This window comes from Streptomyces sp. NBC_00104 (assembly GCF_045160825.1).
Classification (GTDB): Bacteria; Actinomycetota; Actinomycetes; order Streptomycetales; family Streptomycetaceae; genus Streptomyces.
The window spans coordinates 7,064,919-7,295,604 of record NZ_CP108215.1; the positions used below are offsets into that span (position 1 = coordinate 7,064,919).

The 230,686-nt window shown below is 70.5% G+C and carries 196 protein-coding genes and 4 pseudogenes (2 of these 200 only partly in view); 105 read left to right on the plus strand and 95 right to left on the minus strand.

The annotated features are described in order from the left end of the window. From OG272_RS31115 to OG272_RS31175, 13 genes are all read left to right on the plus strand, one after another. Positions 1 to 838: the 3' portion of an N-acetylneuraminate synthase family protein gene (locus OG272_RS31115; protein WP_326578286.1), read on the plus strand. The gene continues 101 nt to the left of window position 1, outside the view; only the last 838 of its 939 coding nucleotides appear in the window; its start codon lies beyond the left edge, outside the window; its stop codon occupies positions 836 to 838. A gap of 58 nt (positions 839 to 896) precedes the next feature. Beyond that, the gene (locus tag OG272_RS31120; protein ID WP_327728067.1) at positions 897 to 2,003 is read left to right on the plus strand and encodes a hypothetical protein; all 1,107 of its coding nucleotides are present in this window, start codon (positions 897 to 899) and stop codon (positions 2,001 to 2,003) included. Between the two features lie 148 nt (positions 2,004 to 2,151). Continuing rightward, positions 2,152 to 3,348: a low temperature requirement protein A gene (locus tag OG272_RS31125; protein ID WP_327728066.1), complete on the plus strand. Its 1,197-nt coding sequence runs from the start codon at positions 2,152 to 2,154 to the stop codon at positions 3,346 to 3,348. A gap of 517 nt (positions 3,349 to 3,865) precedes the next feature. After that, positions 3,866 to 5,119 (plus strand): amidohydrolase, encoded by a 1,254-nt coding sequence (locus tag OG272_RS31130; RefSeq protein WP_326585650.1) that lies wholly within the window; start codon positions 3,866 to 3,868, stop codon positions 5,117 to 5,119. Positions 5,120 to 5,437: 318 nt separating this feature from the next. Continuing rightward, positions 5,438 to 6,493 (plus strand): BMP family ABC transporter substrate-binding protein, encoded by a 1,056-nt coding sequence (locus OG272_RS31135; RefSeq protein ID WP_326578280.1) that lies wholly within the window; start codon positions 5,438 to 5,440, stop codon positions 6,491 to 6,493. 365 nt (positions 6,494 to 6,858) lie between these two features. After that, entirely contained in the window at positions 6,859 to 7,911 is a 1,053-nt protein-coding gene (locus OG272_RS31140; protein WP_326578278.1) for a BMP family ABC transporter substrate-binding protein, read from the plus strand. A 272-nt stretch (positions 7,912 to 8,183) separates the two neighbouring features. Then, on the plus strand, positions 8,184 to 9,752 hold the full coding sequence (locus tag OG272_RS31145) for an ABC transporter ATP-binding protein (protein ID WP_326585649.1): 1,569 nt from the start codon (positions 8,184 to 8,186) through the stop codon (positions 9,750 to 9,752). After that, entirely contained in the window at positions 9,752 to 10,888 is a 1,137-nt protein-coding gene (locus tag OG272_RS31150; protein WP_326578276.1) for an ABC transporter permease, read from the plus strand. Before OG272_RS31145 ends, OG272_RS31150 begins: the two co-directional genes overlap by 1 nt. Further along, the gene (locus OG272_RS31155) at positions 10,885 to 12,159 is read left to right on the plus strand and encodes an ABC transporter permease (RefSeq protein WP_327728065.1); all 1,275 of its coding nucleotides are present in this window, start codon (positions 10,885 to 10,887) and stop codon (positions 12,157 to 12,159) included. Before OG272_RS31150 ends, OG272_RS31155 begins: the two co-directional genes overlap by 4 nt. Beyond that, entirely contained in the window at positions 12,156 to 12,548 is a 393-nt protein-coding gene (locus OG272_RS31160) for a cytidine deaminase (RefSeq protein ID WP_326578272.1), read from the plus strand. Before OG272_RS31155 ends, OG272_RS31160 begins: the two co-directional genes overlap by 4 nt. A gap of 111 nt (positions 12,549 to 12,659) precedes the next feature. Beyond that, the gene (locus tag OG272_RS31165; RefSeq protein WP_326585648.1) at positions 12,660 to 13,943 is read left to right on the plus strand and encodes a thymidine phosphorylase; all 1,284 of its coding nucleotides are present in this window, start codon (positions 12,660 to 12,662) and stop codon (positions 13,941 to 13,943) included. Positions 13,944 to 14,039: 96 nt separating this feature from the next. Beyond that, a complete protein-coding gene (locus tag OG272_RS31170; RefSeq protein ID WP_327728064.1) occupies positions 14,040 to 14,636 on the plus strand; it encodes a Uma2 family endonuclease in 597 nt (198 codons plus the stop codon). A gap of 32 nt (positions 14,637 to 14,668) precedes the next feature. Beyond that, complete coding sequence (locus OG272_RS31175) at positions 14,669 to 15,055, plus strand: STAS domain-containing protein (protein ID WP_327728063.1); 387 nt, start codon at positions 14,669 to 14,671, stop codon at positions 15,053 to 15,055. Here OG272_RS31175 and OG272_RS31180 read toward each other — a convergent pair. Then, positions 14,948 to 15,958, minus strand: a complete 1,011-nt coding sequence (locus tag OG272_RS31180; protein ID WP_327728062.1) for a sigma-70 family RNA polymerase sigma factor — start codon at positions 15,956 to 15,958, stop codon at positions 14,948 to 14,950. The genes OG272_RS31175 and OG272_RS31180 overlap by 108 nt on opposite strands. A gap of 291 nt (positions 15,959 to 16,249) precedes the next feature. Beyond that, positions 16,250 to 17,536: an MFS transporter gene (locus OG272_RS31185; RefSeq protein ID WP_327728061.1), complete on the minus strand. Its 1,287-nt coding sequence runs from the start codon at positions 17,534 to 17,536 to the stop codon at positions 16,250 to 16,252. A 63-nt stretch (positions 17,537 to 17,599) separates the two neighbouring features. Here OG272_RS31185 and OG272_RS31190 point away from each other — a divergent pair, with 63 nt between their 5' ends. Further along, a complete protein-coding gene (locus OG272_RS31190; RefSeq protein ID WP_405895312.1) occupies positions 17,600 to 18,613 on the plus strand; it encodes a LysR substrate-binding domain-containing protein in 1,014 nt (337 codons plus the stop codon). Positions 18,614 to 18,690: 77 nt separating this feature from the next. Here OG272_RS31190 and OG272_RS31195 read toward each other — a convergent pair whose 3' ends face one another. Continuing rightward, on the minus strand, positions 18,691 to 19,461 hold the full coding sequence (locus OG272_RS31195; RefSeq protein WP_327728059.1) for an alpha/beta hydrolase: 771 nt from the start codon (positions 19,459 to 19,461) through the stop codon (positions 18,691 to 18,693). Between the two features lie 113 nt (positions 19,462 to 19,574). Between OG272_RS31195 and OG272_RS31200 the strand changes: the two genes are divergently transcribed. After that, the gene (locus tag OG272_RS31200; protein WP_405895313.1) at positions 19,575 to 20,738 is read left to right on the plus strand and encodes an adenosine deaminase; all 1,164 of its coding nucleotides are present in this window, start codon (positions 19,575 to 19,577) and stop codon (positions 20,736 to 20,738) included. A gap of 133 nt (positions 20,739 to 20,871) precedes the next feature. Further along, positions 20,872 to 21,249 (plus strand): ATP-binding protein, encoded by a 378-nt coding sequence (locus OG272_RS31205; RefSeq protein ID WP_327728057.1) that lies wholly within the window; start codon positions 20,872 to 20,874, stop codon positions 21,247 to 21,249. 97 nt (positions 21,250 to 21,346) lie between these two features. Here the strand turns inward: OG272_RS31205 and OG272_RS31210 are convergent, their stop codons facing one another. From OG272_RS31210 to afsQ1, 5 genes are all read right to left on the minus strand, one after another. Further along, positions 21,347 to 21,547, minus strand: coding sequence for a PspC domain-containing protein (locus tag OG272_RS31210; protein ID WP_326578254.1), 201 nt, complete (start codon positions 21,545 to 21,547; stop codon positions 21,347 to 21,349). A 124-nt stretch (positions 21,548 to 21,671) separates the two neighbouring features. Beyond that, a complete protein-coding gene (locus OG272_RS31215) occupies positions 21,672 to 22,226 on the minus strand; it encodes a VanZ family protein (RefSeq protein ID WP_405895314.1) in 555 nt (184 codons plus the stop codon). Between the two features lie 298 nt (positions 22,227 to 22,524). Beyond that, positions 22,525 to 23,157 (minus strand): hypothetical protein, encoded by a 633-nt coding sequence (locus OG272_RS31220; protein ID WP_405895315.1) that lies wholly within the window; start codon positions 23,155 to 23,157, stop codon positions 22,525 to 22,527. Between the two features lie 44 nt (positions 23,158 to 23,201). Beyond that, the gene (locus OG272_RS31225; protein WP_405895316.1) at positions 23,202 to 24,803 is read right to left on the minus strand and encodes an ATP-binding protein; all 1,602 of its coding nucleotides are present in this window, start codon (positions 24,801 to 24,803) and stop codon (positions 23,202 to 23,204) included. After that, on the minus strand, positions 24,800 to 25,477 hold the full coding sequence (gene afsQ1, locus OG272_RS31230; protein WP_013001223.1) for a two-component system response regulator AfsQ1: 678 nt from the start codon (positions 25,475 to 25,477) through the stop codon (positions 24,800 to 24,802). The genes OG272_RS31225 and afsQ1 overlap by 4 nt, the downstream gene beginning before the upstream one ends. Positions 25,478 to 25,799: 322 nt before the next feature. Here afsQ1 and OG272_RS31235 point away from each other — a divergent pair, with 322 nt between their 5' ends. Beyond that, entirely contained in the window at positions 25,800 to 26,567 is a 768-nt protein-coding gene (locus OG272_RS31235; RefSeq protein WP_326578242.1) for a SigE family RNA polymerase sigma factor, read from the plus strand. A 229-nt stretch (positions 26,568 to 26,796) separates the two neighbouring features. Here the strand turns inward: OG272_RS31235 and OG272_RS31240 are convergent, their stop codons facing one another. Further along, entirely contained in the window at positions 26,797 to 27,426 is a 630-nt protein-coding gene (locus OG272_RS31240) for a uridine kinase (protein ID WP_327728054.1), read from the minus strand. Between the two features lie 140 nt (positions 27,427 to 27,566). Between OG272_RS31240 and OG272_RS31245 the strand changes: the two genes are divergently transcribed. Beyond that, positions 27,567 to 27,974, plus strand: coding sequence for a hypothetical protein (locus tag OG272_RS31245; RefSeq protein WP_326578238.1), 408 nt, complete (start codon positions 27,567 to 27,569; stop codon positions 27,972 to 27,974). Positions 27,975 to 28,109: 135 nt separating this feature from the next. On the opposite strand, the gene OG272_RS31250 is transcribed toward OG272_RS31245, so the two are convergent. The 3 genes from OG272_RS31250 to deoC are packed head-to-tail and all read right to left on the minus strand — an operon-like array spanning position 28,110 to position 31,409. Continuing rightward, complete coding sequence (locus OG272_RS31250) at positions 28,110 to 29,021, minus strand: aldehyde dehydrogenase family protein (protein WP_327728053.1); 912 nt, start codon at positions 29,019 to 29,021, stop codon at positions 28,110 to 28,112. Then, positions 29,014 to 30,450: an aldehyde dehydrogenase family protein gene (locus tag OG272_RS31255; RefSeq protein WP_326578234.1), complete on the minus strand. Its 1,437-nt coding sequence runs from the start codon at positions 30,448 to 30,450 to the stop codon at positions 29,014 to 29,016. Before OG272_RS31255 ends, OG272_RS31250 begins: the two co-directional genes overlap by 8 nt. A gap of 5 nt (positions 30,451 to 30,455) precedes the next feature. Continuing rightward, a complete protein-coding gene (gene deoC / locus OG272_RS31260) occupies positions 30,456 to 31,409 on the minus strand; it encodes a deoxyribose-phosphate aldolase (RefSeq protein ID WP_326585646.1) in 954 nt (317 codons plus the stop codon). A gap of 396 nt (positions 31,410 to 31,805) precedes the next feature. On the opposite strand from deoC, the gene OG272_RS31265 reads away from it, so the two are divergent. Then, positions 31,806 to 32,408 carry a PH domain-containing protein gene (locus OG272_RS31265; protein WP_327732131.1) on the plus strand — a complete coding sequence of 201 codons (603 nt, stop codon included), beginning with the start codon at positions 31,806 to 31,808 and terminating at the stop codon, positions 32,406 to 32,408. A 297-nt stretch (positions 32,409 to 32,705) separates the two neighbouring features. After that, complete coding sequence (locus tag OG272_RS31270; RefSeq protein ID WP_327728052.1) at positions 32,706 to 34,481, plus strand: hypothetical protein; 1,776 nt, start codon at positions 32,706 to 32,708, stop codon at positions 34,479 to 34,481. A gap of 253 nt (positions 34,482 to 34,734) precedes the next feature. Here the strand turns inward: OG272_RS31270 and OG272_RS31275 are convergent, their stop codons facing one another. The 3 genes from OG272_RS31275 to OG272_RS31285 all read right to left on the minus strand — a co-directional run bounded on the left by OG272_RS31275 (position 34,735) and on the right by OG272_RS31285 (position 37,965). Then, positions 34,735 to 36,366: a phospho-sugar mutase gene (locus OG272_RS31275; RefSeq protein ID WP_405895317.1), complete on the minus strand. Its 1,632-nt coding sequence runs from the start codon at positions 36,364 to 36,366 to the stop codon at positions 34,735 to 34,737. Positions 36,367 to 36,573: 207 nt separating this feature from the next. Further along, positions 36,574 to 37,398, minus strand: a complete 825-nt coding sequence (locus OG272_RS31280) for a purine-nucleoside phosphorylase (RefSeq protein WP_327728050.1) — start codon at positions 37,396 to 37,398, stop codon at positions 36,574 to 36,576. Positions 37,399 to 37,527: 129 nt separating this feature from the next. Next, positions 37,528 to 37,965 carry a gamma-glutamylcyclotransferase gene (locus tag OG272_RS31285; protein WP_326578226.1) on the minus strand — a complete coding sequence of 146 codons (438 nt, stop codon included), beginning with the start codon at positions 37,963 to 37,965 and terminating at the stop codon, positions 37,528 to 37,530. 246 nt (positions 37,966 to 38,211) lie between these two features. Here OG272_RS31285 and OG272_RS31290 point away from each other — a divergent pair, with 246 nt between their 5' ends. Then, the gene (locus OG272_RS31290) at positions 38,212 to 39,660 is read left to right on the plus strand and encodes an NAD(P)H-quinone dehydrogenase (protein WP_405895318.1); all 1,449 of its coding nucleotides are present in this window, start codon (positions 38,212 to 38,214) and stop codon (positions 39,658 to 39,660) included. Positions 39,661 to 39,806: 146 nt separating this feature from the next. After that, positions 39,807 to 40,814 carry a DeoR/GlpR family DNA-binding transcription regulator gene (locus OG272_RS31295; protein ID WP_326578223.1) on the plus strand — a complete coding sequence of 336 codons (1,008 nt, stop codon included), beginning with the start codon at positions 39,807 to 39,809 and terminating at the stop codon, positions 40,812 to 40,814. 264 nt (positions 40,815 to 41,078) lie between these two features. Here the strand turns inward: OG272_RS31295 and OG272_RS31300 are convergent, their stop codons facing one another. Together OG272_RS31300 and OG272_RS31305 are read right to left on the minus strand one after the other, a co-directional pair. Beyond that, complete coding sequence (locus OG272_RS31300) at positions 41,079 to 41,645, minus strand: helix-turn-helix domain-containing protein (RefSeq protein WP_327728049.1); 567 nt, start codon at positions 41,643 to 41,645, stop codon at positions 41,079 to 41,081. A 171-nt stretch (positions 41,646 to 41,816) separates the two neighbouring features. Next, positions 41,817 to 43,589, minus strand: a complete 1,773-nt coding sequence (locus OG272_RS31305) for a biotin carboxylase N-terminal domain-containing protein (protein WP_328223929.1) — start codon at positions 43,587 to 43,589, stop codon at positions 41,817 to 41,819. A gap of 391 nt (positions 43,590 to 43,980) precedes the next feature. On the opposite strand from OG272_RS31305, the gene OG272_RS31310 reads away from it, so the two are divergent. Next, positions 43,981 to 44,505 (plus strand): hypothetical protein, encoded by a 525-nt coding sequence (locus tag OG272_RS31310; protein ID WP_405895319.1) that lies wholly within the window; start codon positions 43,981 to 43,983, stop codon positions 44,503 to 44,505. 9 nt (positions 44,506 to 44,514) lie between these two features. Here the strand turns inward: OG272_RS31310 and OG272_RS31315 are convergent, their stop codons facing one another. The 4 genes from OG272_RS31315 to OG272_RS31330 all read right to left on the minus strand — a co-directional run bounded on the left by OG272_RS31315 (position 44,515) and on the right by OG272_RS31330 (position 47,657). Then, a complete protein-coding gene (locus tag OG272_RS31315; protein ID WP_326578215.1) occupies positions 44,515 to 45,138 on the minus strand; it encodes a nucleoside triphosphate pyrophosphatase in 624 nt (207 codons plus the stop codon). A 482-nt stretch (positions 45,139 to 45,620) separates the two neighbouring features. Then, positions 45,621 to 45,749 (minus strand): morphogenic membrane protein MmpB, encoded by a 129-nt coding sequence (mmpB, locus tag OG272_RS31320; RefSeq protein ID WP_326578213.1) that lies wholly within the window; start codon positions 45,747 to 45,749, stop codon positions 45,621 to 45,623. A 72-nt stretch (positions 45,750 to 45,821) separates the two neighbouring features. Continuing rightward, positions 45,822 to 46,031, minus strand: coding sequence for an acyl-CoA carboxylase epsilon subunit (locus OG272_RS31325; protein ID WP_184904269.1), 210 nt, complete (start codon positions 46,029 to 46,031; stop codon positions 45,822 to 45,824). A 27-nt stretch (positions 46,032 to 46,058) separates the two neighbouring features. Next, a complete protein-coding gene (locus tag OG272_RS31330; protein WP_405895320.1) occupies positions 46,059 to 47,657 on the minus strand; it encodes an acyl-CoA carboxylase subunit beta in 1,599 nt (532 codons plus the stop codon). Between the two features lie 309 nt (positions 47,658 to 47,966). Here OG272_RS31330 and OG272_RS31335 point away from each other — a divergent pair, with 309 nt between their 5' ends. Both OG272_RS31335 and OG272_RS31340 read left to right on the plus strand, forming a co-directional pair. Then, positions 47,967 to 48,854, plus strand: coding sequence for a biotin--[acetyl-CoA-carboxylase] ligase (locus OG272_RS31335; protein ID WP_326578208.1), 888 nt, complete (start codon positions 47,967 to 47,969; stop codon positions 48,852 to 48,854). 279 nt (positions 48,855 to 49,133) lie between these two features. Then, positions 49,134 to 50,297, plus strand: coding sequence for an adenylate/guanylate cyclase domain-containing protein (locus tag OG272_RS31340; protein WP_326578206.1), 1,164 nt, complete (start codon positions 49,134 to 49,136; stop codon positions 50,295 to 50,297). 540 nt (positions 50,298 to 50,837) lie between these two features. Here OG272_RS31340 and OG272_RS31345 read toward each other — a convergent pair. Next, entirely contained in the window at positions 50,838 to 51,398 is a 561-nt protein-coding gene (locus OG272_RS31345; RefSeq protein WP_405895321.1) for a hypothetical protein, read from the minus strand. 739 nt (positions 51,399 to 52,137) lie between these two features. Between OG272_RS31345 and OG272_RS31350 the strand changes: the two genes are divergently transcribed. From OG272_RS31350 to hutH, 3 genes are all read left to right on the plus strand, one after another. Continuing rightward, a complete protein-coding gene (locus OG272_RS31350) occupies positions 52,138 to 52,977 on the plus strand; it encodes an enoyl-CoA hydratase-related protein (protein ID WP_326578202.1) in 840 nt (279 codons plus the stop codon). 166 nt (positions 52,978 to 53,143) lie between these two features. Further along, on the plus strand, positions 53,144 to 54,313 hold the full coding sequence (locus OG272_RS31355; protein WP_326578200.1) for a sensor domain-containing diguanylate cyclase: 1,170 nt from the start codon (positions 53,144 to 53,146) through the stop codon (positions 54,311 to 54,313). A gap of 427 nt (positions 54,314 to 54,740) precedes the next feature. After that, positions 54,741 to 56,279: a histidine ammonia-lyase gene (gene hutH, locus OG272_RS31360; protein ID WP_405896097.1), complete on the plus strand. Its 1,539-nt coding sequence runs from the start codon at positions 54,741 to 54,743 to the stop codon at positions 56,277 to 56,279. Positions 56,280 to 56,335: 56 nt separating this feature from the next. On the opposite strand, the gene OG272_RS31365 is transcribed toward hutH, so the two are convergent. Continuing rightward, positions 56,336 to 56,659 (minus strand): LPXTG cell wall anchor domain-containing protein, encoded by a 324-nt coding sequence (locus OG272_RS31365; RefSeq protein WP_326578198.1) that lies wholly within the window; start codon positions 56,657 to 56,659, stop codon positions 56,336 to 56,338. A gap of 110 nt (positions 56,660 to 56,769) precedes the next feature. Here OG272_RS31365 and OG272_RS31370 point away from each other — a divergent pair, with 110 nt between their 5' ends. From OG272_RS31370 to OG272_RS31390, 5 genes are all read left to right on the plus strand, one after another. Then, the gene (locus OG272_RS31370) at positions 56,770 to 57,102 is read left to right on the plus strand and encodes a hypothetical protein (protein ID WP_326578196.1); all 333 of its coding nucleotides are present in this window, start codon (positions 56,770 to 56,772) and stop codon (positions 57,100 to 57,102) included. A gap of 224 nt (positions 57,103 to 57,326) precedes the next feature. After that, positions 57,327 to 58,595, plus strand: coding sequence for an Ig-like domain-containing protein (locus tag OG272_RS31375; RefSeq protein ID WP_326578194.1), 1,269 nt, complete (start codon positions 57,327 to 57,329; stop codon positions 58,593 to 58,595). Positions 58,596 to 58,730: 135 nt separating this feature from the next. Then, entirely contained in the window at positions 58,731 to 60,215 is a 1,485-nt protein-coding gene (locus tag OG272_RS31380; RefSeq protein ID WP_328506227.1) for an ABC transporter permease, read from the plus strand. 58 nt (positions 60,216 to 60,273) lie between these two features. Beyond that, entirely contained in the window at positions 60,274 to 60,957 is a 684-nt protein-coding gene (locus OG272_RS31385) for an ABC transporter ATP-binding protein (protein WP_326578190.1), read from the plus strand. Between the two features lie 207 nt (positions 60,958 to 61,164). After that, positions 61,165 to 64,656, plus strand: coding sequence for a S8 family serine peptidase (locus OG272_RS31390; RefSeq protein ID WP_328506226.1), 3,492 nt, complete (start codon positions 61,165 to 61,167; stop codon positions 64,654 to 64,656). A gap of 172 nt (positions 64,657 to 64,828) precedes the next feature. Here the strand turns inward: OG272_RS31390 and OG272_RS31395 are convergent, their stop codons facing one another. Continuing rightward, positions 64,829 to 65,755 (minus strand): helix-turn-helix transcriptional regulator, encoded by a 927-nt coding sequence (locus OG272_RS31395; protein WP_328506225.1) that lies wholly within the window; start codon positions 65,753 to 65,755, stop codon positions 64,829 to 64,831. 171 nt (positions 65,756 to 65,926) lie between these two features. On the opposite strand from OG272_RS31395, the gene OG272_RS31400 reads away from it, so the two are divergent. Beyond that, entirely contained in the window at positions 65,927 to 66,970 is a 1,044-nt protein-coding gene (locus OG272_RS31400) for an NAD(P)-dependent alcohol dehydrogenase (RefSeq protein ID WP_326578185.1), read from the plus strand. Between the two features lie 370 nt (positions 66,971 to 67,340). Continuing rightward, complete coding sequence (locus OG272_RS31405; RefSeq protein ID WP_326578183.1) at positions 67,341 to 67,724, plus strand: VOC family protein; 384 nt, start codon at positions 67,341 to 67,343, stop codon at positions 67,722 to 67,724. A 7-nt stretch (positions 67,725 to 67,731) separates the two neighbouring features. Here the strand turns inward: OG272_RS31405 and OG272_RS31410 are convergent, their stop codons facing one another. Beyond that, complete coding sequence (locus OG272_RS31410; RefSeq protein ID WP_326578181.1) at positions 67,732 to 67,956, minus strand: hypothetical protein; 225 nt, start codon at positions 67,954 to 67,956, stop codon at positions 67,732 to 67,734. Positions 67,957 to 68,711: 755 nt separating this feature from the next. Between OG272_RS31410 and OG272_RS31415 the strand changes: the two genes are divergently transcribed. After that, a complete protein-coding gene (locus tag OG272_RS31415) occupies positions 68,712 to 69,548 on the plus strand; it encodes an MBL fold metallo-hydrolase (protein ID WP_326578177.1) in 837 nt (278 codons plus the stop codon). On the opposite strand, the gene OG272_RS31420 is transcribed toward OG272_RS31415, so the two are convergent. Next, positions 69,478 to 70,299 (minus strand): hypothetical protein, encoded by an 822-nt coding sequence (locus OG272_RS31420; protein WP_328506222.1) that lies wholly within the window; start codon positions 70,297 to 70,299, stop codon positions 69,478 to 69,480. The two genes, OG272_RS31415 and OG272_RS31420, sit on opposite strands and share 71 nt — an antisense overlap. 224 nt (positions 70,300 to 70,523) lie before the next feature. Between OG272_RS31420 and OG272_RS31425 the strand changes: the two genes are divergently transcribed. Together OG272_RS31425 and msrA are read left to right on the plus strand one after the other, a co-directional pair. Next, a complete protein-coding gene (locus OG272_RS31425) occupies positions 70,524 to 70,976 on the plus strand; it encodes a DUF5707 domain-containing protein (RefSeq protein ID WP_326578173.1) in 453 nt (150 codons plus the stop codon). Positions 70,977 to 71,321: 345 nt separating this feature from the next. Continuing rightward, on the plus strand, positions 71,322 to 71,834 hold the full coding sequence (gene msrA, locus OG272_RS31430) for a peptide-methionine (S)-S-oxide reductase MsrA (protein WP_326578172.1): 513 nt from the start codon (positions 71,322 to 71,324) through the stop codon (positions 71,832 to 71,834). 65 nt (positions 71,835 to 71,899) lie between these two features. Here the strand turns inward: msrA and OG272_RS31435 are convergent. The 4 genes and pseudogenes from OG272_RS31435 to OG272_RS31450 all read right to left on the minus strand — a co-directional run. Beyond that, a pseudogene (locus OG272_RS31435) lies at positions 71,900 to 72,019 on the minus strand (peptide-methionine (S)-S-oxide reductase); the annotation flags it as partial. 95 nt (positions 72,020 to 72,114) lie between these two features. Next, positions 72,115 to 73,212 (minus strand): hypothetical protein, encoded by a 1,098-nt coding sequence (locus tag OG272_RS31440; protein ID WP_326578170.1) that lies wholly within the window; start codon positions 73,210 to 73,212, stop codon positions 72,115 to 72,117. Beyond that, positions 73,209 to 74,849, minus strand: a complete 1,641-nt coding sequence (locus tag OG272_RS31445) for a M48 family metalloprotease (protein ID WP_405895322.1) — start codon at positions 74,847 to 74,849, stop codon at positions 73,209 to 73,211. The genes OG272_RS31440 and OG272_RS31445 overlap by 4 nt, the downstream gene beginning before the upstream one ends. 162 nt (positions 74,850 to 75,011) lie before the next feature. Next, on the minus strand, positions 75,012 to 76,130 hold the full coding sequence (locus OG272_RS31450) for a hypothetical protein (protein ID WP_326578166.1): 1,119 nt from the start codon (positions 76,128 to 76,130) through the stop codon (positions 75,012 to 75,014). A 281-nt stretch (positions 76,131 to 76,411) separates the two neighbouring features. Here OG272_RS31450 and OG272_RS31455 point away from each other — a divergent pair, with 281 nt between their 5' ends. Then, positions 76,412 to 77,566 carry a cystathionine gamma-synthase gene (locus tag OG272_RS31455; protein ID WP_326578164.1) on the plus strand — a complete coding sequence of 385 codons (1,155 nt, stop codon included), beginning with the start codon at positions 76,412 to 76,414 and terminating at the stop codon, positions 77,564 to 77,566. 34 nt (positions 77,567 to 77,600) lie between these two features. On the opposite strand, the gene OG272_RS31460 is transcribed toward OG272_RS31455, so the two are convergent. The 3 genes from OG272_RS31460 to OG272_RS31470 form a co-directional block, all read right to left on the minus strand. After that, positions 77,601 to 77,849, minus strand: coding sequence for a hypothetical protein (locus OG272_RS31460; protein ID WP_326578162.1), 249 nt, complete (start codon positions 77,847 to 77,849; stop codon positions 77,601 to 77,603). Next, positions 77,846 to 78,337, minus strand: a complete 492-nt coding sequence (locus tag OG272_RS31465) for a sigma factor-like helix-turn-helix DNA-binding protein (protein WP_327728032.1) — start codon at positions 78,335 to 78,337, stop codon at positions 77,846 to 77,848. The genes OG272_RS31460 and OG272_RS31465 overlap by 4 nt, the downstream gene beginning before the upstream one ends. A 150-nt stretch (positions 78,338 to 78,487) precedes the next feature. After that, complete coding sequence (locus tag OG272_RS31470; protein ID WP_326585643.1) at positions 78,488 to 78,982, minus strand: MarR family transcriptional regulator; 495 nt, start codon at positions 78,980 to 78,982, stop codon at positions 78,488 to 78,490. Positions 78,983 to 79,147: 165 nt separating this feature from the next. Here OG272_RS31470 and ilvA point away from each other — a divergent pair, with 165 nt between their 5' ends. The 3 genes from ilvA (at position 79,148) to OG272_RS31485 (ending at position 82,419) form a co-directional block, all read left to right on the plus strand. After that, positions 79,148 to 80,377: a threonine ammonia-lyase gene (gene ilvA, locus OG272_RS31475; RefSeq protein WP_326578158.1), complete on the plus strand. Its 1,230-nt coding sequence runs from the start codon at positions 79,148 to 79,150 to the stop codon at positions 80,375 to 80,377. A gap of 183 nt (positions 80,378 to 80,560) precedes the next feature. Beyond that, positions 80,561 to 81,577, plus strand: coding sequence for an ATP-binding cassette domain-containing protein (locus tag OG272_RS31480; RefSeq protein ID WP_405895323.1), 1,017 nt, complete (start codon positions 80,561 to 80,563; stop codon positions 81,575 to 81,577). Beyond that, on the plus strand, positions 81,574 to 82,419 hold the full coding sequence (locus tag OG272_RS31485) for an ABC transporter permease (protein WP_327728031.1): 846 nt from the start codon (positions 81,574 to 81,576) through the stop codon (positions 82,417 to 82,419). The genes OG272_RS31480 and OG272_RS31485 overlap by 4 nt, the downstream gene beginning before the upstream one ends. Positions 82,420 to 82,498: 79 nt before the next feature. On the opposite strand, the gene greA is transcribed toward OG272_RS31485, so the two are convergent. Next, complete coding sequence (gene greA / locus OG272_RS31490; RefSeq protein ID WP_033528003.1) at positions 82,499 to 82,999, minus strand: transcription elongation factor GreA; 501 nt, start codon at positions 82,997 to 82,999, stop codon at positions 82,499 to 82,501. A gap of 239 nt (positions 83,000 to 83,238) precedes the next feature. Beyond that, a complete protein-coding gene (locus OG272_RS31495; protein WP_327728030.1) occupies positions 83,239 to 83,637 on the minus strand; it encodes a DUF4307 domain-containing protein in 399 nt (132 codons plus the stop codon). 227 nt (positions 83,638 to 83,864) lie between these two features. Between OG272_RS31495 and mca the strand changes: the two genes are divergently transcribed. Continuing rightward, a complete protein-coding gene (mca, locus tag OG272_RS31500; protein ID WP_405895324.1) occupies positions 83,865 to 84,737 on the plus strand; it encodes a mycothiol conjugate amidase Mca in 873 nt (290 codons plus the stop codon). Between the two features lie 21 nt (positions 84,738 to 84,758). Next, entirely contained in the window at positions 84,759 to 85,004 is a 246-nt protein-coding gene (locus OG272_RS31505; protein ID WP_326578145.1) for a hypothetical protein, read from the plus strand. A 121-nt stretch (positions 85,005 to 85,125) separates the two neighbouring features. Here the strand turns inward: OG272_RS31505 and OG272_RS31510 are convergent, their stop codons facing one another. Beyond that, complete coding sequence (locus OG272_RS31510) at positions 85,126 to 88,428, minus strand: tetratricopeptide repeat protein (protein WP_327728029.1); 3,303 nt, start codon at positions 88,426 to 88,428, stop codon at positions 85,126 to 85,128. A gap of 315 nt (positions 88,429 to 88,743) precedes the next feature. On the opposite strand from OG272_RS31510, the gene OG272_RS31515 reads away from it, so the two are divergent. From OG272_RS31515 to OG272_RS31540, 6 genes are all read left to right on the plus strand, one after another. Then, a complete protein-coding gene (locus OG272_RS31515; protein WP_327728028.1) occupies positions 88,744 to 90,027 on the plus strand; it encodes a recombinase family protein in 1,284 nt (427 codons plus the stop codon). 85 nt (positions 90,028 to 90,112) lie between these two features. Then, complete coding sequence (locus tag OG272_RS31520) at positions 90,113 to 92,155, plus strand: thioredoxin domain-containing protein (protein WP_328223935.1); 2,043 nt, start codon at positions 90,113 to 90,115, stop codon at positions 92,153 to 92,155. A gap of 215 nt (positions 92,156 to 92,370) precedes the next feature. Further along, complete coding sequence (locus OG272_RS31525) at positions 92,371 to 93,633, plus strand: glycosyltransferase (RefSeq protein ID WP_326578136.1); 1,263 nt, start codon at positions 92,371 to 92,373, stop codon at positions 93,631 to 93,633. After that, positions 93,630 to 95,372, plus strand: coding sequence for a phospholipid carrier-dependent glycosyltransferase (locus OG272_RS31530; RefSeq protein WP_327728026.1), 1,743 nt, complete (start codon positions 93,630 to 93,632; stop codon positions 95,370 to 95,372). Before OG272_RS31525 ends, OG272_RS31530 begins: the two co-directional genes overlap by 4 nt. Next, the gene (locus tag OG272_RS31535) at positions 95,369 to 96,598 is read left to right on the plus strand and encodes a glycosyltransferase family 2 protein (protein WP_326578132.1); all 1,230 of its coding nucleotides are present in this window, start codon (positions 95,369 to 95,371) and stop codon (positions 96,596 to 96,598) included. The genes OG272_RS31530 and OG272_RS31535 overlap by 4 nt, the downstream gene beginning before the upstream one ends. Beyond that, positions 96,598 to 99,063 carry a galactose oxidase-like domain-containing protein gene (locus OG272_RS31540; protein WP_326578130.1) on the plus strand — a complete coding sequence of 822 codons (2,466 nt, stop codon included), beginning with the start codon at positions 96,598 to 96,600 and terminating at the stop codon, positions 99,061 to 99,063. The genes OG272_RS31535 and OG272_RS31540 overlap by 1 nt, the downstream gene beginning before the upstream one ends. Positions 99,064 to 99,130: 67 nt before the next feature. On the opposite strand, the gene OG272_RS31545 is transcribed toward OG272_RS31540, so the two are convergent. From OG272_RS31545 to OG272_RS31560, 4 genes are all read right to left on the minus strand, one after another. Further along, entirely contained in the window at positions 99,131 to 99,406 is a 276-nt protein-coding gene (locus OG272_RS31545; protein WP_405895325.1) for a hypothetical protein, read from the minus strand. Beyond that, positions 99,403 to 99,609, minus strand: a complete 207-nt coding sequence (locus OG272_RS31550; protein WP_405895326.1) for a hypothetical protein — start codon at positions 99,607 to 99,609, stop codon at positions 99,403 to 99,405. Before OG272_RS31550 ends, OG272_RS31545 begins: the two co-directional genes overlap by 4 nt. Then, positions 99,609 to 99,929: a hypothetical protein gene (locus OG272_RS31555; RefSeq protein WP_327728023.1), complete on the minus strand. Its 321-nt coding sequence runs from the start codon at positions 99,927 to 99,929 to the stop codon at positions 99,609 to 99,611. The genes OG272_RS31550 and OG272_RS31555 overlap by 1 nt, the downstream gene beginning before the upstream one ends. 170 nt (positions 99,930 to 100,099) lie before the next feature. Further along, positions 100,100 to 100,819, minus strand: coding sequence for a GntR family transcriptional regulator (locus OG272_RS31560; protein WP_327728022.1), 720 nt, complete (start codon positions 100,817 to 100,819; stop codon positions 100,100 to 100,102). Positions 100,820 to 100,874: 55 nt separating this feature from the next. Here OG272_RS31560 and OG272_RS31565 point away from each other — a divergent pair, with 55 nt between their 5' ends. Then, entirely contained in the window at positions 100,875 to 101,690 is an 816-nt protein-coding gene (locus tag OG272_RS31565; RefSeq protein WP_405895327.1) for a class I SAM-dependent methyltransferase, read from the plus strand. A gap of 790 nt (positions 101,691 to 102,480) precedes the next feature. Here OG272_RS31565 and OG272_RS31570 read toward each other — a convergent pair. Beyond that, positions 102,481 to 102,669 (minus strand): hypothetical protein, encoded by a 189-nt coding sequence (locus OG272_RS31570; RefSeq protein ID WP_326578120.1) that lies wholly within the window; start codon positions 102,667 to 102,669, stop codon positions 102,481 to 102,483. A 340-nt stretch (positions 102,670 to 103,009) separates the two neighbouring features. Here OG272_RS31570 and OG272_RS31575 point away from each other — a divergent pair, with 340 nt between their 5' ends. Both OG272_RS31575 and fxsT read left to right on the plus strand, forming a co-directional pair. Next, a complete protein-coding gene (locus OG272_RS31575; protein WP_326578116.1) occupies positions 103,010 to 103,435 on the plus strand; it encodes a hypothetical protein in 426 nt (141 codons plus the stop codon). Beyond that, on the plus strand, positions 103,432 to 105,873 hold the full coding sequence (gene fxsT, locus OG272_RS31580) for an FxSxx-COOH system tetratricopeptide repeat protein (protein WP_405895328.1): 2,442 nt from the start codon (positions 103,432 to 103,434) through the stop codon (positions 105,871 to 105,873). Before OG272_RS31575 ends, fxsT begins: the two co-directional genes overlap by 4 nt. Before the next feature lie 419 nt (positions 105,874 to 106,292). Here fxsT and OG272_RS31585 read toward each other — a convergent pair whose 3' ends face one another. From OG272_RS31585 to OG272_RS31605, 5 genes are all read right to left on the minus strand, one after another. Continuing rightward, on the minus strand, positions 106,293 to 107,342 hold the full coding sequence (locus OG272_RS31585; RefSeq protein WP_326578114.1) for a hypothetical protein: 1,050 nt from the start codon (positions 107,340 to 107,342) through the stop codon (positions 106,293 to 106,295). A 249-nt stretch (positions 107,343 to 107,591) separates the two neighbouring features. Further along, positions 107,592 to 108,323 carry a Mut7-C RNAse domain-containing protein gene (locus tag OG272_RS31590; protein WP_405895329.1) on the minus strand — a complete coding sequence of 244 codons (732 nt, stop codon included), beginning with the start codon at positions 108,321 to 108,323 and terminating at the stop codon, positions 107,592 to 107,594. A 144-nt stretch (positions 108,324 to 108,467) separates the two neighbouring features. Then, on the minus strand, positions 108,468 to 109,109 hold the full coding sequence (locus OG272_RS31595; RefSeq protein ID WP_327728018.1) for a TetR/AcrR family transcriptional regulator: 642 nt from the start codon (positions 109,107 to 109,109) through the stop codon (positions 108,468 to 108,470). Positions 109,110 to 109,113: 4 nt separating this feature from the next. Continuing rightward, positions 109,114 to 109,341, minus strand: a complete 228-nt coding sequence (locus OG272_RS31600) for a hypothetical protein (RefSeq protein ID WP_327728017.1) — start codon at positions 109,339 to 109,341, stop codon at positions 109,114 to 109,116. Positions 109,342 to 109,421: 80 nt separating this feature from the next. Beyond that, positions 109,422 to 110,180, minus strand: coding sequence for a hemolysin III family protein (locus OG272_RS31605; protein ID WP_326578106.1), 759 nt, complete (start codon positions 110,178 to 110,180; stop codon positions 109,422 to 109,424). 351 nt (positions 110,181 to 110,531) lie between these two features. Between OG272_RS31605 and OG272_RS31610 the strand changes: the two genes are divergently transcribed. The 7 genes from OG272_RS31610 to OG272_RS31640 all read left to right on the plus strand — a co-directional run bounded on the left by OG272_RS31610 (position 110,532) and on the right by OG272_RS31640 (position 118,885). Continuing rightward, positions 110,532 to 112,358, plus strand: a complete 1,827-nt coding sequence (locus OG272_RS31610; protein ID WP_327728016.1) for a phosphoenolpyruvate carboxykinase (GTP) — start codon at positions 110,532 to 110,534, stop codon at positions 112,356 to 112,358. Positions 112,359 to 112,751: 393 nt separating this feature from the next. After that, the gene (locus OG272_RS31615; RefSeq protein WP_326578102.1) at positions 112,752 to 113,741 is read left to right on the plus strand and encodes a serine/threonine-protein kinase; all 990 of its coding nucleotides are present in this window, start codon (positions 112,752 to 112,754) and stop codon (positions 113,739 to 113,741) included. A 280-nt stretch (positions 113,742 to 114,021) separates the two neighbouring features. After that, positions 114,022 to 114,306: a hypothetical protein gene (locus OG272_RS31620; protein ID WP_326578100.1), complete on the plus strand. Its 285-nt coding sequence runs from the start codon at positions 114,022 to 114,024 to the stop codon at positions 114,304 to 114,306. A 511-nt stretch (positions 114,307 to 114,817) separates the two neighbouring features. Continuing rightward, positions 114,818 to 115,999, plus strand: a complete 1,182-nt coding sequence (locus OG272_RS31625; protein ID WP_405895330.1) for a hypothetical protein — start codon at positions 114,818 to 114,820, stop codon at positions 115,997 to 115,999. A 104-nt stretch (positions 116,000 to 116,103) separates the two neighbouring features. Then, complete coding sequence (locus OG272_RS31630; protein WP_326578096.1) at positions 116,104 to 116,865, plus strand: VWA domain-containing protein; 762 nt, start codon at positions 116,104 to 116,106, stop codon at positions 116,863 to 116,865. Position 116,866: 1 nt separating this feature from the next. Continuing rightward, positions 116,867 to 117,655, plus strand: a complete 789-nt coding sequence (locus OG272_RS31635; RefSeq protein WP_405895331.1) for a PP2C family serine/threonine-protein phosphatase — start codon at positions 116,867 to 116,869, stop codon at positions 117,653 to 117,655. Between the two features lie 69 nt (positions 117,656 to 117,724). Continuing rightward, positions 117,725 to 118,885: a hypothetical protein gene (locus tag OG272_RS31640; protein WP_328506210.1), complete on the plus strand. Its 1,161-nt coding sequence runs from the start codon at positions 117,725 to 117,727 to the stop codon at positions 118,883 to 118,885. Between the two features lie 83 nt (positions 118,886 to 118,968). On the opposite strand, the gene OG272_RS31645 is transcribed toward OG272_RS31640, so the two are convergent. The 6 genes from OG272_RS31645 to OG272_RS31670 all read right to left on the minus strand — a co-directional run bounded on the left by OG272_RS31645 (position 118,969) and on the right by OG272_RS31670 (position 125,582). After that, positions 118,969 to 119,553: a hypothetical protein gene (locus OG272_RS31645; RefSeq protein ID WP_405896098.1), complete on the minus strand. Its 585-nt coding sequence runs from the start codon at positions 119,551 to 119,553 to the stop codon at positions 118,969 to 118,971. A 28-nt stretch (positions 119,554 to 119,581) separates the two neighbouring features. Continuing rightward, positions 119,582 to 121,180: a substrate-binding and vWA domain-containing protein gene (locus OG272_RS31650; protein WP_405895332.1), complete on the minus strand. Its 1,599-nt coding sequence runs from the start codon at positions 121,178 to 121,180 to the stop codon at positions 119,582 to 119,584. 8 nt (positions 121,181 to 121,188) lie between these two features. After that, positions 121,189 to 122,448: a toxic anion resistance protein gene (locus OG272_RS31655; protein ID WP_405895333.1), complete on the minus strand. Its 1,260-nt coding sequence runs from the start codon at positions 122,446 to 122,448 to the stop codon at positions 121,189 to 121,191. 21 nt (positions 122,449 to 122,469) lie between these two features. Then, the gene (locus OG272_RS31660) at positions 122,470 to 123,543 is read right to left on the minus strand and encodes a hypothetical protein (protein ID WP_405895334.1); all 1,074 of its coding nucleotides are present in this window, start codon (positions 123,541 to 123,543) and stop codon (positions 122,470 to 122,472) included. Between the two features lie 325 nt (positions 123,544 to 123,868). Continuing rightward, positions 123,869 to 124,270, minus strand: coding sequence for a hypothetical protein (locus tag OG272_RS31665; RefSeq protein ID WP_326578085.1), 402 nt, complete (start codon positions 124,268 to 124,270; stop codon positions 123,869 to 123,871). A 100-nt stretch (positions 124,271 to 124,370) separates the two neighbouring features. After that, the gene (locus OG272_RS31670; protein ID WP_220646775.1) at positions 124,371 to 125,582 is read right to left on the minus strand and encodes a pyridoxal phosphate-dependent aminotransferase; all 1,212 of its coding nucleotides are present in this window, start codon (positions 125,580 to 125,582) and stop codon (positions 124,371 to 124,373) included. A 225-nt stretch (positions 125,583 to 125,807) separates the two neighbouring features. Between OG272_RS31670 and OG272_RS31675 the strand changes: the two genes are divergently transcribed. After that, positions 125,808 to 126,662 (plus strand): hypothetical protein, encoded by an 855-nt coding sequence (locus OG272_RS31675; RefSeq protein WP_328223941.1) that lies wholly within the window; start codon positions 125,808 to 125,810, stop codon positions 126,660 to 126,662. A 626-nt stretch (positions 126,663 to 127,288) separates the two neighbouring features. Further along, on the plus strand, positions 127,289 to 128,197 hold the full coding sequence (locus tag OG272_RS31680) for a serine protease (RefSeq protein WP_326578081.1): 909 nt from the start codon (positions 127,289 to 127,291) through the stop codon (positions 128,195 to 128,197). 21 nt (positions 128,198 to 128,218) lie between these two features. On the opposite strand, the gene OG272_RS31685 is transcribed toward OG272_RS31680, so the two are convergent. Both OG272_RS31685 and OG272_RS31690 read right to left on the minus strand, forming a co-directional pair. After that, positions 128,219 to 129,838, minus strand: a complete 1,620-nt coding sequence (locus OG272_RS31685) for a D-aminoacylase (protein ID WP_327728008.1) — start codon at positions 129,836 to 129,838, stop codon at positions 128,219 to 128,221. A gap of 66 nt (positions 129,839 to 129,904) precedes the next feature. After that, a complete protein-coding gene (locus OG272_RS31690; protein ID WP_328223943.1) occupies positions 129,905 to 131,185 on the minus strand; it encodes an amino acid deaminase in 1,281 nt (426 codons plus the stop codon). Positions 131,186 to 131,364: 179 nt separating this feature from the next. On the opposite strand from OG272_RS31690, the gene OG272_RS31695 reads away from it, so the two are divergent. The 4 genes from OG272_RS31695 to OG272_RS31710 all read left to right on the plus strand — a co-directional run bounded on the left by OG272_RS31695 (position 131,365) and on the right by OG272_RS31710 (position 134,882). Further along, complete coding sequence (locus OG272_RS31695) at positions 131,365 to 132,861, plus strand: PfkB family carbohydrate kinase (protein WP_405896099.1); 1,497 nt, start codon at positions 131,365 to 131,367, stop codon at positions 132,859 to 132,861. Continuing rightward, entirely contained in the window at positions 132,858 to 133,619 is a 762-nt protein-coding gene (locus tag OG272_RS31700) for an IclR family transcriptional regulator (protein WP_326578078.1), read from the plus strand. The genes OG272_RS31695 and OG272_RS31700 overlap by 4 nt, the downstream gene beginning before the upstream one ends. Next, positions 133,616 to 134,026, plus strand: a complete 411-nt coding sequence (locus tag OG272_RS31705; protein ID WP_328223944.1) for a RidA family protein — start codon at positions 133,616 to 133,618, stop codon at positions 134,024 to 134,026. The genes OG272_RS31700 and OG272_RS31705 overlap by 4 nt, the downstream gene beginning before the upstream one ends. A gap of 214 nt (positions 134,027 to 134,240) precedes the next feature. Beyond that, on the plus strand, positions 134,241 to 134,882 hold the full coding sequence (locus tag OG272_RS31710; RefSeq protein ID WP_327728005.1) for a hypothetical protein: 642 nt from the start codon (positions 134,241 to 134,243) through the stop codon (positions 134,880 to 134,882). Positions 134,883 to 134,984: 102 nt separating this feature from the next. Here the strand turns inward: OG272_RS31710 and OG272_RS31715 are convergent, their stop codons facing one another. Continuing rightward, on the minus strand, positions 134,985 to 136,355 hold the full coding sequence (locus tag OG272_RS31715; protein WP_327728004.1) for a M14 family metallopeptidase: 1,371 nt from the start codon (positions 136,353 to 136,355) through the stop codon (positions 134,985 to 134,987). Positions 136,356 to 136,809: 454 nt separating this feature from the next. On the opposite strand from OG272_RS31715, the gene OG272_RS31720 reads away from it, so the two are divergent. After that, positions 136,810 to 137,220 (plus strand): ATP-binding protein, encoded by a 411-nt coding sequence (locus OG272_RS31720; protein ID WP_326585640.1) that lies wholly within the window; start codon positions 136,810 to 136,812, stop codon positions 137,218 to 137,220. Between the two features lie 199 nt (positions 137,221 to 137,419). After that, positions 137,420 to 138,742 carry an Nramp family divalent metal transporter gene (locus tag OG272_RS31725; RefSeq protein ID WP_326578074.1) on the plus strand — a complete coding sequence of 441 codons (1,323 nt, stop codon included), beginning with the start codon at positions 137,420 to 137,422 and terminating at the stop codon, positions 138,740 to 138,742. 80 nt (positions 138,743 to 138,822) lie between these two features. Here the strand turns inward: OG272_RS31725 and OG272_RS31730 are convergent, their stop codons facing one another. Both OG272_RS31730 and OG272_RS31735 read right to left on the minus strand, forming a co-directional pair. Continuing rightward, the gene (locus tag OG272_RS31730; protein WP_405895335.1) at positions 138,823 to 140,118 is read right to left on the minus strand and encodes a hypothetical protein; all 1,296 of its coding nucleotides are present in this window, start codon (positions 140,116 to 140,118) and stop codon (positions 138,823 to 138,825) included. Between the two features lie 104 nt (positions 140,119 to 140,222). Then, positions 140,223 to 140,732 carry a SigE family RNA polymerase sigma factor gene (locus OG272_RS31735; RefSeq protein ID WP_326578072.1) on the minus strand — a complete coding sequence of 170 codons (510 nt, stop codon included), beginning with the start codon at positions 140,730 to 140,732 and terminating at the stop codon, positions 140,223 to 140,225. A 169-nt stretch (positions 140,733 to 140,901) separates the two neighbouring features. On the opposite strand from OG272_RS31735, the gene OG272_RS31740 reads away from it, so the two are divergent. Then, a complete protein-coding gene (locus tag OG272_RS31740) occupies positions 140,902 to 141,567 on the plus strand; it encodes a hypothetical protein (protein ID WP_405895336.1) in 666 nt (221 codons plus the stop codon). Positions 141,568 to 141,602: 35 nt separating this feature from the next. On the opposite strand, the gene OG272_RS31745 is transcribed toward OG272_RS31740, so the two are convergent. After that, positions 141,603 to 141,794 (minus strand): hypothetical protein, encoded by a 192-nt coding sequence (locus OG272_RS31745; RefSeq protein ID WP_326578069.1) that lies wholly within the window; start codon positions 141,792 to 141,794, stop codon positions 141,603 to 141,605. A 10-nt stretch (positions 141,795 to 141,804) separates the two neighbouring features. Then, positions 141,805 to 142,656 (minus strand): helix-turn-helix transcriptional regulator, encoded by an 852-nt coding sequence (locus tag OG272_RS31750; RefSeq protein ID WP_328223948.1) that lies wholly within the window; start codon positions 142,654 to 142,656, stop codon positions 141,805 to 141,807. Between the two features lie 137 nt (positions 142,657 to 142,793). Between OG272_RS31750 and OG272_RS31755 the strand changes: the two genes are divergently transcribed. Beyond that, positions 142,794 to 143,252, plus strand: a complete 459-nt coding sequence (locus OG272_RS31755) for an ATP-binding protein (RefSeq protein WP_327727999.1) — start codon at positions 142,794 to 142,796, stop codon at positions 143,250 to 143,252. Between the two features lie 175 nt (positions 143,253 to 143,427). Here the strand turns inward: OG272_RS31755 and OG272_RS31760 are convergent, their stop codons facing one another. Both OG272_RS31760 and OG272_RS31765 read right to left on the minus strand, forming a co-directional pair. Further along, positions 143,428 to 143,901: a hypothetical protein gene (locus OG272_RS31760; RefSeq protein WP_327727998.1), complete on the minus strand. Its 474-nt coding sequence runs from the start codon at positions 143,899 to 143,901 to the stop codon at positions 143,428 to 143,430. Beyond that, positions 143,898 to 145,457 (minus strand): annotated as a pseudogene (locus OG272_RS31765) (RHS repeat-associated core domain-containing protein); the annotation flags it as partial. The gene OG272_RS31760 and the pseudogene OG272_RS31765, both read right to left, overlap by 4 nt. Positions 145,458 to 145,539: 82 nt before the next feature. Here OG272_RS31765 and OG272_RS31770 point away from each other — a divergent pair. Further along, entirely contained in the window at positions 145,540 to 145,827 is a 288-nt protein-coding gene (locus tag OG272_RS31770) for a transposase (RefSeq protein WP_326584620.1), read from the plus strand. Between the two features lie 14 nt (positions 145,828 to 145,841). Continuing rightward, a pseudogene (locus tag OG272_RS31775) lies at positions 145,842 to 146,741 on the plus strand (IS3 family transposase); the annotation flags it as partial. A gap of 33 nt (positions 146,742 to 146,774) precedes the next feature. On the opposite strand, the pseudogene OG272_RS31780 reads toward OG272_RS31775, so the two are convergent. From OG272_RS31780 to OG272_RS31790, 3 genes and pseudogenes are all read right to left on the minus strand, one after another. Then, a pseudogene (locus OG272_RS31780) lies at positions 146,775 to 150,020 on the minus strand (putative T7SS-secreted protein); the annotation flags it as partial. After that, positions 150,020 to 150,706 (minus strand): hypothetical protein, encoded by a 687-nt coding sequence (locus OG272_RS31785; protein ID WP_405895337.1) that lies wholly within the window; start codon positions 150,704 to 150,706, stop codon positions 150,020 to 150,022. The pseudogene OG272_RS31780 and the gene OG272_RS31785, both read right to left, overlap by 1 nt. Continuing rightward, on the minus strand, positions 150,703 to 151,290 hold the full coding sequence (locus OG272_RS31790) for a hypothetical protein (protein ID WP_327727995.1): 588 nt from the start codon (positions 151,288 to 151,290) through the stop codon (positions 150,703 to 150,705). Before OG272_RS31790 ends, OG272_RS31785 begins: the two co-directional genes overlap by 4 nt. A gap of 399 nt (positions 151,291 to 151,689) precedes the next feature. Here OG272_RS31790 and OG272_RS31795 point away from each other — a divergent pair, with 399 nt between their 5' ends. From OG272_RS31795 to OG272_RS31855, 13 genes are all read left to right on the plus strand, one after another. Next, entirely contained in the window at positions 151,690 to 152,559 is an 870-nt protein-coding gene (locus OG272_RS31795; protein WP_328223951.1) for a hypothetical protein, read from the plus strand. 103 nt (positions 152,560 to 152,662) lie between these two features. After that, on the plus strand, positions 152,663 to 153,379 hold the full coding sequence (gene cpaB / locus OG272_RS31800; protein ID WP_326578065.1) for a Flp pilus assembly protein CpaB: 717 nt from the start codon (positions 152,663 to 152,665) through the stop codon (positions 153,377 to 153,379). 223 nt (positions 153,380 to 153,602) lie between these two features. Next, positions 153,603 to 155,219: a CpaE family protein gene (locus OG272_RS31805; RefSeq protein WP_405895338.1), complete on the plus strand. Its 1,617-nt coding sequence runs from the start codon at positions 153,603 to 153,605 to the stop codon at positions 155,217 to 155,219. After that, positions 155,216 to 156,025: a TadE family protein gene (locus OG272_RS31810; RefSeq protein WP_405895339.1), complete on the plus strand. Its 810-nt coding sequence runs from the start codon at positions 155,216 to 155,218 to the stop codon at positions 156,023 to 156,025. The genes OG272_RS31805 and OG272_RS31810 overlap by 4 nt, the downstream gene beginning before the upstream one ends. A gap of 74 nt (positions 156,026 to 156,099) precedes the next feature. Beyond that, complete coding sequence (locus OG272_RS31815) at positions 156,100 to 157,440, plus strand: CpaF family protein (protein WP_326578062.1); 1,341 nt, start codon at positions 156,100 to 156,102, stop codon at positions 157,438 to 157,440. Between the two features lie 30 nt (positions 157,441 to 157,470). Then, positions 157,471 to 158,490, plus strand: a complete 1,020-nt coding sequence (locus OG272_RS31820) for a type II secretion system F family protein (RefSeq protein ID WP_405895340.1) — start codon at positions 157,471 to 157,473, stop codon at positions 158,488 to 158,490. Between the two features lie 20 nt (positions 158,491 to 158,510). Beyond that, positions 158,511 to 159,413 (plus strand): DUF5936 domain-containing protein, encoded by a 903-nt coding sequence (locus tag OG272_RS31825; protein WP_326578061.1) that lies wholly within the window; start codon positions 158,511 to 158,513, stop codon positions 159,411 to 159,413. A gap of 116 nt (positions 159,414 to 159,529) precedes the next feature. Then, positions 159,530 to 160,909 carry a sensor histidine kinase gene (locus OG272_RS31830; protein ID WP_405895341.1) on the plus strand — a complete coding sequence of 460 codons (1,380 nt, stop codon included), beginning with the start codon at positions 159,530 to 159,532 and terminating at the stop codon, positions 160,907 to 160,909. Then, on the plus strand, positions 160,902 to 161,684 hold the full coding sequence (locus OG272_RS31835; RefSeq protein WP_326578059.1) for a response regulator transcription factor: 783 nt from the start codon (positions 160,902 to 160,904) through the stop codon (positions 161,682 to 161,684). The genes OG272_RS31830 and OG272_RS31835 overlap by 8 nt, the downstream gene beginning before the upstream one ends. 105 nt (positions 161,685 to 161,789) lie before the next feature. Continuing rightward, positions 161,790 to 161,999, plus strand: a complete 210-nt coding sequence (locus tag OG272_RS31840) for a hypothetical protein (RefSeq protein WP_327732129.1) — start codon at positions 161,790 to 161,792, stop codon at positions 161,997 to 161,999. Positions 162,000 to 162,034: 35 nt separating this feature from the next. After that, positions 162,035 to 162,610, plus strand: coding sequence for a pilus assembly protein TadG-related protein (locus tag OG272_RS31845; protein WP_405896100.1), 576 nt, complete (start codon positions 162,035 to 162,037; stop codon positions 162,608 to 162,610). 15 nt (positions 162,611 to 162,625) lie between these two features. Further along, positions 162,626 to 163,219 carry a hypothetical protein gene (locus OG272_RS31850; RefSeq protein ID WP_327727990.1) on the plus strand — a complete coding sequence of 198 codons (594 nt, stop codon included), beginning with the start codon at positions 162,626 to 162,628 and terminating at the stop codon, positions 163,217 to 163,219. A gap of 7 nt (positions 163,220 to 163,226) precedes the next feature. Further along, positions 163,227 to 163,901: an OmpA family protein gene (locus OG272_RS31855; protein ID WP_405896101.1), complete on the plus strand. Its 675-nt coding sequence runs from the start codon at positions 163,227 to 163,229 to the stop codon at positions 163,899 to 163,901. Positions 163,902 to 163,917: 16 nt separating this feature from the next. On the opposite strand, the gene OG272_RS31860 is transcribed toward OG272_RS31855, so the two are convergent. Both OG272_RS31860 and OG272_RS31865 read right to left on the minus strand, forming a co-directional pair. Continuing rightward, positions 163,918 to 164,094, minus strand: coding sequence for a hypothetical protein (locus tag OG272_RS31860; protein WP_327727988.1), 177 nt, complete (start codon positions 164,092 to 164,094; stop codon positions 163,918 to 163,920). Between the two features lie 43 nt (positions 164,095 to 164,137). Next, entirely contained in the window at positions 164,138 to 164,491 is a 354-nt protein-coding gene (locus OG272_RS31865; protein WP_328223957.1) for a hypothetical protein, read from the minus strand. A 158-nt stretch (positions 164,492 to 164,649) separates the two neighbouring features. Between OG272_RS31865 and OG272_RS31870 the strand changes: the two genes are divergently transcribed. Further along, entirely contained in the window at positions 164,650 to 165,222 is a 573-nt protein-coding gene (locus OG272_RS31870) for a dihydrofolate reductase family protein (protein ID WP_326578055.1), read from the plus strand. Between the two features lie 53 nt (positions 165,223 to 165,275). On the opposite strand, the gene OG272_RS31875 is transcribed toward OG272_RS31870, so the two are convergent. The 4 genes from OG272_RS31875 to OG272_RS31890 form a co-directional block, all read right to left on the minus strand. Continuing rightward, positions 165,276 to 166,643 (minus strand): AI-2E family transporter, encoded by a 1,368-nt coding sequence (locus OG272_RS31875; protein WP_327727986.1) that lies wholly within the window; start codon positions 166,641 to 166,643, stop codon positions 165,276 to 165,278. Positions 166,644 to 166,808: 165 nt separating this feature from the next. Continuing rightward, positions 166,809 to 167,534: a transglycosylase SLT domain-containing protein gene (locus tag OG272_RS31880; protein WP_326578053.1), complete on the minus strand. Its 726-nt coding sequence runs from the start codon at positions 167,532 to 167,534 to the stop codon at positions 166,809 to 166,811. 376 nt (positions 167,535 to 167,910) lie between these two features. Then, positions 167,911 to 169,236, minus strand: a complete 1,326-nt coding sequence (locus OG272_RS31885; RefSeq protein ID WP_326578052.1) for a PhoH family protein — start codon at positions 169,234 to 169,236, stop codon at positions 167,911 to 167,913. A gap of 326 nt (positions 169,237 to 169,562) precedes the next feature. Next, complete coding sequence (locus OG272_RS31890; RefSeq protein WP_326578051.1) at positions 169,563 to 170,336, minus strand: isoprenyl transferase; 774 nt, start codon at positions 170,334 to 170,336, stop codon at positions 169,563 to 169,565. A 729-nt stretch (positions 170,337 to 171,065) separates the two neighbouring features. On the opposite strand from OG272_RS31890, the gene OG272_RS31895 reads away from it, so the two are divergent. After that, positions 171,066 to 172,232, plus strand: coding sequence for a winged helix DNA-binding domain-containing protein (locus OG272_RS31895; RefSeq protein ID WP_328223958.1), 1,167 nt, complete (start codon positions 171,066 to 171,068; stop codon positions 172,230 to 172,232). Between the two features lie 5 nt (positions 172,233 to 172,237). Here the strand turns inward: OG272_RS31895 and OG272_RS31900 are convergent, their stop codons facing one another. The 5 genes from OG272_RS31900 to OG272_RS31920 all read right to left on the minus strand — a co-directional run bounded on the left by OG272_RS31900 (position 172,238) and on the right by OG272_RS31920 (position 177,421). After that, a complete protein-coding gene (locus OG272_RS31900; protein WP_328223959.1) occupies positions 172,238 to 173,035 on the minus strand; it encodes a class I SAM-dependent methyltransferase in 798 nt (265 codons plus the stop codon). Between the two features lie 84 nt (positions 173,036 to 173,119). Next, on the minus strand, positions 173,120 to 173,653 hold the full coding sequence (locus tag OG272_RS31905; protein WP_326578048.1) for a carboxymuconolactone decarboxylase family protein: 534 nt from the start codon (positions 173,651 to 173,653) through the stop codon (positions 173,120 to 173,122). A gap of 203 nt (positions 173,654 to 173,856) precedes the next feature. Next, positions 173,857 to 176,214 (minus strand): ABC transporter permease, encoded by a 2,358-nt coding sequence (locus OG272_RS31910; RefSeq protein ID WP_326578047.1) that lies wholly within the window; start codon positions 176,212 to 176,214, stop codon positions 173,857 to 173,859. Continuing rightward, positions 176,211 to 176,897, minus strand: a complete 687-nt coding sequence (locus OG272_RS31915; protein ID WP_326585636.1) for an ABC transporter ATP-binding protein — start codon at positions 176,895 to 176,897, stop codon at positions 176,211 to 176,213. Before OG272_RS31915 ends, OG272_RS31910 begins: the two co-directional genes overlap by 4 nt. Next, on the minus strand, positions 176,897 to 177,421 hold the full coding sequence (locus tag OG272_RS31920; RefSeq protein WP_327727982.1) for a PadR family transcriptional regulator: 525 nt from the start codon (positions 177,419 to 177,421) through the stop codon (positions 176,897 to 176,899). The genes OG272_RS31915 and OG272_RS31920 overlap by 1 nt, the downstream gene beginning before the upstream one ends. A gap of 345 nt (positions 177,422 to 177,766) precedes the next feature. Between OG272_RS31920 and OG272_RS31925 the strand changes: the two genes are divergently transcribed. After that, positions 177,767 to 180,163, plus strand: a complete 2,397-nt coding sequence (locus OG272_RS31925) for a transglycosylase domain-containing protein (RefSeq protein WP_405895342.1) — start codon at positions 177,767 to 177,769, stop codon at positions 180,161 to 180,163. Between the two features lie 160 nt (positions 180,164 to 180,323). Here OG272_RS31925 and OG272_RS31930 read toward each other — a convergent pair whose 3' ends face one another. The 3 genes from OG272_RS31930 to OG272_RS31940 form a co-directional block, all read right to left on the minus strand. Further along, complete coding sequence (locus OG272_RS31930; protein ID WP_405895343.1) at positions 180,324 to 182,435, minus strand: SpoIIE family protein phosphatase; 2,112 nt, start codon at positions 182,433 to 182,435, stop codon at positions 180,324 to 180,326. A gap of 343 nt (positions 182,436 to 182,778) precedes the next feature. Next, on the minus strand, positions 182,779 to 183,471 hold the full coding sequence (locus tag OG272_RS31935) for a DUF402 domain-containing protein (RefSeq protein ID WP_327727979.1): 693 nt from the start codon (positions 183,469 to 183,471) through the stop codon (positions 182,779 to 182,781). Positions 183,472 to 183,585: 114 nt separating this feature from the next. Further along, on the minus strand, positions 183,586 to 184,971 hold the full coding sequence (locus OG272_RS31940) for a class II fumarate hydratase (RefSeq protein WP_327727978.1): 1,386 nt from the start codon (positions 184,969 to 184,971) through the stop codon (positions 183,586 to 183,588). A 149-nt stretch (positions 184,972 to 185,120) separates the two neighbouring features. Between OG272_RS31940 and OG272_RS31945 the strand changes: the two genes are divergently transcribed. Then, the gene (locus tag OG272_RS31945; RefSeq protein WP_328223961.1) at positions 185,121 to 185,855 is read left to right on the plus strand and encodes a hypothetical protein; all 735 of its coding nucleotides are present in this window, start codon (positions 185,121 to 185,123) and stop codon (positions 185,853 to 185,855) included. Between the two features lie 273 nt (positions 185,856 to 186,128). On the opposite strand, the gene OG272_RS31950 is transcribed toward OG272_RS31945, so the two are convergent. Beyond that, the gene (locus tag OG272_RS31950; RefSeq protein ID WP_326578040.1) at positions 186,129 to 187,793 is read right to left on the minus strand and encodes a fumarate hydratase; all 1,665 of its coding nucleotides are present in this window, start codon (positions 187,791 to 187,793) and stop codon (positions 186,129 to 186,131) included. Between the two features lie 203 nt (positions 187,794 to 187,996). Between OG272_RS31950 and OG272_RS31955 the strand changes: the two genes are divergently transcribed. After that, positions 187,997 to 188,719, plus strand: coding sequence for a DUF1707 domain-containing protein (locus OG272_RS31955; protein WP_405895344.1), 723 nt, complete (start codon positions 187,997 to 187,999; stop codon positions 188,717 to 188,719). Between the two features lie 174 nt (positions 188,720 to 188,893). Then, positions 188,894 to 189,271: a WhiB family transcriptional regulator gene (locus OG272_RS31960; RefSeq protein WP_319239298.1), complete on the plus strand. Its 378-nt coding sequence runs from the start codon at positions 188,894 to 188,896 to the stop codon at positions 189,269 to 189,271. A 74-nt stretch (positions 189,272 to 189,345) separates the two neighbouring features. Here OG272_RS31960 and glpX read toward each other — a convergent pair whose 3' ends face one another. Then, entirely contained in the window at positions 189,346 to 190,380 is a 1,035-nt protein-coding gene (gene glpX / locus OG272_RS31965) for a class II fructose-bisphosphatase (protein ID WP_327727975.1), read from the minus strand. A 125-nt stretch (positions 190,381 to 190,505) separates the two neighbouring features. Between glpX and OG272_RS31970 the strand changes: the two genes are divergently transcribed. After that, the gene (locus OG272_RS31970) at positions 190,506 to 191,024 is read left to right on the plus strand and encodes a DUF4245 domain-containing protein (RefSeq protein WP_405895345.1); all 519 of its coding nucleotides are present in this window, start codon (positions 190,506 to 190,508) and stop codon (positions 191,022 to 191,024) included. Between the two features lie 130 nt (positions 191,025 to 191,154). Here OG272_RS31970 and OG272_RS31975 read toward each other — a convergent pair whose 3' ends face one another. The 3 genes from OG272_RS31975 to xseA form a co-directional block, all read right to left on the minus strand. Continuing rightward, the gene (locus tag OG272_RS31975; protein WP_327727973.1) at positions 191,155 to 191,745 is read right to left on the minus strand and encodes a malonic semialdehyde reductase; all 591 of its coding nucleotides are present in this window, start codon (positions 191,743 to 191,745) and stop codon (positions 191,155 to 191,157) included. A gap of 117 nt (positions 191,746 to 191,862) precedes the next feature. Further along, the gene (locus tag OG272_RS31980; protein WP_328223962.1) at positions 191,863 to 192,162 is read right to left on the minus strand and encodes an exodeoxyribonuclease VII small subunit; all 300 of its coding nucleotides are present in this window, start codon (positions 192,160 to 192,162) and stop codon (positions 191,863 to 191,865) included. 10 nt (positions 192,163 to 192,172) lie between these two features. Then, positions 192,173 to 193,423: an exodeoxyribonuclease VII large subunit gene (gene xseA / locus OG272_RS31985; protein ID WP_405895346.1), complete on the minus strand. Its 1,251-nt coding sequence runs from the start codon at positions 193,421 to 193,423 to the stop codon at positions 192,173 to 192,175. 247 nt (positions 193,424 to 193,670) lie between these two features. On the opposite strand from xseA, the gene OG272_RS31990 reads away from it, so the two are divergent. Both OG272_RS31990 and ppgK read left to right on the plus strand, forming a co-directional pair. After that, a complete protein-coding gene (locus OG272_RS31990) occupies positions 193,671 to 194,681 on the plus strand; it encodes a 4-hydroxy-3-methylbut-2-enyl diphosphate reductase (protein ID WP_327727970.1) in 1,011 nt (336 codons plus the stop codon). 140 nt (positions 194,682 to 194,821) lie between these two features. Next, on the plus strand, positions 194,822 to 195,568 hold the full coding sequence (ppgK, locus tag OG272_RS31995; protein WP_327727969.1) for a polyphosphate--glucose phosphotransferase: 747 nt from the start codon (positions 194,822 to 194,824) through the stop codon (positions 195,566 to 195,568). Positions 195,569 to 195,751: 183 nt separating this feature from the next. Here the strand turns inward: ppgK and OG272_RS32000 are convergent, their stop codons facing one another. Continuing rightward, complete coding sequence (locus OG272_RS32000) at positions 195,752 to 196,276, minus strand: DUF6542 domain-containing protein (protein ID WP_327727968.1); 525 nt, start codon at positions 196,274 to 196,276, stop codon at positions 195,752 to 195,754. A 421-nt stretch (positions 196,277 to 196,697) separates the two neighbouring features. On the opposite strand from OG272_RS32000, the gene ychF reads away from it, so the two are divergent. After that, entirely contained in the window at positions 196,698 to 197,786 is a 1,089-nt protein-coding gene (ychF, locus tag OG272_RS32005; protein ID WP_405895347.1) for a redox-regulated ATPase YchF, read from the plus strand. Between the two features lie 378 nt (positions 197,787 to 198,164). After that, the gene (locus OG272_RS32010) at positions 198,165 to 199,784 is read left to right on the plus strand and encodes an endonuclease NucS domain-containing protein (RefSeq protein WP_328223964.1); all 1,620 of its coding nucleotides are present in this window, start codon (positions 198,165 to 198,167) and stop codon (positions 199,782 to 199,784) included. A gap of 268 nt (positions 199,785 to 200,052) precedes the next feature. Here the strand turns inward: OG272_RS32010 and OG272_RS32015 are convergent, their stop codons facing one another. The 5 genes from OG272_RS32015 to OG272_RS32035 all read right to left on the minus strand — a co-directional run bounded on the left by OG272_RS32015 (position 200,053) and on the right by OG272_RS32035 (position 210,887). Beyond that, positions 200,053 to 202,230: a DEAD/DEAH box helicase gene (locus tag OG272_RS32015; RefSeq protein WP_405895348.1), complete on the minus strand. Its 2,178-nt coding sequence runs from the start codon at positions 202,228 to 202,230 to the stop codon at positions 200,053 to 200,055. Beyond that, entirely contained in the window at positions 202,227 to 203,570 is a 1,344-nt protein-coding gene (gene brxD / locus OG272_RS32020) for a BREX system ATP-binding protein BrxD (RefSeq protein WP_328223966.1), read from the minus strand. The genes OG272_RS32015 and brxD overlap by 4 nt, the downstream gene beginning before the upstream one ends. Further along, positions 203,567 to 206,329, minus strand: coding sequence for a BREX-2 system phosphatase PglZ (pglZ, locus tag OG272_RS32025; protein ID WP_328223967.1), 2,763 nt, complete (start codon positions 206,327 to 206,329; stop codon positions 203,567 to 203,569). Before pglZ ends, brxD begins: the two co-directional genes overlap by 4 nt. Further along, a complete protein-coding gene (locus tag OG272_RS32030) occupies positions 206,326 to 210,246 on the minus strand; it encodes a hypothetical protein (RefSeq protein WP_405895349.1) in 3,921 nt (1,306 codons plus the stop codon). Before OG272_RS32030 ends, pglZ begins: the two co-directional genes overlap by 4 nt. Positions 210,247 to 210,404: 158 nt before the next feature. Beyond that, positions 210,405 to 210,887: an ATP-binding protein gene (locus OG272_RS32035; RefSeq protein WP_405895350.1), complete on the minus strand. Its 483-nt coding sequence runs from the start codon at positions 210,885 to 210,887 to the stop codon at positions 210,405 to 210,407. 226 nt (positions 210,888 to 211,113) lie between these two features. Here OG272_RS32035 and OG272_RS32040 point away from each other — a divergent pair, with 226 nt between their 5' ends. Both OG272_RS32040 and OG272_RS32045 read left to right on the plus strand, forming a co-directional pair. Beyond that, on the plus strand, positions 211,114 to 211,965 hold the full coding sequence (locus tag OG272_RS32040; protein WP_405896102.1) for a Scr1 family TA system antitoxin-like transcriptional regulator: 852 nt from the start codon (positions 211,114 to 211,116) through the stop codon (positions 211,963 to 211,965). 35 nt (positions 211,966 to 212,000) lie between these two features. Then, positions 212,001 to 212,165, plus strand: coding sequence for a DUF397 domain-containing protein (locus OG272_RS32045; RefSeq protein ID WP_405895351.1), 165 nt, complete (start codon positions 212,001 to 212,003; stop codon positions 212,163 to 212,165). A gap of 69 nt (positions 212,166 to 212,234) precedes the next feature. Here the strand turns inward: OG272_RS32045 and pglX are convergent, their stop codons facing one another. The 5 genes from pglX to pglW form a co-directional block, all read right to left on the minus strand. Next, a complete protein-coding gene (gene pglX, locus OG272_RS32050) occupies positions 212,235 to 216,068 on the minus strand; it encodes a BREX-2 system adenine-specific DNA-methyltransferase PglX (protein WP_405895352.1) in 3,834 nt (1,277 codons plus the stop codon). Between the two features lie 112 nt (positions 216,069 to 216,180). Next, the gene (locus tag OG272_RS32055) at positions 216,181 to 217,671 is read right to left on the minus strand and encodes a hypothetical protein (protein ID WP_405895353.1); all 1,491 of its coding nucleotides are present in this window, start codon (positions 217,669 to 217,671) and stop codon (positions 216,181 to 216,183) included. After that, positions 217,668 to 219,104 carry a KGGVGR-motif variant AAA ATPase gene (locus tag OG272_RS32060; protein ID WP_405895354.1) on the minus strand — a complete coding sequence of 479 codons (1,437 nt, stop codon included), beginning with the start codon at positions 219,102 to 219,104 and terminating at the stop codon, positions 217,668 to 217,670. The genes OG272_RS32055 and OG272_RS32060 overlap by 4 nt, the downstream gene beginning before the upstream one ends. After that, positions 219,101 to 219,595 carry a hypothetical protein gene (locus OG272_RS32065; protein WP_328223974.1) on the minus strand — a complete coding sequence of 165 codons (495 nt, stop codon included), beginning with the start codon at positions 219,593 to 219,595 and terminating at the stop codon, positions 219,101 to 219,103. The genes OG272_RS32060 and OG272_RS32065 overlap by 4 nt, the downstream gene beginning before the upstream one ends. A gap of 80 nt (positions 219,596 to 219,675) precedes the next feature. Then, a complete protein-coding gene (pglW, locus tag OG272_RS32070; RefSeq protein WP_328223975.1) occupies positions 219,676 to 224,103 on the minus strand; it encodes a BREX system serine/threonine kinase PglW in 4,428 nt (1,475 codons plus the stop codon). Between the two features lie 438 nt (positions 224,104 to 224,541). On the opposite strand from pglW, the gene OG272_RS32075 reads away from it, so the two are divergent. Next, positions 224,542 to 224,715 carry a hypothetical protein gene (locus OG272_RS32075; protein WP_405895355.1) on the plus strand — a complete coding sequence of 58 codons (174 nt, stop codon included), beginning with the start codon at positions 224,542 to 224,544 and terminating at the stop codon, positions 224,713 to 224,715. 44 nt (positions 224,716 to 224,759) lie between these two features. Here OG272_RS32075 and OG272_RS32080 read toward each other — a convergent pair whose 3' ends face one another. After that, positions 224,760 to 225,866 (minus strand): threonine synthase, encoded by a 1,107-nt coding sequence (locus OG272_RS32080; protein ID WP_327727961.1) that lies wholly within the window; start codon positions 225,864 to 225,866, stop codon positions 224,760 to 224,762. Positions 225,867 to 226,194: 328 nt separating this feature from the next. Between OG272_RS32080 and OG272_RS32085 the strand changes: the two genes are divergently transcribed. From OG272_RS32085 to OG272_RS32110, 6 genes are all read left to right on the plus strand, one after another. Then, positions 226,195 to 227,406 carry a DUF4190 domain-containing protein gene (locus OG272_RS32085; protein ID WP_327727960.1) on the plus strand — a complete coding sequence of 404 codons (1,212 nt, stop codon included), beginning with the start codon at positions 226,195 to 226,197 and terminating at the stop codon, positions 227,404 to 227,406. A 147-nt stretch (positions 227,407 to 227,553) separates the two neighbouring features. Beyond that, positions 227,554 to 228,306, plus strand: a complete 753-nt coding sequence (locus tag OG272_RS32090; protein WP_326577978.1) for a GntR family transcriptional regulator — start codon at positions 227,554 to 227,556, stop codon at positions 228,304 to 228,306. A 460-nt stretch (positions 228,307 to 228,766) separates the two neighbouring features. Further along, entirely contained in the window at positions 228,767 to 228,967 is a 201-nt protein-coding gene (locus OG272_RS32095) for an SPOR domain-containing protein (protein ID WP_326577976.1), read from the plus strand. Positions 228,968 to 229,012: 45 nt separating this feature from the next. Further along, positions 229,013 to 229,417 carry a (deoxy)nucleoside triphosphate pyrophosphohydrolase gene (locus OG272_RS32100; protein ID WP_327727959.1) on the plus strand — a complete coding sequence of 135 codons (405 nt, stop codon included), beginning with the start codon at positions 229,013 to 229,015 and terminating at the stop codon, positions 229,415 to 229,417. Between the two features lie 476 nt (positions 229,418 to 229,893). Continuing rightward, positions 229,894 to 230,301: an ATP-binding protein gene (locus tag OG272_RS32105; RefSeq protein WP_326577972.1), complete on the plus strand. Its 408-nt coding sequence runs from the start codon at positions 229,894 to 229,896 to the stop codon at positions 230,299 to 230,301. A gap of 318 nt (positions 230,302 to 230,619) precedes the next feature. Further along, positions 230,620 to 230,686, plus strand: partial view of a SpoIIE family protein phosphatase gene (locus OG272_RS32110; protein WP_405895356.1) — the 5' portion only. Its footprint extends 2,714 nt past the window's final position; the window shows 67 of its 2,781 coding nt (coding positions 1-67); it begins with the start codon at positions 230,620 to 230,622; the stop codon falls past the right edge of the window.

Here is a 230,686-nt window from a genome sequence, read left to right on the forward strand (position 1 = left end):
GCTGGAGAACGCCTTCAAGCTGATCGACGCCGCCGCCGAGGCCGGCTGCGACGCCGTCAAGTTCCAGAAGCGCACCCCCGAGATCTGCACCCCCCGCGACCAGTGGGACATCGAGCGCGACACCCCCTGGGGCCGCATGACCTACATCGACTACCGCCACCGTGTGGAGTTCGGCGAGGACGAGTACCGCCAGATCGACGACTACGCCAAGAGCAAGAACATCGACTGGTTCGCCTCCCCGTGGGACACCGAGGCCGTCGCCTTCCTGGAGAAGTTCGACGTCCCCGCCCACAAGGTGGCCTCCGCCTCCCTCACCGACGACGAGCTGCTGCGCTCCCTGCGCGCCACCAACCGCACGGTCATCCTCTCCACCGGCATGTCGACCCCGAAGCAGATCCGCCACGCGGTCGAGGTCCTCGGCAGCGACAACATCCTGCTCTGCCACGCCACGTCGACGTACCCGGCCAAGGCCGAGGAGCTCAACCTCCGCGTCATCAACACCCTCCAGGCCGAGTACCCGAACGTGCCGATCGGCTACTCCGGCCACGAGACGGGCCTGCAGACCACGCTCGCCGCCGTCGCCCTCGGCGCCACCTTCGTCGAGCGCCACATCACCCTCGACCGCGCCATGTGGGGCTCCGACCAGGCCGCCTCCGTCGAGCCCCAGGGCCTCACGCGCCTGGTCCGCGACATCCGCACCATCGAGGCATCCCTCGGCGACGGCGTCAAGAAGGTCTACGACTCCGAGCTCGGCCCCATGAAGAAGCTGCGCCGTGTCTCCGGCGTCGTCGCCGAGGCGGAGATCGCGGCGGCGGCGGGCGAGCCGGTCTCGGTCTGAACCTCCTCCCTCCCTCCCTGACCACGGGTCTCCCTCACTACGGGACGGTCATACGTCGATGAGCCCCCGCGCCGGAACCGCCGGCCGCCACACTCTCGCCTTCGTCGAGAGCCCGGTACAGCTGTTGAACGTGCTGGAGTGGGCGCACACCCACTCCCTCGGCACGCCCGAGGACCCCGACGCGGGGCCCTTCGGTTCAGGCGGCGCGGGGCTCACCGTCGTGGTCCTCTCGCCCAACGACCCCATGACCCGAGGCCAGTTGCGCCGGATGGCGGAGCTGGCCCGGGACGAGGGCCACGAGGTGCGCTGGGAGGAGGCGCGCGGCGGCACCGCCGCCCCCTTCCGCACCATCGGCGGCCTCGCCCCGCTGCTGCGCGCCGCGCGCCGCATCGTCCTGGGCGACCCCTTCTCCCGCTACGTCCAGCTCCTGCTGACCATCACCCGGGCAGTGGACGTGGTCGTCGTCGACGACGGCACCGCGACCATGGAGTTCGTCTCCCAGCTGGCCCGAGGCGAACGTCTCGTCCGCTGGCACCGCAAGGGCGGCCGCCCCGGCCCCCGCGACCTGATCTTCGCCCCGGTCTCCTCCAAGGCCCGCAAGCGACTGACCCCGGCCGCCGGCCGACGCGTCGAGGTCTTCTCCTCCATGCCGATCGACGAGACCCCCGACGGCGTCTTCGTCACCGCCAACGACTTCGCCTGGACCCGGGCCCGCTTCGGCCCGCCCCGCATCACCAAGGGCGCCGACCTCGTGGGCACCTCCCTCGTGGAGACCGGTGTGGTGGACGGCGACCGCTACCTCGAAGCCGTCCGCTCCCTGGCGAAGGCCCACGGCGCCACCCGCTACTTCGCCCACCGCCGCGAGAGCGCCGAGAAACTCCACACCCTCGCCGCGGAGACGGGCCTGGAGATCGTCCGCCCCGACCTCCCCCTCGAACTCATCGCCCGCCGGGGCCCCATCGGCCGTACGATCCTGAGCTTCCCGTCGACGGTGGTCCACACCCTGCCGCTCGCGCTCGCCGGAACGGACGTACGCGTGGCGGTCTGCGACATCGACCCGAGCTGGCTGACCGAGAACGCCTCCCCCCGCGCCCAGGGCTTCCTGTCCGGGGTCACGGGCACGGCACGGGACGTCCACCGGCTGTCGTCGGTCGCGCCGATCTGAACCGCTGATCAACTGACCGCTGAACCGCTGATCCACCGAACCGGGTGTTCGCTGTGGGAGCATCCGGAGCTGTCGCTTCCCCGGTCGGCCCGCGCCTATCGTGCCGCGTGGCTGGGGAGGGTGAAGTGCCCTCCCCGAAGGGGGAGTTGTGACGACGCACGGAGAACGCGCCCGGCTGACCCCCACGGCGGACGGACACAGGGTCACCCCCGCCGAACTCTTCTTCGACCTCGTCTTCGTCTACGCCATCACCCAGGTCACCGCCCTCATGGCCGCCGACCCCACCGCCCTGCGCCTGCTGGGCGGCATGGTCGTCCTCGCCCTCCTGTGGTGGTGCTGGTGCTGCTTCGCCTGGCTCGGCAACGTCGTCCGCGCCGACTCGGGCGGCATGTTCGCGGTGCTCGTCTCGGTGATGGCGGTCCTGCTGATCGTCTCGATCACGGTCCCCGACGTGTACGACGACGCCCCGGGCGGCCTCCACGCCCCCCTGCTGTTCGTGGCGTGCTACGGCGCGGTCCGCGTCCTGCACCTGGTGACGTACTGGCTCTCCGCCCCCGACGACGAGGCCCTGCACGCCACCATCCGCCGCACGGCCCTGCTCTCGGTGCTCCCGCCCTTCGCCCTGCTGCTCGTGGGCGCGGCCTTCGAGGGCGTGACCCAGATCCTGATCTGGCTGGCGGCGGTGACCATCGACTACGCGGGCATCTTCGTCACCGGCAAATCGGGCTGGCGAGTGGCGTCCCCCGCGCACTTCTCCGAACGCCACGGCCTGATCGTCATCATCGCGCTGGGCGAGTCCATCGTCGCGATGGGCGTCGGCGTGACCGGCTACCCGGTGTCCGCCCCGGTCGTGGCCGCCGCCGCCCTCGGCCTCCTGACCACCGCCGCCCTCTGGCGGCTGTACTTCCACGGCGTCAGCGAGCCGGCCGAACACCGCCTGGCCGAGCTGGCCGGCGACGACCGCACGGTCCTGGCCCGCGACACGTACACCTTCCTCCACCTGCCCCTGGTGGCCGGCGTCGTCACCACCGCCCTCGGCATGAAGAAGACCCTCCAGCAGGTCGCCGCCACGGACCACTACGGCCTGGCCGAGCCCCTCCACGGCATGCCCGCCTGGGCCCTGGCCGGCGGCGCGGGCGTCTTCCTGCTGGGTGCCGCCGCGATCGTGCTCCGCACCACGGGCCGCCGCGCCCCGGTGCTGATCACCGGCGGTGCGGTCTGCGTGGCGGCGGGCCCGCTGGTCGCCCTCGTCCCGGCCCTGGTGGCCCTCACGGCCCTGGCCGCCACGACCACCGCCGTGCTGATCCTGCACGGCCGGACGCCCTCCGCGGCCGCCGCCCCCTGAGGAGACGAGCCGGTCGGCGCCCTCTTGCGCGCCGGTCGCGCTCCGGTCGGCTCGCGCCCCCCACCGCCTCCGTGATCCCTGTCACCATCGGCACCCCGCGCCACTCGATCGCACCCCGCTGCCCCGATGCCCCGGTTCACCCCCGCGACCGCAGGCCACCGCCCCCCTGCCTCCCCGCCACGACCTCTCCCCGATCAGCCCCTCGCACACACGGCGTAGCCGGACACTCACGCGGCGGTGATGGCTCCGGGACGGTGAGACGACGCGAACGTGGTATCCGTGGAGTGTGGGAATCGTCCGGGCACCCCCGGACGTTTAGTCGATGGGATTCGCGGGCAACCCCGGCGCTCCCGTCTCCGAGGTCCACCTGCCCGCGAAGAGGCGGACGGGTATACCCATCCCTGTCGATACGTATGCGCTGTGCGACCGGAAAACTTCCCCTGACGGGCTGATTTTTTGTTGATCGAGGGTGAGAAGGTCGCCAGATCGCCCTACCCTTCAGAGGGTGAACCAACTGATGTCCCGAGAGTCCGAGGCCGATCTGCCAGGGGAAGCCGAAGCGTCGCTCCCCGGCACCTTGCCGGAAGCCCTGCGTGCCGAACTCGTCGCGTTCCGCCGCGACTTGCACATGCACCCGGAGCTCGGCAACCAGGAGTTCCGCACGACCGCCGCGATCAAGGCCCGCCTGGAGAAGGCAGGCCTGAGCCCGCGCGTGCTCGACAGCGGAACCGGACTCATCTGTGACATCGGTGACTGGAACGGCGCCGACAGCTCCGCGCTCGCCCTGCGCGCCGACATCGACGCCCTCCCCATCCCGGACACCAAGGTGGACTGCGACTACCGCTCCACCGTCCCGGACCGCGCCCACGCCTGCGGCCACGACGTGCACACCACCGTCGTCCTGGGCGCCGGCCTCGTCCTCGCCGACCTGCACCGCAAGGGCGAGCTGCTCCGCCCCGTCCGGCTGATCTTCCAGCCCGCCGAGGAGGTGCTGCCCGGCGGCGCCGCCGACGTGATCAGGAGCGGGTCGCTCGACGGTGTCGGCCGGATCATCGCCGTGCACTGCGATCCGAGGGTCGACGCGGGCTTCATCGGGCTCCGCCACGGCCCCATCACCTCGGCCTGCGACCGGCTGGAACTCTCCCTGGACGGGCCGGGCGGCCACACCGCGCGCCCCCACCTCACCACCGACCTCGTCACCGCCGCCGCCCGGGTCGTCACCGACGTGCCCGCGCTGGTCGCCCGCCGCTTCGACGCCCGCGCCGGACTCGTCGTGACCTGGGGCCGCATCGAGTCGGGCCACGCCCCCAACGTCATCCCGCAGCACGCCGAGCTCTCCGGCACGGTCCGCTGCCTGGACATCAACGCCTGGCGGCAGGCCCCCGACCTGATCCACGAGGCGGTCCACGAGGTCGCGACCATGCACCGTGCCAAGCCGGAGATCAACTACATCCGGGGCGTCCCGCCGGTCGTCAACGACCCCGTCGTCACCGAGCTGCTCCACGACTCGATGGTCGCCCGCCGCGGCGTGGCGTCCGTCGAGGACACCGAGCAGAGCCTCGGCGGCGAGGACTTCTCCTGGTACCTGGAGCACGTCCCCGGCGCCATGGCCCGTCTGGGTGTCCGCCGCCCGGGCGACCTCACCGTCCGCGACCTCCACCAGGGTGACTTCGACGCCGACGAGCACGCCATCACCGTGGGCGTGGAACTCTTCACCGCCGCCGCCCTCCTCGACGCCCGCATGCGCGTCCTGGACAGCGCCGCCAGGTAGCCGTCCCCTCGCATCCGCGAGCGGGGACGGCCACGTCGCGACCGGCCCCGCTCTCGGGATCGCGCACGCGCGGCAGGGTGTGCCTCACGACTCGTCCCTCTGTCGGCCCAGCCGCAGGCAGTCGGGGGCGCGACGAGGTGTGAACGCCGGACTGTGCATCTAGGGTGTTGACGACCGAGAAGGTGACGAGGACGTAACCGGCGGCACGAATGGATAACGTCCGGCAGGACCCCGTTCCCAGAAGGGTCTACGCGCGTTAATGTGCGCCGAACTGAGCACCCACACTGCGGGGCTTTGGAGAAGATGGGGAACTTCAAGATGCGTCGGATTTCCAAACTGACCCGCGTCGCGGTGGGGGTCGCGTCGCTGGCGCTCGCCGCCACGGCCTGTGGTGGTACCAGCAGCGAGAGCGGCAACGACAGCGAGAGCACCCAGGGCGAAAAGGGCCTCGCGATCGCGTACGACATCGGCGGCAAGGGCGACCAGTCCTTCAACGACGCCGCGTTCGCGGGCCTGGAGAAGGCTCAGAAGGAGTTCGGGTACGACACCCGCGACATCGAGCCCACCGAGGGCGAGACGGACGCGGACAAGGAGCAGCGCCTGGCCTCTCTGGCCAAGCAGGGCTACAACCCCGTCATCGGCGTCGGCTTCGCCTACGGCCCGGCGATGGAAGCCGCGGCCAAGCAGTACCCGAAGACCAACTTCGGCATCGTCGACTCGGTCGTCGAGGGCGACAACGTCGCGTCCCTCGTCTTCGCCGAGCAGGAGGCCTCGTACCTCGCCGGTGTCGCGGCCGCCAAGGCCACCAAGACGAACACCGTGGGCTTCGTGGGCGGTGTGGACATCCCGCTCATCCACAAGTTCGAGGCCGGCTACAAGCAGGGCGTCGAGGACACCAGCGGCGGCAAGGTCAAGGTCGTCTCGCAGTACCTGACCCAGACGGCCGAGGAGGGTGGCTTCTCCAGCCCCGACAAGGGCAAGGCCGCCGCCGAGGGCCAGATCGAGAAGAAGGCCGACGTGCTCTACGCGGCCGCCGGCCTCTCCGGCCAGGGTGTCATCGAGGCCGCCGCCAAGGCCAAGGTCTGGGCGATCGGCGTCGACTCCGACCAGTACAACCAGGAGGCCCTGGCCCCCTACAAGGAGTACATCCTCACCTCCGCCCTGAAGGACGTCGGTGGCGCGGTCTACGCCCTCGCCAAGTCCGTCGAGGACGGCAAGCCCCTCACCGGGGTCCAGACCTTCGACCTGAAGGTGGACGGCGTCGGCCTCGCCGACTCCAACCCGAAGATGGCCGAGATCGCCGGTCTGACCGACGCGGTCGCCAAGGCCAAGAAAGAGATCATCGACGGCACGATCAAGGTGAAGACCGAGTAGTTCCGGAGTTCCGGATCTGCGATGTGCTGAAGCGGGCGGGTGCACCTGTGCACCCGCCCGCTTCGCTGTCGGAGGCCGGTCCAGGGGTCGCGCCGCCGCTTTCGGGCGCGGGGCCGTGTCGCTGTGCGGCTCCGCCGCGTGGGCGCGACCAGCCACGACGAACCCGAACGTGACACCCCACCCCGGCACCCCCGCGCAACCCCCGGGCAAACCTTGCAACACGGCCCCATAACAACGTGGTCCCGCAGGCTTCACCCGGAGGGTCTACGCGCGTTACTCTGCGGCGAAAGCCACATACGGCGCCGACGCTGTGCAGCACCTACTGAGCAGTACCCTCCGGCGCTAGTACGACAGGAGCACCACACATGCGCCGGGTTTCCCGCACAGCGGTCGCAGGCGCAGCGACCGCCTCCCTCGCTCTCGTCCTCTCCGCCTGCGGCGGTACCTCGACGGAGGCCTCGTCCTCCGCCGACTCCAAGGGCGACATGGGCCTCGCGATCGCGTACGACGTCGGCGGCAAGGGCGACCAGTCCTTCAACGACGCGGCCTACGCGGGCCTGGAGAAGGCGGAGAAGGAGTTCGGGTACAAGACGCAGGACATCGAGCCCACCGAGGGCGAGACGGACGCCGACAAGGAGCAGCGTCTGGTCTCCCTGGCGAAGCAGGGCTACAACCCGGTCGTCGGTGTGGGCTACGCGTACGCGACGGCCGTGAAGGCCGCCGCCGAGCAGTACCCGGACACCACCTTCGGCATCGTGGACGACTCCACGGTCCAGCTGGACAACGTCGCGGACCTGGTCTTCTCCGAGGAGCAGGCCTCGTACCTCGCCGGTGTGGCCGCGGCCAGGTCCACCAGGACGAACACCGTCGGTTTCGTCGGCGGCGTCGACATCCCGCTGATCCACAAGTTCCAGGCGGGCTTCGAGCAGGGCGTCAAGGACACCAACCCGAAGGCCAAGGTCCTCACCCAGTACCTCACCCAGACCGCCGAGGAGGGTGGCTTCTCCAGCCCCGACAAGGGCAAGACGGCCGCCGAGGGCCAGATCGAGAAGAAGGCCGACGTCGTCTACGCGGCGGCCGGTCTGTCCGGCCAGGGCGTGATCGAGGCCGCCGCCGCGAACAAGATCTGGGCGATCGGCGTCGACTCCGACCAGTACCGCCAGGAAGCCCTCGCGACGTACAAGGACTCCATCCTGACCTCGGCGACGAAGGACGTCGCCAAGGCGGTGTACAACCTGGCGAAGTCGGTCGAGGAGGGCCGACCCGGGACCGGTATCGTCAGGGGCGATCTGAAGACCGGCGAGGTCGGCCTCGCGGACTCCAACCCGAAGTTCAAGAGCGACACCGAGCTCCAGCAGGCCATCACCACGGCCAAGGAGAAGATCATCAGCGGCGAGATCAAGGTCAAGACCAGCTGATCCAGGTCGAGACCTGCTGACCCAGCTACACCACGAGCAGCCGGGTGGCCCCGGGGGAGTTCAGACAAACCCGAGGCCGCCAGTAACCGCGGGGTTACGTCCGCTCAACGGGGTACGGGGAGTATCGCTCCCTGTACCCCGTTGTCACGGCACGTCGCCGCCCGCTTTCGATGCCGTAGGGGCGCTACGCGCGTAGACGACCCCCTTTCCCAGGAGAGTGCGCCATCAACGCGTCCAGCAGCCCTCCGGCCGACGTGGCGGTCAACGGTCAGGTGACCGCCGTCGAACTCGCCGGGATCACCAAGCGATTCCCCGGTGTGGTGGCCAACCACGACATCCACCTCACCGTCCGCAAGGGCACGGTCCACGCCCTCGTCGGGGAGAACGGCGCCGGCAAGTCGACCCTGATGAAGATCCTCTACGGCATGCAGAAGCCGGACGAGGGAACCATCGCGGTCGACGGCGAGCAGGTCTCGTTCTCGTCCCCGGCCGACGCCATCGTGCGCGGCATCGGCATGGTGCACCAGCACTTCATGCTCGCTGACAACCTCACGGTCCTGGAGAACGTGGTCCTCGGCAGCGAGAAGCTGTACGGCATCGGCGCCAAGGCCCGCCGCAAGATCAAGGAGATCTCCGACCGGTACGGCTTCGGGGTCCGCCCCGACGTCCTGGTCGAGGAGCTGGGCGTCGCCGAGCGCCAGCGCGTGGAGATCCTCAAGGTCCTCTTCCGCGGCGCCCGCACCCTGATCCTGGACGAGCCGACCGCCGTGCTCGTGCCGCAGGAGGTCGAGGCGCTCTTCGCCAACCTGCGCGAGCTCAAGACGCAGGGCCTGGCGGTCATCTTCATCTCGCACAAGCTGGGCGAGGTGCTGTCGGTCGCCGACGAGATCACCGTCATCCGGCGCGGCACGACCGTCGGTACGGCCGTCCCCGCCGAGACCACCCCGCGCCAGCTCGCCGAGCTGATGGTCGGCAGCGAGCTACCCACCCCCGAGACGGCGGAGTCCACGGTCACCGACCGCCCCGTACTCACCGTCAAGGACCTGCGCCTGGAGGCCGTCGGCGGCAAGGCGCTGCTCGACGACATCACCTTCACCATCCACGCGGGCGAGGTCCTGGGCCTGGCGGGCGTCGAGGGCAACGGCCAGACCGAGCTGGTCGACGCGCTGATCGGCCTGAAGTCCGCCGACTCCGGCACGATCTCGCTCGCCGAGGAGGAGATCACCACCTGGGCCACGCGCAAGCGCCGCGAGCAGGGCGTCGGCTACATCCCCGAGGACCGCCACCGGCACGGTCTGCTCCTGGAGGCCCCCCTCTGGGAGAACCGTATCCTCGGCCATGTGACCGAGCGGCCCAACGCCAAGGGCGTCTGGCTCGACCCGAAGGCCGCCCAGGAGGACACGCGCCGGATCGTCGCCGAGTACGACGTCCGCACCCCCGGCATCGACGTCACCGCCGCCTCCCTCTCCGGCGGCAACCAGCAGAAGCTGATCGTCGGCCGCGAGATGAGCCACAAGCCGCGCTTCCTGATCGCCGCCCACCCCACCCGCGGTGTGGACGTCGGCGCGCAGGCCCAGATCTGGGACCAGATCCGCGAGGCCCGCCGCGAGGGCCTGGCGGTGCTGCTGATCTCCGCCGACCTGGACGAGCTGATCGGCCTGTCCGACACCCTCCGGGTGATCTACAACGGCAAGCTGGTCGCCGACGCCGACCCGGCCACCATCACCCCCGAGGAGCTGGGCTCGGCCATGACCGGCGCCGCCACCGGCCACCTCGAACACGAAGAGACCCCCGAGACCCCGAGCAAGGCTCCCGAGTCTCCGGAAGACGAGGCCCGCTGATGAAGAAGTTCGACAAGGAGCGCGTGCTCCTCGCGGTGGCCGGTCCGGTCCTCGCGCTCGCCGTGGCCTTCGCGCTGACCGCGATCGTGCTGCTGGCCTCCGGCAAGAACCCGGTCGAGCCGTTCGCGATCATGTTCGAGCAGGCCTCGTTCTCCGACATCCAGGTCCGGATCATCAACCAGGCCTCGCTGTACTACGTCGCGGCCCTCGCGGTGGCCATCGGCTTCCGGATGAACCTGTTCAACATCGGTGTCGACGGCCAGTACCTGCTCGGCGCCATGGCGGCGGCGATCGTCGGCGCCCACGTCGACCTGCCGGCGTTCCTCCAGATCCCGCTGCTGATGCTCACCGCGATCCTCACCGGTGCCTTCTGGGCCGGCATCGCCGGTGTCCTCAAGGTCACCCGGGGCGTCAGCGAGGTCGTCGCGACGATCATGCTGAACGCGATCGCCACCTCCGTCATCGGCTACCTCTGGCTGCCGAACGTCTTCGGCGTCAAGGTCGGCAACAACAACACCACCGGCGAGATGGCCGAGTCCGGCTGGGTGCCCGGCATCGACATCGGCGCGGCCGGCGAGATCTACGGCATGGTCGTCCTCGCCGTACTGCTCGGCATCGGCTACTGGATCGTCCTCAGCCGCACCCGCTTCGGCTTCGACCTGCGCGCCTCCGGTGCCTCGGAGACGGCCGCCGCGGCCAGCGGCGTCGACCCGGGGCGCATGGTGCTCACCGCCATGCTGATCTCCGGCGGCATCGCCGGCCTCGCGGGTCTGCCCATCCTGCTCGGCGACACCCACACCTACAGCCTCAACTTCCCCACCGGCATCGGCTTCCTCGGCATCGGCATCGCCCTGCTCGGCCGCAACAGCCCGGTCGGCATCGCCTTCGCGGCCCTGCTGTGGGCCTGGCTCGACAAGGCCTCGCCCGAGCTGGACTTCCACGACTACGACAAGGAGATCGCGGTCATCATGCAGGGCCTGATCGTGCTCTCGGTCGTCGTCAGTTACGAGACCGTGCGCGAGTGGGGCCTGCGCCGCCAGCAGCGCCGGGTCGGCGCCGAGCTCGCCGCGGGCAACGTCCTGGGCGCGGACGCCTCCGACAACAACAACGTCAAGAAGGAGGTGTCGGGCCGATGACCACGAGCACCACCGCGACCGACGTCAACCAGCCCTCGCTGCAGCCGGCCGCCCCGACCGGCCGCAAGCTGTCGCTGCCCGTGCTGCTGCTGGTCGTCGCCGGCGTCCTGGCACTCACCTCGATCGTCCGCATCATCACCGGTGCCGACGGCATCACCAACGTCAGCCAGATGTCCACCGCGCTGGAGCTGGCCGTCCCGATCGGCCTGGCCGGTCTCGGCGGTCTGTGGGCCGAGCGTGCGGGCGTGGTCAACATCGGCCTCGAAGGCATGATGATCCTCGGCACCTGGTTCGGTGCCTGGGCCGGCTTCCAGTACGGCCCGTGGACCGGTGTCCTGGTCGGCATCGCCGGCGGTGCGCTCGGCGGTCTGCTGCACGCCTTCGTCACCGTCACCTTCAACGTCAACCACATCGTCTCCGGTGTGGCCATCAACATCCTCGCCCTCGGCGCCACCCGCTACCTCGCGCCCCTCGCCTTCGAGGGCCACCAGGGCGGCTCGGCCAAGCAGTCCCCGCCGGTCGACTCCCTCGGCGACTTCACGGTGCCCGGACTGTCGGACGCGCTCCAGACCCTCAACGAGAAGGGCTGGTTCTTCGTCTCCGACCTCGCCGGCCTGCTCGGCGGTCTGGTCACCAACGTCTCCTGGCTGACCCTCGTCGCCGTCGCGCTGATCCCCGCCACCTGGTGGATCCTGTGGCGCACCGCCTTCGGTCTGCGCCTGCGCTCCTGCGGCGAGAACCCGATCGCCGCCGAGTCCCTCGGCGTCAACGTCTACAAGTACAAGTACCTCGCCGTGATCATCTCCGGCGGTCTGGCCGGCCTCGGCGGCGCCTTCCTCTCCATCGTCGCCAACCCCTTCTACCTGGAGGGCCAGACCAGCGGACGCGGTTACATCGGTCTCGCCGCGATGATCTTCGGCAACTGGATGCCGGGCGGCCTCGCCCTCGGCGCCGGCCTCTTCGGCTACACCGACAGCCTCAACCTGCGCGGCGGCTCCGAGAACGTCCACGCCCTGCTGCTCCTCGGCGCCCTGCTGCTGATCATCGGCGCCATCTGGCAGGCGGTCCGCAAGAAGTACGTCCCGGCCGCGATCACCTTCGTGATCGGCGCCCTGGTCTACACCTGGTACGCGACCACCAACGAGGTACCCAACCAGGTCGTCGCCGCCACGCCGTACGTCATCACCCTGATCGTCCTCGCGCTCTCCGCCCAGCGGCTGCGGATGCCGAAGGCGGACGGCATGCCGTACCGGAAGGGACAGGGCAAGTGACCGCCGTCGACTGGGCCGGGCTCCGTACGGTGGCCCGGGACGCCATGTCCCGGGCGTACGCCCCGTACTCCGGTTACCCGGTCGGCGTGGCCGCCCTCGTCGACGACGGGCGGATCGTCTCCGGCTGCAACGTGGAGAACGCCTCGTACGGCCTCGGCCTGTGCGCGGAGTGCGGCCTGGTCTCGGAGCTGCAGAACAGCGGCGGCGGCCGTCTCACCCACTTCACCTGCGTGGACGGCAAGGGCGAGATCCTCGTCCCGTGCGGCCGCTGCCGGCAACTGCTGTACGAGTTCGGCGGCCCGGATCTGCTGCTGGAGACCCCGGCGGGAATCCTGCCCCTCTCGGAGATGCTGCCCCAGGCCTTCGGCCCGGACCATCTCACCAAGTGACTCCCGTGCGGCCCCTCCTGACGAACGGTCGGAGGGGCCGCGCACTTTCCCGATCCGCAGCTCATCACCGGATCGCTTTCGAAAACCCTCGAAGGGAACGCCATGACGTCTCTGTCCATGGATGCCATCTCCGTCATCCGCACCAAGCGGGACCGCGGCGAACTCAGCGACGAACAGATCGACTGGGTCATCGACGCGTACACCCGCGGCGAGGTCGCCGACTACCAGATGGCCGCCCTCAACATGGCGATCCTCCTCAACGGCATGGACCGCCGCGAGATCGCCCGCTGGACGGCCGCGATGATCGCCTCCGGCGAGCGCATGGACTTCTCGTCCCTGTCCCGCCCCACCGCCGACAAGCACTCCACGGGCGGTGTCGGCGACAAGATCACCCTGCCCCTCGCCCCCCTGGTGGCGGCCTGCGGCGCCGCCGTCCCCCAGCTCTCGGGCCGCGGCCTCGGCCACACCGGCGGCACCCTCGACAAGCTGGAGTCCATCCCGGGCTGGCGCGCCCTGCTCTCCAACGAGGAGATGCTGAGCGTCCTGGACGAGGTCGGCGCGGTCATCTGCGCGGCCGGCGACGGCCTGGCCCCGGCGGACAAGAAGCTCTACGCGCTGCGGGACGTGACGGGAACGGTGGAGGCGATACCCCTGATCGCCTCCTCCATCATGTCGAAGAAGATCGCGGAGGGCACGGGCTCCCTGGTGCTGGACGTGAAGGTGGGCACCGGAGCCTTCATGAAGACCATCGAGGACGCCCGCGAACTGGCCTCCACGATGGTCGGCCTGGGCACGGACCACGGTGTGAAGACGGTCGCCCTCCTGACGGACATGTCCACCCCCCTCGGCCTGACGGCGGGCAACGCGCTGGAGGTGCGTGAGTCGGTCGAGGTCCTGGCGGGCGGCGGCCCGGCGGACGTCGTGGAACTCACCATCGCCCTGGCCCGCGAGATGCTGGACGCCGCCGGAGTGACGGACGCCGACCCGGCGAAGGCGCTGGCCGACGGCTCGGCGATGGACGCCTGGCGCCACATGATCGCGGCTCAGGGCGGTGACCCGAATGCTCCGCTCCCGACGTCTCGCGAACAGCACGTGGTGAAGGCGCCCGCCTCCGGCGTCCTGACCCGTCTCGACGCCTACGACATCGGCATAGCGGCCTGGCGTCTCGGTGCCGGACGCGCCCGCAAGGAGGACCCGGTCCAGGCCGGCGCCGGCGTCGAGATGCACGCCAAGCCCGGGGACACGGTGACCGAGGGACAGCCCCTCCTCACCCTCCACACCGACACCCCGGAGCGCTTCGAGTACGCCCTGCGGGCCGTGGAGGGCTCGTACGACATCGGGGCCCCGGGCACGCCGTTCACGGCGTCGCCGGTGGTGCTGGAACGTATCGCCTGACCTGGTCATTTCCCATTCGGGTGAACGGGATCGGTGGACCGCCACCGGTCCCGTTCGGCATGCTGTAGTCGGTGACGCACCGATTGGAGAACCGCCATGAGCGCACTCACTGTCGACCACACGACGGCCAGTGGCCACGAGTGGGACGACCTCGTCCGGATCTGGCAGGAGACGGACGCCCCCGAGGGCTGCAAGGTGGAGATCATCGAGGGGATCGTCACCGTGGCACCACCGCCGTCCAACGCCCACAACGACATTGCCGACCGCGTGCAGCGTCGCCTCTATCGGGAGATCCCTGAAGACTGGGGGATCTATCAGACGCTGGGCGCGGCCGTACCGTCTCGTGCCGGGCTCTACATTCCTGACCTCGCTGTGGCGCCCAGGGATGCCCTGCACGCCGAAGGAGACGGCAACTACATCCCCGCAGCCGCCGCCGAACTGGTCGTCGAGATCACCTCGAAGTCCAACGCGAGCAACGACCGGATCAAGAAGGCGGCGGGCTACGCACAGGCGGGAGTCCCCCTGTACCTGCTCATCGACAGCTGGGCGCCGGGCGGTCCGACGGTGACGCTCTACGGCGAGCCGAAGGGCGATGTCCACCGCGTGCTGCGCGCGGGCAAATTCGGCGACCCGATCGAACTCCCCGAGCCCTTCGCGTTCACGCTGGACACGAGCGTGTTCCCCACCAAGTAGGTCCGCCGGGACGAGGGTGTCCTCACGCACCGATGAATTGTGCGACCTGGCCTGGTCTACAGATCGTGGACGCGACGACACCCGCCGTACTCGTACTGCCAGGCCCCGTCACCCGGGACGAGGTGCCTCGGCTCTGTGCCGACGTACGCGCGCGACTGAAGGGGACCGGAAGCGGGGTGCTGGTGTGCGACGTCGCAGGCATCGGGCCGCCGGGTCTGGGCGCCGTCGACGTACTGGCCCGGCTGCAGCTCGCGGCGCGGCGGGCCGGGGGCCGGATACGCCTGCGGGACCCCGACCCGGCGCTGTGCGCGCTACTGCGCCTGGTCGGGCTTGCCTTCGAGGTGGAGGGGCAGGTCGAAGAGGGGGAACCAGCGGGCGGTGTCGAGGAAGCAGTGGAATCCGGCGATCCGGCCCTCTGAGATCTCCAGCACCTGCACGGCCCAGGCGCTGAAGCCGCCCTTCTCCGGGTCCGGCTTGTACTGCGCGAAGCCCGGCAGGCCGTTCACCGCGACCGGCACGAGGTGTGATCCGGCGCAGGGCGCGCCGAGCGTGGTCATGAACCCGGTGATGTCGCTCGTGCCGGTCAGCCACAGGTCGAACGGCGGCATCGTCATGACCGCGTCCTCGTGCAGCAGGGCCGTCAGCGCCGCCATGTCGTACCCCTCGAAGGCGGCCACATAGCGCTCCAGCAGCTTCTGCTGCTCCTCGTCGAGCGGGTCGGAGACATCGGCCGCCGCGACCTGCCCGTCGCCCTCGGCGAGGGTCGCGCGGGCCCGCTGCAGGGCGCTGTTCACCGAGGCGACGGAGGTGTCGAGCAGCTCGGCGACCTCACTCGCCCGCCACGCCAGCACCTCACGCAGAATCAGCACCGCACGCTGCTTCGACGGCAGCTTCTGCAACGCCGCCACGAACGCCAGCCGCACGGACTCCTTCGCCACGGCGGCCTCCGCCGGATCACCGGTCGTCGGCAGCACCCGCGCATCCGGCACCGGCTCCAGCCAGGTGTTGTCGGGGCGGGGGGCGAGGGCGGCCTGGGCCAGAGGTGTGGACTCGGTGAGGTCCATGGGCCGGGCCCGCTTGTTCCCGGCGGTCAGCATGTCCAGACAGACATTCGTGGCGATCCGATAGAGCCACGACCGCAGCGAGGACCGCCCCTCGAACTTCTCGTAGCTCCGCCAGGCGCGGATCATCGTGTCCTGCACGGCGTCCTCCGCCTCGAAGGACGAGCCGAGCATCCGATAGCAGTACCCGGTCAGCTCGACCCGGTGCTTCTCCAACCGGACGTCGAGCTCCGCCGTCGCTGTCGCCGTACCGTCACTCATGGCCAACCCACCCCTGTGGCGTACCTGTGCGTACCAACACCTCGGAAGCTACCGCAGCCCACTGACAACGGCCTGCCGAAGGAAGGAAAGGGCAGGTCAGGTGGGTTGTGTGCGGTCTGAGGCCGGATGGGGGCGGGCCGCGCGGTTCCCCGCGCCCCTGAAGGGCCGCATGCCCTTCAGGGGCGCGGGGAACTGCGCGAGCAACCACGACGGACCCGCACTGTGGGGGTCGAAGGGGCGCGCAGCCCCCTGGGGACGGGACGGGTAGGGGCGGCGGGGTGCGCAAGGAACTCAGTGCACCGGCACCGGCCCACGCCGAGCCGCATGCGACCCGACCACGGTGATCCCCACGACCCCGAGCACAGCCAACAGCCCCATCGAAACGGTCCCGCCCCAACCCCCCGCATGGAAGGCCACCGCCCCGAGCGTGCTCCCCGCACTGGACCCCACGTAATACGCCGACTGATACAGCGCGGAAGCCTGTGCCCGCCCCTCCTTCGCCGTATGACTCACCGACGACGAAGCGACCGCGTGCCCCGCGAAGAACCCGGCCGTGATGAGCACCAGCCCCACCAGCACCAGCCCCAGCGAGTCGGACAACGACACCACCAGCCCGGCGGTCGTCGTACCACCCGCGAGATAGAGCGCGCCCCGCCGCCCGAGCCGCCCCGCCAGCCTCCCGGCGGTGGACGCCGACACCGTACCCACCAGGTACACGAGGAAGATCGAGCCGATGACCCCCTGCGGAAGGGAGAAGGGGGCGTCGGCCAGCCGGTAACCGATGACCGTGTAGATGCCACCGAAGACCGCCATGAACAGCGCGCCGATCGCGTACAACCGGCACAGCAGCGGATTCCCGAGATGCGCCCGGACCGTACGGCCCAGCACCCGAGGCCGCAGCGACCCCGCCACGAAGTGCTTCGGCGCCGGCAGCAGCAGCCGGAAGGCCACCGCGCACCCCACGGCGATCACCCCGAGCACCCCCAGCGCGACCCGCCAGCCCCACTCCTGGGCGACCCACCCGGTGACGACCCGCCCGCTCATGCCCCCGACGCTGTTGCCGGCGACGAAGAGACCGATCGCGGTGATGAGCGCCTTGGGGCGGACCTCCTCGGCGAGGTAGGCGGTCGCCGAAGCCGGCACACCGGCCAGCGCCGCGCCCTGCACGGCCCGCAGCACCACCAGCGCCCCCAGCGAGGGCGCGAAGGGGATCAGCAGCCCGACCGTCACCGCGACCACCAGCGACGCCGTCATCACCGCACGCCGCCCGAACCGCTCCGACAGCGCGCTCATCGGCAGCACGAACAGCGCCAGCGCACCGGTCGCCGCCGACACCGTCCAGCTCGCCGCACTCGCCGTCGTCCCGAAGCCGTCAGAGATCAGCGGCAGCAGAGCCTGCGTGGAGTAGAGGAGGGCGAAGGTCGCGACACCCGCGAGGAACAGCGCCAGACTCATGCGGCGGTAGCCGGGCCCACCGGGGGCCACCCGGGAGTCGGCGGCGGGCGAACGGTCGGACGTGTCGGACGTGGCTGATACGGCGCCCACGGTGGTGGACGCCTCGGTACTGGCGGAAGGCATGCCTCGAAACTACGGACGGCACCACTCATCCGTCCAATGCATGGAACCCCCATAATCGTTCCCGTGACGCATCAACAGAGGTCAGGACGGCAGCTGTCACAGTCCAGTGACACAAAACAATTCGATGCCCATACCATCGATCGCGCCGGCGCCACCGAAGGCGCCGTCGACCTCGAGGACATGGTCCTGCGCCTGGCCCCCCGCCTCGCCTACTTCGCCGGAGTCGCCCGCACCGAGCACGTCACCCGGGCCGCACAGGAGATGCGGGTTCCGCAGTCGACGCTGTCACGGGCGATGGTCCGGCTGGAACAGGACCTGGGTGTCGACCTGTTCGCACGCCGGGGGCGCACGGTCTCCCTCACCCACGCCGGACGCACCTTCCACGCCTCCGTGGAACGCGCCCTCGCCGAGATCGAGCGAGCCGCCGACGAGGTCCGCGCCGACGCCGACCCCGCCACCGGCAAGGTCGCCTTCGGATTCCTGCACACCCTGGGCGCCGAGACCGTCCCCGGCCTCCTCCAGGCCTTCCGCGCCGAACACCCCCGCGTCCGCTTCAGCCTCGTCCAGAACTACGGCGAGGCCATGCTCGAACGCCTGCGCGCCGGCGAACTCGACCTCTGCCTCACGTCCCCCGTCCCGGACGCGCCCGACCTGGTGGCCCGCCGCCTCGACGAACAGAAGCTCCGCCTCGTCGTCCCCGCCGACCACCGCCTCGCCGCCCGCAAGCGCGTCCGCCTCGCCGAGGCCGCCGACGAAACCTTCGTCACCCTCGAACCCGGCTACGGCATGCGCCGCATCACCGACGACCTCTGCAAGGAGGCCGGCTTCAAGCCCCGCATCGCCTTCGAGGGCGAGGAGGCGGAAACGCTGAGGGGCCTGGTGGCGGCGGGCCTGGGCGTGGCCCTCCTTCCCCCACCGGCCGTCCCGAGACCAGGGGTGGTGGAGCTGACGGTCACGGCCCCCCGCGCGGCCCGGGAAATCGGCGTCGCATGGCTGGACGGCCACCCGGACACACCCCCGGTGGCGGCTTTCAAGAAGTTCCTCCTGTCAAGAAGAGGCCGCCTGCTCCACGACTGAGGCCACCGACCGTGCCCCGCGAGGGGGGCGGGGAACCGCGCGATCAGCCGACAACGGCCCGCAGCCGCGAGACGACCTCAGCCCCCCTGACGTGAGCGCTGTCGGCCGAAGCCGGAGGCGAGCGGCATCCGCAGCCCCAACGGCGGCGGCGCGGCCAACGCATCCTCCACCGGCCGGGAGAAAGCCCTCCCGAACAGCACCCCCATCACGAAATCCGCAGCCAACGCATGCACCTCGTCCCGGTACTGCGTCAACGCGTGCCGGTCCGCGTGCACCTCGAAGCGGCAGATGTCGGGGTTCGTCTTCTTCGCCCGCGCCGCGTAGCGGAACGACAGCTCAGGATCCACCCGCTCGTCATTCGTCCCGTGCACGATCAGCACCCGCCGCCCCGCCAGCTGCTTCACCGGTTCGGGCGGCGCGGCCACATCCTCCTCGGGCAACCAAGGAGCGATGGCCAGCACGGAGTTGACGGCCTCGTGCCCACCCGCGCGCAGCGCCGCCCGCGCCCCCATGTGGAGCCCGGCGAGACACACCGGCACGTCTCCATAACGCCGGACCACCTCGTCGGCGGCCCACTCGGCGTCCCGCGCGAGCCGCGCCTCCGTACCGTTCCAGCCCCGGTAGCGGTAGTGGACGACATGGACCGCCAGCCCCTCCGTACGTCCCGCGCGGGCGAGCCGGCGGCCCAGTGCGCGCACGGAGGCCGTGGCCATCATGGGGGAGGGTCTGCGGGGGGATGCCTCGTCACCGGCCGGGAGCAGCAGGACGACTCCGCTGACCGTGCTCGGCTCGGGGCCGATCGTCCGCCCAAGTCGGGGCGTACGGACCGGCATTGCTTGCTGCGCCATGACAGAACAGTCTCAGAAGAGAGGGTGTACGCCACCCGTCCTGTGGGTCACCGTTGGGTATCGACAGGACCGCCCGACAGGCGCTCTACGCGCGTAGGCGTTATCGTGCGAAAATGACGAACCAGAACGACCCGACCGGTAACACCCCGGATCCGGACCAGATCCGCCGGGCGCCCAAGGTTCTGCTGCACGACCACCTCGACGGCGGGCTGCGCCCCGGAACCATCGTCGAACTCGCCCGCGACAGCGGGTACTCCCAGCTCCCGGAGACCGACCCCGACCGGCTCGGCGTCTGGTTCCGCGAGGCCGCCGACTCCGGCTCGCTGGAGCGGTACCTGGAGACCTTCTCCCACACCGTCGGCGTCATGCAGACCCGCGACGCGCTGTTCCGCGTCGCCGCCGAGTGCGCCGAGGACCTCGCCGTGGACGGCGTCGTCTACGCCGAGGTCCGCTACGCCCCCGAACAGCACCTCGAAGGCGGACTGAGCCTCGAAGAGGTCGTCGAGGCCGTCAACGAGGGGTTCCGGGAGGGCGAGCGCCGGGCCAGGGTCGACGGCCGGCGCATCCGCGTCGGCGCCCTGCTCACCGCCATGCGGCACGCGGCCCGCGCCCTGGAGATCGCCGAACTCGCCAACCGCTACCGCGACCTGGGTGTCGTCGGTTTCGACATCGCGGGCGCCGAGGCCGGCTACCCGCCCACCCGTCACCTCGACGCCTTCGAGTACCTCAAGCGCGAGAACAACCACTTCACCATCCACGCCGGTGAAGCCTTCGGACTCCCCTCCATCTGGCAGGCGTTGCAGTGGTGCGGCGCCGACCGGCTCGGCCACGGCGTCCGCATCATCGACGACATCCAGGTCCACGAGGACGGCTCCGTGAAGCTCGGCCGCCTCGCCTCCTACGTCCGTGACAAGCGCATCCCGTTGGAGCTGTGCCCCAGCTCCAACCTCCAGACCGGCGCCGCCCGTTCGTACGCCGAGCACCCCATCGGGCTGCTGCGGCGACTGCACTTCCGGGCCACCGTGAACACCGACAACCGGCTGATGTCCCACACCAGTATGAGCCGGGAATTCGAGCACCTTGTCGAAGCCTTCGGCTGCACGCTCGACGACATCCAGTGGTTCTCGGTCAATGCTATGAAGTCAGCATTCATTCCTTTCGATGAACGACTGGCCATGATCAATGACGTGATCAAGCCCGGATATGCCGAGTTGAAATCCGAATGGCTGTTCCGCCAAACGTTCTCCACCAGTGGTTCTGTCGACGAAAAGAGCTGAACGGCGATTTCGGGAAGCGGTCACGCGGGCGGTGACGCGGCCGCTTTTCGATGGTTGCCACCGGCGGGACTTTGGTGTTTACGTTTCGGCACCGCTCCCCACCCGTCACACGCATTCCAAGGACGCATTCAACATGAAGCAGTCTGCTGCCAAGACCCTCGGTGTCGCCGTTGTCGGTGCCGCCATCGCCGCTGCGGGCGCGGGCGCCGCGAACGCCGCCCCGAGCGCACCGGCCGCCCCCGACGCCTCCCAGGCTCTGGGTACCGTCACCCAGGCGCTGCCCGCGGAGAACGTCACGAAGGCGCTGCCGACCGCCACCGGCGCCCTCGCCCAGGGGCAGAGCGCGCTCGGCACCGGTCTCCAGGCCGCACAGCCCGCCGTCGCGGGCGTCCTCGCCGAGGGCCCCACCGCTCCCGTCGCCGGACTGCTCGGCGGCCTCCCCGTCGGCAAGACCCTCCCCGCCAAGGGCGTCGGCCTCAACGGCCTGCCCCTCGGTGGCCCCGCCGCCTGAGGCGCACCGTGACATCCGTACGGGGCGCACCCTCGAAGGGTGCGCCCCGTCGGTGTGCGCGCCGGTCGGTCGACAGGTGGCCGTTCCGCCGTGCGCGTCACCAAGCCGTGCGGGCCTTGCCTTCCGAGGGGAGGAGGATCCAGAGGGCTATGTAGAGCAGGAACTGCGGGCCCGGAAGCAGACACGACGCCAGGAAGATCACGCGCATCGTGGTCGCGGAGGTGCCGAAGCGCCGTGCCAGCGCGGCGCACACTCCGCCGATCATCCGGCCTTCGGTGGGGCGGGCGAGGCGGCTCATGAGGACTCCTTCGTCAGCGTAGGACGTCGACCGCGGGCCGACGGTGGGGCGGGGCCTCCCTACGGCCACCGCTCTCTTTTCCACGCTTTCGACGTTACGGTGACGAAGCGGACGAAGCGTCCCTCTACGGAGCCATCCCGACCCTGGGAATCGTCGGGGTCCGCCCCTGAGACAGCTCTTCCCGGCGCAGACGCGCCGCCCGCACCCGGGTCTCGGCCCGCCGCCGCAGCGCCGACCTGACCGTCGGCACGACCACGAGATGGGCGAGGCCCACACCGACCGCGTTCAGCAGGATCGAGTCGATGTCGACGACCTGCCCGGGCACCCCCGTCTGCAACAGCTCGATCGCCAGCGACAGCAGCGCCCCGGCCGCGACCGACCGGGCCAGCGACGCGAGCGGCGACACGGCCAGTCTTCCGTGGCTCATCGGCAGCAGTACGCCCAGTGGAGCCAGCAGCGCCAGCCCCTCACCGATCCGGTGGGCCGCCTCCGGCCACCCCAGGGCCAGATCCGCTCTGATCCCCGCGAACGGCTGCAGATTCGCGGGACTCATCCAGGTGACGTCCAGCGGACGCAGCGTGATCCAGGCAACGACCGCGAGATGTGCGGCGAGGAGGACACCCCCCGCCGCACGGACACGGATCCCGGCGCTACCGCCGTTCGTACCTTGAGGCTGCACGCCCCCCAAGACGCCGCCCCCGGCACGATCGGTTCCCCTTTGTTTTGTGGCTCGGTTCGCCGCCGGGGCGCAGAAGCCTGTGTCGAGAGCGCGACCGTGCTCGACCCCTCCTTCGTCGGGGCCTCCGCGCGCTCGCGCTCTCGACACAGGCGCGCCCCTTTGGCTCACTCGCCGACTCTTCTGCAGTGATCCAGGCAGTGGGCGTCAGCAGTGATCCGGGCAGTGGGCGTCAGCAGTGATCCGGGCAGTGGCGTCGCACGGGCAGATCATGGGGCTGGAGAACCCTCGATGCTCCCGCTCAGGAGCCGTTGACCTCCGTCGAGGGCGGGTTGCCCGCGCCCGGGGACGTCTGGGTCTCCGGCGCGCACTCGTAGCGGCGTAGTGACTCGGCGCTCGTGCTGCCCAGGACCACCGAGCCGTTGTCGCCGGCGGCCGCGGAGTCGGAGAAGGTGCAGACGATCTGGGCCAGGGCGTACCGGGGGAGGGCGTCGGGGGCGGTGGACAGGCGCAGGGCGTCCTCGGGGTCGCCGGGGGCGGGGCCGGTCACCGTGAGGCCGACGGGGACGGCGGTGCTGTAGCCGGCCTCGTCCTCGATGTCGCTGGGGTCGCCGGCCAGGGCGTCCAGCAGACCCTGTGCGACGACGACGCGCCGCTGGGCCTCCTCCGTGCCCTCGGCGACCTGCACGGAGCGGTTGACCCGGACGAGCGCCCCGGAGCAGAGCAGGAACACCTCGACCGGCACACCGGAGGGGGTCGCCTGTGTCGCGATGTCCGTCACGGACAGCTCGCACGGCACCATCGACGGCGCCGGCCCGAAGTCCGTCGGTACCTGTGTGGCGCGGATGCCGCAGCCGGCGAGCAGCCCGGCCAGGGCCCCGGTCGCGGCCAGGACCCGTACGCCTCGCGCGCGTGCGCCCCGTACGTCTCGCACGCCCGGTGTTCCCGCGTCCTCTCGGTGTCGTGCGCCTCGTATCGTCACTGACCGGTCCCCTCGGTGCCCTGCGGGCCGTCGTCGCCCTGGTCGGCGTCCCGTTCCTCCGCGATGAGCGAGGCCGCGTCGCGGGGCAGGCGGAGGGTGAAGACCGCGCCGCCCTCGGGGGAGTTGGCGGCGGTGATCCCGCCGCCGTGGATGTGGGCGTTCTCCAGGGCGATGGACAGGCCGAGACCGCTGCCCTCGGAGCGGGGGCGGGAGGCGCTCGCCTTGTAGAAGCGGTCGAAGACGTGCGGGAGGACGTCCTCGGGGATGCCGGGGCCGTGGTCCCGCACCTCGATCAGCAGGTCCGCGTCGTTCTTGTCGCCTTCGCGCACCGAGACGCGCACCGGGGAGCCGCCGTGCTTGAGCGCGTTGCCGATCAGGTTCGCCAGGATCACGTCGAGGCGGCGCGGGTCGAGGTTGATGATGATGCCGCGCTCGGCGTTGAGGTCCACCGCGTCCAGCCAGGCGCGGGCGTCGATGCAGGCGGTGATCTGGTCGGCGATGTCCACGTCGTCGAGGACGAGACGGGCCGTGCCCGCGTCGAAGCGGGTGACCTCCATCAGGTTCTCGACCAGGGTGTTGAGACGCTGGGTCTCACTGACGACGAGCCGTACGGCCGGTTCGATCATGGGGTCGAGGCTGCCCGTGTCGGCGTCCAGTTCCTCCTCCAGCACCTCCGTGACGGCGGTGATCGCCGTCAGCGGTGTACGGAGTTCGTGGGACATGTCGGCGACGAAGCGTCTGGACGCCTCCTCGCGGGCGCTCATGTCGTCGACCTTCTTCTCCAGCGACTCCGCCGCGAGATTGAACGTCCGGGAGAGGTCGGCCAGTTCGTCCGTGCCGGAGACGCGCAGCCGGGTGTCGAGCTTGCCCTCGCCGAGGCGCCGGGCGGCGACACCGAGGCGCTGCACCGGCTTCAGTACGGTCGTCGCGGCGGCCTGCGCGAGCAGCGCCGAGCCGATCAGCGACAGACCCGTGGCGATCCCGAGCGACCAGGCCAGCGAGTTGAGGTCCTTCGCCTCCTCCGCGAGGGACTTGCGCATGTAGCCGGTCGGCCCGCCGCCGATCATCTTCGCGCCGCCCACCAGATACGGGGTGTCGCCGTCGATGACCCGCTGCCAGTACACGTGGTACGCGTGCCGGTTGCCGGACGTGAGCTTCTGCCGCTTGTTGACGGCTTTCTGGAGGGACGCCGGCACGTCCTCCAGCGAGAAACCGTCCAGCGCGTTGTCGGTCGAGGACCCGGAGACCGTCTGCCCGCCGGCGCCCCCGGCGACGAGCAGCACGCTGGAACGCTCGCCGCCGTCCGTCATCTTCCGTGCCGCGATGCGCAGTTGGTCCTGCGTCGGGTTCGGGCGCAGCGTGCTCACATGGCTCTGCATCTCCCGCTCGAAGTCGTTGAGCGCCGCGTCCTGCGCGCGCGTCTGCACGGCCTCGCGGTTGAGCCAGTACGCGATACCGGACGCCGACACGGCGGCCGTGAGCGCCACCAGACCGAAGACGACCACCAACCGCAGCCGCAGACTGGTGAAACGGATCCGGGACTGCACTTTCCTGCGAGCCGCGGCCCAGCCGCGGATCCCCCCTCGAGCCTTCGTCACTGAGGCGTGTCCAACCGGTAGCCCACGCCGCGCACGGTACGGATCAGGGTCGGCGACGACGGTACGTCCTCGACCTTGGCGCGCAGCCGCTGCACACACGCGTCCACCAGGCGGGAGTCGCCCAGGTAGTCGTGCTCCCACACCAGACGCAGCAACTGCTGCCGGGACAGGGCCTGTCCCGGGCGGCGGCTCAGCTCCAGGAGCAGCCGCAGCTCGGTGGGTGTCAGCTGGAGGTCCTCGCCGTTCTTCGTCACGGTCATCGCCGCTCGGTCGATCACGAGGGAGCCGAAGGTCGCCGCGTCGTTGGCCTCGCGCTCACCGCGCCGCAGCACCGCGCGGATCCGGGCGTCCAGCACCCGCCCCTGCACGGGCTTGACCACGTAGTCGTCCGCGCCGGACTCCAGGCCCACCACGACGTCGATGTCGTCGCTGCGTGCCGTCAGCAGGATGATCGGCAGCTGGTCGGTGCGCCGGATCCGTCGGCACACCTCGAAGCCGTCGATTCCTGGCAGCATCACGTCCAAAACGATCAGATCCGGCCGCTGTTCGCGCAGCAGCTTGAGACCATCCTCGCCGGTGGCGGCGGTGGCGACACGGTGCCCCTGGCGCGTCAGTGAGAGCTCCAGGGCCGTGCGGATGGCGTCGTCGTCCTCGATCAGCAACAGGGAAGGCACGGGCTCATTCTGGCCCATGGCATGGCGCCGAATCGACCGTTGGAGCGCTCCCACTCCACACCCGCACACGATCGTGCCGATCGCGTAGCCGTACGACTCTTCTCTGTGATCGGCCTGTGCTCCGACTGGGCCCCGCCCATGGGCCGACCCCTGTGACAGCTCTGTGACAGTCGGCGGACACGGCCATGAAGGTGAACGGGCAATCTTTTCGGCACAGGCAAGGAAACGCCGCCCGACAGCACCAAGGGGCGGAGCCGGGGGAAGCACCAATCAGCACCACAGCACAGCACCACAACCGGAACTCCACGACGGGGGGCGCGAGATGAACACGCTGCACAGCACCAGCACTAGCGCAGTTGTCACGCGGCTCCACGACGTCGTCCGGAACACGGAGAAGTCCGGTGCCGTGAGCGGGCGGGGGTGCGCTCGCGGCACCGGGCGTCAGCACACCACATTCATGTCGGTGGTTGACGCGCATGTGGGGGGAAGCACCACGGGGGTAACGGGGGTCACCCACGGGGGAACGGGGACCGCGTACGGGGAGGGCACGGGGGAACGCCGGTCTGTGTCGGAGGCGGAGTTCACCGCCTACGTCCAGGAGCGTCGTGCCTCCCTGTACGCAACCGCCTACCACCTGACCGGAGACCGCTTCGAGGCCGAGGACCTGCTGCAGAGCGCGCTGTTCTCGACCTACCGGGCGTGGGACCGGATCAGTGACAAGGCCGCGGTCGGGGGCTACCTCCGCCGCACCATGACCAATCTGCACATCAGCGCGTGGCGCCGCCGCAAGCTGAACGAGTACCCGACCGAGGAACTGCCGGAGACCGCCGGCGACACGGACGCGATGCGCGGCACCGAACTGCGCGCCGTCCTGTGGCAGGCGCTCGCCCGGCTCCCCGAACTCCAGCGGACGATGCTGGTCCTGCGTTACTACGAGGGCCGAACCGACCCGGAGATCGCGGAGATCCTCGACATCAGTGTCGGCACGGTGAAGTCCAGCATCTGGCGGTCGCTCCGCCGGCTGCGCGAGGACGAGGTCCTCAGCTTCGGCCGTGACGAGGAGGAGTCCTTCGGGGAGCTTGTCGCCTGAAGGTCTGTGGGTGGGGGAGCAGGTAACGGGGGAAAAGCGGGGGGAGCACGGGGGAACGAGGGCCGTCACGGTGGCGCGGGGGAGCGCCGGCGCGGCGGCCGGGGGGCAAACCGACGGGGGTCCGGGGGGACCACGACGGTGAGCACCGGGGATCACGGGGGAAGCGGGACTGGAGGGCCGGGGGGTCCGTCCAGTCCCGCTTTCATGTGTGCCGTCGTCCGTGCCCTCGTCAGGCCGTGGCCTTCGCGCAGTGGCCCGCGGCGGCCGCCGCCAGCCGGTCCAGCGCCTCGTCCCTGTCGCAGGGGTGGGCGCCCAGCTCCGTCTGGCGCGCCACGATCGTGCGCTCCAGGCGCATCAGCCGCCAGCCGCGCCGCAACAGGAACGGCACCGACTTGCGGCCCTCCTTCAGATCGCGCAGGAAGCGGCGGCGGAAGGTCTTCACCGGACCCCGGGTCAGACACAGCGCGTCCGCCAGCAGGCCGAGTTCACGGCAGCGCCCGACGATCTCGGCCGCGAAGATGCCCTCGGCGATGAACACCGGGGTCCGCTCGATGCGCAGGGCCTCCGCGCCGGTGCGCGCGCTGAGGGAGATGTCGTACGTCGGGACGGTCGTGGCGCCCGTGCGGCACAGCTCCTCGATCGCCGCGACGGCGACGTCCGCGTCCCACGACAGCGGGTGGTCCCAGTCGATGTCCGCACTGCCCTCCACCTGCGGCAGCGTCGGGTCGTCGCCCTCCTTGTAGAAGTCGTCGAGCCGCAGCACGGGCAGGCCGGAGCGGGCGGCGAGGAGGGATTTGCCTGAGCCGGACGGACCGGACAGCAGGACGACCCGGGTCGGTATCGGGGGATGCGAACTCACGAGAGTCCAGTGTGAGGCATCGGGCGGCTCTCGCCGAGACGGCGGGTCGCTCTTGGAGCGCACATCACACCTCAACTACCGTACGCATCTCCATGATTACTTTCCGAAGTGGAAACGCACAGGAGAAGGTGGCACCGCTGATGGCTCGACTCTCGGCTCCCCAGAACCCCATCGCACGGCGCGCGTTGCTGGCCGTCACGACCGCGGGGGTCGCGCTCGGCGCGGGCGCCGGTACGGCCGCGGCCGCGGACGGCGCCGCACCGGTCGTCGACGCGATGCGCACCCGGCCCACCTCGCTCGGCACGGTCGACCCGCAGGCGGCTCTGCAGGCCCTCACCGGCACCATCGGCCATGTCACGGGCCCGGTCGCCGGCCTCAAGCCCAACCCGCTGGCCGGAACCGGGGTCGACCCCCTCGCCAACGGGGTGGGGACGCAGCTGGCCGACTTCAAGCCGCTGACGTCGACGGCCCTGACCGGACCGGTGGCGCAGGCGCCGTCGATCGGGAGCATCCCGGTGCTGGGTCAGGTGGTGGGCAGCCTGCGCTGAGCTTCTTGTGAGAGGCGCGGGGAACCGCGCGACCGGTCACGGACGGCCTGCACCGTCCCGACGGCCCGCGGTTCCCCGACGCTTCCTCTCAGTACGCCGATCGGTATGCGATCAGTACGCCGGTCGGTACGCCGGTCAGTACGCCGAGCCGGACGCGCCCAGCGACCCCGTCGGGTGCCACACCGTCTTCGTCTCCAGGAACGCGGTCATGCGGTCGATCCCGGGCATGGCCGACCAGTCGTCCACAGGCTGTGGACGCAGGACGCGCTTGAGGTTGTCCGCCGCGGCGATCTCCAGTTCCTTCGCCAGGACGTCGTCCGCGCCGGCCAGGTCGATCGCGTTGACGTCCTGGTGGGCGGCGAGGGGGGCCGCGATCTCCGCCGTACGGCCGGAGAGGATGTTGACGACGCCGCCGGGGACGTCGGAGGTGGCGAGGACCTCGCCGAGGGAGAGAGCCGGGAGAGGGTCCTTCTCGCTCGTGATCACGACCGCCGTGTTGCCCGTGGCGATCACCGGGGCGAGGACCGAGACCAGTCCCAGGAAGGACGACTCCTGGGGGGCCAGGACCGCCACCACGCCCGTCGGTTCGGGGCTGGAGAGGTTGAAGTACGGGCCCGCGACCGGGTTTCCGCCGCCGACCAACTGGGCGATCTTGTCGGTCCAGCCCGCGTACCAGACCCAGCGGTCGATCGTCGCGTCCACCTGGGCGGCGGCCTTCGACTTCGACAGGCCCTCGGCGTCGGCCACCTCGTGGACGAACTGGCTCCTGCGGCCCTCCAACATCTCGGCGACGCGGTAGAGGACCTGGCCGCGGTTGTACGCCGTCGCGCCGGACCATGCGCCGAACGCCTTGCGGGCGGCGACGACCGCGTCACGGGCGTCCTTGCGGGAGGAGAGCGGGGCGTTGGCCAGCCACTTCTCCTTGGAGTCGGTCACCTCGTACACCCGGCCGCTCTCGGAACGCGGGAACTTCCCGCCGACGTACAGCTTGTAGGTCTTGAAGACGCTGAGACGGTTCTGCTCGGTCTTGTCGGTCTTGTCAGACATCGAGGTACGCCTCCAGGCCGTGACGGCCGCCCTCGCGGCCGAAGCCCGACTCCTTGTAGCCGCCGAACGGCGACGTCGGGTCGAACTTGTTGAACGTGTTGGACCAGACGACGCCCGCGCGGAGCTTGTTCGCGACGGCCAGGATCCGGGAGCCCTTCTCGGTCCAGATGCCCGCCGAGAGGCCGTACTGGGTGTTGTTGGCCTTGGCGACGGCCTCGTCCGGGGTGCGGAAGGTGAGGACGGAGAGAACCGGGCCGAAGATCTCGTCCCGCGCGATCGTGTGTGCCTGGGTGACGTTCGTGAACAGCGTCGGGGCGAACCAGTAGCCCGCGGAGGGCAGTTCGCAGGCCGGGGACCAGCGCTCGGCACCCTCCGACTCGCCGCGCTCGACGAGCGAGGTGATGCGGGTGAGCTGCTCCTCGGAGTTGATCGCTCCGATGTCCGTGTTCTTGTCCAGGGGGTCGCCGAGGCGGAGCGTCGACAGGCGGCGCTTGAGGGAGTCGAGGAGCTCGTCCTGGATCGACTCCTGGACCAGGAGGCGGGAGCCCGCGCAGCAGACCTGGCCCTGGTTGAAGAAGATGCCGTTCACGATGCCCTCGACGGCCTGGTCGATGGGCGCGTCGTCGAAGACGATGTTCGCGCCCTTGCCGCCCAGTTCGAGGGTCAGCTTCTTGCGGGTGCCCGCGACGGTCTTCGCGATCTGCTTGCCGACCGCCGTGGAGCCCGTGAAGGCGACCTTGTTGACGTCCGGGTGCGCGACCAGGGCCGCGCCCGTGTCGCCGTATCCGGGGAGGATGTTGACGACGCCCTTCGGCAGGCCCGCCTGGCGGCAGATGTCCGCGAAGAACAACGCCGACAGGGGAGTGGTCTCCGCCGGCTTCAGGACGACCGTGTTGCCGGTCGCCAGCGCCGGGGCGATCTTCCACGCCAGCATCAGCAGGGGGAAGTTCCAGGGGATGACCTGGCCCGCCACGCCGAGGGGGCGGGGGTTCGTGCCGAAGCCGGCGTGGCCGAGCTTGTCGGCCCAGCCCGCGTAGTAGAAGAAGTGCGCGGCGACCAAGGGGAGGTCGGCGTCCCTCGTCTCCTTGATGGGCTTGCCGTTGTCCAGGGTTTCCAGGACGGCCAGTTCGCGGCTGCGCTCCTGGATGATGCGGGCGATACGGAAGAGGTACTTCGCGCGCTCCGTGCCGGGGAGCGCGGACCACTTCTCGAAGGCCTTGCGCGCCGCCTTCACCGCGCGGTCCACGTCCGCCTCGCCCGCCTGGGCGATCTCGGAGAGGACCTCCTCGGAGGCGGGGCTGACCGTCTTGAAGACCTTGCCGTCGGCGGCCTCGGTGAACTCGCCGTCGATGAACAGGCCGTAGGAGGGGGCGATGTCGACGATCGCCCGGGACTCGGGGGCCGGTGCGTAGTCGAATGCGGAAGCCATGGGGATCAGTCCACCGTCACGTAGTCGGGGCCGGAGTAGCGGCCGGTGGCCAGCTTCTGGCGCTGCATCAGCAGGTCGTTGAGGAGCGAGGACGCGCCGAAGCGGAACCAGTGGTTGTCCAGCCAGTCCTCGCCCACGGTCTCGTTGACCAGAACGAGGAACTTGATCGCGTCCTTGGTGGTGCGGATGCCGCCGGCGGGCTTCACGCCGACCTGGACGCCGGTCTGGGCGCGGAAGTCGCGGACGGCTTCCAGCATGAGGAGGGTGTTGGCGGGGGTGGCGTTCACCGCGACCTTGCCGGTCGAGGTCTTGATGAAGTCCGCGCCCGCGAGCATGCCGAGCCAGCTGGCGCGGCGGATGTTGTCGTACGTCGAGAGTTCACCGGTCTCGAAGATGACCTTCAGCCGGGCCGTGGAGCCGCAGGCTTCCTTCACGGCGGTGATCTCTTCGTGGACCTTGAGGTAGTGCCCCGAGAGGAACGCGCCGCGGTCGATGACCATGTCGATCTCGTCGGCGCCGGCGGAGACGGCCTCGTGGACGTCGGCCAGCTTCACCGAGAGAGCGGCGCGGCCGGCCGGGAAGGCGGTGGCGACGGAGGCGACCTTGACGGTGGAACCGGCGACGGCGGCCTTGGCGGTGGGCACCATGTCGGGGTAGACGCAGACCGCGGCCGTGGCGGGGGTCGTGCGGTCCGTGGGGTCGGGGAGGACCGCCTTGGCACCGAGGGACCGGACCTTGCCCGGGGTGTCCGCGCCTTCCAGGGTCGTCAGGTCGACCATGGAGATGGCCAGGTCGATGGCGTACGCCTTGGCGGTCGTCTTGATGGAACGGGTGCCGAGCGAGGCGGCACGCGCCTCCAGGCCGACCGGGTCGACGCCGGGCAGCCCGTGGAGGAAGCGGCGCAGCGTGCTGTCGGACGCGGTGACGTCGGCGAGAGCGTGGGGTGCAGCTGTGGACATGGTCACCAGACGAGCATATCTACGCGCGTAGCAGGTGTACAGCCCCCGGTTTGTTTGCGGGCGCCCGACAGCTCGGGGGTGCGTGCCGTGCGGCGGGTGCGGGTGGGTGTGGTGGCTCGCGCGGGTCCCCGCGCCCCTCGCGGGGCCGCGACCTCGGCGGCGAACAGGGTCGGGGCGTCGGGCAGAATCGGACGTATGAGCACCTCGGATCAATCGTCGCCCGAGCCGGAGCACGCCCCGGCGGGACGCAAGCATGCGGAGGCTGCGGCGGCTTCGGAGAACCCGAAGGCCGGGCAGGCTCCGAAGGCCGGGCAGGCTCCGGGGGCCTCGACGGCCTCGACGGCCTCGACGGCCTCGACGGCCTCGACGGCCACCGCGTCGAAGCCCGGCAAGCCCGTGTACAAGGACCGGGTGTACCGGTCCCCCGCCGGGCTGGTGGGTGGCGTGTTGCTGCTCGGGTTGTTCGCGTGGCTCGGTGGGGACGCGGTGGTGACGGGAGAGGGGCGTACGCCTTGGCTGGCGCTGGCGTCGATGCTGACGGCCGTGCCGCTGGTGGTTGCCTTCTCGGTGCGGCCGGCTGTCTTCGCCAACGACGACCGGCTGCGGGTGCGCAATCCGTTCCGGATGATCGAACTGCCTTGGGCGAGCGTCGTGTCGCTGCGGTCCGGTTACACCAACGAGGTGATCGACGACAGCGGTGCCAAGTACCAGATGTGGGCGATTCCCGTTTCACTGCGAGGCCGTAAGAAGGCGGCTCGGCATCAGGCCCGGGAGGCCCATCGGGCGGCCAAGGGGGACGGCGGCGGTCGTGCCGCCGCGGCCGCGCGGCCCGTGCGGGCGGAGACCGATCAGGTCATGGCCGATCTGCGGGAGCTGTGCGAGGCGCGGGCGAAGGCGGTCGGGTCGCAGGGGCGGCCGAGTGTGCGGTGGGCCTGGGAGATCATGGGGCCCGCGGCGGCGGGGGCCGTGTTGTTGCTGGTGCTGATCGCGCTGGGCTGATCGCGCTGGGCCTGACCCTGGGGGCCTGACCCTGCGGGGCTGGGGCACCATCGGCGTCGACCGGCCCTGCCTCGCGCTCCCGGGAAAGCGCTTTGGGCATCTGTTCTATGGTGGCGGGAAACGTGCCGGACGAGATGTCCGGGAAGCATGCGACAACCCAACTCACCACGAACCAGGGTGCGTCGGGACAGAACGTGCCCGTGCGTCCCGCCTTCACAGCCAGGTCCGCTTGGATCGCGTCGGATCGCGTGCGGCGAACGGCGCGACCACGACGGCGGCCGGAGTGACCACACCACGATGAGTACCAAGCTTGAGCCCCAGCCCCAGGGGCCCGCACAGCCGCTACGGCTGCCCGTGTCCGCCGTGCCCGAGGACTGCGTCGCCTGGAGCGGCGAGAAGATGGACGCCTGGGCGCGGACCCGGCCGCCCGTCTGGGTGCCGGCCCGGACGCGCCCCCTGCACCTCCTCGCCGTGGTCCCGGGCGGTCTGATCGTCGGCTTCTGGCTGGCGAACTTCGCCGAAGTGCCCGCCGCCCTCGCCGTGCTGGTCCCGCTGCAACTGGTGTGGACCCTGGTCAGGCCCGAGGTCGTACGGTTCTCGGCGCCCGTTCTCCTGTTCGTGCTCGGCTGGTTCGGGGGATCGCACGACGTGCCGACCCTGCTGGGCCTGCTCGCCGTGACCTTCACCTGGGCCACGGCCGAGATCCGGCTCGGCAAGCGCAGGCTCCAGCGGCAGTGGGCCCTGGCGGCCGCCGAGGGCGCGACCGCCACGGTGCCGGACGAGGCGGGGCCGCTGCGGCGCGGCCGGTTCCTCATGGGCCTCGGCTGCGTGCTGACCGTACTCGGAGCGGGGCTGCTCTCTCTCACCTCCGGCTGGGACGTCGCCACCGACCGGCACGAGGCCACGCTCGTCGGATGGTTCGTGGTCGGCTGGGGGCTCACCTCGCTGCTCTCCGGGTGGCTGGGGCGCCGCCGGTCCGCCGCGCTGCGGGGCACCGCCGTGCCGGTGCTGCGGGTGCTCGTCCGCGACGGCGCCGACGGGGACGCCGAGGTCTTCGCCGCCGACGACGTGGACGCGCTGCGGCCGCTCTTCACCGTCGCGGCCGAGGAGTGGTACGACGAGAGCGACGAGGAGGTCGAGGAGCGCATCCGCCGGGAGGAGTCGGACGGAAGCCCGGAGGGGCCCGACGGAAGCCCGGAGGGGCCGGACGAAATCCTCGACACCGTCAGGAACGTCGAGGACGACGATGACGAACAGCCCGGCCCCCTGCGCGAGGCCGTGCTGTACGGGCCGCCCCACGAGGGCGCCGAGATCGTGATCGTCAGCGCGGCGGAGAAGCCGGACGGGCCCCAGGAGCCCCAGGAGCCCCAGGGGACGGGCGGTTCGCCCGTGGAACTGGTCGTCGAGTCGTCGAGCGGGCCGGTGCGACCGCTGTCCGACCGGGCCGTACGGCGTCGTATCGCCGCGCAGCGGGCCCGGGCGAAGCGGAGCGTCGTCCACGAGGAACTGCGTGCCACGGCCGTCGCGGAGAGCAGAGCGAGGCTGGGGGACGCGCCGGTGCCCGTACGGCGCTGGCGGTCGGGTTGGGCCGACTGGACCGCCGCCCTCGTCATGATCGTCGCGATCGCCGCCATCGGGCTGTACCCGAACGGGCTGAAGCAGTACGTCCTCGGTGGCCTCGTCGGCGTCTTCGGAGTCCTGGTGCTGCCCCAGATGCTCGCCTGGCGCATCACGGCCGACCGCTCGGGCCTGTGGCTGAACGGCTGGCGCCGGACCCGGCACATCGAGTGGGACCACCTCCTGACCGTCCAGTGCAGCGGACCCGTGCTGGTGGTGGACAGCCGCCGGGAGTCGTTCCCGACCTGGACGGTCCGGGCGGAGCGCTGGCGCTGGCTGGAGCGGAAGCTGCGTCTGGTCCACCCCTACGAGAGGACCGCCGCCGAGATCACCGCCATGTGGCGGGAGCCCGCGCTGCGGCCCGAGGGGGAGTACGGGGGCCGTGGCCGGCCGCTGTGGCCGCTGGGCGCGGTGCTGGCCGTGCTGTGGGTGGCGGCGCTGGTGCTGGTGCCGTAACCGCTCCCCCCGGCCGGGCCCTGGCCGTTTCCCGACCCGAACGCGCGAGGCCTCGGCCCGAACGCGCGAGGCCTCGGCCCGAACGCGCGAGGCCTCGGCCCGAACGCACGAGGCCCCGGCCCGAACGCACGAGGCCTCCGCCCGAACGCACGAGGCCTCCGCCCGAACGCACGAGGCCTCCGCCCGAACGCACGAGGCCCCGGCCGGATCACCGGCCGGGGCCTCGCCGTGGTCGGGAGGGGCGGGGGAGCGGTCAGATACCCGCCGCCGCCGACAGGTCGCACTTGATCCCGGCCAGCAGGCCGGCCGCCTTCTCACGGGCCGCCGGGAGACCGGCGTGGCCGGCGACCGGCACCACGACCTCCAGGTAGCACTTGAGCTTGGGTTCAGTGCCGCTGGGGCGGACGATCACGCGGGCGCCGTCGAGCGTGTAGCGCAGGCCGTCCGTGGGCGGGAGCCTGTCCATGCCCCGCGTCAGGTCCTCCGCCCTGGTCACGGACAGGCCGGCGAGGGCGGTCGGGGGCCGCTCGCGGAGCCGCTCCATCGCGCGGGCGATGAGCGAGAGGTCCTGGACGCGGACCGAGAGCTGGTCGGTGGCGTGCAGGCCGTGCTCGACGGCGATGTCGTCCAGCAGGTCGAGGAGGGTGCGGCCCTCCTCCTTGAGCTGCGAGGCGAGTTCCGTGATCAGGAGGGCCGCCGTGATGCCGTCCTTGTCGCGGACGCCCTCGGGGTCGACGCAGTAGCCGAGGGCCTCCTCGTAGCCGTAGCGCAGGCCCTCGACGCGGGCGATCCACTTGAAGCCGGTGAGGGTCTCCTCGTACGGGAGGCCCGCCTTCTCGGCGATACGGCCGAGGAGGGACGAGGAGACGATCGACTCGGCGAAGGTGCCCCGGGCCCCGCGCGCGACCAGGTGGGCGGCCAGGAGCGCGCCGACCTCGTCGCCGCGCAGCATGCGCCAGCCGGAGCCGTCCTTGACCGCGACGGCACAGCGGTCGGCGTCGGGGTCGTTCGCGACGATCAGGTCGGGGTCCGTCTCGTCGGCCTTCGCGAAGGCGAGGTCCATCGCGCCGGGCTCTTCCGGGTTGGGGAAGGCGACCGTCGGGAAGTCGGGGTCCGGGTCCGCCTGCTCGGCGACGAGGACGGGCTCCGGGAAGCCGGCGCGGGCGAAGGCCGCGAGCAGGGTGTCCCTGCCGACGCCGTGCATGGCCGTGTAGACCGTGCGGGCGGTGCGCGGGGAGCCGGGCGCGAGGACCGCGTCCGTACGGGCCAGATAGGCGTCCAGGACGCTGTCGTCGAGGGTGTCCCAGCCGGCCTCGGGGCGGGGGACGTCGGCGAGGGTCCGTACGGCGTCGATCTCGGCCGCGATCCCGGCGTCGGCCGGGGGCACGATCTGGGAGCCGTCGCCCAGGTAGACCTTGTAGCCGTTGTCGCGCGGCGGGTTGTGGCTGGCCGTGACCTCCACGCCGGCGACCGCGCCCAGGTGCCTTATGGCGAAGGCCAGGACGGGCGTGGGCAGGGGGCGGGGGAGGACGGCCGCGCGCAGGCCCGCGCCGGTCATCACGGCGGCCGTGTCGCGGGCGAAGTCGGCCGACTTGTGGCGGGCGTCGTAGCCGATGACGACGAGGCCGCCGGTGGCGCCCTTGCCGTTCAGGTACGAGGCGAGGCCCGCGGCGGCGCGGATGACGACCGAGCGGTTCATGCGCATGGGGCCGGCGCCGAGCTCCCCGCGCAGGCCCGCGGTGCCGAACTGGAGGGTGCCGGAGAAGCGGGCGGTCAGCTCCGCCGTGTCCGCCCCGTCGATCAGCTTGCCGAGTTCGTCCCGGGTCTCCGGATCGGGATCCTCGGCCAGCCACGCCTTGGCGCGGGCGATCAGGTCGTCGTGCACGGGGGTCAACCTCTCGTTCGTGGGGCGTGGGTCCGATTGTCCCCGTGCCCCTCAAAGGGCAGGCCCCTGCGGGCCTGGAAGACGACGCTCCGCGGGCCGAGAAGCAAGGGGCGCAGCCCCTGCTTCCCAGGGGCGCGGGGAACTGCGCGACCAGCCCCCACCCGCCCGCACCCGCCGACGCACAGGCACCCTATGAGCTCTTGGGCGCTACAGCCGGTTCAGTACCTGCGTCAGCAGCGCGCCCATGCGCGTCGCCGAGTCGCGGCCCGCCTGCAGGACCTCTTCGTGGTTCAGGGGCTCGCCCGTCATACCGGCCGCCAGGTTGGTGACGAGGGAGATGCCCAGGATCTCGGCGCCGGCCTCGCGGGCGGCGATGGCCTCCAGGACCGTGGACATGCCGACCAGGTCCGCGCCGATGACGCGGGCCATGCGGACCTCCGCCGGGGTCTCGTAGTGCGGGCCCGTGAACTGCGCGTAGACGCCCTCCTCCAGCGAGGGGTCGATCTCCTTGCACAGGGCGCGCAGACGCGGGGAGTAGAGATCCGTGAGGTCGACGAAGTTCGCGCCGACGATCGGCGACGTCGCCGTCAGGTTCAGATGGTCGCTGATCAGCACCGGCTGGCCGGGACGCATGCCCTCGCGGAGACCGCCACAGCCGTTGGTCAGGACGATCGTCTTCACACCGGCGGCGACGGCGGTACGGACGCCGTGCGCGACGGCGGCGACGCCACGGCCCTCGTAGTAGTGCGTGCGGCCCAGGAAGACGAGCGCGCGCTTGTCACCGATCTTGTACGAACGGACCTTGCCGCCGTGGCCCTCGACCGCCGGCGGGGGGAACCCCGGCAGCTCGGTGACCTGGAACTCGGCCGAGGGGGCACCGAGGGCGTCCACGGCCGGAGCCCAGCCGGAGCCCATCACGAGGGCGACGTCGTGGGTCTCGGCGCCCGTCAGCTCGCGCAGGCGCGCGGCGGCGGCGTCGGCGGCGGCGTAGGGGTCGCCCTGGATGTCGTCCGGAAGAAGAGATGCGTTCACGCGATGAGGGTATCCGGTCGGAGCCTACGCGCGTAGATGACGGGGCTCACGGGATCGGGATCGTTGTCTTGTCGTTTCCAACAGGCAGTCCGGGCGCGAAACGTGCCTCGCGCCCTCCCGGCCGGCTCCTCAGCAGGGTCGTTTGCGGAGTTCCATCACGTAGTCGTGGGGCGCGCCCGCCGACTCCGCCGCGTCCGCGACCTCGCCCAGGTAGCGGGCCGAGGGCAGGCCGCCCTCGTAGCCGTTGAGGACGTAGACCCAGGCCGGTTCCTCGCCCTCCAGGGTGTGTACGCGGACCCGCATCCGGCGGTATATGTCCAGGCCGACGCCGACCCAGCGGTCCATCGCCTCCTCGTCCATGGGGGCGATGTCGTAGAGCGCCACGAAGACCTGGCAGCGGGGTGCCTCGACGACCGTGGCCAGCGCGCCCTCCCAGCCCATGTGTTCGCCGCCGAAGGTCAGCCGCCAGTCGTTGAGCCAGCCGGTTGCGCGCAGCGGGGAGTGGGGGGCACGGCGGGACATCAGCCGCGCGTCCATGTTGCCGGCGTAGGCGGCGTAGAGCGACATGGGGGAGAGCGTACGGGAGCGCTCCGCTCGGGGCCGGGCGCCCATGGGCTCGGGGGCGACCGCGGTGCGGCGGGTGCGGGTCCGTCGTGGCTGGTCGCGCAGTTCCCCGCGCCCTGAAACGGCCCTCCGGGCCGACGTCCCCGTCCCCGGAAGCGGGCATCCCGGGGGCGCGTCCGCGTCCCCGTGGAGCAGGCGTCCGATTGGATCCGCCCCCCGACTCAGTGGCATCGGGGTCCATACGGGACAATGGAGTACGTGACTCGGATCGTGATCATCGGTGGCGGACCCGGCGGCTATGAAGCGGCGCTGGTGGCCGCGCAGCTCGGCGCGGAGGTGACCGTCGTGGACTGCGACGGTCTGGGCGGGGCGTCGGTGCTGACCGACTGCGTACCGTCGAAGACCCTCATCGCGACGGCCGAGGTGATGACGACCTTCGACTCCTCGTACGAGGAGCTGGGGATCATCGTCGCCGACGACACCCCGCACATCGACATGCCCGCGCGTGTCGTCGGTGTGGACCTCGGCAAGGTCAACCGGCGTGTGAAGCGGCTCGCGCTGGCGCAGTCGCACGACATCACCGCGTCGGTGACGCGCGCCGGCGCGCGGGTCATGCGCGGGCGCGGGCGGCTGGAGGGGCAGCAGGACCTCGACGGGTCGCGCAAGGTGGTGGTGCGCGCCGCCGACGGGTCCGAGGAGACGCTCACCGCCGACGCCGTCCTCATCGCCACCGGCGGACACCCGCGTGAGCTGCCCGACGCGCAGCCGGACGGCGAGCGCATCCTCAACTGGACGCAGGTCTACGACCTGGACGAGCTGCCGGACGAGCTGATCGTCGTCGGGTCCGGTGTGACCGGTGCCGAGTTCGCCGGCGCCTATCAGGCCCTCGGGTCCCGGGTCACGCTCGTGTCCAGCCGTGACCGTGTGCTGCCGGGTGAGGACCCGGACGCCGCCGGAGTCCTGGAGGACGTGTTCCGGCGGCGCGGCATGAACGTCATGGCGCGGTCCCGGGCCGAGTCCGCCAAACGGGTGGGCAACCGGGTCGAGGTGACGCTCGCCGACGGGCGGGTCATCTCCGGCTCGCACTGTCTGATGGCCGTCGGCGCCATCCCCAACAGCGCGGGGATGGGCCTGGAGGAGGCCGGGGTCAAGGTCAAGGAGTCCGGGCACATCTGGACCGACAAGGTCTCCCGGACGAGTGCGCCCGGCGTGTACGCCGCCGGTGACGTGACCGGTGTCTTCGCGCTCGCCTCCGTGGCCGCCATGCAGGGCCGTATCGCCATGTACCACTTCCTCGGCGACGCCGTGGCCCCGCTGAACCTGAAGACCGTGTCGTCCAACGTCTTCACCGACCCCGAGATCGCCACCGTCGGCTACACCCAGGCCGACCTGGACGCCGGGGTCATCGACGCCGTCGGGGTGAAGCTGCCGCTGCTGCGCAACCCGCGCGCCAAGATGCAGGGCATCAGGGACGGCTTCGTCAAGATCTTCTGCCGGCCGGGCACCGGCATCGTGGTGGGCGGTGTCGTGGTCTCCCCGCGCGCTTCGGAGCTGATCCACCCGATCTCGATCGCGGTCGACAACAACCTGACCGTGGAACAGATCGCGAACGCCTTCACCGTGTACCCGTCCCTGTCGGGTTCGATCGCCGAGGTCGCGCGCCAGCTCCACAGGCGCAAGGCCGGCGACGGCGTCTGACGGGTTTGTCGACGGTTCGTCGACGGGTTTGCCGACGGGTTGTCCGAGGGGGTGTCTGACGACTTCCGTCCCGGATGGTCCCTATATCACTTCTCGCCCCACCCTGCGAACAACTTCTGCTATTCGGCGCAAACTGCTGAAAGCAGATGGTCGTTGGCGTTACTGTCAGTTTCGTGTTCGCTGCAGAACGTCGTCAATTGATCCTCGAAATGGTGCGGGCCAACGGAGCCGTGTCGCTCCGTGAGCTCGCTCGCGTCGTCCAGACCTCCGAAGTAACCGTACGGAGGGACGTGCGCGCTCTGGAGGCAGAAGGACTCCTCGACCGCCGGCACGGCGGTGCGGTATTGCCGGGCGGGTTCACGCGGGAGTCCGGCTTTCCGCAGAAGTCTCATCTCGCGACCGCCGAGAAGACGGCCATCGCCGACCTCGCCGCGAGCCTCGTCGAAGAGGGCGAGGCCATCGTGGTCGGGGCGGGGACCACCACGCAGGAGCTGGCACGCCGGCTCGCGCGGGTCCCCGGGCTGACCGTCGTCACCAACTCCCTGCTGGTGGCGCAGGCGCTGGCCCACGCCAACCGTGTGGAGGTCGTGATGACCGGCGGTACCCTGCGCGGTTCCAACTACGCCCTGGTCGGCTCCGGCGCCGAGCAGTCCCTCCAGGGGCTGCGCGTCTCCAAGGCCTTCCTCTCCGGGAGCGGACTGACCGCCGAGCGCGGCCTGTCCACGTCCAACATGCTGTCGGCGTCCGTCGACCGCGCGCTGGTCCAGGCTGCCGCCGAGGTCGTCGTCCTCGCCGATCACACCAAGCTCGGCACCGACACGATGTTCCAGACGGTGCCGACCGATGTGGTCACCCGGCTGGTCACCGACGACCCGCCCGGTCACGACGACCGCGCGGTCACCGAGTTGCAGGCCCTGGCCGATCAGGGCGTGCAGATCTCCGTGGCCGGGGCGGCGGGCGGCGGTGGTACGGGAGGCGATCCCGTCCCGGCGCGCCCATCGCGCCGGGACGTCCCCCTTCCGGGGCCCCGCCGCAACCAGGTCCACGGCTCCGCGCCGCAGTTGCGCACCGCCACGGTCCTGGGGGACCAGCCGCCGGCCGGTGACCGGGAGCGGGAGCGCGCGGCCCGGGTCGCGGACCTGCGACGCCGGTAGCCCACGCGGCCCTACGCCGCCGGGTGCGTCTCGCCGGTCACGTCGTCCGGGGCGGGTCGTGAGTCAGGCTGTCGGTTGGTTGCCTCGCCGGTCAGGTCGCAGGGTGCGTCTTGCCGGTCACGTCATCCGGGGCACGCCGCCAGTCGGGCCGTCGGGTCGCTTCGCCGGTCAGGGTGCCGGGGGCATCTCGCGGTCACGTCGTCCGGGGCGGGTCGCGAGGCAGGTCGCAGGTCGTAGGTCGCTTCGCCGGGGGCGTCTCGTCGGTTACGGCTTCAGGCCGCGCAGCGTCAGCGTCAGCAGGCGGTCGGCCAACTCCGGGTCGTCCGGGGTTTCCTCGGCCGCCAGCGCGATCGCGTGCGTGAGCTGGAGCAGGTCGCCGATGGACACGTCGTCGCGTACGGCGTGGGCGTGTTGCGCCCGCCGGAGGAGGGCGGTGCCCGCCTCCCGGATGGGGGCGCAGCACCGGGCCAGGTCCGAGGGGTTCTCGTCCACGGCGCGGGAGTCCGTGTACGAGACCGTCATCAGGGCCTGGGCCAGACCTCGGTATTCGCCCGCGTGGGTGATGATGTCGCGCAGCCAGGCGAGCAGTGCCGAGCAGGGCTCGGGCGCGTCGAGCTGTGCCCGGGCGCGGGCCAGCAGGTCGCCGACGGCCTCCTCGAAGACCGCGCTCAGGAGGGCCTGACGGTTGGGGAAGTGGCGGTAGAGGGTGCCGATGCCCACGTCCGCCCGGCGGGCGATGTCCTCCAGCGAGGCGGTGGTCCCGTGGGCCGCGAAGGCCAGGCGGGCCTCGGTGAGCAGGCGGTCGCGGTTGCGGCGTGCGTCGGCTCGCATGGGCCGGGTGGTCGGCACGGGGTCACCTGCTCTCTTCGCCGGGTGGCGGGTTCAGCCCAAGAGCTCGGGTGAATGCGGACGTTGCGCGGGTGCCCGGTCGGTAGTGGCTGGTCGCGCGGCTCCCCGCGCCCCTACGGGGCGCGGGTGTGCGGCGGAGTCGAGCCGTGCGGGTCAGTCCTTGATTTCGCAGATGGTGGCGCCGGAGGTGATGGAGGCGCCGACGTCCGCGCTGAGGCCCTTGATGGTGCCGGAGCGGTGGGCGTTGAGGGGCTGTTCCATCTTCATGGCTTCCAGGACGACGACGAGGTCGCCTTCCTTGACCTCCTGGCCTTCCTCGACGGCGACCTTGACGATGGTGCCCTGCATGGGTGAGGCGAGGGTGTCGCCGGAGGCTGCCGGGCCGGACTTCCTGGCCGCGCGGCGTTTGGGCTTGGCGCCGGCCGCGAGGCCGGTGCGGGCCAGGGTCATGCCGAGGGCGGCCGGGAGGGAGACCTCCAGGCGCTTGCCGCCGACCTCGACGACGATGGTCTCGCGGTCGGTGTCGTCGTCGGTCTCGGTGTCGGCCGGGGTCGCGAACGGCTTGATGTCGTTGACGAACTCGGTCTCGATCCAGCGGGTGTGGACCGTGAAGGGGTCGGTGGAGCCGGTGAGTTCGGGGCCGAACGCCGGGTCGGTGACGACCGCGCGGTGGAAGGGGATGGCGGTGGCCATGCCCTCGACGTGGAACTCCTCCAGGGCGCGGGCGGCACGCTGCAGGGCCTGCTGCCGGGTGGCGCCGGTGACGATCAGTTTGGCGAGCAGGGAGTCCCAGGCCGGGCCGATCACGCTGCCGGACTCCACGCCCGCGTCCAGGCGGACACCGGGGCCGGCGGGCGGGGCGAAGGTGGTGACGGTGCCGGGGGCGGGCAGGAAGCCCCGGCCGGGGTCCTCGCCGTTGATGCGGAACTCGAAGGAGTGGCCGCGCAGCGGCGGGTCGTCGTAGCCGAGTTCCTCGCCGTCGGCGATACGGAACATCTCGCGGACCAGGTCGATGCCGGTGACCTCCTCGGTGACCGGGTGCTCCACCTGCAGGCGGGTGTTGACCTCCAGGAAGGAGATCGTGCCGTCCAGGCCGACCAGGAACTCCACCGTGCCGGCGCCGACGTAGCCGGCCTCCTTGAGGATGGCCTTCGACGCGGCGTACAGCTCGGCGTTCTGCGCCGGGGAGAGGAAGGGGGCCGGGGCCTCCTCGACCAGCTTCTGGTGACGGCGCTGCAGGGAGCAGTCACGGGTGGAGACCACGACCACGTTGCCGTGGCTGTCGGCCAGGCACTGGGTCTCCACGTGACGGGGCTTGTCGAGGTAGCGCTCCACGAAGCACTCGCCCCGGCCGAACGCGGCGACGGCCTCGCGGACGGCGGAGTCGTACAGCTCGGGGACCTCTTCGAGGGTGCGGGCGACCTTCAGGCCGCGCCCGCCGCCGCCGAAGGCGGCCTTGATGGCGATCGGCAGACCGTGCTCCCGGGCGAACGCCACGACCTCGTCCGCGCCCGAGACCGGGTCGGGGGTGCCCGCGACGAGCGGGGCGCCGGCACGCTGGGCGATGTGACGGGCGGCCACCTTGTCGCCCAGGTCGCGGATCGCCTGCGGCGGCGGGCCGATCCAGATCAGACCCGCGTCCAGCACCGCCTGCGCGAACTCCGCGTTCTCCGAAAGGAAGCCGTAGCCGGGGTGGACCGCGTCCGCACCGGCGTCCTTCGCCGCCTGCAGCACCTTGCCCATGTCCAGGTAGCTCGTCGCCGGCGTGTCACCACCCAGCGCGAACGCCTCGTCCGCGGCCCGCACATGCAGTGCGTCCCGGTCCGGCTCGGCATACACGGCCACGCTCGCGATCCCGGCGTCCCGGCATGCCCGGGCGACGCGGACAGCGATTTCGCCTCGGTTGGCGATCAACACCTTGCGCACGATGGCTCCCTCTCCTTGAAACAAGCCGAGTTTAGGGACTGCCGACACGGCGTTTCGACCCGTCCATAATGGTGAGCTTGCCCACACGGAGCGTGAACGAGGCTCGCTCGACCGGCGAAATCCCTTGTCGCGCAGCATTGCGCAGGACCCCACGCGAAAACCCTAGCCCTCCGATGTGGTCAAGGTCTCTGTGTGGCCATGCTGCGGCAGGTTGGGTTTCTTTGTGGAGTCCCTACTAATGGCCCAACGATTCTTTGCTCGGGTGAGAACCCTTGTCCCGGGGTTTACCCGTTAGTAGCGTTCGCGTTGGCCCGAACACCTACCTGGGGTAACGACGGGGGTGTGCGAGGCGCTGAGAACAGCAGGACGAGAGCGGAAGTGGGTGGGGCCGGTGATCCGCAGACCGGTGGCGGTGATGACGGCGGTCGTGCTGTTCGTGGAAGGGCTCGGGATCGCCGCGGTGCAGTGGCTCCTCGGTACGGTCGTGGACCGGCAGGAGATGTCGCTCGCCGGGCTGGATTCGGACGCGATGTCCGTCTCCACGAAGGCCGGGGGTGTCCTCTTCGGCCTCTACTTCGTCTTCTGCGGTGTGGTCGCCCTGCTCGTCGCGCTGCGCAACCGGCCGGCTGCCGGGCTCGGGAGGATCCTGCTCATCAGCGCCGCCGTCGTGCACGGGTTGCTCGGGGCCCTCACCGTGGGGCTGGTCGGGTGGGGCGCGTTCGCGTTCATGATGGTGGTGCTGGGGCTGGTGCTGCTCACGCTGCTGACGTACGACCGGCAGGACGGGGTCGCTGACGCGGTCCCGGGCGGGTCCGGCGGGCCGGATGGGCGAGGCGGGCCCGAGGGTGACACGGCGACGGTGGGTGGGCCGGAGCGGGCCGCCCCGGCCGTTCCGCCGGCACCCAGTGCTTCGTGAGCGGCCGGGTCAGTTCTCGCGGGGCGTCCACAGCTCCGTGATGCCCACGCCCAGTTGGGCCAGCAGGCGGCGGAGCAGGGGCAGGCTGATGCCGATGACGTTGCCGTTGTCGCCCTCGATGGCGTCGATGAACGGGGCCGAGCGGCCGTCGAGGGTGAACGCGCCCGCCACGTGGAGGGGCTCGCCCGAGGCCACGTACGCGGCGATCTCCTCGTCGGTGGGGTCGCCGAAGTGGACGACCGTGGAGGCCGTGGCGGAGGTGTAGCGGCCGGTGGCGGTGTCGTAGACGCAGTGGCCCGTCTGGAGCGTGCCGGCGCGGCCGCGCATGGACTTCCAGCGGGCGGTGGCCTCCTCGGCGTCGGCGGGCTTGCCGAGGGCTTCGCCGTCGAGGTCGAGGACCGAGTCGCAGCCGATGACCAGGGCGCCCTTGACCTCGGGCTTCGCCGCTACGACGGAGGCCTTGGCCTCGGCGAGGGCGAGGGCGAGGTCGGCGGGGGTGGGGGCGCTCACGGCGTCCTCGTCGACCCCGCTGACGATCACCTCCGGGGCGAGGCCGGCCTGGCGCAGCAGATTCAGCCGGGCGGGGGACTGGGAGGCGAGCACGAGGCGGCGGCGGGGGTGCGGGGCGGTCATGGGGTCAGGGTATTGCCTCCGGCGGTTGGCCGGTTCGGGTGTCTGGCAGCCCGGTTTTTTGGGGCGGCCGGGGCCGGTGTGTGTCTGTTGGCCGTGGGGGAGTTCGTCGGGTGCGGGTGGGTGGGGGTTGTTCGCGCCCGCGCGGCGGAGCCGCATATCGATACAGCCGCGCCCCTGATGGGGCGCGGCTGTCCCGTCGTGGGGGGTGCGGCGCCTGGGGTTCGGTGGGTGGGTCGGGGGCGCGCCGGGGGGTGTCCGTCCTCGGAACGGCGCGGAATCGTTTGGCTGGGAGGCTGGAGGGGTTGACGCGCCAACCGCTGCGGGCGGACACCCCCCGACACGCCCCCTTCTCGCCGTACCCGGCCCGCCCGCCGTACGGGCTGCGCCTCCGCCTCCGCCTTCGCGCGTGCCCGGCCCGCCTGCCGGGCGCGGCCGACCCGCCTTACGGCCACCCGCCGTACGGGGTGGGCGTCGTGCGGCGGTCAGAGGATGCCCAGGACGAGCATGGCCAGGAGCATGGCCACGGCTATGAGGATGCCGAGCCGCCGAAGCATGGCCTGCGTGTCACGCAGTTCCTTCGGCGGCTCGTTCTCAGGGTCGGACCAGAGCATGGTGCGATGGTGCGTCGCCCGGAGGGCCGGGCGCCTGAGTACGCGTACTCAAATTGGTAGGGGCGGTTCCGCTCAGCCGGGCCAGTAGGTGCGGCTCCAGGTGGTGGGACCCGGGGCCGGCAGGCGGTGGGCGGCGATGCGGGACGGGTCGGACCAGGAGTCGCGGGGCGCGGGCGCGCCGGGCGGCTCGGTGGCTGCCGCCGCGGCGCGTGCCCGGACCACCGCCAGTGCGGCGGCGAGTTCCTCCGGGGTCGGATTGCCCCGTACGACCTTGATGGTCATGTCGGCTCCCAGCAGGGCTAGAGGTGGCTAGAGGGGGATGTTTCCGTGCTTCTTCGGGGGGAGGGATTCCCGCTTGGTGCGGAGTTGACGCAGGCCGAGGGTGAGGTGGCGGCGGGTTTCGGAGGGCATGATCACCGCGTCCACGTAACCGCGTTCGGCCGCGGTGTAGGGGTTGAGGAGGGTGTCCTCGTACTCCTGGATGAGGCGGGCGCGTACCGCCTCGCGTTCGTCGTCGGGGGTGGCGGCGATGGTGCGGCGGTGGAGGATGTTGACCGCGCCCTGGGCGCCCATGACGGCGATCTGGGCGGTGGGCCAGGCGAGGTTGAGGTCGGCGCCGAGGTGCTTGGAGCCCATGACGTCGTAGGCGCCGCCGAAGGCCTTGCGGGTGATGACCGTGATGAGGGGGACGGTGGCTTCCGCGTAGGCGTAGATGAGCTTGGCGCCTCGGCGGATGATGCCCTCGTGTTCCTGGCCGACGCCGGGGAGGAAGCCGGGGACGTCGACGAAGGTCAGGACCGGGACGTTGAAGGCGTCGCAGGTGCGGACGAAGCGGGCCGCCTTCTCGGAGGCGTCGATGTCCAGGCAGCCCGCGAACTGCATCGGCTGGTTGGCGACGATGCCGACCGGGTGGCCCTCGACGCGGCCGAAGCCGGTGAGGATGTTCGGGGCGAAGAGGGGCTGGGTCTCGAAGAACTCCGCGTCGTCCAGGACGTGTTCGATGACCGTGTGCATGTCGTACGGCTGGTTCGCGCTGTCCGGGACCAGAGTGTCCAGTTCGCGGTCCTCGTCGGTGAGGGCGAGGTCCGCCTGTTCGGGGAACGCGGGGGGTTCGCTGAGGTTGTTCGACGGGAGGTAGGACAGGAGCTGCTTGACGTACTCGATCGCCTCCTTCTCGTCGCCCGCCATGTGATGGGCCACGCCGGAGGTGGCGTTGTGGGTGCGGGCGCCGCCCAGTTCCTCGAAGCCGACGTCCTCGCCGGTGACCGTCTTGATGACGTCCGGGCCGGTGATGAACATGTGCGAGGTCTGGTCGACCATGACCGTGAAGTCGGTGATCGCGGGGGAGTAGACCGCGCCGCCCGCGCACGGGCCGACCACGAGGGAGATCTGCGGGATCACACCGCTCGCGTGGGTGTTGCGGCGGAAGATCTCGCCGTACATGCCCAGGGCCATGACGCCTTCCTGGATGCGGGCGCCGCCGGAGTCGTTGATGCCGATGACGGGACAGCCCGTCTTGAGGGCGAAGTCCATGGCCTTCATGATCTTCTGGCCGAAGACCTCGCCGAGCGAACCGCCGAGGACGGTGAAGTCCTGGGAGAAGACGGCGACCGGGCGGCCGTCGACCGTGCCGTAGCCGGTCACGACTCCGTCGCCGTAGGGCCGGTTGTTCTCCATGCCGAAGTCGGTGGAGCGGTGCCGGGCGAACTCGTCGAACTCCACGAAGGAGTCCTCGTCGAGGAGCAGTTCGATCCGCTCACGGGCCGTCAGCTTGCCCTTGGCGTGCTGCTTCTCCACCGCGCGCTCGGAGCCGGCGTGCGTCGCCTCATCGATACGGCGCTGCAGATCCGCGAGCTTCCCCGCGGTCGTGTGAATGTCGATGCTTGCGGGCTCTTCCGGCTCGGACATCGGGCTGCGGCTCCCTGCCTGCTCATGGGGACGTGAGGGATCAGTACGTGCTGCTCGGTACGCGTTCGGGACGTGCTCAGAAGTGTGTGGGGTTACTCATCCGTAGCGTAGTGCTGCACCTACCGTTCGGCAGTGCGGCGTTTACCACACTCCTGACCCCTTCCGGCCGTACGATCGCTGTGTCGCGGCGGGACACGCCGGACGGGTGACGTCACGAAAGTGATCGAGCGCCCCTGAACCTCAGCTCGTCAGGGGTGGAATCCGTCCCCTTATCGAGGGGCGGAGGATGTCAAACCTAGGGTGGGTTGCATGACGACCTCACCAGGTGCACAAGGAGACCCGTCCAACGGACCGGGTGAGCCGAGGTCGGACCGTTGGTCCGACCTCGGCCGGCCGCCCCTCAACTCAGCCTCTCTGCGCCGGGCCCTGGTCCGGGAGGGCGGGCTGTGGAGTTCCCTGGACGTGGTGCCGGTCATCGACTCCACCAACACCGACCTCGCGGGCCGCGCCGATCGGCTGCCCGAGGGCGCCGTGCTGGTCGCCGAGGAGCAGAAGGCGGGCCGCGGCCGTCTCGATCGCACCTGGAGCGCGCCCGCGCGCTCCGGCCTCTTCTTCTCCGTCCTCCTCAAGCCGGGCGAGGTGCCCGTCCACCACTGGGGCTGGCTGCCGCTCCTCACCGGCGTCGCCGTGGCGACCGGGCTGTCCCGGGCCGCCGGGGTCGACACGGCCCTCAAGTGGCCCAACGACCTGCTGCTGACCGTCGGCGGTGAGGAGCGCAAGGCCGGCGGCATCCTCGCGGAGCGGGCGGGAGCGGAGGGTGTGGTCGTCGGAATCGGCATCAACGTCAGCCTGCGGGAGGACGAGCTGCCGGTGCCGACGGCCGGGTCGCTGGCGCTCGCCGGTGCCGTGACCACGGACCGTGATCCCCTGCTGCGGGCCGTGCTGCGGGCGCTGGAGGACTGGTACGGGCGGTGGCGTGCGGCCGGGGGCGATCCGGCGGCGAGCGGTCTGCAGGAGACCTACGCCGCCGGGTGCGCGACCTTGGGGCGGAAGGTGCGAGCCGAGCTGCCCGGGGACCGGTCGATCGTGGGGGAGGCGGTCGCGGTGGACGGGGACGGGCGGCTGGTTCTCGCCACGGAGGACGGGGTGCAGGAGCCGGTGGGGGCGGGGGACATCGTGCATCTGCGGGCTGTGTGACCTGTGGGAGCTGTGTGACGTGTGGGGCGGTGGTGCCTGGGCACCCGGGAGGCCTGCCGAGCGGGGGCGCCCTTATCGCCTCCAGCGGCACGACTGCCCGCAGCTCGGTCCGGCTCTTGAGAGCGCCGCCCCCAGGGGGCCCGCTAGGGCGCCGGGCGCCGTTCACCGGAAAGGGGTACGCATCCTTCGGCCCACCTGACGGAGTGAGCTGGCGCACACCTGCCGTAGAGTTGAGGCCGGTCGAGTACGTGACCGCGGGAGATCGGAAGGGCAGCAGGAGTGAGCGTCGAGGACACGGGCTCCGGCACGGACGCGGATGACCGCGTGGAGCCGCCCCCGCTCTCGGCTTCGCTCGAGCGGGGCGAACCCCACGGCGTGGACGCCGATGAGGAGGACCCGCTGGCGCTGCGGCTCGAAGGGCTCATCCTCGGGGCCGAGCGCCGGTACACCCCCTTTCAGGCGGCGCGCAGCGCGGGCGTGTCCATGGAGCTGGCGTCCCGCTTCTGGCGGGCCATGGGCTTCGCGGACATCGGCCAGGCCAAGGCGCTGACCGAGGCGGACGTCCTCGCGCTGCGGCGGCTCGCCGGTCTCGTGGAGGCGGGGCTGCTGAGCGAGGCCATGGCGGTGCAGGTGGCCCGTTCGACCGGGCAGACCACCGCGCGGCTCGCCGAGTGGCAGATCGACTCCTTCCTGGAGGGCCTGACCGAGCCGCCGGAGCCGGGGATGACCCGGACCGAGGTGACGTATCCGCTGGTCGAGCTGTTGCTGCCGGAGCTGGAGGAGTTCCTCGTCTACGTCTGGCGGCGTCAGCTCGCCGCCGCGACCGGGCGGGTCGTGCAGGCCGCGGACGACGAGGAGATGGTCGACCGGCGGCTCGCGGTCTGCTTCGCCGACCTCGTCGGGTTCACGCGCCTCACCCGGCGCATGGAGGAGGAAGAGCTCGGCGAGCTGGTCGAGGCCTTCGAGACCACGGCGGCGGACCTGGTGGCCGCGAACGGCGGCCGACTCATCAAGACCCTGGGCGACGAGGTCCTGTACGCCACCGACGACGCCGGTGTCGCCGCCGAGATCGCGCTGCGGCTCATCGAGACCATGGCCAACGACGAGACCATGCCCGAACTGCGCGTAGGCATGGCCTTCGGCACGGTGACGACGCGGATGGGCGACGTCTTCGGCTCGACCGTGAACCTCGCGAGCCGGCTCACCTCGATAGCGCCCAAGGACGCGGTCCTCGTCGACGGCGCCTTCGCCGAGGAGCTGACCCGCACGGGCGAGGCCCCCGCCTCCGAGGCCGAGGCCGCCGAAGCCGCGGCCGCCGCGGAGAAGGAGGGCGAGGAACCCCCGACCTACCGCTTCGCCCTCCAGCCCATGTGGCAACGCCCGGTACGCGGCCTGGGCGTGGTCCAGCCGTGGCTGCTGACGCGGAGGCCGGGGAAGGAATGAGGAGGGGCCGCGTGGGGGTGCGTGGTCTCGAGGGGCGGACCGGATCCGTGAGGGTGTGGGCTGCCGATGTGCTCTGCCGGTGTGGGCTGTCTGAGGGGTCCGGGCACGTAACGGTGTAGGCCGTCGGCATGGGTGGGGGCGGACCCGCGTGGTCCGGGACGTGCGATCCGAGCCATGGAACCCGGGCGGGCGTGTTGTGGCGATGACGAGGGTCCGAGTCGCGTGGCCGAGGGCGTGAGGGCGTGAGGGCCGAACGATGTGGCCTTGCGGCGACGCCGACGAAGGCCCGCCGAGCAGCCACGGCTCCGCGGCGTCGGCACGGCCCGGCGGCGTGACAACGCCCCTCCAGCACCCCGGGCCCAGACACAGCACAGCCCTCACGCCGACGGCTCAGCCCTCACGCCGGCGGCTCAGACCCGCAACACCCAGGCAGACCACGCTGCCGTGGCCCTCTGCCGCCGTGGCCGTCTGCTGCCCGGGGCCGTCGTGGTCGGCCTTGTGTGGCCGGGGCGCGCCCCGGCGGCGGCAGCGAGGGTTCCGTCACCTGCCCAGGGCTTCGTCGACGCACAGGCCGACGATCGGGACGCAGAGGCCCGGCTTGGTGGGCTTCGTGGGGGCTGTCGTGTCGCCGGGGGAGTCCGGGGAGTCCGGGGAGTCGGGGGTGGTCGGCTGTTCGGGGGCTGCCGCCGGGGGCTGGGCAGGGGTGGCCGGGGCCGGGCGGAGGGAATCCGGGGTGCGTGTCGCCGGGGGCCCGTCCGGAGCGGGTGGGGTCTGTGGGGTCCTGGGGACGTCGCGGGCGCCGGGGACGGAGGGGAAGCCGACGCCGATGGAGGGGGCGGGCGGGAAGGTGGACGGGGTCGGTGGGGGAGTGGTTGCTCCCGGTGACGGGGGCCGCGTCGGTGTGGAGTCGCCGCCCATGGGGGTGTCGGCGGTCGGGGTGCCCGCGTCGGCCGAGGGCTCGCTCCGCACGGTCGCTCCGGCGTGGGCCGCCTCGTCCGTGACGTCGTCCGCCGCCCTCGGCGCCGGGCCCGCCGCGTCGGAGCCGCCGACCGGGCCCGACGCCAGCCGTACGAGACTCAGTGCGCCCGCCGCCAAGGCCATCCCGCCCACCGCGAACAGAAACTTCCGGGGTCGGGGCCGCCGGTGCCGCCCTCGCGGCCGGGGAGCGGAGTGGTCGGGGGCGGCCCCGACCCGGTCCGCGGGATCCGCCGATGCCCCGGATGCGACGGGCGAGAGGGGCATCGCCGACGGCCCCGGGGCCACCGACGGCCTCCAGGGCGCAGACGACCCCGCCGGCGCCGTGGACGCCGATGCCAGCGGAGATCTCGACGATGCCGTCGGCGTCCACGCCGGTGTGGAAGTCGGCCGTGCCGTAGGCGGTCGTGGTGGTGTCGGCGGTCGCTGCGGCGCCCGTGGTGTGGTCGGCGTCGGCCGGGTGGCCGTGTTCGTCGTCATGGTTCTTCCCTCCCCTGCGCGCCCGTGTCCCCCGGTGCGCCCTGGCGGAGCGCAGAGTATGTGCCGGGGTGGGCGGTGTGGCTGGAGAAGGTCCGGATGTCACTCGTACGGGGAAAAGGTCGCCGGGACCTGTCAACGGGCGCGGTCCGCGGGGCTCTCGTCGGGGTGGGGGTCGGGCCCGCGGGTGACGGTGCCGTCAAAGGCATCCCCCTGCGTGGGCCGGTCCGACGGTGTCGCCACCAAGGCCCTCGCGAGCGCCCCTCCGCGCCGCTGACCCGCGAACCCGCCCACCGGGCGGCTGGGCTTCGCTCGGGCTTTCGTCCGGCGGGGTCGGCTGCGATGATCGGGGCGACGGTAGTTAACCCGCGTTAACCGGGAGGGATTCATGGGTGACGGCGCTGCAGGGGAGCGGGCGGTAGGGATGGAGGGAGAAGGGGAGCGGCGGTTCGGGGAGTTCGTCGGGGTGCGGCGGCATGGGTACGTCGCCGAGCTCGCGCTCGACCGGCCCAAGGCCATGAACGCCGTGTCGACCGACATGGCCCGTTCCGTCGCGGCGGCGTGCGCGGCGCTGGCCGCCGATCGGGACGTGCGCGTGGTCGTGGTGACGTCGACGCACGAGCGGGCGTTCTGTGTGGGCGCGGACCTGAAGGAGCGGAACTCCTTCAGCGACGCCGATCTGGTGCGGCAGCGGCCCGTCGCGCGGGCGGCGTACACCGGCGTCCTGGAGCTTCCGATGCCCACGATCGCCGCCGTGCACGGCTTCGCGCTGGGCGGCGGCTTCGAGCTCGCCCTCTCCTGCGACCTGATCGTGGCCGACCGTACGGCGGTGGTGGGGCTGCCCGAGGTGTCGGTGGGGGTGATCCCGGGCGGCGGGGGCACGCAGTTGCTGCCGCGTCGGGTGGGGGCCGCGCGGGCCGCCGAGCTGATCTTCACGGCGCGGCGGCTGGAGGCCGAGGAGGCGCGGGAGTCGGGGCTCGTGGACGCGTTGGTGGAGGAGGGGCGGGACCGCGAGGAGGCCCTGGCCCTGGCCGCGCGCATCGCCGCGAACTCGCCCGTCGGGCTGCGCGCCGCCAAGCGAGCGCTGCGGCTGGGGCAGGGGCTCGACCTGCGGGCCGGTCTGGAGGTCGAGGACGCGGCGTGGCGCTCGGTAGCGTTCTCGGGCGACCGGGCGGAGGGCGTGGCCGCCTTCAACGAGAAGCGGAAGCCCGACTGGCCGGGGGAGTGAGCCACGGGGCACGGGCCACGGGGTTCGCCGGGGACGCCGACCGGCGGGGCGCGGGGAGGGCGGGGCACCCCTTCCCGTGGAGCCGACTGCCCGCCACCGGCGCCCCCGTACCCCTGTTCGCCCCACTAACGTCTCAAATCGGATCAAAGCTCCCTAGCCTGGGGAGATGGGAGAGGACAGGCGGCTGAGGGCCGTGGTGGCGTTGGCGCGGGGGATGGCTGGGGCGCGTACGTCGCGGGAGACGTGGTGGGCCGCTGCGGACGGGTCGTGCCGGGCCCTGTCGGGCAGCTTCGCCGCGCTGTCCGTGTGGGAGCGGGAGCGAGGGTTGCTGCGGGTGCTCGTGAACGTGGGGAACCGGGCGGTGGACGAGGAGGAGTTCCCCGAGGACGAGACGTATCCGGTGCACGAGTTCCCGGAGATCGCGGAGTTCCTGCACGAGCGGTGGCTCGAGGGCGGTGAGCCCAACGCCTGGGTGGAGACGGCGGCCGGGCCGGTCGCCGGGCGGCGGCCCGGCGGCTACTGCCATCAGCGCGTCGCCGCGCTGCGCCGGCGCGGGCGGGGCTGCTGCGTGGTGGCGCCCGTCGTGATGAACGGCCGGGCGTGGGGCGAGCTGTACGTGGCCCGGCCCGCAGGGGAGCCCGTCTTCCACCGCGACGACGCCGCGTTCGCGACCGTGCTCGCCTCGGTCGTGGCGGCCGGGCTCGCGCAGTCCGAGCGGCTGGAGGAGGCCCGGCGGCTCGCCTTCACCGACCCCCTCACCGGGCTCGGCAACCGGCGCGCGGTCGACCTCCGGCTCGACGAGGCGATGGAGGCGCACCGGCGTGACGGCACGGTGATCAGCCTCGTCGTCTGTGACCTCAACGGCCTGAAGAAGGTCAACGACTCCCACGGGCACGCGATGGGGGATCAGCTGCTGGAGAGATTCGGCTCCGTGCTGTCGCGCTGCGCGGCCGAGCTGCCCGGGGTGCTGGTCGCGCGGCTCGGCGGGGACGAGTTCTGTCTGCTCGCGGTGGGGCCGTCGGCGGACGACGTGGTGCGGGTCTCCGGGGACCTCTGCGTGCGGGCGCGGGAGCTGGAGCCGGGCGACGGGGTCGCGTGCGGGGTCGCGTCCACCGGGGATCCGATCGGGCCGCTGCGCTCGGCCCGGCGGCTCTTCCGGCTGGCCGACGCGGCGCAGTACCGGGCCAAGGCCGCCGGTTCCGTCGAGCCGGTCGTCGCGGGCCGGGAGGGCGAGGGCGCGGAGGACCCGGTGGTCAGTCTCGCCGACCGGCCGCCCGCGCCGGTCGATCCCGAGCACCCGGGGGACCGGCGCCGCATTCGAGGGCGCCGGTCCTAGGGCGGGCCGCGCGGCGGGTCGAGTCGGCGCGCGGTCCTGGGCTGCCCACGGCCAAGGGGGGAGTGGGCCGTGGGCCGGAAGGGGCAGGGGCGAAGGGCGGCCCGGAAAGGAGCGCGGCCCCGCGTCGTCCGGTACGTCGACCCTACTCGCGTGCGCGTGCCGGAAAGGCGCTGACCTGCGGATTCTGATCAATCTCTGATGAATTCCCGATCGTTCTCCGATCAGTTTCTGATCTACGCGGATAGCCGGGTCGGCGGATACGGCGGCCGGCCGCTGGCGGCGTGCGTGCGGCGTGCGGGCGGAGGGTGCACGGCGGGTGTGCGGCGGGCGTGCGGCGGGCGTGCGGCGAAGTAAGGAGCCCCTCCCTCCTTCGGTCGTGACATTCGGCGATTCAGTCCCTACGATCCTGAATATGGATATGCACTCTGTGGACAGGGTGGTGCTCGGGACGTCCGGGGTCACCGCGGCCGACGTCCTCGCCGTGGCGCGCGCCGGCGCCCGGATCGAGCTCTCCCACGAGGCGGTGGCCGCCCTCGCCGCGGCCCGCGAGATCGTGGACGCGCTGGCGGCCAAGCCGGAGCCCGTCTACGGGGTCTCCACCGGCTTCGGCGCCCTCGCGACCCGGCACATCAGCCAGGAGCTGCGGGCCCGGCTCCAGCGCAACATCGTCCGCTCGCACGCGGCCGGCATGGGGCCGAGGGTGGAGCGCGAGGTCGTCCGCGCGCTGATGTTCCTGCGGCTGAAGACCGTCTGCTCCGGCCGCACCGGCGTACGGCCCGAGGTCGCGCAGACCATGGCCGACGTCCTCAACGCCGGGATCACCCCCGTCGTCCACGAGTACGGCTCCCTCGGCTGCTCCGGCGACCTGGCGCCGCTGTCCCACTGTGCGCTCACGCTGATGGGCGAGGGCGACGCCGAGGGCCCGGACGGGGTCGTACGGCCCGCCGGTGAGCTGCTCGCCGAGCACGGCATCGCCCCGGTCGAGCTGCGCGAGAAGGAGGGGCTGGCCCTCCTCAACGGCACCGACGGCATGCTCGGCATGCTGGTCATGGCGCTGGCCGACCTGGAGCGGCTGTACACGTCGGCCGACATCACCGCCGCGATCTCCCTGGAGGCCCTGCTCGGCACCGACAAGGTCCTCGCGCCCGAGCTGCACGCCATCCGCCCGCATCCCGGGCAGGCGGCCTCCGCGGCCAACATGCTCGCCGTGCTGAAGGGGTCGGGGCTCACCGGGCACCACCAGGACGACGCGCCGCGCGTGCAGGACGCGTACTCGGTGCGGTGTGCTCCGCAGGTCGCCGGGGCGGGGCGCGACACCGTCGCGCACGCGCGGCTCGTCGCCGAGCGGGAGCTGGCGGCGGCGGTCGACAACCCGGTCGTCCTGGCGGACGGGCGGGTCGAGTCCAACGGCAACTTCCACGGGGCGCCGGTCGCCTACGTCCTCGACTTCCTGGCGATCGCGGTGGCGGACCTCGCGTCGATCGCGGAGCGGCGGACGGACCGGCTGCTCGACAAGAACCGGTCGCACGGACTGCCGCCGTTCCTCGCGGACGACCCCGGAGTCGACTCCGGGCTGATGATCGCGCAGTACACGCAGGCGGCACTCGTGAGTGAGCTGAAGCGGCTCGCCGTACCGGCCTCGGCCGACTCGATTCCGTCCTCCGCGATGCAGGAGGACCATGTGTCGATGGGGTGGGCGGCGGCGCGGAAGCTGCGGACCGCGGTGGACAACCTCACGCGGGTGCTGGCCGTCGAGTTGTACGCCGGTACGCGTGGCGTCGAGCTGCGGGAGGGGCTGGTGGCCGCGCCGGCCACGCGGGCGGTGGTGTCCGCTGTGCGTGAGGCCGGCGTCGAGGGGCCCGGGCCTGATCGGTTTCTCGCGCCGGATCTGGCGTTGGCCGACGCGTTCGTTCGGGACGGGCGGTTGGTGGCCGCGGCGGAGTCCGTCACCGGGCCGCTCGCCTGACTCTGCTCGCGCGGTTTCCCCCGCCCCTGAAGAGCAGGGGCGCGGGGAACGGGCGACTACGCGCCGCCCAACGGGCCGTACGCCTCGCGTTCTCGGCGGATCGAGTACGCGACGAAACCCGCGCCGAGGCCGAGCATCGCGGTGCCGCCGACGAGGTAGGGCGTGGTGTTGGGGCTGCCGGTGTCGGCGAGTTCGCGGTTGTCGCCGGTGGTCGCGTCCGTGTCGGCCGTCGTGGTCGTCGTCTGCTGCCGTACGGCGGGCTCTTCCTGCGTCGCGTTGGCCGACGGCACGAACCAGAGGGCGCCCAGGAGGGTGCCCGCGGCGGTGGCGGTCAGCAGCGACCGGCGGGCGGTGGACGACGCGCGACGTGCGACGGACACGGAATATCGATCCCCTTGTGGTGCTGGCGAATTGGCCGTAGGGAGCGATGCTAATGAAAGGCGCGGGTCGTGGGAAAGTCGCGTGACCTGTGAGCCGTACGCTCCGGAGCATGAGTACAACTGAGACATCACAGTTTGTCCGGCTTCGCGTCGAATTGGTGGTGGAAGTCGAGGACGTGGAGGCCATCACCGGGGCCGCTTTGCGGCGGATCGCCGCCGACTCCGATATGCCTGCCGATGAGCGGGTACACGCCGAGAGCGCGGTGACGGAGGACACGGCGGAGGCCCTCGCCTACCTGATCGACCCGTTCGACCTGGTCGGGGAGGTCCCGGGAGTCGAACTCGCCCAGGCCTCCTGGAGCAGCGAGGGCGTGGACTACGACCCCGATTCGCCGGAATGGGGTCTCGGCGAGGATGATGATCGGGAGGACGAAGAAGACTGACTCGGCTGAGCGGCTCGGGAGATTGATGGCCCCGGGCGGCAACCGCCGCCCGGGGTTCTTACGTCTCATGAGTCGCACCAGTCACTTGTGCACCGCCGGGTCGCCGACGATCCGATGCGGGTGGAGTGGCGTATCCCACATATCCGCGCGAGCGGAACGGCCCAGCGCCGTAGTGGTGTTTAAGTGCTTACGGGGATCTTCGGGGTTTTGGGGATTCGGCAACGATGGAGAAGCGTGTGATGACGAACAGTAAGCGGCGCAGGGGCCTGTCGGTCGCGTCCGCACTGCTCGGCGGGGTGCTGGTGCTCTCTGCGTGCAGCGGAGGCGACGGCGACAACGCGTCCGGGAACGACGGCGGGGACTCCTCGCAGGCCAAGGCCGACGAGGCGGCGGCCAAGAAGACCTCCGAGGCCGAGATCAAGATCACGCCGAAGGACGGCTCGGACAACGCCTCCATCAACAACTCGGCCAAGGTCACGGTGAGCAAGGGCACGCTCACGGAGGTGACCATGACCACGGCCGAGGGCACCGCTGTCGACGGCGAGATATCCGCCGACAAGAAGAGCTGGTCGCCCACCGTGCAGCTGGAGCGGTCCACCGGCTACAAGATCGCCGCCGCCGCCAAGGACTCCGACGGCCGCGAGGCCCACGAGAACGCCTCGTTCACCACGGTCTCGCCCGCCAACAGCTTCATCGGCAACTTCACGCCCGAGGACGGCTCCACCGTCGGCGTCGGTATGCCGGTCTCGATCAACTTCGACAAGGCGATCACCAACAAGTCCGCCGTCCAGAAGGGGATCACCGTCTCCAGCAGCTCCGGCCAGGAGGTCGTCGGGCACTGGTTCAACGCCAACCGCCTCGACTTCCGCCCCGAGGACTACTGGCAGGGCGGCTCCACCGTCACCCTGAAGCTCGCGCTCGACGGGGTCGAGGGCGCCGAGGGTGTCTACGGTGTGCAGCAGAAGACGGTGACCTTCAAGATCGGCCGCAACCAGGTCTCGATCGTCGACGCCAAGACCAAGACGATGAAGGTCACGCAGGACGGCAAGGTCGTCAAGACCATCCCGATCTCCGCCGGTTCGCCCGAGAACAAGACGTACAAGGGCGTCATGGTGATGTCGGAGAAGTTCAAGGAGACGCGCATGAACGGCGCGACCGTGGGCTTCACCGACGACGACGGCAAGGGCGAGTACGACATCAAGGACGTGCCGCACGCCATCCGCCTCACCACCTCCGGGACGTTCATCCACGGCAACTACTGGGGCGCCGACTCGGTCTTCGGCAACGTCAACACCAGCCACGGCTGTGTCGGCCTGAACGACACCAAGGGTGCCAACGACCCCGACACCGAGGGCGCCTGGTTCTACAACAACTCGATCGTCGGTGACGTCGTGGACATCCGGAACACCGGTGACAAGACCGTCGCCCCGGACAACGGCCTCAACGGCTGGAACCTGAGCTGGGCCGACTGGAAGGCCGGCTCCGCGGTCTGATCCGCCGCCAGATGGGACAAACCGATGCCGCCCTCAGGGGCGGCATCGGTGTTTCCGGGGGTGCGCACAGGGTTCTCATCAGGCTCTTATCGAGGGCTTATCCCATCATCACGCGGCGTCCCTAGCTTGCCGCACATGTTCTTCACCTACCTGAGGCGCGAACTGCGCCGCCGCAGAAAAGCGGCACTCGTCGTCGCCTCCGGCCTCGCCCTGGGCATCGCGCTGGTGATCGTGGTCAGTTCCGTGTCGTCGGGCATGGAGAAGGCACAGGCCACCGTGCTCGAATCCCTGTACGGCCTGGGCACGGACATGACCGTCACCAAGGCCGCCGCCGCGCCCGGCGAGAACGGCGGCGAACGGCCCCGGTTCGAGTTCGACGCCCAGGACGACGACTCCGACGCGGAGCAGAGCAGCGACCTCGTCCGGGTCCAGGGCTTCCAGACCCTCGCGAGCTCGACCGTCACCGAGGTCGCCGAGCAGGAGGGCGTCTCCGGGGCCGTCGGCGGTCTCAGCCTCCAAGTCATCAAGGTGGACGGGCAGTTCCGGTCCGGTCGGTTCCAGCAGGACGAGGGCGCCGGGGGCGGGCAGCAGGGCGGTCCCGGCGGCCAGAACGGCGGCACCGGGCAGCCCGAGGGGCGGGTGGAGGGCGGCGGCGCCGAGTTCGACGTCGACAACTACTCGGTGTACGGCATGGACGTGACCGAGCCCGCCCTGGGCCCCCTGACCTCCTCGAAGATCACCAGCGGTCGCACGTTCACGACGTCCGAGACGAACGCGAAGGTCGTGGTCGCGGACACGTCGTACGCCAAGGAGAAGGAGCTGAAGGTCGGGGACAGCGTCACGATCAACAGCGTCAAGTACGAGGTCATCGGGATCGCGACGCCCGACAGCGGGGACGCGGCGGCCAACCTCTACATGCCGCTGAAGCAGGCGCAGACGCTGAGCGACTCCAAGGACAAGGTCACCACGATCTACGTCAAGGCGAGCGACTCGCAGCGGATCGACAGCGTCAAGGCGGCCATCCAGAAGAACATCGACGGGACGACCGTCACCACCTCCGCCGACCTCGCCAAGACGGTCTCCGGGTCCCTGTCCACCGCCTCCGGCCTCGCCTCCAACGTCGGCAAGTGGCTGTCCATCGCCGTGCTCATCGCCGCGTTCCTGGTGGCCGGGCTGCTCACCTCCTCGGCCGTGTCCCGGCGGGTACGGGAGTTCGGCACGCTCAAGGCGCTGGGGTGGAAGTCGGGGCGGGTGACCCGGCAGGTGGTCGGCGAGGCCGTCGTCAACGGGCTGGTGGGCGGTGCGCTCGGTATCGCGCTGGGGCTCGGTGGGGCGTACGTCGTGACGGCGATCAGTCCGACGCTGCAGGCGGAGGTCGGGGCGACGGGTGGTGGCTTCGGCGGGCCCGGCGGGGGTGGCTTCCCCGGTGGAGGCGGCCCCGGTGGTGGGCAGCAGGCCGCTTCGAACGCGCTGGAAGTGGCTCTCACGGCGCCTGTCAGCGTCAGCACGATCGCCCTCGCGGTGGGGCTGGCCGTGGCAGGTGGGCTGATCGCGGGGGCGTTCGGTGGGTGGCGTGCCTCGCGGCTGAGGCCGGCGGACGCGTTGCGGCGCGTGGAGTAGGCAGGCCGGTCCAGGCGGATCACCCCGTCAACCCCCTCACACCTCACAGGAGTTGCACATGTACGTACTCACCGGTGTCACCAAGCGCTACGCGCGCGGCAAGGACACCGTCACCGCACTCGACGGGGTCGATCTCACCGTCGCGGATGGGGATCGGCTGGTCATCCAGGGGCCCACCGGGGGTGGGAAGTCCACGTTGCTCCAGATGCTCGGGGGGTTGGACAAGCCGTCCGACGGGAGCATCGAGCTGGACGGCACCGATCTGGCGAGGCTGTCGGAGGGCAGGCTCACGAAGGTGCGGAGCGAGAACATCGGGTTCGTGTTCCAGAGCTTCAACCTGATTCCGACGCTGACCGCGCAGGAGAACGTCGAGACGGCTCTCGTGCCGCTCAAGGTGAAGACGAAGGAGCGGCGCGAGCGGGCCGCCGAGGCGCTGGAGTCGGTCGGGCTGGGGGATCGGCTGGGGCATCTGCCGGCCGAGCTGTCGGGTGGTCAGCAGCAGCGCGTCGCGATCGCCCGCGCGTTGGTGAAGCGGCCGAAGGTACTGCTCGCGGACGAGCCCACCGGCAACCTCGACGAGTCCACGCGTGACGAGATCATGGAGGTCCTGGAGACGCTGTGGAAGGAGCACGGGCTCACTTTCATCATGGTCACCCATGACTCGGCGCTGGCGAAGAAGGCCCCCCGGGTCGCGACGATCCGCAAGGGGCGCATCACGGTGAAGGAGAACGCCGGGGCGTGAGGTGCCCGCGGCGTCGAGCGCCCAGGGTGTGGGGCGCGTCGGCGTGGAGTCCGGGGCGCGTGCGGCTTGCGCGTGGCCCCGGGTTCGCCGCTTTGCGCCCAGCCGCGAGGCGTGTGGCGCGAGTTGACCCCCGGTCATACTGCGTAGACCGGGGGGAATTGACGCGTATGTGTGCGGAAGCTCCCCCTGTCGGACCAAGGGGGAGACTTGCGCAGACATGTGAAGCGCGCGTGCACGGCCACGATCGCCATGGCGTCGGCCGTGGCGCTGGCGGCGGGAACGACCGGCCCGGCGTCCGCGATATCCGAGCGCCCGACGGGCATGACCGACGCAACCGGCATGACCGACGTGACCGACGTGACAGGCACGACCGGCACGACCGTGGCGGACCTCACGGGCATCAAGGGCATCAAGGGCCTCACAGGCATCAAGGGCCTCACAGGCATCAAGGGCCTCAAGAACCTCGACGACCTCAGGGGAGGGAGCGGCGCCGGTCTCAGGGCGAGTCACCGCATCACCCTCGTCACGGGCGACCGGGTCCTCGTCGACGCCGAGGGCCGCGTGCTCGGCCTGGAGCGGGCGAAGGGCCGCGCGGGCGTCCCGGTCCAGCTGCGCGAGGTCGACGGCCACACCTATGTGCTGCCGGCCGACGCGGCCCGGCTCATCTCCACCGGGAGGGTCGACCAGCGGCTCTTCGACGTCACCGAGCTGAACCGTTCGGTGACCCGCACCTCCCAGAAGCAGGGCCTGAAGCTGATCGTCGGCTACTCGGGGACCGCCGCCGGAGCCCGGGCCGACGTACGGGACGCGGGCGACACCCGGGTCCGCCGCACCCTGCGGACCCTGAACGCCGACGCGGTGTTCACCCCCCGGGACGACGCCGCCGCGCTGTGGAAGGCGCTCACCGACGCCGACGGCACCACCGCCACCGGGGTCGCGAACCTCTGGCTGGACGGCGTTCGCGAGGTCAGCCTCGACACGTCCGTCCAGCAGATCGGCGCCCCGAAGGCCTGGAAGGCCGGCCTCGACGGCAAGGGCGTCACCATCGCCGTACTGGACACGGGTATCGACGCGACCCACCCGGACCTCAAGGGCCAGGTGGCTGCCGCCAAGAACTTCTCCACCTCGCCCGACACCACGGACAAGTACGGCCACGGCACGCACGTCGCCTCCATCGCGGCGGGCACGGGGGCCCGGTCCAAGGGCAGGTTCAAGGGGGTCGCGCCCGGCGCCGAACTGCTCAACGGCAAGGTGCTGAGCGACGAGGGATACGGCGACGACTCCGGCATCATCGCCGGCATGGAGTGGGCCGCCGAGCAGGGCGCCGACGTGGTCAACCTCAGCCTGGGCGGCGGCGACACCCCCGAGGCCGACCCGATGGAGGCGGAGATCAACAAGCTCTCCGCCGAGAAGGGCATCCTCTTCGCGGTCGCCGCCGGCAACGAGGGCGAGGGGGGCGGGCAGACGGTCGGCTCGCCGGGCAGCGCGGCCGCCGCGCTCACCGTCGGGGCGGTCGACGACAAGGACAGGCTCGCCTCGTTCTCCAGCCGCGGCCCCGGCCTGGACGGCCAGATCAAGCCCGACGTGACCGCGCCCGGCGTCGCAGTCACCGCCGCCGCGGCCCCGGGCAGCGTCATCGAGCGGGAGGTCGGACAGAAGCCCAAGGGCTACCTGACCATCTCCGGTACGTCGATGGCGACCCCGCACGTCGCGGGCGCCGCCGCCCTCCTCAAGCAGCAGCACCCGAAGTGGACGTACCGCGAACTGAAGGCGGCCCTCGTCGCGTCGGCCAAGGGCGCCAAGTACACGCCCTTCGAGCAGGGCTCGGGGCGCATCCGGGTCGACAAGGCGGTCAAGCAGACCGTCGTCGCCGCCCCGGTCTCGGTCGACTTCGGCGTCCAGGAGTGGCCGCACACCGACGACAAGCCGGTGACCAGGAAACTCACCTACAAGAACCTCGGTTCCAAGGCCGTCACCCTCGGCCTCTCGGTGACCGGCACCAACCCGAAGGGCAAGCCCGCCCCGGCCGGGTTCTTCAAGCTCGGCGCCAAGAAGGTCACCGTTCCCGCCAGCGGCAAGGCCACGGTGAAGGTGATCGTCGACACCAGGCTCGGTGGCGGCCTCGACGGCGCCTACTCCGCGTACGTCACCGCCGTCGGCGGCGGCCGGAGCGTACGCACGGCGGCGGCGGTGCGGCGCGAGGCGGAGGCGTACGACGTCACGCTCAGGATGGTCGGCCGGGAGGGCGAGCCGGCCGTCCACCACATGCTCGACCTGACCGGTGTCTCCGGGCTCGCCGAGGGCGCGTGGTTCACGCCGTACGACAAGGACGGCACGGTCGAGCTGCGGGTGCCGGAGGGGACCTACATCCTCAACGCCGGGATCGTCGTGGACCCGCGGGACCACAGCAAGGGAACGGCCTGGCTGTCCCGGCCGACGCTGACCGTCGACCGGAAGACCTCCCTCACCCTGGACGCCCGCAAGACGAAACCCGTGGACCTCACCGTGCCCGACCCGGCCGCCGAACCGGCCTTCGCCGCACCGGACTTCACCCTGCGGGCAGGAGGCAGCGGGTACACCTTCGGCTGGCTGCTCGACACCTACGAAGGGTTCCGTACCGCGCACCTCGGTCCGCGGCTCACCGGCGGCCGGCTCAGCCAGAACTGGGCGGGCCAGTGGACCAAGGGCGACAGCGCCCAGTACGCCGTCGCCACCGGTGGCAAGGTCGACAGGCTCGCCACCGGCTTCACCAAGCGCTGGAAGAAGGGCGACCTGGCCACGGTGAAGACCGGCCTCGGCTCCTCCGCCGCGGGCAAGCAGGGCGCCGTCATCCCCTGGGCCTGGCTTCCCGGCAGCCCCGGCTCACCCGCCGTGGCCGTACCGCAGCCGCTGCCCGGCAGGCGCACGCTGTATCTGTCCGCCACCGACGGGGTGAGGTGGAGCCTCGACTTCGAGCAGTACGGCGCGGAGGACGAACAGGGCTTCCCGATCCTGGACGCCTACTACACGGCCGGCGACAGCCGGACCTACAAGGCGGGCAAGACGTACGCCCAGACCTTCAACGTCGGTGTCTTCGGCCCGCGGATCACCGGGTTCTACGGCATCCGGCGTGACGGGAACCACCTGTACGGCCTGCTGCCGATGTTCGCCGACGGGCAGGGGCATGACGGGGCGTCCTTCTACGAGAAGGTCACGACGACCCTGTACCGCGACGGGAAGAAGTTCGCCTCGGGCGAGGACGCGCTGGACGGGTCGGGCCGGTTCACGGTCCCGGCGGACCTCGCCCGCTACCGTCTGACGACGTCCCTCTCCCGGGCGGCCGAGCTGGCCACGGCCTCCTCCCGGATCGACGCGAGCTGGACCTTCACGTCGAAGAAGACCGCGAACGACACGGAACTCCCGGTCTCCACGGTCCGCTTCGGCGCCCCGTTCCTGGGCCTCGACAGCACGGCCCCGGCCGGCACGAAGGGCACCGTCCGCGTCACCGTGCAGGGGGCGGCCGCAGGCAAGAACCTCAAGTCGCTGGCCGTGTACGTGTCGGGCGACGGCAAGAAGTGGACCGAGGTCGCCGTGAGGAACGGCACGTTCACGTACGGGACTCCGGCGGCGGGCAAGAGCGTGTCGCTGCGCGCCGAGGTGAGCGACAGGAAGGGGAACACGTCGACGGTGACGATCCACGACGCCTACTTCGGCACGTGAGCGCGGGGCGCCCCGGCGGGCGTCCGTGACCGGCACGGCCCGCCAGGCGCCCGTGACCGCGACGGCCCGCCCGGGGTGCTGCCTCCGGCGGGCCGTCTCGCGTACGGCCCAAGGAGCCCCAAGGGCTTCCGATGGATCTCCGTGGACGCTGCGGAGATCCAACGGCGACCCCCTAAGGCGTCGCCGTCGGCCTGCGGGTCGCGTCCGTGCCCCAGCTGGCCAGGAGGCGGAGGGCGTCGGCGGAGGGGGAGCCCGGTTCGGCGTGGTAGGTGATCAGGTTCTGCTCGTGGTCGTCGGGCAGACTGAACGTCTCGAAGGAGAGGGTGAGGTCACCGACCAGCGGGTGGCACATGCGCTTCAGCCCGTGGCTCTTCTCCTTCACGTCGTGCGTCGCCCACAGCCGCCGGAACTCCTCGCTCTTCACCGACAACTCGCCCACCAGCGCCGACAGCTGCGGATCGTCCGGATGGCAGCCCGCGTCCATCCGCAGATAGCTGACCATGTCGGCCGCCTTCTGGTCCCAGTCGACGTACAGATCACGGTAGTCGGGCCGCAGGAACACCATCCGCGCCCAGTTCCGCTCCTGTGCCGGCAGCGCCGACCAGTCCCCGAAGACCGCGGACGCCATCCGGTTCCAGATGAGGATGTCCGAGCGCCGGCCCGTGACGTACGCGGGGATGCCGTCCAGGGTGTCGATCAGCTGCCGCAGGGCGCCCCGCACCTGCTGCGGACGGGCCGACCGCTTCTTCTTGTGCGCCTTCGGCTTCGCGAGATGCGTGAGATGGGCGTGCTCGGCGTCGTTCAGCCGGAGGGCGCGCGCGATGGCGTCGAGCACCTCCGCCGACACGTTGCGCCCGTTGCCCTGCTCCAGCCGCGTGTAGTACGCCACCGACACACCCGCGAGCTGCGCCAGCTCCTCCCGGCGCAGCCCGGGAACCCGCCGGTGCCGCCCGAAGGCCGGCAGCCCCACGTCCTCCGGCTTCAGCCGGGCCCGCCGGGTGCGCAGGAACTCGCTGAGCTCGGCACGCCGGTCCAGCGCACCGGCGGCTCCGGCCTCGCCGAAGGGCGGCTCCTGTACGGCTTCGGGCTGTTCGTTCATACGACAAGTATTCACGGTCGTACGCCCATGAGCCTGACCCCGCCAGTGGTAGGACCAGCGGACGTACGCAAAGCCGTGGCCTGGGTGGCCCCTGGGATTTCGGGCAGGCTGGTATCCGCAGCCGGCCCGAAGGCAGGCCGGATGCGGGACGACGATCAGGAGAATCCCGGCATGACCACCACTGTTGCCGCCTATGCGGCGCCCGCCGCCAAGGCTCCGCTGGAGCGCACCACCATCGAGCGCCGCGAAGTCGGTGAGTTCGACGTTCTGATCGACATCAAGTACGCCGGTATCTGTCACTCGGACATCCACCAGGCCCGTGAGGGCTGGGGCGAAGCCATCTTCCCGATGGTTCCGGGGCACGAGATCGCCGGTGTCGTCGAGGCCGTCGGTTCCGGCGTCACCAAGTTCGCCGTCGGCGACAAGGTGGGTGTCGGCTGCATGGTCGACTCCTGCCGTGAGTGCGAGAACTGCGAGGCGGGGCTGGAGCAGTACTGCCTCAAGGGCAACGTCGGCACGTACAACGCCATCGGCAAGGACGGCGAGCCCACCTACGGCGGCTACGCGGAGAAGATCGTCGTCGACGAGGCCTTCACCGTACGCATCCCCGACGGCATCGCCCTCGACGAGGCCGCGCCCCTGCTGTGCGCGGGCATCACCCTGTACTCCCCGCTCAGGCACTGGAACGCCGGCCCCGGCAAGAAGGTCGCCGTCGTCGGTCTCGGCGGCCTCGGCCACATGGGCGTCAAGATCGCGCACGCGCTGGGTGCCGAGGTGACCGTCCTGTCGCAGTCCCTCCGCAAGCAGGAGGACGGCTTCAAGCTGGGCGCCGACCACTACTACGCGACCAGCGACGAGGCGACCTTCAAGGAGCTCGCGGGCACCTTCGACCTCATCGTGTCGACGGTCTCGGCCCCGCTGAAGCTCGACGCCTACCTCTCGCTGCTGAAGACCGACGGCGCCTTCGTGAACGTCGGCGCCCCCGAGGAGCCCGTAGCCCTCAACCTCTTCTCGGTGATCGCCGGCCGCAAGACCCTCGCCGGGTCCGGCATCGGTGGCATCCGGGAGACCCAGGAGATGCTCGACTTCTGCGCCGAGCACGGCCTCGGCGCCGAGATCGAACTGATCCGCGCGGACCAGATCAACGAGGCGTACGAGCGGGTGCTGGCGAGCGACGTCCGCTACCGGTTCGTGATCGACACGTCGACGATCTGACGAGGCCGGGGTGGTTGTCCGCGGGTGAGTGGGGGCTTGTCGCGCGGTTCCCCCCCGCGCCCCTAAAGGGCCGCAGGCCCTGCAAGGGGCGCGGGGAACTGCGCGAGCAACCCCCACCGGACCCGCAGACGGGGGGTCGAAGGGGCGCAGCCCCTGGGGAAGGGACGGGTAGGGGCGGCGGGGGCGAGGAAATCTCAGCGCTCGCCGCGGGCACACCCCAGCAACCACAACACATACGGCCCCCCGACCAACGATGTCGGTGCCCCCACCGGAATCTCCAGTGGGGGCACAAACACGGAGAAGAGGGAAGACGTAAGGGGAAGTCGGAAGGGGAAGTCGGAAGGGGAAGTCGGAAGGGGAGGTGTCCGCGATGCCCGTAGCGCTGAACCACACGATCGTCGCCGCACACGACAAGCAGGCGTCGGCCCGTTTCCTGGCCGACATCCTGGGGCTGGAGGTGGGTCCGCGGTACGGCCCGTTCGTCCCGGTCGAGATCCCCAACGGCGTGACCCTCGACTACCTGGACTCCCCCGGCCCCATCACGCCCCAGCACTACGCTTTCCTGGTCACGGAGGACGAGTTCGACGAGATCCTCGCCCGCGTCAGAGCGGCCGGCCTCACCTACTGGGCCGATCCGTACCACCGCCGGACCATGGAGATCAACACCAACGACGGCGGCCGCGGCACCTACTTCGACGACCCGAACGGCCACAACCTGGAGATCATCACCAGGCCGTACGGGAGCGGGGGCTGAGCACGGGCTACGGCCGGGGCCGGACCCTGGCCACGCGCTCCGGGTCGCCGCTCAGCAGGTCGGTGTGGCTGATCGCGAAGTCGCGGTTGGGGAGGGTGCCGTCGAAGTGCCACCCGATGACCGTGTCGGGGAGGTAGTCGCGCAGGCCGTGGCGCATGACGGGGTCGTACGCGACCGGTGCGCCCCAGCAGGCCGGGGCCTCGTCGGTGCCGAGGATCACCCAATGGTCCACGGGGACGGGGGAGTCGAGGTCGGGTACGCCGCCGGTGTGGCAGTCGAGCGCGGGCAGCGTGAGCAGGTGAGCAGGTCGGGGTCGGGCGGCGGGTACCTCATGAGCGGCGGCTTCGCCTGTGCCGCCCGCGCGTTGTCGAAGCGGTGCGTCGGCAGGTGCAGGAGCATGGCGTTCGGGCCGTCGGCGAGGTTCGTGGCGGTGTTCTGGTAGCCGAGGACGCGGATCGGACCTGGTCGGCGTGCCGCAGTCGTCCGCAGTACGGCGTGTGCCGGAGAACTCGGGGTCCCGCCGCCCCGGATGCGGGGGCGCCGGGACGGCCGGACGATGGAGGAGGGAGAGGCAGGCGGTCGCGGCGCGATCACCACCCGGGGGGTTGGTAGCTGCTCACCAAGGAGTGCGCACAGGGCCGAATTAGCTCGATCCTGTGATCGTTTACTTGTGAGCTTGCGGTGCTCTGGGCTGATCGGGCTAACGTGGTTGTGTGACCTGGGACACCGGGTACGGCGTCGGCGTGCGGGGCCCCTGCTCCACCGGAGTGATGGTTCAGGGCCTCCCCGTCGCCTCTGGCCGTACCCCAATGGGCCAGGTCGCGCAGGGAACCGGCCTCCGGGGCCCGGACCACGCACAGGATGCGTGTCGCCGCCCCCCGGGTCGAGTACGCCGGGGACCAGCTCGCCCAAGACCGTTCGGGGCGCGCGGCCGAACGGACTCACCCCCGCTCAGTCCCTAGGAACGGTTTCAGAGGTGTGAGCGATATGCCCCTTCAAAAGGTCCGACCGGGTACGGTCCACAGGGTCCGCCCGGACATCAGCGTTCTCGCCGACAGCCTGGAGGTCCCGGGGCTCGGGCACCTCCCGGTGAACGCCTTCGTCCTGCTGGCCGCCCAGCCGGTCGTGGTCGACACCGGCCTCGGCCTGCCCGACCGGAACTTCGTCGAGACACTCAGCGCGGTGCTGGACCCGGCGGACGTCCGCTGGATCTGGCTCACCCACCCCGACCGCGACCACACGGGCGGCATCTTCGACCTGCTGGCGGCGGCGCCCGAGGCACGCGTCGTGACGACCTTCATCGGCGCGGGGATCCTCTCCTGCGAACGCCCCCTGCCCCTGGACCGCTGCTATCTCCTGAACCCCGGCGAGACGATGGACGTGGGCGACCGCACCCTCACCGGCTTCCGCCCGCCCCTGTTCGACAACCCCGCCACGGTCGGCCTCTTCGACGACCAGTCCGGCGTCTGCTTCAGCTCCGACTGCTTCGGCGCGCCCCTGCCCACGGCCGACCTCGCCCAGGCCGACGACGTCCGCGGCATCGCCGTCGACGACCTGCGCACCGCCCAGCTCCTCTGGGCCACGGTGGACAGCCCTTGGGTGCGGACGGTCGACATGGACAAATACCTGGCGACCTTCCAGCCCCTCAAGGACCGCAAGCCCGACCTCGTCCTGTCCACCCACCTCCCCCCGGCCGCCGGCATCACCGGCTCCCTCCTCGACACCCTCACCACCGCCCCCGACGCCCCACCCTTCACGGGCCCGGACCAGGCGGCACTGGAACGGATGCTGGCGGGGTTCGAGCCGGAGGGGGGTGGCCACTGATCCCGCGCACACCGGGCTTCAGGGTGGCCCAGGTCGTCGTCCCGCCAGGCCAGCCGGACGCGGCGTATGTGTCTGTGTCTGTGTCTGTGTCCGCGTCCGCGTCCGCGTATGCGTATGCGAGGAGGCGGGCAAAGCGCAGCCACGGAAGCAGATGCACGTTCAAGGGTGCGTAGCCCGGCCGGGCGAGGCTGCTGATGCCGTGGGCGGTGTCGGCCAGTTCCTCCGTCGCCGGGCGGTCGAGGCGGCCGAGGTCTTCGAGGTAGGCGGAGGCGGCGGCGTCGAGCCGGGCGTGCAGGTCGGCGAGTCGTCGTACCCGGGGGTCGGAGGAGAGCGTCTCGTCCGGGAACGGGAATGCTCGGAAGGCCGCGTGACGGTTCGCGACGGCGGCGATCAGCCCCAGTCGGGAGGGTGCCGTCGAACTCGGCCAGCGAGGTCCGCGTAAGGCGGCAGCGTCCGAGGCCCGCGGAGTCCGTCTGCCGGCCGCCTTCTCCAGGTGCCGGCGCGCGGTGAAGGCGTCCACCTCGGCAAGGTGGGCCGCTCGGCTCTCCTCCAACGTGTCCAGCGCCCGCAGCAGGGCTGCCGGGTCCCTGCGCAGATCAGGAGCGGGGCACGCGGTGGCGGCCAGGTAGGCCCACGTGGCGTTGAATCCGAGCGGGCAGTACTGTCCGACGGCACCTCGCAATGCCCTGTGCCGTCGGGCGAGCGGCAACCGCTCGTCGCGCACTCCGCGTGCGTCTGTTCCGAAGCCCACCCCGTGAGGTTAGCCTTCGGCCTTCGCCGCGCCGATCGGACAGGCCACGCCCGTGCCGGCGAGCCTGTGCTGCCATGCGCCCCGTGGGCGGCAACACGGGCCTACTCAGACGGAGTTGAGTAGGCGCGCTCATGTCCGGCAGGTCCCTGCGCGGCGAGTATCGGTGAAGCGGCGCAGTCGAGAAGCGCCGACCCGATCCAGCTCAGACGCTTACGGAGATTCTCATGTCCCGACGTACTGCTCTGTCCGTGGCCGCCGGTGTCGTTGTCCTCGGTGGTGCCGGTGCCCTCACTCTTGCCTACGCCGGGGACCAGCCGTTGGCGCTGGCGCACAGCACCGCCCACTACACCGCTCCCGACGGCGACCGCGACGGCTCGTTCACCTTCGACACCGACGTCACGGCTTCCTCCGGTGTCAAGAGCGTGAAGGTGCTGGCATGGCCGCAGCAGTCGTCCTTCGCCAAGAACGAGCTGACCGCCAAGGACATGGCCGACGTGGACTCGGCCGTCTGCAAGCCCTCCGGAAAGGACACCGTGCACTGCACGTACCGCGTCAAGGTCACAGGTTCCGACGCTGAGTCCTCCCCGCGCGGTGCCTGGCACGTCGCTGTCCTGGCCACCGCCCAGGACGGCACCACGACCCTGGACACCGAGGCGGCAGACTTCACCGTCAGGTAACCCGGCCGGGCCGGCGAGCCGGCCTACGGACGTTGGCACCCGCTGGACGAGCACGAACCGGGAACGACACGACCGACGTGGGACGCGGGCGGCCTGTACGTCTCCCTCTGCCGCCAGTGCCCCGATCTCATGCCGTCTCGGGAGGGCTTTGCAGCAAGGGCGCCGGCGGGGTGGGCACAGTCGGCGTGCTCCTCGCGGTGGTTGGTTGTCGGCGACCGCAGCGCTGGCTGGGCGGGTCGGAATCGCTTGGAGCCCTCGTGCGTTGAGGACGGTGGGCATCGGATGGCGGTGGTGTGCGAGCCGAGCACACCGAGTCACCGAGCTGACACGTATGGGAGGGCCGCAATGGCTGCGCAGACGCAGAGGGCCGTGCTGGCGGGCGGATGCTTCTGGGGAATGCAGGACCTGATCCGCCGGCTCCCGGGAGTGATGGCGACCCGGGTCGGATACACCGGGGGTGACGTGCCGAACGCGACGTATCGTCACCATGGCACGCACGCGGAGGCCATTGAGATCCTTTTCGACCCTGAGGGAACCGACTTCCGCGCGATCTTGGAGTTCTTCTTCCAGATCCACGACCCGAGCACCAAGAACCGCCAGGGCAATGACATCGGCCTCAGCTACCGCTCGGCGATCTACTACGTGGACGACGAGCAGAAGCGGATCGCTGAGGACACGATCGCGGATGTGGACGCCTCCGGCCTGTGGCCGGGCAGGGTCGTCACCGAGGTGGAGCCGGTCGGCCCCTTCTGGGAGGCCGAGCCCGAGCATCAGGACTACCTGCAGCGCTACCCGGACGGCTACACCTGCCACTTCCCGCGCCCGGGATGGCGGTTGCCCGCCCGCACGGAGGGCTGACCAGGCCTCGCGGGAGGCTTCGGCCGTGGCGGCCTGGGCCGGGGTGTGGGTGTGGACGGCGGAGCGGCGCCCCAGAAGCGGCCGAGGCCGAAGTCGGCGGTCTCCAGGTGCTCGGGGTAGGGGCCGAGCACCTGGGTGCCGAGCAGGGTGTGGCGGTCGGGCACGCCGAACGGCGGCTCGGCTCGATGTCAGCGGGCGGTACCTGTGCAACGTTCCAGGTACCGCCCGCAATGCGTAGCGCGTTCTCGCCGCTCAGCCCGTCCAGCTCAGCCCGTCCAGCTCAGTCCGTCGCGGACGCCGCCGCCACCGCCTGGGCCGACGCGTTCCGGATACGGCAGTAGAACGCGGCCATCGCCTCGCCGTCCCCCTGGTAGCGCCACGGCAGGGCGTTGACGTACCCGTCGACCAGCTTGAACTGTTCGAGCGCGGCGTCGTCGCGGTCCTGGAGGGAGAGGTAGTAGGCGAGGAGGTGCCGCAGCTCGGGCAGGCGGGGATGCGTCGGGTCGGCCGCGGCGGCGTCCGCGAGACCGGCGTCCACGCGACCGATCATCCTCGGCGTACGGTCGACGCTGTTGTCGTCCGACTTGTCGTGCTCGAAGTGCGCGATGAGCGGGAACGCGGTGAGCAGGCTGCCCAGCGGTGCCTGAGCCGCCGCGCGCTCGGCGAACTCCGTCGCCAGCTTCTCCGAGCCCCGCCACTTCGCACACCAGTACTGCAGTGCCGAGAAGTGGGCCTCGTAGTGGTGCGGGGCCCGGGCGGTGATCTCCGCCCACAGCTTGTCCATCTCGGAGTTCGGGTAGCCGAGCCCGAGGGCGACCCAGATCTCGGTGATGTACGGCGTCGGGTCGTCGGGGTTGAGCGCCGCCGCCCGGCCGATCTCCTCGCGGGAACGTTCCAGCATCCGGTGGAAGCCCCCGAACTGCTCACCGGTGGTGTGCTTGGCCAGCTTCCCGCCGCGCAGGTCCCAGGCCAGGATCACCGTGCTGCGGGCCCGGACGACGGCCGCGTCCGGATCGTCGGGACGGTCCGCCTCCCAGGCGAGCAGCCAGTCGTCCTCCTGCGCCGCGATCTCGGCCAGCACGTACGCGGCCGAGGACCGGCGCTCCCAGTCCCGGCCGGTGTCCTGCATCAGCTTGGCGGCCGCCTTCCAGTCGCCGCCGCGCACGGCGGCGAGCGCCGACTCCATACCGGCCGGGAGCGGACCCGAGAGCTTGGTGTTCTGCCGCTCCGCCGGCAGCAGCCCCATCGCCTCGGCGACGTCCGGGTCGACGTCGGCGCTGGGGGAGAAGAACTCCTTGAGGAAGACCCCGGCCATCCAGAGCCCGAAGAGCAGCGTCGGTACCGCCAGGACGGCCAGTATCCACAGCAGTACGGTCATCGCGGTGCGTCCGTTTCTCGGGCGGCGGGGCCTTGGGGAGTGGGCAGCAGCATGCGCAGCGGGCCGGTGTCCGGGTGGTCGGCGACCGCCGCGTCGATCGCGGCGCCGAGGTCGGTCTCCGTGCCGTCCGGCGCGGGCGGCAGACGCACCGCGGCCGGCTCCGACCAGGAGAACTCCCAGCGCAGCCGGGAGTGGGCGCTCAGCTCGGCCAGCACCATGCCCTGCAGCGCGTCCGCCAGCGCGGGTCGCACGAACTCGCGGAAGGCCCGGCCCTGCGCCTCGGCCGCCTGGTCGGACAGGGGGAGCCGCCGCGCCAGCTGCCACAGCTGACCGTCGTCGATCACCTTCAGCAGCGCGGGCAGGGACGGGTGGTCCTTGGTGTACATCGCGAGCGCCCGGTGCAGCGCGGTGTCGAGGGAGGAGAGGTTCGCGGCCATCGAACCGTCGAGCAGTTCCTGCCAGTCACCGGTGCGCCGGAACCGCAGCACGTCCTCGGTGAGGACCACGTCCTCCAGCGCCGCCAGGCTTCGGTCCGGGTCGGCGAGCAGACCCAGTGCCGCGCCCCTGGCCTCGTCGGCGCGACCGTCGGCGGGCAGCGCCTCGATCCGCGCGACGCGGTCGGCGATGGGCGGGTGCGAGTCGTACGGCGAGGTGGGGTCGGTGGGCAACTCGGTGCGCAGACCGACCAGTTCGAGCTGGCGGGCGGAGAGTATCCGTCCGTAGCCGCCGAAGAACTCGCCGCGCGGCGGCAGCAGCCGGGCCTCGGCGCCGAGCGTGGCGTAGCTGTTCATGTAGAAACCGAAGGCGGCGTCCAGCGCCGGGATCTCGCGCAGCGCCGACGCCGTGGCGTCGCGTCCGGCGATCCGGGCGGCCGCGGTGTCGGCGGCGTACTCCTGGCGGCGCGAACCGGAGAGCGTGGCGCGGATGTACAGCTTGGCGTAGCCGGTGTAGATCCGCGCCATCGCGCGGTACGTGAGGCCCGCGCCCGTCGTGTCGATCTCCTTGGCCTGCTTCCCCTTGGCCACGGCCTTGGCGTTCTTCTTCTCCAGCCGGGCCCGCTCGCGTCCCGCGGTCTTGTCGGCCCGCTCCTCGAAGTGCCGGATGGTGCGCAGTACCTGGGCCCGGCCGCGCACGGTGATCGCGGCGAGCCGGGTGTCGGCGTTCGAGTAGTGGCCGAGCTCATGGGCGAGGATCGCGCGCACCTGTGCCTCGGTCAGGCCCTGCAGCAGCGGTACGCCGAGGTAGAGGTGGCGCGGGCCGGGCAGCAGGCCGAGCAGCCGGGCGTCCTCGCTGACGGCGGCGTTGACGTCGGCCGTCAGGATGATCCGGGAGGGCGCCCGGGTGCCGACCGCGTCGGCCAGTTCCCTTACGGTGCGCCACAGTTCGGGCTCGTCGGCCTCCGTCACCGGCAGGCCCGGCGGCTCCTCGCCCCGCGGCGTCCGCAGCATGAACAGACCGCGGACCAGCGGGATCGCCAGCAGTACGGAGACCACGTACAGCTTGGCGGCGAGGCTGGACGGAGCGTGCAGGTAGAGCAGGTAGTCGGCGCCGGCGAGCGCCGCGAGCAGGATCACGCCGAGCAGATAGAAGCCGGCGAGCAGCACGAGGGCGCGCAGTGCGCGCAGGGTCGCGCCCATTGGGCAGAGTTCCCCCCACGGAAAGATCGCGAACGATCATTTAAGCGGTGAAATAGGACGGCCAGGGACGTGTCCATGACCAAAAGATGTGAGAGGCGGAGTATTTCGCACGGGTGTGCGGGGTCGCAAGGGCTTACTGGGGGGCGCGCCCTCAGGCCCGCTTCAGTGCAGCAGCGTCGCCGGGCTCCCGCCGTTCGCCTCGTAGCCCGCCACCGCCAAGGCCCGGTATATCGCGTAGTCCGAGGCCGGGTCGGAGGTGAGGGTCCAGGGGAGGGCGCCTACGTGGCCGTCGACGTGGACGAGCTGGCTCATGGCCTCGGACCAGCGCTCGGAGCGGACCAGGAAGAAGATCAGCAGATGGCGGACATGGGCCAGCATGGGGTCGTCCGGCCGCGCCGCGTGCGCCGCGAACAGGGCACCGTGGATCGCCTTGGTGACGACCTCGCTCTCGTAGAAGCCCTGCACCAGGTTCACCTCGGGCAGGTGCTCGAAGACCGCGAAGAGCGGCATGGCCGCGAGGAGCGACCCCTGCGGGGCGCGGGCGGCCGCCGCCTCGGCGAAGGAGTACGCCAGCTCCCGCGAGCCGTGCCACTTCTCGCACCAGTAGTGCAGGGCCGCGAGGTGGGCGCCCATGTGCGCCGGGTCCCGGTCCAGGATCTTCAGCCAGAGCTGCTCGAACTCCTCACGGGAGTACGCCAGCCCGCGCGCCACCGACAGCTCGATGATGTACGGGATCGGGTCACCGGGGGCCAGCAGTGCCGCGTCGCCGCACGCCGATCTGGCCTCCTCCATGATGATCCGGAAGTCGTCCGTGCCCGGTGTCGACGTCCGCCACGCCTGCTGCACCAGGAACTCCGCGTGCACCGCCGCGCCACCCGCGTCCTTGGGCGCCTCGGCGCGCCACACCCGCAGCCACTGCCCGCCCGGCGTCTCGCCCACCCCGCCGGGCCGCTGCGCCAGCTCCAGTGCCGCCGCACCCGCGAAGGCCTGCACCCGCTGCCACCGGACCTCGCCGACCGCCTCCGTACCGGCCAGCAGCTGCTTCGCCGCCCGGTAGTCCTGGGAACGCTGCACCACGTCCAGCACGTCCAGCAGATCCTGGTCGGGCCCCGGCATCCGCACGTCGAGCAGCTCCTGCCGCACGAACCCGTAGTTCGCCGGGTCCGCCGCGTCCGGGTGCCCCGCCTCCACCTGCTGAATGCCGGCCCGCCGACGCGCCACGATCGGCCACACCACGAACCCGACCATGAGCATCGCCATCAGGACCCAGAGAATCTCCATGCGACAAGGGTTCCAGACGCGGCCGACAATTGCCCAACCCGCCCGTCGACCTGTGGATAACTCCGCGGACTGCCGCACCGTCGGACGGGACTGCCACCCCACCGGACGGGACTGCCGCACCGTCGGACGGCGTCCCAGCCCAGTGATCGGACGGCGTCCTCGCCCAGCAGAGGGGCGGGGAACCGCGCGACCGGCCACGACCGGCCCGCAGCCGCCGATCGACAGCCGCCCTCTTCCCATAAGGCGTCCCGAATCCCGCTGACCGCTTAGGCTCGACATCTATGAGCGACACCCACACCAGCCAGCACTTCGAGACCCTCGCGATCCACGCGGGCAACACCGCGGATCCCCTCACCGGCGCGGTCGTCCCGCCGATCTACCAGGTCTCGACCTTCAAGCAGGACGGCGTCGGAGGCCTGCGCGGCGGTTACGAGTACAGCCGCAGCGCCAACCCCACCCGCACCGCGCTGGAGGAGAACCTCGCCGCCCTGGAGGGCGGCCGCCGCGGGCTCGCGTTCGCGTCCGGACTGGCGGCCGAGGACTGCCTGCTCCGTACGCTGCTCAGCCCCGGCGACCACGTGGTCATCCCCAACGACGCCTACGGCGGCACGTTCCGTCTCTTCGCGAAGGTCGTCTCCCGGTGGGGCGTGGACTGGTCGGTGGCCGACACCAGCGACCCCTCGGCCGTACGCGCCGCCATCACGCCCAAGACGAAGGTCGTCTGGGTGGAGACCCCCTCCAACCCGCTGCTCGGCATCACCGACGTCCCGGCCGTCGCCCAGGTCACCCGCGAGGCGGGCGCGAAGCTGGTCGTCGACAACACCTTCGCCACCCCCTACCTCCAGCAGCCGCTCGCGCTCGGCGCGGACGTCGTCGTGCACTCGCTGACCAAGTACATGGGCGGCCACTCCGACGTCGTCGGCGGCGCCCTGATCGTCGGCGACCAGGAGCTGGGCGAGGAACTGGCGTACCACCAGAACGCGATGGGCGCGGTCGCCGGGCCCTTCGACTCCTGGCTGGTGCTGCGCGGCACCAAGACGCTCGCCGTCCGGATGGACCGGCACAGCGAGAACGCCACCAAGGTCGCCGACATGCTCACCCGGCACCCGCGCGTGTCCCAGGTGTACTACCCGGGCCTGCCCGAGCACCCCGGGCACGAGGTCGCCGCCAAGCAGATGAAGGCGTTCGGCGGCATGGTGTCGTTCCGGGTCGCCGGCGGCGAGGAGGCGGCCGTCGAGGTCTGCGACCGCGCCAAGGTGTTCACCCTCGGCGAGTCCCTGGGCGGTGTCGAGTCCCTGATCGAGCACCCGGGACGCATGACGCACGCCTCGGTCGCCGGCTCCGCCCTGGAGGTACCCGCTGATCTCGTACGCCTCTCCGTGGGCATCGAGAACGTCGACGACCTCCTGGAGGACCTCCAGCAGGCCCTGGGCTAGGTCCCGGACCGGACCCGGGCCCGGTCCGGGGCGCTCACCAGCCCGTCATCGGTGGGGTCGTCTCCGACGGCGGCTCCACCCAGGGGCGGGCCATCGACGCCCACACCAGGAACGCGACCACGGCGGCCAGCAGCACCAGCCACATCAGATGGCGGGCCGCCGTCCGGCGCCGCAGCATACGGCCGCCGCGCCGCGCGGCGGCCGCGCACAGGTCGGGCGGCACCTGGGGCGGCTTCCGGTCGAGAATCCGCCGCACGGCCGCCTCGCGCTCCCGCAGACTCATGACGGGGCCACCTCCACCACCTTCTTGGAGACGGCCTTGCGCGGGGGATGCAGGACCGTCGCCATCGCGCGCAGACAGATCGCCCGTACGCGTTCGACGGGCAGCCCGAGCAGCGCGGCCGTCTGTTCCTCGGCGACCCCCTCGTAGAGCCGCAGGACGAGGATCAGCCGCTCCTGGGGGCTGAGGATGCCCAGGACGCCGCCCGGCGCGGGGCGGAAGAAGGCGTGGCGGTGCCAGGCCCCGCGCGCGAAACGGACGGCCAGCTGCTGCCGGGTCCGGTCGTACGGGTCCTCGCCGCGTAGCCGGTCCCAGGTGGCGTAGGTGTGGGCGAGGGCATGGGTCAGCAGCCGCCGCGCGCGCGGGTTGGCGTCCGGCGGCTCCGCCGTGAGCAGGGTGGCGGTCTGCAGCAGCCGGCCCGCCGCACCCGCGACGAACGCCTCGAACTCCCGGGCCCGGCGGGCGCCTTGGGCCACATGCCGTTCTCGCACCGCGCCTCCCGCCTGAGGCCGACCCTGAGGAACGGGCCCCGGCCGCGTACCCGTCGGTGTACCCGTCGGTCCGCCGCGTACGGATTCCTCCGTCGCGTACGACAAGGGCCCGGTCTCATATGAGGCCAGGAGGGGTGGCGCGGTCAAGGGTCAGGAGGGTGACGGTGCCTCCGGCGCCGCCGCCATGCGGGTCGAGAGCGCCGTGTTGAAGCGGGTGAGGAGGGAGCAGAAGGCCTCGCGCTCCTCGGGGTCCCAGTCCTGGGTGAGCTCGGCCATCAACTGGCGCCTGGAGGAACGTACCTCCTCAAGGCGGGACAGCCCTCGCGGCGACAGCTGGAGGACCACCGCGCGGCCGTCCTCCGGATGCGAGGTGCGCTTGACGAGTCCGGTGTCCACGAGCGGCGCCACCTGACGGGTGACCGTCGAGGAGTCGATCCCCATGCTCGCCGCGAGCGCCTTGACGCCCATCGGGCCTTCCTTGTCGAGGCGGTTGAGCAGCAGGTACGCGGCACGGTCCATGGAGTTGCGCACCTGCCCGACGCCGCCGAGCCGGGTCTGTTCGGCACGGCGTGCGAACACCGCGACCTCGTGCTGCAGCGTGTCGAGAAGACCGTTGTCACCGACAGTCGTCATGTCCATCGACATTTCAGGTGTTGTGGGCATGGCCAAAGGCTCAATTCATGCGTGGGGCGCTGGGTTGGGGGACAGAGTACGCGGACCGGGCGCGGGGTGTACGGGCCCCGCTGAAACCCGGTCCCGCCCCTTGGTCACACCCGCGTCCAGCCCCTGTGAACTGCGAGACTGGTAGTCATGAGCTACAGCACGGCTGACTCCTTTCCACGGGTGACGCTCGACGACGTGCGAGGCGCGCAGAAGATGCTTACGGGCATTTCACGTGTCACCGCCATGGAGGGCAGCAGGCATTTGTCGCAGCTCGTCGGCGCGCCGGTGCACTTCAAGTGCGAGAACCTCCAGCGGACGGGTTCGTTCAAGCTGCGCGGCGCGTACGTCCGTATAGCGGGCCTGCTGCCCGAGGAGCGTGCCGCCGGTGTCGTCGCCGCGAGCGCCGGGAACCACGCCCAGGGCGTCGCCCTAGCCTCCTCGCTGCTCGGTGTGCGCTCCACGGTCTTCATGCCGAAGGGCGCCCCGCTGCCGAAGATCAGCGCCACCGAGGAGTACGGCGCCGAGGTGCGTCTGCACGGCACGGTGGTCGACGAGACGCTGGCCGCTGCCCAGGAGTACGCGACCGAGACCGGCGCGGTGTTCATCCACCCGTTCGACCACCATGACGTCATCGCAGGTCAGGGCACGGTCGGCCTGGAGATCCTGGAGCAGTGCCCCGAGGTGCGCACGATCGTGGTCGGGATCGGCGGGGGCGGGCTCGCGGCCGGCATCGCGGTCGCGGTGAAGTCGCTGCGGCCGGACGTGCGCGTCATCGGCGTCCAGGCGGAGGGCGCGGCCGCGTACCCGCCCTCGCTCGCGGCCGGGCTGCCCGTGGCCGTGGCGAACCCGGCGACGATGGCCGACGGCATCAAGGTCGGACGGCCCGGCGACGTGCCGTTCGGGATCATCGCCGAGCTGGTGGACGAGGTCCGTACGGTCTCGGAGTACAACCTCTCCAGCGCCCTGCTGCTCTGCCTGGAGCGGGCCAAGCTGGTCGTGGAACCGGCCGGAGCCAGCCCGGTCGCCGCCCTGCTGCGCGACCCGAAGTCCTTCGAGGGCCCGGTCGTCGCGGTGCTCTCCGGCGGCAACGTCGACCCGCTGCTGATGCAGCGCATCCTGCGCCACGGCATGGCCGCCAGTGGCCGCTACCTGCAGGTACGCCTCCGGCTGACCGACCGGCCGGGCGCCCTCGCGACGCTGCTGGCGGTGTTGTCGGAGGCGGACGCCAACGTCCTGGACGTGAGCCACGTACGGACCGACCCCCGGCTCGGGCTCACGGAGGTGGAGGTCGAACTGCATCTGGAGACGAGGGGGCCGACGCACTGCGCCGAGCTGAACCTCGCCCTCCGCGAGGCGGGCTACACCGTCATCGACTGAGGCCGGGCAGGCCCTCTGGCACGTGCTTGTCACTCGTTCGGGTAAGCCCATTGAGAGACGCGATACATCGCGTTACGGTGTGTTTCGTGCTCGCCCGCGGCGTGGCCCACGCCACCCGTGCGGCAGGGCAAAGCGTGCAAAACCAGGCTTTGCGAAGGAACCTCGAAGACGTGGAGAAATCACATGCCAGGCGCCATCCATGCCGAAGGCCTGGTGAAGACCTTCGGTGACGTAAGAGCCCTCGACGGCGTCGACCTCGATGTCCCCGAGGGCACCGTCCTGGGCCTGCTCGGGCCGAACGGCGCGGGCAAGACGACCACCGTCCGATGCCTCACCACCCTGCTGCGACCCGACAGCGGCAGGGCCGTCGTCGCCGGCATCGACGTGCTGAAGGACCCCGACGCCGTACGGCGCTCGGTCGGCCTCTCCGGCCAGTTCGCCGCGGTCGACGAGTATCTGACGGGCCGGGAGAACCTGCAGATGGTCGGCCAGCTGTACCAGATGCGCGCCAAGGCCGCGAAGGTGCGCGCGGGCGAGCTGCTGGAGCAGTTCCACCTCGCCGACGCCGCCGACCGCCCCGCCAGGACGTACTCCGGCGGTATGCGCCGCCGGCTCGACCTCGCGGCCGCGCTGGTGGTGTCACCGCCGGTGATGTTCATGGACGAGCCGACCACGGGACTCGATCCGCGCAACCGCCAGCAGCTGTGGGAGGTGATCAGGCGGCTGGTCTCCGGCGGCACGACCCTGCTGCTCACCACCCAGTACCTCGAGGAGGCCGACCACCTCGCGCACGACATCGCCGTGGTCGACCACGGCCGCGTCATCGCCCGCGGCACCTCCGACCAGCTCAAGGCCCGCACCGGCGGCGAGCGCGTCGAGGTCGTCGTGCACGAGCGCGAGCGCATCCCGGCCGCCGTCGAGGTGCTGACCGGCTTCGGCAAGGGCGAGACCACCGTCGAGGACCACACGCGCAGGCTCACCGTGCCCGTGGCCGGCGGTGCCAAGCTCCTCGCCGAGGTCATCCGCGAGCTGGACACCCGAGGCATCGAGATCGACGACATCGGGCTGCGCCGCCCCACCCTGGACGACGTGTTCCTCTCCCTGACGGGACACCTCGCCGAAAGGAAGGACGAGACCGAGGAGCACGGCGGGCCCGCCGACGCGAAGGGTCGCGGCCGCAGGACGGGGGCCGCGAGGTGAGTGCCACCACCGGAGCCGCGCGCGTCGCACCGTCCGGCAACCCGATCACCCGGTCCGTCCGGGACTCGCTGGTCGTCGCCAAGCGCAATTTGATTCGCATGTCCCGAATTCCGGAAATGGTAATTTTCGGGCTCATCCAACCCATCATGTTCGTGGTGCTGTTCACCTATGTCTTCGGCGGTTCCATGAACATCGGCGGCACCACGGACCCCGGTGTCTATCGCGAATTCCTGATGGCCGGCATCTTCGCGCAGACCGTCACCTTCGCCACCGCGGGCGCCGGTGCGGGCATCGCCGACGACATGCACAAGGGGCTCATCGACCGCTTCCGCTCGCTGCCGATGGCGCGCGGAGCCGTGCTGACCGGGCGGACGCTCGCGGACCTGGTCCAGACGACGTTCACCCTGGCGGTGCTGGCCGTGGTCGCCCTGCTCGTCGGCTGGCGCACCCACACCAGTTTCGGCGAGGTGCTCGGCGCCTTCGGCCTGCTGCTTCTCCTCGGGTACGCGTTCACCTGGGTCGGCGCACTGATCGGCCTCTCCGTGAGCACGCCCGAGGCGGCCACCTCCGGCGGACTGATCTGGCTCTTCCCGGTCACGTTCATCTCGAACGCGTTCGTGGACTCCAGCCGGATGACGCCCTGGCTGCAGCATGTGGCCGACTGGAACCCGTTCAGTGCCACCGTCCAGGCCTGCCGCGAACTGTTCGGCAACCCGGGGGTGTCGCCGTCGGACGCCTGGCCGATGCAACACCCGGTGTGGGCCTCCCTGATCTACTCGGTCCTCATCATCGTCATATTCCGGACCCTGTCCGTACGGAAGTACCGCTCGGCGGCGTCGTGAGCGGCGACCGGCCCCGGACATGACCGGGCCCCCGGCGCCGAAGGGGCGCCGGGGGCCGGATCGAGCGACGGTTGAGCGGTCAGCTCTGGTAGGGCACGGCCTTGAGGATCTTCACCGAGGCGAACTTGCCGTTCGGCAGCTCGTACTGCGCGTCCTGGCCGACCTTCTTGCCGATCACGCCCGAGCCGAGCGGGGACTGCGGCGAGTAGGTCTCGATGTCCGAGCTGGCGTACTCACGAGAGGCGAGCAGGAAGGTGACCGTGTCGTCCTCGTCGCCGTCGAAGGCGATCGTCACGACCATGCCGGGCGCCACCGCGCCGTCCGCCGACGCCGGCGCCTCGCCGACCTTGGCGTTCTCCAGGAGCTGGGTCAGCTGGCGCACACGGAGCTCCTGCTTGCCCTGCTCTTCCTTGGCCGCGTGGTACCCGCCGTTCTCGCGCAGGTCGCCCTCCTCGCGCGCGGCCGCGATCTTGGCGGCGATCTCCGTGCGCGCAGGACCAGACAGGTACTCCAGCTCGGCCCTGAGCTGGTTGTACGCCTCCTGGGTCAGCCAGGTGACGTTCTCGCTGGTCTGGGTCACAGGTGCTCCTCGTAGGTACTGGGAATACAAAGCATCGCCCTACCCAGAAGAATGTTCCTTCACGAGTGGGCGAAACCACGAGCCTAACAATTCAGTGGCGGAAGGGGGAGGACATAAACCACAAGCATTACGTCGACGCAGGTCAGGGCGTCGATTCGGCAGAGCTCGGGGCCGGTCGACGTCTACGTCACGGGTCGGTCGACGTCTACGTCCGGGGGCCGGGGGCCGGGGGCCGGGGTTCAGCCGACGTGGCAGCCGAGCAGCTCGGCCGTGGTGCCGCGCGCGGTCGTCCTCAGGGTGACGACGTCGTCGATGTCCGTGGTGTCGGCGGCGAAGCGGAAGTCGGCGCGGCCGACCTCGGCACCGTCCTCGGACTGGGAGCGCACGGTGCAGTAGCCCTTGACCCCGGCGTCCTTGTCGCCCCTGAGGTGCACCTTCACCGAACGCGCCGACGTATCGAAGGTGTAGATCTCGACGCTGATCCTGTTGCCGGCGACGTAGTGGTAGGCGAACCAGCCGATGAGGACCAGGAGGGCCGCGCCGAGGACGCTGCCGATGACCTTGAGCTTGCGGTCGGCACGCTCGTCCGCGGAGCGGCCGTACCGGCCCTCGGGAAGCCGCGTGCTCGCCGTGCTCATGTCGTCTCCTCGGAAAGGGGCCGGGAGCGCGCTCCCGGCAGGGGCGTCCACGCTCTGGACCGGGAATATCCCGCCCCCCGATGCCGTCACTATAGAAGCCCCGCGCCCAGCGCCTGACGGCCGCCCCATACGGGTGTCCGAGCGGGACGGCAGTATGGACTCACCGGATCGCGCCGGGCCGAGTCACCGAAGTTCAGGCCGGGCACCGAGTTACGAGGGAATGAGTCTTGACTGACCAGCTGCGACTGATGGCCGTGCACGCGCACCCCGACGACGAGTCGAGCAAGGGTGCGGCCACCATGGCGAAGTATGTGTCCGAGGGGGTGGACGTGCTGGTCGTGACCTGCACGGGCGGGGAGCGCGGCTCCATCCTCAATCCGAAACTGCAGGGCGACAAGTACATCGAGGAGCACATTCACGAGGTACGCAAGAAGGAGATGGACGAGGCCCGCGAGATCCTCGGCGTCGGGCAGGAGTGGCTCGGCTTCGTCGACTCCGGCCTCCCGGAGGGCGACCCCCTCCCGCCCCTTCCCGACGGCTGCTTCGCCCTGGAGGACGTCGACAAGGCGGCCGGCGAGCTGGTCAGGAAGATCCGCGCGTTCCGTCCCCAGGTGATCACCACCTACGACGAGAACGGCGGATACCCGCACCCCGACCACATCATGACCCACAAGATCTCGATGGTGGCGTTCGACGGCGCGACGGACACCGAGAAGTACCCCGAGGCCGAGTACGGCCCGGCGTACCAGCCGCAGAAGCTGTACTACAACCAGGGCTTCAACCGCCCCCGCACCGAGGCGCTGCACAACGCCCTGCTGGAGCGTGGCCTGGAGTCCCCGTACGGCGACTGGCTCAAGCGCTGGGACGAGTCCGAGCACAAGGACCGCACTCTCACCACGCACGTCCCCTGCGCGGACTTCTTCGAGATCCGTGACAAGGCTCTCATCGCCCACGCCACGCAGATCGACCCCGACGGCGGCTGGTTCCGGGTTCCGATGGAGATCCAGAAGGAGGTCTGGCCCACCGAGGAGTACGAGCTCGCGAAGTCCCTCGTGGACACCTCGCTCCCCGAGGACGACCTCTTTGCGGGCATCCGCTAGCCCTGGGGGACAATGCCAGGCATGAGCGTAAGCCTGGCAGTCACACACCTCGTCCCCCTCGCCAAGGAGCTGGACAAGGACAAGGTCACCCCCGGCGTCCTCGGTTTCATCGTCTTCGCGGTGATGGCCCTGGCCGTCTGGGGCCTGATGAAGTCCATGAACAAGCACATGGGCAAGGTCGACTTCAAGGAGTCGCCGGACGCGGACGCCTCCGTCGAGGAGACGACGACGGATGCGCGCGGCAAGGCGACACCGGCCAAGGGCTGAGCGCCGAGGCCACGGCTCGACGGCGTGACTCCGTGACACCGCTCAGGTGTCCCGGAGTCACGGTGCGTCTGTCACCGAGTCACGGCGCGTCGCCGTGGGGGCCTGCCGCCGAGCCCTCGGCTCACCCCTGCCCGCCCGACACCGGGACCCCCATCACCTCCCGGGCATGCCGGTTCGGGACCATGCCGAGGGTCCAGGCCCGCCAGCCGCTCTCCAGGTTCACGCCTCGCTCCAGCAGCAGCTCGTACGCCTCGATGTACTCGGTGAGTTTCTCGTCGCGCAGGGGGTGGTCGGTGCGGGAGAGGTGGGCCAGGTCCTCCTGGGCCACGGCGGTGCCGATCTCCACACCGCCGGGGGCCGCGTACGGCAGCAGCGTGCACTTCAGGAAGCGGGCCCAGTCCTCGCCGCGGCGGTCGCCGTAGGAGGTGAAGAGACGGGTCGCCTCCTCGCAGAGGGCCAGGGCCTGGGGAGTGCGGGTGTTGCCCGCGTCCACGACCGCCAGTTCCAGGCAGGTCCAGGCCTCGCCGTGGGCGACGCCGATCCGCTGGAAGTCGGCGCGGGCGTCGACGAGGAGTTGGCGGGCGAAGCCGGAGTTGCGCAACGAGCCGGTCTGGACGGCTCGTTGGTCGCGGGTCACGCGGGCCGAATGATGCCTCGCGCAGGCCAGGCCGTAGACGTCGCGCATGCGGGAGAACATCGTGCGGGAGCGTTCCAGTTCGCGGACCGCCTGGTCGAGGTTGCCGGTCTCCTCCAGGGCCTGGCCCAGGTAGTAGCCGGACCAGGCCTCGCCCCGGGCGTCCTCGTTGTCGCGGTGGCGGGAGAGGGCCTGGCGGAGGCCGTCGACGGCGGCGGAGGGGTCGCCGGCGACGAGGCGGGCGCGGGCCAGCTGGGTCATCGACCAGGCCTGGCCCCGGGCGTCACGGGTGCGGCCGAACAGGTCCAGGGCGGTGCGCAGTTCGCTCTCCGCCCGCGGCACCTCGCCCATGCGCAGCAGCAGTTGGCCCAGCTGGAAGTAGGCCCAGCCCTCGCCGTGCAGGGACTCCTGCTGCCGGTGGATGACCAGGGCCCGGGTGAGGAGGTCCATGGCGTCGGCGAGGTGGGCGCGGTCGCGTTCCACCGCAGCCAGGGCGTGCATCGTCCAGGCGCGGTCCGCCGCCAGCTGGGGGCCCGCCTGGAGCTGCAGGGCCTCCAGGAGCTTCGCCGCCGCCTCGGTCAGGTTGCCCTGGTGGTGGAGGGTGATGCCCAGGGAGCACAGGGCACGGGCGGCGCCCGCGTCGTGGTTCGTCTCCATGTAGAGGTCGACGACCGAGGCGAGCGTCGTACGGGCCTTGTCCAGCTCACCCAGCTGACGGGCCGCGATACCCGTACGCCACTGGACCGAGCGGGTCAGCAGGCCCTGGTCCACCGACTGGGCCAGCTCGCTCAGCTCACCGAGGCGGTAGAGATCGCCGCGCAGCAGGCAGTAGTCGCACAGGGCGCCGAGGAGGCTGAGGACCGCCGCCTGGTTCACGCCCTCCGCGTGCCGGAGCGTGGAGGTGATGAAGCTCGTCTCGTCGTCCAGCCAGCGCAGCGCCTCGTCCAGGGAGACGAAGCCGTGCTGGCCGAAGCGGTCCGAGCGGGTCGACATGTTGCCGTCGACCAGGCGCAGGACGGAGTCGGCGAGGTCCGCGTAGGTGACGATCAGGCGTTCCTGCGCGGACGTGCGCTCGCTCGGCTCCTCCTCGTCCAGGAGACGGGCGTGGGCGAAGGCGCGGACCAGGTCGTGCAGGCGGTAGCGGTTGCCGTGGACGTGGTCGACCAGGCCCGCGCGGGCGAGCGCGGTGAGGTGGCGGGTCGCCTCCGTCTCGTCGGTGGCCAGCAAGGAGGCGGCCGCCGCCGCGCCCAGGGACGCGCGGCCCGCCAGCGCCAGACGGCGCAGCAGCCGGCGCGAGGGTTCCGACTGGTCGGTGTAGCGGAGCCAGAGGGCCCGTTCGACCGGTTCGACCGGGCCGTACGCGCCCAGGTCCGTGGCCAGTTGGCCGGGCGTACGCGGGCCCAGGGACGAACCGGCGATGCGCAGGGCGAGGGGGAGGCCGCCGCACAGGTGCCGGATCCGGGCGACGGATGCGGTGTCGGGGGCGGCGGATGACGACGTCCCCGGGGAAGCGCCCGCCGGCCCCCCGGCGGATGCGCCCGCCGATGCCCCCGCCGGCGCTCGCGTGGACGACGCCCCCTCCGACAGCACCGAGCCGTCCTGTGCCGCCGTGCTCAGCAGTTCGTGCGTGCCGTCGCCGTCGAGGGCCTCGACGGGGAGCTCGTGGACCCAGGCGGGGAGGTCGGCGGGCAAAGCGAGCGGGGTGCGGGCGGTGACCAGGACGAGGCTGTCGGAGCGCTCCGGGACGAGGGCGCGGACCTGCTCGGGGTCGGAGGCGTCGTCCAGCACGATCGTCACCGGCAGGGCCGTCAGATGCTGGTGGTACAGCTCACTCAGCCGTTTGACCTGCTGGTCCTGGGAGGTGCGCTCACGGAAGAGAAGCTGGTCGCGGGGGGCGCCGAGACGATTCAGCAGATGCATCAGCGCGTCCCGGGTGGACAGCGGGGTCTCCTCCGGGCTGTCCGCGCGCAGGTCGACCACGCAGGCGCCCCGGAAGTAGTCCCGCAGCTCGTGGGTCGCGCGGACGGCGAGGGCGGTACGGCCGGAGCCGGGCGCGCCGTGCAGCACGACGACCGTGGGCCGGGTCTCGGTCTCGGCGCGGGCCGCCTGCACCCACTGGCGGAGCTTCCCCATCTCCGCCCGCCGGCCCGCGAACCGGTCGTCGGACTCCGGGAGTTGGGCGAACGACTGCTCCAGTACGTTGCGCCGCCGGGCCGCCGCGCTCTTGTCCGCGCCGCGCAGCTGGGGCGCCTTCTTCTTCGGCGTGGACGCGGCGAGGACGCGCTGCTGGTCCAGGAACGGCCTTATCCCACGCACCTCCAGCGCCGTCAGCCACTGCAGCCGCAGCTGTTCGGGGCCGCCGGGCTGGCCCAGAGCGCCCGCGCGGTGGTGATTCGCGGGAAGATGGGAAGCGGTCACCTTCAGGACCGTGGCCACGGCGCTCGCGATGCCGACGATCAGGCCGGTGCTCACGGCGGTCCCGGCGTCCACACCGAAGGAGAGGTCGGCCACGACCGCCGTGCCCGCGGCTACGGCCGCGACCAGCAGGGGAGTTCCGGAGCCTTCCTTCGCGTAGCGCTGGCCGAAGGTGAGGCGGCCGACCTCCGATTCGTCCAGTGCGCGGGTGTACGCCTCGTACTCCTCCGCGGCGTTCTGCGCCATCGTGTCCAGTGCGGAGCGGGCCCGGCCCAGCAGGACTACCCCGTCGGTACGGCCGCCCGACCTGCGGACCTCCTCCTCGACCGCCCGGACCAACAGCCGTTCGGCCTCCCCCCGGTGGCTGTCCCGCATCACACGTCCCCCTATCGCCGAAACGGCTGCCTTTGGCCAGTGTGGAGCGATCGGGGCGCGTTAGCGAGAGGGCGTGGATCAGCCGGGGAGCGCATGCGCGGGTGCACAGGCGTTCTGTGGCCGCACGGAACACTTCCGGCGCGCGGCCCTCACGGGATCACCGCGTGACCGTGCATCGGAGGTACGGCGATCACCATGTGCCTGGCGGGTCGGCTGAACTTCCGCGATGGGTCCACGAGCTGATCCGGTTCGGTGACCTCTGGATCTCTCGCTCGTTTCTTTGGGTATCGAGCTGATTTCCGAAAAGGGGGCGCTGTGCACGGCTTTGCCGTACATGAGCCGACCGGACTGATCCGGGTCGTGTCCTACGCGCGTACGTCAGAGGACGTCCGGCAACGCGACGGACATGGAGTCCGTCATCAGCTGCGAGTCAACGAGCGAACAGCTCTTGATCACGGCTGCGAGATCATTGCGACGTACAGCGACAACGGTCGCAGCGCGTCCAGGACGGGAGTGGTGAGGCCTGGATTCGACGGATTGATCGCGGACCTGGCGCGCGGGCAAACCGAGACGGGGCAGTCGATCGAAGGGGTGGTGTGCGTCGCCGACGACCGGCTGTATCGCCGCGCGGAAGATCTTGCCCGCTTCTTTGCCGCGCTGACCAGCCGACCGGGACGCGTTTACGTCGATCCGCAGGGAGTCCGAGATCCGTACTCACAGGAAGGGTTGCTGCAAGCCGTGCGCTCCCTGGACGCGTCGGTCACGGAAACGCGAGTCAGAAGCCGACGCCTGTCGAACTGGCACTGGGCTCGCGCCGTCGAGGGCGTGCCACACAGCGGGCCGCGCCCCTTTGGCTGGCGAGACGACAGGATCACGCTGCACCCCGACGAGGCGCATCTCGTCCGACAGGCGATCAGTGACCGAATCGGAGGGAAGGCAGTTCGGGCCATTGCGCGAGACTGGTGTGACCTCGGGGTTACCGGAACGCGCGGCGGAAAGCCCAATGGCCAGGCGGTCACACAGATCATCACTACGCCCAGGGTGTGCGGTTACCGCGCCAACAACGGGCAGCTGCTGCTGGTCCCGGAGACACGGCGGCCGGTACTGGGGCAGTGGGAACCCATCGTGACGCCGGGCCAGTGGCAGGCGGTGTGCGCGACGTTTTCGCCGGGCAGTCTGTATTTGCACAGGGGCAGCGGTGCTCCGAGAGTCGCAGGAAGCAGGACTGCCCCACGTCATCTTGGCTCTGGCTTTCTGCGCTGCGGGGCGCAGCGTCCCGATGGCCCAGTGTGCCGTGGCCCGCTGTGCGCTCAGAAAGGGAAGAGCAAGAAGAGTCCCTACGTCTACTCCTGCCGCTGCTGCGGACGATGCAGCATCAGTGGGCCGCTGGCCGACAAGATCATCGAACGGTCGATCCTCACTGAGGCGTACGGGCGAGGAGTACCCGAAGCCGCGTGTCGACGCTGGGAGTCCGGCCAGATGGGGGTGGAGGAGAAGCGGAAGCTCATCGGATCGGCCATCACCCACTTCATGGTCCGGCCCGGTGTGAAAGGCGATCGCTCCTGGGACTACTCGCGACTGGAGCCCGTGTGGCGTTGAGCAGATCGGGTGGCACGGCAGGAGGGAACGTTGGAGCGACAGGCCGTCATGCGGTCCGGCGACGACAGTCAGGCACGATGGAGTCATGCCGAACCGACTGGCCCATGAGACGTCCCCGTACCTCCTCCAGCACGCCGACAACCCCGTCGACTGGTGGCCCTGGTCGGAAGAGGCATTCACGGAGGCACGCCGGCGACGTGTTCCCGTACACCTGAGCGTCGGTTATTCAAGCTGCCATTGGTGCCATGTCCTAGCTCGGGAGAGCTTCGAGGACGAAGCGGTCGCCGCCTTCATGAACGCCCACTTCGTCAACATCAAGGTCGACCGCGAGGAACGCCCCGACGTCGACGCCGTCTACATGGAGGCGGTGCAGGCGGCGACCGGGCAGGGCGGCTGGCCCATGACCGTGTTTCTGACGCCGGAGAAGGAGCCGTTCTACTTCGGGACGTATTTCCCGCCGGAGCCCCGGCACGGGATGCCGTCCTTCCGGCAGGTGCTGGAGGGCGTGCGGGCCGCCTGGGCCGACCGGCGGGACGAGGTCGCCGAGGTCGCCGGGAAGATCGTGCGGGACCTGGCCGGGCGGGAGTTGAAGTTCGCGGCGGTCGACGTGCCCGGGGAGGACGAGCTCGCGCAGGCGCTGCTGGGGCTCACCCGGGAGTACGACGCGGCGCGCGGCGGGTTCGGCAGGGCGCCCAAGTTCCCGCCGTCGATGGTCATCGAGTTCCTGCTGCGGCACGCGGCGCGCACCGGCTCCGAGGGTGCGCTGCAGATGGCGCGGGACACGTGCGAGCGTATGGCCCGCGGTGGCATCTACGACCAGCTCGGCGGCGGCTTCGCCCGGTACTCCGTCGACCGTGAGTGGGTGGTGCCCCACTTCGAGAAGATGCTGTACGACAACGCCCTGCTCTGCCGTGTCTACGCCCACCTCTGGCGGGCCACCGGCTCCGAGCTCGCCCGGCGCGTGGCCCTGGAGACCGCCGACTTCATGGTCCGTGAACTCCGGACGGACGAGGGCGGGTTCGCCTCCGCGCTGGACGCCGACAGCGACGACGGGACCGGGAGGCACGTCGAGGGGGCGTACTACGTCTGGACGCCCGAGCAGCTGACCGAGGTGCTCGGGGAGGAGGACGCCCGGCTCGCCGCGCACTACTTCGGGGTCACGGAGGAGGGGACCTTCGAGGAGGGGGCGTCCGTTCTTCAACTACCGCAGCACGAGGGCGTGTTCGACGCCGAAAGGATCGAGTCGGTCAGGAACCGGCTGCATGGGGCGCGTTCGCGCCGCCCGGCGCCCGGCCGGGACGACAAGGTGGTCGCCGCCTGGAACGGGCTCGCCGTCGCGGCGCTCGCCGAGACCGGCGCCTACTTCGACCGCCCCGACCTGGTCGACGCCGCGATCGCCGCCGCAGACCTCCTCGTACGACTGCACCTGGACGAGAAGGCGCGGCTCGCGCGGACCAGCAAGGGCGGGCGGGCCGGGGCCAATGCCGGCGTGCTGGAGGACTACGCGGATGTCGCGGAGGGGTTCCTGGCACTGGCGTCGGTCACGGGGGAGGGGGTGTGGCTGGAGTTCGCGGGGTTCCTGCTCGACCATGTGCTCGCGCGGTTCGTCGACGAGGAGTCGGGGGCGCTGTACGACACCGCCGTCGACGCGGAGAAGCTGATTCGGCGGCCGCAGGATCCGACCGACAACGCCGTGCCGTCCGGGTGGAGCGCGGCCGCGGGAGCGCTGCTGAGCTATGCCGCGCACACCGGGTCCGAGCCCCATCGGGCCGCCGCCGAGCGGGCGTTGGGTGTGGTGAAGGCCTTGGGCCCGCGTGCGCCCCGGTTCATCGGGTGGGGGCTGGCCACGGCGGAGGCGTTGCTCGACGGGCCGCGTGAGGTGGCGGTCGTCGGACCGGAGGGGCATCCGGGGACGAAGGAGCTGCACCGGGCGGCGTTGCTGGGCACCGCGCCGGGTGCGGTGGTGGCCGTAGGGACCACGGACAGTGGCGAGCTGCCGTTGCTGGCCGACCGTCCGCTCGTCGGCGGTGAACCGACCGCGTACGTCTGCCGTAACTTCACATGTGACGCTCCCACGACCGATGTCGACCGGTTGCGTACGGTCCTCGGAGCGGCGTCGACCGGCTGAAACTCGTCGGTTCGAGACCGGGACATGATCGAACAACTGCCTGGAAACGGGACTGTGTTCGGACACGTCCGATTACACGTTCTACCGAACGGAAACACGGTTTTTATCGGAAGGGTCCCCCAAGTTCACAGTTTCCCCTTAGTCTCTCCACAGTCACGCGACGGGCGTCATCGCCCGTCGCGACAGGGGGTATTGGGGATCCGGGGGGATCTATCTTGCTGACGTCTGTCTTCATAGCTGTCGTTTCGCTGGTTTTGTTCTGGATGGCGGCTTTCACCCTGTGGTGGCAGATGCACGCCTGGCGCACGCCCGAAGTGCTGGCCTCCACCCGGTTCAGCAGACCGGACGGCGACGAGCATGTGTCGTTCTCGCTGCTGCTGCCCGCACGCCATGAACAGGCCGTGCTGGACCACACCATCCAACGACTGCTCGAATCGAGCCACGACGACTACGAGATCATCGTGATCGTCGGGCACGACGACCCGGAGACCACCGCGGTGGCCCGGGCCGCCGAGGAGCGCGACCCGCGCGTCCGCGTGGTGGTCGACCACCACGAGAAGAAGAACAAGCCCAAGGCCATGAACACGGCGCTCCCGCACTGCCGCGGGGACGTCGTCGGGGTCTTCGACGCAGAGGACCAGGTCCATCCCGAGCTGCTGTCCCACGTCGACCACGCCTTCCGCACCACGGGCGCGGACGTGGTGCAGGGTGGTGTGCAGCTCATCAACTACAACTCCAGCTGGTACAGCCTGCGCAACTGCCTGGAGTACTTCTTCTGGTTCCGGTCCCGGCTGCATCTGCACGCGCAGAAAGGGTTCATCCCGCTCGGCGGCAACACCGTCTTCGTCCGCACCGACGTGCTGCGCGAGGCGGACGGCTGGGACCCCAACTGCCTCGCCGAGGACTGCGACCTGGGCGTCCGGCTGTCGAGCGTCGGCAAGAAGGTCGTCGTCGCCTACGACTCCGACATGGTGACCCGGGAGGAGACCCCCGGCAGCCTGATGTCGCTGATGAAGCAGCGCACCCGCTGGAACCAGGGCTTCCTCCAGGTCTACCGGAAGAAGGACTGGAAGCAACTGCCCGGCTTCCGGCAGCGGTTGCTGGCCCGCTACACGCTGATGACGCCGTATCTCCAGGCCGTCTCCGGCGTGATCATCCCGCTCAACGTGGCCGTCGCACTCTTCCTCGACGTCCCCGTGGGCGTCGCCTTCATCACCTTCCTGCCGGCCGTCACCGCCCTCGTCACCTTCGTGTTCGAGGTCGTCGGACTGCACGACTTCGGCAAGCAGTACGGCCTGCGCGTCCGGTTCGTCCACTACGTCAAGCTCGTCGTGGGCGGCCCCTTCTACCAGGTGCTCCTCGCCTTCGCCGCCGTACGCGCGGTGTGGCGTGAGCAACGCGGCCGCAACGACTGGGAGTTGACCAGCCACGTCGGCGCACATCTCGCGAACGTGACCCGAGAGGACGTTCCTGCGTGACCTCCACACTTCCCGCGGCGACCAAGACGGAAGTCAAGGTCCCCGCGCAGCGGACAGCTGCGCCCGCAGCCGGTTCGACCAGTCGAACGATCGCCTCCGCTTCCCCGACGCCTTCACCGAAGCGCCTGCGCGACTCACGCTCCGACCTGGTCCTCTGCGGTCTCCTCCTCGTCGCGATCATGATCGTGCAGGGGTGGAACATCGCCGACTACCCGACCCTCAGCGACGACGAGGGCACCTACCTCGCGCAGGCCTGGGCCGTGCAGGAGGGCAGAGGGCTCGCCCACTACACCTACTGGTACGACCACCCGCCCCTCGGCTGGATCCAGATAGCCGTACTGACCTGGATCCCCGCCCAGCTCGCCCCCGAGTCGATGACCGTCGGCTCGATGCGCGCGGTGATGCTGCTGATCAGCGCCATCAGCGCCGTCCTGGTCTACGTCCTCGGCCGCCGCCTCTCGCTGCCCCGCTGGGCCGCCGGCCTCGGCATGGCCCTCTTCGGGCTCTCCCCACTGTCGGTGGTGCTCCAGCGGGAGATCTTCCTCGACAACATCGCGGTGATGTGGACGCTGCTCGCGTTCTGCCTCGCCGCCTCACCGAGCCGTCACCTCTGGCACCACTTCGCGGCGGGGCTGGCCGCCGCGGCGGCCGTGCTCACCAAGGAGACGATGCTCCTCGTCCTGCCCGCCGTGATGCTCACCATGTGGCGGCACAGCCACCGGGACACCCGGAAGTTCGCCCTCACCGGCGCCGTCACCGCCTGCACCCTGATCGGCGTCTCGTACCCGCTGTTCGCCCTGCTCAAGGGCGAGTTGCTGCCCGGCGCCGGCCATGTGTCGCTGTGGGACGGCATCGTCTACCAGATGAGCCGCCCCGGCTCCGGCTTCATCCTCACCGAGGGCACCGGTTCGTACGGCGTCCTGCAGTCCTGGCTCTACTACGACCGCGTCCTGCCCCTCGGCGGCCTCGCCGGAGCGCTGCTGCTCCTGGTCACCTGGCGCTGGTCGGTGACCGCGCGGGCACTCGCCGGACCCGCGCTCGCCGTCGCGATCCTCGCCGGAATGGCCCTGCGTCCCGGCTATCTGCCCGCGATGTACGTCCTCCAGGCCCTGCCCTTCCTCGCCCTCGTCCTCGCGGGCGGCACGGCGAGCGTCACGCACGGCGTCCTGCGCAGGTGGCGGAGCGCGACCGAGAGGCGGGCCCTGACCTGGGGGCGGCATGTGGTCGCCGTCGCCCTGGCCGCGGCCGCGGCGGTGTACGTCGTCCCCCGCTGGTACGACGGCAACCACACCGCGATGACGTTCGACGCCAACGCGCCCTACCGGCAGGCCGCCCAGTGGCTCGGCTCCGAGGTCGAGGACCCCGGCGACACCCGGGTCCTCGTCGACGACGCGCTCTGGCTCGACCTCGTCCACGAGGGCTACAAGCCCGGCCTCGGCGTCATCTGGTTCTACAAGGCCGACCTCGACCCCGCGGTGACGAAGACGATGCCGCGCGGCTGGCGCGACCTCGACTACGTGGTCGCCTCCCCGACGGTACGGCGCGACGCCGTCGACCTGCCCAACGTCAAGGGCGCGATGGAGAACTCGACGCCGGTCGCCACCTTCGGCACCGGCGAGGACCGGATCGAGATCCGCAAGATCGAGGCCGCCGGCGGCGACGCACGAGCGCGCGAGACCGACGCGGCCGGCGGCGACGACCGGATCCGCGATACCGAGGCCGCTGGAGGCGACCGATGAGCAGTGGAAGCTATGAGTCCACCGCCCCCGAGGAACTGGGCGACCCGGCCGTGCGCGGTGCCGAGGTTCCCGAGCCCGGGGCCGTCACCATCGTCGTGCCGACCTTCAACGAGGCGGCCAACGTACGGGAGTTGCTGCACCAGATCACCGAGACGGTGCCCGGGCGGCTGCCCTGCGAGGTCGTCTTCGTGGACGACTCCACCGACAACACCCCCGAGGTGATCGACGAGGCCGCGCAGGACTGCCCGTTCCCGGTGACCGTGCTGCACCGCGACGAACCGGTCGGCGGACTCGGCGGCGCGGTCGTCGAGGGCATCAAGGCGGCCACGTCCGACTGGATCGTCGTCATGGACGGCGACCTCCAGCATCCGCCGTCCCTGGTACCGGAGTTGGTGGCGACCGGGGAGCGTTCGTCAGCGGGTCTGGTGGTCGCTTCCCGCTACATCAAGGGCGGCAGCCGGGCCGGACTCGCGGGCAGCTACCGCGTCGCCGTCTCGCGCGGCGCGACCTGGCTCACCAAGTCCCTCTTCCCGCGCCGGCTGCACGGCATCAGTGACCCGATGAGCGGCTTCTTCGCGATCCGCCGCAGCGCGGTCACCGCCGACATCCTCCAGCCGCTCGGCTACAAGATCCTCCTCGAACTCGCCGTGCGCAGCCGCCCGCGCCAGGTCACGGAGGTGCCGTTCGTCTTCCAGGACCGGTACGCCGGCGAGTCCAAGTCGACCGCGCAGGAGGGCCTGCGCTTCCTGCGCCACCTCGTCGGCCTGCGCACCGCCTCCCCGCTGGCCCGCATGATGGTGTTCGGGCTGATCGGCGTCACCGGCTTCCTGCCGAACCTGGCGGGCCTGTACGCCCTGACCTCGGCCGGCATGCACTACGTCCCCGCCGAGATCCTCGCCAACCAGCTCGGGGTGCTCTGGAACTTCTTCCTCATCGAGCACCTGCTCTTCCGCGAGCGGCGCAGGCACCGCAAGGGCTGGGACCGCATCGGCCGGTTCGCGTTGCTCGCCAACGCCGACCTGGTCCTTCGTATCCCCCTGATCGCCCTGTTCGTCGGCCGGTTCGAGATGGGGGCGCTGCCCGCGACCGCGCTCGCCCTGGTGACGACGTTCGTGCTGCGCTTCGTGGGGACCGAGGCGCTGGTCTATCTGCCGCGAAAGACGTCTCGCCGTGGGGAGCACGGCGAGCAGATGATGCAGGCCGAGCCGGCAAGGAGAGCCGTGTGATGAACCACCTGAAGAGCCGTTTGCGGTTCCGTAGCAGACCCAGACGGTTCCGTATCAGACCCAGACGGAGAACAGCCCTGCTGGCGGTCGGAGGACTCGCCGCCGGCCTCCTGCTGATCTCGCCCCAGTCCGCGTCCGCCGCCAACCTCATCCAGAACCCCGGCTTCGAGACCGCCGGTACGGACGGGATGCCGTACTGCTGGGAGAAGTCCGGCTGGGGCGACAACGACTTCACCTTCACCACGGTGGCGGACGCCCACTCCGGCACCAAGGCCATGAAGGTCGAGCTGACCCGCCGGGTCTCCGGCGACCGCAAGGCCCTGATCACCGAGTCGGCGGCCTGCGCGCCCTCCGTCACGGTGGGCAAGCAGTACGACCTGGCCCTCTGGTACAAGTCGACGACACCGGACACGTCCGTCACCCTCTTCCGGCACGACACCACGGCGGGCTGGCAGTACTGGACCGACCTCAAGACGCTGGACATGGCGGCGAGTTGGACCGAGGCGACGGTCCGCACCCCCGAAATACCGGCCGGCACCGACCGGATCACCTGGGGTGTCTCCGTCTACGGCACCGGCTCGGTCACCACCGACGACTACACGATGGACCAGGTCGCCGACCCCGTCCCCGAGCCCGACTGCACGGGCACGGCTGAGGAGTGCGAGAACGGCCGCTGGGACGTGCTCCCCACCCAGAACCCCGTCCGCTCCATGCACTCCGTCGTCCTCAACAACGGCAAGGTGCTGCTGATCGCCGGCTCCGGCAACAGCGAGGAGATGTTCGAGGCGGGCACGTTCACCTCCGCGGTCTACGACCCGAAGAACGGCACGTACAAGCAGATCCCGACGCCGGACGACATGTTCTGCGCGGGCCACGTGCAACTGGACGACGGCCGTGTCCTCGTCATGAGCGGCAACAAGGCGTACCCGGCGGCGGACGGTTCGCACGGCTACGAGGGCTACAAGGACTCGTACATCTTCGACCCGGTCACCGAGACCTACAGCAAGACCAACGACATGAACGACGGCCACTGGTATCCGTCGGCGACGATCCTCGGCAACGGTGACGTCATCTCGTTCGGCGGTCTGCGCGAGGACTCCACCGGCTCGGTGGCGGCCGAACTGTGGTCGGACGCCGAGCAGAAGTGGCTGGAGCTCTGGAAGGTCAACCAGACCTGGTCGTACTGGGGCCTGTACCCGTCGATGATCCTCATGCAGGACGGCCGCCTCTTCTACTCCGGCAGCCATGTCTTCGGCAACAACATCCCCGGCACGGGCTCGGCGATCTACGACTACGGCGCCAACACGATCACCCAGGTCCCGGGTCTGCAACGGAAGGACGAGCGTGACCAGTCCGCGAGCGTGCTGCTGCCCCCGGCCCAGGATCAGAAGGTGCTCACGCTCGGCGGCGGCAACATCGAGTCCAACCCCGAGGCGAACCGCCTGACGGACGTCATCGACCTGAAGGCCGCGAACCCGGCGTACGTCGCGGGCCCGCCGATCCCGCAGGGCACGGTGGATCTGGGCAACGGGAAGGTCGCCCAGACGGGTAACCAGGGCAAGATGTACGTCTCGGCGGTGCTGTTGCCCGACGGCAAGGTGCTGGAGACGGGTGGCGCGCTGCACAACCGTGCCGACCCGGTGTTCGAGACATCGATCTACGACCCGGCGACCAACACGTTCGACCCGGTGGCGACGGACCCGGAGGAGCGCGGATACCACTCCTCGGCCTTCCTCCTCCCCGACGGCCGCGTCATGACCACGGGCGACAACCCGGGCAACGGCACGTGGAACCACGACGTGTCGATCTACACCCCGCCGTACCTGTTGAAGGGCCCGCGACCGAAGATCACGTCGGTGATCGACAAGGAGTGGGTGTACGGCGACACGCAGCGCATCACCGTGGACCGGCCCATCGCCAAGGCGGAACTGATCCGTCCGGCGGCGGTGACCCACTCCTCCGACCCGAACCAGCGCTTCGTGGACCTGCCCCTGTCCGTCGACGGCAACAACATCGACCTGAACGTGACGAGCAATCCCAACCTGGCCCCGCCCGGCTGGTACATGCTCTTCGCGGTCGACGCCAACGGTGTCCCGTCGGTGGCGGAGTGGGTCCACCTCCAGGGCCCGACCGCCCTGGCCCAGGCCTCCGGCGACGCCCCCTCGGCCCACGTCCACGACTTCGCGGACGCCCCTGAGGGCAAGACCACGGGCCCCCTGAAGAAGACCAAGTCGAAAAAGGTCAGCCCCACGATCTCCGGCTGCGACCGCCACTACGGCACGGCGAACGTCTGCGTCCCGACCACCTTCCCGAAGGAGGTCAGCAAGACGACGGCGTCGCGGTGCGAGTGGCTGAGGGAGAACGACTACGGGCGCCTGAAGGTCAACGGCAGGGACGATCCGCTGAAGCTGGACCGGAACAGGGATGGTCTGGCGTGTGGGAAGGGTGATGTGAAGCGCCGCTGACGATCAATAGGGCGGCATGTTCGGCCCCGTGTCCGGTGGGCAACCGCCGGGTACGGGGCCGTGTCGGTTACGCGCGACCGATGATGTGTGCGGCCCCGGGCGAGACTTGAACGGGTTGACGACAGTCCGGCGCGGCCGGGGGCGGGGGCCGGCCGTCGAGGGAGCGGCAGAGGGCTGCGTGGAGGTGTTCGGCTTCGGCGAGGGTGAGGGTGAGGGTCAGGTCGGTGTCGGTCAGTTCTCCGCGGTCTCCGCCGGTACGGGTCAGCCGTAGCGGTACGGCGATCCGGTCGTCGTCGGTGCGGCGTACCGGCCGCCCGGGTGTGCGCACGATGGTCCAGCTCATGGTGTGGCCTCCCCGACTCTCCCGATGCGCGTGAGGCGGTACGTGCCCCACAGCCGCCGTCCGTCCTCGCACCCCTCCTGGGCCCTGGGGCTGCCCTTGCAGCCGTCGGCACACGTGCGGGTGTGCTCGAACCACAGCCGGTAGGCGCGGAGCATGGGGGTTTCGACGCGCCGGGCGACGGCCCCGACCTGCCCTTCGGCCATCAGCTCACCTCCGCGAACTGTCGTGCCTGCCGGGCCCGTTGACGCGCCTCGGGGAGGATGAGGTAGGCGCCGACGAGAGTGCTGGCGATGTCGTCGTCGGCGATGGCGGGGAGTTCGGCAGGCGGCCACGGACATCGGCTTCTGCGGCGCCGGGCGCCGGCGAGGATGGCGGCCCAGATCTCGGGGGAGGGGTGGTGGGCGGGTAGGCCTGGCGCGGTAGCCGGTGCCGCGTCCGGTTCGTGGGCCGCGCGGTTGGGTTCAGGCGGCGGCCCGAAGAGCACTGTCCTCACCCGTACGAGTGCCCGTGATACAAGGTGCATTGTCGGTCTCCTAGTCAGATCGGCCATGCCCCGGGACCGTGACGGCGGTCGCCGGGGTCTGCCTTGCCCACTGTTGGGGCGTGGAGTGACTGCGTCGCGAAAGCGGTCCTGTGCGACACAAAAAAGACTGGACCGGTGGACCGGTCCAGTCAAGCGAAACGTCAGTTTCTCTACCTCATGGGGTAGTTGTCGACTTGCTCGAACACATGTGAGGCACTCACTCCCTCTTCGCAGACGAGCGGTCGATGATCCTGGTCGACGGCCACGTGCAGCACCACGGCCACCGCTGCCGGCTGCTCCACCTCCAGTAGACGGGCCTCTTCGTCATCGGCCAGCCGAACTGACGTCGTGTCCGTCCCCTCCGCCGGGATACGACCCGTCTCGCGTCGCACGTAGTGCGTGGTCCCCTCCGCGATGGGCCCCTTCATGGCCAGGCGCGGGGCCGCGTCAGCGATGACGGGCGGAAACCAGGCCGTTACCAGCGAGTGCGGGGAGCCGTCGTCGAGCAGTACGAGCCGGATTCTCCGCAGTGCCTTCTCGCCCGCCTTCAACTCCAACGCTTCCGCCACGTGCGGCGGCGGCACCGTACGGTCGGGCACACCGATGCGCCGGTATGGGGCGCCGCCCGTCACTCGTGTGGAACCGGCGCGACGGGCACCCGCAGGCCGGGCGACAGGTGTCTCGGCGACGACGAATCCGGCACCCTGCCGAGCGGTCGCCAGGCCGTCGTTGCGCAGGACGTCGTACGCCTTGACGACGGTGGCTCTCGACACGTCCCACTGCTCGGCCAGATCGCGGCCGGAGGGAAGCAAATCGCCGGGACCGAACTCGCCGTTGGCGATCCGAGTGCGTAGATCCTCGGCGATCTGCTCGTACTTCAGCTGCGGCATGGCTGTCGTTTCCGATCATTGGACTGGTCCACCGGTTCGCATCCAGAATGCCCGTATGACGAGCCCTGAGGTAGCGCCGGAGATCGTGAGGTTCTACGCCGAGACGATCGACGAGGCCGACCGACTGTCCACGACGGCGGACGGCCACCTGGAACTGGTGCGCACCCAGGAGTTGCTGCGCCGCCACCTGCCACCCCCGCCCGCCCGGATCCTCGACGTGGGCGGCGGCCCCGGCGTCCACGCCCGATGGCTGGTCGCGGACGGCTACGACGTCCACCTCGTCGACCCGATCCCCCGCCACCTGCCCCAGGCCGAACGGGTCGGCGCAACAGCCGAGTTGGGCGACGCCCGTCACCTCACGGCCGAAGACGCCTCATACGACGTAGTCCTCCTCCTGGGCCCCCTCTACCACCTCCCCGACCGCACCGGCCGCGACCGGGCCCTCGCCGAGGCCCACCGCGTCCTCAAGCCGGGCGGCCTCCTCGCGGCGGCCGGCATCAACCGCTATGCCTCCCTCTTCGAACACACCGCCTTCGCCCACCTCCACAAGGAACCCTTGCGCGAAAGCATCTCCGGCATCCTCGCCACCCAGATCCACGACGGAAAGAAGGCGTTCACGAAGGCGTACTTCCACAGCGGCGCCCAACTCCTCGACGAGGTAGCCACCGCCGACTTCACCGACACCCAGGTCTACGGCATCGAGGGCCCCGCATGGTCCCTCTTGGCCGCCACCGAACGCCACACCGGCGAGCCCCTCACAGACTCCCCACTCTTCGAGTCGGCCCTGACCGCAGCGCGCATGGCGGAGCCGTACCCCGAGTTGCTGGCGGCGAGCTCCCACTTGCTGGCCGTCGGCCACCGGCCGGCATGATCGGTCGCCTTCACCGCCGCCCCAATCCTGCCCTCCCCACACGCGCCGCAACGACGCGCACAGAGCCACCCTCAGGTGAGTGTCTAACTGCGTGACAACGCCAGCGGACAACGACGGACGGACGCGAACGCCAGTGGACCGTCAGCGCAGGTACGCGGCACACCAGCCCAAGACCGAACACTCGCCCAAGTTGCTTCGGGACGAAGAGGTCATCGAGCAAGGAGCCGCCCATGCGCTTTCGCCGTCGAGACTTGCTCTGGTCGACGGGTGACAGCGTGGCTCAGGCCGGCGGGGGTGCAGTCATCGTCGCCGCCAAAGTCTCTGGTGCGGTTCTTCGATGTGGGCAATCTGCGGGGCCCGGGGGCGAGATGCCCTCTTCCAACTGCCCCAAGCCCCGCGGGAAAACAGGGCGCTGACAACCAGTCCACGGATGACGCTTGGGGCATCATGACCATTCACGGCGCTGAGCAAGCCGCCGATGGCGCAGATGATGAGGAGCAGAGCAAGCAAGGACCAGATCACGATCTTCATGGCGGGAAACGCTATCCGGCCCGGCGTCGGCTCTGGGGGCCCAGGGGAGTACCACCCCCACCCCGAAGTGCACCCACCGTACGGTGCTTCAGGCCGTGTCTCGTCAACGGAACACACCGACAACGTGGCTGAGACAGGTGGGAGTGCGGCGAGACACACGCGCGCCTGATCGGTTGCCGCACCCGCCATCGTGGCGGACTGTCGTCGGCGGAGGCTCAGACCGGCTCACACGATGGCTACGCTCCCTGGACACTCCGCCTCAGAAGTTCGTCATCGACAGCACGAAGCCGCTGCCGCCACTCCCGCCAGCCTTGGGGTTGCGACCCGTGCCACCCACCACGGCACCCTCAGCCCGCTCAGCCGCGAAGGCCCGGCGCTCCCGCGGTTGTTCAACAGCCAGGCCGGCCAAATCGGCGTACCAGTTGTCGTAGAGCTTCCAACGACTCATAGCCCCAGCGTGCCGACCACCACGACCCGCCGCACACCAATTTCGGACACCCACGACCGCCCGACCGCACCACAAGCGCACCACATCGAGCGGGGAATCACGGGGAAGACGGCCCAGCCCGAAGACGCCATGGCTCGAACGTTCGCCCAGGTCAGCTACCGAATCAACCTCAAGTGATCACTGCTTCCCAAGCTGATGGCACGTCAGCGGTGAGGTTGTCCTCGCCCGTGGTCAGTGAGCGGTGTAGGAACCGTTGCGGGCGGTTCGGGCGTTTTGGCTTCATGGAAGGGGCGGTGTTTCTACGCTGGGTTCCTTCGGAGCCGCAGAACAGGGGGAGCAAGTGGGTGCTGAGGTTGTGCAGTTGGTGGAGCAGGCGGGCCCGTACCTGACGGCTGCTGTGGGGGCGTATGGGGTGGCGGTGTTGACGCGGGCGCAGGAAGTTGCCGCTGATGCCACGGTGGGTCTGGGGCAGCGGATTCTTCAGCTGGTGTGGCGGCGTGGGGACGAGGCGGGCCGGGCCGAGCTGGAACGCGTGGTGGACGAGGCCGCCGACGAACAAGACAATGCCTACTCCACAGCAGTGCTGAGCAGGCTCCTGCGGCGGGCTTTGCAGGACGATCCCGGTCTGCAGGAGGAGTTGTCCGCCCTGTTGCCTGCTCCGGCTGTGGGCATGGTTACCATCACGGCGTCCGGTGAGCGGTCGATCGCAGCTCAGCACATCGGCACCGCCATCACCGGCGACGGTCACACCCCGCCCCAGCCGTGACAACGGACGACATCGCAGCCGGGCAGCAGATCGAGGCTTCCGGTGAGCGAGCCATCGCAGCCGAGCGCATCAGAGACGCCTACACGGGAGATGTGCACGTCCTGCCGACCGAAGCATTGCAGGCGCCGGACAAGGTCACCGCGGCCCCGGGCACGTCGAACCTGCCCCCTGCCACCCTCTGCCTAGGCCGGGATGAAGAACTGAGCCAGGTGCGCCGCATCCTGGCAGGCGGGGGCGAGGGAGCGATCACGCAGAGCGGAGCGGTGCACGGGCTGGGCGGGATCGGCAAGAGCACCCTCGCCCTGCGCTACGCCCACCGCCACCGCAGCGACTACACCCTGATCTGGTGGATCAACGCCGCCTCCCCCGACGAGATCGAGACCTCCCTCACCGAGCTCACTACGGCACTGGTCCCCGACTGGGCAGCCTCCGCCCAGCGCGGGGCACAGCTGTCGTGGGCGAAGCAATGGCTGGCCTGGCACCGGGACTGGCTGCTCATCTACGACAACGTCGAGGACCCCGCCGACCTCGCCCCCTACACCGGCGCACTTCACCGGGGCCACCACTTGGCCACCAGCCGTCGTACCACCGGCTGGCCCGACAGCGCCGCCACACTCTGCCTGGGCAACCTCGACCCCGACGACGCCACCACGCTCCTGTGCGATCTGGTGTTCAGGGACATCCAGCCCACACCTCAGCAGAAAGTGCACGCCCGCGCGCTCGTCGCTGATCTGGGGTGTCTGCCGCTGGCGGTCAAACAGGCCGGCGCCTACCTCGCCCAGAATCGAGGGGTCAGCATGGACGCGTACCGGCGCCGTCTGGGCACCAAGCTCGCCAGGACCGCCCACGGCATCGACAACCAGCGCACCATCGCCCGCGTCTGGAACGTCACCCTCCAGACCCTGGAGGTTGAGCATCCGCTGGCTGTGGATCTACTGCACACCGCCGCCTGGCTCGCCCCCGACGACATCCCCCACTCCCTCCTCACCCCCGCCGACGCCGACCCGGACGACACCGCGGAAGCCATCGGCACCCTCGCCGCCTACAGCATGGTCACCGACACCGGCACCACCGTCACCATCCACCGCTTGGTCCAAACCGTCCTACGCGCCGCCCCGCCCGCCGACACCACCCAAGCACCCCGGCACCTGCAAGGACGCGACCGCGCCGAGCAAGCAGTCCTGCGCCATCTGACCCCGTTCCCCGGACAGGGAACCACCGACAGCCAGTGGGACACCCTCACCCCCCACCTGGTCACCCTCGCCGCCACCGCCGCACCCGGACACCACAACGTCCGCCTCACCAACGCGTACGCCACCGCCGCCAACCGTCTCCACCACCAGGGGCATACAGCCCGCACCATCCCCCTGCTGGAGGCCACCCTCGCCCAGTCCAAGGAGGCCTTGGGTGACACCCACCCCGACACCCTGATCAGCCGCAACAACCTCGCCTCCGCCTACTCCAAGGTGGGGGACCTGGGGCGGGCCATCCCCCTGCTGGAGGCCACCGTCGTCCAGTTCGAGCAGGTCCTGGGCGAGACCCACCCCGACACCCTGACCAGCCGCAGCAACCTCGCCGGCGCCTATGAGTCGGTGGGGGACCTGGGGCGGGCCATCCCCCTGCTGGAGGCCACCGTCGTCCAGTTCGAGCAGGTCCTGGGCGACAGCCACCCCGACACCCTGACCAGCCGCAACAACCTCGCCTCCGCCTTCTACACGGTGGGGGACCTGGGGCGGGCCATCCCCCTGCTGGAGGCCACCCTGGCCCAGCGCGAGCAGGTCCTGGGCGACAGCCACCCCGACACCCTGACCAGCCGCAACAACCTCGCCTCCGCCTACTCCAAGGTGGGGGACCTGGGGCGGGCCATCCCCCTGCTGGAGACCACCCTCGCCCAGTCCGAGCAGGTCCTGGGCGAGACCCACCCCCACACCCTGGCCAGCCGCAACAACCTCGCCGGCGCCTATGAGTCGGCGGGGGACCTGGGGCGGGCCATCCCCCTGCTGGAGGCCACCCTGGCCCAGTACGAGCAGGTCCTGGGCGACAGCCACCCCGACACCCTGGCCAGCCGCAACAACCTCGCCTCCGCCTTCTACACGGTGGGGGACCTGGGGCGGGCCATCCCCCTGTACGAGGTCACCCTCGCCCAGTACGAGCAGGTCCTGGGCGAGACCCACCCCCACACCCTGGCCAGCCGCAACAACCTCGCCTCCGCCTACTCCAAGGTGGGGGACCTGGGGCGGGCCATCCCCCTGCTGGAGGCCACCGTCGTCCAGTTCGAGCAGGTTCTGGGCGCGACCCACCCCGACACCCTGACCAGCCGCAACAACCTCGCCCACGCCCGCAGAGTTTCCGCAGCTGTACAGCAACCAGATACAGCAACCCCAGCAACCGCCCCCGACCGCCAACCTTCCTCCGACACCCCCGAGCAACCGGTATGACCGTCCCCGACCGTTCTCTGTAGAGCTACGGATCAGAAGGTGCACGTGCCCCATCCGTGCCCGATTCAGCGGGAAGTGCACGCCCACCGTCCACCCGGCGAACCTTGCCGGTCACAGCAAACCAACTGACATCAACAACCGTGGACGTAGGCGGCCTTGAGCGATCACACACGTTATGCCGGTAGGACTGCGAGAGCCGTATCAGAGCCGCTCGATCGAACTTCTCAAGCGGATGTCGCAGGTTCGAGTCCTGTCGGGGGCACAGGAAGTAGGGCCAGCTCAGGAGGGTTTTTCTCTCGGGTTCTCTCGGGCTGGCCCTTCGTCGTATCCGGGGGCGTGCCACACCCGTACCACCACTACAGCTGCCTGCAGGCCGGATCCGCTGGCCGAAGGTGTGCAAGGTGTGCTGTGGGCCGCGGTCATTTCTCGCGGCGGTCAGATTTTGTGCTGGAGCTCTGGAACTCGCGTTCGGCTCCGCGCACATTATTTAGGATGTCCTTACCCTGCCGGTCCACCAGCCGTGTGACGCTCTCTTGCAGAATGCCGAACAGGATCGCCCAGGCGATAATCTGCGGTGCGCTGTCCAGATTTGAAAGACCTGGAATGAATCCCCCATGGATCAGAACAAGGCCCATGAGGGCGGCAAGGGCCCCTACCGGGATACGGAGGAGTACCAGCATCAAGGGGACCGAATACGGGGTGGACGTTCCCTGTATTCCTTTCAGGGAGACTGCCGCCGCGAAAGCCGCCGCCGCAGAACCGAAAGCCATGACGATCAGCATGTCCTGACCGGTTTCCGTGCTGCCGATGGGGCAGACTTGAGGCTTGTCCAGATCTGGGATGAAGCAGATGTTTGACGCGATCGTCGTGGGAGACAAAAAGCCCCACAGGATGAAGAGTCCAGCAATTACCGTCGTCGCCACCACGGACGCCAGTAGTATGTTTCGAAAGCTCCGAGCCCTCGCCCGTTCCTTTTCTTCTGCCATCTGGGCGGCCAGCAGAGTCGTGACGGCGAGTTCGCGCATCTCTTCGGTGAGCCTGTGGCCGTTGTTCTGGAGCTGAACCTCCAGCTTGGCGCGTCGAGGATCTTCCTCGCCCAGATGCTGTCGAGCGTTCGCCAGTACGAGTGTCCCCAACTCGCCCAACTCTTCTTTGGGGGTGAGGCGAAGAATGTTTGTTTCAGCTCTGTGTATATTGGCGAATGCCCGGTCTATGTCCGCTCCAGTAATTACGGACCACGGGCTCTTTCTGCGGTCTGCCGCCAGTCGCGCAGCATTGAGATGCGTCTCAATTTTGGTCGCAATCTCTTCCTCGTGCGGTGCGAGCCCCTGAGATTTGAGCGACTTGATGCGGTTGAGTTGGCACTGGAGTTCTGCAATATGGGCAACAGTGCGTTGCCACCACGAGGATCTGGCATATCCGGCAATATCTTGATCTGCGTCCAGAGCGGTGTTCTTGGTGGATGACATCGCGTCACCCCTCCTGTTGTCCCTGGAGGTTATGCGACGTGCCCGGGGTTACCGTTCCCCTGTGCCCCCAGCCACTTTTCATGCTAAGGGCGTTGCAATCCAAGCGCATCTCGAAAGAGTTGGCATGCTGTCGATTGTTCAAGCATTGAAAGTGGAATCGGATTCGCGAGTTCGGGGTCACGGCGGGGAGTGTGTCGTCCATCCCTCACCCAACCGTGTCCACCGACCGTCGGAGATCGGCTCCCGTACTCAACCCGCCTGGGTACGCGTCCTCAACGCCTCCCGCACGATCGCCTCCAACTGCTCGTGGTGCGCGCCCTTCCAATAAGCCCGCCCACACGCGTCGCACTGCGCGAACACGTCGTACGACCGCTCCGTCCCGCCCTCCAACCGGTCCGCGACCTCCTCCTTCGTCGCCGCCCTCAGCAGACCGTTGCAGGCGGTGCAGCGAGTCCACGGCCGCAGTTCGGGGGCGAACCGGTCGATTACGTCGCGGAGTTGCTCCTCCGGCTGCGTGCTGTAGATGTACGCCCCGGCCCACAGCTCCCGCCGCCGCAGCAGCCCCCGGTCGCGGCTGAGCATCACCCGCTGTTCGGCGGCGGACCGCGTGGCCAGGGCCGGGTCACCGATGTCCGTCGACTCGTACGCCACGTCGACGCCCAGCAGCCGCAGCCGTCGCGCGAGCGTGCCGAGGTGGACGTCGAGGAGGAAGCGGAGCGGGGCGCCCGGCACCCGCTGGGGGCGTTCCACCGGGCGTACGGTCACCGACTCGCCGTCCGCCGGGATGTGCGACACCGGCACCTCGCGGCCGTCGACGACCAGCGTGCCGACCTCGGTGAGGGGGACACCGAGGGACTCGATCACGTGGCCGAGCGTCGAGACGCCGTCAGTGGCCAGCGGGGTCGCGCTCCCGCGCCGGCCGTGGGGGACGAACAGGGCCAGCTCGGGGGCGACTTCGACGTAGATCTCGGCTGCTTTCACCTGGTCAGGATGGCATGGGGGAGGGGTGGGGCCTCAGGGAATTTCCTCGGGGTTTCCGGCAGGGGTTTCCGGCAGGGGTCTCCGGCATGTCCTCTGCGCATGTCCTCAGGGAGTGGGCTCAGGGAGTGGGCTCAGGGAGTGGGCTCAGGGAGTGGGCTCGGCGGTTTCCTTGGGGAGGCCGTGTTGGAGGACGTCCAGCGTGCGGTCGACGAGTTCGGCGAAGTCGTCGCGGTGGTCGTTCTCGGCCCAGTAGAGGGAGGTCTCCATCAGGCCGCCGACGAGGGACATCGCCCAGACGCGTACCTCCAGGCTGCCCGGGTCCCGGCCGGTGCGCTCGCCGATGGCGGTGCAGAGCATGCGGCCGGTGACCGACATGCTCTCCATCATGCGCGAGCGCACCGCGGGGATCTGGACCATCAGGTGGGTGCGCAGCCGTGCGACCTCCAGGTCCTCCTCGATGCCCGTGCGGACGGCCTTCCGCAGCACGTACCGGATGGTGTCCGGCCACGGTTCGTCGGCGGGGCGGGCCCGTAGTTCCTCCAGGAGGATCGGGTCGTACTCGTCCGTGAGGACGATGTCCTCCTTGGTCGGGAAGTACCGGAAGACGGTCGACGGCGAGACCTCCGCCCGGTCGGCGATCTGCTCGATCGTCGTGGCGTCGTAGCCCTGCTCCTCGACCAGTGCGTAGGTCGCGGCGCGGATCGCCTCGCGGGTCTTGATCTTCTTCCGCTCACGGAGTCCGAGCGGGGGGCGGTCGGTGGGGGCGGTGGGGCGTGCGGCCGTCATGCGGTCATTGTCGGGTATCGGCCTTCGAGGTGGCCAGGTCAGGGGCGGTGGCCCCCAACGGTCCGGGCCGTCGTCGGCGCGCTCGGCGGGAACGCGGCGACCAGGGCCTCGTCCTGGCCGTGTGCGGCAGCGCGGCGACCAGGGCCGCGCCGCCGCACACGGCCAGGACGAGGCCCATGCCGTGGACGACCACGACGAGGCTCATGCCGTGGACGTACACGACGAGGCTCATGCCGTGGACGTACACGGGCGCACGAAAACGGCCACGGCTCGGAAGCCGTGGCCAGGGAGGGGGAGGGGAGGGGAGGTGGTTTACGCGTGCTGGTACGCGACCATCGAGATCCCCACGTAGTGCACGACGAACGCCGCGAGGGTGAAGGAGTGGAAGACCTCGTGGAAGCCGAACCAGCGCGGTGACGGGTCCGGGCGCTTGAGGCCGTAGATGACACCGCCGGCGCTGTAGAGGAGGCCGCCGACGATCACCAGGACGAGGACGGCGATGCCGCCCGTGCGCATGAAGTCGGGCAGGAAGAAGACGGCCGCCCAGCCCATCGCGATGTAGCAGGGCGTGTAGAGCCAGCGCGGGGCGCCGACCCAGAACACCCGGAAGGCGATGCCGGCGACGGCCGCACCCCAGATGCCCCACAGCAGCCACTGCCCCTTGGCACCCGGCAGGAGCAGCATCGTCAGCGGGGTGTAGGAGCCCGCGATGATCAGGAAGATGTTGGCGTGATCCAGCCGGCGCAGGATGCCGTCCATGCGCGGGTTCCAGTTCCCCCGGTGGTACAGCGCGCTCACGCCGAACAGCAGGCAGGCAGTGAAGGCGAAGATCCCGCAGGCGATGCGTCCCCGCGTCGAGTCCGCGAGGGCGGTGAGCACCAGGCCGGCGACGAGCACGGCCGGGAACATGCCGAGATGCAGCCAGCCCCGGAGTTTGGGCTTGATCTCGTCGGTGATCTGGTTGATCTCATCGGTGATCTGGTGGGCGATCTGATGCGGCAGGGATCGCGTGTCGGAGGAGCGGCCGTCGGCCGGTGTCTCCGCGTGCGCATCGGGGACGGACGCTGTCATGCCCTCCATCGTACCTACGGTCCCGTAACTTACGGGACCGTGCGGGCCGTTCGCGTCCCCGGAAGTGGCCATGGTCTCACGCGGGGCCCTCGTGGGGGATACCCGAGCGCACATTCGGATACCCGCGGTGAAGTGATGGTGACGCACGGAAACCTTTTGGGCGGACGTTGTCGAGTGGTGATGGTCACCATGCTCACGTGGGCGGCCCTCTGGACATATGGGCACTCCCGTCGGATGATCAAATGAGTGCGGTCGACACCGGATGAGCGCCCAGAGATCCCCTCGTGAAGCATCCGGGTCGCAGCCCCCACGGGGCCTCCAACAAAAAATCCCTCATTTTTAGGAGCAATCGTGGCGCGCGACATCGCGGCTCCCCCTGTAACCGTCCCCACCACCCACCGAGAACTCGTGGCGTGGGTGAACGAGATCGCCGAACTGACCGAGCCGGACAACGTGGTCTGGTGCGACGGATCCGAGGCCGAGTACGAGCGCCTGTGCGGGGAGCTCGTCGAGAAGGGCACCTTCCGGAAGCTCGACCCGATCAAGCGCCCGAACTCCTACTACGCCGCGTCCGACCCGACCGATGTCGCCCGGGTCGAGGATCGCACCTTCATCTGTTCGGAGAAGGAGGAGGACGCGGGTCCGACGAACCACTGGAAGGCCCCCGCCGAGATGCGGGACATCTTCCAGGGCGAGAAGGGCCTGTTCCGCGGCTCGATGCGCGGTCGCACGATGTACGTCGTCCCGTTCTGCATGGGCCCCCTCGGCTCGCCGCTCTCCGCCATCGGCGTCGAGATCACCGACTCCGCGTACGTCGCCGTTTCCATGCGCACGATGACCCGTATGGGACAGCCGGTGCTGGACGAGCTCGGCTCCGAGGGCTTCTTCGTGAAGGCCGTGCACACCCTCGGTGCCCCGCTGGAGCCCGGCCAGGCCGATGTGCCGTGGCCCTGCAACAGCACCAAGTACATCTCCCACTTCCCCGAGAGCCGCGAGATCTGGTCGTACGGCTCCGGGTACGGCGGCAACGCGCTGCTCGGCAAGAAGTGCTACGCCCTGCGTATCGCGTCGGTGATGGCGCGCGACGAGGGCTGGCTCGCCGAGCACATGCTGATCCTCAAACTGACGCCCCCGCAGGGGGAGTCGAAGTACGTCGCCGCCGCGTTCCCGTCCGCCTGCGGCAAGACGAACCTGGCGATGCTGGAGCCGACCGTCCGGGGCTGGACCGTCGAGACGATCGGCGACGACATCGCGTGGATGCGTTTCGACGAGGACGGGCAGCTCTACGCCATCAACCCGGAGGCCGGGTTCTTCGGTGTCGCGCCCGGCACCGGTGAGCACACCAACGCCAACGCGATGAAGACGCTGTGGGGCAACTCCGTCTTCACGAACGTGGCGCTGACGGACGACGGCGACGTGTGGTGGGAGGGGATGACGGAGGAGACCCCGGCGCACCTGACCGACTGGAAGGGCAACGACTGGACGCCGGACGCCGAGACGCCGGCCGCCCACCCGAACGCCCGCTTCACGGTGCCCGCCTCCCAGTGCCCGATCATCGCGCCCGAGTGGGAGAACCCCAAGGGCGTGCCGATCTCGGCGATCCTCTTCGGCGGTCGCCGCGCCACGGCGGTGCCGCTGGTGACGGAGTCCTTCGACTGGAACCACGGGGTGTTCCTGGGCGCGAACGTGGCGTCGGAGAAGACCGCCGCGGCCGAGGGCAAGGTCGGCGAACTGCGCCGCGACCCCTTCGCGATGCTCCCCTTCTGCGGCTACAACATGGGCGACTACATGGGCCACTGGGTCGATGTCGCCAAGGGCAAGGACCAGGCGAAGCTGCCGAAGATCTACTACGTCAACTGGTTCCGCAAGAACGACGAGGGCAAGTTCGTCTGGCCCGGCTTCGGTGAGAACAGCCGCGTCCTGAAGTGGATCGTGGACCGGCTGGACGGCAAGGCGGAGGGTGTGGAGACGCCGATCGGCATCCTCCCGACGCCTCAGGCGCTGGACACGGAGGGGCTGGATCTCTCCTCGTCCGACCTGGACTTCCTGCTGACCGTCGACAAGGAGGTGTGGCGGGAGGAGGCGGCGCTCGTTCCCGAACACCTCAACACCTTCGGTGATCACACGCCGAAGGAGCTGTGGGACGAGTACCGGGCGCTGGTGAGCCGCCTGGGCTGACGCCCCTTCGCTCCGCGACCGGCCGGGTATGGGTTGCCCTGACCAGCGATGTCACCTTGGCCGGTCGCGGTTTTTTGTGCGCCTGATAGCTCGGGGTTCTGGGGTTCGTCGGCGGGTGCGGGTCCGGTGGGGGCTTTGCGCGCAGTTCCCCGCGCCCCTGAAAAGCAGGGGCTGCGCCCCGTGCTTTTCGCCCCGAAAGGGCCGAAGGCCCTTCAGGGGCGCGGGGAACTGCGCGAGAAGCCCCACCGAACCCGCGGATGGGGGTCGAAGGGGCGCAGCCCCTGGATGGGGGAGGGACGAGTAAGGGCGGAGGGGGCGAAAAGGGCTGCCGGGGAGGGGATTTCGCGGGACACTCGGGACATCCGCACCGAACCCCGAAATGAGGTGAGCGGGGTGCGTACACCCGTAAGTGACCCCATGAAGATCGGCCCGTACAAGATAGTCGGCCGCCTCGGCTCCGGCGGTATGGGTTGGGTCTACCTGGGCCGCTCACCCGCCGGCCGCGAGGTCGCCGTCAAGGTCGCCCGCCACGAACTCGCCGCCGAACCCGAGTTCCGCGAACGCTTCGCCCGTGAGGTCGCCGCCGCCCGCGTGGTCAGCGGCGCCTACACCGCCGCCGTGGTCGACGCCGACCCGACGGCCGAACTCCCCTGGCTGGCCACCCTGTACGTCCCCGGACCCTCCCTCGCGGAAGCGGTCCGCGCCGACGGCCCCCTTCCCGAGGCCCAGGTCCGCCCCCTCGGCGCCGGCCTCGTCGAGGCGTTGCAGGCCATCCACGCCGCCCACGTGATCCACCGCGACCTCAAGCCGGCCAACGTCCTGCTCGCCCAGGACGGCCCCCGTGTCATCGACTTCGGCATCTCCCGCGTGGACGGCGCTCCCGGCCTCACCCGCGTCGGCGTCGTCGTCGGCACCCCGCCGTTCATGTCGCCCGAGCAGATCCGCGGCGACCGGGTCGGCCCGGCGAGCGACGTGTTCGCGCTGGGCGGGGTCCTGGTGTACGCGCTCACCGGCCGCCCGCCGCACGGCAGCGGGGAGGCCGTGCGTGTGGAGGTCGTCCGAGGAGAGCCCCGGCTCGACGGCGTACCGCCGGGGCTGCGGCCCCTCATCGCACGCTGCCTGGCCAAGCGACCCGAGGACCGGCCCCCGCTCGCCGCGATCCTGGCCGAGTTGATGGAGGAGGACGCGCGTGCCGAGGCATGGCCGCCGCCGCAGGTGGCCCGGACCATCGAGGTGCGCTACGAGGAGCTGAAGGAGCGCCACCGGCGCCGAACGACGAGCGAGTCCGTCCCCTCCTGTCTGCTGCTGCACGCGCAGGCACTGCTCGACGCCGGGCTGACCGACGCGATGGTCGTCGGGGCGGTGGTCCGTGACGGCGCCTGACTCCTACCCGGGCCGGGATTCCCCTCCCGGCCGCGACTCCTTCTCCGGCCGTGACTCCTTGTCCGGCCCCGGCCGTGACTCCTTCTCCGGGCGGGGCTCGTACTCCGGGCGCGACTCGTATCCGGGGGGCAACGCCGAGATATACGACCTCGGCACGCACTGGCGGCAGTTGGTGCAGAGTTGGGTCGCCCGGCGGAATTACCACACGGTCCACGACACCGTCTCCGTTTCCCTGCAATTCGATCTCCATGAGGCGGGGCGGATGGTCACGGTGCGATTCATGACGACCAAGAAGCTTCTCGTGGCGTTCGCGACGGACGGGAATTTCCTGCGCCAGGACCAAATAGCCATCGCGGCGGCCGCGTCGAACGCCTGGAATACCGAACAGCTGAACCCCATGCTGTCCGTATGGGACGTGCGCGGGCCGCGGCCCTGTCTCGCCGGAGTCTGCGATCTGCCACTGACGTGCCGTATCACCCAGGCGGACTTCGACGCGTTGGCCAATGACTGGGTGGATCGGGCGCGGCAGATGTTCAGCCGTTGCCATCAAGTGTTCAAATTGTAGAAGTGAAAAGCGTACTGATCGTAAGTCAACGGACGTCGCCGTAACTCCACCGGCGGAATACTCCAAACCCTTCCGGCCGCCCGGTTGCCTGCTCCACTATGGGATGGGCTTTTCAGGGCCGCGGGGGCGTGCCTTTCAGGCCACGGGGGGGGGGAGTTGCTCGCCAGGAAGTGTGCATGAGGTCGAGTTGGCTGTGATGGTCGGCTTCTGGGCTTGCGGTGTGCTGGGCCGTGCGGGCTACGGTGGTCGTGTGATCTGGGACGCCGGGTGTGGCGTCAGTGTGCGGGGCCCCCGCTCCACCGGAGTGATGGTTCGGGGCCTCCTCGTCGCCTTTGGCTACACCCACATGGTCAGGTCGCACAGGGAACTGGCCTCCCGGGATCGGACCACGGACAGGATCCGTGTCGCTGCCCCGGGGCTGAGTACGCCGGGGACCAGTACGCCCAAGACCGTTCGGGGCGTGCGGCCGAGCGGACTCACTTCTGCTCAGTCCACAGGAACGGTTGGTGCGATGGGTGCGACGGGTCGTTTGTCGTTTCTCGGTGTGCTGGTGGGGTTGTTGGCCGCGTTGGTTCCCGCGGGGCCGTCGGCCGCGGCCGACGCCCCGTGTCCCGACGACGGGTTCACGGAACGGCTGGAGTGCTGGGCCGGCCGCATATCCGAGGGGCCCGTGGTGATCACGCTCAAAGGGCCCCTGGAGTACGAGGACCTCGATGAGAGGCACCATGAGGCCATCAGACGGCTGCGCGAGGACACCCACCCGTTGGTGGTGCAGGTGTCGGAGGGCGTGAACACCGGGCAGGGCGGCACGGCGCTGCTCCTCATCGCCGAAGAACTGCTCATCCACCCCGGTGCCAGGATCGACCGGCTGAAGACGCGGACGCTGGCCGACCTGGAGGCGAGCGGCCTCTGCGACGACACGAACCAACTGTGTGCCAAGGTCCGCCCCGGCCCGGGGGCGGCCACCCTCAAAGGCTCGGAACTGGCAGCCTTCGCCGCCGACCCCGACGACAACAGCTTCACCATCACCGAAGTCGACGGCGACCGGAACTCCGGCTCCTCGACCTCGTCCGGCGGCCCCGACGGCGAGGGTGACAGGAACCGGGACGACAAGGGGCAGGACGACAAGGGCCGAGCCGTCGACAACCGGCCCGACACCCCCGAAAGCGAAGCCGCCGGCTACAGCGGCGCCACCTGGACCGCCCTCTGGATGGGGCTTCTCCTCGCCCTGTTGCTGCTCGCCTTCGTGATCGTGATCCGGCGGTCCAGGGGCCCGGTGGCCGTGGGGCACCGGGCGGTGTCTTCGGGCCGGCCGGCCGGCGGGCCCGCGCGGGCGGCACCGGCGCACGCGGCGCGAGGCGGGGGCGGTGCCGGAGCCGGTGGGGGCGGTGCCGGAGCAGGCGGGGACGAGAGCACCACTCGGCTACGGGTCGCGTCCGCGCCGCGGCACGGCCGTCAGGTGGGAGCCCGCCCGGGGCACGCCCGGACCGCCGTCGTACGGACCGAACTCCACCCGCAGGGCTATGTCGAGGTCGACCGGGTGCTGCGCCGGGCGGTGTGGGCCGAGCCGGAGCGGCCGCCCCCCGCGCCCGGCGGCCTCGTCGACGTCACCGACGCGGCAGAACGCGACTCCGACGTCCTGTACGCCTTCCCGCCGACGGCCGCACGGCACGCGAAGGGCACGCCCAGGTAGGCGTCGGCACGCCCAGGTGGGCATCGGCGCGCCCAGGTCGGCGTCGGCACGCCGAGGTAGGCATCGGCACCATCAGAGGTATCGGAAACACAGGGGGAAGAACGATGCACAGCGAATACCCGCCCACGCTGCCGGCGGAGTACGCCGACATCGAGTTCGAGAACAACGCCCAGCGCATGCCGCTCGTGCTCTGCCTCGACACATCCAGCTCCATGGCGGGTCAGCCGATCCAGACACTCAACAACGCGCTCGCCGAGTGGACCCGCGAACTCCACGACGACGTCAGCCTCAGCTACAGCGTGGAGGTCGCCGTCGTCACCTTCGGCGGCCAGGGTGTCGGCGCCTGGCGCGGGCCCCAGCTCCTCGACCCGCGCACCCGGACGAGCCCCTTCATACCCGCGCACGCCTTCCAGGCACCGCAGCTCACGGCCGCCGGGGTCACCCTGATGACCGAGGCGCTGGAGCTGGCGATGCACATCGTCGCGGCCCGCAAGAGCGAGCTGCGGGCGTCCGGGCTGCAGTACTACCGGCCGCAGATCTGCCTCGTCACGGACGGTCTGCCCACCGACCCGACCGGCCATCTCACCGACTCCTGGCACCGGCTGGTCCCCGTCCTCGCCGAGGAGCAGCGCGCCCGCCGGTTCCGGCTGTACGCCATCGGCGTCGGCGGGATCACGGACATGGGGGAGCAGGTGCTGCGGGCCTTCGCGCCGAAGTTCAACGCACGGTTGCAGGGGTTCCCGTTCCGGGAGCTGCTCCAGATGATGTCCGCCAGCGCCAACGCCGAGCAGAAGGGGGCGGGGGACGAGGTGTTCGAGAAGATCTTCAGCCAGTTCAAGACACAGCGCCCGGCCTGGGAGGCGTGAGGTGACCGCCGCCCCGCCCTGGCGCATCCACGGACTGAGCGTCGAGGGCTACCGGCACCGACGCCAGGGCCTGCCCTGCCAGGACGCGTGCGCCGCCGTCGCCACGCCGTCCGTCGCCGTGCTCGCCGTCGCCGACGGGGCCGGCAGCCGGCCCCGGTCGGAGGAGGGCGCGCGGCTCGCGGTGCGGCTCGCGACGGAGTATTTCGCGCGGCGGGCCGAGGCGGCCGTGGAGGTGCGGCCGGGGGATGCCGTGCACGAATTGCTGCGGGACGCCCTGGCGGACGTCAGCAAGGACTTCCTCGACCAGACCGGCGCCGACGCGCAGGACTTCGCCACCACGCTCACCGTGGTGGTGCTCGCGCCCGGCTGGATCGGGCACCTCACCGTGGGGGACGGGTTCGTCGTCGTACGGGCCGGGACGGAGGACGGGCAGCGCCAGTTCCATCTGCTGCCGCAGGCCGCGGCGGTGAGCGAGTACAGCAACGAGACGGTGTTCCTGACCTCGCCGGACGTGGGGCGCTGGACGCACACCGAGTGCGTCCTGGACGACGGGGTCGACGGAGTGCTGCTCTCCACGGACGGGCTCGCCCAGGCCATGCTCAACCGGTCGGCCGACGGCGCGCCGTCCCCGAACACCTCCTTCGCCGACGCAGTCTTCCGCTCCCTCGACACCGCCGCCGAGGACGACCGCGACCCCAACCTGGCCGCCCTGCTCCGCTCCGACCGCCTCACCGCCCTCAACGCCGACGACAAGACCCTGCTACGAGCCGTCCGCGCGATCCGGCGATGACCGCTCTGCCAGGGCGCCGACCGCTTCCGCGCGGCGACGAACGGCCCCATCACACTCGGAGGTACGGCCATGAGCGGCCGCACGGTCTTTCTCGACGGTAGGCGGGTCACTCTGGCCGAGTTGCCGTTGAAGGGGGGTGGGCAGGCGGCGGTGTTCCCGGTGGAGGGGGACACCGGGATCGTCGTCAAGATCTACCGGGACACACCCGGGCCGGACCAGGAGCGGCGGCTGGCCCGGATGCTGACCATGTCCCCGCTGGCCGCCCGCCCGACGGACGCCAGCCAGCCGCCCGAGCTGGCCTGGCCCACCGCGATCGCCCGGGGCACGAACGGCGAGTTCCTCGGCTACGCGATGCGCCGCTTCGGCGAACCGCAACACGTCCAGCTGGTCGGCCTGTTCACCCGCGTCCAGCGCCTCAAGCTCTTCCCGGACCGGGCCGACTGGCGGTTCCTGCTCGGCGTCGCCTGGAACCTCGCCTTCATGACGGCCCGTATGCACTACGACAACCTCGTCATCGGCGACTTCTCCAGCAGCAACGTCGTCGTCGACGCCAACGGCTTCGTCACCTTCCTCGACTGCGACTCCATCGCCTTCACCGACCCGGTCACCGGCGAACTCTTCCCGTGCCTGATGCACACCACCGACTACTCGTCCCCCGAGCGTCAGGAGGGCGGCCCCGCGACCCGGCAGAGCGACGACTTCGCCCTCGCCGTCCTCGTCTACCAGCTGCTCACCGCCGGCAACCATCCCTTCGGCGGGGTCCCGCACCAGAGCGCCTCCGAGTCGACCGTCAAGGACAACATCGCCGCGAGCTGCAGTTATGTCGTACGCCCGGAGCACGTCACCATCCCGCGCGGCACGATCGACCCGTCCGTCCTGCCGACCGAACTCCTCACCCTCGCCAGGGCGGCCTTCGGCCCCGGCGTCCAGGATCCCGCCGCCCGGCCGCCGGCCGAGGCCTGGCTCCGCGCCCTCGACAAGGAACGCGGCCTGGTGCGCGCCTGCACGGTACGGCCCCTGCACACCTACGGCTCCCACCTGCCGACCTGCCCCTGGTGCACCCGCGCGGCGGTCACCGGCCACGACGTGTTCAACGGCCCCCGCCCCACGTCGGTCCCGGTCCCGCCGCCCCCGACCGACCAGCCCCCGTCCCCGTACGCGGCGTTGAAGGTGCTGGCCGTGGTGCTCGGCGTGGTGCTGCTGATCGTGATCCTGACGAACGTCGGCTGACCCGACGCGCCTCGGCCGGCCCGACGCACCTCGGCCGGCCCGATCTCCTCGGCTGACCGACGCGCCTCGGCTGACGCCGCCGGTCAGCCCGACCGGTCCTCCAGGTACCGCGTGTGCGATTCCTGGCGGCGGGCCTCGGCGTCCCGCAGGGCGCCCGCCAGGCGTCCCAACTCCTCCTGCAACAGGCCGAGTTGGCGTTCGAGATGGCGTTCCGGGGGATCCGTGCCCGGGGTGAGGCGGGCCCACCATCGGGTGCGTACGAAGGTGTCGACGGCCTCGGGGACGTCCTGCCGCACGGCCCGGGAGAGGGCGTGGACGCCCTCGGGGTCGTGGGCGAGGATCTCGGCGACCCAGCCAGGGTCGAGGAGGGCCGTGAGGAGTTCGGTCAGCTCGGTGAGGCGGCCGGCCGCGGCGGGCGGCAGCTCGATGCCGTCGAGGTAGGCGCGGAGGGTGCCGAAGTCGGCGCGCACCTCGTCGAGCTGGGCGGACGGGTCCGGGAAGTCCGGCACCGGCGGGCGCTCCGGCGGGGCGATCAGGGCGCCGACGCCGTACAGCCCGGCGACCACGACCGGCCAGTACGGTCCCGCGATCCCCGCGAAGGTCAGCCCGAGCCCGGCGACCCCGAGGGCGCTGCCGGTGAGGTTCTTGCGGGACTCCAGGTAGGCCAGGACGCCGCTGGTCTTCTGGGTGGTGGTCCTACTGGTAGCCACGGATCTCCTCGAAGGCGCCGTCCAGCGAGCCCTGTTGGGCGTCGAAGAGACGGCCGCCGGTCAGGTCGGCGATGTGTTCCAGTTCGCCCCGGTCGGAGTCGCCGAAGAGGATCGGGAAGACGGGGATCCGCTGTTGACCGGCGGGCAGCCGACCGTAGAACTCGTCGAAGTCGGCGGGGCTCGCGCCCTCGGTGTTCTCGCCGTCCGTCATCAGCACGATGGAGGTGAAGGTGTCCCGGTCGGCGGCCCCGAGATGCTCGTACGCCCTGCGCAGCGAGGTGTAGATGGCGGTGTCGCCGTCGGCGGTCAGCTTCCGGGTGTCGGCGCGGATGCCGTCGAGCCCGGCCTTCGGGTCCTCGGGCCGTACGACATGCGTGCGCACGCTCTTCACGTCCGACCCGAACGGCATCAGCGTGACCTCCTCCCGGTCCCGGAAGTCGCCGGTCAGCTCGGTGAGCGCGGTCTTCAGCCGGCCGAGGCGGTCGCCCTCCATCGAGCCCGAGGTGTCCAGGACGTACACGGTCCGGGAGGGGCGGCGCAGCTCGTTCTCGTACGCGTCGAGGAGGCCGTCGGCGACGGACCGGGTGCCGGGGAAGGGGAGTTCACGGCGGCGCGTGGTGTCGAGGCCGGCCGCGGGCGGCACGGAGGCGACGACCGGGCGGCGCAGGGTCTTCTCGGTGATCAGCCGCTGGATGTCCGGGGTGCGCAGGGCGTCGGTGAGCCGGCGTACGTCGTCCCGGACCTCCTTGCTCGTGGAGGTGAGCGAGGAGAGCGGATAGTCGGCGGTGACGACCCCGTCGCGCGGCCGGATCACCGTCAGGCCCTTCTTCCCCTTCAGCACCGACTCGTAGTTGAGCAGCGCGTCGACGTCCCCGCGCCGGTCGTACGCCTGGGCCAGCCAGCCCGACGACCCCGACGTCAGCTTCTGGCCCGCGAAGAACTCCTTCAGCCGGGGCGTCGCCCGCGCGACATCCGCGTCCGTGAGCGCGGACTGGGCGTCGGAGAGCCCTGACGCCACCGAGACGAGCGTGGAGAACCCGGAGTTGGAGCGGGACGGGTCGGTCATGCCGTACGTCAGCTGCCCGCCCGTGACCGCCTCCTCGATGTCCGACCAGGTGACGTTCTCCGGCTTCCACCCCAGCTTCCGTACGGTCTCGTCCCGCACACCGATCGCGACCGGGCTGGACATCACCGGCGTCTCCGACACGATCGCCTCGGCCGCGTCCGGGCGGAGCCGCAGGTAGTCGTTGGAGGAGAGCCAGACGGCGTCGTACGCCCCCTTCGCCCGCCACCGGGTGATCAGCTCGACCGCGTCCAGGGTGCCCATGTAGGTGGGCCGGACCTTGATCCCGGTGTCCTTCTCGACCCGCTCCAGCACCGGCTGCATGTCGGCGAGTTCACTGGAGGCGAGGACGCGGAGGGTGCCGGGGACGTACGTGGTCGCCTCGGCCGGGTCGGGCAGCCCCGTCCCGTCCGCGGCGGTGCAGGCGGTGGCCAGGAGGGCGGCGGCGGTCACCGCGGCGACGGCCGTCGTCGTACGTACTCCCAGCCGTACTCTCAGCCGTACTCTCAGCCGTGTTCTCATCCGTGTTCTCATCCGAGGCCGCCTTCCAGGGCTCCCTGGCTCCTGCTCCGCTCCAAGTACTGGGTCGCGTGCTGGAGTTCCGAGGTCAGGGACTCGACGGTCGCGGCCATGGTCTCCGTGGCCTGCACCTTGTACGTGTCGATGGCGTCGAGGGTGCGGTAGATCTGCTGGAAGGCCGAGCGGAGCGTCTCCGCGCCGACGGCCGGGTCGGCGGCGATGCGCTGGATCTCGCCGCTCTGGGTGGCGAGCATCTCGGCGTTGCCCCGGATGAGGTCCTCGGTGGTGCCGCGCAGCGCGTTGACCTGGTCGACGACCTTGCGCTGGTTGTCGAGGGCGGAGGCGAGCATCACGGAGATGCGCAGCGCCGAGACCGTGGTCGTGGCGGCCCGGTCGACGCCCTTGATCAGCTCCTCGTTGTTGCGCCGCACGACGTCCATGGCCAGATAGCCCTGGGCACAGACGGCCAGCTGGGTGAGCAGGTCCTGGTGCTTCTGCCGGACGGGGAAGAGCACGTCGGCGCGGAGGGTGTCGCCCTGCTGCGGGTCGACCCCGTCGAAGTGCGTCTGGATGTGCGCCTCGACGGCCGTGTCCAGGGCCTCCGTCAGGACGACGTACTCCTGGAGCTTGCCCATGGTCTCCCACAGCCGGACGCGTTCGGTCTGCAACGCGGCGTTGTCGCGCCGCAGTTCGTCCTGCCCGCCGCGCAACGAACCCACGATTCGGTTCAGGGTCCCCTGCGCGGAGGCGTACTTGGCGACGTGGTCGCGCAGCTTGTTGCCACCCGGCAGCCGGGAGAGGAACTTGCGTCCCCTGCTCGCCGGCAGATCGCGCGGGTCCAGGTCCTCGACCACCCGCCGGAGTTCGACGAGCGAGCCGGCGACCTGCGACTGCGCGTCCCCGCCCTTGTCGGGCAGGCTGCGGACCGTCCGCTCCAGCATCCGGTTGGACTGCGCGGCGGCGGTACGCATCTCGCCCGCGCCGAGCGAGGTGATCTCCCCGACCCGGCCGGCGAACTCCGGGGAGCGGGCGTCCAGGACGGCGAGCCCGCGCACGTACTCCTCGGCCTTGCGGGCCATGTCCGTCCGCACGGACTCCTCGACCGGCACGAGCCCGCCGGCCTTCTCCCGGGGCACGGCCGCGACCGGCTCGGGAGGGGTGAGGGTGAAGCCGGCCTCGTTGCTGTTGAGGTTGCTGGTGCTGGTGCTGGTGCTGGTGCTGGTGCTGGTGCTGTTGAGGTTGCTGTAGCTGTTGCTGTCTTCGATGGTCATGTCCGTTGATCCCCCGTCGTCCTACTGGCCCCTGGCCCGGCGCGCCATCTCGTGCAGTACCTCGGAGGTGGGCACGGGCGCCTGCCGGACGGTCAGCTTCCGCATCAGGTAGGTGGTGTGGTCGGCGGTCGCCGACGTGAACTCGGTGGCCGCGCCCTGCGGCCGGAACCCGTGCCGGGCGGCCAGCTCGCGCAACTTCGGGTCCGTGCCCAGGAGCTCGCCGAGCGCACGCCCCTCGTCCGTGACCGGTACGACGGTGTGGTCGCTGAAGACGGTGGTGTCCGGGTAGAGGACGACCAGGTCGTCGACGCTCTGGCCCTCCGCGAGCAGCGCGGCGACCTGCGACTCGTAGACGAGCACGAGCGGATTGCCGACCCCGCTGACGAAGTCACGGAACGCCGCGTCGGTGCTCGGCTGCTGGGCGCCCTGGACGCTGATCAGTTCGTGCATCAGGGGCGCGGTCCTGTCCAGGTCCCCCTTGCTCGCGACCACCCGTCCGCCGTTGGCGACGTTGGAGGCGGCGGCGAGGTAGAGCGCGCCCGAGTTGGACGTGGTCGGATCGGTGGTGGAGATGTAGAGGAGTCCCATCAACTCCCCGTACTTCCCTGCCCCCTTGAGGTCCTGCCACGTCCGGCCGTTCTCCGCGGCCTTCAGATAGGCGCCCATGGCGAGGACGCCCCGGCCCTCGTCGAGGGTGGCGAGCCCGTTCTGCCGCAGCACGTCGGCGGCGCCCCGGTGGGAGACCACGACGAGGGGCGAGTAGAAGGGGCGGGGCAGCGGCTCGCGTACGCCGTACTTCTCGGCCAGCTCGTCGGCGGGTGCCTTGCTGGACGGGAACGCGAAGTCGTACCCCTGCAGATCCAGGCCGTCCATGGCCCAGGATCCGGACGTCTCCGTCTTCACGGTGTAGCCCTTGGCGGCCAGGGCCTTCACCACGTCCGGGTCGGCGAAGAACTCCGCCTTCTCCGACCCGATCACTCCTCGCACGGTCTTCGTTGCCGTGCTCGTGTCCCCGGTTTCCCGGCCCGCCACGACGGCTGCCACCACGCCGCCGATCAGCAGTACCGCGAGGACGATTCCTGCGATGCGTCTCACAGGGGGAGAGTGCTCCCGGAACCCAACGTTCCTCGGCGGCGCGGGTGAACCTCCGGTGAACTGGTGGTCCCGGAACACAACGGGTGGGCTCCGCCGGGCCGGGTGGGGGTTCGGGGGGTTCGGATGTCGGGTGGGTGCGGGTCCGGTGGGGGCTGGTCGCGCAGTTCCCCGCGCCCCTGAAAGACCAGGCCCTGCGGGCCTGGAAGACGACGGGCGTGTGGGCTGAGAAGCATGGGGCGTAGCCCCGGCTTTTCAGGGGCGCGGGGAACGGCGTGAGCAACCACGCACCACCCGTAGACGCCCGATGGCACTCGCCCCCGAGCTATTAGGCGCTCAGCGGGACGCCGGCGTGCGCGTCCATCCGCTCGGCCGCCAGGATCGCGGACGCCGTGTCCGCGCGGGACGCCGCGACGACCAGGGCCCGCCCCGCGAGGGCGTGTGCGCGCCGGTGGAGCGCGGCGACATCCTCCTCGCCTCCGCCCGAAGCGGAGCGTACCGGCGGAAGGCCGCCCCGCAGCCGGGCGACCCGCGCGGCCAGCGCCTCCGCCGCCGCGTCGAGGTCGTCGGAGGGGGTCAGGGCGCGGAGCTCGTCGGTCGCCGCCAGCAGCGCCGCCAGATGACCCGCGAGCTGGATGTCCAGCTCTTCCTCGCGCGAACGGTGAGGGAAGTCGGAGGAGGTGGTGCCGGCCATCGTGTGGACCGACTTGGTGCGGATCGGCTCGTACATGGGATGGCCTCCAAGCTCTCGGACGACCACTCTACCTTGGATTCCGTCTAAAGTTGAGTGACGTCCGAAAGTCCTGGTTCGCCGTGATCGGCGCGCGCCGTCACGCCTGCCCGTAGCCGTCCAGGAAGTTCCCGATCCGGGTGATCGCGGACCGCAGGTCGCCCACCGTCGGCAGGGTGACCACCCGGAAGTGATCGGGCTCGGCCCAGTTGAACCCGGTGCCCTGGACGACCATGATCTTCTCCTGCCGGAGCAGGTCGAGGACCATCTGGCGGTCGTCCTTGATCTTGAAGACGTTCGGGTCGAGGCGCGGGAAGAGATACAGCGCCCCCTTCGGCTTCACGCACGAGACGCCCGGGATCTGTGTGAGCAGCTCGTACGCGACGTCCCGCTGCTCCTTGAGCCGGCCGCCCGGCAGGACCAGGTCGTTGATCGTCTGGCGTCCGCTGAGTGCGGCGACGACGCCGTGCTGCCCCGGCATGTTCGCGCACAGCCGCATGTTCGCGAGGATCGTCAGACCCTCGATGTAGGAGTCGGCGTGCGCGCGCGGCCCGGAGATGGCCATCCAGCCCACCCGGTAGCCGGCCACCCGGTACGCCTTCGACATGCCGTTGAAGGTGAGGGTCAGCAGGTCGGGGGCGATCGCGGCGGTCGGGGTGTGCGTGGCGCCGTCGTAGAGGATCTTGTCGTAGATCTCGTCCGAGCAGACGAGGAGGTTGTGGCGGCGCGCGATGTCCGTCAGGCCCCGCAGCATCGCCTCGTCGTACACCGCGCCCGTCGGGTTGTTCGGGTTGATGATGACGATCGCCTTGGTGCGGTCGGTGACCTTCCGCTCCACGTCCGCGAGGTCCGGCATCCAGTCGGACTGCTCGTCGCAGCGGTAGTGCACGGCCGTACCGCCGGACAGGGAGACCGCCGCCGTCCACAGCGGGTAGTCCGGGGACGGTACGAGGACCTCGTCGCCGTCGTCGAGCAGGCCCTGCATCGCCATGACGATCAGCTCGGAGGCGCCGTTGCCGATGAAGACGTGCTCGACGTCCGTCTCGATGCCGATCGTCTGGTTGTGCATGACGACCGCCCGGCGCGCGGCGAGCAGGCCCTTCGCGTCGCCGTACCCGTGGGACGACGACACGTTCCGGAGGATGTCCTCCAGAATCTCCGGCGGACACTCGAAGCCGAACGCGGCCGGATTCCCGGTGTTCAGCTTGAGGATCCGATGCCCCGCAGCCTCTAGCCGCATCGCCTCCTCGAGCACCGGGCCCCGGATCTCGTAACAGACGTTGGCGAGCTTGGTCGACTGGATCACCTGCATGTCCGTGAGCTTACGGCCCGGTAACGCGTTCCGGGTCGTGTTTTCCACCACGTGGACGGGCCGCTATACGCCGAAATGCCCCGCGGCTGTCCCCCCGGCCCTCCTCCTCTCTACAATCCGCCAGCAGGCCCGGCCGTCCCCACCGCCCGGTCCTCGACCGCGCGGCACGTGGTCATACGGCACACGACACGAAAGCAGCGGAACGACATGAATGGGGTGGGCGGCGTGGACAGGTCGCACGGACCGGACCGGAACGAGGCCGACCTCCGGAGACCGCCGAACGTGTACCACCCCCTCGACGACTCCCATGGCACCCCCGCCTACGAGGCGTTCACGGACCCCGCCGCCGCCCACGGCTGGCAGAACGCGTACGACGACACCGTTCAGCTGGACGAGATCGTGGTGGACGGCCCGGGTGCGGTCGGGGACGGCTCGGGCGGAAGAAACGGTTCTGCGGCGGGGCGGGTGCCGTACGGCGAGGCCGAGGCGTACGCGACGGATGCGCCGCCGTACGCCGAGGGTGCGCCGTACGCCGAGAGCGCGCCGTATGCCGAGGGTGCGCCGTACGGGGCAGGTGGCCCGGGCGCGAGGGGTGGGCAGGGCGACCCGGAGGCCCTGGACGCGGCCGGGCGTCGGGCGCGGCCGCTGGACGGTCGGCGGGTCACGCTCGGGCGGCGCCGGGCCCGGCGCCGCCGCGTGTTGATCGCGGGCGGTATCGGCGCCGCGGTGCTCGTGGGCGTCGCGGTGGCCGGACTGGCCGGGTCCGGCCCCTCGGGCCAGGAAGGTCCGGATGCCCCGGCGCCCCTCGGGTCCACCCCGGCCGCCGCTCCGTCCGGCGACGCGGAGACGGCCTCCCCGTCGGCCGGCGGATCCGCCGGTACGGGGGCCACGGCATCCCCCGACACCTCCACGCGGCCCTCCTCGGCCGCCACCACTCCCGAGCCCTCCGGCTCCACATCCCCCACCCCGACCTCGGCCACCTCGTCCGCCTCGCCCTCCGCCCCGGCGACGTCCTCACCCCGAGGCAACTCCAACGGCAACCAGGGCCGGGGCCAAGGAGCGACGAAGGGCCCCAGGTAGCCCAGGAGGCCCCAGGGGGTCGCTCGGCGGTGACCGGAGTGGGGGAAGCCCCTGGTCGTCGGGGGGGCGTCGGTGGCGGGGATGCGGTCCGGCGGGTCAGTGGTGACCGCGCGTGCCGGTGGACGGGGGGCGCGTGCCCCTGTCGGACGCGCTCGGCGTCCTGCCCGTGCGCCGCGGCACCGCGCCGGCCGCCGCCGGGCGGTGCGCACAGGTGAGGCATGCGGAGCCGCCCGTCGGGCCAGCCATATGAAGACATGTGGTGAGCGGGCGAGTTGACGCCTCGCTCGCCTCTGCCGCCGTCGCGCCATCCGCACCGCCTCCCGTCGCCTGCCTCCTGTCGCTCGTCTCCCGTCACCCGTCCCTCATCACCCGTGCCTCATCACCCGCCTCCCGCCTCCCGCCTCCCGCCTCCCGCCTCCCGTCTCCCGTCTCCCGTCTCCCGTCTCCCGTCTCCAGTCACCCCTCGACCCCGACCCACCCCTCGACCCCGACCCACCCCCTGGCCGAAGATCGCGCGGCCGGAACCAACTCCTTGCTCGTCCTGCACTTCACCTTCACAATGCGCATGACAAACTGCGGTGGCCGGAAGATCTTCTGTCACCCACGTAGCAAGAGGGGACCCCCACATGAGAAAGCCTCTCGTTGCCTCGCTGTTCGCCCTGGTGATCACCGGGGCGGGCGCGGCACCGGCGGTCGCGGCGCCGGAGCCCGCGGCGGCGCCCGTGAAGACGGCGGTCGGGACGCTCGTCGGGACGGCGAACAAGGCCGTGGCCGACGTCGCGGCCCCGGCCCCGGCGGTCCAGGCCGTCAACTTCGCCGGCACCGTCTCGCTCAGCAACTGTTCCGGCTCGGTCGTCCGGATGCCCGCCTCCGAGGACAACGACCCGGCGCTGGTGATGACCAACGGCCACTGTCTGGAGAGCGGCTTCCCGGCCGCCGGCCAGGTCATCGTCGACAAGGCCTCCACCCGCACCTTCGGTCTGCTCAACTCCGCCGGCACCCGCGTCGGCACGCTGCGCGCCAGCAAGATCGCGTACGGCACGATGACCGACACCGACATGGCGCTGTACCAGCTCACCACCACCTACGCGCAGATCAAGAGCTCGTACGGCATCGACGCCCTGGTCTACGACACCGCCCGCCCGGCCGCCGGCACCGCCATCAAGGTCGTCTCCGGGTACTGGAAGCGGATCTACAGCTGCAGTGTCGACGGGAACGCGTACCGCCTCAAGGAGGGCGACTGGACCTGGAAGGACTCGATCCGTTACACCTCCGCCTGCAACACCATCGGCGGCACCTCGGGTTCCCCGGTCCTCAATGACGCCACCGGCAAGGTCGTCGGCGTCAACAACACGGGCAACGAGAGCGGCGAGCGCTGCACCGTCAACAACCCCTGCGAGGTCGACGCGAACGGCACCGTGACCGTCCGCCAGGGCATCAACTACGCCCAGCAGACCTGGCACGTCCCCGCCTGCTTCGGCGTGGACAACAAGCTCGACCTCACCCGCAGCGGCTGCATCCTTCCCAAGCCGTAGCGAAAGCCGTAGCGAACACCCTCAGTGCCCCCGCCGGATCGCCCGGCCCGCCAGTACGTCCGTCCGGCGGCCGTCCTCGATGACGAAACGGCCGTCGATCAGGACGTACGGGATCCCGGTGGGCAGGGTGCGCGGTGCCTCGTACGTCGACCCGGCGGCCACGGTCGCCGGGTCGAAGAGGACGAGGTCGGCGCGGTACCCCTCGCGGACGAGTCCCCGGTCCGCGAGGCGGAGCCGCGCGGCGGGGCGTGAGGTGAGGTGGGCGACGCACTCCTCCAGGGAGAGCACACCCAACTCCCTCACGTACCGGCCGAGATAGTGGGGGAACGTCCCGTACGCGCGCGGGTGCGGCTTGTCGCCGCGCAGGATGCCGTCGGAGCCGCCGGTGTGGACGCGGTGGCGCATGATGGTCCGCACGTTCTCCTCGTGCCCGACGTGCTGGAGGATCGTCGAACCGAGCCGGTCCTCGACGAGCAGCCGGCGGGCGGTGACCCAGGGGTCCTCGCCGTGCTCCTCCGCCGACCGCGCGACCGTGCGGCCCACGTACGACGACAGTGCCGGGTCGGTGACGCCCGAGAGCTCGATGGTGTCCCACTCGACGGGCACGCCGTGGCAGCCGTCGGCGCCGACGACCTCCATGTGGTGCCGGACGCGCTCGGCCGTGTCGTCGTCCCTCAGCCGCGCGAGAATCGCCTCCGGACCGCCCTCGCTCGCCCAGCTCGGCAGCAGCGCCACGAGGGTCGTGCAGCCGGGGGTGTAGGGGTACGAGTCGAGCGTGATGTCCGCGCCGGCCGCGAGCGCGTCGTCGAGGAGGGTGAGGAGCTCGGGCGCCCGGCCCTTGTTCACGCCGAAGTTCATGGTGGCGTGGGCCAGATGGAGGGCGCAGCCGGCCTCGCGGGTCAGGGCGACCATCTCCTCGTACGCCTGGAGCGCGCCCGCCCCGTACGAGCGGTGGTGCGGGCAGTAGTAGCCGTCGTACGACGCCACCACCCGGCACAGCTCGGTGAGTTCGGCGTCCTCGGCGTACATGCCGGGGGTGTAGGTGAGGCCCGACGACATGCCGACCGCGCCCTCCCGCAGGCCCGCCGCCACCAACTCCCGCATACGGTCCAGCTCTTGAGGTGTCGCCTTCCGGTCCTCCCAGCCCACGGCGAGCATGCGGACCGTGCCCTGCGGGACGAGGTACGCGGCGTTCACGGCGATGCCCTCGCCGCCGAAGCCGTGGTCGAGGCGGTCCAGGTACTCGCCGACCGAGCGCCAGGTGAAGTCGATGTCGTCGCCGTGGCCGTTCCAGCCGGTGATCGCGCGGCGGACCTCGTCGAGGGTGCGGTCGTCGACCGGCGCGTACGACAGCCCGTCCTGGCCGACGACCTCCAGGGTCACCCCCTGCGCCGCCTTCGCGGTGTGCTCGGGGTCCCGCAGGAGCGCGAGGTCGCTGTGGGCGTGCATGTCGACGAAGCCGGGAGCCAGGACCAGGCCCTCGGCGTCCAGCTCCCGCGTGGCCCGGGGGCGCTGGCACCCCGCCGCGGCCGCTTCCTTGACGATCGACGTGATCCTGCCGTCCGCCACGACCACGTCGGCGCGGTAGGAGGGGGCGCCGGAACCGTCCACGACCTCGGCGTCACGGAAGACCAGGTCCATGTGTGCCACCTTTCGGGGACCGGAGGCGGGCGGGAGGGGTGGGCGCCGGGCGGAGGTTCGGTGGGCTCAGAAGAACGTGCGGACGTAGTCCACGACCGTCCCGTCCGCCTCCACCACCGGAATCAGCTTCCACTTGTCGAACGACGTGCACGGATGCGACAACCCGAGCCCCACCCAGTCGCCGACCTCCAGCGCGGCCCCGGCCTCCGTGCGCAGCCACGCGTGCTGGTCGGACAGGCCCGTCACCGTGAGCCCGGCGGCGTCGCGGACCGTGCCCGTGGCGGCGTCCCGTACGACCTCGGCGGCGGGCAGGTCGAGGTCGTACGCGGCGTCGCGCTTGCCCGCGTTGGCGAAGGCCTGGTCGGGGGAGGGGCGGGAGACGACCTGGGCCCAGAGCCGGAACGCGGGCTCCAGGGCGCCTTCCTCGGGGACACGGTTGAAGGGGGTGATCCGGCGGTAGTGGCCGGCGTCGTGCGAGACGTACGCGCCCGACCGCAGCAACTTCAGTACGGGCACGGACAGTTCGGGGAGCTCGGCGAACACCTCGGCCACCGTGTCGAACCAGGCGCTGCCGCCCGCGCTGACCACGACCTCGTCCAGCCCCGCGAACCGCCCCGCCTTGTCGAAGTCGACGGCCAGCGCGGTGAGCCGGCGCAGCCACGCACCCACCCGCTCGGGGTCGGCCCGCGGCACCTCGCCCTCGTACCCGGCGACCCCCACCAGCCGCAGCGTCCCGGTCGCGGCCACCGCGTCCGCGACCGCCGCGCACTCCACCTCCGTACGGACGCCGGTACGCGCGCCCTCGCCCGCGCCCAGCTCTACGACGACGTCCACCGGGCGGGCGGAGCCCCGCAGCGCCGCGTCCATCAGCTCGACACCGCGCACGGAGTCGACGTAACAGACGAACCGGAAGGACGGGTCGGCCGCGAGCTCGGCGGCGACCCAGCGCAGGGCGGCGGGGTCGACGAGCTGGTTGCCGAGGAAGATCCGCTCGATCCCGAACGCCCGCGCCACGCGCATCTGATGGGGCACGGCGAGGGTGATGCCCCACGCGCCGCGCTCGATCTGCCGCCAGAACAGCTGCGGTGCCATGGAGGTCTTGCCGTGCGGGGCGAAGGCGAGGCCGTGGCGGGCGGCGTAGGTCTCCATCAGCGCCAGGTTGTGCTCAAGGCGCTCGGCGGACAGGGCGAGCACGGGAGTGGTGAAGCCACCGGTGAACAGGTTCCGGCCCTGCGCGGCCAGTTCGGCCACCGAGAGGCCGTCGGCGTCCGGGGGGAGGCCCTTGAACCGGTGGTCGACGCGTTCGGCGGCCAGCCGGGCCAGCGCTTCGACACTCTCGACACTCATGGGTTCCTCCCTGACGACGTGCGTTGCAAATGATGCAACGTTCATTGCGTATGTCGCTCGCAGCTGTCTAACATCCCAGCCAGCGCCGGGTCAACGGTGCCGAGCCCGCCCCAGCGACGTGACGAGGAGCCTCCATCATCGTGACCCCCGGCACGGATGTCGTCGCGCTCGGAGAGTCCATGGTCACGTTCCTTCCCACCCGCCCCGGGCGCCTCGCCGACGTCCCCTCCTTCGAGCGGGCCATCGGCGGTGCCGAGTCCAACGTCGCGTGCGCGCTGGCGGCGGCCGGGCACACGGTCCGGTGGGTGAGCCGGGTGGGGGCCGACGGGTTCGGGGACCACCTGGTCGAGACGATCGGCGGACACGGCGTGGACGTGACGTCCGTCGAGCGGGATCCGGCGCGTCCTACGGGCGTGTACTTCCGTACGGCGGGGGACCGGGCCACGGACGCGCACGAGGTCGCCTACTACCGGGCCGGTTCGGCCGCCTCGGCGATGTCGGCGCGGACCGTGGACCTCGCGGCGGTGCGCGCCGGACGCGTACTGCACCTCTCGGGGATCACGGCCGCCCTGTCCGGCGACTGCCTGCGGCTGCTCCGCGAGCTGACGGCCCCCCACCCGGGCCGCCCCCTGATCTCCTTCGACGTCAACCACCGGCCGGGCCTGTGGCACGACGCCGACGGCCCGCGCGTCCTCCTCGAACTGGCCCGCGCCGCCGACCTCGTGTTCGTCGGCGAGGACGAGGCGAAGGAGGTTTGGGGCATCACGGGCGGACCGACGGCGGTCCGGAGGCTGCTGCCGGAGCCGGATGTGTTGGTGGTGAAGCAGGGGGCGCGCGGAGCGACGCTGTTCCGCCGGGGCCCGGGCCGGGGCCGGGCTGAGGACGGTCGGGCCGAGAGCGGCTGGGCAGATAGCGGCCGGGCAGAGGGCAGTCAGCCCGGCCAGGACGGCTTCCGGCCTGTGGACGGCGGCGGGGGCGGCGGGGGCGGCGGGGCTGAGGATGGTCCGGCCGACCCGGGCGGTTCCCGGGCCGTGGACGGTGGCTCGCGACTCAAGAACGGTGGCCGGGGCGGCGGCGCTGAGGGTTCTCAGTCCGCCCCGGGCGGTTCCCGGCCCATGGACGGCGGCATCTGGCCGACGGACGGCGGCTCCCGGCCGGTCGGGGCGAGCGGCACCCACCCCGGCTCGACCTCCGCCCTCGGGACCTCCGCTCGGGAAGCCTCCGCCCTCGGGACCCCCGGCCTCGGGACCCCCGCTCGGGAAGCCTCCGCCCTCGGAGCCTCCGCCCTCGGGAGCTCCGCTCGGGAAGCCTCCGCCCTCGGGAGCTCCGCCCTCGGGGCCTCCGCTCGCGAAGCCTCCGCCCTCGGAACCCCCGCCCACGAAACCTTCGTCCCCGCCCTGGACGTCGAAGTCGTGGCGACCATCGGGGCCGGGGACGCCTTCGCCGCCGGGTTTCTGTCCGCGACACTCCGCGGCCTTCCCGACCGTGCCCGGCTCCGGCACGGTCATCTCATGGCCGCGGCCGCCCTGACCGTCCCCGGAGACCTCGCCGCCCCGCCGTCCCGTGACCTCGCCGATCGCCTGGCGGCCCTGTCCGACGAGGCGTGGGGGAGACTTCGACTCGGCCCCGGCTGGACGCAAGCCGATCAGGCCCCCGAGGAGGTACGCACCCCATGAGCCAGACCGTCGACCGCGCACTGAGCATCCTGCCGCTGCTGGCCGAGGGCCCCGCCGACCTCGGCCGGGTCGCCGACCGCCTGGGCGTCCACAAGTCCACGGCCCTGCGCCTCCTGCGGACCCTCCACGAACACGGCCTCGTCTACCGCCAGTCCGACCAGCGCTACCGCCTGGGCGCCCGCCTCTTCGCCCTCGCCCAGGAGGCCGTGGAGAACCTCGACATCCGCGAGATCGCCCACCCCCACCTCGTACGCCTCAACGAGCACTGCGGCCACACCGTCCACCTCGCCGTCTACGAGGAGAACGAGGTCCTCTACATCGACAAGGTCGAGAGCCGCTACCCGGTCCGTATGTACTCCCGGATCGGCAAGCCGGTCGCCATCACGGTCGCCGCCGTCGCCAAGCTGTGCCTCGCCGACCTCCCCGAAGCCGAGCGCCGCGCCCTCGCGGAGAAGCTCGACTACCCCATGTACACGCCCCGTTCGACCCCCAACGCCCCCGCCTTCCTCAAGGAGCTGGCGCGGGTCCGCGAACAGGGCTGGGCCACCGACCTCGGCGGCCACGAGGAGTCCATCAACTGCGTCGCCGCGCCCGTCCGCGGCGCCGACGGCCGGGTCGTCGCCGCGATGTCGGTCTCCGCGCCCAACGTCGTCGTCACCGCCGACGAACTCCTCACCCTGCTGCCGCTGGTCCGCCGCACCGCGGACGCGATCAGCGGCGAGTACTCCGGCAGAACCCCAGCGAAGGACACCGTATGACCGACAAGATCGCGCTCACCCCGAAGACCCACACCGCCCCGCCCGCGAAGTTCTCCCACGGCGTCAAAAAGGGCAACATCCTCCAGGTCGCCGGCCAGGTCGGCTTCCTCCCGGCCGTCGAGGGGCAGCCCCCGACCCCGGCCGGCCCCACCCTCCGCGACCAGACCCTCCAGACCCTCGCCAACGTCCAGGTGATCCTGGAGGAGGGCGGCGCCACCTGGGACGACGTGATGATGATCCGCGTCTACCTGACCGACGTGGACCACTTCGCCGAGATGAACGCGCTCTACAACGAGTACTTCGCACGACACCTCACCGCGGCCCCGGCAGCCCGCACGACGGTCTACGTCGGCCTCCCGGCAGGCCTCCTGATCGAGATCGACGCGCTGGCGGTACTGGACAGCTGAGTCCGGCATCCCCGCCCGGCCGCGATCCCGCACCACCCCCCCCGCACCACCCCCTCACCATCCCCGCCGCGGTCCTGAGCGTGTTCGTATGGACGTGTTCGTACGGACGTGTGCGCGGCGCACAGAGCGCCAGGGCGAGATTGTGCAACTGAGATACGGACATATGCCTGGCCCGACTGTCCTTGGCACAGGGTCGTCGACCATACTGCCCGCTGTGGAGCAGCGCATCGGTTCGAACAACCAGCCCCTGGCCGCCGCCGCGGTCGACCCGTCGCACATCCCCGGACTCACGGCACCGGTGTCCGTGAAGAAGGAGAAGCAGGAGGAGCCGGAGGACATCAAACCGACGGAGCCCGAGGCGCCGGACGAGGCCGCCCCGGAGCAGGACGAGCCGGCTGCCGCCGAGAAGACGTCGAAGGCGTCCAAGACGTCCGTCGCGAAGACCCCCGCCGAGAAGACCTCGGCCGACGACGCGGAAGCGGGCGCGGGCCCGGACGCGGACGAAGACGCCGCCGAGGACGCGGCCGACGGCCCCGTCTTCGAGGCCTCCGACCGCCGCGCGAAGATCGTCGCCGACAGCCGTGGCGTACGGCTGCGCCTGGACGACCAGGAGTGCGAGTTCGGCTGGGACGAGATCGGCGCGATCGAGACGGAGTCCCCCCGCTTCGGCAAGCGGTTCACGGTCACCGTCCACACCCCCGACCGCCGCTGGTACCCCATCGAGATCGAGGCCAAGGCCAGGTCCGAGCACGCCGCGTGGGAGACGCAGATCGACGAGGTCCTGGACGCGTACTTCGACGACGGCGAGGAGAAGAAGGCCGAGGACTCGGCCGAGGAATCGGTCGAGTCCGAGTAAAGCGCCCCGTAAGGGGCGCGGGGAACTGCGCGACCAGCCACAACGGACGCGCAGTTCCCCACTCACGGAAGCGGCACCGGCACCGGCACCGGCACTACCGGCCTAGCAATACTGCGCTTCCTTGCCGATCGACCGGTACATGCAGTCCGAGTTCTCCAGCAGCTGCAACACCGCGTCCCGGTTCCGCGCGGTCTCCCGGGCGATGACCTCGTCGGGCGGGTAGAACCCGCCACCCCCGGCCGACCCCGGGTACATCTCGAACGTGTAGGCGAAGATCTTCTGGTTGCCCCACAGCCAGTCGTCGATCGACCCGTCCGTGATGTAGAGGTCACTGGCCTGCTCGGGCGTGTACCCGTTGCTGGTGGCCATCTTCCCGCCGACGGTCGCGAACGCGTTGCGGTCGTCCGCCGTCATCCCCGTCGTCGTGTCGGCGGTCGTGTACCCGAACGGCCACAGCACCAGCTCGCTGTACGTGTGGAAGTCGATGCCGGTCCTGATCTGCTGGACCCCGCCGACGACCCGGCTGCGCACGAAGTTCGCGACGACCTTCACCTCGGGCGCGGACTCGGCGGCCGTACCCCGGTAGGTGTCCGAGGAGGTGGAGCCGGACGAGCCGCCGCAGCAGCCCCAGCGGTAGTTCCAGTTGCGGTTGAGGTCGGTGCCGACGGCCGACGAACCGCTGTTGGGCTGCCGGTTCTTGCGCCACGAGCGGTACGAGCCGGTGGCGACGTCGTACTCTCCGCCGTCCGGGTTGAGGTCCGGGATGATCCAGATCTCGCGGTTGTTCACCATGTTGGTGACCCGGGAGTCGGTCCCGTAGTCGGAGGTCAGCTCGTTGAGCAGGTAGAGCGCCATCTCGACGGTGAGGTGCTCACGGGCGTGCTGGTGGTGGGTGAACAGCACCTCGGGCTCGGCCTCGTCCGTGCCGACGTTGTCGCTGATCTTGATGGCGACGATGTTCCGGCCCTGGTACGAGGTGCCGATGACCCGCTGGCTGGCGATGGAACTGTTCGCCGAGACCACGGAGTTGATCTCGTTCGTCATCTCCGCGTAGTTGTGGTAGCGGGAGTCGGCGGACGGGAAGTCGAAGAGCCGTACGTCGTCCTCGCCGTTCGACCGGTCGGGGACCGCGCCGAGCGGCGTGACCTCGTAGCCCTGTTGCTTCAGCTTCTTGATCTGGTCCGCGCGCCCGGAGATGAACACCGAGTGGTCGTCGGCGTCGTCCACGGTCACGCCGGCCTGTTGCAGCGCCGTGCGGGACTTGCTGTCCGAGTGCATGTGGACCTCGTACTGGCGGATGTCGTCCGCCGAGGCCTTGGGTCGCTCGGCGCTGGTCGCCGTCGCGTCCGTGGTCGTCGCGGCGACCGGGGCGGCGAGAGCCAGGGCCAGCAGGGTGGCGAGGGCGGCGGTGCGGCGGCCTGATCTCCTGCCCGTGCCGCCGGGCGCCGACCTGCCGCGCATGCGGAGTCGCATGAAGTCTCCTATTTTCTCCAGGAATTCCGGGGTCTCCGGAAGTGGGGAGTGGAGCGGGGGGTGGATCCTTGCGACGTGCCTCGGGCCTGACCGATGACCGTGGGGATCCCGGCAGGCCCTGGTGCGGGTGTGGCGCTCATGGTGCGGGTCTGGCATGACCAGGTCAAGAGTGGGGGTGTGGGTGCCCCGGGGCGGCGTGGCCGGAACGGACGGGAACCGGCCGGGGGTTCGCGGCGTGCGTAAGCCCTACACAACCGCGTACACGCCCATCAGGCGCGTACGCCCCCAATTGCGGACGTACCCGGGCGGGAAACAGGTATATGCAAGGCCGGAAACGGGTATTCCTCCCCGTGTGCCGCGTACGTGCGGCGGCAACCCTGGAAGCATGCTGCAACTCTCCGGGGGACTCCTTCCGGATTCCGGCCCCCATTACGCCTCGTACCCCCAACCGCCGATGGGTGCGGGCCACTTGAGCGTCGAGTACGACCCTCGTCCCACCGCCGCCGCACAGGCCCGCGCGCAGGTGCGCAGGCAGCTGGAGGGATGGGGACTGCTCGACCAGACCGACACGGCGGAACTGCTGGTGAGTGAACTCGTCACCAACGCGCTGGTGCACGCGGAGAGCCGACTGAAGCTGACCCTGTCGGCCGCGCACGGTGTCCTGCGCTGCGAGGTGTCGGACACGGACGGCCGCCCGCCCCGGGTGCGTCAAACGACGGAGATATCGGAGAGCGGCCGAGGGATGTTCCTGGTGGACGCGCTCGCCGGGCGCTGGGGTTGCCATCAGGACGGGCCGGGCAAGACCGTGTGGTTCGAGCTCGGCACGTGCGGGTCCGACGGCTGCGGTTCCGCTCCGCTGGGTTGAGCGGGTTCGGCGGGGCCGGTGGCTTCGGTGGCATCCGGTACTGAAGCCACCGTTCACTGAGGCCGTCGGTCGTCCGCGGCGCCGTCGTGGCTGGTCGCGCCCCGCGACGGAGCCGCACATCGATACAGCCCCGCGCCCCTAAAGGCATCCCGGGCACGCCCTCTTGCCTGGTCGGGGCCCATGCGGTTTCTTGACCTGCATGGCGGACACCACGGGAAACCCCACTGACACCCCGGCAACATCCGACACCAACCCCCCACCCCGCACATCAAGTTGGAAGTACATCGGCCCCGGCATCGTCGTCGCCGCGACCGGTGTCGGGGCCGGCGACCTGGTCGCGACCCTGATCGCGGGCAGCAACTTCGGCTACACCCTGTTGTGGGCGGCCGTCATCGGCTGTCTCGTCAAGATCTCCCTCGCCGAGGCGGCCGGCCGCTGGCACCTGTCCACCGGCCGGACCCTCTTCGACGGCTGGGCGAGCCTCGGCCGCTGGACGACGTGGTTCTTCGTCGTGTACGTCGTGATCTGGGGCTTCGTATACGGCGCGGCCGCGATGTCCTCCAGCGCCCTGCCCCTCCAGGCGCTGTTCCCTGACGTCATGGACCTCAAGTGGTGGGCCGTCCTGTGCGGCCTGAGCGGTCTGGTCTTCGTCTGGTTCAACAAGTACGAGGTCTTCGAGAAAGTCATGACGGTCCTCGTGGGCGTCATGTTCGTGGTGACCGTCTACCTGGCGATCAGGGTCACCCCCAACCTCCCGGACGCGCTGGCGGGGCTGTTGCCGGTCCTCCCCGACGAGAAGGACTCGATCCTCAACACCCTCGGCCTGATCGGCGGCGTCGGCGGCACGATCACGCTGGCCGCGTACGGCTACTGGGTCAACGCCAAGGGCTGGACCAACACCGGCTGGATGAAGGTCATGCGTCTCGACAACCGGGTCGCGTACATCACCACCGGCATCTTCGTGATCGCCATGCTCTTCGTCGGCGCCGAACTGCTGCACTCCGCCAACGTCGCCATCGCCAGCGGCGACAAGGGCCTGATCCAGCTCAGCGACATCCTGGCCGACGAGTACGGCACGGCCACCGCCAAGTTCTTCCTGATCGGCTTCTTCGCCACCTCCTACACCTCCCTCATCGGCGTCTGGCACGGCGTGAGCCTGATGTTCGCGGACTTCGTGGAACGCTTCCGCAGGAAGGGGGCGGTGACGGGCGAGGAGGTCGCCTCCGGCCGCCGGGAGAAGTCCTGGCCGTTCCGCGCGTACCTGCTCTGGCTGACCTTCCCGCCCATCGTCCTGCTCTTCCAGGGCCAGCCGTTCCGCCTGATCATCCTCTACGGCGTCCTCGGCGCCGCCTTCCTCCCCTTCCTCGCCGGCACCCTCATCTGGCTCCTGAACTCCTCCCGCACGCCCCGGGAATGGCGCAACGGCTTCGTCAGCAACGGGATGCTGGCCCTCGCCGGCCTGCTGTTCCTGGTCCTGGCCCTGAAGCAGATCTGGGACCAGCCGTGGGCGGACTTCTTCTGACGCCCGATACACCGGTGGGGCGGCCGGCCCCGTGGTCCGGCCGCCCCCACCGGACCACGGGGCCGGCAGTGCCCCGGTCGCTAGCCGAGCGTCTTCCACTTCTCGCTGGTGGCGATCTCCTTCAGCTGCGCCAGGGTGAGCGCGGGGGTCTCGCGGGTCGCGGCCGTGTGCTGGGCACCGGAGTTGAAGGCGCTGATCACGACCCGCAGCCCGTCGGTGCGGAGCGTGTCCACGGTCCACATGACGACCCCCTCGCCGCCCTTCTCACCGGGCCCCTGCCTCGTGGCGACCTTCGTGCCGTCGGGCAGGGTCTCGGCATCGGCGCCGAACAACGAGTCCGCGACGTCCGCCATCCCCGGCTGCACATTGATCTGCACCAGGCTCCTCCCCCTGCCGTCGTCGAGGACGACGTAGGCGAAGTCCGACTCCTGGCTGCCCTCGTCGACACCGTGGACGCCGTCGGGGAGGAGCCCGGCGAGGGTCTTTTGGATGGTGGCGCCGTCCACCACCGGGGCGTCGACGGACCCGGCCTCGGGCCGCTCGGTCGAGGACTCCTGCTTCTCCCCCTGGTCCTCCTGCTCCGCCTTGTCCTCCGGAATGGCGTCGATGGCCCGGCGCCAGCCCGAGTCCATGACGATGTCCTTCAACTGGGCGGTGGTCAGCGGAGGGTCCTCACGGGTGACGGGGGAGCCCTTCTGCGCCGGGGCGTTCCACTCCATGACGCTGACGTCGTAACCGTCGGCGGTGACCAACTGCGCGTACCAGTGCTTGGTCTCCTCACGGCGGTCCGGGTACTCGTACCCCTGGAAGAGCATCAGTCGCGAACCGTCCGGCAGGGTGCTCTCCTCGCAGGAGTCGTACTCGACGAACGTCTTGTCCGGGCAGTCGGTGAGCTGCTTGGCGTGCTCGCTGTCGGCGTCGATCTGCCCGAGCCCGATCTGCACGGCGGCCCCGCCCTCGCCGTCGTCGTACACGACCTGCGCGTACGGCCCCGGCTCCGCGCCCGTGCCACGCGCCGACTCCCCGCTGAACTTCCCCGCCGGCAGCAGATCCTTGAGCTGCCGGACGAGTCGGGCGCCGGACACCTTGCCGTCGTCGTCCCTGGGGCCCGGCTCGGTGGACCGCTCCGCCGCCACGGACTGCTTCCCGCCCCCGTCGCCGATCCCGGGCAGCAGGAGCGCCCCGCCCACTCCGACGAGCGCGATCCCGGCGACCCCGCCCAGCATCGCCGCCCGCCGGCGCAGCAGCAGCCGCCGGCCGCGTACGGCTCCGCCGCCGACCATCGCGTGTCCATCGGTCTCGAAGGCATCTCCGGCCCGGCGCAGGGCGTCGCCGAGCCTGCCCTCGAAGGGGTCTCCGTGCTCTTCAACGGGCATGACGAACCACCGTTTCTGCGAGTGGGTGTGGGAGTGAGTGTGGAAGTGCGGGTGGGTGTGGGAGCGAGTGTGGGTGTGGGTGTCGGCCGGTGTCTCTGAGGCACTCAGGGGGTGACGTACTCACCGATGCCGTCCCCGAGGAGCACGCGCAGCCGGGCGAGGGCGCGGACGCATCGTGTGCGGACCGCCGCCGAACTGGCGTTCATCGACGCGGCGGTCTCCTCGATGGACCGGTCCTCCCAGTAGCGCAGGACGACCACGGCCCGGTCCTTGGGCGGCAGTTGGGCCAGCGCCTCGACGAGGGTGAGCCGCAGGGAGGAGTCGGAGCCGGGCGCGGCGGGCACGTCCGGAATCACGTCCGTGGCCCGTTCCCTGCTGCTACGCCGCCGTTGATGGGCGAGGAAGGTCCTGGTCAGCACGGTCTGCGCGTACCCGGCCGGGTTCTCCGCCTGCCGCACCCGCCCCCACTTCACGTACAACCGCCCGAGCGTCTCCTGCACGAGGTCCTCGGCGAGATGGGTGTCTCCGCCGGTGAGCAGACACGCGGACCGGTAGAGATGCCCCGCACGCGCCGCCGCGAACTCCTGGTATCCGTCCGCGCGGACTGGTCTCATCTCTGGCTCCCCCTGGGTGAGCTCGCGTAGGCGCCGACTTCGCTACTCGGCCTCTTCGCTACTTCGCTTCTCACTTCATTGATGTGGTGGCCCCCGGGGAATGTTTCATGGGCGGGTGAGGGATACGGTGCGGTACGAGTCACACCAACGGGGCAGAGGGACGAACACCATGGACCAGCCTGATCAGGGCCAGCAGCCGCCGCCACCGCCGCAGCCATGGACACCGCCGGGCGGCCGGCAAGGCTTCGGCCCCCCGCCCCCGCCGTACGCGCAGCCGCCGCAGGGCCAGCCACCACAGCCGTACGCGCAGCCGCCGCAGGGCCAGCCACCACAGCCCTACGCGCAGCCGCCGCAGGGCCAGCCACCACAGCCCTACGCGCAGCCGCCGCAGGGCCAGCCACCACAGCCCTACGCGCAGCCGCCGCAGGGCCAGCCACCACAGCCCTACGCGCAGCCGCCGCAGGGGCAGCCGTACGGGCAGTCGGCACCGCCTCCCGCCGGCCAGCCGCCTCACCCGTACGCCCAGCCACCGGCAGCCCCAGGCGCGCCGCCCCAGGGCCCGGAGTTCCTGGCCGTCGACCGCCACAACTCCGTCGTCATCGACATCAACGGTGTCGCCTTCGAGGACCACGGCATCGCCATCGACTTCACCTGGCCCGAGATCCGCAGCGTCCACTACAAGGCGAGCGGCAACGGCAAGTCCCTCATGGTGGCCGTCATCCACCTCGACGGCAGCTTCTACGAGTGCACGGTCGAGGCGAAGCCTCGGGAGCGCCTCCACCACTGGTTCGCGCACCTGGCCCAGGTGCTCGGCTACTACCGCCCGATGGGCTAGCCATGGTGCTTCCGCACGGACGACCGTGCGAAACCTCAGAGCAAGTGATCCGCCTTGCCCGCCTTGATGTCGAGAATGAGCGTGCGCAGCGCTTCCCGGGTGTCGGTGAGGTAGGTGTCCTCGGCACCGGCTATGGCGATGTAGGCGTTGCCGGTGGGGTCGGTGCCGAGGCGGAAGCAAGCCGATCCCTCGGCGCAGAAGGGGTCTTCCCACGTGATGTCGGCCATGGTCGTCTCCTCAGAGTTGGCTGGCGATGTCCTGGATGAAGGCGCGCGACTCCTCGGGAGACAGTGCGCGCTTCTCCATCCAATCCAGTTGGGTTCGGTACTTGGACAACTGGGCCTCCTGGTATAGGAATTCCGGTCCGTGGGTGCTGTCGACCTGCACGGTGTCGAGCTCCGGCACGGGGCCTTCCATATAGATCACGGTCTGCCCAGCGCCAGGGAACGAGCCCGCGTCGAACGGGAAGACCCGTAGCGCCATGTTGGCCCACTCCGACACGGCGAGAAGATGATCGAGCTGCCCCCGTGCGACCTTGCGTCCGCCGAACTGCATGCGCAGCGCCGCCTCGTGAAGTATCCCGACGTACTCGGTGGGGTCGTCGTTCTGCAGCACACGCTGACGCTCCAGGCGGTGCGCGAGCCGCAGGGCGATCTCATGGTCGGGCAGTGGCGGCAGCGCGGCCTTGAAGACGGCTTGGGCGTGGTCGCTGGACTGAAGGAGCCCAGGCATGTGGATCAGGTGAACGCTGCGGATCCGCACGGCGTGGTGTTCCAACTCGGCGATGTCGAGGAGCCCGGCGGGAAGGCTGCCCCGGTATCTCTCCCACCAGCCCCGCTCGGCGGGTTGCGCCATGGCGACCAGGGCGCTGACGTAAGCCTCGTCGTCGCAGTCGCAGTTGCAGGCCAACGTACGTAGCCGGTCGGCGCTGATGGCACGTGTGCCCGATTCGATGTTGGAGATCTTGCCTCGGTCCACACCGAGCAGTCCGGCGGCGTACTCCCCGGTCATACCGGCAGCGGTGCGCATCCTCCGTACCTCCGCCCCGAGCCGCTTCTGCCGCTCCGTCGGAGATGTCCTCCCGGCCATGCCGTTCCTTCCTCGAAGACAGCACCACCCTGGAGGTGCTTGTGTTCCCTCATTTATGGGGCAACATAACCCCGCATGCCCTACAGTCGGTAATGAACAAGCTACACACGGCAGTTGTTGCCTCGAAGGGAACCCCCATGCCCGAAGCGCCCTCGGCCTGCCCTGTCCCGCCCGCATCCTCCTCGAAGACTTCCCGCACCTGGGAATGCCGCCTGGACCTGCCCAACGACCCCCGGACCCCACGCGTCGCCCGCCACACGATCCGCGCCGCACTCCTCGGTCACGCCTGCTCCCAGGACCTCACCGACACAGCGGAACTACTGACTTCGGAGCTGCTCTCCAACGCGGTGAAGCACTCCGACGGCCTCATCACCGTCACCCTCCGCGCCAGCCCCGACCGCCTCCACGTCGCCGTCCTGGACAACCACCCCGATCTCCCCAGCCCCCTCCCCTCCACCACCGACCACGAGTTCGGCCGGGGCCTGTTCCTCGTCGACGCGTTGGCGGACGTCTGGGGCCGCTACCCCGTCACCGGAGACTTCCGAAAGCGCGGCTGGAAGGTGGTGTGGTTCGAGTTGTCTACCGCGGGCGGCTGACTATGCGTAGGCCTGGGCTGTCGGCTGCTCAGACGGTGATCCGGTAGTGCCCTGAAGATGAATTCTTGGTCCTGCATATTTGTGAAGTGGGCGATGTCGCGAATTTGTGACTGCCGGTCCAGATCTCCTGGATGGCTGCACGGAGTTCCGATCGGTCGATTTTCCTGGATCGGCGCTATCGCCACTTCGGCTTTCCCCATGACGCAGTGAGGAAATAGAGCCACCAGATCGGATTGATGAAGTTGAGCCAATTCTTCCTGTTTTTGAGGTGGCGCTCCCAGTATGCGTCCTGTTCCTCGATGGAGGCGATCAGGTTCGGTGGTGCATAATTGAAAGTTGGAACGAGGTCGCGTACTGTTGTGGGACGCCACATGTGGAGAACGTAGATCATCCAAGCGCCGTGCGATGAGGACAGCCCGGATGGTCTGACATTGGCTCGTGCCCCGTTGCAGCAGAGTGCGATACCTCTCGGGGCAAGCTCTGCTCGCATGGACCGCAGTGCTTGAAACACGTTGTCGCCGTTGGCTGATGCCTCAATGCCGTGCGGTGATTCCAGGCGCAGTTGCCACGGGCCGTCCCCTTCGACCAGTATTTTCCACTCGGTTTCCTGGTCATCAAATTGGACGCGGATGGGAATTTCTTCGTTCACTCTATATATCCCGGGTTCTCGATGATTTCTCCCGTCGGCCTTCCGTAGCGCCAATATTCCGCGCGTACGATGTTGCTCGGATCGATGCTCCTGAAAATCACCTCTCGCTCGGACGGGAAGCCGGTGCCGTTTATCCAAGAGCGAATAGCGCCTCCTAGTGAGCGGTTGACATCTACGCCATACCCGGCGCCGCGGATCTCGTAAACCCAGGTGCCGCGTCCTCTGGCCGACTGCGGAAAATTACCTGCCTCGCTGACGCTCTTGCTTGTGCCGACCCAGTTTGATGGGGTGTCGTAGAGTGAATATTTTCCGATGTCCTCGTTGGTTCCCTTCGGTGAAAAGCCATTTTCAAAAACTAGTTCAGGTGGGCGCGTATCTCCTCGATAGACTACTTTAGGTTCGATTACTGCCTTTCGTGCGACACCAAAGTCCTCTGCGACAGCTTGGCGGCAGGGGGACAATCCTTTCGGGTCTATTTCCTCCAGCGGGTTATGGACGTATGCGGCGGGATTGGGCGCAGGGGTGAGGCCGAGAGGGTCGGGGGTGAGATAGCGGGCGGTTTCGGGGTCGTAGTGGCGGAAGTAGTTGTAGTGGAGGCCGGTTTCGGGGTCGTAGTACTGGCCGGGAAAGCGGAGAGGTGTGTAGGTGCTACTGCTGACGGCCCAGGCTGTTGTGCCCCAGAGCGTGCTCCGTGTCCGCCAGACGATCTCGCCGTGTTCGTCGACGAGTTCGCTAGGGGTGCCGACCAGGTCGGTGACGATGGTGAAGAAGCGGGAATCGATCTCCTCTTGCGGAGTGGCGACTGCGGTGATGCGTTCCGTCTGGGAGATGGGTCGCAGGCCTTGGTGGTCCCAGGTCAGGGTGACCGGGTTCGGCAGAGCCGGGGACTTTGTGGTCTGTTCGCAGAGGGTTGTGCCGTCCCAGGTGAAGTCGATCTGCTCGATGACCGCTTTGCCGTCGGCTGACAGACGGAGTTTCGCCGTGCGGCGGCCCAGCGGGTCGTACGTGTATCGCCAGCGGGTGCCGTCCGGTGTGGTCACCGAGGTGAGGCGGTCCTCGGCGTCCCACTCGTACCGCCAGGTGTCCGCTTTGCGGGACAGGCGGGGCTTCTGGCGGAGAGTGATGCGGCCGAGGGCGTCGTGCTCGTAGCGGACCTTGCCCGCGCGGGTGATGCGGGTGCCCTCGTACGAGCGCAGTCCCGTCGCCTCTTGGCCCGGGTGGTCCGTCGGCCACGACGCAGACGTCTGGTTGCCCGCCTCGTCGTAGGCGTACGTCTCCGTCCAGTTCGCCGCGTGGACCGCGGTCACCCTGCCCGCCGTGTCCAGATCGAAGTGGCGGGAGCCGGAGAGTTGGTCGTCGATGCCGGTCAGGTTGCCGTCGGAGCGGTAGGAGTATGAGCGGTGTTGGATCGAGCGGTCGTCTGCCGCCATCACCGACTGGGTCGTCAGGCGGCCGATGGAGTCGAAGGTGTGGTGCAGGGTGACCGTTTCGCCGATGTGACGGGTCAGTTCGCGGCCGGCTTCGTCGTAGGTGAAGTCGATGGTGCGGCCTGAAGCTCCCCCCTTGACCTGGACAGCCTGATACTGGGACGGAAGGTCCCGGAGGAAGCAGTCACAGGTAGTGAGCAAGAAGAGCAACATGAGCAAGCGGTACACGGCCGAGTTCAAACGCGACGCCGTCGCGCTGGCGCTGTCGTCGGACAAGACGGTCACCGAGGTCGCCCGGGACCTGGGGGTGAGCCCGGAGGGTCTGCGTGGCTGGGTGAAGCAGGCCAAGGCCGACCGGGGCGAGGGGCCCGCCGGGACTCTGACCAGCGCCGAGCGGGAAGAACTCGCCCAGCTGCGGCGTAAGGTCCGCGAGCTGGAGAAGACGGTCGACATCCTGGGAAAAGCGACCGCCTTCTTCGCGCAGGACAAGATGAGGTAGACACCGCCACGCGGTGCCGCTTCATCGACGCGGAGAAGACATCGGACGACAATCACGCAGGTCACAGCGTCGCGCTGCTGTGCCGTGCGCTCGGAGTGCCGCGCTCTACCTACTACGCGCACCGGGCGGCCGCGTCAGCGCGCCGGGTCGCGCGGCGCGAGGAGGAACGCCTGGTGGACGAGATCCGGGTGCTCCACGCCGGATCGCGCGGCGCCTACGGGGCCCCGCGGATCCACGCCGCCCTGCGGCGGGCCGGGCGGGCGGTGAACCCGAAGAGGGTCGAGCGGCTGATGCGCAAGTACCGGATCGTCGGGATCACCCGCCGCCGGCGTCGGGGCCTGACCAGGCAGGCCAGGCGGGCGGTGTTCGCCGCCGACCTGATCGGCCGGGACTTCACCGCCCCCCGTCCCGGGATGCGGCTGGTCGGTGACATGACCGAACTCGTCACACGGGAAGGGAAGTTGTATCTGGCGACCTGCATTGATCTCGCGACGCGGGAGGTGATCGGCTGGGCGATGGCCGACCACCACCGCGCCGAGCTGCCGGTCGCCGCCCTGCGGATGGCGGCCGGACGCGGTGGTCTGGAGGACGGCTGCATCATGCACACCGACCGCGGCAGCGAATACACGAGTGATGAATTCCGCACCGAGATACGCAAGTTGCGCATGCGACAGTCGATGGGACGTGTCGGCTCTTGTTACGATAACGCTGCTGCGGAAAGCTGGTTCGCCGTCCTGAAAGCGGAGATCGGAACCACCGTCTGGGAGACCCGCGAGGCCGCCCGGGCCGACGTCTTCCGCTACATCGAGATCGAGTACAACCGCAGCCGACTCCGCAGACACCCCGAGCATGGGTACGTCACCCCACTCGAAACGAGAACCTTGCTCAGGCAAGACCTCACCCCCGCAGCGTAAACACCCGCTGTCCAGGGCCCGGGGGGAACTTCAGCCCGAGGCTGTCATCCCCGTGCGGCGACCGGTCGCGTCGTACGTCCAGGTCGTTGTTGCCCCTGTCGGTGTTGTGCGGGATATCCGTCGACCGAACTCGTCGTATTTGTAAGTCAGTTCGCGGCCGTCGACCGTCTCCGAGCGCACCAGACCGAAGCGGTCGCGCAGGATCGTCAGCGTCGTACCGTCCGGGCCTGTCGCCTGGGCGAGCTGGTCCGTCATGTCGTACGCGTACGTCGTGACGTCGCCCGCCGCGTCCTTGCGGAGCACTTGGCCCAGTTCGTCGCGCTCGAAGGAAACCACCTGGCCGAGCGCGTTCGTGCGGGTCTTCAGGCGACCCGCCTCGTCGTGGGTGTACGTGAGGGTGCGGTCGTCGAAGTCCGTCTCCGTGACCAGGTTGCCTGCGGCGTCGTACTCGTATGCCCACGTCAGGCCCTGCGGGTTGGTCACCCGCGTCAGACGTAGCTCCTTGTCGTGGTCGAACTCGTAGCGCACCCCGTCCGGGCCCGTGCGGGCCGTCAGGAGGTCGAAGTGGGTGTACTCGAAGTGGGAGACGGCGCCCATCGGGTCCGTGTGGGTGGTGCGGTTGCCCTCGCCGTCGTACGTCCACGACTCCGTCGTGCCGTCGGCGGCGGTGCGGCAGGCGAGGTGGCCCTCGACCGTCCACTCCAGCCGGGTCACCGCACCCGTTGGGTCCGTGAGGGTGACGGGTCTGCCGAAGGGGTCACGTTCGTAGCGGGTGACCGCGCCGAGGGGGTCCGTGATCTCCAACGGGAGACCGGCGGGGTCGCAGCGGACCGTTGCCGTGTGGCCGAGGGGGTCCGTTACGGCGGTCAGGTGGCCCGATTCGTTGTACGTGAAGTGGGTGGTGTGGCCGGTCGGCCCGGTCACGGATGTGCGGTTGCCCCGTTCGTCGTACGTCTGGCGGACGACCGTGCCGTCCGGGTTCACCACCCGTATCGGCAGACCGAGTTCGTTGTGCTCGGCCCTCGCCTCGCGGCCGTCCGGGCGTGTGACGACGGTCGGGTTGCCGGTCTCGTCGTAGCGGTACGTGGTCGTGTGGCCGAGGGGGTCCGTGTGGGAGAGGAGGCGGTGGTAGCGGTCCCGTTCGAAGTGGGTGGCGGCGCCGAGGGGGTCGATCTCGGTGACGACCTGGCAGGCGTCGTTGATCACGAAGCGGCGGGTGTGGCCCTCGCCCGTTGTCGTGGTCGTCACGCGGTGACCGGTTGCCGAGTCCCGTTCGCCGTAGGTGAAGCGGAGGCTCATGTGGCCGTGCGTGCCGCCCTCGGCGACGCAGCGGTCCCGGTCGTCGTACTCGTACGTGTAGCCGCGGTTGTTCGTGTCCGTCCAGGACGTGACGCGGCCGGTTTCGTCGTACGTGAAGCGGAGGGGGAGGCCGGAGGCGTTGACGACCTCGGTCAGGTTGCCGTCCGTGTAGCCGTAGCGCTTCAGTTCCTGGTTGCCGGAGGCGAGGTGGAGTGCCGTGATCCGGCCTGCCTCCGTGGTGACGCGTACGTCGTATCCGGCGCTGGAGACGATGCCGAGCGGGGTGCCCTCGGTGTCGTACTCGAAGGTGAGCCAGTTGCCGTTGCGGTCGTCGATCTGTTCGATGACGGCCAGGTCGTCTCCGCGGTCGGTGAAGTGCCAGACGCGGTGCGCCTGAGGGTCGGTGACCGTGTAGCCGCCGTCCTCGCGGTCCAGGGGCCAGCGGGGGCCGTGGCTGGGGAGGGTCGGGACGCCCGGTGCCGGATGGGGGTAGGCGAGGAGCAGGCCGTCCTCGGTGACGAAGACGACGCCCTCGGAGTCGATCTGCAGGCGTTGGTCGACCGTCGAGGACCACGACGGGCCGAACCAGCGGCCGAAGTGGTAGCCGGACTCCACACGCCGTCTGAAGACGAGGGGGAGAGCACCTGGAAGCACCACGTCCGTCTGGGGCAGGTACATCTTGCCCGTGGTGAGGTCGACCGGGTCGGTCGGGTCCTTCTGGACCTTCTGGCCGGGGTTGTCGTGCTCTTGGGGCGCCTTGCCGACGGTATCCCTCAGCCCGCGTTGGGCTCCTCCCGCCTCGGCCGCGTCGTCCAGGGTGTGCTTGAGCGCGCCCTTGATCCCGCCCGTCGCAGCCCCGCGCGCCGCCCCCGCCCCCTTGGTCCCGAGGAGATCGAGGACGACGCGGCCCCCGAACTCGGACGGGTCCTTCTTGGCGGACTGCCAGGCGTCCTTGAGGGCCCGGTCGGGGTGGGCGACCGTCGACGTGAGCCCCGCGAGCGTCATGTTGACGTTCTGGTAGTACTCGGCGGGGTGGGCGATGTTGTACGGGTCGAGGGCGTTCATGCTGCGGCCGAAGGTGATGATGCCCGCGCCGCCCTTGACGACGCCTCCGACGACATGGGTGAGTTCCACGGCCGATGACGCACCCTGGTCGGCGAAGTTGGCGGCGAGTTTGAGGGCGGGGGGTAGTTCGGCGGGGGCGTGTTCCAGGGCGGCCCTGATCGAGGTGGTGGCGGTGCGTGCGGCCTCGTTGCGCTGGCGGCGGGCCTCCCTGAGGAGTTCGTGGGCGAGGGTGATGTCCGCCTTGCCGGGGTCGCTGAACTCCGCCGGCTTCGGGCCGGGATCCTCACCGGCCTTCACCTTGGCGTTGTAGGTGTCGACCTTGGCGTTGTACGCCTCCACCGCCGCCTTGGACGCCTTCATGCCCGCCTTGTAGGCGTCGATGGCGTCCTGGGCCTGGCCCTGGGCCCACTTGACCGTGTCCGCGTACGCGTCGAGCGCCTTGGCGGCCTTGTCACAGGCGTCCGCCGCACGCATCCACTTCTTGGGGTGCATGGCGAACTTCTCGCGGAAGGTGTCGGCGGCCTGGCCCTTCCACTGGGAGGAGTCCAGCTTGCGCATGCCGTCGCCGACCTTGTCGAAGGCCGTGTGGAAGTCCTTGAGGTGCTTGGCGCTCTCCTGGATACGGCCGACGTTGCCGTGGACGAGTTCGTTCGCCTGCTCGGTCTCGCCGAGCTGCTGCTCGCCGGGCGTGGCGCCCAGGGCGGACGCGGCACCGTCGCCCCAGTCCTCCACCTTGTCCGCGACGCCCTTGAAGCCCATGTCCTCCAGGCGTTCGCCGGCGTAGTCGGTGCCCTTGTCGATGCCTTCGCCGACGAGCTTCTTGCCGTCGTCGTAGACCTCTTCGGCCTTGCCGACGACGGTGTTGGCGGCGCCCTTGAGCTTGTCTTCCACACCGTCCGGGATCCAGCCACCCATCAGCTGCCGCCCCCGCTCTGCTGCTGTCCCTCGGCCTGGGCCGCCTGCTCGCGTTCCTCGCGGGAGGGGCCGTACTGCTGGTCCAGCGACGCCTCGTACTCCTGGTCGGTCATGCCCATCGCCTTCTGCGGGTCGAGGGGCCCGTTCTCAAGGAGGGGCGACGTCATCACATCACGTTGGGCGTCGTTCCAAGCCTGGTCGGTGTTCTCCTGCGCCCGCTCCCAGGACTCCGCGCTCCAGTCGGAGGTGGCGAACATGTGGTTGTCGCCGATCTCGCCCCAGGACATCTGGGTGACCTGGTCCTCGTTGAGGTGCGGGTTGCCCATCACGGAGTTCGCCGCGATCTTGAAGGTGCCGTCGATGTACTGCTCGGTCTCGTGGAACGTCCCCGCCGCCAGGCCCACGGCGTCCGCGAAGTTGCTGCCCTCCAGGATCAGCGCGCGGACTCCCCACTCCCAGCGCTCGCAGAAGGTGTCGAGCGCCGACGTCAGTCCGCCGTGCCCCAACTCCAGGCCGGACAGGGCCAGATCGGCGAAGCCGCGGCCTACGCTCGCCTCGCCGACCATGCCGAGTTCACGAAGCTCCGACATGGCCAGGTTGATCCCCTCGGTGATCAGGGCCAGGCCTTCCACCTGAAGGTCCTTGCCCTCACCTCCGCCGCCCCCACCACCTCCGCCGTCGTTCATCGAGTCAACTCCCCGTCTCCGCCGGACCCGCTCGTCTCGTCGTCCACGTCCACCGCCGCCGCATCCGGCACGATCCCCCTCACCGGCGGGAACAGCGCGCCCTGACCCTCGCTGCCGACGTCCAGCGCCACCCCGTACGGCACCGGCATCGCCGGGATCGCCACGTCCAGCAGCCGGGCGCCCAGCACCCGGTCGTACGCCCACTCGCGCGCGCCTTCGCCCCTTGCGATGGCGAATCGGGCCAGGGACGGCTCGTCCGAGAAGGCGTAGATCCAGCGGATACCGCCGTGCTCCCCGGTGAGCGGGGCGCCGTCCGCCGACAGGGGTACGAGTACCGCCGTACGCCGGAACTCGCCGAGCAGGGCGGCGGCTTCGCGTCGGCGGTGGGCGAGGGCGGCGTCATCTGCCGCCGGGGGGAGGGTGTCGCCGCCTGTCGGGGACGGGGTCCGCTCTTCGGGCGGGGCCGGCGGGCGTTCGGAAGCGGGACCGTTCGGCATGGCCGGCTCGGCCGGTTCCACGTAGTGGAAGATCCTGGATCGGCGTATACCGCCCGCCGCTCCGACGCCTCCCCCGTGATCAGACATGCGTGCGATCATCGCATCGGCGTATGGCGTGCTGCAACGCCACGACCTTTGCCGCAAAGTGTGTCGCCGGACCGGGCGTCGGGTGACAGAACCGGGGCGGGCACGACCGTGAAGAAGAGGACGAAGGTACTCCCGCGCAGGCCCACCGTTCACTCGTCCGGGCCGCCCAACACCCCCTCCCGCCTGCCGAGTTGAGGCATATGCGTCTCACTCTGTGTGGATACGGCCGCACCTTCCGTGAGTTGATCAAGGAGATTCGGTGTTGATCGGGCCATGCCGTGGATATGGTGCTGATGCAAGACGATGCAGGAGGGGCGTCGAGGAAGACGTCGCTCCTCACAGGGGCCGTCTGAGGCGGTGGTCGACCACTCCGCCGAAGTGAACGGGGTGGTGTGCAGCGTGCCGACCGCGATAGCCGTCACCAGTTCCGACCTGGTGCTCCCACCGCACGACCGGCAGACCCCGCCCGCGGTCGTCCAGCCGCAGGAGACCCTCGAAGCCTCCCTGTTCGGCATGCACGCGCTCATCGAGCAGCACGGCTATGTCATCGCCCTCCACTCGGCCTCCGACGAGCCGGCCGTCACCCGGCGGCTGCACACCGTCCGTTCGGTGCTGGAGAGCGACCGCATCGCCCTGCTCGGCGTGGACCTGCCCCCGCTCGGACTCGCCCTGCTCGCCCAGCAGTTGCGGCAGCTGTCCGTGTGCGACTTCAGCCCGGGGGTGCTCGCCTCCTCCGTACGCCTCCTCGCGCACTACATCTACGCCGGCGCCCACCTCGGCTCCGTCGCCAAGCTCGACCGGGTGCCGGTCACGCTGAAGTCGCACGCCAAGTCGTGGATGCCGGGCGCCCAGTTCGCCGTACTGGCCAACCCGCGGCCCCAGCTCGTCCGGCTCCACACCGCCGACCAGGAACCCCTCGCCGGTCCCGAGTTCGGCACCCGGCTGCTCGTCGCGCAGGGGCCGCAGCCGCCGTCCGACTGGGTCACCGCGACCCTCGCGCCCGCCTGGCAGGTGCAGGGGTCCCTGCCGGTCCCGCTGCCCGAGGGGTCCGCGCGCTGGTGGGGGACCGGCAAGCTCGTCGAGTTCGCCGCCGGCCTCGCCGACGTCTCCGTGCTCTACCAGCTGGTGTCGTCCGTACGCCGCGAGACCTGCCACTGGTGCGGCCTCGAACTCATCGGCGACCGCTGCGGGTTCTGCGCGGCCCCCTTACGGGAACCGGAGCCCACGCCCCTCCCGGGCCGGGCGGCCCTTCCCCGAGGGGCCACATGACAGCCGTACGACAACTCCATACTCCGGGGGCAGACCCCATGACCCCCAGCAGGAGAAGCAGGCCCGCTTCTGTGCCCGGCACGTTCCCACGAGGTGAGATGTAGTGAACTCGCGCCAGCGCCGCGGCGTCATCCTGCTGGTCCTCTCGGCCCTGTGTGCCCTGGCCGCGTTCGCCGGGGTGCTCTCGGTGATCCGTGACGTGAACGCGAAGGTCGGACCCGAGGTGACGGCGTACCGGCTGAAGGACGACATCGCGCCCTACAAGGAGCTGTCGGCGGGCCAGTTCGAGAAGATCACGATGCCGGAGCGATGGCTGTCCGGCACGGCCGTCACCGATCTGTCGGAGATCCGGGGGAAGATCGCCGTCACCCAGCTGCGCAAGGGCTCCCTGCTCCAGTCCGACATGATCGTCGACCGGCCGGAACTCGAACCCGGGCAGCAGGAGATCGCGATCCTGATCGACGCGTCCACCGGTGTGGCGGGGAAGATCAACCCGGGGTCGCGGGTCAACCTCTACGCCACGTTCGAGGAGAAGGACAGCGACTCGGGCAAGGACACGTCCAAGCTGATGGTCGCCGACGCCCGCGTCATCGACGTCGGCAAGTTGACGCCCCTCGAATCCGGCCAGTCCAGCAGCGACCGCCGGCGCACGGCGACCGAGGCCGTCCCGATCACCTTCGCGCTCGACACGGCCGACGCGCAGCGCGTGGCGTTCGCCGAGTCGTTCGCCGAGCACGTCCGTCTCGCCCTCGTCGGGGGCGGGGAGGCCACCGTCGTCGTGCCGGACGACCGTTCGTACACCCTCGACGAGGACAAGTAGGAGGCCCCGCGATGAGGTCGGTCCGGAACGTCCGTACGAGGAAGACTCGAACGAGGGTGCGTCGAATGCCGCCGCGGGTGGGCGTGCCGAGGGTGGGCATGCTGAGGGGGGTACGGCGAACGAGGATGCCGTGGGCGGCGAGTGGGCCGCGGGTGCCGAGTGAACCCTGCTGGTGCGAGGCGGCCGAGCCCCGCACCTCCGCGACCGGAACGGGGATCCGCCGATGACCATCCGTATCCTCCCGGCCGCCGGGGACGTCGACTCGGCCCGCGCCCTCACCACCCTGCTCGGCCAGCTGGCCGACGCCGAACCGGCGCCCCCGGTCTCCGACTCCACGGCCCTGCTGGACACCCTGGCGCGGCTGGCCGCCGAGTCCCTGGACGAGCTGCCGGAGGTGGTGCTGGTCCACGAACGGATCGGTCCCGTAACGGCGTTGGACCTGGTCCGCGATCTCGTTCTGCGCTTCCCGGCGGTCGGCGTCGTCCTCGTCACCTCCGACACGAGCACCGGCGTCCTCACCGCCGCCATGGACTCCGGCGCCCGCGGCATCGTCAACCTCCCCCTCTCCTACGAGGCCCTCGCCGAACGCGTCCAGGCCGCCGCCGCCTGGTCGGCCGGTATGCGCCGCCACCTCGGCAGCCCCACGCCGGAGCTGTACGCGGGCCCCGGCGGCACCGTCGTCACGGTCAGCGGGGCCAAGGGCGGCGTCGGTGCCACGGTCACCGCCGTCCAACTCGCCCTCGCGGCCCGCGCGTCCGGCCGTACGGTGGCCCTTCTCGACCTCGACCTGCAGTCGGGGGACGTCGCCTCGTACCTGGACGTGCAGTTCCGCCGCTCGGTCGCCGACCTGGCCGGCATCACGGACATCAACCCCCGCGTCCTGCAGGAGGCGGTCTACGCCCACGACACCGGTATCGCCCTCCTCCTCGCCCCCGCCGAGGGCGAGCGCGGCGAGGAGGTGACGGACCGGGTGGCCCGCCAGGTGGTGGCCACGCTCCGTTCCCGGCACGACGTGGTCGTCGTCGACTGCGGTTCACAGATGACCGCGGCGACCGCGGCGGCCGTCGAAATGGCCGACCAGGCCCTGCTGTTGGTGACCCCGGACGTCATCGCGGTCCGCGCCGCCAAACGCATGGTCCGCCTCTGGGACCGCCTCCAGATCCGCAAGGCCGAGGAGACGCTGACGGTCGTCAACCGTCTGTCGCGCGCCACGGAGATCCAGCCGTCCCTGGTCGAGAAGGTCACCGGCACGAAGGTGGCCCGCGCCGCCGTCCCCGCCGCCTTCAAGGAACTCCAGTCCGTCGTCGACGCGGGCCGCCTCCAGGACCTCGACGCCCGCTCGGTGGTCAAGCAGGCGCTGTGGGCGCTGGCCGGGGAGCTGGAACTGGTGGCCGCGCCGGAGAACGGGCACGGCGGCCGACGCCGCAGGTCCTCGGCCGACCGAGGCGCCCTCGCCCTCCGCCGCAAGGGCGGCGACCGGGGCTCGGTGACCCTCGAATTCGCCGGGATGTTCCCCCTGATCCTGGTCACCATGACGATCCTCTGGCAGGCCGCCCTCTACGGCTACACCTACTCCCTCGCCGGCAACGCCGCCGACGAGGCCGCCCGCGCCGCCACCGCCGCCTACGCGGTCGACGGCGACGTCGCCGGCGCCTGCGAAGCCGCCGGCACCCAGAACCTGCCGGGCGCCTGGGCCGACACCTCCATCGACTGCGCCCCCGCGGGCACCCTCATGCGAGCCGAGGTCCAGGCCAACGTCCCCCTCTTCTTCCCGGGCTTCGACGCCGGCTGGACCGTCAACGGCGAGGCGGGGGCGGCACTGGAGGGAGACCCCCAATGACCCCGACCGACGACCCCGTACGAGGGGAAGACGACGTCTGCACGAAGGCGGAGGCGGTGGCGCGGCCCGTACGGCGGGCTGGCCGCGTACGTGCGGAGGCGGAGGCCGTGGCGCGGCCCGTACGGCGGGAAGACGGCGCACGCGCGAAAGCGGAGCCGGTACGGCGGGTGGGCCGCGTACGCGCGGAGGCGGAGGCGCGGCCCGTACGGCGGGTGGGCCGCGTACGCGCGGAGGCGGAGGCGGAGGCCGTGGCGCCCCCCGTACGGCGGGTTGGCCGGGTACGGCGAGAAGGGGGCGTGTCGGGGGGTGTCCGCCCGCAGCGGTTGGCGCGTCAACTCGTCGGACTTCTCGGGCGACCGATTCCGCGCCGTTCCGAGGACGGACACCCCCCGGCGCGCCCCCGACCCACCCACCACCCCCGGGCGAACCCGGCACCGACGAAAAAGCCACCCCACCACCACTGGAACGACCGAGGCTCCTCCATCCTGGAGTTCGCCGGCTTCCTCCCGATCCTCCTCCTCGTAGGCATGGCGGCGATCCAACTCGGCCTGGTCGGCTACGGCATCAGCCAAGCGGGCTCGGCCGCACGGGCCGCCGCACGCGCCGAGTCCCTGGAGCCCGGCGCGGGGGAGGCCGCAGGCGCGGCCGCGGCGAGCGCCTGGCTGAACCCCGACCCCGCCGTGGACGGCGGCGGCACCGACACCACCACCGCCACGGTCACCGTCACGGTCCCCTCGGTGGTCCCCCTCTTCGACCCGGTCACCGTGGAACGCAGCGCCACCATGCCCAACGACACCGACAACTGACCGCACACCCCTCAACACTCACAACTGACCGCACCCCTTCAACACCCCGCCAACCGAGAGGAGTTGACCAGAAGATGAGCCTGCGATCCCGTATCGCCGCCCCCGACGAAGGGGGAACCGGACGCGAGGACGGACACCTCGTGGCCGTCTACCGCGCCAAGCTCCTCGAAGAGATCGACCTGGCCGAGATGTCGGCGCTGACCGCCGCCGACCGCAGGGCCCGCCTGGAACGCGTCCTCGGCCACATCATCAGCCGAGAGGGCCCGGTCCTCTCCTCCGCCGAACGCTCCCAACTCATCCGCAGGGTCGTGGACGAGGCCCTCGGCCTGGGCGTCCTCGAACCACTCCTCGCCGACGCGTCCGTCACCGAGATCATGGTCAACGGCCCGGACTCGATCTTCGTGGAGCGAGGCGGCCGCGTCGAACAGCTCCCGCTCCGCTTCGCCTCCACCGACCAGCTCATGCAGACGATCGAACGCATCGTCTCGACCGTCAACCGCCGCGTCGACGAGTCGAACCCCATGGTCGACGCCCGCCTCCCCACCGGCGAGCGCGTCAACGTGATCATCCCGCCGCTCGCCCTCACCGGCCCGACCCTCACGATCCGCCGCTTCCCCCGCGCGTACACCCTCCCGGAACTCATCGACCTCGGCTCCCTCGACGAGCAGATGCTGATGCTCCTCGCCGCCTTCGTCCGCGCCCGCTTCAACGTGATCGTCAGCGGTGGTACCGGCACCGGAAAGACGACCCTCCTCAACGCCCTCTCCGGCCTGATCCCGTCCCGCGAACGCATCATCACCATCGAGGACTCGGCGGAACTCCAGCTCCAGCAGGAGCACGTCATCCGCCTGGAATCGAGGCCCGCCAACATCGAGGGCAAGGGCCAGATCACCATCCGCGACCTGGTCCGCAACTCCCTGCGGATGCGCCCCGACCGGATCATCGTCGGCGAGGTCCGCGGCGGCGAGACCCTCGACATGCTCCAGGCCATGTCGACCGGCCACGACGGCTCCCTCGCCACGGTCCACGCCAACTCCGCCGAGGACGCGCTCATGCGCCTGCAGACCCTCGGCTCGATGTCCGAGGTCCTCATCCCCTTCGAGGCACTGAAGGACCAGATCAACTCGGCCGTGGACGTCGTCGTCCAGCTCACCCGTTTCGCCGACGGCTCCCGCAAGGTCACCGAGATCGCCCTGCTCGTCTCGCACGGCCGTGAACAGTTCCGCATCGCCACGGTCTCCCGCTACGTCCCGGACCCGCTCGGCGCCGACCGCGTCGTCCACGGCCGCTTCGAACACCTGCCGGTACCCCGCCCCGTCGCGGAGAAGCTGTACGTGGCCAACGAGCCGCTGCCCCCCGCGTACGGCGTGGCCGAGGCCATCGACCCGCTCAACACCCGCCAGGCCATCGGATAGCCCGAGAGCCCCGAGGAGGTAGGATCGAACATGGCGACAGCCCTGGCAACCCTGGCCCAGGCAACTCTGGCTCAGGCGACCCAGGCCCAGGCACCCCTGGACCTGGACAACACCACCCTGCTGGCCCTCGGCGCCACCGTCCTCTGCGGCACCCTCGCCGTCGCGGGCGCGCACACGTACGTCTCCGGCCGCGCCCAGCGCCAGGCCCTGGTCGACCGTCTCGCGGGCAGCCAGGGGGGCCCGCTCCGCACGGCGGCGGGCCGCGTACGACGTTTCACGGCCGTCGACCGCCGACTGCGCCGCACCCGCCTCGGCCGCGCGATCCACCTGCGGCTCACGACGACGGGCCTCGACCTGACGGCGGGCGAGTTCGCCACGTACGTCGCCATGGTCGTCGTCGCCCTGTGGCTGATCGCCGCCGCCACCCTCGCCCCGTTCTTCGGCCCGATCGCCGGTGCCGTCGGCGTGTGGGCAGCCGCCATCTTCCTCAACTGGCAGCGCCAGAAACGCATCGAGGCCTTCATCAACCAACTCCCGGACGTGGCCCGCCTCCTGGCCAACGCCACCGCCGCAGGCCTGGCGCTCCGTACGGCCCTGGCGATGGCGGCGGAGGAGCTGGAGGCCCCGGCGGGCGAGGAACTGGCGCGGGTGGCCGACCAGTTGGCGCTCGGCCGCTCGGTCGACGACGCCCTGGGCGAACTCGCCGAACGCCTCCCCTCCCGCGAACTGATCGTCCTCGTCACCACCCTCGTCCTGTCCAACAAGGCGGGCGGCACGGTGGTGAGTTCGCTGCGCAACCTGACCCAGACCCTGGAGGACCGCAAGGAGACCCGCCGCGAGGTCCGCACGATGCTCTCCGAGGTCAACGCGACGGCCTTCACCGTCCCCCTCCTGGGCCTGGGCTCCCTCCTCCTGATCAACTCCTCGAACGACGGCGCCCTGGCCCGGGTGACCGGCTCCCCCCTCGGTCAGGCCCTGGTCCTGATCTCGATCGGCCTCTACACGGTCGGTTTCTTCGTCATCCGCCGCCTCGGCAAGATCGAAGTCTGAGAAGGGGGCCGTGACCTGACATGACGACGTCGATGCTCCCCCTGCTCCTGGCCCTTCTGATGGCCGTCGCGGTGGCGGGCGCCCTGCTGGGCATCCGTATGATCCGCGCCGACGCGAAACTCCCCAGCGACCTGGCCCTCGCCCTGGAGGTCGGCGCCACCCGCGTCTCGAAGACCGGCTCGGCCGTCGACCGTCTGGGCATGCGCTTCGCGCCCCTCGTCCTGCGCCTGATGGGCCCCCGCCGGGTCGAGGCCAAGCGCCGCCGCATCGACATGGCGGGCAACCCCGGCGGCCTCACCCTCAACCGCTACGCCGCCCGCCGAGCCGTCTACGGCTTCTTCGGCGCCTTCATGGGCCTGGTCTTCCTCACCAGCGACCGCCCTCTCTTCGCCGCCTTCACCCTCGCCTTCGGCCTCCTCGCCGCCGACGCGGCGATCTGGCAGGCCATCCGCGAACGCAAGGACGTCATCGACCGCACCCTGCCGGACTTCCTGGACGTCCTGGCCGTCGTCGTCTCGGCCGGCCTGGGCTTCCGCCAGGCCCTGGACCGGGTCGCCGAGAAGTACGAGGGCCCCTGGGCCGACGAACTCCGCATCACGCTCCGCCAGATGGACATGGGCGTCAGTCGCCGCCAGGCCTTCGACGAACTCCGCAGACGCAACTCGTCCGAGCAGGTCGCCCAGTTCGTCTCGGCGCTCCAACAGGGCGAGGAACTGGGCTCCCCGATCGCCGAGACCCTGATCCAACTGGCCGCCGACATGCGCCGCACGGACGCCCAGAACGCCCGCCGCCGAGCCGCCCGCACCATCCCCAAGGCAACTCTGGTGACCCTGGTCTTCATGCTCCCGGCCACGATGATCCTCATCGCGACGGGCATGTTCCTCGGCTCGGGCACCAACTTCGGCGACATCCTGGGCCGCTGATGGGACCCCGGCGGAGCTGGCGCGGACGGCCGATTCGGCTCACCCGGCTGCGGGCCATCGTGCCGCTGGGGCGATGGGGGTCCCCCCGGTCGAGCGAAGCCGAGAGTAGGGGCGGGTTGGCGCAGCGGCACCCTGTCAGCGCCGGCCAGCGCCTCCAACCCCCGCCCGACCCCGGCGAAGGCCGACGCACCCCACCCCCGCCCGGCCCCAGCACCGGCTACCTGGCGGACGACGCCGCACCCCCCGCCACCCTCCGCCTCCAGCTCAACGCCCTCCAGGCCCTGGCCCGCCAGACCTTCGCCGTCCGCCTCGTCACCCTCACCATCGGCACCCCCTTCGCCATGGCCAACACCACGGACGGCCCCCCGACCCACGCCGTACTCATCGCCGCCGTCCTCGGCATCACCGTCTCCTACGCCATGCTCAGGGACTGGGACCGCTTCGCCCCCCGCTTCCTCGCCCACCCCACCCTCATGGCCCTGGACCTCCTCTTCGGCGCGGTCCTCCTCCTCACCGCCTCCCCGGCCTCCCCCCTCGCCTACGCCACGGTCTGCACCCCCCTCCTCTCCGGCCTCCTCTACGGCTGGCGCGGCGCCGGCGTCCTCACCGGTCTGCAACTGGCCGTCCTCCTCACCGTCCACCGCGCCTGGGAACACCACCCCGGCGCGGGCGTGAGCACCCTCCTCGTCGCCGGCTTCTGCGTCGCCGCCGGCATCATCGGCGTAACCCTCCGCAACCTGATGTTCCGCTTCGGCACGGCCACCCAGGCGCTCTCCGAAGCCACGTCCCGCCTGGCCGTCGCGGAGGCCGTGGAGTCGGAACGCGCCCGCCTGGCCCGCGAACTCCACGACTCGGTGGCCAAGACCCTGCACGGCCTGGCCCTCGCCGCGGACGCCCTGGCCACCTCGGCGGACCACGCCACCCCCGACCCCACCCACCTGAGACGACAGGCCACCCTCGTGGCGTCGGCGGCCCGCCGAGCCGCCGCCGAATCCCGCGACCTCCTCACGGACCTACGCCGCCACACGGACCTGACGACGACCCCACCCGCAGACCTGACGACCGAACTGCGCACCCGGACAGCGAACTTCGAGTCCCGCACCTCCCTCCGCACCCACCTCACCCACACGGGCGCGGAACCCCCGCCCCTCCCGCCCGAAACGACCCACCACCTCCTGGCGATCACGTCGGAGGCCCTGGAGAACATCCACCGCCACGCACGGGCGACAACGGCGGAGGTGTCCCTGAAGATCACCCCGGACACCCTCCACCTCACGATCAAGGACGACGGCGTAGGCCTCCCACCCGCCCTCACCCTCGAAGAGGCGCAAAGATCCGGCCACTTCGGCCTCCTGGGCATGGCGGAACGCGCGGACCGGACAGGCGCGGCCCTGCACCTGGGATCGGACACCACCGGTACGGAAATATCCCTGGCCCTCCCGCTCCCCGCACCGCCCACCCCCGAAGCCCCCCGACAGGAGGCCGCACATGCCTGACCAGCCCCAGGCACGCCCCGGCCCACCCCTCCGCGTACTCGTCGCGGACGACAACCCGGTGGTCCGCGCCGGCCTCACGGCCCTCCTGGACACGCACCCCGACATAGCGGTGGTCGCCCAGGCCACGAACGGCGAGGAGGCGGTGGACGAAGCGCGCCGACACCGCCCGGACGTCGCCCTCCTCGACGTCCGCATGCCCGGCACGGACGGCCTCACCGCACTCCCCGAACTGGCCGCTCTGTGCCCCGTGATGATGCTGACCTACAGCACGGAACCCGAGGTCGTGACCGAGGCCCGGCGCCGGGGCGCGGCCGGCTACCTGGTCCACGGCGAGTTCACGGCACCCGAACTGATCGCGGCGGTACGGAACATGCGGGAGGGCCACCCGACGATCCCCGCGAGGGTCTGTCCGAATGTCTCAACTTCGCTCGGCGTTTCCTACGAACCTTCACACGAAAGTCACGACCCTACTTCGCAGCTGCAACCAGTTATGGCACAGTCGTCAAGGGCTCGCTCCACCTATGCGTCGCGACTGCACCGCCGCATCCTCGACCGTTCCAACCGTCCGTCCTTCGGCCTGAGTTCAAGGGAGGTGGAGGTGATGGACCTCATCGCGTCCGGCATGAACAACCGCCAGATCGCCGCCACCTGCTTCATCAGCGAGAAGACCGTCAAGAACCACATCAACCGCATCTTCGCGAAACTGCACAGTTCAACCCGCAGCGAAGCCATAGCCCACTGGCTCGGCACCACCCCCGAGGGGTGGCCCCGATGACCCACCCCACCAACGGAAGTTGGGCCCCCGGACCCACCCCGGGTACGTGCCGTCTCACGTACGGTGATCCGGTTGGGGTCGGCATCGCGCGGGAAGGCAACCGCCATGAAGGTGAAGCACCGTTTCGAGACCTGGAGGACCACAGTCGTCTCCCGCATGCGCGGGAAAGGACGGGACTCGGGCGCCGGGTTCGTGGAGTACGCGGGCATCATGATCATCGTCGCGGGGATCTTCGTGATGATCGATGGGCTGGGGCTGGACGGGCTGATCTCGAGTGCGATCCTCGCTGCCGTGACCAACGTCATCGGCGGCTGACGGGCCCCCGGTCGTTCGACGACCGAGGATCCACCCTGCCCATCTACATCTGGCTGACGACCATTCTGCTTTTCACGGCGTTGGCCTTCTTCGCGTTCGCCCAAGCGGCCTCCGCACGCAATGGCGCCCAGTCCGCAGCGGACGCAGCGGCGTTGGCCGCGGCACAGCAAGCGCGAGAAGACCTCTTGCTGGACCTCGGCGACGCCATCGACGGGGGCGGCGACTGGCTGGACTGGCTGGACCTCTCCGAGGCGGGGCTTCCCGGCGAAGGAGCCACAGCCGCTGCGCAGGCACTGGCTGCCGCGAACGAGTCGACCGTTCTCGGTGGTGCCGCACCAACCGAGGTCAACGGCTTTCCAGGTTTCCAGGTGGAAGTTCAGACGGGCTACACCGTCGGTGACTCGATCATCCCCGGCACCGAGAGCATGACCGCCACGGCCCAGGCCACCGCAGTCATTCAGCCGCGCTGCGACTTCGCCCTGGATGCGGACCCCACGAAGCCCGTGGCCCTGGACTGCGACGGCCAACTCGTGGACATCGACCCCGGAAATTTCGATCCGGACGACCTTCCCGACGCGTCTGTGATGTTCTCTGTGCGTCTGGCCGAGTGAGAGGAAGCTGTGTCCATGAAGTTCCGGTACACCATGAAGGGCCGCATGGTTCTGTCCACGGTGACGATCGCCACCGGGCTGGTTCTCACGGTGGCCGGCTGTGGTGGGGGAGGGGCCGATGACAAGTCGTCGAACACGGAGTCCTCGTCGACGCCGTCCAAGGACAACGGAGATGACGACAAGCAGGAGTCCGAAGCCCCCACCACGGAGTCAGTCCTGGCCGAGGTCAAGGCCGGTGGTCTGACGCTGAAGGTCACATCGGCAGCCCGGGACGGTGGTGGCTTCGTCACGGTCGAGGGCACGGTGACCAACGGCACCGGCAAACCGTGGGTCGGCGCGGAGTGGCGGGGCGAAGAAAGCGAACTGGTCAAGAACGGCGGCTCCATCGCGGGCGCGAACCTGGTCGATCAGACGGGCAAGAAGAAGTACCTCGTCCTCCGTGACACGGAAGGCCGTTGCCTGTGCACGAGGTTCACCGGCGGCGTGAGGACGGGCGCGACCACCGACTGGTTCGCCCAATTCCCCGCTCCCCCCGAATCCACCACCTCCGTAGACTTCCAGGTCGGCTCCATGCCCCCCGCCACGATCGAACTCTCCGAGGACGAGTGACGTGACGATGACCGCCCCCACCCCACGCACCGCGACCACGGGCACCGCGGCGCTGGCCGTAGCCGTGGCGGTCCTTGCCGCCCTCACCCTCGCGACGCCCGCGCACGCCGCGGACGACCCGAGCGAACCCCCGGGCACCGTCACCACCTCCCCACCCCCGGAGGTGGACGCGAACAGCCCGGGCCTGAAGCTCGCCCAGGGGGCCACGCTCGCCCCCGCCAAGGTGCTGGACATCAAGTCGGTCGTGGAGGACCTCGGCGGCGAGGAGCGCCGGGAGGACACGAACGAGAACGTGACGTTCGCGCTCCAGGCGGAGGTCCTCTTTCCGAAGGACAGCGCGAAACTGAACCCCCAGGCCCAATCCCGTATCCAGGTGATCGCGGAGGAGATCAAGAAACAGAGCGCGGGCACGATCCGCGTCTTCGGCTTCACGGACAACCTCGGCTCGTACGCCCACGGCCTGACCCTCTCCAAGAAGCGCGCGGAGGCCGTCCACGACCTCCTCGCCGCCGACCTGGGCGGCAACGTCACCTTCGAGGTACGCGGCTACAGCGAGGACTACCCCATCGCCGACAACTCCTCCGAGGAGGGCCGCAAGAAGAACCGCCGGGTCGAGGTCTCCTTCCCCCGCACCACGACGGACACGGAATCCGACAGGGAACAGAACAGCGAACAGAGCTGATGACCACCTCGTCGCCTCACTCCGGCAACGAATCCCGTACGTCCCGGAAGTGCTCCCGAGGCCACCGCTCGATGAACCGCTCGATGACCCGGTACGCACGCGCGTAGTACCGGGTCTCGCATGAGTCGTCGAGATAGCGCCGGACGAGGATCCGCTCGGCGCGGAAGGGCAGCGGGCGCCCGGTATCGAGCACCCCCAGCGCGTAGGCCGCGCGTCATGGACGACGTACGTCCGGGTCAGGGTCGTACAGGGCGCGCCGGAGAGCGGTGTGAACGGCGGCGTGGACGGCTGGCGGCCGGCCGATGAGGCCGGACAGGTGGGCGACGGCGTGGCGGCGTACCTCGGCGTACCTCGGCGTACGGGTCGCGGGCCAGCGTGAGCACGTCTTGGAGGGCTTCGCGGTCCTTGTGGTCCTCGTGGTCCTCGTGGTCCGTGGAGCCCTCGAAGGCGAAGGCGACCGCCGCGCGGACCTCGGGATGCGGGTGGCCGACATGCCGCAGGATCTCCCGGGCGTTGTCGGCGAACCCGGACTGCGTCGCCAGGCCCCGGATGAGGAGGCCGAGTACGGCGGGATACTCCTCCGCGGTCACCCGCGCCGCCGCCCGCCGAGAACCGGTGCCGGCCGTTGCGCAGGGGGTCCTGTTCCTGCCGAGTGGAGGCAGGCCAAGGCGTGCCGAAAGATGCCAAGACGAGCCGAACGGGCAAAATCCGAGACAAGCCGACGCAGTGAGGACCGGGAGCCGCCGCCATGCGAAAGATCGTCCTGATGATGTCCGTGTCCCTCGACGGATACATGGAGGGCCCGAACCGTGAGCTCGGCTGGCACCTGGTCGACGACGAACTGCACACGCACTTCAACGACGTGCTCAGGAAGATGGGCGCCTTCCTCGACGGCCGCGTCAGCTACGAGATGATGGCCGCCTACTGGCCCACGGCCGACCGGGACCCCGCGGCCTCACGCCCCGTCGCCGACTTCGCCGCGATCTGGCGGAACATGCCGAAGCTGGTCTTCTCGCGGACCCTCCAGCACGCACAGTGGCACACGACGATCGTCCGGGACGTCGTCGTGCGGGACATCGAGGCGCTCAAGGCGCAGGACGGCGGCGACCTCGCCGTGGGCGGCGCCGAACTGGCGGCCGAGTTCATGCGGCACGACCTGGTCGACGAGTTCCGGCTCTACGTCCACCCCGTGCTCCTGGGGGCGGGCAAGCGCCTCTTCCCGGCGGCCGTCACCGAGGCCCCGACCGGCCTACGCCTGATCGGGACCCACACCTTCGGCAACGGAGTCGTACTCCTCCACCACGAACGCCCGGCCGCCTAGGGCCGCGCTCGCCCGACCTGCCCGGCCGCATAGGGCCGCGCCCGCCCGGCCGCCTACGGCCGCGCTCGCCCGTGCTCGTCCGCGTACGCCCGCAACGACCCCACCACCGTGTTCGTGACCGCGACCAACGGCACGGCCACCACCGCACCCCCGATCCCCGCGATCATGCCGCCGGCGGCGACGGCCAGGACGACGGCCAGGGGATGCACCCGTACGGCACGCCCGAGGATGAACGGCTGGAGGATGTGCCCCTCGATCTGCTGGACGGCGAGCACGACGGCCAGCGTCATGACGGCCGTGAAGACGCCCTGTGTCACCAGCGCCACGACGACCGCCAGCGCGCCCGAGACGACCGCACCCACCAGCGGGATGAAGGAGAACAGGAAGATGAACACGGCCAGCGGGACCGCCATCGGCACGTCCAGGAAGTAGATCCCCAGGCCGATGAAGATCGCGTCGATCAGCGCCACGACCACCGTGCCGCGTACATACGCCGTCAGCGTCTGCCAGGCCCGGGGTCCGGCCGCCGAGACCCCCGGCCGGGCCGCCGACGGCACCAGCTTCAGGGTCCACTGCCAGATGCGCTTGCCGTCGTAGAGGAGGAACAGCGTGGAGAACATCGTCAGGAGGATGCCGGTGAGCGCCTCGACGACGACGGTCACGCCCTCCAGCCCCGCCGAGGTGATCGTGTCCGTGTTGTCGCTGATCGCCTCGCGGAGGTTCTTGGCGATGTCGTTGATCTGGTTCTCGGTGACGTGGAACGGGCTGTCGAGCAGCCAGCGCTGCAACTCGTCGATGCCGTCCTGGATCTGGTCGGAGAGGTCGTCGATGTTCTCCATGACCTGCCAGGTGACGAACCAGCCGATCAGTCCCATGACGACGAAGCCGAGGGCGGCGGTCAGCGCGGTGGCGAGACCGCGCGGTACGCCGAGCCGGGTCAGCCGTGCCACGGTCGGCTGGAGCACGGCGGTGATGAGCAGGGCGGCGGTGAACGACAGCACCAGCAGCCGTACGGAGCTGATGACCCGCATCAACACCCAGACGGTGCCCGCGAGCACGAGCAGCCGCCATCCGGCCTCGGCCGCCACCCGCATGCCCCAGGGCACCGCTGAGGCGGGGTCCGGCCGGGTGGGGAGCACCGGGGCGGCCGTCCGGTCCCGAGCACCGGCGGGTGGGCCCGGAGAGCCGCCCGTACCGTCGTCGACGCCCCCGCCCCCGTTCCCGGTGGTCTCCTTGGGGGTGTCGGGGCCGTTGTCGGAGCCGCCCGTGCCGTCGTCGCGGCGGCGCCCCGCGGCGGCGTCCTCGCCGTCGTCCGGGCGCTCCGCCGCCGACTCGATCTCGGCCCGGCGTCGCTCCAACCGCTCGCTCCACCCGCTCAGCCCGGCGCCGAGCCGGCCGAGCCACCCAGGAACTCGCGACATCATCCGTCCTCTTCCCCCGTCGCCCCTGTTGGTCACCACTCCTCCCGGAGGCCGCGATCGCTCACGGCGGCTTCGACCGTACATGGCCGAAGCCCCCCACCGAAGGACGGTGGAGGGCTCGGGAAGGTTGAGCGGCGGGCGGATGTCACCCGCCGGCCGACCGTCCTAGTACCACTGGTTGGCCTGCCAGAAGGACCAGGCCTCGCACGGGCTGCCGTAGCGCGATTCCATGTAGTTCAGGCCCCACTTGATCTGCGTGGCCGGGTTGGTCCGCCAGTCGGAACCGGCGGAGGAGTACTTGCCGGCGGGCAGCGCCTGGAAGAGACCGTAGGCACCCGAGGAGGGGTTGACGGCCTTGTAGTTCCAGGTGGACTCGTGGTTCACGATGTTGCTGAAGCACGTCCACTGGTCGCTGGCCACGACCGCCTTCGCCATCGCCTGGATCTCGGCGATGGTGTACGAGCTCTGCGTGGGGATGTCACCGAGCGAACCGGCGGCCGCGGACTTCGACTCGGCTTCGGCCGCCGCCGCTTCCTTCGCCTTCCGCTCCTGCTCGGCCTTCTCCGCCGCCTCCTGCTTGTCGATCGCGTCCTGGGCCGCCTTCTTACGGGCGGTCTCCTCGGCGTCCTTGCGGGCGCTCGCGTCGGCGGCGATGGCCTGGGCATCGGCCTGGGCACTCAGGGACGCGGTCTGTACCTGAGCCTGCTGGCCCACAGGTATGTCAGCGAGCAACGTGGTGTCGTTCGCGACCGCCTCGGCGTCGTCAGTCGTCGTCTGGGCGGTGCTGCCCGAGGCAACTCCGACGACACTGCCGACTGCGGTGACCGCGGTGGCCGAGGCCACTGCGAATCCCCGGACCGAAATCCGGCTCACACGGTTTCCTTCCAGCATCGTCCGCCTCGGTGACCCTGGCGGACGCAATCGTGCCCTTGACGCTGGCCTCCCAACTGCGGGGTCACGGAGGCGCGGGCCCGGTGGGCAACTCCTTTGCGGGGAGCGCCGCGTGGTGCGCGGGCGGCATACGACGACGCTATGGAGTTGATCTGATGCTGCTGTGGTTCCGTACCGCTGGGGGTACAGGTGTGTCGTATGCGGGGCCTGACAGGAATGAGACTCTGCCGTAACCCGGCACCGCGAGGCAATTCAGTGGTGAGTGTGAAAGCTCACACCTCGTTTGACGCCGGAGATTCCAGGAAAGCCACACACGCCGAGGCGCCGCCCGGCTAGGCTGCTGAGCCTTTTGCCGGACGGCGCCCAGGGGTTGGGGCTAAATCTGCCCGTCCTCCAGCATTTCGGTCACAAGGGCCGCGATCTGGGACCGTTCGGACCTCGTCAACGTGACGTGGGCGAAGAGCGGATGGCCCTTCAGCTTCTCGACCACGGCGACGACACCGTCGTAGCGGCCGACGCGCAGGTTGTCGCGCTGGGCCACGTCATGGGTCAGAACGACGCGCGAATTCGCGCCGATCCGGGACAGAACGGTCAGCAGGACGTTCCGCTCCAGCGACTGTGCCTCGTCCACGATCACGAACGCGTCGTGCAGGGAACGGCCACGGATGTGCGTGAGCGGCAGGACCTCCAGCATCCCGCGTGCGGTGATCTCCTCGATGACCTCGCGGCTGGTGACCGCGGAGAGCGTGTCGAAGACCGCCTGCGCCCAGGGGCTCATCTTCTCGGACTCGGAGCCGGGCAGATAGCCGAGCTCCTGCCCGCCCACCGCGTACAGCGGCCGGAAGACCATCACCTTCTGGTGCTGACGGCGTTCGAGCACGGCCTCCAGACCCGCGCACAGGGCGAGCGCCGACTTGCCGGTGCCGGCCCGGCCGCCCATCGACAGGATGCCGACGTCCGGGTCGAGCAGCAGATCCAGCGCGATGCGCTGCTCCGCGCTGCGGCCCTTGATGCCGAACGCCTCCCGGTCGCCCCGCACGAGGCGGATGTTGCCCTCGGGCGTCACCCGGCCCAGTGCCTTGCCGCGCTCCGACTGGATCGTCAGGCCGGTGTGCACGGGCAGCGTGCTCGCCTCGGGGACATAGATCGACCCTTCCTCGAAGAGGATGTCGACCTGTTCGCCCGGCAGGGTCAGCTCGGACATCCCGGTCCACCCGGAGGCGTCCGTGATGGCCAGCTCCGCGCGGTACTCCTCGGCGAGGAGGCCCACGGAGGACGCCTTGATCCTGAGGGGCAGGTCCTTCGACACCACCGTGACGTCGAAGCCCTCGGCCTGCAGGTTGCGGGCCACCGCGAGGATCCGGGAGTCGTTGTCCCCCAGGCGGTAGCCGCTGGGCAGCACACTGGGATCCGAGTGATTGAGCTCGACCCTCACGGTCCCGCCGAGCTCCCCGATCGGGATGGGGGCGTCGAGGCGGCCGTGCCGGACCCGGAACTCGTCGAGCAGGCGCAGGGCCTGCCGGGCGAAGTAGCCGAGCTCGGGATGGTGCCTCTTCGCCTCCAGCTCCGTGACCACGACGATCGGCAGCACGACTTCGTGCTCGTCGAAGCGGCTCAAAGCATTCGGGTCGGCCAGCAGGACGCTGGTGTCGAGGACGTAGGTGCGCCGGTCTGGCATACGGCGCTTTGTGCTGGTCACCACGGAAGGACGTACCCCCTCGGATGAGGTCGGGGAGCGACGGGTTCGAACTGGGCCGGTCGTCGGCGCCGTTGCACGGGCCGGTGACCGGCCCTCCGCTGCTTCGTCCGTGCTGTGACCGCACGATCGGGCTGGTGCAAAGGGCCTCCCGGGCGGACGGCCCCGAGCCGCCCGCTGAGATCCGACACCCGTGGTTCGGGTGTCGACCTGACTGGCTTATGCCCTCGAACATGCGCCGCCATGCCAAGCGGTACGACGGCGCTCCGGTGAACTCCTCGTTACTTCTGTCCCGATGGTGGTGGTGCGCCCCTCACCCGTAATACGGAATTTCAGCTTCCGTAGCGGCGGCCGCGCGCCGCGTAGTCCCGCAGGGCCCGCAGGAAGTCGACCTTCCGGAAGGCCGGCCAGAAGACGTCGCAGAAGTAGTACTCGGAGTGCGCGGTCTGCCAGAGCATGAATCCGGACAGCCGCTGCTCGCCGCTCGTCCGGATCACCAGATCCGGGTCGGGCTGGTCGCCGGTGTACAGGTGGCTGCCGATCAGGTCGACGGAGACCTTCTCGGCGAGCTCCTCCATCGAGGTGCCCTTCTCGTGCGCGTCCTGGACCATGGACCGTACGGCGTCGGCGATCTCCTGGCGGCCGCCGTACCCGATGGCGACGTTGACCAGTATTCCGTCGACGTCCGCGGTGGACTCCTCGGACTCCTTCAGCGCGGTCTGCAGCTGCCCGGGCAGCTGGTCCAGCGTGCCCACGTGGTGCACCCGCCAGCGGCCGTCGGCGGCGAGGGTGCGGACGACGTCCTCGATGATCCCGAAGAGGGGGACCAGTTCTTCCTGGGGGCGGCCGAAGTTGTCCGTGGAGAACAGCCAGAGGGTGACGACCTTCACATCCGTCTCGGTGCACCAGCCGAGGAACTCCTCGATCTTGTGCGCGCCGGCGCGGTGTCCCTGCGCGGTCGTGGAGCCCGCTGCCTTCGCCCAGCGCCGGTTGCCGTCCATGATGACGCCGATGTGCTTGGGCACCTGGGCGTGGTCGAGGTGGCCCTCGACCCTGCGTGCGTAGACCCTGACCAGCAGGCCGCGCAGTTTGTCGCGCAGGTTCACGTCTTCCAGCCCCTCCGGTGCGGTGGCAGTCCCCTTGGTTGGCAGAGCCTACCGGGGCTGGAGGCCAACTCCGCCAAGGGGTGTACGGGGTTGGGGCGGGCCCCGGGCCCGACGGAGCGCCCTCCCCGGAGGGCCGGCTCACGGGCAAAAAAACGGGCCGGTCCGTGGGGGGGAGACGGACCGGCCCGAGGGGGGGTTTCCACCATAACCCTTCGTGAGTGATGCTGCGTACATCGGCGTGCCACAACTACTCTCCGCAGCCGGACGACAGCGTGACGGTGAGCGCGGAAGCGTTCATTCAGGGTGTGATCGAGGGGTGATCATGGCCGGATCCCGGCGGATTCCAAGGGAGAATGGATGAATCCCGGAAGGAATGTGGGGTTTGCGCATCGTTGTGCGACTTCCGAGAAGAAACGGCCCGGCGCCCTCGTACGGGTGAAGCGCGGGTGGAACGCGCGCTTGACGCCCGGTGACGGGGCGCACGGCCTCGCGCAGCCCCCTCCACTGCGCGATGCCGCACCGCGCAGCTTTGCTCACGCGAATTGCCTTGGTCTGAACCTACGCGAGTAGACCCCGGGAGCCAAGCCCGCGGTCGGTAACGATGTGGACACCGGCACAGAGGTCAGGATCCGTCCTCGATCGGCCCTGGCGTCGTCCCGTGACAGGGACGGCGAGCGTGACGGGGACGGCGAGCGTGACGGGGACGGCGAGCGTGAGGGAGCCGAGGCCATGAGGGTCAGGACGGTCACCTGGGAGCAGGCGAGTGCGCGACGGACGGAGCGGCAGTTCCTGGGGGCTCCCGCACCGGCCGGTACGCCGGTCGCCGAGGTGGCCGGCGCCATGCTGGGGGCCCACGCGCAGGTGCTGTCGGCGGCCGAGCTGTCGGTGGGGCTGCGCACCGAGGGGATCACCCGGGCCGACGTGCGGGCCGCGCTGTGGGAGGACCGGACGCTGGTGAAGACGTTCGGGCCGCGCGGTACCGTCCATCTGCTGCCGACCGCCGACCTGCCCTTCTGGACGGCCGCGCTGACCGCGATCCCGGGCGGAGCGAGCCCGTTCGCCCCGGACGTACGCCTCACCGACGAGCAGGCCGAGCAGGTCGTGGCCGCGATCGGCGCCGCCCTGGACGGGACCACGCTGACCCTCGACGAGCTGGGCGAGGAGGTCGTCGCGCGCACCGGGCCGTGGGCCGGGGACCGTGTCATGCCCGCCTTCCAGGACCTGTGGCCCCGTTGGCGCCAGGTCATGCACCGCGCGGGCCAGTCCGGCGCCCTGTGCTTCGGCCCCGACCGCGGCCGCAGGGCGACGTACACCCGCCCGCCCCACTTCGATCCCCTCCCCTCGGCGGACGAGGGACTGGCGACCCTCGTCCACCACTATCTGCGCGCCTACGGCCCGGCCTCCCCGCGCCACTTCGCCCAGTGGGCGGCGGCACCCGGCGCCTGGTCCGACCGCCTCTTCGCCTCACTGGCCTCCTCCGGCGGGATCGAGGAGGTCGACTTCGAGGGCGAGCCGGCCTGGGTGGCGGCGGGCGACACCGACTTCCCCGAGGACCCCGCCCGTGTCCTGCGGGGCGTACGGCTGCTGCCCTACTTCGACGCGTACGGCATCGCCGCGCAACCTCGCGAGCGGCTGTTCCCCGGGGCGGCGTACGAGCGGGCCCTCGCACGCGGCCAGGCGGGCAACCACCCCCTGCTCCTGGTCGACGGCGTGGTCGCGGGCGTCTGGCACCAGCGGCGTCAGGGCCGGCGTACGACGGTCACGGTGGAGCCGCTCGGGCGGCTGGGCGCGCGGCGGGAGCGGGAGTTGGGGGAGCGGGTGGAACGGGTGGGCGAAGTGCTTCAGGCGCGGGCCGAGTTGGCGATCGGGAAGGTCATGGTCGGGCCGCACGCGTGAGTGCCCTACTCGGCGGCCGGCTTACGGGCCTCGAAGAGGTGCCGGGCGCTGTGCGCGACGAAGGGGCCCTCGCTCTCGATCCGCTCGTGCAGGGAGCGGAGCCGGGGGAGATACGCCTCGACGGTGAAGCCGGGCACCATCCAGACGACCTTCTTCAGGAAGTGCACGACCGCCCCGATGTCGTAGAACTCGATCCGCAGCCGCTCGGCCCGCAGTTCCACGATCTCCAGCCCGGCCGCCTCGGCGTCGGCGCGCTCGCCGTCCGGGTGGCGGGCGCTGCGGTTCTCCTCCGGCAGCGGGCCGGTGAAGTGCTCGACGAGTTCGTAGACGCTGCTCGGCCCCACATGCTGGGCGAAGTACGTGCCACCGGGCTCGAGCACCCGGGCGATCTCCGACCAGTGGGCCCGGACCGGATGCCTGCTGGTGACCAGGTCGAACGCCCCGTCCGCGAACGGCAGCGGCGCGTCCTGCGGAACGGCCACCACCACCGCGCCCCGGGGCCGCAGCAGCGCGGTCGCCTTGGCGACGTTCGGCGGCCACCCCTCCGTGGCCACGGTCACCGGTGGAAGGCGCGGGGCGGAGTCGAGCACCTCCCCACCCCCGGTCTGGATGTCCAACGCCGCCGAGGCCCGCGCGAGCCGTTCCCCCATCGCCCGCGCGTACCCCCACGACGGCCGGGCCTCCGTGGCCCGCCCCTCGAACCAGGAGAAGTCCCACCCCTCGGTGGGTACGGCATCGCCCTCGGCGACGAGCTCTTCGAAGCTGCGTGAGGAGAGGGAGGAGAGGGAGGAGAAGGACGTCATGGAGACGGATTTTCCCCAGGGAGAGGAGGGGCCGCGAACGGATTTCCGCGAACGGGCGATTCCCGGCCACCTGCCCCACAGGACCTACTCGGAGAGAATCGCCTCCGCGTCCAGCGTGACCCCGACCGCCTGCACCACGGACGCGATCCTGAACGCCTCCTGCACGGTCTCCCGGTCGACCCCCGCCTTGCGGAGCGCCTGCTCATGCGCGTCCAGACACAATCCGCACCCGTTGATCGCGGACACGGCCAACGACCACAGCTCGACGTCGACCCTGTCGACCCCGGGATCACGGAGGACGTTCACGCGCAGCCCGGCCCGCAGACCGCCGTACGCGGGGTCGGACAGCAGATGCCGCGTGCGGTGGAAGACGTTGGTCATCGCCATCGTCGCCGCCGCGGACCGCGCCGCGGTGTACGCCTCCGGTGACAGGTTCGCCCTGGCCTCCGGCGCCAGCTCGCGCAGCACGACCGCCGAGCGGGAGGCGATCGCCGTGACGAGGACGGTGCCCCACAGCCGCTGCGTCGGCAGAGCGGAGTCGCCGATGACGGAACCCAGGTTCAGGCGGAGGTCCTTGGCGTAGTCCGGCACCGCGGACTGCAACGTTTCCAGCGACATGTCGTCCTCATCGTCCTCACTACCCGGCGAGCGGCCTGACGCGGTCCAGTGTCCCGTCGCGGTCCAGTGTCCCGTCGGGAACGGCGGCCCGTCGAACTCCGGCCGCGCACGGCACCCGCGCGAGGGCCGCGGCGCTCAGGAAAGCGCCGCGGCCCTCGCCGGTCCGGGGCCGGAGACGGCCCGCGAACGACACGCGGCCCTCCCTATTCCGTGCGGAGCCCCTCCGGGCGCATCAGGCGCAGCAGCGGCGGCATGCTCAGCGCCGTGACCAGGACGACGATGCCCGCGCCGATGCCGGTCATCGACAGCACGCTCGGCCAGTCCACGCCCACCGGGACGCCCGTCATCTTCAGCAGGACCGCGCCCAGGGTCAGACCGACCGTCGAGGCGAGGACGAGGCCCAGCGTGATCGGGATCGCCGTCTGCCACAGCACGGACAGACCGAGCGTGCGGCGCCGGGTACCGAAGGCGACCAGCGCCGACAGCAGCTTCCTGCGTTCGCGGAGCTGCTCCAGCTGCGACACGAGGAGGCTCGCGCCGATGAGGACGAGCACGGCGGACGCGCCGACCAGCAGACCGGTGCGGATGTCCGCGAACTGGTCCACCCGCCTGGTCGACTCCCACTCCCAGGTCCTGATCAGCGGATCGATCGCCACGGCCGCGTTGCGCACCTCGTCGAGCGCGTTCGGAACCCTGGGGTCGGTCCGTACGTAGACGGTGCTGTAGAAGACGGTCTCGGCCTTCGCGGGCAGGGCGCCGGGGGTGGCCATCAGCCCCGCCGCCCCGGTCCGCAGCGCGTCGGCGCGCTCGGGCACCTTCCGCACCTCGGCCGGTACCTTCCAGGCGATCTCGGCGCCCGGCTCCTCCCCGCTGTAGGAGGCGTCGAAGTACAGCGTGTTCCCGGCGGTGACGAGCTTCGTCACGGTCGGGTCGCTCGGGGCGCCCAGCATGAAGACGTCGCCGTCGCGGCACGAGGAGATCTCGGCGAGTTCGCGCAGGGCGCCGCAGTCGCCGACGGTCATCTCCGTCGTCTCCTCGGGGTCCTTGGCGGTGGCGGAGACCGTCGTGGTGGACAGTGCCGCGGTGGACTCCGTGCCCCTGGCCCGCCTCAGCTCCTTGCCGGCGGCGCTCACGGAGAGGTCCTTCGGCAGGGTGAGCTCCATCTGGGCACGCGTGGTGTCCTGCCCGGTCGACTCGGTGAACCTGCCCTCGACTCCGGCGAACAGCATCTGCAGGGCGATCGCGCCGGCCACCGCCACCGCGATGCCGTTGACCATGCGGGCCGCCGAGCCGCTGCTCAACTGGAGCCTGCGGACGGCCAGTTGCCAGGAGACGGCGCCGGCGCCCAGCCGGGCGACGAACGCCTCGACGAACCACGGCAGCAGGGCGGTGATTCCGATCAGCAGCAGGACGACGCCGCCGGTCACCATGTACTCGTTGAACTCCCCGTTGTCCGACCCCTGGCCGAGCATCGGGTAGAGCATGGCGAGACCGCCGAGCGGCAGCAGCAGCCGCCACCAGAGCCTGCGGCGCGCGGGCTTGGCCGTGCGGACCACACCGAGCGGTTCGATGACGACGCCGCGCAGCGCGAACAGGGTGACGAGGACGGCGGCCGCCGGCACCGCGAGCGCCACCAGCAGGGCGAGGCCGGGGGAGGGGTTGAGGTAGCTCGGGAACACACTGATGTCGAGCACCTCGACCGAACCGGCGATCTCCCTGCCGAGCAGGAAGAACCCGGTGCCGAAGAGCAGTCCCAGCACGGCACCCGCGAGTGCCTCGCCCGCCGCGATCCGGCGCGTCATCCGCCCGTCGGAGCCGACCAGCCGCAGCGCCGCCAGCCTGCGGTCGCGCCGCTCGCCGCCGAACCGTACGGCCGTGGCGATGAAGACGGCGACCGGCATCAGCAGCACCACGAACACGACCAGCGTGAGCAGCAGCAGGATCGGGTCCACTTCCTCCTCGGGCTGCTCGACCATGGACAACCCGAACCGGTCGATCCGGGCCACCACCGAGTCGTCGAGCCGCGGGGCGAGTCCGTCGGCGCCGGCGTAGTAGGCGAGTTCGCCCGGGCCGATCAGCCCGGTCTCGCCGATGGTGCCCACCGTGTCGTACGGCAGCCGGCCGCGCAGCAGTTCCCCGGCGTCCGACCTCAGCAGCTCGGAGAGGGCGGGGGAGACGAGCATCTCGCCCGGCGCGGGGAACTTCCCGACCCCGGGCGGCAGCGGCGCGTCCACGCCTTCGGGTTCGAGGAGCCGTCCCCGGATCTCCTGGTGCTGGTACTCGGTGTCGGTGTCGGCGACGATCAGGCTCTTGTCGGTCGGCTTGGACCTGCTGTTGTCCGCGAGGTAGCCGATGCCCCGGTCCTCCCGGGCCTGCTCCCGGTCCTGCCGGGTCGCCAGCGCGTTCGGTATCGCCGCGGTGAGCAGCAGCAGCGCCACCCCGAGGCCGACACCGACCGCGGTGAGCACGGCGCGCACCCAGCCCTCACGGCCCCCGGTGAAGGTGAACCGGACCCCCATCGCCAGATCCCGGTACCACTGGCGCACGACAGCCGAGCTCATACGACGCGCTCCATGTCCCGCGACTTCCCGTCCCGTACGACGATCTCGCGGTCGGAGTACGCGGCCACCCGCGCCTCGTGCGTGACCAGGACGACGGCGGCGTTGGTGGACCGGGCGGCCTCGGTGAGCAGCTCCATCACGCGCTCGCCGTTGAGCGAGTCGAGGGCGCCGGTGGGCTCGTCCGCGAACAGCACCCGGGGGTTGGTGACGAGCGCCCGGGAGACGGCGACCCGCTGCCCCTGCCCGCCCGAGACCTCACCGGGACGCTTGCGGGCCAGGTCGTCGACCTCCAGGCGCTCCATCCAGCCGAGGGCGGTCTTCTCCGACTCCTTGCGGGAGGCGCCGTTCAGCCGCAGCGGCAGTGCCACGTTCTCCACACACGTCAGCTCCGGCACGAGCTGGCCGAACTGGAAGACGAACCCGAATTCGCTGCGCCTCAGCGCGCTGCGCTGGGTGTCGTTCATGGTGGCCATCTCGCGGCCGTTGTAGGTGATCGAGCCCGAGTCGGGCGGCACGATCCCGGCGAGGCAGTGCAGCAGGGTCGACTTGCCGGAGCCGGAGGGGCCCATCACCGCGACGACCTCGCCGGGGTGGATGGAGAACTCGGCACCGTCCAGCGCGGTGGTCGGACCGTACGCCTTGCGCAGATCGGTCGCGACGAGCAGGGAGCCGGCGGGGGTCATCACCGGGCCACCGCCTCGGCCAGCTTGCCCAGTCGGGCGGCGGTCAGCTCCAGCCATCGCAGATCGGCCTCCAGATGGAACAGGGCGTGGTCGCAGATCAGCTGATCTGCCAGGTCGCCCTTGCGCTTGCGGTCGGTGAGGATGCGCATCATGCGCAGGTGCTCGGAACGCTGGGTGTCGAGGATGTCGGCCGCGTTCCGGTCGGTGAGCAGGGCGAGGACGACCTTCGTGTAGAGGGTCGACTGCAGATACGGCTCGGGCTTCTCGGGCGTCGCGAGCCACCGCTGGACATCCGTGATGCCCGCCTCGGTGATCGCGTACCGCTTGCGCTCGGGACCGCCGCCGGGCTCGATGCCGTCGACCTCGACGAGGCCGTTCTTCAGCAGGCGCGACATCGTCGAGTAGACCTGGCCGTAGTGCAGGGGCCGGTCTTGACCGAACTTCTCGTCGAAGGCCCGCTTGAGGTCGTAACCGTGTCGGGGCCCGGACTCCAGGAGTCCCAGGAGGGTGTGACCGATGGACATGAGCACGACTGTACACAGGGGGTATACACGGCAGGTATACCTGCCGTTTATAGGTCGCCGCCGGGTGGAGAGGGGGCGCAGGTCAGGGCCGATTGTCACGGTTCTGTCACTGCGATCGGCGGCCACTGGGCGACAACTCATGGGTCCGGTGGGGCAACCATCGGCCCAGTTGGAACGTCCGTTCCGTTGGGATGAGGTCTAGGGGTATGCGCGTCGCGTGCGCATTGTCACGCCGTCACAGGGCGGACCGACTCCCTCTTGTCATAGTCCTCGGTGTTAGCTTGCTGAGCTGACAAGACGCGAGTGACGTATGAGACCGAGCAGAATGCGGAGCGGACCGGAGCCATGGGACGAGCGGAAGAAAGACGAGCGCGGCAACGCGGCGGTCGCCGCGCGGCGCCCCAGCGCTCGTCCGGGGGCGAAGCAGGCGCGACGACGACCGTCATAGGCGCGCCGGAGGGCGGCGGCCGGGCGGCGGCCAGGGCCGCGGCCAAGAACGCGTCCAAGGGCGGCGGCAAGAAGCAGCAGAAGAGCTTCCTGCGCCGCCTCTTCACCTGGAAGAAGATCCTCGGCACGTTCTTCGGTGTCTGTCTGCTCGGCATGGGTGCCTTCGTCGTGCTCTACCTGATGATCGACATACCCAAGGGGAACCCCGAGGCGACCCAGGAAAGCAACGTCTACAAGTACGCCGACGCCGACAAGGTCTTCGCCCGCACCGGCAACACGAACCGCGAGATCGTCGAGCTCGACAAGATACCCAGGGACGTCCAGCTGGCCTTCGTCGCCGCTGAGAACAAGACCTTCTTCGACGACCCCGGCGTCGACTTCAAGGGCATGGCCCGCGGTGTGATCAACACCCTGTCGGGCAAGGGCAAGCAGGGCGGCTCGACGATCACCCAGCAGTACGTCAAGAACTACTACCTGACGTCGGACCAGACGGTGACCCGCAAGCTCAACGAGCTGGTCATCTCCCTGAAGCTGGAGCGCAACGAGTCCAAGGACTACATCCTCGCGGGCTACATCAACACCAGCTACTACGGCCGTGGCGCCTGGGGCATCCAGGCCGCCGCCCAGGCGTACTACCAAAAGGACGCCAAGGACCTCAACGTCCGGGAGGGCGCGTACCTCGCCGCGCTGCTCCAGGCTCCCAGCCAGTACGACCTGTTCACCGCGACGCCGACCGGCAAGAAGCTGGTCACGGCGCGCTGGAACTACGTGCTGGACAACATGGTCGAGATGCAGGATCTGACCAAGCTGACCGCCTCGGAGCGGGAGGGCATGAAGCTCCCCAAGCCGAAGGAGCCCCAGGCCGCCCCCGACATGGAGGGCCAGAACGGCTACCTGGTCACGGCCGCCAACAACCAGCTGGCCAAGCAGCTCGTGGCCAGCGACAAGGCGGACAACCTCGAAGAGGCCAAGACGAAGATCGACGCGGGCGGTTGGACCGTCACGCTGAACATCAACTCGAAGAAGCAGGCCGCGCTGGAGAAGGCCGTCAAGGAACGCCTCACCAGCAAGCTCGACCCGAAGAAGCGCAAGGTCGACAAGTACATCCAGGCCGGTGCCGTCTCCGTCGACCCGAAGACGGGCAAGGTCCTCGCCATGTACGGCGGCGTCGACTACGTGAAGCACTACACGAACAACGCCATGCGCCGGGACTACCAGCCCGCCTCCACCTTCAAGCCGGTGATCCTCGCCGCGGCCGTCGACGAGGATGCCGAGACCCAGGACGGCGACCCGATCACCGCCAGCACGGTCTACGACGGTGACAGCCGGCACAAGGTCACGGACGACGGCACCGCGGTCGGCTTCGCCCCGCCCAACGAGGACAACGTCGACTACGGCGACGTCACCGTGCAGGCCGCCATGAACAAGTCCATCAACTCCGTCTTCGCCCAGATGGGCGTGGACGTGGGCATGGAGAAGGTCATGGAGGTCGCCGGGAAGCTCGGCATGGACACCGAGGGCATGGAGGCGGTCCCCGCCCAGACCCTGGGCTCCATGGGTGCCAGCCCGCTGGAGATGGCCGGCATCTACGCCACCCTCGACAACCACGGCAAGAAGGTCACCCCGACCATCATCGCCTCGGCCGAGCACCGGGAAGGCCCGGTCGAGTTCCCCGAGCCGATCGGCGAGCAGGTCATCAGCAAAGAGGCCGCCGACACGGTCACCTCGGTCCTCACCGGCGTGGTCGACGACGGTACGGCCAAGACGTCCGTCCGCGACAACCCGGCCCGCAACGGGCAGCAGGTCGCCGGCAAGACGGGTACCTCCGACGAGAACCGCTCCGCCTGGTTCACCGGCTACACCCCGAACCTCGTGACCTCCGTCGGGCTCTTCGGCGAGGACATGAGCAAGAACGGCAAGCACGTCTCGATGTACAACGCCGTCGGCGTCCCCCGGGTCAACGGCGGTGGCTTCCCCGCCCAGATCTGGGCCACCTACACCTTCGGCGTGATGGGCAAGACCACCAAGTTCGACCTGGACACCAAGCAGGGCGCCGCGGTCGCGCCGACGGAGTCCCCGACCCCGTCCGTGACGCCGTCCGAGACCCCGTCCGAGACGCCCACCACGGACGAGCCGACCACCCCGCCCGAGACGACCCCGGAGACCACTCCGGAGACCACTCCGGAGACGACCCCGGAGACGACCCCGGAGACCACCCCGGAGGAGACCCCGTCGGGCGACGACGGCGGCATCGAGTTCCCGACGAACCCGAACGATCCACAGGTGGACGACTAGCGCACCCGAAAAGCGAAGGGCGCCCGGTGAGATCACCGGGCGCCCTTCGCGCGTCCGAGGGCCGCAGGCCCTTCAGGGGCGCGGGGAACTGCGCGACAAGCCACGACGAACCCGCAGCCGCCGAACTCGCGGAAGTCCTACGACGCTCCCGCGAAATCCCTCACGCCTGGTTGAGCTCGAACCACACAACCTTCCCCGCACTCAACCGAGTGGCCCCCCACCGCTTGGCCAGCCGATTGACCAGGTAGAGCCCACGGCCCCCCTCGTCCGTCGCCCGGGCCTGCCGAAGCCGAGGCAGCTGCGGAACGTCGTCGGTCACCTCGCACCGCAGCACATCCGTCCGCAGCAACCTCAACGTGACCGGCCGAGTCGCGTACCGCACGGCGTTCGTCACGACCTCGCTGATGAGCAGCTCGACCGAGTCGGTCAACTCCTCAAGACCCCAGCGGGACAACGCGTGCCGGGCCAGCCGACGCGCCCGCCCCGGAGCCATCTCCTCGGGCTCCAGGAACCAGTACGCGACGTCGCTGGGAGCGATCCCATCGAACCGCGCGGCGAGCAGCGCGATGTCGTCGTCCCGGTCCCCCGGGCCGAGCATGTCGAGCACCTCGTCGCACAGCGCTTCCAGCGGCGGCGGATGATCCGGCCCGGTCAACTGCGCGGTCGCGGCCAGCTTCTCCCGCAGCTGCTCTATCCCGGTCCACACGTCCCGGAGCCGGGACTCCACGAGCCCGTCGGTGTACAGCAGCAACGTGCCACCGGCCGGCGCGTCCAGCTCCACCGCCTCGAAGTCCACCCCGCCCACACCGATCGGCGCACCCGGCGGCACCCGCAGCACCTCGGCACGCCCGCCCAGATGCAGCAGCACCGGCGGCGGATGCCCGGCGTTGGCGATGGTGATCCGATGCGAGACCGGGTCGTACACGGCGTACAGGCACGTGGCCATCCGGTCCGTGCCCAACCGCTGGGCCTGCTCGTCGAGGTGGTGCAGCACTTCCTGCGGCGGCAGATCCAGGCCCGCCAGCGTCTGCGCGGTGGTCCGCAGCTGACCCATGATCGCGGCAGAGGTCATCGAATGACCCATCACGTCACCCACCACCAGCGCGACCCGGCTCCCCGGCAGGGGAATCGCGTCGTACCAGTCGCCGCCGACCCGCGCCGTCTCGGCGGCGGGCAGATACCGGTGCGCGAGCCGTACGCCGGTGCAGCGCGGCAGCGCCTCCGGCAGCATCGTGCGCTGCAACTCGTCCGCGATGTACGCCTCACGGCCGTACAGCACCGCCTTGTCGATGCCGAGCGCGCTGTGCGTGGCGAGCTGGGCGGCGACCAGCAGATCGTCCTGCTCGAACGCCATCCGTTCCGGGCGGCGCAGGAAGACCGCCGCGCCGATCACCCGGCGTCGGCCGCGCAGCGGCGCGAGAATCGCCCGCTGGCCGGTCGGCACGGTCAGTTCGGCGTCCGGACCGAGCAGTTCCGGCAGCGCGTCGTGCGCGGCGGGCGCGTCCGCGAAGACCGGCCGTACGCCCCGCAGCACCTCGGCGAGCGCTCCGCCGGGCCGCACCTCGCACTGCTCGGCGGTGACGACCGCCAGATCCACGGGCTGCTCGGGCTGGAGCACGGGCATGAAGCCGCCCTCGGTGTCCCGCTCCTCGGGAATCCGGTCGGTGCGGCGCAGGCGCAGCACCATGGGCCCGGTGGGCCGCTCGTCGCCGACCGGCAGCGGCTCGCGCAGATACACGAGGATCGCGTCCGAGAACGTCGGCACGGTGGCCCGGCACAGACCCATCACGATCTCGTCCAGGTCGATGCCGCGGGCGATCCGCCGGGTCGCGGCGCCCACGAAGCGCAACCGGTCGCCGTCCCGCCGCATGGGCATGGGGGCGCCCGGCGGCACTCCCTGCCCGCTGCGGCGCTCCAGGCCGCCACCGGCCCCGCCGGACCGGTCCGGCTCACCGCCGGGCTGCGCCGGGATGGTCTCCGGCGCGGGCCTCGGGCGGTGCGGGTCGGGCTCGGCGGCCGAGGGCTGGGAGTGCTCGGAGAGCGCCGGCTGGGCGTGCTCCGAGGGGGCCTGTCCGCTCTTGGCGCACGGGGCCGCGGTGCCCGGCTCGGCCGGTGCGTCACCCATGCGTGCCTGAGCGGGTAAGGCCGTGGCGGGCGCGGTGCGCATCGGCTCCTGGGTACGCAGGAGCGCCCCACGGGGATCCGTGGGGCCGGCGCCGCCCTGAGGGCGCTCGTGGGAGGTGGGGTGCTCCGTCACGCGTGTCGAATCCATCCGTCCGGGACTGCGCGTCGTGAGCGCAGTGCGTCCCGCAAACCCGATACTTCGTCCCGCAGAAAGGCCGATACCCGGATTACGTGTCCTGGGAACGGATTTCCCGCGTGGTCAGAGGCAGTTCCTGTGCCACACACGGTACCGGCGGGCTCGCCGAACGACAGTACTGCCCGTCCGTCGGGCCGTCTCCGGCTCGTCCCGGTGTAACCCTCGTACCCCTTGATCACGTCTTGCCGCCCCTCGGTGACGTACGGTCAAGCCTTGCCCGAACTGCGGGAGTTGCCCCTGTGAACTCTTGCGGAGGACGATCCTACGGTTGCGGACCGGGGGCGCATCAAGGGTCTCATGAGGACAAGTGCGCGGGCGTACGGTCCCAGTCGTCCGGGAGAGACGGTACTCCCCACGCCGGGTTCGGGCGCCAGTGCTGCCAGCCGTCCGAGAACGGAGGGCCCCACGCGTGGATGGCCTCCACCGCGGACCGACCCGCCTCCCGCACCCGCTCGGCCGCGTGAGCGTCCATCAGGCCGTCCTGCTGAGCTTGCGCGAACTCGTCCTCGTCGAGCCAGTTCCAGGACCGGTCCGGGAACACACAGATGTCCAGGAAGTGGTCCTCGGAGTCCACACCGCCGTCCCAACGGGCCCGCGGTGTCTCCAGGTTGACGTACCAGTTCTTGAAACGCCAACCCTGCTCCCAGAACAGCCACACCGACCACGGCTCGCCCGGCCGCGCCAGCTTCAGCACACCGGTGCCGGACCACCGGCCGAGCCGCACGCTCCGCGGCTTCTTGTACCGGGACGTGAGGGGCTCCGAGTTCAGCGAGGTGCCGTCCGCCAGTATGGGCCGTACGCATTCGGTACCGGGCGCCATCCACACGGCCAGCAGATCCGCGTCATCGCGTACGACCGTGACGGGCCGCGCGATATGGAAGCGTTCGCCGCCGTTCTCCCGATAGCGCCACAGGATCTGACTGCCCGGCTCCCAGAACGCCGTCGATCCGTCCGCTTCCCCTCGTCTCACCACTCCGTCGTCTCCCATGCGCAGATATTAGGTGTCATGCGCATATGACGCTGCGGTACCGGTCACGGTTCACGCCTCGGCGGGAATCGGTTACCCGAGTGACACCTGCGACGGCCGGAACTCGCCGCCCGGTCACGGCCGTGTCATCCGCAGGACATCCAGCGCCTCGTCGAGCTGCTCCAGTGTCAGATCGCCACGCTCCACGTAACCGCTGTCCAGGACGACCTCGCGGATGGTCCGCCGTTCCGCGAGCGCCTTCTTGGCGACCTTCGCGGCCTCCTCGTATCCGATGTACTTGTTGAGCGGGGTGACCACGGACGGGGACGACTCGGCGTACTCACGGGCCCGCTCCCGGTCGGCGACGATCCCGTCCACGGTCCGGTCGGCGAGCAGCCGTGACACGCCTGCGAGCAGCCGGATCGACTCCAGGACGTTCTTGGCGATGACGGGCAGCATGACGTTGAGCTCGAAGTTCCCGGCGGCGCCCGCCGTGGCGACCGTGGTGTCGTTGCCCGTGACCTGCGCGGCGACCATGAGCACGGCCTCCGGGATCACCGGGTTGACCTTGCCGGGCATGATCGAGGAACCGGGCTGGAGGTCGGGGAGGGAGATCTCCGCGAGACCGGTCCTCGGCCCCGACGCCATCCACCGCAGATCGTTGGCGATCTTGGTGAGGGAGACGGCGATCGTACGGAGCTGCCCGGACGTCTCGACGATGCCGTCCCGGGCCCCCTGCGCCTCGAAGTGGTCGCGGGCCTCGGTGAGCGGCAGTCCGGTGGCCCGCGCGACCTCCGCGATGACGGCGGCGGAGAACCCGGGCGGCGTGTTGATGCCGGTCCCCACGGCCGTACCGCCCAGGGGGAGTTCGGCGAGCCTGGGGAGCGAGGCCTCCAGCCGCTCGACGCCGTACCGCACCTGGGCCGCGTACCCGCCGAACTCCTGGCCGAGAGTGACCGGTGTGGCGTCCATGAGGTGCGTACGACCGGACTTCACGACGTCGGCGAATTCCACGGACTTGCGCTCCAGAGCCGTGGCCAGATGCTCCAGGGCGGGGATCAGGTCACGGGTGACGGCGGCGGTCGCGGCGATGTGGATGGAGGAAGGGAAGACGTCGTTGGACGACTGCGAGGCGTTGACGTGGTCGTTCGGGTGCACGTCCCGGCCGAGCCGCTCGGTCGCCAGCGTGGCGATGACCTCGTTGGTGTTCATGTTCGACGAGGTGCCGGACCCGGTCTGGAACACGTCCACCGGGAAGTGCTCGTCCCAGCGGCCCTCCGCGACCTCCTCGGCCGCCTCCCGGATCGCCTCGGCGATGTCCTTGTCGAGCACGCCCAGTTCGGCGTTCACCTGCGCGGCGGCGCCCTTGATCCGGGCCAGGGCCTCGATGTGGGCGCGCTCGATGCGCTGCCCCGAGATCGGGAAGTTCTCGACCGCCCGCTGTGTCTGGGCCCGCCACTTGGCGCCCGCCGGCACGCGGACCTCGCCCATGGAGTCGTGTTCGACGCGGTAGTCACTCATGTCCGGTACAGCGTTCCGGCCGACCGTGGTGTTCCCGGCCGTACCCCGCGCGGGTGAGCGCGGAATTCCGCGCACCGATGCCGGTGACGTGCAGTAGCGTCACCCCGACGAGTCGCTCGTCGAACGAAATGCCGAAGAAAGAACGTGAATTGAGTAGAGCTGTCATACGCCGGTCCTGCGTCGCCGGTGTCGCCGCCCTGTCCCTGACCCTGCTGGCCGCGTGCTCGGACTCCGGCGGGAGCGAGAGCGAGGGGGACTCGGGCGGCAAGACGCCCACCCTCTCCGCCGCGGACCTGGAGAAGGTCGCGCTGAAGGACGGGGACGTCGAGGGCCACAAGGTCACCGAGCCCACGGCGACGGTGGACCAGAAGGACGTCGAGCCGGGCAGCGACGAGTGCGCGCCCGTCGCGTACGCCATGGTCGGCAGCGTGGTGGACGAGCCGTCCGCGACCGTGCAGCGCGAGACGGCCGGCGAGATCGACCCCGCCGAGGCCGCCAAGAGCGGCGGCTCCTCGGGTCTCGACGTCACCCGGGTCCTGCTCCGCCTGTCCGCCTACGACAGCGCCGCCGCCCAGAGCGTGATGAAGTCCCTCAACACCTCGGCCAAGGCCTGCGCGGACGGCTTCAAGGTCACGGTCGACGGCACCACCCAGGACGTCACCAAGGTCGCCACGGCCACCGCGCCGGAGGGTGCCGACGAGGCGATCGCCATCGACTTCGTCAGCGAGGCCGAGGCCGCGAAGATCCCGATGAAGGTCGTCGTCTTCCGCAAGGGCAGCACGCTGGGCTACTTCACCGCCCTCAACCTGGCCTCGGCCGCCACGGGCAAGGACTTCGAGTTCCCGACGGAGGTCGTCGAGGCACAGGTGAAGAAGCTGTCGTAACGAGGATTCCCGGCCCGCCCGGCATCTTTCGGCATTTCCGCCCGTCTGCCCGTCTGCCCGTCTGCCTGTCCGGCGTCCGAGGACGAGGCCGTTCAGGCCGAGGGGGCTGGGGGTGCAGCCCCCAGAAGCGGTCGGGGGCCGAGTCGAAGGGGCAGCGCGGGGCAGCGCCCCTGGGGACGGGGACGGGGACGCGGACTGGGACGGGAACGGGTAGGGGCGGCGGGGGCGAGAAATCCGCCCCACGGCCGCCCCGAGCCCGCTACCTGCCACCCCCTACGCCAGCCCGGGCCCCCGCACCGGAATCGACGTGAACGTGGGCGCCGGCGCCGGGTCCTTGAAGAAGTCGTTGCCCTTGTCGTCGACGACGACGAACGCCGGGAAGTCCTCGACCTCGATCTTCCAGACGGCCTCCATGCCGAGCTCCTCGTACTCGACGACCTCGACCTTCTTGATGCAGTCCTGCGCGAGCCGGGCCGCGGGCCCGCCGATCGACCCCAGGTAGAACCCGCCGTGCGCCCCGCACGCGTCCGTGACCTGCTGCGACCGGTTCCCCTTCGCCAGCATCACCTTGGAGCCGCCCGCTGCCTGGAACTGCTCCACGTAGGAGTCCATCCGCCCGGCGGTCGTCGGGCCGAACGACCCCGACGCGTACCCCTCGGGCGTCTTCGCCGGGCCCGCGTAGTACACCGGGTGGTCCTTGAGGTACTGCGGCATCTCCTCGCCCGCGTCGAGCCGCTCCTTGATCTTGGCGTGCGCGATGTCCCGGGCCACGACCAGCGGCCCCGAGAGCGAGAGCCGCGTCTTCACGGGGTACTTGGTCAGCTCGGCGAGGATGTCGTCCATCGGCTGGTTGAGGTCGATCTCGACGACGTCGCCCTCCTCGAGGTGCTCGTCCGTCGTCTCCGGAAGGAACCGCGCCGGGTCCGTCTCCAGCTGCTCCAGGAACACACCCTCGGCGGTGATCTTCGCGACGGCCTGCCGGTCGGCCGAGCAGGACACGGCGATCGCGACGGGGCACGAGGCGCCGTGCCGCGGCAGCCGGACGACCCGCACGTCGTGGCAGAAGTACTTGCCGCCGAACTGCGCGCCGATCCCGATCTTCTGCGTCAGCTCGAAGACCTTCTCCTCCAGCTCCTTGTCCCGGAACCCGTGCCCGAGCGGCGACCCCTCGGCCGGGATCTCGTCCAGGTAGTGCGCGGAGGCGTACTTCGCGGTCTTCAGCGCGTACTCGGCGCTCGTACCGCCCACCACGATCGCGAGGTGGTACGGCGGACAGGCGGCCGTACCCAGCGAACGGATCTTGGCCTCAAGGAACTTCATCATGGAGGCCTCGTTCAGGACGGCCTTCGTCTCCTGGTACAGGAACGACTTGTTGGCCGACCCACCGCCCTTGGCCATGAACAGGAACTTGTAGGCGCCGCCGTCGGTGGCGTACAGCTCGATCTGCGCCGGCAGGTTCGACCCGGTGTTCTTCTCCTCCCACATGGTGAGCGGAGCCATCTGCGAGTAGCGCAGGTTCAGGTTCAGATAGGCGTCGTAGATGCCCTTGGACAGGGCCTTCTCGTCCCCGCCCTCCGTGAGCACGTTCTGCCCGCGCTTGCCCATGACGATCGCCGTACCCGTGTCCTGGCACATGGGCAGCACACCGGCGGCCGCGATGTTCGCGTTCTTCAGCAGGTCCAGCGCGACGAACTTGTCGTTGCTCGACGCCTCGGGGTCGTCGATGATCCGGCGGAGCTGCGCGAGGTGCGCCGGACGCAGATAGTGCTGGATGTCGTGGATCGCCTCGGCGGCCAGCTTGCGCAGCGCCTCCGGCTCCACCTTGAGGAACGTCCGCCCGTCGGCCTCGAAGGTGGAGACACCCTCGGAGGTCACCAGCCGGTACGGGGTGGTGTCCTCTCCCATGGGGAGCAGATCGGTGTACTCGAACTCAGGCATGTCGCCCATTCCTCACTCGACAAGGCTGGTGTCGGGCTCGCGCGCCCCTGCGGCTCACTCGCCGACGGCTGACCTCCGTTGGCAGCGCCACCAGCGTAGGACCTGCTTCGGAGAGCGGGCTTGTGAGGTAAGGCTCAGTTCGGCGGCCCCGAGTTGTCCACACCCCCTGGTCGCGATCTATCGCGAGTGGGTAATCTGCTGTCGTGGACCTTCAAAAGCGCCCCACCCAGGATCCGCCGTTGTCGTCTGCCGAGCTGCGCGCGTCCGACGCCGACCGCGACCGGATAGCCGACCTCCTGCGCGACGCCCTCGCCGAGGGCCGCCTCACCGCGGAGGAGCACTCCGAGCGGGTCGAGGGCGTGCTCGCCGCCAAGACCGTGGGCGAGCTGGACGTCTTCGTACGGGACCTGCCCGCCGGTCAGGCCCGGAAGGCGGGGCGGGCCTATGTGGCGCCCGTCTCCTCCGTGCCCAACCGCCCGACGCCGGGCGCCATCCCGATCGACCCCGACGACCGTCTGGTGGCCGTCTTCAGCGCCTCGATCCGCAAGGGCCGTTGGCGCGCCGGCCGCCGCATCCACGCGTACGCGATATTCGGCAGTGTCGAAATAGACCTCAGCGAGGCGCTCTTCGAGCACCGCCAGGTGATGATCAAGGCGATCTCGGTCTTCGGCAGCGTCGAGATCCGCGTCCCGGAGAACGTCTCGCTGCGCGGCAGCGGCGCCGGCATCCTCGGCAACTTCGAGGTGGACGCGCTGGATTCGGTGGAGACCGACGCCCCCGTGGTCTATGTGGACGGGCTGGCCGTCCTCGGGAGCATCGAGGCGAGGCCCAAGCGGGGCAAGGTGATCGCCGACCTCCTCGGCCGGGTCACCGACCACGTCTCCCGCAAGGTGGACGATCATTTGCGCAAACACCTGGACCGTTGACGGTTGTGAATTCCACCACGCTCGGACACCACCCGAAGGGATCCGATCCGGTGGTGACCACGGGGTGGTGACGGCGAATTCCAGCGGATCGGGACTCAGTGCATAGGCCCGCGCACAGCGGGTAGGCCTTGCTGCATCGTCTCTCGCTCGCGAAGCCGTCGTCAGGAGTAGACCGTGCTGCATCCGCCGCATTCGTCCCTGCAGGTCGCTGCTGTTCCGCCCCAGCGGGTGCCAGTGCGAGACCGGGATCAGGACGCCCCGTGGCACACGGAGGCCGTGTGCCGGCGTGACGAGGCCGGGCTGTTCTTCGCCCCCTCCAAGGAACCCACCGCGTCCCGGCTCTCCCGAGAGGAAGCCGCCAAGCGCGTCTGTGCCCGCTGTCCCGTCATGGTCGAGTGCCGGGAACACGCACTCCTGCAACCCGAGCCCTACGGAGTCTGGGGCGGCCTCACCGCGGCGGAACGCCGAGTGGTCCTCGCCCGCCGGCGCCGCCGAGATGTCGAACTGCAGAAGGCGGCGAGGACGAACGGGACGATAGCGGCGGCCGGTTAGCCCCGCACGTACACGCCACGAGGGCGCCCTCTCCGCACAAGAGGGCGCCCTCGTGGCGTGCGCGGCCGGTGGAGCTACTTGGCCTTCTCGAAATCGATCGAGCTGTACGCCCGCAGCTTGCTCAGCCGATGCACCGAGTCGATCCGCCGCACCGTCCCCGACTTCGACCGCATCACGATCGAGTCGGTGGTCGCGGTCTCCGACCGGTACCGCACCCCACGAAGCAACTCCCCGTCCGTGATCCCGGTGGCCACGAAGAACACGTTCTCCCCGGAGACCAGGTCATCGGTCGTCAGCACCCGGTCGAGGTCGTGCCCCGCGTCGATCGCCCGCTGCCGCTCCGCGTCGTCCTTCGGCCACAACTTGCCCTGGATGGTGCCGCCGAGGCACTTCACCGCGCAGGCCGAGATGATGCCCTCGGGCGTACCGCCCACTCCGAGCAGCAGATCGACGCCCGTGCCCTCCCGCAGCGCCAGGATCGAGCCCGCGACATCCCCGTCGGAGATCAGCTTGATCCGCGCACCGGCCTCCCGGATCTCCTTGATGATCCCTTCGTGCCGGGGCCGGTCCAGGATGACCACGGTCACGTCGTCCGGCGCGGACCGCTTCGCCTTGGCGACCCGGCGGATGTTCACCGACACGGGCGCGTTGATGTCGACGAAGTCGGCCGCCTCGGGCCCGGTGACCAGCTTGTCCATGTAGAAGACGGCCGACGGGTCGAACATCGTGCCCCGGTCGGCCGCCGCGAGCACGGCGATCGCGTTCGTCATGCCCTTGGCGGTCAGCGTCGTGCCGTCGATCGGGTCCACGGCGATGTCGCACTCCGGGCCGGTGCCGTCACCGACGCGCTCGCCGTTGAAGAGCATCGGAGCCTCGTCCTTCTCGCCCTCCCCGATCACGACGACGCCGTTCATCGACACGGTGGAGACGAGGGTCCGCATGGCACGCACGGCGGCTCCGTCCGCCCCGTTCTTGTCCCCGCGGCCGACCCAACGGCCCGCAGCCATCGCAGCCGCCTCGGTCACCCGCACGAGCTCCAGGGCGAGGTTGCGGTCGGGGGCCTCGGAGGGGACTTCGAGCTCGGACGGCAGATGGTGGTTCTCGGTCATCGGAGCGCACCTTTCTGATACGGCGACGGCCGGATGAGGGTTCTGCCCGACTCTATCGTCAGTCCGACAAAATGAGCAGGGGACCCCACGGATGAGCGGACCAGTACACCTGCGACGATGAGGACGTGGCAGGTACGAAAGGCAAGCAGACCGTTCGCGACATGGTCCTCTCCCTGGGGCTCATCGTGCTGGCGGCATGGGTCATCTATCTCTTCATCCCGCATGACGAGACCGAGCAGGAGCTCAAGCGCGTCGACTACCGCGTCGAACTGCTGACGGCGCGTCGCGCGGCCTCCTACCCGGTGGCCGCTCCCGAGGGCCTGCCGGACAGCTGGAAGGCGACCTCCGTCCGCTTCCAGGGCGACGAGTCCGACCACTGGCACCTCGGGTTCCACGACCCGGACGGCCGGTACGTGGCGGTCGAGCAGTCCACCGAGAAGCCGTCCCGGTTCATCGCGGACGCCACCCAGGACGCGAAGAAGACCGGGACCACGCGGCAGATCGGCGACGAGACCTGGACCCGGTACGAGGGCGAGCGCTACGACGCCCTCGTCCTCGAGAACACGGGCTCCACGACCGTGGTCGCCGGCTCCGCCTCCTTCGACCGGCTGACGAAGATGGCCGAGGCGCTCAGGACGAAGTGACCGCGCGGAGCGCGAGCCCGCGTGAGCGGAGCCCGCGGAGCGCGAGCGGACGCGCGCATCACGTGAATGTACGAAGGGCCCCCGGCTGCGAGGCGCAGCCGGGGGCCCTTCGTCATGACTGGCGCGAGGCTCAGACCGTGGTGACGACGTGGTCGAAGTCCAGGCGCGGGGAGCGCGGTCGGGACGCGTCCTCGCCGGGCCTGCCGATGTTGACGACCATCAGCGGGGTGTGGTCGTCGTCCAGGAACTCCTTCTGGACGCCGGCGAAGTCGAAGCCGGTCATCGGGCCGGCGGCCAGGCCGGCGGCGCGGACGCCGATGATGAAGTACGCGGCCTGGAGGGCGGCGTTCAGGCCGGCGGCGGACTCACGGGCCCCGCGCTCGGCGAAGAAGAGGTCCTTGACCTGCGGGAGCGCCGGGAAGAGGGTCGGCAGCTCCTCGTGGAACTCGTTGTCCGCGGCGAGGATCGCGACCAGCGGGGCGGTGGCCGTCTTGGCCCGGTTGCCCTCGGCCAGGTACGGCACCAGGCGCTCACGGGCCTCGGCGGAGCGGACCAGGACGATGCGCAGCGGGGTCTGGTTGAAGGCGGTCGGACCGTACTTGACGAGGTCGTAGATCGCCTGCACCTGCTCCTCGCTCACCGGCTCGTCGGTGAACGTGTTCGCGGTGTGGGCCTCGCGGAACAGGAGGTCCTGGGCGGCGGGGTCGAGAACGAGGGACATGGAGCAACCTTCGTGCGATGTCGGGTGTACGTCCTCGACCGTACAGTGAATGAAGTTCAACCTTCAACCAAAAGCGGGGTGTGGTGATCCGCTTCACAGTGCCCCGGCGGGCACCGGTCACCCGGCCTCGCCGTCTCCCTCTTCCCCCTCCGCCAGCGCCGCGTCCAGCCGCGCCCGCGCCCCGTCCAGCCAGCGGCGGCAGACCTTGGCCAGCTCCTCGCCGCGCTCCCAGAGGGCGAGGGACTCCTCCAGCGTCGTACCGCCCGCCTCCAGCCGGCGGACCACCTCGATCAGCTCGTCCCGTGCCTGCTCGTACCCGAGGGCGCGGTCGGCCTCCAAGGCCCCGGCCGTCCCGGCCGCTCCGGTCGTCCCGGCCGCTCCGGTCGTCCCGTCGGCCTCGCTCACGTTGCTGGTCATGCGGCCCACCTTATGCGTCCCCTCCGACAGTCCCGGCTGCGTCGACAGTCCTCGTTCCGTCGACCCGGACGGCGAACTCGCCCTCGGCCACCCGGGCACGCAACGCCTCGTCCGGCCCGACCTCGCCGGGCGCGCGGACCACATGCCCGTCCGCCTTCTGCAGCACCGCGTACCCCCGCTGGAGCGTCGCCGCGGGAGAGAGGGCCACCACGCGCGCGTGCGTGTGCGTCAACTCCGAGACGGCGCGGTCCAGGTGGTGTCCGAGGCAGCGGCGGCCCCGGTCGAGCAGCGAGGCCACCTGGTCGGCGCGCTCGTCGATCATGCGGTGCGGATCCTCTATCGAGGGGCGCGCGAGAGCGTGCGCGAGCCCCCGCTCCTCCCGCTCCACGAACGACTCCACGCACCGCCGCGCCCGGTCCCGCAGCCACCGCACCCGCTCGTACTCCTCGCCCACGTCCGGCACGACCTTCTTGGCCGCGTCGGTGGGGGTGGACGCGCGCAGGTCCGCCACATAGTCCAGCAGCGGGGTGTCCGGCTCGTGCCCGATCGCCGACACCACCGGCGTACGGCAGGACGCGACCGCCCGTACGAGCTGCTCGTCGGAGAACGGCAGCAGGTCCTCCACGCTGCCGCCGCCGCGCGCCACGACGATGACGTCCACGCCGTCCAGCGCGTCCAGCTCCTTCACCGCCTGCACGACCTGCGGCACCGCGTGCACGCCCTGCACGGCGACGTTGCGCACCTCGAAACGGACGGCCGGCCAGCGCCGCCGGGCGTTCTCCAGCACGTCCCGCTCGGCCGCGGAGGCCCGTCCGCACACCAGTCCGATCAGCTGCGGCAGGAAGGGCAGCGCCTTCTTCCGCTCCGGCGCGAACAGCCCCTCGGCGGTCAACGACTTCTTCAACTGCTCCAGCCGGGCCAGCAGTTCACCGACCCCGACCGGCTTTATCTCGGTGGCCCGCAGCGACAGATGCCCGCGTGGCGCGTACCACTCCGGCTTCGCCAGGACGACGACCCGCGCGCCCTCGCTCACCACGTCGGCCACCGAGTCGAACACCTGGCGGTAACAGGTCACGCCCACGGAGATGTCGTGCGACGGGTCCCGCAGCGTGAGGAACACGACGCCCGCGCCCGGACGCCGCGACAACTGCGTGATCTGCCCCTCGACCCACACCGCCCCGAGCCGGTCGATCCAGCCGCCGATGAGCCGGGAGACCTCGCCGACGGGAAGGGGGGACTCGGCGGACGTGTTGAGAGCCATGAGGGGAGCGTAACGGGGGGCACGGACAAGGCCGCCCCATAGCTCGGGGGTTCGGGTGCGTCGGCGGGGGCGACGGGTTTCCGGGCCGAAAAGCACGGGGCGCAGCCCCTGCTTTCCAGGGGCGCGGGGAACTGCGCGACCAGCCCCCACCGGACCAGCCCCCACCGGACCCGCACCCGCCACACCACCCGCACCCCCGAGCTATGAGGCGCCCACCGGCGGAGCCCAACGTGGGGAACCCCCTACGATGGAGGACATGACCGATTCGCCTGGCCGCCGCCGTGTCCTCCTCGCCGCCCCGCGCGGCTACTGCGCGGGTGTCGACCGCGCGGTGATCGCCGTCGAGAAGGCCCTGGAGCAGTACGGGGCCCCGATCTACGTCCGCCACGAGATCGTCCACAACAAGTACGTCGTGCAGACGCTGGAGAAGAAGGGCGCCATCTTCGTCGAGCAGACGGAGGAGGTTCCCGAGGGGAACATCGTCATGTTCTCGGCGCACGGCGTGGCCCCGACCGTCCACGACGAGGCCGCGCGCGGCAAGCTCGCCACCATCGACGCGACCTGCCCGCTGGTCACCAAGGTCCACAAGGAAGCGATCCGGTACGCGCAGGACGACTTCGACATCCTCCTGATCGGGCACGAGGGCCACGAAGAGGTCATCGGCACCTCGGGCGAGGCGCCGGACCACATCCAGCTGGTCGACGGTCCCGAGGATGTCGCCAAGGTCGAGGTCCGCGACCCGTCCAAGATCGTCTGGCTCTCGCAGACCACGCTCTCGGTCGACGAGACGATGGAGACGGTCGGCGCGCTCAAGGACAAGTTCCCGCTGCTCGTCTCGCCGCCCAGCGACGACATCTGCTACGCCACGCAGAACCGTCAGCTCGCCGTGAAGCAGATGGGCGCCGAGGCGGAGCTGGTCATCGTGGTCGGCTCCCGCAACTCCTCCAACTCGGTCCGGCTCGTCGAGGTCGCCAAGCTCGCCGGCTCCCGCGAGGCCTACCTCGTGGACTTCGCCGACGAGATCGAGGAGGCGTGGCTGGAGGGCGTGGAGACCGTCGGCGTCACCTCGGGCGCCTCCGTGCCCGAGGTCCTTGTCGAAGAGGTCCTGGAGTGGCTCGCGCAGCGCGGCTACGGGGACGTCGAACTGGTCAAGGCCGCGGAGGAGTCGATCACGTTCTCCCTGCCCAAGGAGCTGCGTCGCGACCTGCGCGAGGAGGCCGCGTCCCTGGTCGCCGAGCGCACCGGACAGGGCGCCTGACCGCCTGAGCACCCGCGTACGGCCCCGGAACGTGAAGGTTCCGGGGCCGTACGCGTTCGAGGACGTGAGGGGTTCCGGCTCCCGTCGGCGACGGGGACCTCGCGAGCGTGACTGTAAGTCGTACGACGTAACGTAGGGCCATGCACATTTTCGGCGTGGACATCGGTGGTTCCGGGATCAAGGGCGCTCCCGTGGACCTGGACCTGGGCGATCTGGCGGACGAGCGGTACAAGGTGCTGACCCCGCAGCCGGCGACGCCCGACCTGGTGGCCGACGGGGTCAAGGAAGTCGTCGACCACTTCGGCTGGACCGGACCGGTCGGCATCACGTTCCCCGGCGTGGTCACCGGCGGTGCCACGATCCGTACGGCGGCCAACGTCGACAAGAGCTGGATCGACGTCGACGCGCGCGCCCTGCTGAGCGAGCGGATCGGCGACCTGCCGGTGACCGTGGTGAACGACGCGGACGCGGCGGGGGTCGCCGAGGTCCAGTTCGGCGCCGGGCGCGACCGCCGGGGCACGGTCATCCTGCTCACCTTCGGCACGGGCATCGGCAGCGCCGTCTTCTCCGACGGCGTCCTCGTCCCCAACACGGAGCTGGGCCACCTGGAGCTGCACGGCCACGACGCCGAGACCCGCGCCTCCACCAAGGCCAAGGACGACCACGAGCTGACCTGGGAGCACTGGGCCAAGCGCGTCACCAAGTACCTCGCCCATGTCGAGATGCTCTTCTCTCCCGAGCTCTTCATCATCGGCGGCGGCGTCAGCCGCAAGTCCTCGAAGTTCCTCCACCTCATCGAGGACATCAAGGCGGAGATCGTCCCGGCCCAACTGCAGAACAACGCGGGCATCGTGGGCGCGGCGATGCGGGCGGCGAAGGCCGACTAGGGCCTGTCGTTTGGATCATGCCGACTTCGGCCACGGGTGCCTGGTGATCGCCGGTGAGTGGGGCTTGGTGCGTGCAGCTGCAAGGCGGAGGAGGGCGTCAACGCGGAGCGTTGGCAACTGACGACAACGCCGCAGATGGGCGTGCCAAGCCCTGCGGCCCAGGCGTGATCCAAACGGCAGGCCCTAGGAGCCCCGGGGGACGGTGCGGCGGGGCTGGACCGGAGCCGTCGGGGCCCGGGGCCCGATCGGCCGGCGGTCGTACGGGGGCCGGGGCTGGGCACCCGGCGCCCGGACCTTCGGGCCCTGCCTCCCGACGCGCTCCCGGCCCTCCCGCTCGGCCGCCCGGCGGGCCATCAGCCGCAGCTTGCGTACGGTCACGATGACCCCGGCGACGAGCGTGCCGCCGTACAGCCAGCCCGCCTGCATGGCGAGGGCGGTGACCAGGGCCATCAGATGTCCGCCGAGCCCGCCCTCACCCTCGGCGAGCAGCGGCAGGCCGGCCGCGAAGGCGATCGGTACGACGACGGGCGCGCTCGCCAGGTCACCGCGCCGCACCCACACCGCGCTCAACGCGCTGACCAGCAGGAACAGCGTCCCGTACAGGGCGGGGGACGAGCCGAACAACAGCCGGTCGAGGCCGGCGAGCGCGAACATCGACGCCCCGCAGAACAATCCACAGCCCAGGGCGGTGAGGCGTGGGTTCGGCATCCGGCGCACGGCCCGCACGACGTTCCGCACGGCTCGGACCGGCGGCGGGACGGGCCCGCGCGCGACCGGAGCACGACGCGGTCCGCCCGCGCCGGGAAGCCGGCCCCCTCTGCCCGCCTGCGGGGGAAGGGGTGGGGCGCCGCGCTGCGGCCCGGTCCGAGGGGGATACGTCCTTTGCTGCTGCTCCACTCGACCAACTTAGGTCGGTTAATGTGCCGAATGGGTTCACAGACACGCCGTTGAGCGGACCTTGGCCAAGCGTTCGATACCTCGCCGGACCGGGTGTCCGCACGCCGTAAACTGGGGGATCGGCCGACCCTCCGGCCGCTGGGGCAGATCCGCCGGACAGGCCTCAGGTCCCAGGCCCTGCCGCTCCAGCACCCCGGCCGCCTGGCCCTCCTACGTACGGGAAGTCGCAAACGTGTCGCTCACGATCGGAATCGTCGGTCTGCCCAACGTCGGCAAGTCGACCCTGTTCAACGCCCTGACCAAGAACGACGTGCTGGCGGCCAACTACCCGTTCGCCACGATCGAGCCGAACGTCGGCGTCGTAGGCGTCCCGGACGAGCGCCTGGCCAAGCTGGCCGAGATCTTCGGCTCGCAGAAGATCCTCCCGGCGACCGTCGACTTCGTCGACATCGCGGGCATCGTCCGCGGCGCCAGCGAGGGCGAGGGCCTCGGCAACAAGTTCCTCGCGAACATCCGCGAGTCGGACGCGATCTGCCAGGTCATCCGTGCCTTCCAGGACGAGAACGTCGTGCACGTCGACGGCAAGGTCTCGCCCAAGGACGACATCGAGACGATCAACACCGAGCTGATCCTCGCCGACCTCCAGACCATCGAGAAGGTCCTGCCGCGCCTCCAGCGGGAGTCGCGCATCAAGAAGGACATCGGGCCGAAGGTCGCTGCGGTCGAGGCGGCGCAGGAGATCCTGGAGAAGGGCGACACCCTGTTCTCCGCGGGCATCGTGCAGGGCTCCGGAAACGAGGAGCTCCTCCACGACCTGCACCTGCTCACCACCAAGCCGTTCCTGTACGTCTTCAACGTCGACGAGGACGAGCTGACCGACGAGGACTTCAAGAACGAGCAGCGCGCCCTGGTCGCCCCCGCCGAGGCGATCTTCCTCAACGCGAAGCTGGAGGCGGACCTCGCCGAGCTCGACGAGGAGGAGGCGATGGAGCTCCTGGAGTCCGTCGGCGTCGAGGAGCCCGGCATGGCGACCCTGGCCCGCGTCGGCTTCGACACCCTCGGCCTGCAGACCTACCTCACGGCCGGCCCCAAGGAGACCCGCGCCTGGACCATCAAGAAGGGCGCCACCGCCCCCGAGGCCGCCGGTGTCATCCACACCGACTTCCAGAAGGGCTTCATCAAGGCCGAGGTCATCTCCTTCGCCGACCTCGTCGAAACCGGCTCCGTCGCCGAGGCCCGCGCCAAGGGCAAGGCCCGCATGGAGGGCAAGGACTACGTGATGCAGGACGGGGACGTCGTCGAGTTCCGCTTCAATGTGTGATCGATGAATTGCCGTACGCTAATGCAGTTCATTTAGTGTGCGGACGTGGGGTCGAGCCCTCTCGTGAGCTCGGCCCCTTCGTCGTTCCCGTGCTGCCCCTGGCTGCGCCTCGTGGGCGGCGTCTGTGCGGCGCGCTATGCCTGCACAGTGGCTGCGCCAGACTGGCGGTGGATCGCCGCACTCCTGGAAGATGCGATGCACACCAGCCCACTTGCGGGCCCAGAACCTCCTGTGCGGCTTGCTCTCGGAGTTCGCCGCGATTGCCGACGCGCTGGCACGTGAGGCCCCTTCACCGGGATACCGAAGCTGTGCGCAGGAGCCTCACCAATCAGCAACAGCCGTAGGGTCGGTGTCAGTCCTACGGTTTAGCCTTCGGCCATGCGGCCACCTCTTGAACACGAGCTGCGTGATGCGCTCGTACACAACTTGGAGTTGATCGAGCCGGGCCTCCGGCCGGTTCAATTCAAGGAGTACCCCCTGCCCAATGCCCACGGCACCAAGGGCAGCATCGACATCTTGGCTCGTGACCGCCATCGGATGTGGGTGGTCGTCGAGCTGAAGCGGTCGCGGTCGAGCGCACGGCAAGCCCTGCACGAGGTGAACAAGTACACCGAGCTTCTCTGCCGGGAGAAGAACCTCGCGCCTGACCGTATCCGAGCTGTGATCGTGGCAATGCCGGATGACTGGGAGGAACTGCTGACCGCCGTCAGCAACGCGGCGCGCGACTGGAGCCATGACCTTCGCGGTTACCGGCTTCTCCTGGACAGGGGCGGTCATCCCGTCGGGGCCGAGCGGGTACAGCTTCTGCCGCAGGCCTTCGAGCCTCGCATCACTCCCATTCACAACCTGTTCTTCTTCACCACGGAGGAACAACGCCGGCACGGCTGGAGCATCGTCAGCAAGGTGGCCGCCGATCTTGGGGCGCTGGACCTGTTGGCGGCGGACTTCGATCGAGTAGCGGAGAAGCAACGCACCCCTGCACCCTTCGGCCTTTACCTGGCGGTAGGCCGGGTCAACGAGGGACGCGCATCGGCGGACCTCCTGAGTGGTTATGACGGTCCGGAACCGTTCGCCGCAGAGCACCCTGCCGAGTACCTGGCCCTCTGCGCGATCTGCAACCGTCTTGCCCGCAGTGAGATACGCGGTATGGACATGGAAGGTGCGCAACCGGGTCTGCTCAGTAATCTCGCCGACGATCCCAACTGGGCCGTCCGAGGCTTTCGGGGCACCGGAGCGTTCGGTGACACGGCGGCCTTTGAAGAGCGGGACCTGTTCCGATTCCTCACCGGGGACGATCGAGGTGACAGTCAGGTTCTCTACACGGGGTCCGCAAGCCCGCAGGTAGCGAGCCGCTGGGAAGGGTTCCGGAGAGAAATCCGACAGAGTTTGGCCGGCAACCAGGAGTGGGAGTCGCTGGTTGATGGTTGGCTCGATGAGGCGAGTCAGAAGGTCGGGGACGGAGATGTCGGGCTGCACATCTACAACCCCTGCAACCTTCTGCAGGCAATCATCCACGGGTGGCCGGATCGGGTGGAGGAGTTCTTGCCCATGGTCATGGGCGAAGCCGTACCCGACCAGGGGCGGCCGAGCTCAGTGCGTGGCGCCCTGTGCTGGAACGGGCGAGGTATGTCACTTCCCGAGGCAGTACGGCTCGTCTATCGAGATCCTCTGTTCCTGATGAGCAACATGTACGGCGGAACCGTGTGGGAGCGTGACCAAGAGCTGCTGGACCTCCTCGGGCTTCAGTACGTGCTCTTGGAGAAGGTCGGCTCCAGCCGGGCCAAGGCATCCGCGATCGACGAGCGCCGCATCTGGGTGCGACGCGAGCAGGGCGTTCGCGTCTACTCCTCACTCGCGCACCCCTACGCATACGCACAGGCGCATGCGGACATTGCGGCTGACGGTGAAATTGTCTCCGTCGCGCAATATCTCAACATGCGTCCCCGTGAAGTGGAGATAGTAGCCAGGGAGTACCGCGACTTCGTTCATGTCGTTTAGCCCCGACTGACCGGGTGGTAATGGTCTGGGCCTTCGAATGAGCAGGTCAGGGCGTGATGCGCGTACAAGGCTCGACCGCCGCGATGTTCCGCCTGCCCCCTTTGCGCCGTAATAGGCATTCCGCTTCGGCGTCTGGTTGGCGAGGTACTGCCACGCTGCTGAGCTGACACACAGACAGATCAGAAGGGGGCCGACTCTTCGGAGTCGGGCCCTTCGTCTTTGTCGCGCCGACGTGGGGCCAGGGTGGTCGCAAATCGAATCAACCAGTTCACCCGTCGGGCTGAAGCATCGCAAACCGGACCGGTTCTCCGAGGGCAAAGCAGGCGCCCTTCTCATCCACGGTGCGTGCGGCCAGTGTTGCCTCGGCCAGCCTGGGTGGAAGTGCCTCGGCGAACTTCAGGCCGTGTACGGCTCGCCAGTCGATCTCGGGCAGGGTCATGCCCTCTCGCGCCTGGGCCATGGCGTTCGCCCAGTCCTGGTGAGTGAGGTCGTCCCGCAGCCGGATCCAGTGGGCATGGGCGCGTCGCTGGGGTGACACGGCGGGCGCCAGAGTGGCGGCGAGTGTGGCGTTGGCGCGGTGGCCGGCCCAGGTCCACCAGCGGACGTCCCCGCCAGGGCGGCGGGCGATGACCGTACTTCCGGGATGCACTGTGTCCAGGTGCGCCTCACGGGCCTGAGCGAGGTGTGCTGCGGCCCGCCCGGTGAGGCGCACCGGCGGGTCTTCTCCGAGGAGGACGTCGCGTGCGGCCCGGGTGAGCTCGAAGGAGAGGATCCGTTCGGCGCCGAAGCCACTCCATCGGGCTCGCCCGCCTTCGTCGACCGGGATGACGAAGCAGCGACGCCGGCTGAAGTCGATGTGGGTGACCTGCCAACTGCGTCCGGCCAGCAGAACCCTGCGTGGACCTTGGACTTCCTCGGTGAGCAGGTCGGGGTCGGTCCGACCGACCTCGGTGCGGCCGTTGAGGACGGTGAACTCGGGTGGCGCGGTGAACACGGCCGTCAGGTTCATGAAATGGCGGTGGCCGTAACGGTGTTCGGCCTGCGGGCCGATGAACAGAAGGCCCGAGTCCTGGTCGAGGTAGCCCTGTTCGACCAGGTGGCGGACCACAGGCGCCGCTCCGGGCCCGAAGGGGCCGATGCCGCCCCACCACTCCTGCCACAAGTTCTCGCCGACCCGGTGCTCCTGAAGGCACAGCGCCAGCAGTTGCTGGGCGACGAGATGACGGGGCTCCGGGGGTGGGGTGACGGGCTCCACCCAGTTGCGTGACCACTGCAGCAGAAGGGCCGCCGAGGCGAGGAGCCCGTCGTCGTCCAGTGCGAGGAAGAGGCAGTTGCGGCTGCTGCCGGGGCGGCGTCCGGTCCTGCCGAGCCGCTGGAGGAACGCGGCGACGGTACGGGGTGCGTCGAGCTGGATGACCCGGTCAAGGTCGCCCACGTCAATGCCGAGTTCCAGCGTGCTGGTCGAGACGATCACGCAGTCCCGGGCCTCGGCGAAAGCCGATTCGGCCCGTCTGCGTTCGTCCACGGAGAGCGACGCGTGGGAGAGGAAGGTCGTCACGCCACGCAGGCGTAGCTGCTCGCCCAGTTCTTCGACGGTGCGCCGGCTCTCGCAGAAGACGAGGCGTTTCTCACCACGGTGGAGAGCGGCGATGACGATTGCGGCGTTGGCGACGGAGCCGACGTAGTCCAGTTCGATGTCCCCGGCCGGGTGTCTGGTCTCTGCCGTGGGCAACTGCTGCTGCCCGGAGCCGGGGGCGATGACGCGGCCGGGGCGCCTGCCGTGTCCTGAGCCCTGGAGCCAGTCCAGCAGCTCGGCGGGGTTGCCGACCGTCGCGGAGAGGCCGACGCGCTGGAGCGGACGGTTCGCGACGCGTCCCAGACGCTCGAGCACGGCGAGCAGGTGCCAGCCACGGTCGTCCCCGGCGAAGGCGTGCACTTCGTCGATGACGACCGAGTGGAGTCCGCTGAAGAAGGAGCGATGGTCGACATGGGTGCTGACCAGCATGGACTCCAGGGACTCCGGCGTGGTCAGCAGGATGTCCGGGCGTTGCACGAGCAGACGGCGGCGACGCGCGGTGGTGATGTCGCCGTGCCACAGCCCCGTGCTGCGGCCCAGCCAGCCCGCGTAGGTCTCCAGGCGGGGGTGCAGGTTGTTGAGGAGGGCCTTGAGCGGGCACACGTACAGCACGCTGGTGCCCTTCCAGCCCCGCTGGTTCATCCGGCTCAGCAGGGGGAAGACGGCTGCTTCGGTCTTGCCGCCCGCGGTGGGGGCCAGCAGCACGGCGTCCTCACCGGCGAGGAGCGGGGCGACCGCTTCCTCTTGCAGTGGTCGCAGGGTGTGCCAGCCGAGGGTGTTGACGACGTGGTGTCCGAGCACGGGGTCGAGGAGGTCGAAGGCGTCGGGCGCGGACCACTCGCCCGCCGGGTCGGGAGGCGCGTGCGTCACGGCAGGTCCAGCGGGACGTCGGCCGCGCTGGTTGCCGTGCCGACCGCAGCATTGCGCTCGGTGTCGCTCAGCTCGGCCGCGTGCAGGGTGAGGGAGTAGTGCCTGCGCGGGTCGAAGTCCTCGAACTCGTCGACGCGGTCCAGGACGTCGGCGATCAGCTTGCGCAGGTACAGACGGGGCGCGATGCCGACCTTGCCGCCGAGTGCGCCGGTGACCGCGCGGGCCAGCTCGTCTAGGTAGGCGTCGTCCGCGCGCGTCGCAAGCCGCTCGGGGTGGCGGGCGTCGGCCGCGTAGATGTCGCGGGCCTTGCGCCCCAGTTCACCGAGCGAGGCAAGGTCGAAGCCCGGCAGACGCAGCTGGACGGCCCGTGGGGAGTCGAAGCGCGCATCGGTGGTGAAGTCGGTGGCGAGGCGCTGGGCGAGGGGCGCGAGGCGCTGTACGCCCTGCTGGCCGTCGTAGAAGGCGGGGGTGCCGGTGATGACGAGGAACAGGCCTGGGAAGCGTCCGGTGTCGATCTCGTCGAGGAGCTGACGGAGAGCGTTCAGGGACTTCTCGCGGACGTCGCCGCGCACCCGCTGCAGGGTCTCCACTTCGTCGAGGACGAGCAGGAGCCCGGGGTGTCCGCAGTCCCGCAGCACCGTGAGCAGCCCCTGGAGGAAGCCGAGGGCGGCGAAGTGATCGAGGTCGCCGCGGATTCCGGCGGCTCGCTTCGCGGCGGCGGCCACCGACTTCTGCCCGCCCAGCCAGGCGATCAGGGCCTCGGCGAGGGCGCCGTCACCTGCCGCCACAGCCCGCCGGTAGCCGCGCAGCGCTGCGGAGAAGGCGGGGGTCGTACGGGCGACGGCGGTGAGCCGCTGTTCGAGGAGTACGTCGACGGCGTCCGCCAGCGCCGCCTCGTCGTCGTCCGCCAGGTCGCCTCCGGCCAGCGCCTCCTCCTCCAAGGCGTAGAACCAGGAGTCGACGACGGCGCGCAGCGCGGACGGCTGGTGGGTGGCGGTGGTGAGCCGTTCGGTGAGCCTGCGGTAGACGGTCTCCAGACGGTGCAGCGGGGTCTCGGTCTCGGAGATCTGGACCTCGCTGACGGCGAGTCCGCGACGTTTCGCCTGTTCGGCGAGCCAGCGGGCGAAGAACGTCTTGCCGGAGCCGTACTCGCCGCGCAGGGCGTGGAAGGCGGCGCCGCCGCGGGCGACGGTGGCCAGGTCGTCGTCGAGGGCGCCCTCGAAGCGCTCCAGACCGACGGCGAACAGGCCGAGCCCCGTCTGCGGGACGGTGCCGCGCCGCAGCGCGTCGACGACGTCGCGGCGGCGCGCGCCGCTGATGTCGAGGGCCGGGCGGGTCATGCGGGGCCTTCCGGGGATGGGAACTGCTGGGTGAGGAGGGCGCCGTCGAGTTGCACGGTGCGGCCCGACTCGATCAGCTGGAGCACGGGGTAGCCGTCGATGTTGAGCAGCCGCTCCAGCATCGTCGCGAAGCGGGCGGGGTTGCGCTGCGACTTGCCGGTGGCGGCCTGGGCGGCCGTGGCGACGGCCCCGGGCGACAGCTTCCCGCCCGCCGCGTCCAGGGCGTCGATCGCCGCGGCGACGGCCTTGTCGGCGGGTGCGAGGCGGACGAACTCGCGCTGTGTGCGGTACGGGGCGCTGCGTACGGTGCGATCCCCAAGGGTGAGCTCGCCCGTCGCCGCGGTGCTGACGGCAGGCGGCTTCCGCGGCGGCGCGGTGGGGGCCTGCTCGGCCGGCTCCGCCGCCGTTCCCGGCACCGCCTCGGCTTTGGCCCGGTCGGACTCCGTCGTGTTCCACCAGGGCGGCTCGGTCGACTCGGGCGGCAGCAGCGTCCAGCCCGACGGAACGCTCCCCCCCGCCGGCACCAGGGTGATCACGGGAACGGTGACCTCGGCGAGGGAGGCTCCGCCGTGATAGCCGGCCTGCCGGGAGGTGTAGCGCAGGTCGTCGCGCCAGGCGGCGACGATGCGCCTGCCGTCGGTCAGCACCCGCGGCCCTGCCAGGAGGACTTCGCCGTCGCCCGGCTCTCCCGTGCGCCAGCGGGCTCCGCGCACCCCCGGGACATCGGCGGGCTGGTGACCGCGCTCGGTGCGGTCGATGAGGTGCCCGTGGTCCGAGACGAGCACGACGGGACGTCCGTAGTCGCGGGCGGCGTTGAGCAGGTCGGGCAGTTTCCCGATGTCGGCCAGGCCCCAGCTGCCGGTGGTTCCCTCCCGGCCGTCGGCCAGGGCGTCGTCGATGGTGTTGACGACGACGCCCACGACGTCGTCGGAGGCGAGGGCCTGGACGACTTCCGGGGCCAACCGGTGACCGGGCGGGCCCTCGTATCCGCCCTTGTGGAAGAGGTGCGCGCCGCGATGGCGTTTGCGCCAGAAGGTGGCGAACCCGGTGCGCTCGGCGGCCTGGCCCCCCTCGGAGGGACGGCCGCACAGCAGCGACGCCCGGCTGACACGGGTCACGGACGGCAGCATGGACACCGCCGCCTGCCGGTGTGGCAGAGCGCCCTTCGCTGCGCCGGGCACGATCTCGGTCCACGCCCGCCGGTCGAGTTCCCCGGCGATCCGGACGGCGATGTCCGCGCTCATCCCGTCGAGGACGAGGACCAGGGGACGGCCGCCGCCCTGGGCGAGCGGAGCCGCCGCCTTGGCGAGGACGTCCTCGATGAGCAGGGCGCCGCCGTTGGCCTGCTGGCAGGCGGTCTCGGACCAGGAGGCCAGGACTTCCGCGAAGCGGGCGTCGAGAGCGGCCCGGCGCTCCCGCGCCGCTCCTATCAGCCGCCGGTAGGCCTCGCCGACGGACGCGTCACGGGAGGCGTCTCCCTCCGTGAGGACGCCGATGGCCAGGTCGGCCCGACCCGATGAGGACAGGTGGTCCTGGACGGCCTTACCGACGGTCGCGGGAGGGGCGGATTCGGTGGCGAGCCAGCGCATCAGACGCACGGCGGTGCGGGCGGTCTCGGTGGACTCGCCGTGCAGCGCGGCGAGCTGATGAGCGGTCAGGCGGTGCAGGGCGGACTCGGCGAGCGCGGGCGCGCCCGCGCCGTGGCTGCCGAGGCAGGCGGCCAGGGTCCGCAGCCGCCCGAGGTAGCCGGACGGGAGCAGCCGGTCGTCCCGGACCAGGTCGGTCAGGCGGGCGTCGGCGGCGAGCCGGTCGGCGCGTTCGAGGACGGCCAGTACCCGGGAGCGGGCCGGCGCGGACGGCGAGCCGGTGCCCTCGGCCTGCGCGATCCAGCGCGTGAGCACGCCCGTGGCGGCGTCGGCGAAGGGCCGCAGCGTGTCGAAGGACGCCAGGGCCTGACCGAACAGGGTGCCCAGCGCGAACCCCGCCGCCTCCGCCGACGGAGAGCGCAGGGCGGCCGACGCGAGGACCCCCAGCGGCAGGGCGTCGTTGCCCCGGCCCTCGGACGCGAGCGTCAGCAGGGTGGGGGCGGCGGGCCCGACGGCCCTGGACAGCCAGGTTTCCAGGCCGCGCTGTTCGTCCTTCGGCAGGGTGGCGTAGAGGGCCGGTCCGGCCGGGGTGCGGGTCCAGGCGAACAGGGTGTCGGCGTCCAGGTCCAGGGTGTCGGACGCGGGGTCGCCGAGCCCGAGGCGCGCTGCGATCAGGGCGCGTACCGCCCGGTCGCGGGTGAGGACGGCACCGACCCGGGGCCAGCCGTCGAGGGGCTCGGCCTGGAGCAGCGCGTCGAGCAGCCAGTGCTCGCCCAGCATCCGCGGGTCGAGGTCGGTGGCGCCGAAGAGCTGCGTGACGATCTCGGCGCGGTCGACGGGCAGCGGGTGCCGGTGCACGGCGTGGGCGCGCAGGTCCAGGCCGAGCTGGTCGGGGGGCACGGTGCCGGTGACGACGAGGACGCTGTCGTCCGGGGCCGCGCCGCCCGCCAGGTGGCGGTGCCAGGCGTCCGCGACGCCGAGCGGGGAGTGCTGGTCGCTGACGACGACGCGGCGGCGCCCGCTGCCGACGGCGACGGTGAACTCGCTGTCCTTCTCCTCGGGGTCCCAGACCGCGTCGACCAGCACGAGCCGACGGTCTGGTGCGTTCTCCAGCTCGGTCCGCAGGAGGACTTCGATGGCACGCCGGCCGGCGACGGGCCGGGTGGCCGTCACCGCCCCTCACCGCCCGGTTCGGCCCGCCAGGAGATCTCGACCGGGGTGTCCGGGTGCAGGGCGCGGAACGCCTCGATCTCCTCGCGTACGGCGGTCAGGTCGGCGTGGAGCGCCGCCGTGCCGGGGGCGATGACCCGGCGGGCGGCCCGCCGCGGACCGGAGTCCCCGGGGGCGGGCTCGGGGTCCCAGGACAGCGGCTCCTGTGCCGGCGCGGCCGTGCCCGCCGGATCCGGGGAGCTCGGGTTCGAGGAGACCGGCGGGACACCGTGCCGGGACAGTGGGATGTGGCCGGCGGCCGTGGCGGGGTCCGGCTCGGCGGGTTCGCCTGTGGGGGCGGGCCGTTCCAGTCGCAGGGCTGCGTCCAGCAGGGCGAGCCCGGCCTCCCGTACCTCTCCGAGTACGGGGGCCAGGGACCGCTCCCGTTCCGGGGCGCGAGCGGCCTCGCCGATGCGGTCCACGAGCCGCTGGGCGCGGTCGCCGATGCTGTCGTCGCGGCCGGTCAGACCGCGCACGCTGGACAGCAGCCGCCAGTCGGTGCCGTCCAGCGCGGCGAGTACGGCGGCGGCGCTGTCCATGGCGTGGGACAGGTCCCGCGCGGGCGTCTCGTAGGAGGCCGAGGCCAGCTCGGACACCAGTCCTGTGGCGTCGTCGGGGTGACGCACGAGGCGGGCCAGGAGGGCGGCGGCCTCGCGCAGCACGGCGACGCGCGGCGCCGCGGCTTCCCCGGTCGTCTCCCCGTCGAGCCCGAGGAGCGCGGCGTGCCGCCGCAGCGCGGAGCGCACCCCGTCCACGTCCCTCTCGTACGCGGTCGCCCTGGCCAGGACGTCGGCGGCGAGCCGGCCCACGTTGCGCGCGAACAGGCCCGGCTTGCCGACGACTCCGAACAGCGTTCCGGCACGGTCCCGGGCGGTGGAGTACTCCTCCGCGGTGGGCAGCTGCTGGGCGCGCAGCTTCCAGCCGAGGCCGATCTCCGAGAGCGGCGGCGGCGAGGTCTCGGTGCCGGAGTACAGCGCCCAGGAGCGGTCGTCGAAGAGGGCGTAGGCGGCGATGAGCAGGCTGGAGACGTGCTTGTCCAGGCCACGCAGGCCGAGATCGTCCCTGATCCAGTTGCGGATGTCCTCCACCGACAGCTCGCCGTGCTCCCCGTGGGCGGCGGCGGCCTGGTTGATCCGCGTGCGCCACTGGTCGCCCTTCACCACGAGCGGACCGTCGTGGACCGTGCCCAGTTCTAGAGGCTCCAGGACGCGTTTCACGGGACGCAGGTCCTTCGGGTCTACCTCGGCCCGGCCGCCTTCGTCCATGGCCCGGGTGAGCCACTTCAGTGCCGTGGCCAGCTCGCCCTGTGTGACGGCCCTGGGCGTGCTGCCCTGTCCCGGGCCGAAGTCGGGGTGCTTGTCGTAGAGGGCGGAGAGCAGCCCGTCGGCGAGCTGGGCGACGGCCTGGTCGAACGGCTTGCTGCCCTCGGGCTGCGGACGCGGGAACTGGGGCTGCAGGGACAGTACGTGCCGCCCGTCGGGCACCTCGGCGCCCCGCGTGTCCTCCTTGGGCTCGGCCAGCCCGTACACCTCGCGCAGCGACTCGACCAGCGTGCGGGTGAGGTTGTCGCGCCCGTGCTCCAGCTGGCGGCGGGCCTTGAGGCGGTCGTCCGGCGGGAAGTTCCGGGTGTAGTCGGACAGCCGGTCGCGCTCCAGCAGGAAGTTGATCCGCATCAGCCGGCCCAGCTGGGCCTTGCGCTGCTCGGAGAAGTGGTCGCACAGCCACACCAGCACGGGAGCGCCGGGGGGAGGCTTGCGCAGGCCGACGACGCGACGGTAGGCGTCGTCGGGGGAACGGCCGGGCTCCTCGTCGAAGGGGCAGTCGAGGATGATCCGCAGGTTGCCCGCGGTGGCCGGCTCGAAGGCCTCGTCCGCGACCCGGCGCGGGTTGCGGACCGTGTCGAAGACGAACTCCACGGTGCGCTCGGAGCCACGCCACACGATCTTCTTCTCGTCGATGAACTGGCCCTGCCGGTCGGTGAGGCCCAGCTCCTCCCACAGTCGTTCGCGCAGCCAGGTGCGCCGCGTACCGGCCTTGTCCTCGCCGACGACGGCGTCGAGGATCGGGTCGACGTCCAGTTCGGACAGGTGCAGCGAGAAGACGGGGTCGTCGTCGCCCTCGGAGCGCAGTTCGGTGGGGAACTCGCCCTGCAGCGCCCGCATCCGCTCGATGACCTTGTCCCTCACGGGCACGGCGCGGGAGCGCACCGAGCCGTGGTTCAGGGCGGCGAGCCGGGAGGCGGTCAGACGGCGCAGCGCGGGCACGTCGGGGGCGAGAGCGGCCAGCAGCAGCGTCTTGACGAAGCGCTCGTCGGCGATGAGGCCGGGGTGGTCCGCCCGCTGGTACTTGTCCAGGAGGAAGCGGCGGGCCTTGGCGTGGAACCGGCGCGCGGTGTCCGACTCCTGCTGCAGTTTGGCGGTGAAGGCGGTGCTGGTGTTGTCGACGAGGACGTCCCACAGGTCGCCGAGCGGTATCAGCCGGCCGACCTCGGCGTCGGCGTTCCTCTCGAGGAGCTGCTGGACGAGCTTGAGGCCGGTGCGCTCGCGCTGGAGCGCCCCGGACAGGGCGACGAGCACGTTCAGCAGGGCGGGCGAAAGGGGATAGACGGACCGGAAGTCCTCCCAGCTCGCGCCGGTCGCTCCTTCCCCGTCGAGCAGCACGTCCTTGACGATCTGGCTCGCCTTGTCGACCCCGGCGAACGCGGCGTCGAGTACCTGCTCCTGTCCGGGGAGCGGCTTGAGGACGCGCTCCTTGATGATCTCGGGGAGGTTGCGGTCCTCCAGGTCGATGACGGTGACGCGCTCCTTCAGGTACTCCAGGGCCTGCTGGAGGTTCTCCACGTCCGAGCCGAGGATGTCGGATCCCACGAGCTGGGACAGGTCCCGCTGGCGGGAGATGAAGGAGATGATCGGCACCGGCCGGTCGGGGTTGCTGGACTCGATCAGCTTGACGAGCTTCTGGATCTCGTCGTTGATGAACGTCCGGTTGGACATCCTGGCCTGCAGCCACAGCACCAGCTCGTCCAGGAACAGCACCACGCCGTCGTAGTTGAGCAGCCGGGCGTGCTTGCTGATCTCGCTGAGCCCGTCGTCCAGCGACACGTACGCGGCCGCGTCACCGCTGACCGTGTCCGCGTAGTGCTTGTTGGGCCCCTTGAACAGGGCGGTCAGCAGCTGGTCGCGCCGCGGGTCGCCGGCCGGTGCGTCGAAGGCCTCGTCGAGGCCCGGGCCGGTCCAGCCGAGGGCGGGGACGGTACCGATGGGCTGGAGCTCGCCGTCGTCGTCCTCGTCGTCCGCGCTGTCGGAGGCGGGGGCCGTGGCGGGCTCCGGCAGCAGCCCGATGAACGCCTCGTCGCCGATCTTCGCGCGCAGCTCACGCGCGTCCGCGAGCAGCGAGTCGGCCCGGAACACCAGCGGCGTGGAGGCCTCGGGCCGCTCCCGGCGTACGGTCTTCACGTAGCCGCCGAACAGCGCGGACTCCAGGCTGGCGGCGCCCACCAGGTGGTAGGGCACCATCAGGAAATTCTTGCCGGGCAGCCAGTCGTCGTGCTCGGCGACCACCTCGCGCAGCCGGGGCTTGGCCCGGGCAGCCGCGTCGCCGTTGAGCACGGCGTGCAGCACGGTCAGGAAGTGGCTCTTACCGGAACCGAAGGAACCGTGCAGGTACGCGGCGTGCGAGGCGTTCTTGCGCAGGGCACTGCCGACCAGCTTGAGGGCCTTGCGGAACTCCCCCTGCAACTGTTCCGTGACCACGTACTCGTCGATCGATCCGGCGTCCCTGCCGGTGAACCCCTCGGACAGGGCGACCTTGAAGTCACCGGAGAGCACGTCCTCCTTGATGTCGAGGACATCCCTCAGTACGGTCCCGCTGGCTCGCCCCATCAGCCGCTTCCGCTCCCCACAACCTCGTCGAGCCCGGCTGCCGCGGCCGGGCTTCCAGCGGGCACCGGCCTTCGCCCGCGTCCCGCACACACATGCCTGTCTATCCTGCCAGGGGCGAGGGCACGGGTGGGACGGCAGGGAAGATCGACGTATCGCCGTCAGGACGGCCCGCCGGTGCCTCCGACGCCTCCGGGGCGTGCGACGAGCAGCACCGCCCACACCGTCTTGCCCGGACCGCCTGTGCGGGGCGTCACGCCCCACGTCTCGGCGAGCGCCTCGACGATCAGCAGGCCACGGCCCGTCTCCGCGTCGGCCGCGTCCGCCGCGCCCGGCTCGATGGCGGGGCGGCGCTCGCCCCGGGTGTCGGTGACCTCGATCCGCAGCCGCCCGTCGGTACGAAGCAGCTGAAGCTCGGCGTCCCGGCCGGGTACGCGCCCGTGGGTGACGGCGTTGGCGGCGAGCTCGGCGACGACGAGGGCGGCCGTCTCGTTGACCGCGGAGCCGTACGGGTGCCCCCAGGAATCCAGGCAGTACGAGGTGAGCCGGCGGGCCAGGCGGGCGCCGCGCGGGGTGGAGGTGAACCGCAGCTCGAAGGTCGTGGAGGCGGAGGTGGGGGTGGCGCTGTCCGTGAGGGGGGTCATACGTCGACGGTGGCGCGAGTGGGGCGGCTGCGGCCAGGGGGTGAGGCGGTACGGCGGGGGACTGTGGGGGTGGGTGGGGTGGTTGTCGGGGGTGTCGGGGCGGAGGGATGGTGGCCGGTCACTCGTATGGGAGAACGCCGGGTGAAGGGGCGTTGCCGGTGCTGGAATTGACTGTCTGTGAGGGTGGCTGAACGGTCGGTCGAGGGGACGGGTGAGCGTGGAGCTGGTGGACGACGGGGTTTCCGGGGCGGGCGTGGTGGACGGGGCCGACGGTACGGACGCGGGGAACGGGTTCCTGCGCTGCTTCGGGCGCCAGATGAAGTTGTTGCGGGAGACGGCGGGCCTCACCCAGGCGGAGTTGGGCGCGTTGGTCGGGTACGGGGAGGCGCTGATCGCCTCGGTCGAGCAGGGGCGACGGATTCCCAAGCCGGAGCTGGTGGACGCGGTGGACCGGGCGGTGGGCGGGGGTGGGGTGCTGTCGGCCATGAAGGGGGAGGTGGGGAGGGCTCGGTATCCGGGGTTCTTCCGGGAGTTCGTCCGACTGGAGGCCGAGGCGGTCGAACTTCACGCCTACGACGCCTTGCTGGTCAACGGACTGCTCCAGTGCGAGGAGTACGCGCGAGCCGTGTTCGAGATGTGGCGTCCGCTGCTCGACGAGGCGACGCTTGAGCAGCGCCTTGCCGCTCGTCTGGTCCGGCAGAAAATCTTCGCCCGACGGCCTGCGCCGCTCATGAGCTTCGTCATTGAGGAGGCAGCGCTCCGACGACCGCTGGGCGGGAGGCAGGTGTTGCGGGGCCAGCTGGAACAACTACTGCTCGTAGGCCATCAGCGAAACGTCGAGATCCAGGTCATGCCGATCGAAAGAGACGAACACGCAAGCCTTGCGGGGCCGTTCACATTGCTCCTGACGAAGACCCGACGCAGGATGGCGTACGTGGAAGCGCAGAGCCAGAGCGTCGTGCACTCGGACCCGGTGAAGGTCCAGAATCTCGAAGCCACGTACGGCATCCTGCGCGCCCAGGCGCTGACTCCGAGGGAGTCGCTGGGCTGGATCGAGAGGCTCTTGGGAGAGTTGTGACAGCGAACAGCGAAAGGCCAACGGAGTTGGCCTGGGTGAAAAGCAGCTACAGCGCCGGGGACGGCGGCCAGTGCGTGGAGATCGCTCGGACGGACACGTGGGTACACGTTCGGGACTCCAAGCGTGCCGTGGGGCCGATCCTCGCGATCAGCCCCATGGAGTGGATCGCGTTCCTGCGGCTGGCGGCGAGGCGCGGCTGACCGGAACCGTGCGCATGCGGAGGGGCGGGGACCAACCTCCCCGCCCCCTCAAACGCGTTGGGCACCGGCCTACTTGCTCGCCCTGCCCCGCTTCTTCTCGGGGCGCCAGGCAGCGAGATCGTCCCGGGAGAGATTCCGTCCGTACATGCCGGCGACGAGGGCACTGTTGAAGTCCTCGGCCGGGTTGCCCTCCCACTCGTCGTCGTACTCGTCGTGCCACTGCTTCACCCACGGCATGACCTCAGCGAGCCCGGCGAGGAGCGGAATGAAACGCGGGTCCTCCTTGGGCCAGCCGTCGACGTTCAGACGGTCGTTGAGGAGGTTGACCAGGGCCTCGGCCTGGTGGCGGTGGTTCCAGCCTGCCCAGCCGATGAGGAGGGACGGGTCGTTGTCCGGGCCGGAGTCGGGGTAGGAGATGAACCTCTCCTTGGGCACGTCGAGCTTGCCGCGGTTCGACCAGTAGCTGAGCCTGAGGAAGTCGGCGGACGTGTACTTGGGCGGGGGCTTGATGCCTTGCCGCTCGCTGGTCTCGTCCTCCTTGCGCTGCTCGTCCCAGACCCGCTCCCACTGAGCGCGCTTGCGCAGGCCGGACTCCTTGTAGCGGAGGGTGGCGAGGTGGGGGACGTGTTCGGGTTCGATGACGGTGGCCAGCACGGTGGACAGCGGGACGTCGCGCTTCTTGAGGTACTTGGCGGCGTAGAGCTCGGCGACGGCCCGGACGCCGTCATCGTGACGGAGGGCGTCGGCGAGCTGGTAGATGGTGAGCGCGCGGGGGGAGTCGATCCCGTCCCGCTCCTCGAACCACAGCTCCTCGCGTTCGGTGGCGTCGAGCAGCCAGGCCCGCAGGGCAGCGTCCTCGCGCTTCTCCCAGGAGGCGGTCAGCCAGCGCCTTTTGTACTCGGGTCGTTCGAGGAGGCGGATGTCCTTGTTGTCTTGGATGAGATCGAGCCGCGCCTGAACGATCCGGCGGTAGGACTCGGGCCAGCCGCGACTGGGGATCTCGGTGGTGCGGTTCTCGGTGGATTCGTGCCGCTCGAACCAGGCGGTGTCGGCGCCGCTGCGGGCGAGCGCGATCTCGAACGCGCGCTGCCCGAGCTCGAACTCCTCGGGCACGTCGGCGTCAGTGAGCTCGTCCGGATCACCGGGCAGCGTGGTCCGGGCGACTTCGGCAGGTGTGAGTAGCCCGTACAGCCCGTACACGGTCCAGTCCAGCTCTTCCTGGAGCAGGATCATGCGGGCGCGGATGCGCCTCTGCGTGGCCTCGGCGGCGTCTAGGGCTTCGCGGGTGGGGGGCGTAGTTGCGGAAGCGGTGAGGGCGGTGGGCTGATGAGCGGCCAGCTCTTGGGCAAGGGCGTCGAGTTGGCGTGCTAGGGAGAGGGGGAGTGTGGAGGGGATGGGGAACTCCTGAAGCCGGGTTCCGTTGAACGCATAGCGGTTCTCCCAGGCTTCATCCTGAACCCCACGGCCAATACCGCTGCCACCCTTGATGTGGCTGACCTGCTTCATCCAAAAACACCCAGTCGACGAGTTCAGCACCCCGAGCAACTTAAGGTGCTGCTCCTCGCCAGCGGTTTTGGGGAGCTTGATCACGGGGGCGGTGCGGTTGAACACCTTCCCACCCCGGTCCAGCACGAAGTGGTTGTGCGTGGCAACCTCGCCGTAGGCAATCGACAGCGGCGTCCGTAGCTTGCTCACCGTCAGTCGCCCGTACTCCGACCACTTCATTCCGCCTTCGACTTTGGTCTTCCCGCCAAAGAGGATGTTGCTCGCGATGGTCGTTCGGCAGGGCCACATCAAGCGGTGGAGAGCCTCGATGTGCTCCACGTCAATCGGCGTGAACGATGTTGTGTACGGGAAAAGCGCGACCTCGTAGTCTCCGCCGCTCCATTCGCGCAGCAGGTCGCCGGTGACCATGGAGCGTGTCCACTGGCCGGGGATTCCGGCAGTCTCCGCAGCACGCTTGGGCATGAGATACAGGTCGTCCTCAAGCGTGAAACACGTGATGCCCACGGACTCGGCAACGTCGCCCAGACGTGTTGTTGACGCGGCCTCGAGCCTTTCCAATAGATCTCCGGCGCCTCCACCACTGAGTGACCAAGGATGCCGAGCAAGTCTCCCCCGCTCCACGTCCTCCACGGTTACCCACTCCGCAGACCCAACCCCGGGCTTCCGCCACTGCGAGACGATCGCTCGCCAAACTTCCCCCTGCGCCGGATCAGCCGGCTGCTTCGGCTCCCCCCGAACCCCCAAAACCGCCCGGATCGGCTGAGCCTGCCGCGCCATCTGATGGCGACCCACGAGGATCACCGTCGGTGTACCGTGCCCCGGAATGTACGCCCCGGACGTGTCCAGCACATGCGTCAGCTCGACCCCGGAGTAGACGTCAAGGCGCCGCGTCTGCGGATCCCTGTACGGCCCCCCGTGGAAGAACGACTGGATCAGCGTCGCCCCGAACTCTCGCTTCATGAACGAGTTCGCCGTGATCTGACCGGTGAATCCGCCGTCGCGGTGGTCGCCGCCCGCCCGGACCGCGAGCTCAAAGATTCGCTGCGCGAACGGCACCGACAGCGCGTACTTCCCGGAGCACGCCCAGTAGATCTTGCGGTAGTTCTCGTTCTCCGCCCTGTCCTTGACCGTGATGTACGGCGGGTTCGCCACGACCACGTGATACGAGCCGCGGCCCAGCAGGTCGACCTCCTTCACGTACCGCGCGACGTCCTCCGTGCGGTACGTGAACGTCTCGCCCCGCTCGGCGTCATCGAGGGTCGGGTCGGTCTCGCGGCCGGCCTCCCGACCGTGCAGCAGTGAGTCGGCGACCGCGATGCGGATCGGCATGGACGGGGCCGCGGAGAGGCGGTCGACCTTGCACTCCTGGAGCGTGGCGACCAGCAGGCGGAACCGGGCGATGGAGACGGCGAAGGGGTTCTTGTCGGCGCCGTGGACGGACTCCAGGGCGCGGCGGACCAGCGTCCAGTTCTCGGTGCCCTTCTCGGCCTCCCGCCAGGCGGCGAGAACGCGCCGGAACAGCCCGAGCAGGAAGTGACCGGAGCCGCAGGCCGGGTCGATGCAGCGCAGGCCGCGGACGACGGAGGCGACCTCACCGTCCTCGTCGATCTCCTCGTACGTCTCGCCCCGCCAGCCCTCGGGGCGGTACTTCCACGCCGGGTCCAGGCCGAACTCCTCCAGAGCGGGGTTCAGGGTGAGGTCGAGGATGAACTCCTCGACGAACTCCGGTGTCTGGAGCAGCGCGTACGTCTTGCGGGCGTACTCGGAGAGGTGCTGGTAGAGGTCGCCGAGGAAACGGGTGTTGAGGTCCGGGTCGGTGAAGTCGTGGCGGATGAGGCCGTCGGGGCCGCGTTCGCGCCAGAACGCCAGGAGGCGGGACGCGATGTCGTAGGACGGGTCGAGTTCCCACAGCGGGTTGTGCGCGGGGTCGAAGAGGCCCTCGGCGACCTCGTGCTCGCGGCCGAGGGCGCGGAAGGACTCCTTGAGCCAGTCACGGTCGTTCAGCTCGGGGTGCTCGCGGAAGAACGCGTCGTGGTGGTCCTGCGCCTCGGCGAGACGCTCGCCGGGACCGGAGAGGCGGGCGTCGGGAACGAGGCCGTTGTCCTCACAGAAGCGGACGAAGACGCAGGCGAGGACCCAGGCGGCGGCGATCTGCGTCACCCGCTCCTCCAGCCAGGTCTCCTCGCCGACCTCGGTGCGCCCGGCGTGGACCGCCCGCCCGTACTCGGCCCTGAGCGCCGCGGCCTGCTCGCTGTCGCCGTGGGCGCGCTCGCGCAGGTCGGTCTCCAGGAGCGCGACCTGCTTCTGGAGGTCCTTGAGCAGCGCGTCGTGATCCAGCGACGCGGCGGCCGGCAGGTCCGTCGCGTCGGCGGTCGGCGGGGCTTCCTGGGAGGGCACCGGGTGTTCCTTCGTTCGGGTCTGCGGCGCGTGCTCTCGCGCCGGTCGGTCCATCCTGCCAGCCCGGACGGCGCGGCGGACCCTCCAGGCAGGGCTTCCCGCCGGGCCCGGCCTACCGCCCGGCCAGCGGAATCCCGCCGAGGCGGCCGAGCCCGAAAGCGAGACGGTAGATGTCGGGCAGGTCCAGAAGCGAGAAGTCGTCGACGCTCTGGTCACGACGGCGCAGCACGCCGAGGTCGATCAGCTCCTGGACGAGCCGCGGCAGGTCGTCGGGACGGCGCGGGCCGGTGCGGACCAGTTCGGGGCGGTCGGCCTGGGCGTAGCGGGCCGACTCCTCGCGCAGGAGCAGCGGCAGATCCCGCTCCTTCCAGAGGTTGATGATCTTGCCCTGGGCGATCGGGACCTGGCAGCCCTTGAGCGGCTCTATCGCCAGTTTCACCCACGGGGTGTCCTCGACGACCTGGTCGACGCGGACCGTCGATGCCTCACGCACCCCGCTCCGGATCGCGTCGTGGTGCAGGGCACGCGTGTGTGAGGGACGGGTGCGGCGGGTCGTCTCGGCGGCCTCGGCGACGGCCTTGAGGAAACTGCGCGGGCTGATCCGGTCGTTACTGTCCATCAGGTGGTTGGGCAGCCAGGTGTAGGGGCGGCCCTGGCGGACGTTCGTGCCCATGAACGGGTCGGCGATCCGCTCGAACAGCCGCTGCTGCTCCTTCTCGTCGTTGCGCAGGGCGGGCGGAGGCGCGTAACGCGTGGGCATGCCCTCCTCCGGCAGCGTCCAACCGCCGGTGAAGCGGCGGAACCGCTCCGCCGGCTCGTCGTCCTCGTTGCCCAGATGGTGGAAGAGCAGGCCGTACAGGTCGGTGCGGGACCACAGCAGACGGGCCGCGTTCCCCGACAGCTTCGACGCGTCGGGAAAGAGCTGCTTGGCCGCCTCGAACATGTCGGGGCGCAGGAACACCTTCAGGCGGATGTTGCGGGTGCCGAACCGCAACCGCATCGCCATGCGGAGCAGCTCGGCGATCATCCGGTTACGGGTGTCCCAGTCGGTGTGCAGGTGCTCCAGGCCGTCGAAGACCAGCAGGTGCACCATGCCCTCGTCGGCGGCCCGCGTGTCGGCCCGGACGATGGCGGATTCCGCCGGGGCGGGGTTGGTCCGCAGCCAGGCGACGCGCTCGGCCCAGCCGGTGATCTCCTGCGGCCAGGGCTGTTCCAGCGCGGTGAGGAGGACGGCGTACCAGATCTCCTCGGGGAGCGCGCCGCCGGAGAGGAGCGAGGGCAGCACGAGGGGGCCGGGGTAGTGCGGTGACCCCATGTCCATGCCGAAGCCGGGCGTGACGTGCAGCCGGAGCAGCCGGGACATGCGGTACTCGACCGACGCCGCCTCCCGCAGCCCGGGGTCGAGCAGGGAGCGCGCCCAGAACGTCTTGCCGACGCCCCGGTCGCCCTGCACCACGGTCTGGTCCACGTAGAGCGCGGTGCGGTGCGCGTCCAGCATGTACAGGGTGTGCGGGGTGGGGTGCCGGGTGTCCGCGTCCACGGTGCCCTCCAGCGCGCGCGACAGCAGGTCGCGGTACTCGCCGGGGGTCAGCGGCTCGCTCATGGGCGCTCTTCCTCGGACTCGGTGCTCTCGGCGTACTGGTCGGACTCGTCGGACTCGGCGTCGGGCTCCCCGGGCGGCCCCGCCATGATCAGGGGGACGACCGTGTCCAGGAAGTCACGGTACGCGGCCTGGACGAAGGCGCGCTCCTGCCAGTCCGGGGAGTTGGGCACGTTCATGCCGACCAGGCCCGGCTCGAACAGGATGGGGATCGCGTGGTGCGGCGCGGAGTCGTCCGTCAGGTCGGGAGCGCCGTCCGATACGCCGCCGAGTTCGCCCGGGGCGACGGAGTCGTAGAGGACGCTGAAGACCGAGTGGGCGTTCTTGCGGAGGGAGCCCAGGTGGGCGTCCATCGAGTAGTGCGCCGAGTCCGGGACCATCGACGCCACCATGCGCAGCTTCCTGCGGATGGCCGGGGCCTGGCCGGACGCGGCCCAGGCCTCGAACAGATCCCGGTAGCCCGCCCACGTCTGGTCGTTGTCGGCGCCGAACAGCAGCGCATAGTCGCACAGGTGGGAGATGGTGACGGCCGCCACGTCGTGGATGCCCGCCCGGCTGTCGAGCAGCACCACGTCGGGCAGGCGACCGCTGTCGCCGCGTTCCACCGCCTGCTCGCAGGCGTGGACGGTGGCGGCCAGCCGGTCGGCGAAGCGGCCCCCCTCCGCGTCGGCGTACACCCGGTTGAGCTTGTCCACATAGCCGTAGGGGACGCCTTCGGTGCCCGCCCCGCGCGCCGGGGCGATCCACAGCTCACCCTGGTTGCGCGGCTCGTACCCGGAGCGGGCCACGATCTCCAGACCGTCGGCGTTGCCGAGCGCCGACTCCACCAGATGGTCCACGACGCCGTGTTGGCACAGGCTCCCGCCCGCGAGCAGGAGCGGGCCGACGCCGGGTGACTCCAGGTCGAGGTCGACGACGAGCACGATCTTGCCGTCGTCGGCCAGCCGGCGGGCGAGCACAGAGGCCGCCGTCGTCCGGCCCACGCCGCCCTTGAACCCGTAGAGGGCGGTGCGGCGGGTGCGGGACGCTCCGCCCTCGGCGGCGGAGGGGGTGGTGACGTGAGACCAGTCCTCGCCGACGACCGTGTTGTCGAGGAACCGGATCGAGCCCGTGGTGGGGGTGGCTGCCGCGACCTCCATGGCGCGGGGTGAGGCCGTCAGGGATCCCGGCAGGCGCGTGACCGACGTCAGGGTGAGGGGACGCTCTCCGCAGTACCGGCCCAGCCGGGCGGTGAACGACTCCCGCCAGCGGTCGGCCTGTTCGCCGCTCGCGCCTTCGCTCCCGTCTTCATCGCCGTCGTCCACCACGAGAGAGAAACGGCCCAGAACGTCCCGCACCAGGAGGACGTCGAAGCCCTCCTCGGCGACCTCACGGGCGAAGGCAAAAGCGGCCGGGCGCGCCTGGTCGAAGCGGATCGGGGCGTCGTAGAAGGTCATGGCAGCTTTCCGGTGAACTGGACGTGCGTATGCAACTCGTGGGCGAGGACCGCCGCCTCCTGGCGGCGCGCCATGAGTGAGGTGTCCAAGTGTGTGCCGTCGGTGTAGCGGTCGTCGACGACCCACTGCTCGAAGTCTGCCGAGAGCCTCGTCACGGCCTCGGCGAGAGCTGGGCCGGAACGTCCGTCCAGGAGCAGGCAGAGGGCCGGGCGCACTTCGTGCCAATGCCCCAGTGGTTTACGGTCGCCCGTGTCGGGGTCGTCCCACCAGGGTTTCTTGTCCGGTCTATTCCTCTTGCCGATCATGGACACCCCGTTCGCTGTGCCGAACCGCAGCAGCAACCCCTTCATCAGGCACTCCACCGCAAGTCCGAAAAGATGGTCCGCGGTCAACAGTCGCCCGTCGCCGTGGAGGTAGGAGGCATCCTCGAAGTGCCTTTCCCCCGCGCAGGCGTAGTCCGTCGTGGGTTCTTTGGCGTCATCGTCCGGCACGACGCCGATCATAAGTCGCAGGACTGCTCCGAAGAGGTGAATTCGCGTCTGTCGAAGCCCGGTTGACGTGGCATCAACCGTCAGCTCGCTTCCCGTAGCGCCTGGAGCTCCCGCATGAACAACCCCTCCAGAACCTCCCACTCGCTCTCCCGGTCCACGACGTCCACCGGACGGCCGTCCAGTGCCGGAGTGGCCTGCGGGTCGTCCATGGGCACCAGCAGCCACAGACCGTGCGGCACCGCGGCGGAACGGCGGGCCGCCTCCTGCAAGGAGACCAGGAGTTCGCGGCCCCCGGCCTCCCAGTAGCGGGCCGCGAGGGAAGCCCGGTGCGCGAGGAGCACCGTACGGGGACCCGCCTGAGCGGCGAGGGCCGTGCAGCGGTCGGCGACCCGCTCGGCGGCCAGCCTGGTGTAGGACGCCAGGGCGGCCCCGATCCGGCCGGTGGAGGTGAACTTGGCGTCCGCCTTCAGCAGGGCTCCCCACCGCACCTGCTGTTCCTCCGACAGCTCCCGCAGGGCCGTCAGGAACAGCTCGTCGACGTCGACCGGCAGCACACCGAACCGGTCGGCCAGGCGGCGCGCCGTGCCGGGCAGGTGCGCGCCCCTGACGGTCAGGGCAAGGAAACCGCCCCGGCGCAGCGACTCCCGGAGCCGCAGCTCGGACAGACGACGAGGGTCGCGGCCCTCTGCCAGCTGGCCCTGCGCGGCGTCGTACAAGGCGCCGGTGCTGGTCAGAACGGAGCCGCTGAACGCCGGACGGCTCTGCTCGGCATCCCGTGAGGGCGGGAAGAAGCGTCGGGTCTCCCGTTCGTACACCAGGGGGAAGCCCGCCCCGGACAGCGCCTCCTCCAGCTCGACGTAGGTGATGTCGGCGAGTGCCGTGAGGCCCGGGAAACGGGCCTTCACCCGGGTCAGCAGTTCGTCGGCGCCGATTCCCGCACCGGCCCGTACCCCGGCGGCCGCCTGCGAGATCCGCAGTGCCCGCTCGAGTCCCAGGTCCAGCGGGAACAGCTCGAAGCGCGGAGTGACGCCGATACCGCCCGCCATGGCGGCGGCCAGGGTCAGCAGGCGGGTGTCGGCCAGCGGGGCCATGCCCTCCGGCGCGGGTACGGCGCGCAGTTCCCGCAGGACGGTGCCGCCGCCGGGCAGGGGATCGCGGGCCGCCAGGTCCTCGGCGGCCCGGCCGAGCAGGGTCGCGTACTCGGCGAGCTCCACCGGGGTCGGGTCGTCGCCGCCCGGGAGGTCGACCAGGGCCAGCAGCACCGCGCTGCCCCGGCGCATCACGGTGAACCGGGAGGCGCCGTCCTCGCCGCCCTCGCCGAGGGCCAGGTCGTCGCGGCGAGACTCGACCTCGGTGGCCGCCCGCACCAGGGCCAGGGCCTCCGCCTGGAGGTCGGCCCGGTCCTCGTCCGTATCGTCCTCGTCGCGCGGGGCGTGCCGTACACGCAGCTCGGTGGCCAGCTCCTGCGCCGTCATCACCCTGCCTTGCTCGGACAGTATGGTGACCAGTTCGGCGCGGACGTCCTCCAGCCAGGTGAACGCGGTCCACTGCTCGATCGCCGCGCCCAGGTTCCCCGAGACGGTCGGCTGGCTCACGTCGAGGGCCCGCGCGATCGCGGACTGGGCGGGCCACGGGGAAAGCGCACCGGCCGCCTCCACGCCCGGGAGCCCCAGCGTCGCCAGGACGATGTCCCGCCGCGGGCGCGTACGGACACCGCCCTCGGCCGGGACCAGCCGGGCCGCGAGGATCTCGACCGGCTCCAGGATGTCGCCCGGGGTGTCGGCCGGCACCTGCACGGGCCGCTTCGGGGTGACCCGCCTGCGGAGATCCTGGGTCCACTGGCGGTGGCGCCGGTTGAGCTCCTTGCGGATGACGTTGCCGGCGCCCCGGGCACGGGAGATCGAGTGCGGGGGGACGTCCAGGAGCTGGCCCACCGTCACGGCCCCCAGACCCGCCGCCACCGACACGGCGCGCGGCGACAGCCCCGCGGCGTCCAACGGGGTCGTCAAGTCTGCGGCGGCGGCAGCCTGTTCGCGCGCGTCCTCGACGTCCGCCGCCTGCGCGTCGACCGTCGCGGGCGTGGTGGGCGGACGCGTGGAGTCCGCCCTGCGGAAGACCCCGCGCCAGGCCTCCTGCATCTGGCGGAGACTGTCGTGGCGGCTCTCCACGTCGCGGTGCAGGGCCTGCTCGAAGAACTCGGTCAGACCGTCCGCCAGCGCCGGCTCGAACAGCTCGCGGGCCACATAGAGCTCGGCCTTCGGAACGGTCAGCGGATCGCCCTGGCCGTCGCCCCACACCGGCCGCTCGCCCGAGGCCATCTCGTGCAGGGTGACCGCAGCCGCGTACCACTCCGAGTGATCGTCGAAGCGGGCGCGGCGGCTGCCGCCCAGGAAAGGATCGAGGTAGCCGCGGGTGCCCGCGTGAAGGTCCTGGTCGGGAGCATCGGCCAGGGAGAAGTCGAACAGCATCAGCTGCCAGGAGCCGTCACTCCGCTTGAAAAGGCCCAGGTTGTCCGGCTTGATGTCGCGGTGGCGCACCCCGCGGGCGGCAAGGCTGTCCAGGGCCTCGAAGAGGTCGTTGCCGAACCGCTCCAGCTGGGCGTAGCCCAGCCGGCCCTCGCTGCGCAGCCGTGACCCGAGACTGACCGGATCCCGGTCGTCGGCCGGGCGGAAGCCGCCCGCGTACTCGATCTCCAGGACCGTGTGCCCGCCCACTTCCCGGGGAGCGGCGAGCAGCTTGACGATGCGGTTGCCGCCCACCTCGCGCAGGGCCTTCGCCTCCGCGTACAGCCGCGCGTCCTTCTCCCGGTCGAGCGCCACCTTGAAGACCCGCAGCGACGCCGGATCCGGCACTCCTTCCTCGACGCGGCGCACCAGCAGAGCCCGGGCGGTCGCGCCGGTGCCCAGGACCCGCACGACCTCCCACTCCGCATCGAGGCGACGGCCGGCCTTGGCGGTGAGAGGGTCCTCCACCTCGATGGCGCCCCGACCGCCGACGGCAGCGTCGGCCTCCGCGGCGTCGAGCAGCCGCAGGAACTCCTCGGCGGACGACAACCGGCTCTGCACATCGGAGGCGGTGGCCCGGAAGACGAGGTCGTCCAGTGCCGCGGAGACGCTGTCGGAGGCGGCGTACGGGTGAAGTCCGCCCTCCGCGGCGAGCCGGTCCACCAACGCGCCCCGCGCATCGGCGGGCGGCTTGCCGGTGAGCAGCAGGTAGGAGAGCGCACCGATGCCGAAGAGGTCGAGGTCGACCGGGTCCGCGAATTCCCGGGTGGTTTCCGGCGCGAGGTACACCTGGGCGATGTCGGCGACCAGCCCGGAATCCAGCGGAGTCTGGCCGAGCGTGAGATGTGAGGTGGTGTCGAAGTCCCTTGCGGCGGTCTGCCAGTCGGCGATCCGCAGCACCGGTTCCGTACCGTCCTCGTGCGCGGACACGTACACCGAACGCGCCGACAGAGCCCGGTGGTACAGCGAACGGTTGTGGGCGTACCGGACGGCCTCGGCGAGCTGGCGCACCAGGTCCAGCCGCACAGCGGGCGTGAGCCGGCCTCCGTACGCGTCCAGATATGCGTCGAGCCGCAGATCCGACTCCTGGTGCCGGAACAGGATCGCCGGGCCGCCCTGGTGCTCGCGGATCTGAACGGCCTGCACGATGCCGCGGTGGTTGATGCCCTGGAGCACCTGGTACTCACGCAGAGCAGCCCGGTCCACCCGGGCACGCTGCTCCGCTGACGAGGCCTGACCCGACAGATAGATCCGGACCCTGCCGTTCTCCTTGACCAGGCCGTCATCGCGTGCGGCGAGCCGGTCCTCCCAGCCGGGGCCGGCATCCAGCGCACGCGGCGCGAGCAGCCAGTCGTCCCCGAAGCGCAGGTGAGCGGTGGAGTGGCTGATCCCGATGCGCTTCATCAGCATTTCGAGCCGCTGGCTGTCCTGCGGGGTGACGCGCCAGCTCTCCCGCTCCGGGGGCAGTCCGAGCAGGCCGTCCCAGATGCCGGGCAGACCGCTAGTACCCTCGTTGCGTCCGTAGACCGACGTGCGCTGGAACTCGTCCAGCTCGCTCACCAGGTCGGGATCGTGCAGGAAGACCGCCGGCTTGATGAAGGGGATCTTCCCCTCGGGGATGCCCGCGGCACGCGCGGCACGCTCCAGCTGGGCCTTCAGTTCCTTGGCCTTGAGATCGGTGAGATGCAGCGGGTTGCGCAGCGTCCGCACCCGGTCGTCGTGGAACTGCCAGGTGTCCCCCCGGTTCACGACCCGCCCCGGATGCCCCTTCAGCTCCAGCAGATAGACGCCTCCGGGCACGGCGATCAACAGATCGCACTCGTTGACCCGGCCCGTGACACCGGTGAACCTGAATGTCGCCCATGCCCGGTACGGCTCGGCGTTCGGCATCAGCTGCCGCACATGCTCAAGGCCCTCCTGCTCCCAACGGAAACCGGACCGGCGCGGCTGGAACCAGTGCTCACGCCGCGATGGAGGACCGGGCTTCGCAGCGGTCGGCGTCACGGGGGTGTCCTCCGGTCATGGGCGTGGTCGTAACGGGGCAAGCCTAGCGACGTCACCCGAAGAGTCAGCGGCCGTTCACAGCGACCGGGCGGTGGTGGGCTCGTGCTCCACGGCTTCGGCCGCAGTGGCAGACGAGTAGTGCAGGGTGGCTGTTCCGCCGCTCGGGGCGACAACGCGTCAAGGGCTCCAGAGCTTGGCTGTGACGCGCCGACCGACCGGGTACCTATGCGCGCCCTGGTGAGTCAGCCACTCGATGGAGGCAAGGGCAGGTCCCTGGTCTGTCGACCGCTTCGACGGGTGGTGAGACAAGGGCCGGGCCCTCACGGGTCGGCCCTTGGCTTCTTCCGTGTCGGGAACGTGGGGGTTTGGGGGTGTCGATCTCCTGGTGTGGGAAGTCCTTGAGCAGGCAGGCACATCAGGTCGGGGGAGGGGGACCACATGTGGGTGGCATTGGCGATACTCGGGGTGCTCGTCGTGTTCAACGGTGAGTTCCGGGTGCTGGCGGTCGCCGCCGGAGTGCTCCTGCTGTGGGTCGGGCACAAGCGGAGCAGCATGCTGCTGACGGCGGTCGGTGCGGGGTTCCTCGCGCTGATGCTGTACGCGGCGTACTGACCCACGGCTCCGGCGACCGGCTGCCGCGACGGGGCGTGGAGGCCTCAGCTTCCGGCCAGCCCCGTCTTCAACCCCGCTCCGCACAACGGCACGACCGCCGTGCGGGTCCCGAGCGCGCCCTCCCGTACGGCCGCCCAGCAGGCCACGCCCGTGGACTCGACGTACAGCCCGCGTGAGGCCAGGTCGCGTTGGGCGTGGCGGATCTGGTCCTCGGTCACGGTGAGGAAGGTGCCGCCGGAGTCGCGCACGGCGCGGAGGATCTGGCGGGCTCGGGGTGGGTGGGGGATGGCGATGCCCTCGGCGAAGGTGGGGGCCATGAGTGTGGTCCCGACAAGGTCGTCAGCGCCCTCGGTCCAGGCGTGGGCGAGCGGGGCCACGGCGGCGGACTGGACGGCGTAGAGGGCGGGGCGGCGGTCGATGAGGCCCGCCGCGTGCAGTTCGGCGATCGCGAGGGCCGCGCCCAGCAGCAGCGTGCCGTTGCCGACAGGGACGACGATCACCTCGGGGAGCCGGCCGCCGAGGTCCTCCCACAGTTCGTGGACGTACGTCTTGGTGCCGTGCAGGAAGTACGGGTTGTAGACGTGCGAGGCGTAGAAGACGCCGTCCGCGTCAGCCGCCTCGCGGGCCGTCCTGGCCGTGGCCTCGCGGTCGCCGTCGACGAGGTGGAGCTGCGCCCCGTGCGCCTCGATCTGCTCCAGTTTCTTGGCCGACGTGCCGAGCGGGACGTACACCGTGCAGGGCAGCGAGGCCCGGGCGCAGTACGCGGCGACCGCCGTGCCCGCGTTGCCGCTGCTGTCGGCGATCACCCGCCGGGGGCCGAGCCGCAGGGCCAGCTCGGCGAGCAGCACCGCGCCCCGGTCCTTGAAGGAGAGCGTGGGCATGAGGAAGTCGAGCTTGGCCCGGACGCCGTCCTTCAGCTCGACCAGCGGGGTCCGGCCCTCGCCCAGCGAGATCGTGGGCGCCGCCAGGGGAAGGCACTCCGCGTAGCGCCACAGGGAGTTCACCCGGCCGGCCAGGGACTTGAGCGATGCCGGTGTCGGTGCGAAGTCCAGGTCCAGGGGGCCGCGGCAGGCCGGGCAGCACCAGGCGAGGGAGGCGGCGGGGACGCGCGTGCCGTCCGTCGGGCAGAAGCGATCCGGCAGTGGGGTCATGGACGAAGGGTAGTTGGGGTGGTCGGGGTGGGCGGGGTTGTTGGTGACGGTGCGTCATGGTGGGCGGGGCGGTAGGGGCGGTAGGGGCGGCGATCCGAGCATCCGGGGCCGGGTGGGCTTCCCGGGGCACATCCCTTCCGCCTCAGTCCCCCGCCCGACGTATCGCCCACGCCCATCACCCGCTTACGATGCGCCCAGTCGTACGTCAGTTCCCACTCGGCCTGTTCCCTTCGGTCCGTTCACTCGGCCCGTTCCACTCCACTCGTTCCACTCCACTCGTCCCGCTTCACTCCTCCCACCCCGCTCGGCGCAAGGAGCACCCGTACCCGTGGCCACACCCCCGCCCCTCGGGCCCCAGCCACCTCACGGCGGTGGCTCGTTCGCGTCGCCAGGGCAGTCGCAGGCCGGGGGCGGGCAGCCGTATCCGTATCAGGCGGCTGCGCAGCCCTGGGGTCAGGCCTGGGGGCGGGCATATCCGGCGCCACCGCAGCCCCCGCCGGTCAACGGGCCCGCGATCGCCGCGCTCGTGCTCGGGGTGCTGTGCTTCCTGCCGGGCGTCGGGCTGTTGCTGGGGATCGTCGCGCTGGTGCAGATCAGGAAGAAGGGGGAGCGCGGCAAGGGCATGGCGGTGGCCGGAATCGTGCTGTCGACGATCGGCGCGCTGCTGATGACGCTCGCGTTCACCACGGGCGGCGCGCGCGACGCGTGGGACGGCTTCCGCGACGCCGCGAGCAGCGCGGGTGGCACTTTCTCGGTGGAGAAGGGCGAGTGCTTCGACTCGCCGAGCGGCTCCCTGGAGGAGTACGCGTACGACGTGGACATCGTGCCGTGCGACGGTGAGCACGACGCGGAGGTCTTCGCCGGCTTCTCGATGCCGGACGGCGGCTACCCGGGTGACGACGCGGTCACCGACGTCGCCGACGACCGGTGCTACGCGCGCTCGGAGGAGTACGCGATGGACGCCTGGGCGCTCCCGGTCGACGTCGACATCTACTACTTCACGCCCACGCGGCAGAGCTGGCGGTACGGCGACCGCGAGATCACCTGCATGTTCGGCAACGTGGACGCGGAGGGCAGCCTGACGGGCTCGCTGCGGCGGGACGCGACGACCCTCGACGACGATCAGCTCGCCTTCTTGGAGGCCGACGCGATCCTGAACGACGCCTTCGACCAGGTGCCCGACACGGAGTACGTGGAGGACGACCTGTCCGGGCACAAGGTGTGGGCGTCGCAGGTGGTGCGTGCCCTGGAACAGCAGACGTCCGCGTTGCGCGCGCACGACTGGGAGTCCTCCGCCGAGCAGGCGGTCACCGACTATGTCGAGGCTCTGGACGAGGCGCGCGAGGAGTGGGAGGCGGCGAGCGAGGCGAGCGACGCCGAGGACTTCACCGAGCACTGGGACAAGGCGTACCGGCTGACCGGCGGCCCGAAGGCCGTCACCGCGCGCGAGGCTCTGGGTCTGGCCACCGAGTCGCCGACGTACGACGACGAGGACGCCGGCGGGGGCGGTGGCGAGGACGGCTCCGGCGCGGAGGTGTGACGGCCTCCATAGTGGGGAGAAAGTGCCTGCGTAAAGCCCTCGCCGGGCACATGTCATCACATCGAGTGATTCTCTGGCCTTTGCTTGCATGGCCGAACCCACGGTTGCCACGCTGTTGCTGTCTGTACATCCTGATGGGAGCGGCCAGTGACTTTCGGTGAGCAGCCGGCGTACTTGCGCGTCGCGGGTGATCTCCGTAGGAAGATCGTGAGCGGTTCGCTGCCACCGCACACCCGTCTCCCTTCCCAGGCCCGTATCCGCGAGGAGTACGGAGTTTCGGACACGGTCGCGCTGGAGGCCCGCAAGGTGCTCATGGCCGAGGGGCTGGTGGAAGGCCGCTCCGGTTCGGGCACGTATGTGCGAGAGCGGCCGGTGCCGCGTCGGGTCGCCCGCTCCGGGTTCCGGCCCGCCGGCGGCGCCACACCCTTCCGGCAGGAGCAGGCCGACGCCGCGGCGCGCGGCACCTGGGAGTCGCGCAGTGAGCAGGTCGAAGCGGGCCGGACGATCGCCGAGCGCCTCGCGATCCAGCCCGGCGACCGCGTGATGTGCACCAGGTACACCTTCCGGGACGCGGGGGAGGCGATGATGCTCTCCACCTCCTGGGAGCCCCTCGCCCTCACCGGCCGCACACCCGTGATGCTTCCCGAGGAGGGGCCTCTAGGGGGCATGGGCGTCGTCGAGCGCATGGCGGCCATCGACGTCGTCGTCGACAACGTCACCGAGGAGGTCGGCGCCCGCCCCGGTCTCGCCGAGGAGCTGTTGTCCCTCGGCGGTGTCCCCGGGCATGTCGTCCTGGTCGTCCAGCGCACGTACTTCGCCTCCGGCCGCCCGGTGGAGACGGCGGACGTGGTGGTCCCGGCGGACCGCTACCAGGTGGCGTATCACCTGCCGGTGAAGTGAGCCCGGGACGCGGAAGTGGGTGCGGGGCGCCCCTCGTTCGGGAACCGGCTGATCTCACGTGTAAGGGGCTGTGGCATGGGCATGGGTCAAGTGGCCCTTGCCGGAGGGAAGTTGCCGCTGTCGGAGTCTCGGGACTCCGTCCGAACGTAGTTCGAATTCGGTCGTTCTTGGTCCCGGGGTACCAGGGTGCCCGGTAGTGGCCCGTTTCGTACGAACGGCACGGGACCGCTGCTCGTCGGAGCGCTGGGGGGCGCGCGGGTAGTGATCGACGGCGCGTTCGACGGGGTGCGCCCCCCTCGTCTTGGCTGGTTGCGTACCTCTTTGTGAAAAGGCAGATTCGCTGCGTGAAGGTTAGGCGTACGCTCGGGCATATGCGGATTGCGGTTTCCTTAGGTGGCGGGGCGCGACGTCCGGGGGTGGGACCTGGACGAGCCGGGGCGGGAAGGAGCGGTGGGGGTCGATGAACGACGGCACGATCACTCTTCCCTGGCTCGTCATAAGGCAGGACGACAACGGCAATCGCTACCGGGTGGGCAGGTATGCGACGCGCGCCGAGGCGCAGAAGATCGCGGACAGTCTCGACGGTCGCGGCCACAAGCAGCTCTACTGGGTCGAACGTATCGGCCAGAACGGCCAGAACGGGCAGACTGTGAGCAAGTGACGCACCCCGCCCGGTGCCCGTCTTCGCTCCCGTAGGCTCCCGCGCATGACCGAACCGATCGTGGTGGTGGGAGCCGCTCTGCTGAACGACGGGCGACTGCTCGCCGCGCGCCGCAGCGCACCGCCTGAGCTGGCCGGACGCTGGGAGCTGCCGGGGGGCAAGGTGGAGCCCGGTGAGCCTCCCGAGCAAGCGCTCGTGCGTGAGTTGCGCGAAGAGCTGGGTGTCGAGGCGAAGTCCGCGGAGCGGGTGCCCGGTGAGTGGGTGGTGCGGCCGGGGTATGTGCTGCGGGTGTGGATCGCCCATCTGCTGTCCGGTGAGCCCCGGGCGCTGGAGGACCATGACGAGCTGCGTTGGCTGACCGCGGACGAGGTGTGGGATGTCGACTGGCTGGACCAGGATGTGCCGGCCGTGATGGAGGCGGCGCGGATGGCTTGGGGCGACGGGGGGTGAGGGTCGCCCGGGGCCGGTGATGCGCCGCCGGGTGGGTGAGATTTCCCCGCCCCCGCCCGCCACCCCCCGCCGCGCCCCCGCCGCCCGTACCCGTCCTATCCCCAGGGGCGCCGCCCCTTCGGCCTCATCCCCAGGGGCGGCCGCCCCTACGGTCCCGGCCTCAGGGGCGCTGCCCCTCCGCCCTCGGCCTCCAGGGGTGCTGGTTCTCCGCCTCCGGCCTCCAGGGGTGCTGGTTCTCCGGCCCTTCACGGCTGCCGTCCCAAGCCGCCGTCTGGGGAGTGGTTTTTGGGCTGCGGGTCGAGTGTGGCCGGCCGCGCGGTTCCCCGTGCCCCTCGCGGGGCTGCTTCTCTGACGTGGTGCGCCCCCTACGCCGTTCGTGCCACGGTGCGCCCTCGTGCGCGGTACTACGGGATGGATATCGGGTATGTGCCCATTAACCCCATGAAACCGGACAGGGTCTGCTTCTGGACTGGGAAGTGATCGGCGTGATCGACAGCGGAGACGACTGCGCCGAGTGGACCTTTCCGGCGGAGCCGGGGGCGGTGCGGGACGCTCGCGCGGTGGTGCGAGGGCAACTGCGCGAGTGGGGACTCGATGTGCTCGGGGACATCACCGCCTTGTTGGTGAGCGAGCTCGTGACCAACGCGCTGCGGCACGCGACGGGACCCATCGGCGTACGGCTCGTGCGTCCCGCCGGCCCCTCCGGGGCACTCCTGGTCGAGGTCTCCGACCCGCTGCCCGATCCACCGCGTGAGCGCGCGGCCGATGTCGACGACGAGAGCGGCCGGGGTCTGCAGTTGGTGGCCTGTTCCTCGCGGGCCTGGGGTACCCGCCCCGGGGAATCGGGCAAGACGGTCTGGTTCGAGCTGGCGGTTCCCGGCTGAGCGGCCTTGTCGACGTACGGGGTGAAAATCCAGGTGCACGACGGGAGTCCACGGCGTACGGACCGGGGGCGGGGGGCGGCTCCCCGGGGCGCGCGTGCGACCGACTGGTTCAAGCCAGTAGAGCTGGCTGGAGTCTTTGATTCGAGGGGGCAACGCCTGGTTAGAAGACTTGGGAGTATGTCCCAGCCGGTCCAAAAACGATCGGGACCGTGCTGTGATCGTGAACACCGTGTTGCGCGGCGCCGTAGTGCTGGATACTGCGGGCAGCCGCCCCTGGTGACCGAAGCCGGACGCGGTGAGCTGGAGGGGACGGTTCGCGTGAGCGAGATACCAGCGAAGGCCACGGAGTCCACGGGGTCCAGGAACCCGTCGGACCGCGCGAGGC

Bases quoted from the DNA above. Each gene is read 5' to 3' on its own strand.
- OG272_RS31270 (WP_327728052.1), top strand. From the start codon at position 32,706: ATGAGTACCAAGCTTGAGCCCCAGCCCCAGGGGCCCGCACAGCCGCTA.
- OG272_RS31290 (WP_405895318.1), top strand. From the start codon at position 38,212: ATGGAGTACGTGACTCGGATCGTGATCATCGGTGGCGGACCCGGCGGC.
- OG272_RS32060 (WP_405895354.1), bottom strand. From the start codon at position 219,104: ATGACCTTCTACGACGCCCCGATCCGCTTCGACCAGGCGCGCCCGGCC.
- OG272_RS31620 (WP_326578100.1), top strand. From the start codon at position 114,022: ATGACGACCAAGAAGCTTCTCGTGGCGTTCGCGACGGACGGGAATTTC.
- OG272_RS31300 (WP_327728049.1), bottom strand. From the start codon at position 41,645: ATGCGAGCCGACGCACGCCGCAACCGCGACCGCCTGCTCACCGAGGCC.
- OG272_RS31810 (WP_405895339.1), top strand. From the start codon at position 155,216: ATGACCCCGACCGACGACCCCGTACGAGGGGAAGACGACGTCTGCACG.
- OG272_RS31785 (WP_405895337.1), bottom strand. From the start codon at position 150,706: ATGAACGACGGCGGAGGTGGTGGGGGCGGCGGAGGTGAGGGCAAGGAC.
- OG272_RS31400 (WP_326578185.1), top strand. From the start codon at position 65,927: ATGACCACCACTGTTGCCGCCTATGCGGCGCCCGCCGCCAAGGCTCCG.
- OG272_RS31770 (WP_326584620.1), top strand. From the start codon at position 145,540: ATGAGCAAGCGGTACACGGCCGAGTTCAAACGCGACGCCGTCGCGCTG.
- OG272_RS31695 (WP_405896099.1), top strand. From the start codon at position 131,365: ATGGTCACGTTCCTTCCCACCCGCCCCGGGCGCCTCGCCGACGTCCCC.
- OG272_RS31210 (WP_326578254.1), bottom strand. From the start codon at position 21,547: ATGAGCCGCCTCGCCCGCCCCACCGAAGGCCGGATGATCGGCGGAGTG.
- OG272_RS31805 (WP_405895338.1), top strand. From the start codon at position 153,603: ATGACCATCCGTATCCTCCCGGCCGCCGGGGACGTCGACTCGGCCCGC.
- OG272_RS31975 (WP_327727973.1), bottom strand. From the start codon at position 191,745: ATGTCCCTCGTTCTCGACCCCGCCGCCCAGGACCTCCTGTTCCGCGAG.
- OG272_RS31720 (WP_326585640.1), top strand. From the start codon at position 136,810: ATGGGTGCGGGCCACTTGAGCGTCGAGTACGACCCTCGTCCCACCGCC.
- OG272_RS31895 (WP_328223958.1), top strand. From the start codon at position 171,066: ATGAGGGTCAGGACGGTCACCTGGGAGCAGGCGAGTGCGCGACGGACG.
- OG272_RS31650 (WP_405895332.1), bottom strand. From the start codon at position 121,180: ATGAGAACACGGCTGAGAGTACGGCTGAGAGTACGGCTGGGAGTACGT.
- deoC (WP_326585646.1), bottom strand. From the start codon at position 31,409: ATGTCCACAGCTGCACCCCACGCTCTCGCCGACGTCACCGCGTCCGAC.
- OG272_RS32055 (WP_405895353.1), bottom strand. From the start codon at position 217,671: ATGAGCGAGCCGCTGACCCCCGGCGAGTACCGCGACCTGCTGTCGCGC.
- OG272_RS31915 (WP_326585636.1), bottom strand. From the start codon at position 176,897: ATGACCCCCGCCGGCTCCCTGCTCGTCGCGACCGATCTGCGCAAGGCG.
- OG272_RS32030 (WP_405895349.1), bottom strand. From the start codon at position 210,246: ATGGGGCGAGCCAGCGGGACCGTACTGAGGGATGTCCTCGACATCAAG.
- OG272_RS31185 (WP_327728061.1), bottom strand. From the start codon at position 17,536: ATGCCTTCCGCCAGTACCGAGGCGTCCACCACCGTGGGCGCCGTATCA.
- OG272_RS31130 (WP_326585650.1), top strand. From the start codon at position 3,866: ATGTCCCGAGAGTCCGAGGCCGATCTGCCAGGGGAAGCCGAAGCGTCG.
- OG272_RS31920 (WP_327727982.1), bottom strand. From the start codon at position 177,421: ATGTCCATCGGTCACACCCTCCTGGGACTCCTGGAGTCCGGGCCCCGA.
- OG272_RS31750 (WP_328223948.1), bottom strand. From the start codon at position 142,656: ATGGCCGGGAGGACATCTCCGACGGAGCGGCAGAAGCGGCTCGGGGCG.
- OG272_RS31425 (WP_326578173.1), top strand. From the start codon at position 70,524: ATGTCCCGACGTACTGCTCTGTCCGTGGCCGCCGGTGTCGTTGTCCTC.
- OG272_RS32075 (WP_405895355.1), top strand. From the start codon at position 224,542: ATGTGGGTGGCATTGGCGATACTCGGGGTGCTCGTCGTGTTCAACGGT.
- OG272_RS31520 (WP_328223935.1), top strand. From the start codon at position 90,113: ATGCCGAACCGACTGGCCCATGAGACGTCCCCGTACCTCCTCCAGCAC.
- OG272_RS31735 (WP_326578072.1), bottom strand. From the start codon at position 140,732: ATGAGACCAGTCCGCGCGGACGGATACCAGGAGTTCGCGGCGGCGCGT.
- OG272_RS31665 (WP_326578085.1), bottom strand. From the start codon at position 124,270: ATGTACGAGCCGATCCGCACCAAGTCGGTCCACACGATGGCCGGCACC.
- OG272_RS31850 (WP_327727990.1), top strand. From the start codon at position 162,626: ATGAAGTTCCGGTACACCATGAAGGGCCGCATGGTTCTGTCCACGGTG.
- OG272_RS31550 (WP_405895326.1), bottom strand. From the start codon at position 99,609: ATGGCCGAAGGGCAGGTCGGGGCCGTCGCCCGGCGCGTCGAAACCCCC.
- glpX (WP_327727975.1), bottom strand. From the start codon at position 190,380: ATGACCGAGAACCACCATCTGCCGTCCGAGCTCGAAGTCCCCTCCGAG.
- OG272_RS32100 (WP_327727959.1), top strand. From the start codon at position 229,013: ATGACCGAACCGATCGTGGTGGTGGGAGCCGCTCTGCTGAACGACGGG.
- OG272_RS31155 (WP_327728065.1), top strand. From the start codon at position 10,885: ATGACCACGAGCACCACCGCGACCGACGTCAACCAGCCCTCGCTGCAG.
- OG272_RS31480 (WP_405895323.1), top strand. From the start codon at position 80,561: ATGCCAGGCGCCATCCATGCCGAAGGCCTGGTGAAGACCTTCGGTGAC.
- OG272_RS31725 (WP_326578074.1), top strand. From the start codon at position 137,420: ATGGCGGACACCACGGGAAACCCCACTGACACCCCGGCAACATCCGAC.
- OG272_RS31730 (WP_405895335.1), bottom strand. From the start codon at position 140,118: ATGCCCGTTGAAGAGCACGGAGACCCCTTCGAGGGCAGGCTCGGCGAC.
- OG272_RS31445 (WP_405895322.1), bottom strand. From the start codon at position 74,849: ATGGGCGCGACCCTGCGCGCACTGCGCGCCCTCGTGCTGCTCGCCGGC.
- OG272_RS31835 (WP_326578059.1), top strand. From the start codon at position 160,902: ATGCCTGACCAGCCCCAGGCACGCCCCGGCCCACCCCTCCGCGTACTC.
- OG272_RS31205 (WP_327728057.1), top strand. From the start codon at position 20,872: ATGAAGCAGTCTGCTGCCAAGACCCTCGGTGTCGCCGTTGTCGGTGCC.
- OG272_RS32035 (WP_405895350.1), bottom strand. From the start codon at position 210,887: ATGACCCCCCTCACGGACAGCGCCACCCCCACCTCCGCCTCCACGACC.
- OG272_RS31875 (WP_327727986.1), bottom strand. From the start codon at position 166,643: ATGTCGCGAGTTCCTGGGTGGCTCGGCCGGCTCGGCGCCGGGCTGAGC.
- OG272_RS31640 (WP_328506210.1), top strand. From the start codon at position 117,725: ATGAGCGGCCGCACGGTCTTTCTCGACGGTAGGCGGGTCACTCTGGCC.
- OG272_RS31330 (WP_405895320.1), bottom strand. From the start codon at position 47,657: ATGTCCGAGCCGGAAGAGCCCGCAAGCATCGACATTCACACGACCGCG.
- OG272_RS31175 (WP_327728063.1), top strand. From the start codon at position 14,669: ATGAATTGTGCGACCTGGCCTGGTCTACAGATCGTGGACGCGACGACA.
- OG272_RS31595 (WP_327728018.1), bottom strand. From the start codon at position 109,109: ATGACGGCCGCACGCCCCACCGCCCCCACCGACCGCCCCCCGCTCGGA.
- OG272_RS31470 (WP_326585643.1), bottom strand. From the start codon at position 78,982: ATGTCGATGGACATGACGACTGTCGGTGACAACGGTCTTCTCGACACG.
- OG272_RS31245 (WP_326578238.1), top strand. From the start codon at position 27,567: ATGGCTCGACTCTCGGCTCCCCAGAACCCCATCGCACGGCGCGCGTTG.
- OG272_RS31990 (WP_327727970.1), top strand. From the start codon at position 193,671: ATGGAGGACATGACCGATTCGCCTGGCCGCCGCCGTGTCCTCCTCGCC.
- OG272_RS31680 (WP_326578081.1), top strand. From the start codon at position 127,289: ATGAGAAAGCCTCTCGTTGCCTCGCTGTTCGCCCTGGTGATCACCGGG.
- OG272_RS31370 (WP_326578196.1), top strand. From the start codon at position 56,770: ATGAGTACAACTGAGACATCACAGTTTGTCCGGCTTCGCGTCGAATTG.
- OG272_RS31345 (WP_405895321.1), bottom strand. From the start codon at position 51,398: ATGGCCTTGGCGGCGGGCGCACTGAGTCTCGTACGGCTGGCGTCGGGC.
- OG272_RS31285 (WP_326578226.1), bottom strand. From the start codon at position 37,965: ATGTCGCTCTACGCCGCCTACGCCGGCAACATGGACGCGCGGCTGATG.
- OG272_RS32080 (WP_327727961.1), bottom strand. From the start codon at position 225,866: ATGACCCCACTGCCGGATCGCTTCTGCCCGACGGACGGCACGCGCGTC.
- OG272_RS31715 (WP_327728004.1), bottom strand. From the start codon at position 136,355: ATGCGACTCCGCATGCGCGGCAGGTCGGCGCCCGGCGGCACGGGCAGG.
- OG272_RS31135 (WP_326578280.1), top strand. From the start codon at position 5,438: ATGCGTCGGATTTCCAAACTGACCCGCGTCGCGGTGGGGGTCGCGTCG.
- OG272_RS31415 (WP_326578177.1), top strand. From the start codon at position 68,712: ATGCCCCTTCAAAAGGTCCGACCGGGTACGGTCCACAGGGTCCGCCCG.
- OG272_RS32000 (WP_327727968.1), bottom strand. From the start codon at position 196,276: ATGCCGAACCCACGCCTCACCGCCCTGGGCTGTGGATTGTTCTGCGGG.
- OG272_RS31460 (WP_326578162.1), bottom strand. From the start codon at position 77,849: ATGAGTCTGCGGGAGCGCGAGGCGGCCGTGCGGCGGATTCTCGACCGG.
- OG272_RS31140 (WP_326578278.1), top strand. From the start codon at position 6,859: ATGCGCCGGGTTTCCCGCACAGCGGTCGCAGGCGCAGCGACCGCCTCC.
- mmpB (WP_326578213.1), bottom strand. From the start codon at position 45,749: ATGCTCTGGTCCGACCCTGAGAACGAGCCGCCGAAGGAACTGCGTGAC.
- OG272_RS31820 (WP_405895340.1), top strand. From the start codon at position 157,471: ATGGCGACAGCCCTGGCAACCCTGGCCCAGGCAACTCTGGCTCAGGCG.
- OG272_RS31910 (WP_326578047.1), bottom strand. From the start codon at position 176,214: ATGAGCTCGGCTGTCGTGCGCCAGTGGTACCGGGATCTGGCGATGGGG.
- OG272_RS31200 (WP_405895313.1), top strand. From the start codon at position 19,575: ATGACGAACCAGAACGACCCGACCGGTAACACCCCGGATCCGGACCAG.
- xseA (WP_405895346.1), bottom strand. From the start codon at position 193,423: ATGGCTCTCAACACGTCCGCCGAGTCCCCCCTTCCCGTCGGCGAGGTC.
- OG272_RS31745 (WP_326578069.1), bottom strand. From the start codon at position 141,794: ATGGCCGACATCACGTGGGAAGACCCCTTCTGCGCCGAGGGATCGGCT.
- OG272_RS31585 (WP_326578114.1), bottom strand. From the start codon at position 107,342: ATGTCATCCACCAAGAACACCGCTCTGGACGCAGATCAAGATATTGCC.
- OG272_RS31565 (WP_405895327.1), top strand. From the start codon at position 100,875: ATGACGAGCCCTGAGGTAGCGCCGGAGATCGTGAGGTTCTACGCCGAG.
- OG272_RS31315 (WP_326578215.1), bottom strand. From the start codon at position 45,138: ATGACCGCCCCGCACCCCCGCCGCCGCCTCGTGCTCGCCTCCCAGTCC.
- OG272_RS31535 (WP_326578132.1), top strand. From the start codon at position 95,369: ATGAGCAGTGGAAGCTATGAGTCCACCGCCCCCGAGGAACTGGGCGAC.
- OG272_RS31815 (WP_326578062.1), top strand. From the start codon at position 156,100: ATGAGCCTGCGATCCCGTATCGCCGCCCCCGACGAAGGGGGAACCGGA.
- msrA (WP_326578172.1), top strand. From the start codon at position 71,322: ATGGCTGCGCAGACGCAGAGGGCCGTGCTGGCGGGCGGATGCTTCTGG.
- OG272_RS32095 (WP_326577976.1), top strand. From the start codon at position 228,767: ATGAACGACGGCACGATCACTCTTCCCTGGCTCGTCATAAGGCAGGAC.
- ilvA (WP_326578158.1), top strand. From the start codon at position 79,148: ATGAGCTACAGCACGGCTGACTCCTTTCCACGGGTGACGCTCGACGAC.
- OG272_RS31840 (WP_327732129.1), top strand. From the start codon at position 161,790: ATGAAGGTGAAGCACCGTTTCGAGACCTGGAGGACCACAGTCGTCTCC.
- OG272_RS31295 (WP_326578223.1), top strand. From the start codon at position 39,807: ATGGTCGTTGGCGTTACTGTCAGTTTCGTGTTCGCTGCAGAACGTCGT.
- OG272_RS31670 (WP_220646775.1), bottom strand. From the start codon at position 125,582: ATGCAGGTGATCCAGTCGACCAAGCTCGCCAACGTCTGTTACGAGATC.
- OG272_RS31495 (WP_327728030.1), bottom strand. From the start codon at position 83,637: ATGAGCACGGCGAGCACGCGGCTTCCCGAGGGCCGGTACGGCCGCTCC.
- OG272_RS31380 (WP_328506227.1), top strand. From the start codon at position 58,731: ATGTTCTTCACCTACCTGAGGCGCGAACTGCGCCGCCGCAGAAAAGCG.
- OG272_RS31555 (WP_327728023.1), bottom strand. From the start codon at position 99,929: ATGCACCTTGTATCACGGGCACTCGTACGGGTGAGGACAGTGCTCTTC.
- OG272_RS31755 (WP_327727999.1), top strand. From the start codon at position 142,794: ATGCCCGAAGCGCCCTCGGCCTGCCCTGTCCCGCCCGCATCCTCCTCG.
- OG272_RS31935 (WP_327727979.1), bottom strand. From the start codon at position 183,471: ATGGGAGACGACGGAGTGGTGAGACGAGGGGAAGCGGACGGATCGACG.
- OG272_RS31450 (WP_326578166.1), bottom strand. From the start codon at position 76,130: ATGGAGATTCTCTGGGTCCTGATGGCGATGCTCATGGTCGGGTTCGTG.
- OG272_RS31655 (WP_405895333.1), bottom strand. From the start codon at position 122,448: ATGACCATCGAAGACAGCAACAGCTACAGCAACCTCAACAGCACCAGC.
- OG272_RS31180 (WP_327728062.1), bottom strand. From the start codon at position 15,958: ATGAGTGACGGTACGGCGACAGCGACGGCGGAGCTCGACGTCCGGTTG.
- OG272_RS31540 (WP_326578130.1), top strand. From the start codon at position 96,598: ATGAACCACCTGAAGAGCCGTTTGCGGTTCCGTAGCAGACCCAGACGG.
- OG272_RS32010 (WP_328223964.1), top strand. From the start codon at position 198,165: ATGCGGCCACCTCTTGAACACGAGCTGCGTGATGCGCTCGTACACAAC.
- OG272_RS31940 (WP_327727978.1), bottom strand. From the start codon at position 184,971: ATGAGTGACTACCGCGTCGAACACGACTCCATGGGCGAGGTCCGCGTG.
- OG272_RS31705 (WP_328223944.1), top strand. From the start codon at position 133,616: ATGACCGACAAGATCGCGCTCACCCCGAAGACCCACACCGCCCCGCCC.
- OG272_RS31150 (WP_326578276.1), top strand. From the start codon at position 9,752: ATGAAGAAGTTCGACAAGGAGCGCGTGCTCCTCGCGGTGGCCGGTCCG.
- OG272_RS31170 (WP_327728064.1), top strand. From the start codon at position 14,040: ATGAGCGCACTCACTGTCGACCACACGACGGCCAGTGGCCACGAGTGG.
- OG272_RS31335 (WP_326578208.1), top strand. From the start codon at position 47,967: ATGACGACCTCACCAGGTGCACAAGGAGACCCGTCCAACGGACCGGGT.
- OG272_RS31235 (WP_326578242.1), top strand. From the start codon at position 25,800: ATGAACACGCTGCACAGCACCAGCACTAGCGCAGTTGTCACGCGGCTC.
- OG272_RS31455 (WP_326578164.1), top strand. From the start codon at position 76,412: ATGAGCGACACCCACACCAGCCAGCACTTCGAGACCCTCGCGATCCAC.
- OG272_RS31405 (WP_326578183.1), top strand. From the start codon at position 67,341: ATGCCCGTAGCGCTGAACCACACGATCGTCGCCGCACACGACAAGCAG.
- OG272_RS31980 (WP_328223962.1), bottom strand. From the start codon at position 192,162: ATGACCAGCAACGTGAGCGAGGCCGACGGGACGACCGGAGCGGCCGGG.
- OG272_RS31375 (WP_326578194.1), top strand. From the start codon at position 57,327: ATGGAGAAGCGTGTGATGACGAACAGTAAGCGGCGCAGGGGCCTGTCG.
- OG272_RS31325 (WP_184904269.1), bottom strand. From the start codon at position 46,031: ATGACCATCAAGGTCGTACGGGGCAATCCGACCCCGGAGGAACTCGCC.
- OG272_RS31900 (WP_328223959.1), bottom strand. From the start codon at position 173,035: ATGACGTCCTTCTCCTCCCTCTCCTCCCTCTCCTCACGCAGCTTCGAA.
- OG272_RS31925 (WP_405895342.1), top strand. From the start codon at position 177,767: ATGGGACGAGCGGAAGAAAGACGAGCGCGGCAACGCGGCGGTCGCCGC.
- OG272_RS31395 (WP_328506225.1), bottom strand. From the start codon at position 65,755: ATGAACGAACAGCCCGAAGCCGTACAGGAGCCGCCCTTCGGCGAGGCC.
- OG272_RS31825 (WP_326578061.1), top strand. From the start codon at position 158,511: ATGACGACGTCGATGCTCCCCCTGCTCCTGGCCCTTCTGATGGCCGTC.
- OG272_RS31255 (WP_326578234.1), bottom strand. From the start codon at position 30,450: ATGGCTTCCGCATTCGACTACGCACCGGCCCCCGAGTCCCGGGCGATC.
- OG272_RS31250 (WP_327728053.1), bottom strand. From the start codon at position 29,021: ATGTCTGACAAGACCGACAAGACCGAGCAGAACCGTCTCAGCGTCTTC.
- brxD (WP_328223966.1), bottom strand. From the start codon at position 203,570: ATGACCCGCCCGGCCCTCGACATCAGCGGCGCGCGCCGCCGCGACGTC.
- OG272_RS31510 (WP_327728029.1), bottom strand. From the start codon at position 88,428: ATGCGGGACAGCCACCGGGGGGAGGCCGAACGGCTGTTGGTCCGGGCG.
- OG272_RS31740 (WP_405895336.1), top strand. From the start codon at position 140,902: ATGGACCAGCCTGATCAGGGCCAGCAGCCGCCGCCACCGCCGCAGCCA.
- OG272_RS31195 (WP_327728059.1), bottom strand. From the start codon at position 19,461: ATGGCGCAGCAAGCAATGCCGGTCCGTACGCCCCGACTTGGGCGGACG.
- OG272_RS31870 (WP_326578055.1), top strand. From the start codon at position 164,650: ATGCGAAAGATCGTCCTGATGATGTCCGTGTCCCTCGACGGATACATG.
- OG272_RS31350 (WP_326578202.1), top strand. From the start codon at position 52,138: ATGGGTGACGGCGCTGCAGGGGAGCGGGCGGTAGGGATGGAGGGAGAA.
- OG272_RS31440 (WP_326578170.1), bottom strand. From the start codon at position 73,212: ATGACCGTACTGCTGTGGATACTGGCCGTCCTGGCGGTACCGACGCTG.
- OG272_RS31560 (WP_327728022.1), bottom strand. From the start codon at position 100,819: ATGCCGCAGCTGAAGTACGAGCAGATCGCCGAGGATCTACGCACTCGG.
- OG272_RS31355 (WP_326578200.1), top strand. From the start codon at position 53,144: ATGGGAGAGGACAGGCGGCTGAGGGCCGTGGTGGCGTTGGCGCGGGGG.
- OG272_RS31790 (WP_327727995.1), bottom strand. From the start codon at position 151,290: ATGTCTGATCACGGGGGAGGCGTCGGAGCGGCGGGCGGTATACGCCGA.
- OG272_RS31570 (WP_326578120.1), bottom strand. From the start codon at position 102,669: ATGAGTCGTTGGAAGCTCTACGACAACTGGTACGCCGATTTGGCCGGC.
- OG272_RS31605 (WP_326578106.1), bottom strand. From the start codon at position 110,180: ATGACAGCGTCCGTCCCCGATGCGCACGCGGAGACACCGGCCGACGGC.
- OG272_RS31625 (WP_405895330.1), top strand. From the start codon at position 114,818: ATGGGTGCGACGGGTCGTTTGTCGTTTCTCGGTGTGCTGGTGGGGTTG.
- OG272_RS31505 (WP_326578145.1), top strand. From the start codon at position 84,759: ATGAGCGTAAGCCTGGCAGTCACACACCTCGTCCCCCTCGCCAAGGAG.
- OG272_RS31545 (WP_405895325.1), bottom strand. From the start codon at position 99,406: ATGAGCTGGACCATCGTGCGCACACCCGGGCGGCCGGTACGCCGCACC.
- OG272_RS31930 (WP_405895343.1), bottom strand. From the start codon at position 182,435: ATGGATTCGACACGCGTGACGGAGCACCCCACCTCCCACGAGCGCCCT.
- OG272_RS31120 (WP_327728067.1), top strand. From the start codon at position 897: ATGAGCCCCCGCGCCGGAACCGCCGGCCGCCACACTCTCGCCTTCGTC.
- OG272_RS31855 (WP_405896101.1), top strand. From the start codon at position 163,227: ATGACCGCCCCCACCCCACGCACCGCGACCACGGGCACCGCGGCGCTG.
- OG272_RS31880 (WP_326578053.1), bottom strand. From the start codon at position 167,534: ATGCTGGAAGGAAACCGTGTGAGCCGGATTTCGGTCCGGGGATTCGCA.
- OG272_RS31700 (WP_326578078.1), top strand. From the start codon at position 132,858: ATGAGCCAGACCGTCGACCGCGCACTGAGCATCCTGCCGCTGCTGGCC.
- OG272_RS31950 (WP_326578040.1), bottom strand. From the start codon at position 187,793: ATGCCTGAGTTCGAGTACACCGATCTGCTCCCCATGGGAGAGGACACC.
- OG272_RS31600 (WP_327728017.1), bottom strand. From the start codon at position 109,341: ATGAGCCTCGTCGTGTACGTCCACGGCATGAGCCTCGTCGTGGTCGTC.
- OG272_RS31630 (WP_326578096.1), top strand. From the start codon at position 116,104: ATGCACAGCGAATACCCGCCCACGCTGCCGGCGGAGTACGCCGACATC.
- OG272_RS31905 (WP_326578048.1), bottom strand. From the start codon at position 173,653: ATGTCGCTGGAAACGTTGCAGTCCGCGGTGCCGGACTACGCCAAGGAC.
- OG272_RS31385 (WP_326578190.1), top strand. From the start codon at position 60,274: ATGTACGTACTCACCGGTGTCACCAAGCGCTACGCGCGCGGCAAGGAC.
- OG272_RS31685 (WP_327728008.1), bottom strand. From the start codon at position 129,838: ATGGACCTGGTCTTCCGTGACGCCGAGGTCGTGGACGGTTCCGGCGCC.
- ppgK (WP_327727969.1), top strand. From the start codon at position 194,822: ATGCACATTTTCGGCGTGGACATCGGTGGTTCCGGGATCAAGGGCGCT.
- OG272_RS31690 (WP_328223943.1), bottom strand. From the start codon at position 131,185: ATGAGTGTCGAGAGTGTCGAAGCGCTGGCCCGGCTGGCCGCCGAACGC.